This is a genomic window from Methylobacillus methanolivorans, assembly GCF_054588515.1.
This window is the reverse complement of sequence record NZ_BAAILT010000004.1, coordinates 221705-452390: the sequence shown is the minus strand read 5'-3', so window position 1 is coordinate 452390 and position 230686 is coordinate 221705. Positions and strand designations below refer to the sequence as shown.

Below are 230686 nucleotides of genomic sequence, written 5' to 3'. Positions count from 1 at the left end.
CTCGTTTGGCGTACAGGGACCAGGAGAAATCACAATATGCCTGGGGTTAAGTGCAGCCACCTCGGCGAGATCAATTTCATCGTTGCGATACACCTGCACATCTTGGCCAAGCTCACCAAGATATTGCACAAGGTTGTAAGTAAACGAATCATAGTTATCCAGCATTAACAGCATAATCTGCGTCCTTCTTTATTCCGCTTTGGAGCAAGCCCGCTATTTTGGGCGCAATTCATCATAAAAAAAAGTCCTTGTCCTGCAACAGCGCCTCAAAATCCTCTATGCGCAAGGGCTTGGAGAACAAAAAACCCTGGAAATAGCGACAGCCATAGCCTTGCAACAATGCAAACTGGTCTTCCGTCTCCACCCCTTCAGCGACCACGCGCAACCCCAAGGTGCTACTCATTGCCAGGATAGCCTGCACAATCGCCGCATCGCTGGCATCCTCGGTAATGTCATGGACAAATGAGCGATCAATCTTGACCTGCGTCAGGGGCAAGCGCTTGAGATAAGCCAGGGAAGAATATCCGGTACCGAAATCATCCATGGAAAAACGCACGCCCAACTCGCGCAAGGCGTTCATCTTGGCAATCGCATCCGCAATATTGTCCAGCACTACGCTCTCTGTTAGCTCGAGTTTGAGCAAGCTGGGATCTGCGCCGGTAGTTTGCAGTATCTTCCGGACCTCATCGACAAAATCCACATGGCGAAACTGGCGTGCACTTACATTTACCGCCAGTTGCAAGCCATCAAACCCAGGCTTGCCCTCCCAAGCCTTAAGCTGCTGACAGGCGCTATACAGCACCCAATGACCTATCGAGACAATCAGGCCACTATCTTCAGCAATCGCGACAAACTCTTTGGGGGACAGCAAGCCATGATCGGGATGTTGCCAACGTAATAACACCTCAGCACCGAAGACCTTGCGCTCTTCATCCACCTGCACCTGGCAAAATAAGCGCAGCTGCTTTTGCACTATCGCCAGTCGCAGCTGTAACTCCATATCTACTCGCCTCTCCAGCGCAGCCTGCATGGCTGGATCGAAAAAGCGCAGGGTATTTCGCCCGGCAGCTTTAGCTTCATACATGGCAGTGTCCGAACGCTTGAGTAACTCCTCAATACTGACGAAATTACCATTGAACAGAACAATACCGATACTTGATGAATTGTGATGTTCAATATCTCCCAATTGATAAGGATGATTAATTGTTTCCAGAATTTTTTGGGCAATCTGCTTTGTTTGCGCTATCGCCTGCTCAAGCCCCATGCTCAGATCTTCGAGGACAATGACAAACTCATCGCCACCCAAGCGCGCAACGGTATCTTCGTTACGCACGCATTGGCGCAAGCGGCGGGCAACCTCGACCAGCAGCAAATCGCCTACATCGTGCCCACGCGAATCATTCAGCGCCTTGAAGTTATCCAGATCAATGAACAACACCGCCCCATGCTTGCCATGCCTGATACTCGCTGCAATTGCCTGATGCAAACGGTCTAGCAGCAGCCTGCGGTTCGGCAGAGTAGTCAACACATCATAAAAAGCCAGGTTGCGGATTTCCGTTTCGACCTTGCGACGCTCAGTCAGGTCACGGAAAAAACCCGTCAACAGTGGTACGCCTTGCTCTTTGAGGGAGGTGATCGTTAACTCAACTGGAAATTCGGTACCATCAGCGCGCAAAGCGCTCAATTCCAATCTGCGCTCCAACATTGTGCTGACTCCTGAAGCCAGATAGCGCTGATGACCTTGCCTGTGAGCATCACGCATCGCCGGAGGAATCAGGGTATCCACCAGCATCTTCCCTAATACATCTTCACGACGATAGCCAAACATGGCCTCGGCAGCATGGTTAAACTCCACCAGCCTCCCCTGCTCATCAATGCTGACAATGCCATCCTGCGCATTCTCAATCACGGCCCTGAACTTCGTCTCGCTGTTGCGCAATGCCCTCTCCGCCATCTCACGCGAAGATTGCAAGGCAACAATCAGCATCCCAACCATGGATAGCGTACCCATCAAGACCCACAACGCCCAGACTGGCTGAGATATGGACTGTGCCAATTCTGGCAAATCACCCACTCGGGTGGATGCCATCGCAACGATGGACAAAACCAATACCACGATAGATGACCCCGTGATACCGGTACGCATTGAGATGAGAATCACCAGGGGCACAACCAGAAAGGCAAACAACATGTATTGATCAGCATCATCTGGCGCAAACTTGAAGATCGCCCATTCGATAGTCACTAGGGTCACCGCCAATAAGGCAAAGCGGGTGTGCCGCCGCCAGAAACCAAGGAATTCATTCCAGGTGATATTGAGCAGTAATGGCAATAGCAACAATATTCCCAGTACATTGGCAACCCAGCCAAATAACAAGGAAGAAAGCAGCCTGTCGATACTGAGCAATTGCGCTTGGTACAAGATGGCAACTTCCATCACGCTGAGCACCAGCATGCCCACTACCATGCCGAGCATCATGAGAAAAATGTCACGAATCCTGTCCAGCGTGTAGTGAAAGCCGCTGATTCGAAGCATCCAAGCCGTCAAGGTGTAAGCCATGGTATACGCGACAGGAAGAGCACCAATCAACAGCGCATTGGCAAGGTCAAAACCATAGGCATTGAGCACGAGCGCCAGCTGGGCTGCAAAAATAGCAGGCCAGTAGTGCATGCCCCAACGAAGTAAGGCAGCTACAGCCACTCCTGCAGGCAAGCAAACCAGATTGGCCTGAAACACGGAGAATGGCAGCACTTTACCCAGCATGCCCAAGGCAAAATACCCGAATGCCAGAATGATGAGCCGAAACAGAATCCGGCTACTAGCTGCTGCCATGCCTACTCCTTGTTATCTAGCCCTGCCTGTACGATCTCCGCTGCGCGCAATACGGCACGCGCCTTGTTTTGGGTTTCTATCCACTCATTTTCAGGCACTGAGTCTGCCACAATGCCTGCACCAGCCTGTGAATACAACATGCCATCCTTGATCACACCGGTGCGGATGGCAATCGCCAGATCCATATCACCATTGAAGCCAAGATACCCCACTGCACCGCCGTAAATACCGCGTTTACTTGGCTCAAGTTCATCAATGATTTCCATGGCACGCACCTTGGGTGCCCCGCTCAAGGTGCCAGCGGGGAAGGTCGCTTTTAGCACATCAATCGCGTGCAAACCTGTCTTGAGCTTGCCTTCAACATTCGACACGATATGCATCACGTGTGAGTAACGCTCAATCACCATCTTGTCAGTCACTGCCACGCTACCCACTTGCGCCACGCGACCCACGTCATTGCGCCCCAAATCCATCAATTGCACATGCTCTGCAATCTCCTTGGGGTCAGCCAACAACTCTTCTGCCAGAGCAACATCTTCCTCACGCGTCTTGCCACGTGGGCGTGTGCCAGCTATCGGGCGTGAAGTGACCGTATCTTCCTCCAATCGCACGAGGATTTCGGGTGAAGCCCCAACCACATGATGATCTCCCATATGGTAGTAGAACATATAGGGAGAAGGGTTGAGGCTACGCAAGGCGCGATAAAGCGACAAAGGTGGGGCAGTAAAAGGCTTAGCCATACGTTGTGACAACACCACCTGCATGATGTCGCCATCAAAAATATATTGCTTGGATTTAGCAACAGCTTCCTTGAAGCTAGCCTCGCCAAACTCCGAGACGGCATCGGTAGCAGGCATCGCAGGCGCTTGCGGAATCGTCACTGGTTGGCGCAAGCGCTGCACCAAGGCATGCAAGCGTTTAATACCCATTGCATAAGCTTCAGCAACAGCAGGGTCTGCATAAACAATGAAATAGAGCTTGCCAGAAAGATTATCGATCACAGCGATCTCTTCCGAGACCATAAGCAAGATATCAGGCACACCCAGCGCATCCGGCTTGGCAGTGCCAGCCAAACGACGCTCAATGTAGCGGATGGTGTCGTAACCAAAATATCCAGCTAGGCCACCAGTAAAGCGTGGCAAGCCTTCATGCGGCGGGATGCGGAACCTGGCCTGATAAGCCTGGACGAAATCCAGCGGATTAATATCTGACACTTCCTCAACCACCTGATCGTGGTCAAGCACCTTGATCGCTTGCCCTCGCACTTCTATGCGCACATGCGCAGGCAAACCGATGATGGAATAGCGGCCAAAACGCTCACCTCCCTGCACTGACTCAAGCAAGTAGGAGTATGGCTGGTTAGCCAGCTTTAGGTAGAGGGAAAGCGGTGTATCAAGGTCAGCGAAGGTTTCGATGACCAAGGGAATACGGTTATAGCCCTGGCTTGCCAGGGTATTGAATTCCTGTTGACTGATGGTTTGCAGCATAAAAACTCCCGAATCCTGATGTTGTTGTAATTGAGTGGCGCCCATGTATGTTCATGGGTATTGGTAGCGACTGTTCAGCGCCACCATCGCCAGCTATTGCGATCACTCAGGATTCGGGTATTCATCTGCATGTTGCTTATACGTTAGCCAACTCAGCGCGCAACGCGCTGATCACGGTGTTGTAACGGTTAGGGTCGGTATCCTTGCCAGCACCAAACACGGCAGAACCTGCCACGAATGTATCGGCACCCGCACGGGCAATTTCCGCGATGTTGGCAGGGTTCACGCCACCATCAATTTCCAGCCAGATTTCACGGCCAGTTTTCTCAGTGTAGGCATCAATGCGAGCACGCGCTTCACGCAGCTTGTCCAGCGTGCCAGGGATGAACTTCTGACCACCAAAGCCCGGGTTCACGGACATCAACAACACCATATCAACCTTGTCCATGACATAGTCAAGATAGGACAGCGGCGTAGCCGGGTTGAACACCAAGCCGGACTTACAGCCATTATCACGGATCAGGGACAGGCTGCGATCAATATGATCGGAAGCTTCTGGGTGGAAAGTAATGATATTGGCACCAGCCTTGGCAAAATCAGGAATGATGCGGTCAACAGGCTTCACCATCAAGTGCACGTCGATGATGGCATCAGTCACTGGGCGAATTGCCTCACAGACCAAAGGGCCGATCGTCAAATTGGGAACGTAATGGTTATCCATCACGTCGAAGTGAACAATATCAGCGCCGGAAGTGATGACATCGGTGATTTCCTGGCCCAGCTTGGCAAAGTTGGCGGAAAGGATACTAGGAGCAATTCTGAATGGTTTAGCCATGATTTTTAAGGGTGTATAGCGTAAAAATATTTATTTTAACCGAAAATGATGTCAACGCACCCAGCATTAGCAACGCTTATTGCAAAATCCATACTGTGATCAGGCTTATACTAAGCCACATGATGGCTTGAAGCGCTGGCGCGGCAAGTGATTGCTGGCAAAAATTTGCTTGCTAACGAACAGCTTAGTTCAACACTACCAAATGAGAGTATGATAGCGGCCTGCCGCGCACAATCCCTCTTGGCTTAATTGCTTGAAATTGTTGCTTAAGTTGCCGCGATACAGGAAAATTGCAGGATGCATTTATTTACCGTCGGCGTGAACCACACGACCGCACCCGTTTCCATACGTGAGAATGTCGCTTTCCAGAACGAGCATCTCGGCGGTGCGCTGCGCGACTTGAATTCTTACGGCATCCGGGAAGCGGCGATCCTATCGACTTGTAACCGCACCGAACTCTACTGCAACACCGACAACCCGCAAAAAGCCCTGGATTGGCTAGCCAACTACCATCAGCTACAGCCCAACGCGATTGCACCCTATATGTACACCCTGCCGCAGGAAGATGCCGTCAAGCATGCCTTCCGCGTTGCCTCTGGGCTAGACTCCATGGTGTTGGGGGAAGCCCAGATATTAGGACAGATGAAGCAGGCGGTGCGCATTGCCGAAAATGCTGGCACCCTCGGCACATTGCTGCACAAGCTGTTCCAACGCACATTTTCCGTGGCGAAGGAAGTGCGCACCAACACCAATATTGGTGCCAACTCAGTCTCACTGGCAGCGGCCAGCACACGCTTGGCCCAGCGCATTTTCGGCGCACTGAATAACCAGCACGTACTCTTCATCGGTGCGGGTGAAATGATAGAGTTATGTGCCGAGCATTTTGCCGCACATCGCCCGCTATCCATCACCGTGGCCAACCGCACGCTAGAGCGCGGCCAAGAACTGGCGGCCAACATCGGCGGCCAAAGCATGTTATTGGCTGACCTGCCGGATCGCCTGGCTGAATTTGACATTGTCATCACTTCCACTGCCAGCCAGTTACCCATCGTCGGACTGGGCATGGTGGAGCGCGCCATCCGCGCCCGCAAACACAAACCCATGTTCATGGTCGACTTGGCGGTGCCACGCGACATCGAGCCAGAAGCGGGTGAGCTGGATGACGTGTTCCTTTATACAGTGGACGACCTTGCGCAAGTAGTGCAGGAAGGCATGGAAAACCGCCAGGAGGCTGCCGCAGAAGCCGAAGCCATCATCGACATGCGCGTGGATAATTTCATGCAATGGCTCAAAACCCGGAGCGCCGTGCCGACCATACGCGCCCTGCGCGAGCAGGCAGAGCGCCACCGCCTGAGCGAACTGGAAAAAGCCCGTAAATTATTGGCCCGCGGCGATGATCCAGGCCAAGTACTGGATGCATTAAGTAATGCACTCACCAACAAGCTGTTACATGGCCCCAGCCATGCACTCAATAATGTCAGCGGCGAAGACCGTGACCAACTGGAAGCCATGCTGCGTCAGCTTTACCAGATCCACAACTAACCCAACCTGTCGTTCTACACAATTAGCGCAATGAAACCTTCAATGATGAAAAAGCTCGCCACCTTGAGCGAGCGCCTGGATGAACTGAATCGCTTGTTATCCAGCGAGGATGCCACTAACGATATCGACAACTATCGCAAGATCACGCGCGAACACGCCGAGATCACGCCTATCGTCGAACAATTCCGCGCCTATGAACAAGCCGGGAGTGACATCAAGGAAGCACAGGTGATGCTCTCAGACCCGGAAATGAAGGAATTCGCCCAGGAAGAAATCGAGGCCAACAAGCAAAAGCTTGAAGACATTGAGAAAGAGCTGCAGAAGCTGCTGCTGCCCAAGGACCCCAATGACGAACGCAATATCTTCCTGGAAATCCGCGCTGGTACTGGCGGTGATGAATCTGCACTGTTCGCCGGCGACCTGTTCCGCATGTATTCCCGCTATGCTGAACGGCAACGCTGGAAGGTAGAAATCGTCTCCGCCAGCGAATCTGAAGTAGGCGGTTATAAGGAAATCATCGCCAAGATCGAGGGCTTTGGCGCTTACTCCCGACTCAAGTTTGAATCCGGCGGCCACCGTGTGCAACGCGTGCCGGAAACCGAAACCCAGGGCCGTATTCATACTTCTGCTTGTACCGTCGCGGTATTGCCGGAAGTGGACGAAGTCAGCGACATCACAATCAACCCGGCTGATATCCGCATTGATACCTTCCGCGCATCAGGCGCTGGCGGCCAGCACATTAATAAGACCGATTCCGCAGTACGCATCACCCACTTCCCCACTGGGATTGTAGTGGAATGCCAGGATGGTCGCAGCCAGCACTCCAATAAAGCCCAGGCCATGCAAGTGCTTGCCGCACGCATCAAGGCGAAGCAGGTTGATGAACAACAAAGCAAAATCGCCAGCGAGCGTCGCAGCCTGATTGGTTCGGGCGACCGCAGTGAGCGCATACGCACTTATAACTACCCACAAGGCCGCATCACCGATCACCGCATCAACCTGACACTCTACAAGATTGATGCAATCACGGAGGGCGACATGGACGAGCTGATCGGCACCCTGGCAGCAGAACACCAGGCCGACCTGTTAGCAACATTGGGCGAGGATAACTGAGGCCAATGAATGCCAGCCTACGCAGTATTGCCTTACTTGAAGCCAGCAAGGGCGTTTTGGTGCTGGGGGCATCGCTTGCCCTTTTTCGCTATATCAACGCGGATTGGCAAGCCTATGCCGAAACGCTGATTCGCCATCTGCACCTCAACCCTGCGAACGAAACCCCGCGCATTCTGCTGCATTGGGTTGCCAATATCACCGAACCACGACTAATGACACTGGCATTCGGTGCCATGTTCTATGCTGCCATCCGCCTACTGGAAGCTTATGGCTTATGGCTAGGCAGGCACTGGGCCATTATCCTGGGCATCGCAAGTTCAGGCCTCTACCTGCCATTCGAGATACTGGAACTGCTCAAGCACTTCAGCTGGCTTGGGTTCAGCGTCTTTGCCATCAACGTCCTGATCGTGATCGTCCTCTGGCGCCATCATCGCTAGGCACCTCTCATGGCCAAGCTCAAGAATCTGATGTCGTGTGCGGCCAACCGCCTGCATGAAGCAAGCGGGCTTGAGCTTGCAGAAGTACGCATTGAAATCCGCAGCCTGATGCAGCATAGCCTGGGAGGCGTCAATCACGCCTGGCTTATTGCTCATGGTGACGACATGGTAACGGACGAGTTACGCAGCAGCTTTGAAAGCCTGCTAGCTCGCCGCATTCAAGGCGAGCCTGTCGCTCATATTTTGGGGCACCGTGAATTCTACGGCCGGTCATTCATGGTAACGCCTGACACCCTAATACCTCGGCCTGATACCGAGATACTGGTGGAAGCAGCACTGGATCGTATACGGCCAGATCAGCAAGCCTCCGTCCTCGACATGGGTACTGGTACAGGTGCTATCGGCATTACATTGGCACTCGAGCGCCCACTTACTCAGGTGACTATTCTGGATAACTCAGAAGCCGCGCTTGCTGTCGCGAACACCAATACACAACAACTATCTGCACACAATGTCACTGCTTTGCATAGCGACTGGTTTAACGCTGTCGCAAGCCAACGCTTTGACTTGATTGTCAGCAATCCGCCTTATATTGAAGCCGCAGACCGACATCTACAGCAAGGCGATCTGCGCTTTGAACCCTTGACGGCACTGGCATCAGGCGTTGATGGCTTGGATGACATCCGCAAGATCGTGGCGCACGCTCCAGAGCACCTGACCCCCTCAGGCTGGTTAATCATTGAGCATGGCTACGATCAGGGCAGTGCCGTACGCACGCTTTTCAGCAGTCACCTCTTTGCAAGCGTACACAGCATGCTAGACCTGGCAGGACATGAACGGATTACACTCGGCCAGTTATTACCCACTTAAGCAGCGCGCTTGCGCAGGCTGATCATCATCACCCCAACCAACACCAATACCGACCCCATAAACTGGATCAGCGATAACTGCTCTCCAAGAAACACATAGGCTAGGTAAATCGTTGCCACTGGCCCCAACGCGCCTATCATCGAGGTCTGCATCGATCCTATACGCTTCATGGCTGCCGCCAAGGCAAATGCGGGCAACACAGTGGAAAACAATGCCATCCCGATCGTCAACCCATAAACGCGCCCAGATTGCTGCAAGGCACTCAACGGATGAGTAAGCAGGAACTGCGCTATGCAGGCAAGGCAGGCCACTGTCATGGCATAAGCCGTAAAACGCATGGCCCCGATGCGGGCAATCGTGTGCCCTGCCCCCACCAAGTAAACTGCATAGGCAAGCGCACTCGCAAACACCAGGCTGCCACCGAGAAAAAGGCCATCGCCATTCAGGCTAAAATCATGCACGAAGACCAACACGATACCGGCATAGCTCAACAAGAGCGCTACCATCACGGTTTTGCCGATATGCTGACGGAATATAAGCGAGCTGATCAGCACCACCATGGTCGGATACAAGAACAAGATGAGGCGTTCTAGCCCGGCACTGATGTACTGCAAACCAAGAAAATCGAGGAAGCTTGCAAGGTAATAGCCAACAAAACCCAGGAGCAGCACCGCAAACCAGTCGCGGCTTTGCATCACTGCTGCTTTTTCCTGTCCGACAAACATGGCGACGATAAAGAATGGCACAGAGAAAGCCATGCGCAAAGCCAACAAGGTAACAGCATCAATCGGCTCCAGATAAGCAAGCTTGACGAAAATCGCCTTGGCAGAAAAACCGATCGCAGAGACAAGCGCAAACAACACGCCGAAGGCCTGCTGACGCGAGGAAAAGAATGGTGCAAGAAACGGGGGCATTTGTATGAGGAACCTGTATTCAATATGCTCAACAATACAGGCCTTATCACGTGAGGATAGCAAAACAGGACAAGGCCCGCGCTATCTGATGATCAACAACTTACCGCAATGATCCGATACAACGGACAGTAGCTATCAGCCACCACAGTCGCAGAAACAAGATTAGGTTTAAGTTTGTCATCATGAAGAGACTGTAGGCGATGCTGCCGCTATTGTCTAGCGCTGGCTGTCAGCCGCGGCAAGATATTGCTGATTGAGGCGCATGTAGTGTTGAGCGGAATACATGAAATGGGCGATTTCCTTTTCCGTCAGCGCCCTGATTTTCTTTGCAGGACTACCGAGGTAGAGAAAGCCACTTTCCAGCACCTTGCCTTCTGGCACTAAGCTGCCCGCACCAAGCAATACGTGCTTTTGCACCACCACCTTATCCATCACGATGCTACCCATACCAATCAGACATTCGTCTTCAAGCGTGCAACCATGCAGAATCACCTTATGGCCTACCGTCACGTTAGCCCCCACGATCAAGGGGGAGCCCTCAGGCTCCCAGCTCGACTTGTGACTGACATGGAGAATGGAGCCATCCTGGATATTGCTGCCCTGACCGATACGTATATGGTTGACGTCGCCACGAATCACGGTACCAGGCCATACCGAAGCGTGATCACCGAGCACAACATCGCCAATGATCACGGCAGAAGGGTGGATGTAAACTTCCCGCCCAATTTGCGGTGAGATTCCCTGGTAAGCAGCAAGCATAGAACCCGCTTGCGGGGTATGATGGTCTGACATAAGCCATAGTATAATCCCATCCATGCAAGATTCTTTATCCGTCGGCATCGTCGCGCCGCAAACCGCACATTTCCAGCAACCACTTGTCTTGAAAAGTGGCGAAGCGTTGCCCGCTTTCGACATCATCTACGAGACGTATGGCACGCTGAACAGCAGCAAATCCAATGCTGTGCTGATTTGTCACGCACTGTCGGGCAACCATCATGCCGCCGGCAAACACAAAGAAGACGACAAGCACTCTGGCTGGTGGGACAACCTTATCGGCCCAGGCAAGCCGCTGGACACCAACAAGTTCTTCGTCATCGCCCTCAATAACCTGGGCGGCTGCCATGGCAGCACCGGCCCAGCCAGCATCAACCCTGCAACTGGCAAACCGTGGGGCTCGCAGTTCCCCATGCTCACAGTAGAAGACTGGGTGAAATCGCAAACACTATTGGTTGATCATCTTGGCATTAGCCAATTAGCTGCTGTGGTCGGTGGTAGCTTGGGCGGCATGCAGGCGATGCAATGGACACTAGACTTCCCTGATCGCGTGCGCCATGCGCTAGTGATTGCCTCAGCGCCCAATCTCACGGCACAAAACCTGGCGTTCAATGAGGTTGCTCGCCAAGCCATCATGACCGACCCGGAATTCCACAATGGCGATTATTACCAACATGACGTGATTCCCAATCGCGGCCTGCGTATCGCCCGCATGCTGGGCCATATCACGTATTTATCCGATGATGCCATGGGCGCGAAATTTGGCCGAAAATTGCGTGATGGCAGCCTAAAGTACAGCTTCGAGGTGGAGTTCGAAATGGAGTCATACCTGCGCTATCAAGGCGACAAATTCGCTACGGCCTTCGACGCTAATAGCTATTTGCGCATGACCAAGGCTCTGGATTACTTCGACCCGGCGTTTACACATGGCGGCGACCTGAGCGTAGCCCTATCCAAGGCCAAGGCAGACTTTCTCGTCGTCTCATTCACCAGCGATTGGCGCTTCTCTCCCGCACGCTCGCGAGAAATCGTCAAGGCGCTGCTGGATAACGAACTTAGCGTCAGCTACGCAGAAGTCACCGCTGCCCACGGTCACGATGCATTCCTGATGCCAGATCCACATTACCACCAGATACTGCGCGCCTATCTTGCAAAAATTGACACAGGAGCAAGCGCATGAGCACAAAAATTGTAAAGGAAGCAGAAAATCGCCACGATTTTGCGCTCATCGCAAAATGGATACAACCCAAATCCAAGGTACTGGACCTAGGCTGCGGCAATGGTGCCCTGCTCTCATTCCTACACGACAAGCTGGACGTCAAGGGCTATGGCGTGGACAAGGATGACAACAACGTCCTGGAATGTATCAGTCACGGTGTCAATGTCATCCAGATGGATCTGGAGGCCGGACTAGCCGGATTCGATTCGCTTTCGTTTGATTACGTCATCCTGTCGCAAACCCTGCAAGCCATGGTCAATACAGAAGGCGTATTGCGCGAAATGCTGCGCGTGGGTAAGCAGGGTATCATCACCTTCCCAAATTTTGGCTACTGGCGCCATCGCATCCAGCTCATGGCTGGGCATATGCCGGTCTCGGACAACATTCCGCACCAGTGGTACAACACGCCCAACCTGCACCTGTGTACCATTGATGACTTTGAAGCACTATGCGCGAAAATGAATATCCGCATCACTGACCGCATCGTCATCAACGAAGGCGATACGGTCAGCTTCATGCCCAATTTGCTCGGTAGCCTGGCGATTTATCGCTTCGAACAGGCCAGCTGGCCGATCAGTTACTAGACGCTTCTCACTGAGGAACACCAGGCCACCAGTTGCCCTGTTGGGTTTATCCTCCATTTGCCGAAGCCACCAGCGTTACCGGTGCCGTGCTGCGATGATGAATGGGGTCGCGGAAACGCGGCAAAATATGCTCACCAATACGGTAGGCTTCTTCCAAGTGAGGGTATCCCGCCAGGAAAAATAGAGAGATGCCAATCTCGTTATATTCACGAATGCGACCCACCACCGATTCGTAACTACCGACCAGTGCGCAGCCAGGTGGAATACCGATATGGCCTAGACCGCCCCAGACATTCGGATAGATAAAAAAGTCTTCGAAATTCGCTGAAAGTGCCTGCTGTGCAAACTCGTTTTCGTGACTGAGACGACGCGCCGAACGCAAACCGGCATGTGCTGCTACCGCGCGATCAGCCCCGGCTGCAATCCCCTCATCAAAAAATCGCTTGGCTTCCTGAAAGGCCAGCGCCTCGGTCTCCCGCGTGATCACGTCTATCGACAAGCCAAAACGTATCTCCCCAGCACGTCCATAGCGCTCTGCCCGCGCCCTTACATCAGCAATCAGGTTGGCAATTTCGTCCGGGCGCTCAGCGCGCATCAGGTAATAATCGGCATGCTTGGCGCCAAACTCGCGCGCAGCCTCGGATGAACCTGCCGTGCAGATAAGGGGAAGCTCAGCCTTGGCCAGCGGACCACGCAACCCACCGTTTTCACTCCTGTAGTACTTACCCTCGAAGCTAAAAGATTCCGAGTTCCAGTACCCCTTGACCACTTGCAGGAACTCATCAGCACGCTCATAACGCTCATCGTGCGGCACATAATCCCCCACCTGCCGCTGTATCACCTCTGAACCGCCATTGATAATATTCCAGACGAGGCGGTTACCAGTCGCACGCTGGTAGGTTGCCGCCATCTGCACAGCATTCCATGGCGTGAAATGATAGGGCTGGAATGCCGTAATGAACTTCAAAGAACGGGTCTCACGCGCCAGCAACGAAGCTACAGTCCACGGCTCCTCACCACTGGGAGCATTGACCATCAATACGCCACCGAATCCATTGATCTCCGTTGCACGCGCCACCTGAGAAAGATAATCGATATAGTTGAAGGTATCCCCAACACGGAAATTGGACAGTGCGCCTGTACCCTGCCCCTGTGCACGGTTCCAATCTCCCCGGTTACGGTTGTCTCCTGGCAGGTATTGGGTTTCGCCATGCAAAGGCAATCGTGAATAAAATTCTATACTCATGAGGTGTCCTGATATTCAAAATGAAAGATGACAGGAACACGCCGCAATAACCATACCCACCAAAATGATATTGAAAAATGAATTTAACAATATGATTTTAATCAAAAATTAAAATCATCAATCGCACCACACTGTTTATCGTGCAACAACAAGCCACAATCCAACACCTGCCTTGCTGCTATAGAATCACCCCACGGCGCGCCACAATCCTACCAAGCCGAACAAGATCACCAACCCTCCACTCAAGCGCCGTATCCAGACTTGCTGCAACCACGCCTTCAGCCGCACCGCCGCCATACCCATGGCGAGCAAAGTTGGCAGTGTGCCCAGGCCAAACGCCAACATCAGCAAACCACCTTGCACAGGATTGCCTGTTGCCAGCGCGGCTATCAGCACGCTATATACCAGCCCACATGGCAACCAGCCCCATATCGCGCCCAAGATGCCTGCCTGGGCCACTGTGCGCACTGGCAGCCAACGCTTGCTGAACGGCTGTAGCCACCGCCACAACACCACCCCGACACGCTCCAAGGCGATCACGCCATGCCAGAAATTAGCAAGATAAAGCCCGAGCAGAATCAACATGATATTCGCTAGCACATATAACACTTTCCCAATAGGCAGGAGATGCTGAAGGAAGAAGCTGCTTGCACCAACAGCGCCAGCAATCACGCCAGCCAGGCTATAGCTAGCAATACGCCCCAAGTTATAGGCTAGCAGTAAACGCCACTGCGGGCGGCTACCGGGCATGCTCATACTCACAGCCCCAACGATACCGCCACACATGCCTACACAATGCCCGCCACCCAGCAGACCTACCAACAAGGCCGCGAACAGGCTAAGCTCAGGCATGAGGTGCCCAGTGCCTAAAGCGACGAATCATCAACAGGCCCGGAATAGCCAGCACAGTGCACAACAGGAAGAACATGGTCCAGCCCATTTCACCCGCCATCCACCCAGTCGGCGTGGAAAGAATAACGCGTGGCACGCCCATCAGACTGGATAACAACGCATACTGGGTTGCGGTAAATCGCCTATCCGTCATCGCCCCCATAAAGCCAACGAAAGCCGCAGTACCTAGCCCTCCGGTGAAGTTCTCGACAGCAATCACGCCAGTGAGCATGGGGATGTTATGACCGACTTGTGCCAACAGGACAAAACCGAAGGTAGATGCCATTTGCAAGAAGCCAAACAGCCATAATGAACGGTACAAGCCGATGCGCAATATCCAGATACCGCCGAGCGTACCGCCGATCAAGGTCGCCCAGAAGCCAAACAGCTTGGCAATCGCGCCAATCTCACTCTTGCTGAAACCCAGGTCGAGATAGAACGGCACATTAATCGCGGAGGCCAAGGTATCACCAAGCTTGTAGAGCAGGATGAAGGCCAAGACAGTGATGGCCTCAGGGCGCTTGAAAAATTCCAGGAACGGCTCTATCACTGCCTCCCGCAAGGTGCGCGGGCTGCCTGCAGCCTCATGCGGCTCGGGTGAGAACAACGTCACAAGGATACACACACCCATGAACAAGGCCATCAACTGATACATCTTGGGGAAGGTCAGCAGATCAGCCAGGATCAGGCCTCCACCACCAGCAAGCAACATCCCGACACGGTAGCCATTCACAAACATCGCGGAGCCGAATCCAAGCTCTTGATCAGATAAACTTTCGCGGCGATAGGCATCAATGACGATATCCTGGGATGCGGAGAAGAAAGTCACCAACAAAGCGGCAAATGCCACGCCCCACAAGCTACTAGCAGGATTACTGACACTCAAGCCCAATAGCGCGAACACCAGTGCCAGCTGACTCAAGGCCAGCCAGCCACGACGACGGCCCAGCAACGGCAAGGTATAGCGATCAAAGATTGGCGCCCAGAGAAACTTCAAGGTATAGGGCAAACCTATCATCGCTGCCGCGCCTATCATAGCGAGATCCACCCCGGATTCCTTGAGCCAGGCCTGCATGGTCGAGCCGGTGAGAAGCAGGGGCAGACCCGAGGCAAAACCCATCATCAGCGCCACTAGCATGCGCCCGCTCATCACAGCCTTGAGGGTCGCCCCCCAGCCTGGTTTTATCATTGCGTATCCTGACTTTTCAACATAAGGGCGGCATCATGCCTGGTAATCAACAGTGAGCGGTGCATGGTCGCTGAATCTTGCATCCTTGTAGACACTGGAACTGACAGCCTTGGCCGCCAGAGCTGGTGTTGCAATCTGGTAATCAATGCGCCAACCCACGTTCTTGGCCCAAGCCTGACCACGATTACTCCACCAGGTATAGCATTCATCCGTCGTTTCTGGATGCAGTTTTCGATATACATCGACCCAACCGACACGGCCAAACAGGTCAGTGAGCCAGGCCCGCTCTTCCGGCAGGAAGCCAGAATTCTTGCGGTTGCCGCGCCAGTTCTTGAGATCAGCCTCCTGATGCGCAATATTCCAGTCGCCGCAAATCACCACATCCCGCCCATCGCGGATCAACGATTCGAGATGCGGCAAAAAACGCGCCATCACACTGAACTTGAATGCCTGACGTTCCTCACCACTGGATCCAGAGGGCAGGTAAAGCGATACCACACTGAGATTGCCATAACGTGCTTCAAGATAGCGGCCTTCACTATCGATATCCGCAATGCCAAGCCCCACGATGACGGCATCAGCCTTGGCCCGCGAGTAGATACCCACACCGCTGTAACCTTTTTTGTCAGCATAATGAAAATAGCCGTAATAGCCTTCGGGCTGTAGCATTTCCGCCGTCATATCGGCCTCCTGCGCCTTCAGCTCCTGCAAGCAGACAATATCCGCCTGCTGCGCCTGCATCCAAGGATACAAGCCTTTGCTGGCCGCAGAACGGATGCCATTGAGATTCAGGGATATAATACGCAACACTACAACCTTTCTTCATTCGCCATGTCAGATTCAACCCACGATTTTATCCAATTCGCCATCCAAAAGCAGGTTTTACGTTTCGGCGAGTTCACCACCAAGGCTGGCCGCCTCAGCCCTTACTTCTTCAACGCCGGCTTATTTAACGATGGTGAAAGCCTGATGCGCCTGGGCGAATTTTACGCTGCTGCCATCGTACGCTCCGGCGTACAGTTCGATATGCTGTTCGGCCCAGCTTATAAAGGTATCACTCTGGCTGCCAGCATCGTCATTGCACTGGCACGGCAAGGTCGCAACGTGCCTTATGCCTTCAACCGCAAGGAAGCCAAGGATCACGGCGAGGGAGGCACCATCGTCGGCGCACCTTTGCAGGGCCGGGTCTTGATCGTAGACGACGTCATTTCCGCTGGCACTTCGGTGCGTGAGTCCGTCAATATCATCTCCGCCAGCGGTGCCACCCCGTGTGGCGTCGCTATCGCACTTGACCGACAGGAGCGTGGCCTGGGCGCACTTTCTGCTGTGCAGGAGGTCGAGCAGCAGCACAACCTGCCCGTCATCAGCATCGCCAATCTGCAAGCGCTGATCAAGTACCTCGATGAAAACAGCGAATTGGCTACCTTCCGTCCCGCTATTGCCGCTTATCGCAACACCTACGGCGTCGAATAAAGCAGCCAACAGACCACCTGCTCATGCTGGTACATAGCTTCCCCCCGGCCATTACCACTCATTGCCGGGTCTTGATATTGGGTTCTATGCCAGGACGGCGTTCGCTGGATATGCAGCAATATTACGCACATCCACAAAACCTGTTCTGGCCTTTCCTTGAAACCTTATTCAACATTCCAGAGACCAGTCCCTATCAAGACAGGCTGGCACTACTGAATCAGCAAGGCGTCGGCCTCTGGGATGTGTTACAAGAATGCTTCCGCAGCGGAAGCCTGGATGGCGACATTAAGGAAACCTCCATCGTCGCCAACGACTTTGCCAGCTTGCTTTCACAAATGCCGCAGCTACAGCACATCTTCTTCAATGGCGCAAAAGCCGCACAGTCATTCCGCCGCCACGTGCTGAAACAACAGGCCTTGCCACCACACTTGCAATACTACAATCTGCCATCCACCAGCCCTGCCAATGCTTCGATCAAGCGAGAGGACAAGCTCGCACAATGGCAACAACTCCGCACCGTGGTGACGTACTGACAATACCCATGCTTTTATAACGGGTATAATCTATTGCAATATCATGCGATAGTTAGCAAAAATCATAAATCCAAGGGAGAGAAGGCATGATCCGCAGATTGCGACTGCCTACCAGTATCATTAGTTGCATGCTATTGGCATTAGCCGCCAGCACATGGGCCGCGGCAGAATCCAAGCCACCGAGCGGCAAAATCATGAAATGGGTAGACGAACAAGGAGTCACCCATTACGGCGATACCTTGCCAACACAATATTCAGGCAAGACAAACAGCCTCAATGTCCACGGATTACCACAAACAGAGATATCCAACCCCAGTCCTGCCAGTGGTGAACAAGCCAAGGAAAGCGAACAAGCTAGGCGTGACCGCACTTTACTCGCAGTCTACAGTTCAGAACAGGAAATCGACCTCGCCCGCGACCGCAACCTGCAAATGGACCAAGTGATGCTGGAAGGCCTGGAACAGCGCAAGCTCACTGCCACGAATCGCGTGCAAGACCTAAAGAAAGAAGAAGCCAGCCACCTCAAGCGCGGTAAAGCTGTACCAGAGGAACTAAGGAAAGACCTCAAGTTTGCCACGCAGGATATCGGCAAGATCGACGAACAAATCAGCGAGCGTAAGCAACATATGGATACCATGCGCTTACGTTTTGAAAACGACAAAAAGCGTTTTATTGAATTGAAAACCAGCGTGCCAGCCAGTGAAAATACCAGCCCGGCACGCTAGCCTTCGTCAGGTTTAGCCAGCCAGCTTACGCTTGAGGATGTCATTCACCTGGGCCGGGTTAGCCTTGCCCTTCGATGCTTTCATGGTTTGTCCCACCAGTGCATTAAAGGCTTTTTCCTTGCCAGCCTTGAACTCCTCTACCATCGCCGGGTTAGCCGCCAGTACTTCATCGACGATCGCCTCAATCGCACCAGTATCGGTGACCTGTTTCAGGCCCTTATTCGCGATAATCTCGTCGGCAGAACCCTCCCCAGCCCACATTGCCTCGAACACTTCCTTGGCGATCTTGCTGGAGATGGTGTTATCCGCAATACGCTTGAGCAAGCCAGACAGCAACTCAGGCGAAACTGGCGATGCTGCAATCGACTGATCAGCTTCATTCAACTTGGCACTGACGCTGCCCATGACCCAGTTTGCCACCAGCTTAGCCTCACCGCCAAAAGCAGCCAGCGTCGCAGTAAAATAATCGGCAACACCACGCGAAGCAGTCAAGGCTGTCGCATCATAAGCCGACAAACCATAATCGCGCTCAAAACGCGCCTTCATGGCCGTGGGCAATTCAGGCAGGGTAACGCGGATAGCGTCGATATCTTCAGTTGAAATCGCCAAAGGCAAGAGATCGGGGTCAGGGAAGTAGCGGTAATCGTTGGCCTCTTCCTTGCTACGCATGGCGCGGGTTTCGCCAGTATCAGGATTGAACAGCACTGTCGCCTGTTCGATCTTGCCACCGTCTTCCAGGGTCTCAATCTGCCAGCGGGTTTCATACTCGATCGCCTGCTGCATAAAGCGGAAGGAATTGAGGTTCTTGATCTCGCGACGGGTGCCCAGCTTTTCATCACCCTTGCGACGCACAGACACGTTAACGTCACAACGGAAGCTGCCTTCCTGCATATTACCGTCGCAGATATTGATCCATTGCACCAGCTCATGCAGCTTACGTGCATAAGCCACCGCTTCAGCAGCCGAACGCATGTCCGGCTCGGTCACGATTTCCAGCAAGGGCGTACCAGCACGGTTAAGGTCGATGCCAGATTGGCCAGGGCTGGCACCATGTACCGACTTGCCTGCGTCCTCTTCTAGGTGGGCACGGGTAATGCGAATGGTTTTTTCCACATCACCAACCTGGATGGTCAGTGACCCCTTGCCCACGACTGGCAACTCATATTGGCTAATCTGGTAGCCCTTGGGCAAATCGGGGTAAAAGTAATTCTTACGGGCAAATACTGAACGTGGCGCAATCTCGGCATCAATCGCCAGGCCAAAGCGTATCGCGCATTGCACGGCTTCCTTGTTCAACACTGGCAACACGCCTGGCAAGGCAATATCCACCACATTGGCTTGGGTATTGGGCTCTGCACCAAACGCAATGCTGCTGCCGGAGAAAATCTTGGACTGAGTGTTGAGCTGGGTATGAGTTTCCAGCCCGATAACGACTTCCCAACTACTCATTATGCAATTCCTTCTGGCATGCGAGTGTGCCAATCTGTGACCTGTTGATAGGCATGCCCAGCGTTGAGCATACGAGCTTCGTCAAAATAATTACCGATGATTTGCAGACCAACGGGTAGCTCCTTACCATCTGCCGCTGAAGCAAAACCGGCTGGAATGCTCATGCCTGGTAAACCAGCTAGATTGACGGCAATGGTATAGATATCCTGCAAATACATGGCAACAGGGTCATCCGCCTTCTCGCCCGACTTGAATGCGGTAGACGGTGCGGTTGGCCCGAGAATGAGGTCACATTGCTCGAATGCCTTGGCAAAATCCTCGGCAATCAGGCGACGGATTTGTTGCGCCTTGAGGTAATAGGCATCGTAATAGCCTGCGCTCAGCACATAAGTACCGATCAGGATACGGCGCTTCACTTCCGCACCAAAGCCTTCAGCACGACTCTTGCAGTACATATCCATCAAATCATCATACTCGGCGGCACGATGACCAAAGCGCACGCCGTCATAACGCGAGAGGTTACTGGAAGCCTCTGCGGGGGCAAGCACGTAGTAAACCGGAATGGACAGCATCGTGTTGGGCAGGCTGATGTCGACGATTTCTGCACCCAGCTTGCGGTACTCATCGATTGCGGCCTCAATGACCTTACCCACACCAGCATCTAGGCCTTCGGCAAAATACTCCTTGGGCAAACCAACCCTGAGACCTGCCAGCGGCTTGCCTAGATCGCGGGTGTAATCTTCCTTCTCGCGCTGCAGGCTAGTGGAATCACGCTCATCAAAGCCGGTCATCACATTCATCATGATGGCCATATCTTCGGCGGAATGTGCCATGGGGCCTGCCTGGTCCAGGCTGGATGCAAAGGCAATCATGCCATAGCGCGACGCAAGGCCATAAGTGGGCTTGAGGCCAGACAATCCACACAACGAGGCTGGCTGGCGAATCGAGCCGCCAGTGTCGGAACCAGTCGCTGCTGCACACAAACGTGCCGCTACCGCTGCCGCACTACCACCCGAGCTACCGCCAGGCACACGGCTACGATCCCAGGGGTTTTGTACCTTCCCGTAATAAGAAGTCTCGTTGGAGGAGCCCATCGCGAACTCATCCATATTGGTCTTGCCGAGGCTCACTGCGCCAGCGGCATTGAAGCGTTCAATGATGCCTGCATCGTAGGGCGCAATGAAATTTTCCAGCATTTTGGAACCGCAAGTCGTTCTCCAGCCCTGAGCACAGAAAATGTCTTTTTGTGCGATTGGAATACCAGTTAATGCACTGATATCGCCTTGGGCAATACGCTGGTCAGCCGCTCTGGCTTGAGCCAGGGTCAACTCTGGATTAACTGTGATATAGGCATTGATCTCTGGGTTCAGTCGGGCAATGCGATTGAGGTATTCCTGCGTCAGCTCGACACTGGAAATCTCCTTACTGGCTAGCTTTCCAGCCAGGTGCTTCAAACTTTGATTGATCATGGCAAGGCTTATTCGATGACTTTAGGAACGAGGTAGAGACCATTCTCGACGGCAGGAGCGATAGATTGCAGCAGGTCGCGCTGGTTGCTTTCAGTAACAACATCCGCACGCAGGCGCTGGGTCACATCCTGGGAATGGGACATCGGCGCAATGCCGCTCGTGTCTACAGCCTGCATTTCCTCGATCAGGCCCAGAATCCCGGAAAGCTTGACCAGTGTCGCCTCGGCCTCTTCCTCGCTAACGGCAATTCGCGCCAAGTGCGCAATCCGTTTGACGTCTTGTGTGTTGAGTGACATTTATCCAATCCAAATCTTAAATTTCTAGGAGATATCAGGTATTATACCTTGATTTTACGCACATCTTCAGCCGCAACATAAGGCCTGCACGGCCTGCGGCAGCTCGTCAGGATACAAATAATGTTCGGTCTTTTAAACAGTTACTTTTCTAACGATCTCGCCATTGACCTTGGCACCGCAAACACCCTGATTTACGTCCGTGGCAAGGGTATCGTCCTCGACGAGCCATCCGTGGTGGCCATCCGCCAGGAAGGCGGCCCAACAGGCAAGAAAACCCTGCTGGCAGTTGGCCTGGAAGCCAAGCGCATGCTGGGCCGCGCGCCTGCCAACATTACGGCGATTCGCCCGATGAAGGATGGCGTGATTGCCGACTTCACCATCACCGAGCAAATGCTCAAGTACTTCATCCGCAAGATTCACGAATCCCGCCTGTTCAGCCCCAACCCTCGCATTATTATCTGTGTTCCCGTAGGCTCCACCCAAGTGGAACGCCGCGCGATTAAGGAGTCTGCCGAGATGGCCGGTGCACGTCAGGTATATCTCATTGAAGAGCCAATGGCAGCGGCAATTGGTGCCAACATGCCCGTTGCAGAAGCAACCGGCTCCATGGTGGTTGATATCGGCGGCGGCACAACAGAAGTGGGCGTGATCTCGCTGGGCGGCATTGTGTACGCCAAGTCCGAGCGCGTTGGCGGCGACAAATTCGACCAGGCTATTATCGACTACATCCGCCGCAATTACGGCATGCAGATTTCCGAACCTACTGCGGAATTGATCAAGAAGCAGATAGGCTCTGCCTTCCCTGGCTCCGAAGTATTGGAACTTGAAGTGACTGGCCGCAACTTGGCTGAAGGCCTGCCACGCAAGTTCACTATCTCCAGTAACGAAATCCTGGAAGCACTAACCGAGCCACTCAATGCCATTGTAGGTGCTGTGAAATCGGCTCTGGAACAAACTCCGCCAGAGCTAGGTGCTGACATCGCTGAAAAAGGCATGGTACTGACTGGCGGCGGCGCATTGTTGCGCGACCTTGACCGCTTGCTGCTGGAGGAAACCGGCCTGCCCGTGATCGTTGCCGAAGACCCATTGAGCTGTGTCGCCCGCGGCTGTGGTCGTGCGCTAGAAGAAATGGACAAGCTGGGCAATGTGTTTGCCTACGAGTAAATTACGTTATCATGATCAAACTCAGGCCATGTAACGATGGCCTGTTTTTTATCATCCGGAGTCATGCTGACTCCAGAGTACCCTTAGCTCAATAGACGATAACCACCTACAATCTCTCATGTCACGCGCCTTAGAACACCAACACCACACTGGCTTCTTTGTTCGCGGCCCCAGCCCTACAGCACGTTTGTTCTTTTTCTCCGTGCTTTCTCTGGTATTGATCGCCACAGATGCCAGACTGAATTACCTGGTAGAAGTACGCCAAGGCTTCATCGCCCTGTTGCACCCACTGCAGATTATCGCCAATGCCCCGCTCAATCTCACCCGAGATATTGGGGAATACCTGCACAAGCAAACCACACTGACTGAAGAAAATCATGCGCTGCGCCAGCAAGCACTAGAGCACGCGGCAGAGCTACAGCGTTTCAAGGCACTATCCACGGAAAACGAGCGCCTGCGCAGCCTACTGGGCGCTGCCCAGCTTTCGAGCCAGCCAGCACGCTTAGTCGAGATATTGCACATGGGTCGTGACCCGTTCAGCCACAAGATTATTGTCAACCTTGGCTCACGCCAAAACATCACGCCCGGCCAGGCAGCCATTGATGAGAACGGAGTAGTAGGGCAAGTGACGCGTGTCTACCCGTTCAGCAGCGAAGTCACACTGATCACCGATAAAGAGCTTTCCATCCCGGTACAAGTGGAGCGCAACGGCCTGCGTGCCATTGCTTTTGGACAGGGGCGTAGCACCACGGTTGAGTTACCTTCCCTACCCGCGAATGTCGACATTCGCGTCGGCGACAAACTCGTCACCTCTGGGATTGACGGCATTTATCCACATGGCCTAGCTGTTGCAGAGGTTATTCAGGTGGATACCGATGCCGACTCGCCATTTGCCCATATCATCGGCAAACCAATCGCGGGAATCGAACATCACAGGCAACTCCTGCTCGTCAGCATCCCACAAGTTGACCGACCTGCCGATAGTAATACGGTCAAAGCCACCCGCACCCCCAAGAAAACAATACCAGCACAACGCCATGACAACCACTAGCTTCAAACCTGTATATCTGTCGTTGCTGCTGGCATTGATACTGCAAATCCTGCCTTGGTCGGGTGATGCGCTCACGGTACGTCCCGAGTTTCTATTGGTGATCGTGCTGTATTGGACACTAAGAGCGCCACACCTGTGCAATATCGGTACGGCCTGGTTCGCAGGCTTGCTAATGGACCTGATTTCTGGCGGGTTGTTTGGGCAATTCGCCCTTGCTTACGCCATTACGTCCTATTTCGCAGTGACATATCAACGCCGCTTGGCATTGTTCAACATCTGGCAACAGGCAGGGTATGTATTTTTGCTGCTGCTATTCACTCAGCTCACCACCTTGGTATTGAAGCTATTCGCGGGTGGTGAATTACCAGGCTGGCAATACTTCCTGCCCAGCATTAGCGGTATCCTGCTCTGGCAATTCGTCATTTTCTCGCGCCTGCGTATTGATAGCCGCTCCAACCAGGCCTGATCCTGCCAATGAGATCCCGTCGTTCCGAACTCAAGAATTACCAAAAAGAACAGCACGATTTCCGCGCTAGGCTGGCCGCAGGCGCCTTGCTGGTCCTCACCTGCTTCGGCATCTTGATCAGTCGCTTCGTCTACTTGCAATATGCCAAGTACGATCATTACCAGACCATGGCAGAAAACAACCGTATCTCGCTGGTGCCGATTGTCCCTAACCGCGGCCTGATCCTGGATCGGAATGGCGTCGTCCTGGCGCAGAATTCCTTTGTCTACACATTGGAAATCACGCCTGCGAAAGTCGCCAATAATGTCGAGGACACCATAGACGACCTTGCCAAGTTAATTGAAGTCAGCGCCAATGACCGCAAGCGCTTCAAGAAACTTCGTGCCCAGACACATAGCTTTGAAAGTGTGCCCATCCGCACCCACCTTAACGAAGATGAGGCTGCCAAAATCGCGGTCAACCGCTTCCGCTTGCCTGGGGTGGAGATTCGTTCGCGCCTGTTCCGCCAATACCCACAAGAAAAATCCGGCTCCCATATCATCGGCTACATAGGCCGCATCAATGATCGCGACCTGGAAAACCTCAAGGAATCAGGCGATCTCTCGAACTACAAAGGTTCTGACCATATTGGCAAAAGCGGCCTGGAACAATTTTACGAATCACAACTGCATGGCATCACGGGCTTTCAGCAGGTGGAAATCGACGCTGGCGGTCATGCGGTACGTGTGCTATCTAGCACACCGCCAATTCCGGGTAACAACCTTATCTTATCAATCGACAGTAAACTGCAACGTATTGCAGAAGAAGCTTTTGGCGATTACCGCGGCGCACTGGTCGCCATCCAGCCGAACACGGGCGAAGTGCTTGCTTATGTGAGCCAGCCCGGCTACGACCCCAACCTATTTGTTGACGGTATCGACAGTGAAAGCTGGAAAGAGCTCAATGAATCACTGGATAAGCCGCTGATCAACCGTCCATTGCGCGGGGTTTACCCTCCTGGCTCGACCTTCAAACCTTTTGTTGCCATGGCGGGGCTGGAAAACGGTAAACGCACACCTCCTTTCAGCATCAGCGATCCCGGGTTTTTCATGCTGCCCGGCAATACGCACCGTTATCGTGACTGGAAACCCAGTGGCCACGGCACAGTGGATATGCGCAAGGCGATTGCTGTTTCCTGCGATACCTTCTTCTACGGCTTGGCCATGGAGCTAGGCATAGAGAGACTTACATCCTTCGTCAGCCACTTTGGCTTCGGTAAGCCATCTGGCATTGACATCAAGGGGGAGATGGGCGGCCTGCTACCAACACCAGAATGGAAAGCCCGCCGCTTCAAGCAGAAGTGGTTTCCGGGTGAAACCGTCATTGTAGGGATTGGCCAAGGCTATACCTTGGTCACCCCGATGCAGCTGGCGCAAGCGACGGCTATCCTCGCTAACAACGGCAAGGCAATGAAGCCACACCTGGTGTCCGCCATTCAGGAAAGCAAGGGCGGACACGTCCACTCCATTGCGTCCGAGGTGGTAGATCAGGTCAACCTGAACCCAAGAAATATCGAGATCGTCAAGCTAGGCATGATGGACGTGACATTGCCAGGAGGTACGGCCGCTCGGCTAGGTGCGGACAGCCCATACCTCATGGCATCCAAGACCGGGACCGCCCAGGTCGTCGGCATCAAGCAAAACGAGAAATACAATGAAAGCAAGATGGCAGAACGCCATCTTGACCATGCCTTGTTTATCACCTATGCGCCAGCGGAAGACCCCAAAATCGCCATTGCCGTCATCGTGGAAAATGGCCGCCATGGCGGCTCCACAGCGGGCCCGATAGCCCGGCGCGTGATGGATTACTACTTGCTGGGCAAGGAACCGCCATCAGCAAAACCAGCCGTAGAAGATGCCAGTGTGGGCGCACCTGTCACGCCAGAGGGTCACAGCCATGATGAATAAACTACTCAAACGCCTGGTGAAACATATCGATGGCTTTCTCATGAGTTGCCTGATTATCACGATCGTAGTGGCGTTGTGCGTACTTTACAGCGCATCCGGCCAAAGTATGGGCAAAATCAGTAACCAGCTGATCAATATTACGGTCGCCCTCAGCCTGATGTGGATTGCAGCAAACATACCACCGCAAATCCTGGAACGCATTGCGCTCCCAGCCTATGCGCTAGGGGTATTGCTCTTGATCAGCGTGGCGCTGTTTGGTGAAATCAGCCATGGTGCCCGGCGCTGGCTACATATCGGCGTCGCCAAGATCCAGCCTTCGGAGCTCATGAAAATTGCCGTACCCCTGTTATTGGCCTGGTATTTTGCCCGGCGGGAATCTGCAGCAACGTTCAAGGATCATGCCATCGGTGCCGTACTCCTTGCCATCCCAGTTGGCCTGATCATGAAGCAACCTGACCTAGGCACCTCGCTGATGATCGCCGCCTCGGGCTTTTATGTGCTGTTTCTCGCTGGCCTGAGCTGGCGTCTGTTGATAGGCGCTGCTGCCAGCGTAGCCATCATGGCCCCCATCCTCTGGACCATGCTGCACGATTACCAGCGACGGCGCATCGAAATCCTGTTTGACCCTTACCAAGACCCGCTAGGCGCTGGTTATCACACCATACAGGCCAGTATTGCGCTAGGCTCTGGTGGACTTGCTGGCAAAGGCTGGCTCAATGGCACGCAGTCACAGCTGGATTTCCTACCAGAGCGCACCACAGACTTTATTTTTGCCGTGTTTGGCGAGGAATTCGGCCTACTAGGCAATGTGCTGCTGATTTTGCTATTCACCATCATCATCGGGCGTGGCCTCGTGATCGCTGCGCAAGCGCAAGGCACTTTCAGCCGCCTGCTGGCTGGCAGCATCACGCTGACCTTCTTCACCTATGTATTTGTTAACATTGGCATGGTCAGCGGTATATTGCCCGTGGTTGGTGTACCCTTACCACTCATCAGTTATGGCGGCACCTCGCTGGTCACCCTGTTGGTCGGCTTCGGCATACTCATGAGCATCCATACGCACAAAAAGCTTGTTACCTCGTAGTCAAGAAAGGAGCGAAGCAGGCAGTTCTCAGGCCTGTATGACCCAATGAAGCTGATACGCAACCTGATTCCTGGCATGATTGCCCTCACCCTGGTGGCCTGTGGTGGCGGTACCAGTGTCAAACCAGACGCAGGCAAACCTGCAACCACGACGCAAAAACCCACCCAAAAAAAAGGCGGCTACTATCTGGATGATGGCCCTGGCGACAATCCACCAGCCAATATCGACAGCATCCCCGATGCTGTACCACGTGCAGAAACGCCCTTGCCACGTGCCAATCGCCCCTACAGCGCACTAGGACGTCGCTATACCCCACTGACTGACCATACGCCTTACAAGCAGCGTGGTGTTGCCTCATGGTACGGCAAACGTTATCACGGACAGAAAACCTCCAGTGGCGAAGTGTATGACATGTATGCCATGACCGGCGCACATACCATCCTGCCATTGCCCAGCTACGTACGCGTCACTAACCCGGAAAATGGCCGCTCTGTGATCGTGCGCATTAATGATCGAGGTCCTTTCCATGATGACAGGTTGATTGACCTTTCCTATGCTGCTGCCTATAAGCTACGCCTGATTGAAAAAGGCAGTGGCATCGTCGATGTAGAAGCACTGGATGAACGCGGCAGGCCAATTGCTGGCGTGGTCAATAGCAATATTGCACAACAGCCAATAGCCCCAGCAGAGGCAAACAGCAATGGCAACCTGACCAATGCAATGAACGAAACCGTCACCAACCAGGCAATTACGGGTGCCTATGTGCAAGTGGGCGCCTTCTCCGTCAAGGCGAATGGTGATCGGCTAGTCGAGTCATTGCAGCAAAACAAGCTTGCAGAGAATGTCCAGGTAGAGAATTGGTATAATGCTGGAACTTATCGCGTGCGTCTTGGGCCATATAGCAGCCGCCAGCAGGCCGAAGCCGCTGCGGCAAAAATCAAGCAAACGCTTAATACCAACGCTATTGTGGTATATCAATGAGTTGCGCTACCCCCCGACTTGAACCCTAGATAATGAGTTAAAGAGATTCTATGTCCTATTTTTCCCTACACAAGCCAGCGATCATGATCGCGGCAGTGACAGCTTTCATGAGCCAGGCCTTTTTGGCACAAGCGGCAGATATTCCCCAACCTCCAGCGCTGGCCGTCAAATCCTATCAGCTCTATGACTTCAACAGCGAGCGTGTGATTGCACAGCAGGATGGCGCCTCGCGCGTCGAACCAGCATCACTCACCAAGATCATGACCGCCTACCTGGCATTCAAGGCATTGAAGAACGGCCACCTGACCCTGACCCAAACCTTGCCGGTGAGCGTCAAGGCATGGAAGATCGAAGGCTCCAAGATGTTCATTGAGCCCAACAAACCAGTGACTGTAGATGAGTTGCTGCACGGCATGATCATCCAGTCTGGCAACGATGCATCCATCACGCTGGCAGAAGGAATTGCTGGCTCCGAGGAGGGCTTTGCCGAACTCATGAACAAGGAAGCCGCCCGCCTAGGCATGCGCGACAGCCATTACATGAACGCCACTGGCCTGCCCGACCCACAACATTACACAACAGCGCACGATCTCGCTTTGCTGGCAGCAGCACTGATCCGTGATTTCCCTGACCAGTACCAGCGTCTCTATTCGGTCAAGGAATACACCTACAACAAGATCAGCCAGCCCAACCGCAACCGCCTGCTGTGGCTAGACCCTTATGTGGATGGCATGAAGACTGGCCATACCAAGAGTGCGGGCTACTGCCTCGTCACCTCGGCCAAGCGTGGTGATACCCGCATGATCTCAGTTGTGCTCGGCGCTCCCTCTGACTCCGCACGTGCTACCGAAAGCCAGAAGCTGCTTAACTACGGCTTCCAGTTCTACGAATCCAAGCTTGTGTACAAGCGTGGCGCTGAAGTCAGCACACTTAAAGTATGGAAGGGCGCTGAAAACAATCTGGTCGCCACCGTTGCCAAGAATGTTTCCATCACTCTGCCCAAGGGGGAGTATGCCCGCGTCAAGGCCAAGGTCGTCAGCCAGCAACCCCTGGTGGCACCTGTTAGCGCAGGCCAGCAAGTTGGCACCATCCAGTTCATCCTTGATGACAAGGTGATTGCCGAGCACAAGCTGGTAGCTGCCAAGAACGTAGAAGTCGCTGGTATCTTTGGCCGCCTGTTGGATACGATCAAGCTCTGGTTTGAATAATCACCACACGCATGAGTGACACCGTCTATTTAAACGGCTCATTCCTGCCACTGGAACAAGCCACGATCCCGGTACTGGATCGTGGCTTTATCTTTGGCGACGGGGTGTATGAAGTGATCCCGGTGTACTCGGCACAGCCGTTTCGTCTGGATGAACACCTTGGCAGGCTGGCACTTAGCCTGGAGGCCATTCGCATCCGCAACCCGCTGGATATAGCAGCTTGGCGTAATGTCGTCGTCGATCTGATTAACGCCAATCGTCATTTGGATGACCAATCACTTTATATTCAAGTCACGCGTGGCGTAGCACCACGCGACCAGGCATTTCCAAAGCCAGAAGTCGCACCCACTGTTTTGCTCATGAGCATGCCATTGGCAACACCATCACCGGCACTCATCGAATCTGGTGTTAGCGCCATCACAGCCCTTGATATTCGCTGGCAGCGCTGCAATATAAAAGCCATATCCCTGCTGGCCAACGTATTGTTGCGGCAGGAAGCCGTAGATCACGATGTCGCAGAAACCCTGATGCTGCGCGATGGCTATCTCACCGAAGGCAGCAGCAGCAATATCTTTGTCGTCAAAGATGGCGTATTGCTGGCTCCACCCAAGAACCAGCATATGCTCCCGGGTATCACCTATGACGTCGTACTGGAGTTGGCACAAGCGCACGGCCTACCATTCAGGGTAGGCCCGGTCAGCGAGGCGCAATTACGCACGGCAGACGAAATCTGGCTCACCTCCTCCACGAAAGAGGTGCTCGCCGTGATCATGCTGGATGGCGTAGCAGTGAGTGATGGCAAGCCTGGCCCGATATTCAAGCGCATGTATGCGCTATATCAGGCTTTCAAGAACCAAGTAATGAGGCCCACGAGGTAAACAATATGGCAAACGAGCCACATGATGATGTACCCAGCGATCAGGAAACCCTGATCGAATTCCCCTGCGACTTTCCTATCAAGGTGATGGGTGAGGCTCATGAGGAATTCGCCAATCTGATCCTGAATGTCATCCAGCAGCACCTGCCCGAGTTTGATGCGACTCGCATCGAAATGCGTGCCAGCACTGGCGGCAAATATGTCAGCCTGACTTGTACCGTACTCGTGCAATCCAAGCCCCAGCTAGATGACATTTATCGCTCCCTTACCTCGCACCCCAAGGTCAAATACGTTCTGTGATCGCTTTTGTGATCCCCAGCACAACGCCATCCTGACTTGCCGTTTGACCACATGAATCAGCCACTGATCATCCGAACTTTGGGACGAACCGACTATCTAGCGACATGGCAAGCCATGCAGGCCTATACCCTGTCACGCACCCTGGATAGCGCGGATGAACTCTGGCTCACCGAGCATGCCCCGGTGTATACGCTGGGGCTGAATCGCAAGGCGGTGCGCCCACCTAGCCGGAACGACATCCCCTTGATTGAAGTGGATAGGGGCGGCAAGATCACCTATCACGGGCCTGGCCAAGTCGTCCTCTACCTCTTGATCGACCTTAAGCGCCGCGCCATCAGTGTGCGTTCACTGGTCAGCGCGATGGAAAATGCCATCATCGACCTGCTGGCCGAATATCAAATCCAGGCCGAAGCTCAAGCAGATGCACCCGGGGTCTATGTGCAAGGTGCCAAGATTGCCTCTCTCGGCCTGCGCCTGAAGAACCAGCGCAGCTATCATGGCCTGGCGCTCAATATCGACATGGACCTGGCACCCTTTCTCGCGATTGACCCTTGTGGCTATCAAGGCCTGCAAGTCACCCAGGCAAAAGACTTGGGGCTAACCCTTAGCCCAAACATTGCGGCACAAAAGCTGCTTGAGAATTTGACACGGCAGTTAGGCTATACTGACTGCTTGCACGAGACGACTTTATGACAGAAACCACGGAACGCATCGCCCCGCCCCGCAAGGTGGCAGGCACCAAGGAAACCAGCGCCGAGAAGATGGCGCGCATCCCGATCAAGATCATTCCCATGCCTGCCATGCGCAAGCCGGAATGGATACGCATGAAAGTGCCGGATAGTGCACGCTTCCGCGAAATCAAGCAGGTACTGCGCGACAACAACCTGCACACGGTCTGTGAAGAGGCTTCCTGCCCCAACATTGGTGAATGCTTCAGTGGCGGCACCGCCACCTTCATGATCCTTGGCGACATTTGCACGCGCCGTTGCCCATTCTGCGATGTCTCACACGGCAAACCGCTGCCGCCAGATATCAATGAACCAGAGAATCTGGGGCGTACCATCGCCCAGATGCGCCTCAAGTATGTGGTTATCACCAGCGTGGATCGCGACGACCTGCGTGACGGTGGTGCCCAGCATTTTGTCGATTGCATTGCCTCAGTGCGTACCCACTCACCTGAGATCAAGGTAGAAATCCTGGTACCTGATTTCCGTGGTCGCCTGGATCGTGCCATCAATATCCTCAAGGCAGCGCCGCCTGACGTGATGAACCACAACCTGGAAACCGTGCCACGCCTGTACAAGGAAGCACGCCCCGGCTCCGATTACCAGAACTCACTCGATTTGCTCAAAGAGTTCGGCGAGCTGCATCCAGATGTGCCAACCAAATCCGGCCTGATGCTAGGCCTGGGTGAAACGGATGAGGAAATCCTCGAAGTGATGCGCGACTTGCGTGCGCACAACGTCACCATGTTGACCCTGGGCCAGTATCTACAGCCTAGTGCCCATCACTTACCCGTGAAACGCTTCGTCACCCCACAACGCTTTGCCGAGTTCGAGCAGCAAGCGCTTGCCATGGGATTCACCCATGCCGCTTGCGGCCCCATGGTGCGCTCCTCCTATCACGCCGACAACCAGGCACAACAAGCAGGAGTCAGTTTTTAAACTTCCACCATCATGGAAAGCAACTTATTACTCATCCTGCTCGCCTTCTTCCTGGTGCTGCTCAACGGCTTCTTCGTCGCAGCCGAGTTCGGCCTGGTCAAACTCAGGCAAACCCGCGTCAAGGCGATTGCCAAAACCCACGGCTGGCGTGGTCGCATCCTCGCCAAAGTGCATAGCCAGCTAGATGCTTACCTCTCTGCCTGCCAGCTGGGCATCACACTCGCCTCTCTAGGCCTGGGTTGGGTAGGTGAGCCAGCATTCGCCCAATTGCTGGAGCCATTCCTGTTAAGTGTTGGCGTCACCGCACCAGAGCTCGTGCATGGCATCTCCTTCGTGGTCGCATTTTTCACCATCTCTTACCTGCATATCGTACTGGGCGAGCTTGCCCCCAAGTCCATGGCCATCCGCCAGTCGGAAGTGGTCGGCCTATGGACCGCGGCACCTTTGTACGCGTTTTACTGGCTCATGTACCCCGCCATCTGGCTTCTAAATGCCAGTTCGAACTGGATACTACGCAAGTTCGGCCTCAGCACCGGCCATGCCAGCGATGCGCATTATTCGGCAGATGAACTGAAGCTGATCCTGCGCAGTAGCCGCGCCTCGGAAGAGCTGACCAAGGACGAATGGAACATCCTCGCCCACACCCTGGATTTCAGCGACCTGGAAGTCGCCGATCTCATGCGCCCATTCAACGAAGCCATTTCCCTTTTCGCCAAGAACAGCTTCGAGGAAAACCTGGAAATCATCTCGCAGCACCGCTACAGCCGCTATCCCTTTGTGGAGCTGGATGGCAAGGTCAAGGGTGTCATCCACCTCAAGAGTCTGTTCCTCGCCAAGTTCGAGGCGGATGAACTGCAAGACCTGAGCAGCTTTGTGCACCCGGCCCCATTTGTCGCCCCGGACTTACCCGCGATTGAGTTGTTCCGCCGCTTCCGTGAAGGCAAAGCCAGCCACTTCGCCATTGTTGGCCGCAAAGGGCAGGAGCCACAAGGCTTCATTACCCTCGACAACATGCTGGGCGCATTGGTCGGCGAGATTCGCGATGAATTCCGCCAGAGCCAGAACGACTGGACAAAACTCGATGACGGCACCCTGATCGGCAAAGGTAGCCTGCCTATCTTCACGCTGGAGCGGGCGCTGGGTATCGAGATTGATAATAATGACGAAGTGGATTCCGTCGGCGGACTGATACTCGCCAAACTCGGCTATATCCCCAAGGAAGGCGAAAGTATCACCTTTGAGCAATTCGACATTGTGGTCAAGAAAATGAACGGGCCACGCATCATCTTGGTACGCATACACCCCAAGCAAAAGCATGATGACTGAGACTACTGCGGTTGACCTGTTTATTGTTGGTGGCGGCATGGTCGGCAGCGCCCTGGCTGCCAGGCTTGCACCAAGCGGCATGCGTATCGCCGTGCTGGAAAACTATGCCCCCGCGCCCTTTGATGCCGCAAGCGCCCCCGATTTACGCGTTTCAGCCCTGAGCCCGGCTTCCATCACCTTTCTTGAGCAAGCTGGGGCCTGGTCGAACATAGCAGCCATGCGTACAGCACCTTTCCAGCGCATGCAGGTATGGGAAAAACGCCAGGATCAAGGCACTTTATTCGCTGCAGCAGAAGTCGATGCACCGTATCTGGGCCATATTGTCGAAAACAGGCTGGTACAGCTTGCCTGCCTGGAGACTTTATCGCGACACGACAACATCTCGCTGCTATGCCCGGATGAAATCAGCCAGATTCATTACCAGCCTACAGGTAGCCGTATTCACCTGAAAAGTGGCCAGGTGTTCCAAGCCACACTATTGATTGGTGCAGATGGTGCCAATTCAGTCGTCCGCAAGGCTGCCGGTATCGCACTGGATAGCCAGCAATACCCCATGCATGCCCTGGTTGCCACCGTCAGCATTCAGGGTGGAGAGCGCGACATTACCTGGCAGCGTTTTACGCCTGATGGTCCTCAATCGTTACTCCCCCTGCCCGGCGACTATGCTTCACTGGTCTGGTATCACCGCCCGAGTGAAGTACGACGCCTGCTGGCACTGCAAGACGAGGCATTACTTGATGCGTTCCGTCAGCAGTTTCCTGCGGCATTGCCAGAGATTACGGGATTGATACACCGTGGCAGCTTTGCCCTCACGCGCAGCCATGCGCAGCAATACGCACGTGAGGGCGTGGTGCTGATCGGCGATGCAGCCCACACCATTCATCCGCTGGCAGGGCAAGGCGTGAACCTTGGGTTCCAGGATGCTGCCGTGCTCAGCGAGATTCTGCTGCAAGCGTGGCAACAAGGCAGCAACCTTGCCTCATTGCGCCACCTGCAACACTATGAGCAGCAGCGTAAGCTGGCCAATCACATCATGCAACGTGCAATGGACGCTTTCAGCTACGGCTTCAACAATGAGATTGCACCTTTGCGCCTGCTACGCAATCTCGGCCTCAGGCTTGCCAATCATCCTGGCCTCGTCAAACGGGAAGTCATCCGCTATGCCTTGGGCCTGACTCCATCCAGCCCTCTCAAGCACCTCGTCCAGCGATCCTGATCCATCCGGGGTATTGCTCGTACACCCGTGATCATCCTGTGTTGACGCAGGCCTCAATTTATCTCTACCATGCAACTATACAGATCTGTAAACAATCCGCATGGAGAAGATAAATGAGTGAAATCTACGGAGAACAGCATAGGCAATGGCAGGAACATTTCGATGGTGTTGCCATGGCAGACCGGGTACGCGACCTCATCGTGCTACCGACCATTCCACCAGAGCATGCTGGTTTCATTAGCAGTCGTGATTTTTTCTTTCTTTCCACCGTTGATCACCGTGGTTTCCCGACTTGCTCTTACAAAGGCGGGCAGACTGGGTTTGTGAAGATCGTCGATGACACAACCTTGGCCTTTCCTAGCTTGGATGGCAATAGCATGTATCTTTCCATGGGTAACCTCTCGCTCAACCCAAAGATAGGTATGCTCTTCATTGATTTCGAGACCCCGCATCGAGTGCGTGTGCATGGCACCGCCAGCATAGACCCTGCCGATCCCTTGCTTGCTGAGTTTCAGGAGGCAGAACTAGTTGTCCGGGTAAAAATTGAGGAAATCTTCATCAATTGCCCGCGCTATATCCACAAACACCAACGTATCGCCGCATCGCCTTATGTGCCGCAGGCCAACTGTGAAACGCCAATGCCACAATGGAAGCGCTTAGACATTGTGCAAGACGTGCTGCCAACACCAGATTACAACAAGGTAGCAGCCATGGGAGGCACCATCACCATGGATGAATATGGGGAACTCGTGATGAAAGGCAATGCCTGAGAAAGATCACTTAACAAGGAGATTGGTATGGCAAAGTTACTAGGGATTTCCGGCAGCCTGCGTCAACACTCACTCAATACGGCACTGCTAAAAGCAGGGCAAGCATTGCTACCGGATAGTGTCACGCTGGAGGTCGCCACACTGCATGGCATACCACTCTACGATGGTGACCTGGAGGAAAAATCAGGCGTACCCGAAGCCGTCACGACATTGAAGCAAAAGATCCTGGCAAGTGATGGCATTATCCTGGCTTCGCCCGAATACAATGCTGGCATTCCTGGCGTTTTCAAGAATGCAATAGACTGGGTTTCACGCCCTCCAGCAGAAAGCGCTGCCATTTTCCAGCGCCCTTTTGCCGTTATCGGTGCATCACCATCCGGGTTTGGCACGATATTAGGGCAACATGCCTGGCTAGGCGTATTACGACAGCTTGGCGCTGACTACTGGTCCGGCGGCAGATTGCTGATCTCGCGTGCCCACGAATCATTCAACGACCAAGGTCAGCTCATTAATCAACGTAATCAAGAAGAACTCGCCAAATTCCTGCAAGGCTTTGCAAAGTTCGCCTCCCGTCCAAAATCCTAAATGTGTTTGCCCGGGCCCGGCTTGAAGACATAAAACAGGTTGGGCTCGCTAATGACATAAATTCGCTTATCCGGCCCAATCGCCAGACCTTCTGCTTGTGGCACGCTACGGTGCAAACCTTGGAACCCACGCCAGAGCGCCAGTGTATCCAGCAACCTGCCCTCGGCATCATATTCAGCCACCATGCGCGAATCATCACTGAGCAACAATACATGCCCACTATTGGGCTCATACGTCACGGCAGATAAATCCCGCAAGCCACACGAAGCCGTTTCACTCAGTTTCTCGATATGAATCGCAACGGGCTGGCCCGGCACTGCATCAACAAACCCCTGTATAGCAATCACGCGCTTGGGAGAACGCTCTTTTGCCACCAGCAAGCGCTGGCGCTGCTGATCCCAGGCGATGCCTTCAAAACCCTTATTGTCATTGGCATACATGGCTAGCGTCAGTGAAGGGGCATGGCTGACATCCACTTCATGCACATCATCTTCAATCTCCGCCAGCACTACGCTATGCTTGGCCTCGTTGAGCAAGGCAAAGCGATGACCGCTGATATGGGCAATCCCTTCCATATCATCAATCCCTGTCACCTTGATTGTGCGCAAAACCTCGCCTGTCAGTGACAACTCAACGATCAGGGGCTTTTGGTTGGAAACAGTAAAGAGGGTATGGGTTTCATGGTTATAGCTCAGGTCTGATAGGTCAGAACCCACCCCGGGGATTTTCACCGCTTCATGCTCCACAACATAATGCTTGAGGTGCAAAGCATGATGTGGCTTGGTTTTCTGTGCATGCCAAATATGCCATGCAATCGCCTCCAACCTAAAGGCATAAGCGAGCGCCAGCAATGCTGCCATGATACATATCAACAGCAAGCCTAAACGCTTGCTCGGGAGAAATCGGGCCATCCTGCTTTATAATCCTTGAAAATCCTTACAGCAAACACGCTGCAAGCTAAAGAAATCGAATCCTGCAAGACTTTGTGCCGCAGCACAAAGTTCCGCAACGTATGGATGACGATCAGTAAGCATTTAATCAATCTGCCATTCCATTAGGCTAACACGCATCATGACCAGAACCTTGTCGTTCCATAAACACTGCGAACTATGTACCACTGCCGGAGGCATCATCCTCTGGCAAGATGCGCTTTGCAGAGTCGTACAGATTGATGATCACGACTATCCTGGCTTTTGCCGCATCATCCTCAACCGCCACGTCAAGGAGGTCACTGACCTCAAGCGTACTGACCGCGAGCACCTCATGCTGGTGGTGTTTGCAGTGGAAGAGGCCGTGCGTGAAGTGATGCACCCAGATAAGATCAACCTCGCCAGCCTCGGCAACATGACGCCGCATGTGCATTGGCATGTGATTCCCCGCTTCAAGCGTGATCGCCACTTCCCCAACCCCATCTGGGGAGAAAGCAAGCGCGAAAGCCTGCCCCAGGCACTAGACGCCAGTAGTACAGAAGCCCTGAAAAAAGCGATTGCAGCCAGGCTTGATCAAGGCGAACGGGTATTCATGGGTATCTAGCCACGTATAACAAACTCTCGGCTACCACACTGTTACTGCGTCGCTAGGCTGTCTTCCTTGGTAAAGGTCCAGGTACGGGTAATGCCGATGATGTCGTATTCCTTGCGAATATCTTCCGGAAACGCGGCATAAGGAGCAGCCAACTCCACAATACGCTTGGCGGCATCGTCCAGCACTTTGTGGCCTGAGCTACGCATGACCTGGATTTTCTCAATTGAGCCATCGGCACGTATATCCACTGATAGCGTTAACTGACCATATAGCTTATTTTCCTTAGCAGCCTCTGGGTAATTCAAGTTGCCAATTTTCTCCACCTTTTGCCGCCAGGCTTCGACATAAGTCGCAAACCGATATTCCTGGGTACGCCCCCCCAGTTCCTTACGTTTTGGGCGCTTTTGATATTCGTCCTGCTGCTTGGCTATCTGGGCTTCCAACCGGGCAATATCCATACTGCTTGCCACCAAGTCACGCGCATTGAAATTTTTAGGGGCATCCTGTTGTCGACCCTGATCGGGCGTAGCAGTCGCCGCACTCTGTGCAGGTGCTGATTCCAGCTTTTTCTGCTGGTTGATCTGGCTCATCAATTCCTGTGCCTGGCGCTCCAGCTCCGCCACTTTGTCCTGCTGCGTCTGTTGTTGCTTTTCTTGCCCTGGGCGCGCAGCCGAAGCAGCTTCCACAGCCTCGGCAGGAGCGAGTTCAGTCTTCTTTTTCTTCGGTGGCGGCAAGGCAGTTTTCATCTGCCGGTCAAGATCAGTATTGCCGCCCCTATCCAGATTGGCTTGCGCCAGGGCATCTGCCTTCTTTGGCTTGGATTCCGTCTTGGCATTCACCAACACGACTTCCAGCGGTGGAATCTTGTCCTTGAAGAACTTGAGGTCAGGTGCCTCAAAATTGACTGAAAGAATGACAATGATGTGGACAACGGCTGAGAGCAGCAGTGCCCAGCCAAGGATTCCCAACTCTTTCAAGCCATGCAAGTGCACTAGGCCAGCCTCTCCAGTAGGCGCTGGTGAATGCCACCAAAGCCGCCGTTGCTCATCACCAGGATATGGTCACCTGGCTGCGCCTCGGCAGCAATCGCCTCAATCAGCACCGCCATGCTGTCAAATGCTGCAGCCTTATGCTGGATGGGCTGTAAGGCAGCTGCTGCATCCCAACCCAAATGCTCGCCGTAGCAAAACACCAGGTCTGCATCAACCAGGCTAGCTGGCAATGCATCCTTCATTACACCCAGCTTCATGGTGTTGGAGCGAGGCTCCAGCACAGCAAGAATACGGGCCTTGCCCACCTTGTCGCGCAAGCCTGACACCGTGGTCGCAATCGCCGTAGGGTGATGGGCAAAATCATCATAGACGGTCATGCCATTGACCACGCCACGCACTTCCATACGGCGCTTGACGTTCTTGAACTCAGTCAGCGCAGCTATACCTGTTTCAATGGCAACGCCAGCATGACGTGCCGCTGCCAGAGCAGCCAGAGCGTTCATGCGATTGTGCTCGCCTAGCAACTGCCACTCGACACGTCCCCTGGCCTTGCCATGGAAGCGCACCGTAAAGCCACCCTCGGTATCGACCTCCTGCGCCTGCCAATCGGTACCGAAATACTCCACTGGCGTCCAGCAACCGCGCTTAATCACGCGCTTAAGACTATCTTCCTTGCCATTCGCCACGACCAGCCCACTGCTGGGCACGGTACGCACCAAATGGTGAAATTGTGTCTCGATGGCATACAGATCAGCAAAGATATCTGCATGATCAAATTCCAGGTTATTGAGGATAGCCGTACGTGGACGGTAATGCACAAACTTGGAGCGCTTATCGAAAAAGGCAGTGTCGTACTCATCGGCCTCAATCACGAAAAACGGCGAGATACTCTTCTCATCCTGTCGTGGCACGCCGGGAAGCCGCGCAGATACGCCGAAATTCTCCGGCACACCACCAATCAGGAAGCCCGGGGCCAAGCCCGCATATTCCAATATCCACGCCAGCATGGAGGTCGTTGTGGTTTTGCCATGCGTACCTGCCACAGCGAGCACCCACTTAGCTTGATCACCTTGCTGAGCGTAGAGGATATTCTCTGCCAGCCACTGCGGACCAGAAATATAAGGCAAGCCACGGTTGAGGATTTCCTCCATCAAGGGATTACCACGTGCAACCACATTACCAACGACATAGATATCGGGATTGAGCGACACCTGCTCGGGGCCGAAGCCCTCGATCAGCTCTATGCCCTGCGCCTCAAGCTGCGTGCTCATAGGAGGATAGACATTAGCATCGCAGCCGGTGACGCGATGTCCGGCGGCCTTGGCCAGCACGGCAATACCGCCCATGAAGGTGCCACAAATACCGAGAATATGGATATGCATAACGCTCAATAAACTTTCAAATCAGGGTTGATTGTAGCAAAGCCGCTGCTTCAGGTGCTCAGGACAGGTTCGGTGCCAGCCAACGCTCCAGGTATTCCTTTGGTAAACCGCGACGATTCGCCATATCCAGCAGTTGGTCTTCACCTATCTTGTCCACGCTGAAATACTTGGATTCAGGGTGCGCAAAATAAAAGCCCGACACCGCCGCTCCAGGCATCATGGCAAACGAATCCGTCAGTTGAATACTTACCTCTTCACATTGCATGACGTTGAACATATCCGGTTTGACGGTATGGTCAGGGCAGGCCGGATAACCAGGCGCAGGGCGAATGCCACGGTATTGCTCCTTGATCAGGGCCTCGTTGCTCAACGCCTCATCCGGCACATAGCCCCACAAATCCTTACGCACACGTTCATGCAAATACTCAGCAAAAGCCTCTGCCAAGCGGTCTGCCAGCGATTTCAACATAATGCTGCTGTAGTCATCGTGGGCCGCCTCAAAACGCTGTTCGTATTTCTCGATGCCTAATCCACCCGTGACGGCAAACATGCCAATGTAATCGGCAATACCACTATCTTTGGGCGCAATGAAATCAGCCAGGCATTGATTGGGGCGTTGCTCACCATTCACCACTGGCTTCTGCGTCTGTTGCCGCATGCCGTAGTAAGTGAACGCTACCTGGCTACGGCTATCATCAGTGTAAATCTCGATATCGTCGTCATTAACAGTATTCGCTGGCAACAAGGCCACCACCCCGCTGGCAGTGAGCCAGCGCCCATCAATGATCTTCTTCAGCATGGCTTGCCCTTCGGCAAAAAGCTTGCTCGCAGCCTCGCCAACCACCTCGTCCTTGAGGATAGCGGGATATGGCCCTGCCAGGTCCCAGGTCTGGAAGAAAGGTCCCCAATCGATATATTGCGCAATCGTCGCCAGATCAATGTTCTTGAACACGCGACGGCCAATAAACTTGGGCTTGATCGGAGTATTCGCACCATCAAAGCTGAGCTTGGCCTTGTTGGCCCGCGCATCGGCAATCGTCAGCAAAGGTGTGCCTTTTTTGTTGGCATGCTGGATACGCACCCGCTCGTAATCCTGCTCCAGATCGGCGATATAAGTGTCGCGTTGTTCTGGCGTAAGCAGGGATTGCATCACCGAGACCGAGCGTGAAGCATCCGGCACATAAATCACCGGGCCATCATAGTGCGGTGCGATCTTGACTGCGGTATGCGCCCGCGATGTGGTCGCACCACCGATCAGCAAGGGCATCTTGAGCCCGTGGAAATACGGGTCGCGCTGCATCTCGCGCGCCACGTGCGCCATTTCTTCCAGCGAAGGCGTGATCAGGCCAGACAGGCCGATGATATCTGCCCCGGTGGCCTTGGCCTGCTCCAAGATTTCCGAGCACGGCACCATCACGCCCATATTCACCACTTCGAAGTTATTGCATTGCAACACCACCGAGACAATGTTCTTGCCGATGTCGTGCACATCGCCCTTGACCGTGGCAATCACCATCTTGCCCTTAGGCTTGGCCACAATGCCGGTACGCTCTTCTTCCGCGCGCTTTTCTTCCTCAATGAAGGGCACCAGATGTGCCACGGCCTGCTTCATGACACGCGCCGATTTCACCACCTGCGGCAGGAACATCTTGCCCTGACCAAACAGGTCGCCGACCACATTCATGCCATCCATCAGCGGGCCTTCAATCACGTGGATCGGGCGGCCACCGTTATTCATGACTTTTTGCCGGGCTTCTTCTGTATCGGCAACAATGAATTCGGTCAGGCCATGCACCATGGCATATTCCAGGCGCTTTTCCACAGTGACCGGATTTTCCGGCGTGCCGCGCCAATCCAGCGTGGCTTCCTGTTTCTTACCGCCTGCCGCCAACGTGGCGGCAAACTCGATCATGCGTTCGGTAGCATCTTCACGGCGATTGAGCACCACATCCTCGACGCGCTCACGCAGCTCGGGGTTGAGATCGTCATAAACGCCTATCATGCCGGCATTGACGATACCCATGGTCATGCCAGCTTTGATGGCGTGATAGAGGAAAACGGTGTGGATAGCCTCCCGCGCTGCCTCGTTGCCACGGAAGCTGAAGCTCACATTGGACACACCACCGGAAATCCGCGCGTAGGGCAGGTTTTCCTTGATCCAGCGTGTGGCATTGATAAAGTCCACGGCGTAGTTATTGTGCTCTTCGATACCCGTCGCCACGGCAAAAATATTCGGGTCGAAGATGATGTCTTCCGGCGGAAAATCCAGCTTCTCCACCAGCAAGTCATAGGCGCGCTTGCAAATTTCGATCTTGCGTTCAAAGGTATCGGCCTGCCCGACTTCGTCAAACGCCATGACAATCACCGCGGCACCATAGCGGCGGCATAATTTGGCCTGGCGCAGGAACTCCTCCTCGCCCTCCTTCATGGAAATCGAGTTGACGATGGATTTACCCTGCACGCACTTGAGACCTGCCTCGATCACTGCCCACTTGGACGAGTCGATCATGATAGGCACACGTGCAATATCCGGCTCGGAAGCCACCAGATTGAGGAAATGCGTCATGGCATGCAGGGCATCCAGCATGCCTTCATCCATGTTAATGTCGATCACCTGCGCGCCGTTCTCGACCTGCTGACGTGCCACCACCAACGCCTCTTCGTATTGCTCGTTGAGGATCATACGTGCAAAGGCCTTGGAGCCTGTGACATTGGTACGCTCACCCACGTTCACATACAGGGAGTCTTCATCAATCGTGAATGGCTCCAACCCGGCCAGCCGGGTCGCCACAGGAATCTCTGGAATACGACGCGGTGCAATCGTCTTGACCGTCTCGGCAATCGCCGCAATATGCGGCGGCGTGGTGCCACAACAGCCGCCAGCGATATTTACAAAGCCGCTCTCGGCAAACTCCTTGAGCAGGGCCGATGTATCGGCTGGCTTTTCATCAAAGCCAGTATCCGACATGGGATTTGGTAAACCAGCATTAGGGTAAATACACACAAAAGTCTCGGCGATCTTGCTGAGCTCTTCCGCATACGGCCGCATCAGCGCGGCACCCAGGGCACAGTTCAGTCCTATGGTCAGTGGGCGCGCATGGCGCACCGAGTTCCAGAATGCAGGCACGGTCTGGCCTGACAAGATACGTCCCGATGCATCCGTCACCGTGCCAGAAATCATGATAGGCAGGCGCTTACCGGTTTCCTCAAAATACTGGTCGATTGCAAATAACGCCGCCTTGCAGTTGAGCGTATCAAAAATAGTCTCGACCATGAGGATATCCGCACCGCCATCAACCAGGCCGCGGGTCTGTTCATGATAAGCCGCCACCAACTGGTCAAAGGTGACGTTGCGCGCGGCTGGGTCGTTCACGTCCGGGGAAATGGATGCCGTCTTTGGCGTCGGGCCCAGCGCGCCTGCCACGAAACGTGGTTTGTCAGGCGTGGAATAATTATCGCAAGCTGCACGTGCCAGCTTGGCGGCCTCGACGTTCATTTCATAAGCCAAATGGGCCATGAAATAGTCTTCCTGCGCCACGCTAGTCGCACCGAAGGTATTGGTCTCAATAATGTCTGCACCAGCTGCTAGGTATTGCTCGTGGATTTCTTGGATGATGCGCGGCTGGGTAAAGGTCAACAGTTCGTTATTGCCTTTGACGAACAGCTCCCGCTCGCCCGCTGGTGCGGCAAAGTCGGCAAAGCGACCACTAGGCCCGCCGCGATAATCCTCTTCCGTCAGCTTGTATTGCTGGATCATGGTCCCCATCGCACCATCCAGAATCATGATGCGCTTGGCGAGGATTTCCCTGAGCAAGACCTCTGTGGGGGACATTTCGTAATGTTTCATGCAAAACCTTAAATGCTGGCGGACTGACACCTGCCAGGTGATTGAATATTCAGCGCGTGATTATAAAACAGCTGGGGCATCCCGCATAACACAGCGATGATTTCAATGCAGATTCCTGGCCCTAGTTGGTAGGCTAGGCAAGCAAGCCAGTACCCAACAGGCTGCCTATCCAATAGGTCAACCCACCAGCAGCAGCCCCAATCAGCAACATACGTGCACCACCATAGAGCATATTGCGCCCACTGAACAAGGCAAGCGTGGCACCCACAATAAACAACGCCGCTCCCGTCAGGCCCAACGCCAGCTCCAGCGTATGCGTGGAGAGATGCAGCAACCATGGCAGCAAGGGAATCGTACCGCCGACCAGAAACGATACAAACGACGAGATCGCTGCCGCCCATGGCGACCCGAGTTCATCAGGGTTCAAGCCCAGCTCTTCGCGCGTCAGGACATCCAAGCCCAACTCTGGATCAGCCACCAAGCGATTGGCCAACTGCTGTGCTTCCGTCCGCTCCAGGCCTCGTGCCTGGTAAATCAGGGCCAGTTCGGCGGCTTCTTGCGCTGGGTACAACGCCAGCTCCTCACGTTCCAGGGCAATTTGATGCTCAAACAGTTCGCGCTGCGAACGCATGGACACATACTCGCCCGCCGCCATGGAAAACGCACCAGCCAATAGCCCTGCAACCCCGGATAGCAAGATTACCGAAGCGCTACTTGATGCACCTGCCACCCCTAATACAAGACAGGCGATGGACACCAACCCATCATTCACCCCGAATACGGCAGCGCGCAAACCGCCATTGTTACCCGCCAGCTTGTGTCGCCCGCCCACTTCATTCACCTGGGTCGGCATGGCATGACTCACCAGATCCATGCGTTTTGCACCATAAGCCGACAAACCACGTACCTTGCTGGCGGCCAATACCGGGCGAATCCGCCTAGGCCCGAGACCATGTGCCAACCAAACGATCATCCGGGTATGCATATCGGGCCGATAAGCAGCAATTGCATGCCCAGCCTCTGCCAGCTTCGCCTCCCACACTTGTGCTTGTTGCATGGCAGCGGCTTCCAGCCCCTCAAACATCTGCGCTAATGCTGGATCAGGCTCACACTTTGACAAGGCGCTGTATAAATAAGCCGAGCGCTGTTCTTCGCGCCAACCTTGCAAAAAATCTGTCATCTCTATAATCCCAGCCTGCGATATTGCACCGCTTCGGCAATATGCGCACTTTGTATGCCATCGCTCGCCGCGAGGTCAGCAATGGTACGCGCTACCTTGAGAATACGATGATACGCACGTGCAGAGAGGTCAAGCCTTGCCATCGCCTGCTTCAGCAGTGCGCTCCCAGCGGTGTCCGGCTGACAATACTCATCCACCTGAAGACTGGTCAACAAGTAGTTGCTCACCCCTTGCCTATCCAGTTGCCGCTGTCTTGCCACTTCTACACGCGCTTTGATTATGGCGCTCGCTTCCCCTGGTGCTGCATGCAGCAGTTCGTCCTCACTCAAGGCGGGCACCTGGATATGGAGATCAATACGATCAAGCAATGGTCCGGATAGGCGCTGGCGATAGCGGGTGATCTGATCCGGCGTGCATCGGCATTTACCGTTAGGGTGCCCGCAATAACCGCATGGGCAAGGATTCATTGCGGCAATCAACTGGAAACGTGCCGGAAACTCTGCTTGCCGCGCCGCACGCGAAACCGTGATATGCCCGGACTCCAGCGGCTCACGCAAGACTTCAAGCACCTTGCGATCAAACTCCGCCAACTCATCCAGGAACAATACCCCATGATGGGCCAGCGAAATCTCGCCTGGCTTGGGAATGGCCCCGCCCCCGACCAAGGCGACGCCTGACGCAGTATGGTGCGGGGCACGATAAGGCCGCTTGCCCCAGTCCCTGGCATGAAAGCCCTTGCTCAACGACTGGATGGCAGCAGACTCCAAGGCCTCAGCCTCCGTCATCGCAGGCAGAATGCTAGAGAAACGTGAAGCCAGCATGGATTTCCCGGTACCGGGAGGGCCAGACATCAGCACACTATGTCCGCCGGCGGCAGCAATTTCCAGCGCACGCTTGGCCTGAAGCTGACCTTTCACCTCGGCAAAATCTGCAGCAGCCAATACAGCTGGCTCAATATTAACGGGCTGTGGCAGCAATGACTCTCGCCCTGCCAGGTGCGCACATACTTGCAGCAAGCTGCTGGCAGGCAAAACGGTGGCGCCCTGCACCAGCGCTGCTTCCATAGCACTCTCTTGAGGCAGGATAAATGTGCGGCCACTCTCCTTCGCTTTATACGCCATGGCCAATGCACCACGGATATTGCGTAACTCACCTGTCAACGCCAGCTCACCAGCAACTTCATACTGATCCAGCCCTTGCGCAGGAATTTGGCCAGATGCGGCGAGAATGCCTAATGCAATAGGCAAATCATAACGTCCGCTTTCCTTGGGAAGGTCGGCAGGTGCCAAGTTGACAGTGATACGACGTGCGGGAAATTCAAACTGAGCGGTTTGCAAAGCAGCACGCACCCTGTCTTTGCTTTCCTTCACTTCTGCTTCGGGTAAACCAACAATGGTAAAGCTCGGCAAGCCATTGGCGAGATGCACTTCTACCGCAACCTCTGGTGCCTCCATGCCAGCTAAGGCACGGCTATATAACACCGCGAGTGCCATGATCAGGAAGGCTGTCCTAGCTTGACCTCAATATCAGCCAATTGCTTTTCCAAATCAGCAAGTTGAGCGCGTGTCTTACGGAGTATCTCTGCCTGGATATCAAACTCTTCCCGCGTCACAAGCTCCAGTTTAGTGAATGCGCCCTGTAATAGTGCATGCACATTGTGCTCAACACCTTCAGCGGGCAAGGATGAGTATATTTCCTTGATTTTATTTGATAATTCTTCGAAAAACTGAGCATTCATCACTTATAAATCTCCCAAAACATCCGCAGTTTAGCAGCTTTTACTTCCCAAAAATCCAGATTAAACATAACAAACTCAATCACTTACCGATAAAAATCAAGCTTCGCACCATTCCAGATCGTTAAAAATCCCAAAAAATATCACATAACCCATTGTTTTATATAAATGTTGTTTTTATGGCACAGGTGTTGCTTATTACCCAACGCAGAGTTTTCGTTGTTGTTTTATTTTTCAAACCTTGAAAGGGTACATTATGCGTAATTCGCTTCTACTTGCCGCCATCGTTGGCACATTTGCAGCACCTGCCGCCGTTATGGCCGAAGAAGCTGCTGAGGCAACCTCCCCTCACACCATTACATACAACGTTGGCCTCACAAGCAACTATATCTTCCGTGGTACCAGCCAATCTGGTGACCGCCCAGCCATTCAAGGTGGTATGGATTACTCCCACTCCAGTGGCTTCTACCTCGGCACTTGGGCCTCCAGCATTAGCTGGCTGGCTGATACTGGCGCCGATGGTGCAGGTGGTGACCGCGCTTACAACAGCTCCAGCATGGAATGGGATCTGTATGGTGGTTACACTGCTGAAATCGGCGAAACCGGCATCACTTATGACGTAGGTGTATTGCAATACATCTACCCAGGTCGTCGTAATTCTGTGAGCGGCAGCTACAATGCCGATACCACTGAAATCTACGGTGGCCTGTCCTACAAGTGGGTTTCCGCGAAGTACTCCTGGTCACCAAGCAAGTCAGCCTTTGGTTTCGAAGGCCGTGGTGCTAGCTATATCGACCTGACCCTGGAAGTACCATTTGGCGAATCTGGCTATAGCGCGATTGCCCACGTGGGTCGTCAAGAGTTCGGCAATGGCCCTAACGAATACGACTACACTGACTGGAAACTGGGCTTGAGCAAGGCTTGGGATAACGGTATCGTAGTTGGTGGTTACTATACTGACACCGATGCTGACCGTCAGGCTTTCACTTATGGCCCTGTGTTCTCCGGTAAGGAAAACTGGACTTTGTTCGTACAAAAGACTTTCTAAGCAGACAGTCATGTGAGAAGGCAAGGCAGTTTGCCTTGCCTTTCTGCTTTTTATAAGACGAGGAGATAACCATGAAATTTGTATCCGCCATCATCAAGCCGTTCAAGCTTGACGAAGTGCGTGAAGCCCTTTCCTCCATTGGAGTACAAGGCATCACCGTCACTGAAGTCAAAGGCTTTGGTCGCCAAAAAGGCCACACTGAGCTTTACCGTGGTGCAGAATACGTTGTCGACTTTTTGCCCAAGGTAAAACTGGAGGTGGCCATTGCCGATGAATTACTTGACCAGGTAGTCGAAGTAATCGAGAAATCTGCCACCACTGGCAAAATCGGCGATGGCAAGATCTTTGTCTTCAACCTGGAACAGGTCTATCGTATCCGCACTGGTGAAACCGGCGCTGATGCGCTTTAAGGGGTCCAAAATGAAAAAAATTCTTTCCATGATTGCACTGGTTAGCGCGCTAGGATTCTCTGGCTTTGCGCTAGCTGAAGAGGCAGCTGTCGTCGTTGACGAGGCCGTTACCACCGAAGTCGCTCCTGCCGCCGCTGCTGTCGTCGAAACCGTCACTGAGGCCGTGCCAACTCTCAGCGCTGGCGATACCGCCTGGACTATCGTTGCCACCGTATTGGTGTTGGCGATGATCATTCCGGGTGTTGCTCTATTCTACGGTGGCTTGGTGCGCACCAAGAATATGGTTTCTGTCCTGACACAGGTATTTGTCACCACTGCACTCATGTCCGTGATTTGGGTCGTATATGGCTACAGCCTGGCCTTCACTGACGGTGGCAGCTTGAACGCCTATATCGGCGGCTTCAGCAAAACCCTGCTCGCGGGCATTACGCCAGACACCCTACTGGATGGCGGCACTATCCCTGAATATGTCTTCGTGACCTTCCAATTAACCTTTGCCGCGATTACCCCTGCACTGATTGTCGGTGGTTTTGCAGAGCGCATGAAATTCTCTGCAGTACTCGCCTTCCTCGCGTTGTGGGTCACATTCGTCTACATCCCGATTGCCCACATGGTATGGGGCGGCGGCTTCCTCGGCGAACTAGGCGCAGCTGACTTTGCTGGTGGCACAGTGGTGCACATGAATGCTGGTATTGCCGCACTGGTCGGTGCGATTGTAGTCGGCAAGCGCCTGGGCTATGGCAAGGAAGCGATGCCTCCGCACAGCATCACATTGACCATGATTGGTGCTTCCATGCTGTGGGTAGGCTGGTTCGGCTTCAACGTAGGTAGTGAACTGGCTGCCGATGGCACTGCTGGCCTCGCACTCATCAACACTCAAGCCGCCACTGGTGCTGCTGTACTAGGCTGGTTGTTTGCTGAATGGTTGTTCAAGGGCAAACCATCCTTGCTAGGAGCCGTTTCTGGTGCAGTAGCAGGCTTGGTCGCCATCACCCCTGCTTGCGGCTTCCTTGGCCCTGTTGGCTCCATCATCCTTGGCTTTATCGCCAGCGTGATCGCCTTCTGGGCAGTCACCAGCCTCAAGGTTAAACTGGGCTACGATGATTCCTTGGATGTATTTGGCATCCACGGTGTCGCTGGCTTGATCGGCGCGATCGGCACTGGCATCCTCATGAGCACTGATTTCGGTGGCGTAGGCTACGAAGAAGGCGTGACCATGGGCAGCCAGCTCTACGCACAAACAGTTGCGATTGGCGTGACGATTGTATGGGGCGGCCTCGGTAGCTACATCTTGTTCAAGATCGTTGACCTCTTCATCGGCCTGCGTGCCACTGAAGAAGCTGAACGAGAAGGCCTGGATACTGCTGAGCACGGTGAACGTGCCTATCACTACTAAATCCTAATCGTGGGATAAACAAACGGGCGCTTTTAGCGCCCGTTTTTCTTTGATACGAGTGGTTCAACCATTACGCCTCAAACTGCTCAACACCTTCATGCACCCAATCGGGGCAATCCTGCACCACTTGATCACAGCATTCATTGACATCCTTGCAAAACCAGCCTGATTTGGCCCTAAAAAACTGGCACAGCACTTGCTTATGTATTAGCAAGCGTAATGTGATCTTTACGTCGCAAGACCTGGAACATTTTACTGCCTAGTTTTATGCATTATCTCCTCCTCCTCAGGGCGCTTATAGCGCCCTTTTTTTTCGCCTCTGCACAGCTTTAGGCTAAAATCTCCGCCTATTCTCTTGGCTTATCAGGTGCCCCTTACCATGATGGTTCCACACCTTACAACGGCCCTTACCGGCCCCTTACTTGAACTGGAAAAACGGCTGCTCGACAACATGCCGCGCATTGAGCACTGGTTCCGCAGCCAATGGCAAGAACATGGCGCACCGTTCTATGCTTCAGTAGATTTACGTAACGCAGGCTTCAAACTCGCGCCAGTGGATACCAATTTGTTTCCAGGAGGCTTCAACAACCTCAACCCAGACTTCTTGCCGCTCGGGATTCAAGCGGCAATGGTGGCTGTAGAAAAAATCTGCCCTGATGCTCGCCGACTACTAGTGATTCCAGAGAATCACACGCGCAACACCTTTTACCTGCGTAATGTATATGCCCTTACCCACATCCTGCGCCAGGCAGGGCTGGAAGTGCGCATAGGCAGCATTTCACCCGAGATTACAGAACCGACATTTCTGGAAACGCATGATGGCCACAGCATCCTGCTAGAGCCAGTGCAACGCAAGGGCAATCGCCTGGTACTGGATAACTTCGATAGTTGCGCCATCCTGCTCAACAATGACCTGTCAGGTGGTATCCCTGAAATACTGCAAGGGCTGGAGCAATCGTTAATCCCGCCATTGCACGCAGGATGGGCCACGCGCCGTAAATCGCATCATTTCACTGCCTATAACCACATCGTGGAAGAATTTGCTTCCCTGATCGAGATAGACCCCTGGCTACTCAACCCTTATTTTGACACCTGTGACGGCCTGGATTTTCATGCACGTGTTGGCGAAGATCGACTAGCAGACAAAGTTGAGGCCCTGCTGGCGAAAATCCGTGAAAAATATGCAGAATATGGCGTCAAGCAGGAACCCTTTGTCATCGTCAAGGCCGATGCTGGCACCTATGGCATGGGCATCATGACCGTCAAGAGCCCTGACGATGTGCGTGACCTCAATCGCAAACAACGCAACAAAATGTCCGTGGTGAAGGAAGGGCTCAAGGTTAGCGAAGTCATCCTGCAAGAAGGCGTCTATACCTTCGAGCACCTCAACGAGGCCGTTGCCGAACCTGTGATCTACATGATGGATCACTTCGTGGTAGGTGGTTTCTACCGTGTGCATACTTCACGTGGCGCTGACGAAAACCTCAATGCCCCAGGCATGCACTTTGAGCCCCTCGCCTTTGCAACACCCTGCTCCACACCAGATTGTGCAGGCGCACCAGACGCTCCGCCCAACCGCTTTTATGCCTACGGCGTGGTCGCAAGGCTGGCACTACTTGCAGCCTCCATCGAACTGGAAGAAACCGACCCGGACAACCTAGACTAGAGCTATTAACACTTCAATGATGCGCATCGCCTTTATTCTCGACCCATTGGACAGCCTTAAGCCCTACAAGGACACTAGCCTGGCTATCATGCGCGAAGCCGCAGCACGCGGGCACTCGCTACATGTCGCCATGCAACACGATCTCCTGCTGCGTCACGACAAAGCCCACCTGAGGTGTCGCCCTTTCAAGTTTGCAGATGATGCGACATGGTATTCACTGGGAAACATTGCAGAAGAGGCACCACAAGCCTTTGATGCCATCCTCATGCGCAAGGATCCGCCGTTCGACAATGAATACCTCTACAGCACTTACTTGCTGGAGCAGGCGGCAAAACAAGGTGCTCGCATCTATAACAACCCAGCTGCCATTCGCGATTGGAACGAAAAGCTCGCAGTACTCAACTTCCCGCAGTTTGCGCCTACTTTCCTTGTCAGCAGCGAACAAGCATTGATTCGAGAATTTCTTGCTGAGCATGAAGATATCGTCGTCAAGCCACTGGATGGCATGGGTGGCAGCGGTGTCTTCCGCCTCAAGCAGGGCGACCCCAATCTCGGCGTCATCCTTGAAACCATTACGCAACATGGCAAGCAGACCATCATGGCGCAACGCTACCTGCCTGCGATCACGCAGGGTGATAAACGCATTATCGTCATTGATGGCGAGCCACTGCCTTACGCGTTGGCCCGCATCCCGCAAAATGGCGAAACACGTGGCAACCTTGCCGCTGGCGGGAGGGGAGTTGCCCAAGCACTGACCGATCGTGACTACGAGATCGCCAATACCGTCGGCAAGGTGCTGAAGGAAAAAGGCTTGTTCCTGGTCGGCCTGGACGTGATCGGTGAACATCTCACCGAAATCAACGTCACCAGCCCTACAGGCATGGTCGAGATTGCTGCACAGACGGATTGCAATCCAGCCACCATCCTACTCGACAAGCTGGAAACCACAGCACAATAAAAAAGCCAGGGCGCACACCCTGGCTTTGCTAAAACATTTCCCCTGGGGAAACCTACTTAGTCAGTTCACGCCAGCCAGTGCGCCGGGAAACACTATCAGAAGCAGCAGTATCAATGCCTATCGTGGTCTTGCGGCCTTGTGCATCAGTAATAATGGCTTTCAACTGCCCATTGGGCAGGCGCACAATCACCATCCCCACCGTCAACCCTGTGGCAAGTTTCTGGCCAAAATGCGTTGCGCCTGGCACCATCAGTCCCGTACGGTAATCAAACTGGTAAACCCGCGTCGTGCCACCTAGCGAGCAACCATCCGAATTGACGTTATCAATCTGCGGTGTGTTGCTGTTGATCGTCAATGTGCCCAGTGCCAATTGAGGGTCAAGATTAACGCGCTCGCGCGTCTCAGGCAGGTCAACATACCAGCCACCACCTGCCCAATCCAGCGCACTGCCATCAATTGAGGAAGTCGTATCGCCATGCGTGATGACTCGGGCTGTCAGCGCACGTCCGGTGTAACTCACGCCATTATCGCGGATGGCATATACCGACTGTACCTGGCTGTTGGTCACATCGCTTAGCCCCAAGTAACGACCAGTTGCCACGAAAATGACTGGTTCTGTCACCTTGGGCACCTTGCCGATCTCAGGTTTTGTGGTAATCGGCTGGCCGAGACCTGCCGGATCAGTCAGCCTAGCCATGAGACTAATCGTAGGTATTGATGCTTCCAGATTAACTTTCCACAAGTTGCCTTGGAGATCACCACCGTACAATGCCACCGAAGCAGCATTGATATCGGCATTGCCGTTAATCCCAGAACTACTAGCCAGCTTTGCAAAACCGCTCGGCGTCTCAGCTGTACCTTCGCCTGTGCCTAATTTATGAATCAATGCACCAGTAATCGCATCCACCACGAACAGGTACCCTTGGCCATTACCGGGTGAGACATTGTTATAACCCGAAGTAAACATCACCACCCAGCGGCCTGCATTGGCGCTACCTTCCGGTAGCTTGGTAATGATAGGGTTACCGTAAGTAAACCCCAGGTCTGCATCCGCATGGCTGCAATAAGCTTCACTATGGCAGAACTCCCACAATGCCTTGGGATTATCCTCGCTAGTTACATCCAATGCGTAATATCCACGCCCGCCCGCATTCAAGCCTCCGACCAGAATGGTGCGCCAAGCAGATGTCGAAGCATCATACACATCCATCACCTGCGGCGAACCATCCACGAGGAACTGGTGATTCGCACCGTAGTTCTTGTCCGCCAGTTTATACATATTAGGCATGACAGAGTGCGGCACATAGGCCCAGCTTTCTGCTCCATTGGTCGTGTTGAATGCGTGCAACATGCCATCGTTACCGCCGACATACAGCATGCCATGCCGATCCGCCTGGGCAGTCTTGAACGCTTGGTAATTAGGGGTGACGCTATCAATAAAGTTGAATCGCGGTTGCTTCACGTAGGCAGGCGCAGAGTTGACGATATCGCCAAGCAAATGTGTACGCAGGCGGTAGGCCTTTTCGGTTTGGGCAAGCTCACCGCTATTGATGGATTGACCACGCAGATAATTCAGCAGGTTCTCGCCCGAATTGGCGATTGCCTTGGTATCGGCATTGAACCCATTGCACTGCGACAGCAACTCACACTTGTTATTGAAGTAAGCCTTTTCCTCAGCACTCAAGTTATCCCAGGCAAATGGCTCTATCATCTGCGAGCTGGGATCAATCTTGAAAATACTGCGACCACTACCATTCAATTGCGCCTGCGCACTCCACACATGCGCTTCGCTCACCGTGCCATCGGTAGGGTTGATGGTCTGCGCCTGCACGTCGCCATCCCAATGCACACTGCGATAAGTCGAGCTGAAAATATAGTTATCGGTTTGTGTGATATTCGGGCTGCTGGTCGCCGAGGCCGCAGCAGCACCTGTTCTATCTGATACACCAGCTAGGGCACTCCGCAAACCCGATACCAGCTCTTTAGGTTGTTTGGCACTGAAATACAAGCCACGACCATTGACTGCGGCATGCCAGAGGTCATCTAAAGCACTGGGGGAATCAGCAGCAGGAATTGGCCAATTACATGTTTCACCTGGAGCCCAATGGCAATCCACAGCTCCTTGCTTGATCATTGCAAAATCACCATCATTGGCAATTTCATAATCAGAGCGGTAATTCATCTCCCCATCAAGCCCCAACCCCAGCGTAAACGTGTTCATATGCTGTGCCGGGTTTCTGTCTTTGCTTGTGGTAGGAACCTTGTCTTCCATGTCAGGTCGCAAGTCCGTTTTGTAATAATACATAGCCACATCTGCTAGTGTTTCCGCAGCTAATGGCACTGTTTCATTATTCACAACCTTTGTTGGATTACCGTCATATGCTCCATCAGCACGCCTAGAATATTTTTCATCTTTACTATCCTGAGTGCCAATTTCACCACCGTCCCTGGTCATTCCTTTATTGCCATTCCAATATCCATCGGTCGTCAAGATAGTGAAATTTTGTTGGCATGCAAATTGAACTGGGTCATCCGCCATCCCAGCATTTATTCCACTAGTTACTCCAGAAAAATGCCTGCCTACCCTCGATAACGCCTCCCTTAAAGGAGTACCACCTGAAGCACTGGAAGAATAGAATTTTTTATACCAGTTAGTCTTGTGAGCAGGATTAAATGTATCAACCTTGAGGTATTTATTCGCGCTTACTGGTGAACCAGTGTTGATAGTGATAAATCCTACTCGGTAATTATTATCAATTGTTGCAAAGGCATGCCCTGCCGCACTTTTCATGGCAAAAGAGCGAGTACGATAATAGGCATACCAATTAGCAAAATTGGTCATTTCTTCCGCGTAACTGCACGAAGCCCCAGCACAATCTACGCGATCGGGATATTTTGTGAAGGTTTTGCCAGATGTAATATCCACTCGCACAAAATCGCCATATCGCGCATTACGATGATCTCCATCATGTTTTGCTTGGCAACGTGCATCTGATCCACTTACTACAGATGCACTACCAGCATCTGCCGCAGTTTTGCAATACCTCACGTAAGCAGGTCGTGTATGAGTAACAGATAGCGTCGACTGGCAAATAGTGAGGTTAATATCCTGACAATACTCTTTAGGCGTGATTAAGAAATAATGTGGGTTACTATCTCTATTCCTTGCAGTAGAGTAACTCCCATCATCAGCGGGCCAGTCATAACCCTTTGTAGAACTACCATTTTTATCAACTCCATTCCGTTTGCACTCCCATTGCCAACTTGAATTTCTTTGGCAATATTCTCGCTCAGGATATTGCGTAATAATATTTGCAACCCCAGAACTCTGGGCACAATCGTCATCAAGTTGGTGCCCAATTAGTCTCACTGCTTGCCATCCATTGGTATTAGTTCCATTCATGGTTGGTAAAGTTTGTGATGCATCACAAGGGCTAATTGGCGGCGTATAACTAATCGCAGGATTATAGTAAACCCCATTAACCAGAGGACTGTAAATCGGAGGATCTCCTCCATTAGTTGGTTTATTTTGCCCAGTTTGCGAAGTGCCTCCACATGTCGCAGTCATAGCGCCATTGCTCGCACGACACTTCCCCGCAGTTTGGGTATACCCTAGGAAGTCCGGCATAAAATTAAAATTCATGCTGCCCGAATCATCCAGCACGAACATCACATTAGGCCGCACCACAGTGCCTGACGCAGTGGAAAGCGGATTGCTGGAAATATCGGTCACTGCAGCTTGCGCACTCAGTAGATACCCAACCAACGAGCTGATCAGCAGCAGGTTTTTCCACCAGAATCTTGTGTGATGTTGTTGCATGATTGTTCTCCCTGTAAGACTGGGGGTGTTTATACCGGCACCATGACTGTGGCCTGAACGATGCTGACGGTGTTGCGAGGGCCGAGCACGCGGGCGGTGATGCGGTAGTAGATGGATGGATTGGATTGATAGACAGCCGCCCCGATTTGCAAGCTGCTGCCCAATGTAGCGTTAGTCACCGGGGCTTTGGATAAAGAGGTAGAACAAGAGTTGGCCTGACCTGTGCCGTCTTCACCGTTATAGGCCCCTGTGGTCCGGCACAGCCTGTGAATGAGGTACTGCACCCGATTACCGGCAGCATCAGCACCTAAATCCACTGCATTACTCCAAATGCTGTTGCCATACCAGTCAGGCTCGGTACTCAAGGTATTGGCGATATAGCCATGAGATGGATTGCTGTCGGCCAACGCATTGCGATTGTTATCCAGCCATACCAGGGCAGCCTGCAAACCACGGTCTGCGGACATGGTGGCGGATTGCTTGAAGGCAAGGTTACCGGCGATGACGTTGCCGGAATCGACGGCACGCCATAACGCCAGGCCAGCCAATGTCATGGCGATTAGCACGATCAGCGCCACCATGAGTACCACGCCATGTTGGCGTGATGCCGGTGCAATAGCAGGCATCATCAGCTTTTGCTTCATGTTGGAGGCTTCCACAAGATATTACGAATGACCACGGTCGTCTCGAACACACGGTAACGGTATTGTTGCCAGTTTTCCTGCGTAGAAACATTGCCGAAGGTGCCGCCCACCCAGCGAGGCAAGTCAGTGGTGACATTGCTTGACTCACGCTTGCTGCTGCGGCTCACTAACCCAACCCGTATGGCAATCACTTTTTCCCATTCATCCCAGCTAACCACGCCATTGCCATCTAGGTCAGGGGATGTGCGATATTCATCCACGGTATTTTCGGTATCACCATCGAGATTCAGGCCGTAATCTGCTTGTAGATCAATCACGCCATCAGCGATCAACTCAGCCTCCCCACTCAGTGCCGAGAGTACCTGCAAGCCACCATCGACAATGGAATAGCGATTGCTCACGGGACTCCTGCCCATGTTGTACAGTTGGGCACCACTATTGAATATCTGATTGCCCTGATAGCGTCCTGAGGCGGCATGAGTAATATTGTTTTGATAAGGATTGCCAGGGGTTGCGGTAATCTGCACCAAGTCGCAATCCTGCCCAGGAGCGGCCACTACCAGCACATCGTTGACATTGAAGCCAAAACGGTTAGAGACCACGTAATCGGCAGTTGCCGCAGCCATCGTCTGCATCAATGCAGTAGGGCTGGTGACCATGCTGGCATTGCTATAGGTAAGCTGGATCGCATCAGGCGCAGTATCTAGGCCCTGAGTAATCACCGCAGGCGTCAACAGGAAATCAATGGCATATCCCGTGCTGCCATCCGTACCCAGAACACGGCACCCCAGGTTTTGCGATACGTTCATGCCGTAGCCCGATTGACGGATATCGCGCTCAATCGCCAGTAATGCCAGTGCGCCATTCTGCTGCGCAGTACCGCCACTGTTAGTGGTGCGGTTGTTATCCTGTGAAACGGATAACACCTGGGCAATCACCAGCATGCCGATCAGGCCGATAGTCATGCCAACCATGACCTCCACCAAGCTAAACCCGGCATGTGGTTTCAATAAGGCGTTCATCTTCATGGCGTTTGATTCGTATTGATATAAGCCACAGTAGTGTGGCTATGCGGCTCGGTTTCGGCAGGTGGTTGCCAGAAGACGGTTACCGTAGCGGTGAAACCGGCAGTCGCATCGCCTGCAATCACCACGGTAGGTGCCTTGTTTTCAGCCCCGGGCAAACGGTTTTTTACATCCGCGAGCCAGTCTGCCAACTCAGGCGAGCTGCCGCCGGGCAAGCCATAAGTCGAGATTTTTGTTGGCCCTGCCGTCCAGATACTCGCCACCAGGCGGTTGGCCAGATAACTCGCTTCCAGCCGATATTGCGCATCAGAGACGGTTTTCATGGATGCAGCCTGCAAGCCGATGATCGCCAATATGCCCATGGAGAAAATCAGGATGGCGATCAGGCCCTCCAGCAGGATGGCTCCCTCCTGACTAGCGCGTCGTGGCTGGTTAAGATGGCTTAAGCGCATACGCGTGGATCTCCCACTGTTGATATATTGGGGTCACAAAAGTGCACACTCCCTCCCCTGATCAATATCCTCAACCCGTTGGCATTGCCTTCAGTGGCCGCAATGTCGATCTGGCGCATGACATTACTGCCATCATTGTTGAAGGTGACACGGCCCAGCCCATTGAATGTGACAGTAGTTGCGCCTGCGGGCACAACATCCACCGCCACACTGACAGCGCCCTCGGTAGCAGCCTTGCTCTGGATCACTTCTGGGCAATCATCTACGCCATCACTGTCAGCATCGGCAACCACGACCTGGCAACCGATGCTCCAAGTGGCATTGCCGCTCAAGGTAAAAACAACATTGGCATTGCGTCGAATAGCCTCGGCACGCGCCAGCTGCAAGCCAGTATTCAAGCCTTCTGCTGCTGCACGTACCTGAAAATTAAGCAGCATCTCGCGGAAACTTGGCACGGCAACAGCCAGCAAGATTGCCAGCACAGACAACGTCACCACCAATTCCACCAGCGTGAAGCCTTGCTGCCTGTTCACTTAACAACCCCCTCCGTGTTTGGTGACCCAGCAATTCGCAGGCACGCTGGTATCAGGGAAAGCCGTAGTGCGGCGGGCATTGTCCTGATTAACCGTAAACTCATAACCGCTCATTCCTTGCCCGGCAACGCCCGTCGCGGTAATGAGAAAGGTTTGGTCGCCATTAGGCGTGCTGCACGCATAAGTGAAATACTGCACCGCAGGGCTGCTTGGCATAACGACTTCCTCACAACTATAGCGGCGCTTGTCCTGATAATTACGCTCCATGCGATTGCGGATATCAGACAGTTGTGAAATAGCCTCCGCCACCTTGGCGCGCGCAACATATCGTGAATAAGCTGGCACTGCGATAGATGCCAGAATAGCGATGATCGCGACAACGATCATCAGCTCAATTAACGTAAATCCTTGTTGCCCAGATTTCATCGGACTTCCCCTTTTCCCAGAATGCATCATGCCGTGCCCAATTGGTATATCGCCAATTCTTCCGACGAACGGAAGTGGTGCACCGATAAGCGGTATAACGATCAAAGTGCGAGTGAAATTTAGCGGCTATATCAATTCACGGCAAATACTGCCGAAGTTTGCCCCACTCTTGCCGCTTGGGTAAAATACAGCGTTTCGTTTATTTACCTCTTCCCTTAAGGATATCCAGATGTCAAAAATCGTGTTCAAGGCTGGTGAAGCCACTATTTTCAGCGAAGGCAAAGACGTTACCGCCGCGATGCCAGAAATCCTCATCGGTGCCGTTGACGGCCCGGTTGGCCAGGCTTTTGCCAACATGATGGCGCAAAGCAAGGGTCACTCCGCCATGTTCGCCGTGCGCGACATCAACCAACTGGTACGTCCTGCGACCATGATGGTCCCTAAGGTTACCCTGAAGGATTCCATCAACATCGAACTGTTCGGTGGTGTGGTGCAAGCAGCGACTGCTGACGCGATTCTGGACTGTGTCATTGAAGGCATCATCCCAAAGGATCAAGTCAACGATCTGTGCATCGTCAGCTTGGTATGGATTGATCCAGGCTGTGGCCCACTGGCCAAGGAAGGCAAACTGGACAAGGCCGACATGTACAAGAACAACTACGAAGCGACCAAGCTGGCGATCAAGCGCGCACTGAACGATGAGCCAAGCATTGATGAGCTCATCGCCAACCGCCACAAGATCAAGCACTGCATGTGGGAAGAAAGCTGGGGCGAAATCTAAGCTTCATTGCTGTCATCCAAAGCCCGCCTTGGCGGGCTTTTTTATTGCAATGTTGCGCTATATCAACCTAGACAAGACACCACCACTCATCATTAACTGGTCGCAAGCTCAAGCCAAATCTTGACTGACGACCTATCTGGTATTGATCACCGCATCAACTGATAACCAGTATTGTTTTATAATAAAAATCATTATTTATTATAGATCGCCATGGCACCCGCCATCATTTCATCCAATGCGTAAATATCTTGTTACCCTGCATCGCTGGTTTGGCTTGACCATGGCCGTGTTTCTTTTCATTTCCGGGCTGACTGGTGCAGTGATCTCCTGGGATCACGAGCTGGATGAATGGCTCAATCCGGCCTTGTTCCATGCGCTTAACAAAGGAGTCGTGCAAGCACCGCTCACACTTGCCAATAAGCTGGAACAAGATCAACCAGGCTGGATGGTGAATTATGTACCGCTCACCATAGAACCTGGCCACACGCTAGGCATGAGCGTAAGTGCCAGGCCGGACCCTGCCACTGGGAAAGCCAGCAAGCTTGATTTCAACCAGATAGCCCTCAATCCTGTCACAGGGGAAATTCAAGGGCAGCGCGAATGGGGCGCAGTATCTCTATCGCGCGAGAACCTGTTGCCCTTCCTCTACAAGCTGCATTACAGCATGCATATCCCAGACGCATGGGGATTGGAACTAGGCATACTGTTCATGGGGATCATCGCTATCATCTGGGTGCTCGACAACTTCATCGCACTGTGGATTTCCTTCCCTAATTACAAGTCCTGGCGCAAATCATTTGCCTTCCGCTGGCAACAGGGCGGTCACAAGTTAAATTTCGACCTACATCGCTCGAGTGGTGTCTGGGTCTGGCTATTGCTGCTTATGTTGGCAATCACATCGGTCTCCATGAACCTTAACTTCCAGGTCATGCGGCCTATCGTGGAAATTTTTTCTACGCTCAGTCCCAGTCCGTTTGCATCACGTGCACCACGCCCCGAGGATGAACCCCTGGTCCCCAGCATCTCACGCGAGAACATCCTCGACATTGCTCGAGCAGAAGCCAAACAGAGAGGCTGGAGCGCCCCGGCAGGTGCCGTATTCTACTCCCCTGCATTCGGGCTTTATGGCGTTGGCTTTTTCGAGGCTGGCAACGATCATGGAGATGGCGGCCTGGGCAACCCCTGGCTATATTTCGATGGCAAGGATGGTAGCCCCGCCGGAGAGAATATTCCCGGCACTGGCAGTGCAGGCGATATTTTCATGCAGGCGCAGTTCCCGCTACATTCGGGACGCATCCTCGGCTTGCCGGGGCGCATCCTGGTGTCGCTGATGGGCGCCGTAGTTGCGATACTGAGCATCACCGGCATTGTGATCTGGCTACGCAAACGCCAATCGCGTCGCGTGGATCAAAAGGTTAGGAATAGCACCAGGGCCAATCCGCTTCAAACCAGTGCGAGTTGATGCTGAGCGGTAGCCAGAGCACCCTCCTGACGCTCGGCCAAGGTTTGCAATATCTTGCGCACAGGGACGGGTAGCCCGGTATTGATGGCGTCGTTGAGCAGCATCCACTGCCACCCTGGCTCCTGCGCTTGCAACGGCAATGCTGGCACCTCCATCGTTCTGGCAAGGATATGCAACTTGAAGTGGGTAAAGACATGGGTTAGCTGGGTCAGCGCTTTGGGTGCACTCCCCTGAAAGCCCAGCGCTTTCAAGCCCCAGGCTTGAGCATCCTCAGCTACATCCAGCTCGGGCAGGCTCCATAAGCCGCCCCAGATGCCGCTATCAGGGCGCTTTTGCAGCAAGACGCGGTGATTATGCACCATCACCAACATCTGTACGGATTTCTCCGGAATGGCTTTTTTCGGCTTGGAAGCAGGCAATTCATTGACACGATCAGCCAACAAGGCAGCACAATCTTCCTGCAATGGGCAAGTGGCACAGCGTGGGCGGCTACGCACGCAGACCGTAGCACCAAGATCCATCAAGGCTTGAGCATAAGTACCCATTTCCGCCTGAGGCTGCATGGTTTCAGCAATCTGCCATAGCTGCTTTTCCACCTTGGGCAAGCCAGGCCAGCCCTCAATCAGGAAATAACGCGCAAACACGCGTTTGACGTTGCCATCCATGATGGGCTGTGGCAAACCAAAAGCAAACGAGGAAATCGCAGCCGCCGTGGAACGGCCTATGCCCGGCAATGCCTGGATCGCCTCGAAATCACGCGGGAATTCACCTGCATGCAAGCTCATCACTTGCTGTGCCGCCTTGTGTAAATTGCGTGCGCGTGAGTAGTAACCCAGGCCGCTCCAGTATTGCATCACATCATCCTGGCTTGCAGCAGCCAAGCTGGCAATGCTAGGAAAACGCTGCATGAATTTCTGGTAATAGCCGATCACGGCTGCCACCTGCGTCTGTTGCAACATGATCTCGGAAACCCAGATGGCATATGGATCGTGGGTATTCTGCCACGGCAGGTCATGGCGCCCATGCTGCTTCTGCCAGGCAATCAGCCTGTCAGCAATGGGAAAGTATTGCGACAGGGTCATTTCAGCGGCCAAACAGGTTTTGCAGTTTCTGCTTCACCTTGTCTTCGGGTTTGGATGTGGGTGTTTCGCTGTTGGCAGCATCATCCTTACTCTTGTCACTTTGCTTGTTCAGCAATGACTTCACCGCGTCTTCCCGATTACCATCCAGCAAGTTCTTGACCGCCTCGCCCTTGGCACCACCCGCTCCTTCCAGCAGCTTGTTCTTGGCAATCGCTGTCGCCAACCCGGCGAAATCGATGGCATAAGCAGGCTTGTTGAACGTGCCTGTGAGCTTGATTGGCACAGTAAGACCATTAAGCTGCTGCAAATCCGCCCCACCTTGCCCCTTGAGCGAAGCCACCACAGTAGGCTTGGCAAGGTAATCCAGTGTTTCATTGGCAATATCGACACTGCCATTGCCTGCAATGCGGAATAACGGTGCCTTCATGTCCAGGTCGTCGTTATGCGCAACACCGTTCTTGATATTAAAACTGGCAGACATTTCGCTGAAATCGGTCTGCTTACTCTTATCTCCAGCCACACTGGTCGTGCCTTTCAGTGCATTGAGTTTATCCTTTGCACCACGCAGCGTCCCGGCAATATCAATCCCCTTGACCGCGCCATCCTTGAGATTGAGTGCAGCCTTGCCGTTCAGGCCTTTCTTGAGCGCATTGACAGTGTCGCCACTGGTCGTGAGATCGAGGTTCAGGTTGCCCTTGCCATGCAGCATGTCATTGTTGATGGCATCGGTCAGCAAAGGGCCTATCGCGATGTTTTTCATCTCCTGCTTGATGGCGATATTCGGCGTGCTACGGGCGTCCACCGTCAGGGCGCCATTCATGGAGCCCTCGTAGAGACTAGCGGAAAAAGGGGCGAGTTCGGCCACCCCCGAGTCCGCCTTTAGCTTGATGCGCACATTCGTGCTTTTAACATTCGCCACCTTGAGCGCGCCGATACGCAACTCGCCATCCGCATTCAATTGCCGCAATGCACTGAGGTCTATCGTGGCATCTTCCTGCGGCTTACTGGCTGGAGCAGGTTTCGTAGGCTTAGCTTCGGAATCCGTGATATAGCGATCCGCATCCAGTTTGTCGATATCAACATCGAAATGGTAGATTGGCCGCTCGAAGCGACTAATACCAAACTTGCCATTGATCGTGGTTTCGTCGAGCTTCACGTTGAACGGACTGACAGTGAGCGCCTTGCCGTCGGCCTTGATCCCAAGCTTGAGACCAGCCAAGTGGAATTTCTCATACACAATGCTGCCGATATTCACATTGCCTTGCAGCAGCAAATCCTTCAATGCAGAAAGATCAGGTGCCGCTTCATTCGCTTGGGGCTTACTGGCGGTTTTCTGCGCTGGTTTGGCAGAGCCATTGCCCAGCAGCTTGTTCAAGTCCAGCTTGTCACCGCTGAGGTTGAAGCGGACATCGGGCTTGGCAAAGCCAGCCACAGCCACATCGCCCTTGAGTTTGGTATCCTCGACATTCAGGCTGAAATCGCTATCGACCTTTTCCTGCTTGATGTCAGCCAGCAGCTTGAAGGCAAACTCGCCCTGAGCAGCACCTTTCGGCAAAGCCTTATCCTTGATGTCTATCTTGCCTGCCAGCTTGGGCAGCTCGAATACAAGGTCTTGCAGGTTGCCCTTGAAGGGCGATGAAAACTTGCTTTCCACGCTGCGGTCGGTTTGCTTGAGGCTGAATTCGCCATTGATGCCGCTGCTTTGCAGCTCTCTTGGCGAACCCTTGATATCTGCCAATACCAATTGGGCCTTGATGCTGTCGCCTGTCTTCTCCTGGCTGAAGGCCAGTTCGGCCTTGTCGCCGGATACCTCATCCTGCCGCACCACCAGCTTGGGCGCAGCGAAATCCGCCACCAGCTTGGCATCGGCAAGCTGGCCGGAAAACGCGAGCTTGAGACCGTTGACGAGGAACTCCATGTTTTCAGGGCGCGCATCCACGTCGCCTGTCAGCCGGATATCGGCATCCTGCACATCCGCGATATTGCCCTTGACCACGGCATCCAGCTTTTGCGCGGCGAAATGCTTGTTCTCGACATCGGCCATGAAGTTGCCTTGCAGCTTGACCTTGGCGTCCACCTTTGGCGCGCTGGCGCTCACTTCAAAATCGCTGGCAAGGTCGAATGGCGTAGCCAGCGCCACGCGCCCGGTCTTGAGGTTGAACTGCTTGACCGCATAGCTGCTACCCGCGGCTTCGTCATGAAAACTCACGGCAGAATTGCTGACGTTGATACTGGAAATATCAAAATTGATTTCCTGCGATGGCTCGTCCTTGTCCTCACTCAGCAGGTCGTCAAAATTGGTGCTGCCATCTTGGTAACGCACAATATTGGCTCGCGCACCATCCACGTAGACAGCATCTACCACAAGCTCCTTCTTCAACAAGGGAATCAAGGCCACAGACACCTTGAGGCCATCTACAGCGGCAAATTCCTTGTCACTGTTATGCTCGGAAAGGGAAATCTTGCCTAGGTCAGCTCCCAGCTTGGGCCAGAAAGCAAGCTTGATGTCACCTTCGATATTCAGCGTGCGCTGTTTCTTGTCCTTGACCAGTTGCACGATCATGGGTTTGTAGTCGTTCGGGTTAAAGGTGGCAGCAAAAATCGCCACGATGATGACCAACACCAGAACGATTCCGCCGAGGCCAAACAAGGAATACTTAAGGATTTTATTCATTAACCTATCCTGTTTTGATTGAGCGAGAAGAAAACGAGTGTATCACTGCCAGTGCCAGACCGGCAGTGATACACGATGCGAGTGATTACCAGTAGTAAGCCAGTACGATGATGCCAAGAATAATACGATAGTAGGCAAAGCCCTTGAAATCGTGGTTAGCGACGTAACGGATCAAGGTCTTGATCGCCACCAGTGCAGCCAGGAATGCAGTGATAAAGCCAACGGCAAACATCGCCAGGTCCTCAACCACAAACAGGCTGAAGTTCTTGTACACATCGTAAAAAGTTGCCGCCAGCATCACCGGGATAGCAAGGAAAAACGAAAACTCGGTTGCCGTCTTGCGGTTGAGGCCAAAGATCATGCCCCCCAGGATAGTAGCGCCAGAGCGAGATACACCGGGCATGATCGCCAGTGATTGCGCACACCCCACTTTTAGCGCCTGCCAAGCGGTAATCTCGTTGAGATTTGATGCCTTGGCGGCAGGCGCCTTGTCATGCGCATAGAGATTCTCTACCAGCAGGATGACGAAACCTCCCACGATCAATGCGCATGCCACGGTAATCGAGGAGAACAAGTGCTCCTTGATGAAGCCGTGCAGCAACAAGCCGAGAATAGCTGCAGGCAAGAATGCAACAAATAGGTTCAGGATAAAACGCTGCGAAGTATTGGTATGCAAGGTAGTGGCCACCGAGGTCAAGCGGCTGCGATACTCCCAACACACGGCCATAATCGCACCCAACTGGATCACGATCTCGAACACCTTGCCCTTGTCGTCGTTGAAATCGAGCAAGTCACCAATAATGATCAAGTGGCCAGTGCTGCTAATGGGGAGGAATTCGGTGGCACCTTCCACGATGCCGAGGATAAACGCCTTGAGTAATAGTATTAAATCCATGTCATGCCATCTTTATTGTTGATATGAGCGGCATCATGCAGCATGCCTGTGAACCTGCGATGAACCGCCCCCCGACGATTCAGCAGGAATGATCCATGTTACTTAATCAAGGAGAATGCCCGCGCCATTAATTCAGCCTGGCTACCTGGCAACTTGCCATCAGGGCTTAATTTATCAATCGCCTGCGGCAGATACTCCGCCAGCTTGCGACCAAAATCATCGGTAGGCAGGGAAAGCTGTGCCGCCATCGACTTGATCAACTCCGCTCCAAACACCTGCACTACCTGTTGCAAGCTTAACGGCAAGTTGCTTCCAGAACCCAGCCACGACTCGACCTCGGCACCCAGCCCATTGGCACGCAACTTATCGAGCACGCCCTGCGGCCCACCCGATTTATTCATCAGCTCAAGTCCGGCTTGTATCATCGGGTTGCCACTGTTGCCAGCTACCTTGTTCATCACCGATCCGGCAATACTGTCAAATAATCCCATTCACACTTCCTTCAATCATGATAGCTAGCTAGAAGCGCTCGCCGGGGCGCAAATAACGCCAGGTTCCTACAGGCAATTTACCAAGCACGACACTGCCAATACGCACACGCTTGAGTCCGACCACGGTGAGACCCACCAGTTCACACATCCGGCGAATCTGGCGCTTGCGCCCTTCGCGCAGGACAAAACGTAACTGGTCCTCATTTTGCCAAGACACCTTGGCAGGCTTGAGCTTGACACCATCAAGGCTAAGGCCGAAATTAAGTTTTTTCAGCCCATCTTCACTGAGTGTACCCGTCACACGCACCAAGTATTCCTTCTCAGTTGTCGAATCTTCTCCGATCAATTGGCGTGCCACGCGGCCATCCTGGGTCAGCACTAACAAACCAGTCGAATCAATATCCAGACGGCCTGCCGGAGCCAAGCCGCGCAAGTGTCCGCGTTTGAATACAATCTGGGTCGGGTCTTCATCCCAATGGTTATCAGGGCTTACCAGCACAACCGCTGGTTCATATCCATCTTCCGCCTGACCGGAAACATAGCCCACTGGCTTGTGCAGCAAGATAGTAACAATCTCGGACTGGTGTTTCTGCGCCTCTTTGCTGACCTTGATCTCGGCATCGGGTGATACGCGTGTACCCAACACATCGACCACTTCACCATTGACCGTCACCCAGCCATTGGCGATGAAGTCATCCGCCTCGCGACGTGAGCACAGACCAAGCTCAGCCATGCGCTTGGAAAGCCTGGGCAACTCTGGTTGGCTAGCAACAGGCTTGGGAGAAAACTTGGGATTGGTATTTCTATCCTGATTGAATGTTCCTTGCTCAAAACCATCCCTGGCCTTGCCACCACGACGCGGCGTATCACGGTCAGCAAATTGGCGCACCTGCCCCTCTCGTGCGATAGACCTGGGCTTATTGGCATGAGGAGGTTTGTTAGCTGCGGGTTTTCTACCCGCACCATCACCAGGTGCTCTTTCCGCAGTACGCCTAGCAGCCTCTGGCCTGCCCGACCGCTCTCGCTCAGGCTTATTAGCCCTCGCTGGTTTTGCTGCAGCGGTATCCGCTACCGAGTTTTCAGGAGGCCTCACTCTAGGCGCTGGAGCAGTCGTCCGAGAACGCTTGGCTGGATCTGGGCGGCGCACTGGAGGCTTACTGGCATCTTTGCTGGAGATAGAGCCGGGTTTCAATTTAAGCGTGGTCATGGCGGGATTTTAACATAGCAGGCTTAGCCGGTCTGGACAGCTTCAACATGTCACTTGATACCAGCAAGAGCCACCTTATAATGGCTTTCCCTTAATCGTTTAGTCGGCCAGCATCCATGTTCAAAATCATCGAACATTGTCTTGAATTCACCATCTTCCGCAGTCGCTGGCTACTAGCTCCGATGTATCTGGGCTTGGTGGGTGGCCTGGTCATCCTGCTGGTCAAATTCGCCCAGGAGTTCATGCATATCGCCAGCCATGTATTGGAAGCACAAGAGCAGGAAGTCGTGCTTTCATTACTTGCCTTGGTCGACATTACCCTGGTGGCCAACCTGCTCATCATGGTGATTTTTAGCGGCTATGAAAATTTTGTTTCCAAGATTGATGTCGCAGAGAACGAAGACCGACCAGAATGGATGGGGAAAGTTGACTACTCGGGACTCAAGCTCAAGCTGATTGGCTCCATCGTGGCAATCTCTGCCATAGACCTGCTCAAAGCCTTTGTGCATCAAAGCAGCAGTAGTTCAGAACATCTTAGTAATACGCAAATGGCCTGGATGGTAGGCATTCACGTCACCTTCATTGTGACCGGGCTACTCTTCGCGATCATGGATCACATTGCGGAAAAGGATAAACATCACCAATAAAAAACGGCCAGCAAGCACTGGCCATTTTTTAACGCTTTGCTAGCAATTCAGCATCACACTTTTTGATAGACCTCTGCCCCTTTTTTCACGAACTCAATCGCCTTTTCCTGCATGCCTTTGCTTAACGCAGCCTGTTCATCCACGCCCAGCTTATCAGCGTAATCGCGCACATCCTGCGTGATCTTCATGGAGCAGAAGTGCGGGCCGCACATGGAACAGAAGTGCGCCTGCTTGGCACCTTCCTGCGGCAGGGTTTCATCGTGGAATTCCTTGGCTTTTTCCGGATCAAGCCCAAGGTTGAACTGATCATCCCAACGGAACTCGAAACGTGCTTTGGACAAGGCATTGTCGCGAATCTGCGCGCCGGGGTGGCCCTTGGCCAGGTCGGCGGCATGCGCAGCAATCTTGTAGGTAATGATGCCAACGCGCACGTCCTCCTTATCCGGCAGGCCTAGATGTTCCTTGGGTGTCACATAACAGAGCATGGCACAGCCGTACCAGCCTATCATGGCAGCGCCGATGCCAGAAGTGATGTGGTCATAACCTGGGGCAATATCGGTGGTCAATGGGCCCAGTGTGTAGAACGGCGCTTCGCCGCAGTGTTCCAGTTGCAGGTCCATGTTTTCCTTGATGAGGTGCATGGGCACGTGGCCTGGGCCTTCAATCATGCACTGTACATCGTGTTTCCAGGCAATCTGGGTCAGCTCTCCCAAGGTCTTCAGTTCAGCAAACTGAGCTTCATCGTTGGCATCATAGATAGAGCCTGGGCGCAGGCCGTCACCTAGGCTAAACGACACATCATATTGCTTCATGATCTGGCAGATGTCCTCAAAATGCTCATAGAGGAAGCTTTCCTTGTGGTGAGCCCAACACCACTTGGCCATGATAGAACCACCACGCGACACGATGCCCGTCATGCGCTTCGCTGTCATCGGTATATAGGCGAGACGTACCCCCGCGTGGATGGTGAAATAGTCCACGCCCTGCTCTGCCTGCTCAATCAGGGTGTCACGAAAGATTTCCCAGGTCAGGTCTTCGGCCTTGCCGTTGACCTTTTCCAGGGCCTGGTAAATTGGCACGGTACCAATCGGCACTGGGCTGTTACGGATGATCCACTCGCGGGTCTCGTGGATGTTTTTACCGGTGGAAAGATCCATCACGGTGTCACCACCCCAACGCGTACCCCAGACCATTTTTTCCACTTCTTCCGAGATGGAAGAGCCAAGCGCAGAATTACCGATGTTGGCGTTGATTTTCACCAGGAAATTGCGGCCGATGATCATGGGCTCGATTTCAGGGTGGTTGATGTTAGCCGGGATAATCGCGCGACCACGGGCCACTTCGTCGCGCACGAATTCTGGCGTAATCACCTTGGGAATGCTGGCACCGAAATGCTGACCTGCGTGCTGGGTTTGCAGTAGTTCGCTCATGTTTTCGCGGCGCTGGTTTTCGCGGATGGCAATAAACTCCATCTCGGGAGTAATCATGCCCTGCCGCGCATAGTGCATCTGGCTTACATTTTTGCCAGGTTTGGCACGTAATGGCTTGCGCGTCAGGTTAAAACGCATCTCAGCTAGCTTGGGGTCTTGCTTGCGCAGCTTGCCAAAGTCTGACGTTGGGCCATCCAGCTGCTCGGTGTCATTACGCTCGGCAATCCAGCCAGCCCGTAGTGCCGGCAAGCCATTACGGATGTCGATGTTAACAGCAGGATCTGTATAGGGGCCGGAAGTATCGTAGACAACAACCGGCGGATTCTTTTCTGCACCAAAAGCAGACGGAGTATCAGAAAGCGAGATTTCACGGAAAGGCACGCGAATATCCGGGCGCGAGCCTTCAACATAGATTTTGCGGGAGTTGGCAAAGGATTGTTTGGTGCCTGCATCAATCTCCGCAGTTTCATTAAGAAACTTGGCATGCAGGTCTTTGTCGGTGGCATTCATCATTGGCTCCAAAAATAGCGGGAAGCGTTTTTGGAATACCAATAGGGAAAAGAATAGAGCTTGCCCCATCAAACCAAACTGCGCTTCCCTACGGTGGGATTATCCACGTCAGGTTCAAAGGGTAATTCTCACTGCCATCGTATTCATACAAATACAAAAGCAGACCCCTAGCGATTGGCGCAATGTACGTTAAAACCCTGATTTGATCAAGACGATGATGAGCAACTCAATACGGGAGGAAGATGGCTCAAGCTGCCATCAGGCAACAACCAGGCCACAGGCTTGATACGGTTATCCACCCTGCATGCGTCAATATAGCCTATTGAGCCTGGTGTTTCTGCGACGTAACGCAGCATAGCCTCCTGTGTGCGTACGACATGTGGAGGCGAGGTACCGTGAAAATACAGCGCGTTCCAGTACTCCACCTGATCTTCCGGAACACTATCGAGAATGAGCTGCGAGAAGCGCTGGCGCAAGGCGCTTTCCGGACCCAGGTTAACAGGCTCTATGCGCTTGCCATTGCCCCAATAGAGCTTCTTTCGCCAGAACACCAGCGCCAGCTCTGCCTTGCTGAAGGCATGCAGATTCTGCTCCTTGGGCACGATCACGGCAATCGTTGCCACTTCTGCCGCCATTGCAACAGGCAACAACAAGTGCAAACCCAGGCAAAGAAATAGCCAGCGCATCAGAACAGGATCGCAAACGAAGCCATGAAACCCTTGGGAGATTCAAGACGCTCTTGATCCCCCCCGACATATTCAAGCTTGAGTATTCTTGATGGCAAAGGCCGCCAGGCAGCCCCCACGACCCAGCGCTCGCTAGAGCCCTCCGCGGGCCGATTGAAATTTTCGACACGGCCAATCGCAAACCAGTGCTTCTGCAACGGAGCAACCACTTGCAGATAGGCACCACTGCCGCCTTCGTGCCCATTGGTATAGAACCGTTGCAGCGTTTCTCCACTGAATTCCCAGCCCTTGTGCTGCACCATGAAATCCAGCCCCACCATGCGATACCGCGTGGCACTGTAACGCAGGTCCTCCGCCGTCTCCAGTAATGACAAACCCCAATTGAATTTGCCCGTGATCTCGAAACGCATGCCCTTGCTATCCTTGTAGGGAATGCTGTCATCACGGTCACGATGCCTTTCCTGCACAGCTTCCATGAAGAATTTGTATTCAAAAGCCTTATCAGAAAAAGGCGCAGCGCCATACACCATGAAACCATTGACCGCTTCAGGAAACAAGCGACTGGTCACCAACGGGCGTGATGATGTCCAGACCAACGGTGCTGCATGCACCACGTTCCAGCGCCCGGTCGGCGTCAGGAAACGGCCACTACGTAAATTGAGCTTTTCAGAGAGGTTGTAATCGAGATAAAAACGCTCGACATCAAAATAGGAATCTCGCCCGGTCGTGCCTTCGCCGCTATACCAAGTCAGTGGTTTTTCCACCTCAAGTTCGGAGAAAAAGCGCAGGCGACCACCATTATCCCAGGTGACAAACAAACTCACTTCATTCAAGCGGGCATCGGCCTTGCCACCAGGATGTAGATTGATACCGGCACTGGAATAGCCGCCCAGTTTGAATCCATCGAGAAATCCAGGCTGGGTATCGGCCTCATCTGCCGCAGCTGCAATCTTGCAGATACTCAGGCTCAAGGCTACACTGGCTACAAGAAGCAAGTGCATAATGCGCATGTTTTTCTCCGGACAAACCACCTGTGATTCCAATCAGGCCTACACCCTTAACAGATCGCCAGAGCATGAGCTTCTGGATTTCCCCCAATAGCGCGCATTCTCGCACTGAATGATATGTGGCGAAAAGCGCTATCTATCCGGCATTTATTGCTATTCGCCTTCCTGTTGGCGGTGCTGCTACCTGCCATATTGATCACCGGCCTGGCGTTCTACGAAGCCAGGAGCGCGCTCAAGAGCGCCATTCAGAACGGCATGCAGACGCAGACCACCGCAACGGCCCTGGAAATCGACCGCATGATGTTCGAGCGCTTGCAAAACGTCAGCTCCTGGAGCGAGCTCGATGTCATGCAGGATGCGCGTATCGGCGATATCGACAAACGCCTGTCGTCCTTCCTGACCGAGCTCAAGGATAGCTACTCGGATATTTACACCGAGCTTTACGTGGTGAATCGTCAAGACATGGTCATTGCGGCCAGCAACCCGGCGCGCCTGGGGACATTTGCGCCCAGGCTCAAGCCTTGGTTGCACACTCTCATCCAGCACAAGATCATCAAGCTCGGCCAGCTTGAAGGCCACCGTTTACCTATCTATACCGACATTAACGACGACTTCAATGATGACAAACTCTTAGGCACCATCGTTGTAGTATTCAACTGGCAGCAAATTGAACAAATCCTGCAAAGCGGCATTTCAGGCCGTAGCGCGGCAGCCTTATTTGCACAGGACAAGCTGATTGCAGCGACAGATCGCTGGGCTAAAACGCAGAACAACAGGCGCTTGATCGCAAATGCCACCGCTAGTGGCTACGAAGGTTATCGTGGTTTTAACTGGCAGGTCAGCATTGCACAGAACCGTTCACAAGCGCTTACTCCAGTGCGCCAGATGGCTTATATCTTTGCTGGCCTGCTGCTTGTCACAGTGCTATTGGCCACTGTGATTGCCATACCGGTAGCACGTGCCATTACCCGTCCTGTCACACGCCTGACCGAGTTTGCCACCCGTTTTCTGCGCAATCCCGATGCCTCACTGCCTCCCGCAGGCGGCCCGGAGGAAATTGCCGAGATGTCTCGTGCCTTTGCCAAAATGATGGAGGATCTTGACCACTCCAAGCAAAGCCTGACCAGGGCAGCAAAACTTGCAGTTGCCGGAGAAATGGCAGCAGCCATGAGCCATGAGGTGCGCACACCGCTAGGCATATTGCGCTCATCCGCCCAGCTATTACAGCGCGATACCAGCCTTGCCCCTGAAAGCCAGGAAATTTGTGGTTTTATCATCAAGGAAACCGAGCGGCTCAATAAATTAGTCAACACCTTGGTCGACTCCGCCAAGCCGCGCCACCCTGAGCTGGTACCATCGAACATCACTGAACTGGTGACAATGTGCGCTGGAATGATGCGTAGCCAGGCTGCAAAGAAAAATATTGAAATTGTCCTGCAGACCAGTACGAGCATTATCTGTGAGTGCGATGACGAGCAAATGACCCAAGTCATGCTCAACCTGCTGCTCAACGCCATACAAATCCTGCCCCCAAACGGCAAGATCACGATTCATCTTGAGGAATCGCAAACACAGGTTGTCATTGCAGTCTCTGATAATGGCCCTGGCGTCACAGCTGAACACCGGGAACAGATTTTCGATCCCTTCTTCTCGCAACGAAATGGCGGCATCGGCCTGGGGCTGGCGATTGTGCGCCAAATCATCCTGGCCCATCATGGCAGCATTCATGTTGAACCCAATGATCATCAAGGCGCGACTTTCGTTATCCAGCTTCCGCGCAATGGAGTGTAAACCCGCATGAGCAAACTCAAGAACATCCTCGCACTGGACGATGAACCCAGTATGCGCCGCCTGCTGGAAATCAGCCTCAAACAAGCAGGCTATCAGCCGGTGCTGGCAGAAAATGGGCGCGAAGCGCTTGATATCTTGCGTCAAGGCGGCATAGATTTAGTGATCAGCGACCTGCACATGCCTGTGATGGACGGCCTGAAACTACTAGCCACCATGCAACAGGAAGGCATTGATGTCCCCTCCATTATCGTCACCGCACAAGGGGAAATTTCTACCGCAGTAGAAGCCATGAAACTAGGCGCATCTGATTACATCCTGCGCCCTTTCGACCTCAGCACGCTGGAAATCGCCATTGAGCGCGCGCTCTCATTGAGCCGACTAAAACTGGAAAATCGTTATTTGCGGGCTGAAGCCAGCCAAGATACCCAACTGATCGGTCAAAGCCCGGCGATGCAGAAGCTACAGCAGTCCATCAGGCAAGTCGCACCAGAAAAAGCCACCACGCTGATCGCAGGCGAGACCGGCACAGGCAAGGAGCTAGTCGCTCAAGCGATCCACCAGCTTTCACCACGCAAGGATGCCCTGTTTGTTGCCGTCAACTGTGCGGCCATTCCCGGTGATATGTTGGAATCTGAGCTATTTGGCCACGAACGCGGCGCTTTTACCGGCGCAGTGAAAAACCGTATCGGCAAATTCGAGATGGCTGATGGCGGCACATTATTCCTTGATGAAGTCACGGAAATGCCTATCGGGCTACAAGCCAAGCTACTGCGCGCCTTACAGCAAGGGGTAATTGAGCGCCTGGGCAGCAATCGCAGCATCCCGGTGGATATGCGCGTGGTAGCTGCAACCAACCGCGATCCATTGCAGGCCATTGCCGATGGAAAATTGCGCGAAGACCTGTATTACCGCCTCAATGTATTCCGCCTTGACTTGCCGCCATTGCGCGAACGCAAGAGCGACATCCCCGCACTGGCCACCCATTTTCTCAAGCCTCGTGGACTCAGCCTGGATGACTCGGCAGCACAAACACTGCAAACCTATACATGGCCAGGAAATATCCGTGAACTACAGAATATCCTGGAGCGGGCCGCTATCATCTGCGGCGGAAATACCATCAGCATTGAGCACCTGCCCACAGACATCACACAACACACCACGCTAGCGACCACTACCACCGTTGTTCCAGAGACAATGACATTAGCCACTAAAGCGAATATGTCATTACCTATTGCCACGGAAACCTTGGAAAAAGATATGATCCGCGTCGCCCTGCAACAAACTAAGGGTAACAAAAGCAAGGCAGCACGACTACTTGATATTAGCGAACGCTCACTATGGTATAAGCTCAGCCGCTACAAGCTAGAAGACAACACCGACCAAGAAGGCCCGCTGCCAGACTAAGCGGCAAACTCCCTAGAACTTGAAACTCTGCCGTGGCAGGCTATAATCGGCAGACTGATAGCCACGCGATGGATAATGTGATGCACCATGATGTAGAACAAGCACGCTTCAACATGATAGAGCAGCAAATCCGCCCCTGGGAGGTACTGGATGGCACAGTACTTGACCTATTGGGCCGAGTACCTCGCGAGGCCTTCGTGCCTGCCCAATATCGCGGGCTTGCATTTGCCGATATCGAAATTCCCCTGGGTTTTGACCAGACCATGCTCTCACCCAAGCTTGAGGGCCGTATTCTACAAGCCTTGGAAATTCAGCCAGGTGACAAGGTATTGGAAATCGGCACGGGCAGCGGCTATTTCACCGCCTTGCTTGCTTCGCTGGCAGGCGAAGTACACAGCGTGGAAATCAACGCAGAACTTAGCCATCAAGCCCAAGCACGACTGACAGAACAAAATATCCACAATGTCACTTTGCATGTTGGCGATGGTGCACAAGGCTGGCCTGCACAAGGCCCATATGATGTGATTGTGTTTACCGGCTCGCTCGCACTACCGCCACAAGTAACAGAACAACTCAATATTGGTGGGCGGTTATTTGCCGTCGTAGGTGAAGCTCCCGTGATGGAAGCGATTATTTCGCGCCGCATCAGCGCTGATAGCCTACGTCAGGATGTGATTTTCGAGACTTCGCTCGCACAACTGGAAAACGCCCCTCAGCCTGAGAAGTTCAGCTTCTAAATACCACTATTCCTGCCTTAAGGGCAGGCAAACGTATTCACGATCAAACGGGAGCCATCACTCCCGTTTTCTTGAGATTCATCCTGCTTCCCCCACAAGGCTATCGTTAGCATGATCAGGTCTGACGTAATCACTTTGCGTTAACGCTTCTATTCAAATCTCAAAGATTGACACCGTTAAGTTAACAGTGTTTAATCATTCCCCATTGATTACTTCTGCTGTGAGCACATGCCCCCAAGAGTCAAGACCCCGCAAGAACGCGACCAGCTCAAGAAGCTGATCCTTGATGCTGCGCGTCAATTATTCGTGGAACGGGGCATCGAAGCCGTATCGATGCGCGAGATTGCCAAGCGGGTGAACTATTCCCCCACGACCATCTACCTCCACTTTGTCGACAAAAACGACTTGCTGCAAACCTTGTGCGACCACGACTCCTTGGTATTGGCCCATGACTTGCACCTCATCACGACCAATCCCAACCCAGATGGTATCCAGCAATTGCGGACGCTATGTCTGGCGTATTCACGCTATGCACTGACCTACCCCAACCATTACCGCTTCATGTTCATGATGCCCAAGCCCCATCAAACCAAGGAAAACTCCAGGCTACATCACGGCAATATTGAGCAGGATGCATATGCACTGCTACGCTCTACAGTCCAACAAGCCTTTGAACAAGCGGCATTCCGCCCGGAACTCGATAATATTGATCTGATCGCCCAGACTCTCTGGGCTGGGATTCATGGCGTATGCGCACTGGAAATCACCATGGCATGTGACGAATGGATAGCATGGCAACCAATAGAACACCGCATTGCACTGATGCAAGACAACATGATCAGGGGCCTGATCAAATCTCAACCTACGTAATAGATAAACCTATGTTGCCAAGACCCTCTTACAGACCTTGCAGCCCCTGGCTCGTTACCCTGGCATTGCTTGCCCTGACAGCCTGCCAGAAACCCGCGCCTGAGACACCACCTCCGCGCCCAGCGCTAGTCATGCAGCTTGGCAATGCGCATGGCATAGACGATGGGCAATGGCTGACAGGCGAAATACGTCCGCGCTACGAATCAGCACAAGGCTTCCGTATTGCAGGGAAGATCATCCAGCGCCATGCGGAAGTCGGAGACCATGTCCGCAAAGGCCAGCTACTGGCCCGGCTGGATCCCGAAGACAACCAGCTTTCACTCGCCTCGGCACAAGCAGCCCTGCGTGCAGCAGAAGCACAACTCGCACTGGCACAGGCGGATAGCAAACGTCAGCGCCAGCTGTTCGAGCAGCGCTTTATCTCGGCCGCCGCCCTGGATTCGGTGGAGACTCGCCTGCAATCCACAAGCGCCCAGGTGCAGCAGGCGCAAGCCCAGGTCAAGGTTGCCAGCAATCAGGCGCAATACACATCCTTGCTCGCAGAACGTAATGGCGTTGTCACCATGATTGACGCGGAGCCAGGCCAGGTGGTCAATGCAGGGCAAGTTATCGCCAGGGTCGCGGTACCAGGGGATTTGGAGGTACAAATCCCTATTCCAGAATCGCGCATGCATAGCCTACATACCGGCGACCCTGCCAGCATCCGCCTTTGGGCAAACCGCGATCAGTCCTATCAGGGACGCATCAGGGAAATTGCCCCGGCAGCAGACCCTGCCACCCGCACCTTCCGCACCCAGGTCACCCTGCTGCAACCCGATGACAAAGTGCAGATCGGCATGACAGCTGGCGTGAGGCTGGATGATCAGCAGCCAGGATTCATGGTGCCCAGCACAGCGGTTTCACAGCAACATGCCCAGCCGCAAGTCTGGATCGTGGATGCCAACCATCAAGTCCACCCTGCTCCAGTCAGCATAGGCAGCTATAGCGAGCAGGGCGTCAGCATCACCTCTGGGCTCAAGGGTGATGAAACCATCGTGGTCACGGGTGTACATACTTTGACCAAAGGGCAAGTCGTCACTCCGGTCAATACCGAGGTGAATCAATGAGCGAACAGCGCCAGCGATTCAACCTCTCCAACTGGGCGCTGCACCACCGCAGCCTGGTGCTCTACTTCATGCTGGTACTCACCATCGCTGGCATGTTGTCCTACACCAAGCTTGGGCAATCTGAGGACCCGCCTTTTACCTTCAAGGTGATGGTCATACACACCATCTGGCCAGGTGCCAGTGCCCATGAAGTGGAGCTACAGGTTACCGACAAGCTGGAAAAGAAACTACAGGAACTCCCTTACCTTGATATCCTGCGTAGCTACTCCCGCCCAGGCGAATCGCTGATTTTCATCCATGCTGAAGACTCGACGCCACCAGCCAGCGTACCTGACCTTTGGTACCAGGCACGCAAGAAAGTCAGTGACATTCGCCATACGCTGCCTGAAGGCATCCAGGACCCTACCTTCAATGACGAATTTGGCGATGTGTATGGCAACTTGTATGCCTTGCACGGCGATGGTTATGACTATGCTGAACTGAAAAAGCAAGCAGAGGCAATCCGTGCCGAACTGCTCAAGATCAAGGATGTTGCCAAGGTTGAGTTTTTTGGCGAACAATCACAACGTATCTATATTGAACTCTCCAACGCCAAGCTGGCGACACTGGGCATCAGCCCTAGCACCCTGCTGGAAACACTACAACAGCAGAACCAGGTGAATAGTGCCGGTGCCTACGACAGCGGACCGGAACATATTCGCTTTGCAGTAAGCGGTCGCTTTGACCGCCTCGACAATCTGCGTACCCTGAAACTACGCGCCAATGGTAACGAATTCCACCTGGGGGATATCGCCAAGATCTATCGCGGATTCGAGGACCCACCGTCTTCACGCATCCGCTATATGGGTAAGGAAACCTTGCTGATCGGCGTTGCCATGCGCCATGGCGGCGACATCATTCAACTGGGAAGGTCGCTGGACGACACTACTGGCCTGATTCGTAGCCAACTACCGGTTGGGCTCAGCCTTGATACTGTTTCCTCACAGCCTAGGGCAGTCATCCACTCGGTGAATGATTTTGTACACTCGCTCGCCGAGGCACTCATCATCGTGCTGGGTGTCAGCCTGTTGTCTCTTGGGCTACGCACCGGTATCGTCGTCACCATCGTGATTCCGGTCGTGCTCGCCGTCACTTTCCTGTTCATGGAGATATTTGGCGTCGGCCTACACAAGATTTCGCTCGGCGCATTGATCCTTGCGCTGGGACTACTGGTCGACGATGCCATTATTGCCGTGGAAATGATGGCATCCAAAATGGAACAAGGCTGGGAACGCATGAAAGCAGCCTCATTTGCCTTCACTTCAACCGCCATTCCCATGCTATCGGGCACGTTGGTCACCGTTGCAGGCTTCTTGCCAATCGCCACCGCAGCTTCCGCCACTGGCGAGTACACCCGTTCCATCTTCCAGGTATCGGCCATTGCATTGCTCGCCTCCTGGGTGGCCGCCGTGATCTTTGTACCCTATCTGGGCTACTACCTGTTGCCTGACTACCGACAACAAGCGAATCAGCCGCCATCCCGCCTTGCACGCTGGCTGCAACGTGTTGCGCCCAAGTTAAGCCAGCGCATGCAAGCACGCAGGGCACAACACTTACAGCATATGGCTGCTGGTGAACATGCCAACATTTATGATTCCCGCTTTTACCAGCGCTTGCGTACACTTATCACCCAATGCGTACGCCACCGATGGATCGTCATTGCAATTACCGCTACGTTATTCATTGCCTCACTGATTGGCTTTGGCTCGGTACAGCAACAATTCTTCCCGGATTCCACTCGCCCAGAACTCATTGTCGACCTGCGCCTTGCCGAAGGCTCCTCCTATATCGCCACGGATGGCGAAGTAAAGAAACTGGAGCAATGGCTACAACAACAATCCGGCATTGAGAATTATGTCGCCTACATCGGCAACGGCAGCCCACGCTTTTACCTGCCACTGGATCAACAACTAGCGCAACGCAGCTTTGCCCAATTCGTTATCCTGACCGAAGGCAATGGCGCACGCGATGCCCTGCGCAACAAACTCACCCACCTGTTCGAGACCGATTTCCCTGCGCTCAGAGCCTCGGTACTGCGCCTGGAGAACGGGCCCCCGGTTGGCTTCCCTGTGCAGTTCCGCGTCTCAGGCCCCGATATAGACAACATTCGCGATATCAGCCATCAAGTGGCCGACATCATGCGCCGCAACGCTTATCTCACCAATGTGCAGCTGGATTGGGAGGAGCCGGGCAAAGTCATGAAGATTGAAGTAGATCAATCCAAGGCCAGGTTGCTCGGCGTAAGCTCGGCCGATATTGCCAACGTGGTCAATGCCGCGATGCGCGGGCTCTATGTCACCGAGTTCCGTGATGGCATAGAGCGTATTGACCTCGTATTGCGTGGCGACAGCATGGAACGCACACATCTATCGCACTTGCCAGAACTCATGGTGCCCACCTCCAGTGGTAGCAGCGTACCGCTCTCGCAATTGGCCAGCATCACCCCCGGATTTGAAGATGCGGTCATCTGGCGCCGCAACCGCACGCCGACCATCACTGTACGCGCCAACCTGATTGGTGACTTGCAGGCTCCCGTGGTATCAGCGCAGGTTGAAAAACAGCTCACTACCATCCGGCAGCACCTTCCATTGGGTTATCACCTGGAAACCGGTGGTGCCGTGGAAGAATCTGCCAAAGGTGGGCAATCCGTTGCTGCCGGCCTACCGCTGTTCATTTTTGCCGTGCTGACCATCCTCATGCTGCAATTGCAAAGTTTCTCACGCACCTTGCTCGTCGTCCTCACTGCCCCGCTAGGCCTGATCGGCGTCACGATTGCCTTGTTGCTGTTCAACAAGCCTTTCGGCTTTGTCGCCATGTTGGGCACCATTGCCCTCTCGGGCATGATCATGCGTAACTCGGTGATCCTGGTCGACCAGATCGAGCAGGACAAGCGTGACGGCAAGCCGGAATGGGAAGCGATCGTCGAATCGGCAGTACGCCGTTTCCGCCCCATCATGTTGACTGCAGCAGCAGCCATCCTGGCCATGATACCGCTCACCCGCAATACCTTCTTTGGCCCCATGGCAGTCGCGATCATGGGTGGATTGGCCGTGGCAACGGTGCTGACGATATTGTCACTGCCCGCACTATATGCCGCCTGGTATCGGGTTAGAATGCCGGACAATCACCCCAGGGCCGGGCTTTAACAGAATTTCCAGAGATGACCACCATGAGAGTTGCGCACATTCATTTCATCATCGTTACACTGATCGGCTTGATGTCATATCAAGCACAGGCTGCCGATGGGCAAAATCTGCTTGATATCTATAACATTGCCTTGACCAATGACCCAACACTGGCTGCGGCCCGTAGCGGCAATCTGGCAATGCAGGAGAAAATCGAGCAAGGCAAGGCGCTCTATCGACCCAGTGTCAACTTCACGACCGATGCCAGCCGCTCTGAAACCGACATTCGCTATCTCGGCAACAACGCTATTTTCCGCAATGCTGGGCGAGAGTCTTTTGACACGTTTGGCATGGGTGTCAATTTCACGCAGCCTATCCTGCGCAAAGAAAACTGGGTACAGATGAAACAGGCTGAAACCCAGGTTTCCCAAGCAGACAAGCAGTTAATGCAATCACAACAAGACTTGATGCTGCGGAGTGCGCAGGCTTATTTCGATGTCTTGCTTGCCCAAGACCAGATCGACCTGATCAATAGCCAGAAGGCGGCAATTTCCAAGCAGCTTGAGCAGGCCAAAGCCAATTTCGAGGTGGGTACAGCGACCATTACCGATGTCAATGAAGCCCAGGCCAGGTTTGACTTGCTCAGGGCGCAGGAGATCACGGTGCTGAATGATTACGAAGTCCGCAAACGTGCCGTACAGGCGATCATTGGCCGCCTGCCTGCGCGGTTTGCCACTGTGCGCCAGGACTTGCAAACACGGCCTCCAGCGCCACTGGAGATGGAGCAATGGGTGGGCCTGGCCAAGGAAAACAACCTGGCGATTAGTATTCAGCAGGAAGCGCTCCGCCTTGCCACACAAGAGGTCGAGCGCATGAGTGCCGGGCATTGGCCTACGCTTGATATGGTCGGTAGCTACACCGACACCCGCGCCAGCGGCAGCCCCAATGGCTTCGGTAGCGATTTGCAAAACGCAACCATCGGCCTCAGGTTGAATATCCCACTTTATCAGGGTGGCGCCATCAGCTCACGCGTGCGCGAAGCGATTGCCAATCAGCAAAAAGCGCAAGACGAAGTAGAAGCCGCACGCAGGAAATCAGAACTGGATACGCGCCAGGCCTACCTCAACCTCACGGGCAGCGTGGCCCAGGTGCATGCTTACGAGCAAGCGCTCAACTCCAGCCAGAGCCAGCTTGATTCTACCAACCTCGGCTATGAAGTCGGGGTGCGCAATAGCGTCGATGTATTGAATGCCCAGCAGCAATTATTCAGCGCCAAACGCGACTTGCTACAATCGCGCTATAACTACCTCATGAATGTGTTGAGACTCAGGTATGCGGTGGGCTTGCTAAACGAAGCCGACCTCTCTGAAGTCAATGAGCGTCTGGTGTTGACCAGCCAAAGTACGCACTAAAGGTGCCATCATGCCAGCCACTGATTTAGCCAGCCGCCCCTTGAGCCAGCTTGTCATGATTGATGTGCAGGAGAAACTTGCCGCCGCCATGGCTGAGGATCAACTGGCGACATTGGTACGCAATAGCGACATTCTGCTGCAAGCAGCGCAATTGCTCGATGTACCGGTGATTTACACCGAACAATATCCCAAGGGCCTGGGCCATACATTGACGGGTTTGCGTGAGAAGCTATCCAGGGCGACTCGCGTCGAGAAAACAGCTTTTTCCTGCTTTACCGTGCCTGAGTTTCGAGCAACATTGAAGACTGACAAACCACAGATGGTATTGCTTGGCATGGAAGCCCATATCTGTGTATTACAAACCGCCTTACACCTACAACAAGCGGGTTATCAGGTGATGATTGCAGAGGATGCTGTGTTGTCCCGCAACCCTGCCAATAAGGCCAATGCACTGGCAAGGCTGCGTCACGCCGGAGTCATCATCAGCAATACGGAATCAATTGTATTTGAATGGGTAGGCATTGCCGAGGGTGAAGCATTCAAGACGATCTCACGCCTGGTGCGGTAGGTAACGGGCCACCATATCAGCAATCCGCTGTGTCGCACCGCCAGCGCTGGCGCTGAATTCCAGCGCCTTCCAGCTCATGGCCTGCCTCAACTCCGGGTCACCGAACAAGCGTTGTAAAGCCCTGGCAAGATCTGCCACATCCTGCACGCGCCACGCCGCCTTGGCTGAAATTGCCATCTCGGTGGCTACAGCAAAATTAAAGGTATGCGGGCCGATCAACACCGGCTTGCTCATCGCCGCCGCTTCAATCAGGTTCTGCCCGCCCAAAGGCTGCAAGCTACCGCCGATAAATGCCACATCACACGCCGCATAATAGGCAAACATCTCCCCCATGCTATCTCCCAGCACGACCTGCACATTGGCTGCGACAGGCTCGGAGAGCCCCGAACGTCGGACAAAGTGGATGCCTCGACGCGTGAGCAAATTGGCGACCTCATCAAAGCGTTGCGGATGACGTGGCACAATCACCGTCAGCAATTGTGGCAGTTGCCCAGTAGTGATCGCATCCAGGATCATGGCCTCCTCGCCATCACGCGTACTAGCCGCCAGAAACACTGGACGGTTACGACCGAAATGTCCGCGCAACACCGCCCCCTGCTCCACCGCCGCCACTGGTGGCGTCACGTCAAACTTGAGATTACCCATCACCTCTACCGGCAACTCAACGCCATCAGGCTGCACTAGGGATTGCAAGCGCACTGCATCCTGGCTGGTTTGCGCGGCAATCGCGGTCAATTGCTGCACGCCATGGCGCACCACGCTACCAAGACGGAGATAACCCTGGGCGGACTTGGCAGAAAGTCGCGCATTCACTAATAAAATCGGAATGCCACGCACCTTGCAGCCAGCAATCAGGTTGAACCACAGCTCGGTCTCCATCAGCATGCCCAATTGCGGCTGAAAATGGTTGAGAAAGCGTGCCACCGCCCCCGGTGTATCATATGGTAAATAGCAGCGTAATACGCTATCGCCAAACAATTGCTCCCCAGCCTCTCGCCCGGTTGGCGTCGCATGAGTGATGAGTATCTGGTATTGCGGATAACGTTGCTGTAAAAGCTTGATCAATGGTGCCGCACCACGGGTTTCTCCCACGGAAACGCAATGCATCCAGATAATTGGCTTCGTGACTGGAAGACTGAAAAACCCAAAACGCTCCGCCCAGTGCTGCCGATACTCCGGCTGGCGTATGCCGCGCCATAGCAACTTGAACGGTACGAAGAGGATCAGGAGGTAAATCAGCAGGGTATAAATTAAGCGCGACATTAGGCGATTTTCGCATGAATACAGGGCATAATCACGCATCCTTGTGTCTGTAGTTGCTGAATTCGTGATTTCAAGAATTTTTGTCCTGTTGCTATGCTGGGCCTGCCTGGGCAATGCGTATGCCACGGACTTGATCATCAAGCGCGAGATATTCAGCGATGAGCAAGGGCAACTGGATATCAACACAGTCCAACACCAGCACTTCCAACCCATCGATAACTTGCTGATCGCCGGTTACACCCCAGCAACGCAATGGATGCGGATTACTATCCGCCCAACATCTACGGCCCATATCGAGCTGAGAATACGCCCCACCTATCTTGATGAAATCACGCTTTACTCCCCAGACCCTCAGCAACCGGGCAAGTGGCTAAAAAAGGTCACGGGAGATCGACATGCCTACCAAAAACGGGACCGTCATAATGCGATTACCCATGGCTTCGTGATTGATGGTCACAAAGTACCAACGGTGTATTACCTGAAACTGCATACTACAAGCACCTCTTTGATGCATGTAGAAGCGCTGCCAGACGATGAAGCCAGCCTCAAGGAAATGCGTCAGCATATTCTTGTCGTTATTTATTTAGCCATCATGCTATGGCTGGGATTCTGGTCCGCCAATGATTTCATCAGCAAGCCGCAGCTACTGACCGGCCTATTCACTTTTTATCAGTTAGCCCACATTTTCTATGCACTGGCGATTCTAGGTTACTTGGCTCCCTGGACCCCTACAGATCAACCGGCGCTCAACGACACCCTGACCAGCATTGCCATTCTCACGATTGTATTCATCAGCATTCTGTTTCATTACGTACTGCTTTCACAATACAAACCCAATCGATGGGGAATGAGGATACTGCTATGCTTAGCAGCCCTTTTTCCCGTGTTGTTATCCGGCTTAGTGATTGGTTTTACTCAGGAGGCACTGAAATACAATGCCTATATCGTCATCCTCTCCACGGCACTCTTATTCCCCCTGGCACTCAGCGCTAGCGCTGAAGAAAAAGATATCGCTCCAAGCCGGAGAACATTGCGTATCATTTATGGACTGCATACTCTATCCCTGATCGTTTCCATCCTTCCCGTAATGGGCTGGTCGCCTGCGGCAGAATGGAACTTGAATGCCATCCTGGGGCACAGTGTCATTTCCGCCTTCCTGATGTACATCATCCTCCAGCAACGCTCCTCAGCAAGCTTGCGGGAAAGCAATAATGCCAAGCTTTCCTTACGGCTGGCTAATCAGCAATTGGCACTAGAACGCCAGAAACGCGATGAAATGGGCTATTTCATGGCCATGATCACGCATGAACTGAAAACACCACTTTCCGTCATCAGGCTCTCTCTGGACGCCCTCTCCATTACAGGGCAACCCAAACGGCATATCGAACAGAGCATTCACGATATCAGCAGCATGATTGACCGCTGTGCTCAAATCAGCAAAATCGAAGAAAAAAACATCGAGATCAAGTACGAAGCCTGCGAACCAGCTGAAATCCTGCAATCCCTGCTTTCCGAATATGCCTGCCTTGAGCGCATCGAACTCTCAACCCATATTGCCACACCCCTGTGCTGCGATTCCCTGATGCTCAGGCTCATCTTGCGTAATCTGCTTGAGAATGCCCTAAAATACTCACCAGCCAACAGTGTCATCTCGATCCGCATCAATGCCCAGACAGAAAATGATGGCAGGAGCGGCATTGCTATTTCATTTGAAAACAGCGTGGATCAACCTCCTGACCTTATCCGCATTTTTGATAAATACTATCGTGAGGCCCACTCCAGCAAACACACCGGCTTCGGCCTTGGCCTTTATCTCTCCCGGGCCGTCGCGCTATCATTAAACGGTTCGCTCAACGCCAGCCTATACCACCACCGCATCAGATTCACTTTATGGCTACCCAATTGAATATCGTCGTCGTGGAAGATCACGACGCCTTGAGAGAAGTTACTGTCGCAGCCCTTGCCAGCAAAGGGCACCATGTTACCGGGCTAGAATCAGCAGAGGCGCTCTACGAGCAGCCGGATATTTCATGCATAGACCTGATGATCATTGATATCAATTTGCCTGGCGAAAATGGATTAGCGCTCACCCAGCGCATCAGGCAGGTTCACTCCAATGTCGGTATCATTATTGTCAGCGCCAACAACCTTGCTGAGCACAAAATGCAGGGATATGACCAAGGTGCCGACATCTACCTGACCAAACCAGCTGCACTGGAAGAACTCAATAGTGCCATCAATGCGCTGTCCAGAAGAATCAAGCCGCGACAAGCGCAAAGCCTCTCATGCCTGACGTTACATCCCAGGACACGACAGCTTGTCCTGCACCAAACCAGCATCTCGCTCACCCCACAAGAAGCCGCTGTGGTACTAGCGCTGCTACGTGCACCTGGCCAGCGTCTGGAAACCTGGCAACTGCTGGAAATCGCCGGTCGCGAACATCCAGATTACAGTAAAGCATCCCTCGAAGTCCTCATTGTGCGACTCAGAAAAAAGCTCATGCAAGTAAGCATGCAAGCCGACCTGAACCCCATCCAGGCCATCCGCAACTATGGCTATCAACTCTGCACCAACATCACCATCGCCGATTAACCCTACAAGCTGTAGGTTTCAGTAGGTTTTCTCTCCCTCCCCTCTGCTAGCATGCCTCTCCAGTGCACTCATGCACACCATGAATGCCTTGCACAGACTGTTATTCCAAGGGGGAGCTTATGAAACAAATACATCAGACAATCACACAAAATTCCCAGCACACCGATCACCTGATGGTGAAGCCTTCACGCGGCACATTACTTGTTGCCTCGGCGCTTGCTACCATGACGATGATGGCAAGCAGTACTAGCTGGGCTGCTGGTATTTGCGGCAGCGGGAGCACTTCCACCATCAATAGCGCAGAGACAAGCCAATGCTTCCCGGGCAACAATGAAACAGTGACTGTCACCGATACCGGCAGCATCACAGTAAGCAGCGGAGCTGCAATTGATGCAACTGGCATTACAGGCATCACCATCAACAATAGCGGCCTGATTGACGGCAGCGTCATCCTAGACAGCGCGATTCTTAACCTTGAAGGAGCCAGCGGCCGGATTACCGGTGCGATCACAGGTACGTCAGGGTCTGCCATCAATATTAATGGTAGCTTCGTACAAGAAAGCTCTATCAGCGTCGACAGCATTACCATTGCAAATACCGGCACATTTACTCCTGGTAACTATAATAATAGCCAAGGGATTACTGGCAACGTTGAGAATAACGGCAGAGTGATTCTCACTGCCGACAATCCACATGCTCACATCGATGGCGACTACTATCAAACTGCTAATGCCATCCTGGAAATTGGTGCAAGTGGCGCATCGTCTGGTGAATATGGCCGACTCCATGTGATTGGCACCGCCACCTTCGAAGCAGGCACCGGGATTTATGTAAATGTCTCCCAGGTCAATACCCTGGCAAATAACAACGTGTTGTCCAGGGTTGTTTACACTAGCGGATTGACTGCCAGCACTTTTACCGTCACCGACAATAGCCAGCTATTCAATTTTGAAGCTATCGTGAATGGCAACAACATCGACCTGAAAACCATTGCATCCAGTGCAGGCGTTCTCAGCAGTGTCAATCATGTAGGGTTCGGTCAGGGTGTAGGTGCAGCGCGTACCTTAGATACTATTATTGCGGGCAGTATTTCTGGAGACATGAGCACCGTGGTAGATGCTTTCGGCAGGCTCGGCTCCGAGCGTGAAGTCTCCAACGCCGTTGCGCAAACGCTACCCCTGATGAGCGCAAATCTGGACCAAGTCGCCACCAACAGCATGCGTGGCACCAACCGCGTGATCCAGGCTCGCCAGGAAGGCAATGTAGGCCGTTCCTCTGGGGAAGGCTTCCTCGGTGACAAGCATTTCTGGTTCAAACCTATTGCCGCCAAGGCCAACCAAGATAACCGTAATGGTGTCGCGGGTTATAACGCTGACACCTACGGCTTCCTGATTGGTGCTGATGCTGAGGTTAACGAAGCCAGCCGCGTGGGTGTCGCGTTCTCTTATATGAATAGCAATGTCGATGGTAAATCCACCGCTCGCTACAACCGTGCTGATATTGATGCCTACCAGATCATTGGTTATGGCAGCCATAACCTGGCGTCCGATCCAGATGTCGAGATCAGCTGGCAAGCAGACTTCGGTATCAACAAGAACGATGGTCGCCGTACCATCAATTTTGGTGGCTTGAACCGTGTAGCGAAATCTGATTTTGACAGCACCACTGCTCACGTGGGCGCAGGCATCAGCCGTAGTATCAAACTCAACGAAAGAACCAGCTTTATTCCATCGGTACGTGCAGACTACTTCTGGATTCGCAACGAGTCTTACACTGAAAAGGGTGCTGATGCACTTAACCTGAAAGTAGGTAGTGCTACCAGTGAACAACTGATCGCCATGGTTGAAGGCCGCGTGCAACACAAGCTGACTGACCGCGCAGCGCTGACAGCCAATGTTGGCGTAGGTTACGACTTGTTTGACGAGCAAAACAGCATCACCGCCAGCTATGTTGGTGGTGGCGCATCATTCCGCACTCAAGGCCTGGAGCTCAGCCCATGGATTGGTCGTGCTGGACTGGGCCTGACTGTGAATGCCACAGAGCGGACTGAAATCACTGCACGCTATGATGCAGAAGGCCGCAGTGATTTTGTCGGTCAAACTGCTTCATTAAAGGTACGTTGGGCCTTCTAAACACATCGCAACATGTAAGAGCACACTGGCTCTTGTAAAACCACAAAGGCCCGCACTGCGGGCCTTTGTTTTGATAGCATCATCAGGACATCATGCAGCATCATTACCCTATGCCATCATTTCTCATCATGCTCATCACAAGCCTGTTCATCACCGCTTGTGCCAGCACCGCCATCGAACAACGGCATATCACTTCGCAGAAAATCGCAATTGATGCAGGCTGGCAGCGCTTTGAACTGGATGTCGGGCAATTTGTGCTGGTGGCATTTGTCCCATCCACGCAACAGGCAGATGATCAGGGCAAGCTAACCATTTATATCGAAGGCGATGGCCTTGCCTGGGTCGACTCACGTACGCCCTCCTTCGACCCCACGCCCACCAAGCCTTTAGCGCTGCAGTTAGCAATCAGGGATCAAGCGCACGCTGTAGCATATCTTGGCAGGGCATGCCAATACGTCACGGGAGACAAGCGCCGCAATTGCAGCACTCGTTATTGGACTAACGCACGCTTTGCGCCAGAAGTCATCAAGGCAGCCAACCAGGCTATTGACCAGTTAAAACAGCACTACCATGCGCAGCACATCACATTAATCGGCTATTCCGGTGGCGGTGCTATTGCCACCTTAAGTGCAGCCAGTCGAAACGATGTCAGCCAACTCATTACCATTGCTGGTAATCTGGATACTGCCACTTGGACCACACAGCAACATCTCTCTCCTCTCACTGGTTCACTCAACCCCGCCGATGCATGGAAAACACTGCTGACCATCCCACAACGCCATTATGTAGGCATGCAAGATAAAACCGTGCCGCCACTGGTTGCCACCGCTTATCGTGATCGCTTCCCACTGCATCACCAGCCAGAAATTATCAGTATTCCTGGGTTTGATCACCACTGCTGCTGGGTTGAAGCATGGCCAAATTTGCTAAGGCAAGCCCCCATTACGTCTACCGACTAAAGACAATTCATACTGAAAACATGGTTGCGCATCTGTGATGATGATTTTCATTTTAATCACAGAATAAACTTATCCGCCTCAAGCCAACAGTAGCAAGGGCATGCACTTTTTCATACATGACCACCTCTCAAATGCACCAAAAAATGGCCTTGACCATCACTATAAAATGGAATAATTTTTCATTTCATCACTAGATATTGTGGTTTAAAACAAAACAGCAACATCAAGCCTGCGTATTCGGAAATGGCGTCCAGCCACTAATAACAGAGAGGAAAACCCATGCTCAAGGCCGTGAAATCTGCCCAACCTGTGGTTCAGGAATCCGATGTTCCCGTTGTGCCCATACAATCTGTATCGTTAGATATCTGGGACAAAAAATATCGCCTGAAAACCAAGCAAGGCAGCTTCATCGACCAGGACATGGACGACACTTATCAGCGCGTGGCACGCGCATTGGCTGATGTGGAAGAGACTGAAGAAAAACGCGGTCTGTGGTTCGAGAAATTCCTCTGGGCCTTGCGCCGCGGCGCGATTCCTGCCGGTCGCATCACCTCCAACGCAGGAGCACAGGAGCACAAGCCCGCCACCAGCACCATCAACTGCACCGTCTCCGGCATCGTCGAGGACAGCATGGACGGCATTCTGGAGAAAGTGCACGAAGCCGGCCTAACCTTGAAGGCAGGTTGCGGCATCGGCTATGAATTCTCCACCCTGCGCCCCAAGGGTGCGTTCGTCGCGGGCGCTGGCGCTTACACCAGCGGCCCGCTCTCGTTTATGGATATCTACGACAAGATGTGTTTCACCGTCTCGTCCGCAGGCGGCCGACGCGGCGCGCAGATGGCAACCTTCGACATCTCGCACCCCGACGTGACCGATTTCATCAAGGCCAAGCGTGAGGCAGGACGCCTGCGACAGTTCAACCTTTCCACCTTGATCACCAAGGAATTCATGGAAGCGGTAAAGGCAGATGCAGAATGGAAGCTCGCCTTCCCGGTCACCGAGAAAGAAGCAATCGCCGATGATCTGGATATTGCAGATGCCGAACAGGTCGTCTGGCGTGAATGGCCCGTCAAGGGCAAATATCTCACCCGCGAATCTGATGGCAAGGTCGCCTGCCGCATTTACAAAACCATCAAGGCACAGCGTTTGTGGGACGTGATCATGTCATCCACCTATGATTTTGCCGAGCCGGGTTTTATCCTCATCGACCGCGTCAACGAGATGAACAACAACTGGTTCTGCGAGAACATCCGTGCCACTAACCCTTGTGGCGAGCAGCCGCTACCACCTTATGGTGCCTGCCTGCTAGGCTCGATCAACCTCACCAAGTTCGTACGCGATCCCTTCACCGAGCACACCCATTTTGATTGGGATGAATATCGTGAAGTAGTCGCCATTTTTACCCGCATGCTGGACAACGTCGTCGAGATCAACGGCCTGCCATTGCAGCAGCAACGTGATGAAATTGTGCGCAAGCGCCGTCATGGCATGGGCTACCTAGGGTTGGGCTCCACGCTTACCATGCTCAGGATGAAATATGGCGAGGCCGATTCGCTGCAGTTCACCGAGGAAGTCACCAAGGTCATGGCCGAGGTCGGCTGGGAAGTCGGCGTGGAACTCGCCGAGGAAAAAGGCGCCGCGCCGATCATGGAGGAAGAATTCGAGATCACCGCCGACCTGTTGTCCAAGCGCCCGGAAATGGCGAAAGACGGCATCAATCTCGGTGACAAGGTCAAAGGTAAGGTGCTCATGGGCCTTTACAGTCGCTACATGCAGCAATTCCCGGAAAAGCTGCGCCAGCAGATCGCCACGACCGGCTCACGCTTCAGCCATCACAGCTCGATTGCGCCGACTGGCACCATCTCGCTCAGCCTGGCCAACAACGCCAGCAACGGCATTGAACCATCGTTCGCACACCACTACAGCCGCAACGTCATCCGAGAAGGCAAGAAATCCAAGGAAAAGGTCGACGTGTTCTCCTACGAACTGCTCGCCTACCGCGAACTGGTCAACCCGGACGCGATGCCTTTCTCCGACAAGGCGGAAGAGCAATTGCCAGCATACTTCCTCGATTCCTCCACCATCGTAGCGAAGGCCCATGTGGATATCCAGGCCGCCGCGCAGAAATGGATAGACAGCTCCATTTCCAAGACCATCAACGTGCCAACCGATTACGATTTCGGCGATTTCAAGGATATCTACCTCTACGCTTACGAAAAAGGCCTCAAGGGCTGCACCACTTTCCGCTTCAACCCCGAAGCCTTCCAGGGCGTACTGGTGACAGAGAAAGACCTTGAAAACACCACCTACAAGTTCACGCTGGACGACGGCAGCGTGATCGAGGCCAAGGGCAACGAGGAAATCGAGTACGACGGCGAAATCCACACTGCCGCCAACCTCTACGACGCCCTCAAGGAAGGCTATTACGGCAAGTTCTAAAACCCATTGCCGGGCAACGGATTAGCTCCTTTGCCCGGCCCCAGTGACGCACGCGCACAGGAGACGAACATGGCAATCAAGATCGACAAGAAAATCACCGGTTACAACGTCATTACCGAAGAAGACAAACTCAAGGCAGAGCAAGCTGCCGCCGAGCAAAAAGCGCACGAACAGAAACTCGCCGAAATCGTCCAACTGGGCGAGCCATTGAGCCGCCCAGACATGCTGGTCGGCAACACCTACAAAATCAAGACCCCCGTGACCGAACATGCACTCTACATCACCATCAACGATGTGATCATGAACGAAGGCACGCCCCAGGAGCACCGCCGCCCGTTCGAGATATTTATCAACTCCAAGAACATGGAGCACTTCCAGTGGATTGTCGCGCTCACGCGCGTCATGTCAGCCACCTTCCGCAAGGGTGGCGACATCACTTTCCTGGTGGAAGAGCTCAAAAGTGTATTCGAGCCCAGCGGCGGCTACTTCAAGAAAGGCGGCAAATATATCCCTAGCCTGGTCGCCGAGATTGGTGAGGTGCTGGAACAACATCTCTACCAAATCGGCATGCTGAAGAAATCTGGCCCCGACGAACACCAGCAGAAACTCATCAACGAAAAGCGCGCCGAATACATGGAAAAACACGCAAAACCAGGCGCTGAAACCAATGCCGAAGGCTTCCCACCCGGCGCGCAACTTTGCAACAAATGCCAAACCAAGGCTGCCATCATCATGGATGGATGCCTCACGTGCTTGAATTGTGGCGAGAGCAAATGTGGGTAAATTATCAATAACTTAGCCCATAAACCTAAAAGAGATAAAAATGACTACCACAACATTACGTGACTTAGTCGGGTTAGGCCAAGCACCAGGAAAACTGGCAGATGCAGCCTTGATCCTGATTGATTGCCAAAATACCTACCGTGAAGGCATCATGGCACTAGAGGGAGTTGAACCGGCATTGCAACAGGCGAAGCTGCTGCTTGAGAAAGCGCGCACGCTCAAGGTACCGGTGATCCATATCCAGCATGATTCCGGGGAAGGTACGCCTTATGACATTCGCTCCTATATCGGGCAGATTGCCGATGTGGTAGCGCCAATCGCTGGCGAAGACGTGATTACCAAGCATTACCCTAATTCATTTGTTGGAACAAACCTGGATGATGTCTTAAAAGCTCACGGCATCAAGAATATTGTCCTGGCAGGGTTCATGACGCATATGTGCGTGAACTCCACTGCGCATGGCGGATTCAACCTGGGATATGCACCTACGGTAGTGGCCAGTGCGACTGCAACCCGTGCATTGCCCGGTGCTGATGGCAAGATTATTCCTGCTTCACAGGTACATGCAGCGGCGCTAGCTGCCACTCGTGATCTTTATGCGGCTATCGCCAACACTATCGATGAAGTCTGATATTCGTATGTGACCTTGATCACTCCCAGACAGCATGCTCAATGCCATCCCGGGAGATTTCTGCTATCTAATTTAGACTGCTGCTTCAAGCTGCTTTTCTATGTTAGTCGTAGTTCGGCCAATCAATTGACTCAGTTGATGACTGTCGTCAAACAAGCCGCCCTTGGCAGCGCCTGTATCAGATTCAGCGAGCAATGTTGCCAAGCCTTCAGGCAAGCCTGCATCCACCAATACTTGGCGATATTCAGATTCTGGCAAATTTTGATAACTCACACTCTTGCCGGACACTCTGGCAATGGCCGCCGCCAACTCGGCTAACGAGTATGCGGTGTCGCCAGCCAGCTCATAGAGCTTGCTTGCCTGGTTTTCCAGGATCAGTACAGCCGCAGCGGCTTCGGCATAATCTGCTCTTGCAGCCGATGCAATACGTCCATCACCGGCACTCCCAAGCAGCACGCCGTATTGCAGAGCAGTAGGCACACTCGCCAGATAATTCTCCGAATACCAGCCGTTACGCAACAGCACAGCAGGAATACCTGACTCGGCAATCAATTGTTCGGTTTCCAAATGCTCTTTTGCTAACGGCAATGGCGAGCGATCTGCATGCAGCAAGCTGGTGTAGGCTAGCAAACCAACGCCAACAGCCTTTGCAGCTTCAATCACGGCACGATGCTGAGGTAAGCGCCGCCCCACTTCACTGGCCGAAATGAGCAATAATTTATCGGCACCGGCAAATGCTTTCAGCAGTGTTTCTGGCTGATCATAATCTGCATGACGTACCTGAATACCTTGTGCTGCCAGGCTTGCTGCTTTCGCAGGGTTCCTGACCGCAGCCACAATCTCCCTTGCAGGTGAGGTTTTCAGTAATTGTTGAATCACCAGCTGGCCCAATTGGCCTGTTGCACCTGTCACGACGATCATCTCTAAGCTCCAGAAGTTTATTTACGAAGCAACAGAATAAAACTTATACTAACTAAATGTAAGTACGCACTAAAAGGTAAGTGTAAAAATGAAAACCAATAACCCGGCTATTCAAGCTTCTGGCGGAGACACGCTCGGTCAGCATTTCTGGGGCAATGTATTTTCTGATAAGTGCCCTTCTCGCGACATTCTCAACCATGTAACCAGCCGCTGGGGCACCCTGTTATTGGTTGCACTGCTTGATGGCACTTTCCGGTTTAGCGAATTAAGGCGCAAAATCAATGGTGTTAGCGAGAAGATGCTCGCCCAGACATTGCAAGTCCTTGAGCAGGATGGTTTCGTTGAGCGTATTGACTACCAGCGTGTGCCACCGCATGTTGAATATCGTCTCACCCCACTGGGGCAAATCGTGGGTCAACAAATTGCATCACTGGTGCAGTGGATTGAACAGAACATGCCTGCAATTCAAAGCGCAAAGTCCAAAACCAGTACTTCAGAGGCCATCGGTAACAAGCAAAAATAGCCTATAGATGAGTAGCCCAGCTGAATCTGATCTGCAATTCAGCCAGCATTCTGCAACTGTGATTGCCTGATCATTTACTGGATAATACTGATCACGACTCAAGTGCAATGAAAGAATACGCCATGCCCATCCTGAATATCCGCGCCGTCAACAAACGTGACCAGCTCATCACGCTGGATAGCGGGAATGTCGTGAGCATGACGGTTGAGCAGATATTCCGGGTGAATTTCTATATGGATGAGCAGATTGTCGGCTACCTGTATTTTGAATCACTCTCGTCACTGAACAACCTCGAAATCAGCCCGATCTACAAGGTACGTGAAGAATCATTTGCGCACCCGGCACTCACTGCCGATGCTGGCGAATTACGTGAAGCGGGTCTTGCACTTTACCAGTCATACACCAATGGCAAGATCCTGATGAACAAAACCAGCCAAGTCGCTCATTAAATCTACCTCCCGCTTATTCAATACCTGAGTAAGCGTAGGCCATTGGCCACCACCAGCAGGCTGGCACCTACATCAGCCAGCACAGCCATCCACATTGAGCCATACCCCAGGATGGTCAATCCCAGGAATAAGGCCTTGATGCCCAGCGCCAGCGAGATGTTTTGTACCAGCAGCTTGTGTGTCGCACGTGACAATCCAATAAACAAAGGGATCTTGCGCAGGTCATCGTCCATGAGGGCGACATCGGCAGTCTCAATGGCCGTGTCAGTCCCCATTGCCCCCATCGCAAACCCAATATCCGCCCTCGCCAATGCAGGTGCATCATTGATGCCATCACCAACCATGCCAACCTTGCCTTGCTGGGCGTAGTGCTCAATGGCACGGAGCTTGTCCTCCGGTAATTGGTTGCCACGCGCTTCATTAATGTTGACCTGTGTCGCAATCGCATCTGCAGTGTGTGTGTTATCACCCGTCAGCATCACGGTCTTCACCTTCAATTGATGCAAAGCCTCAATCGCCGCACGGCTGCTATCTTTCACGGTGTCAGCCACCGCATAAAGCATCAGCACCTGAGCAGCATTAGTCAGCATGATCACGGTTTTACCTTGCTTTTCGAGTGCATTGATCTGCGCCTCCAGGTCTGGAGAACATACGCCGCTCTCATGCATCAATCTATGGTTACCCAACTGATAAGTGACCCCATTGACTGTACCACTCACTCCTCGTCCCAGAATCGCAGCAAACTCGTCAACGGGGAGATTACTGGTCGCCGTACGGGCGATAGCCTGGGAAACTGGATGATCTGATCTGGCAGCCAAACTAACGGCAATCAGGTTGGCATCTATTCCATCCAAAGCAAGCAACGAGACGCTATCAGTCAAGGCTGGCTTGCCATGAGTAATGGTACCGGTCTTGTCCAAAGCCAGCCAGCTAAGCTTGTGACCCTCTTCCAGATAGACGCCACCCTTGATCAAGATGCCGTGCCGGGCAGCTGCAGTCAGGCCACTGACAATGGTGACAGGCGTCGAAATCACCAAGGCACAAGGACAAGCAATCACCAACAATACCAAGGCACGGTATACCCACTCATACCAGCCACCCCCCAACAGCAGTGGCGGAATCACTGCCACAGCGATGGAAAGCATCAATACAGCCGGGGTGTATATCTTGGCAAAACGATCTACAAAACGCTGGGTTGGTGAGCGTGCACCCTGCGCATTTTCTACTACACTAATGATACGAGCCAATGTGGATTGAGCCGCTGCTGCACTCACCTTGAACTCGAATGATCCAGATTGATTGATCGTGCCCGCATACACCTGATCACCGACTGACTTATCCACGGGGAGACTTTCTCCGGTAATAGGCCCCTGGTCGACTGTGGATTGCCCTGCCACAACCTCGCCATCCAGCGCGATACGCTCGCCTGGCTTAACCCGCACCACTTGGCCTATCTGCACCTGCCTGGCCGGGATTTCCAGCCAAAGACCATCTTGCTGCCTGACTGTTGCCAGCTCAGGCACCAGTTGTACCAGGCTACGAATAGCATTACGTGCGCGATCCAGTGATTTTGCTTCCAGCCATTCTGCCAGTGTGAACAACACCATGACCATGGCAGCTTCCGGCCATTGCCTTAATATCAATGCGCCAGTGACTGCAATACTCATCAGTGCGTTGATATTGAGGCTTCCTTGGCGCACTGCGATCCAGCCTTTGCGATAGGTACCCAAGCCACAAATCATCACTGCCAGTAAGGCCAGCCCTGCAGCGATGTATTCCGGGCCACTCATCCATTCCGCAATCTCGGCTCCAATGGCAGCAATCCCCGCCAGCACCAGCAAGCGTAATGACTTCTGCGGTGCAGCCACCTGTGAGGTTGGCGGTTCCGCTTGATCCACCAATAGCTGCGCTTTCATCCCCAGCTCCTCAATGATCTGTATGATCAATGGCAAGGATTCGGCCTCATGTGCCACGGTGAGGATGCGTTGAATCAAGTTGAAATCCAGCGCAGAAACCTCACTCTTGCTAGCGAATGCCTTGCGGATTAACCCTTCCTCAGTCGGGCAATCCATCTGCTCAATATAGAACTTGCTAGTGATATGCCCAGGAGACAGCAATAGGGATTTGCCGCTAGCTTCCTGCCCCTGCCCACATGTTTTGTCTTGATCATGCCCGCAAGCGCATCCAGGCTCGGCTGCATTATTTTTCATGAATACTCCTGGCTGGTTCTTCAATCATGTTTTTGCTCCACGCATGTGGCTTCTGCGATATGCCCACTGGTAAAACATTGGCAACACCAGCAAAGTGAGGGCCGTTGAGGACAGGATGCCCCCAATCACCACCGTCGCCAGTGGTCGCTGTACCTCGGCCCCTGTTCCAGTCGCAATTGCCATGGGGATAAACCCGAGCGAAGCCACCAGCGCAGTCATCAGCACGGGGCGCAAGCGAGTCAATGCGCCCTCCTGCACGGCATCAGCCAAAGGTATGCCTTGCTCACGCAATTGACGGATGAACGAGATCATCACCAGGCCATTGAGCACCGCCACGCCCGAAAGCGCAATAAAACCCACCCCTGCAGAGATCGATAAGGGAATATCCCTCAACCATAGTGCCACGATGCCGCCGGTGAGAGCGAATGGAATACCAGTGAACACCAGTAAGCCATCCTTGAGATTGTTGAACATCATAAACAACAGGGTGAGCACCAGAAACAACGCCAGCGGCACAACGACTTGTAAACGCTTGCGCGCAGATTGCAAGTTCTCGAACTGGCCACCCCATGTTGTCCAATACCCGCTCGGCACCTTGATCTGGCGATTAATGGCTTCTTCAGCAGCATCAATAAATGAACCAAGGTCGCGCCCTCGCACATTGGCGCTCACGACCACACGGCGCTTGCCATTTTCGCGACTGATCTGATTAGGCCCTTGCACGAGCTCCACCGTGGCCACTTCGCCCAGCGGAATATAACTGGCTTGCACCTGCCCAACACTTTTAGGCAGGGGGATAGGCAATTGCCTCAATACGGCAAGATCGCTGCGCACGCTCTCTGCAAGGCGCACGACGATGTCAAAACGCCTGTCGCCCTGAAACAAAATGCCTGCATTGCGCCCGCCTATCGCTACGCCCACGGCATCTTGCACATCAGCCACATTGAGGCCATAGCGCGCTGTCTTGTCGCGATTGATATTGACGTTGAGGATAGGCAAACCAGTCGTCTGCTCAACCTTAACCTCAGCAGCGCCCGGGATAGATTGCAGAACGGCAGCAATCTGGTTGCCAGTGGCGTTCAACACCTCCATGTCGTCACCAAAGACCTTGACCGCCACATCACTGCGCACCCCGGAAATCAATTCATTGAAGCGTAACTGGATAGGCTGCGAGAACTCATAGTTATTGCCTGCAAGCTTTGCTGTTGCATCTTGGATGTCAGCAAGCAACTGCTCACGGCTCTTTCGCGGCATGGGCCATTGCGCAGTGGGCTTGAGCATGATGTAGCCATCAGAGATATTAGGTGGCATGGGATCAGAGGCGATCTCTGCCGTGCCAGTGCGCGCGAATATGCGTTCGATCTCGGGGAATTGGGCTTTGAGCGTACGCTCGATTTCCTGCTGCATGGCAACCGACTGGCTCAAGCTGGTGCTGGGGATGCGCAAGGCCTGGATCGCAACATCACCCTCATTCAGGCTGGGGACGAATTCGCTTCCCATGCGGCTTGCCATCAACATGGTCAGCGATAATATGGCAAGGATGAAGGTCATCACCACCGCCTGGTTGCCCATGACCCAGTGTAGTAATCCGGCGTAGTGCCGCTTGGCGGATGCCATCAGCGCATTCTCCTTTTCAGCCACGCGACCGCTAACAAACATAGCCACCGCAGCCGGGACAAAGGTCAGCGAAAGTATCATTGCCCCAATGAGCGCCATCACCACGGTGTAGGCCATGGGGTGGAACATCTTGCCCTCCACGCCAGTGAGTGCAAAGATCGGCAGGTACACCATCATGATGATGAGCTGGCCGAAAATCAGTGGTCGCCGCGCTTCCTGCGCTGCCGCAAACACCTCGGCAAAGCGCTCTTCACGACTGAGCAAGCGGCCTTTCTGCTGCTGGGCATGCGCCAGGCGGCGGATGCAGTTCTCCACGATCACCACCGCACCGTCGATGATGATGCCGAAATCCAGCGCACCCAGGCTCATGAGGTTGGCGCTCACTTTGTTGCTGACCATGCCAGTGAAAGTAAACAACATCGCCAGAGGTATAACCATGGCTGTGATGAGGGCCGCCCGAATATTGCCAAGGAAGAGGAAAAGCACCGCAATCACCAGCGCAGCCCCCTCCATCAGGTTGTTCTTGACGGTATGAATGGCCTTGTCCACCAGCACGGTACGGTCATACACCGGGATTGCCACCACACCCTGCGGCAAGGTCTTGTTGATTGCTTCCAGGCGTTTGGCTACTGCCTGCGCCACAGCACGGCTGTTCTCGCCAATCAGCATGAATACCGTGCCCAGCACCACTTCCCGGCCATTCTCGGTAGCAGCACCAGTACGCAACTCACGGCCTATGCCCACCTCGCCAATATCACGGATGCGGATTGGCACCCCGCCAACATTGCTGACGATCATGTTCTTGATTTCGGCAATTGATCCCACCTGTCCCGGTGCACGTACCAGGTACTGCTCGCCGTTCTTCTCGATATAGCCGGCGCCGATATTCTGGTTATTGCGCTCCAGCGCAACGATCACGTCTTGCAGGCTCAAACCATAGGCCGACAGCCGCGCAGGCACCGGCGCGATCTGGTATTCCTTGGCAAAACCACCGATAGAGTTGATTTCTGTCACGCCTGGCACAGTACGCAGTTGCGGCTTGATGATCCAATCCTGGATTTCCCGCAGGTCAGTCGGCGTATAGGGCTGGCCGTCAGGCTTGATGGCACCTTCCTCTGCCTCGACCGTCCACAGATAGATCTCGCCCAAGCCAGTGGAAATCGGCCCCAGCTCAGGCTTCACGCCTGAAGGCAAGATATCCTTGGCTTGTTGCAACCGCTCATTGACCAACTGCCGGGCAAAATAGATATCGGTGCCATCTTCAAAAATAACGGTGACCTGCGACAAACCATAACGGGATAGCGAACGTACCTGCTTGAGCCTGGGCAAACCTGCCATGGATGTCTCAATGGGATAAGTCGCGCGTTGCTCGGTTTCCAGCGGTGAATATCCCGGGGCACTGGTATTGATCTGCACCTGGACATTGGTAATATCCGGCACCGCATCAATTGGCAACTTCTGGTAGTTGTAGACACCCAATAGTGCCATTGCCAACACGCCAACCAGTATCAGCCAGCGCTGGGAGATAACAGTGCGTAATATGCGTTCAAACATGCTGTTTCTCCTGCTCAATGCGTATGCTCAGCGGCAGATTTCCCCAGCTCGGATTTGAGCGTGAAGCTGCCTTTGGTCACATAAGTAACGCCGGCCTGCAAGCCCTCGACGATCTCGACCATCTTGCCATTACTACGCCCGGTTTTCACCGGCATGGCCCTGAACCCTTCCGCGGTCTGTACAAAGACCACTGCACGATCTTCCACGCTCTGCAACGCTTCGGTGGTGACCGCCATCGGCACATTCGCCTCGCCCGCCACGATCTCGACATTAACGAACAAGCCGGGACGCCAAGCCAGGTCGGGATTAGGCAGAGTGACGCGCGCAGTTGCGGTGCGTGTCTGTTCGCCAAGCAGTGAGCCGACATAAGACACCACCCCGCTGGATTGCGACTCGAATGAGCTTGCCTTCACGGTCACGGATGTACCCACCCTCACCGTGCTCAAATCCTTGGCTGATACCACGATCTCGGCCCATACCGAGGAAAGATCAGCCAGCGTCATCACATTGGCATTCGCCTGCACAGACTCTCCCAGCGAGAGGTGACGCTCGACGATCATGCCATCGAATGGGGCGCGCAACTCATAGCGGCTCAGGCCGCCCTTGGCCGATGTGCCTGCACCCAGGGCATGCAGCTTTTGCGTCGTGTTCTGCGCGGCAATCTCGGCCTCCTGCAAATCCTGCTGTGCTTGCAAGTAATCCTGCTCGGCAGATATCTTGTCCTCCCACAGTTCCTTTTCCCTGGCATAAATCGTCTTCGCCATGCCCAGGCGCTTCTGGGCTGCAAGCGCATCGCTACGTAATTCAGAAACCCCGGTGCTGGCAAGTACTGCCAATACCTGGCCTTTCTTCACCTGCTGGCCCAGATCGACCGTCACGGATTCCACAATGCCATCCACGCGGGGGACAATGTGAGCGGTTCTATCCTGGTTGAAGCGAATTTCACCCGGCAAGGTCAACATGGTGAAAATATGGGCAGGCTTGACCGTATCGAGCACAATCCCGGCAGAAGCCACCTGCGCATCGCTCAAGGTCACAACCTCGTCGTCATGCGTATCGCCTGCCTGAGTGTGGTCATGGGCATGTTCTGACGACGCTTCATGAGGCGTTTTGGTGGCAACGGTATCACCCGACTGCACAGGCTTGAGTACTACCCAAGCCAGCAGGGCGGTGAGGGCGACAATACTGATAATGATGATTTTTTGCTGCTTGTTCATGATGTGTTCCCTAATGCTGTCCGTGCATGGATGCAAATAATGCAGCGCCCTGAGGCCCAAGGATGGCCTCGACATCGGCCACTGATCGCTGTACCTCACCCAGTGCGCGGATATATTGGCCACGTGCCGTAAATAAGGTGCGCTGCGCATCCAGCACATCGAGGAAATTGAATTTACCCAGCTCGAACCCTCTGGTAGTCGCATCCAACGCACTTTGTGCGCCCGGCAGGATGTCATCGCGAATAGAAGATACTTCTTGCAAAGAAGCAGCCAGGCGTTGATGCGCCAGTGATAGCTCATTACGCAGGCGCACATTGAGTGCAAATCGCTCATCGCGCGCTTTATCCACACGCACCCTAGCCTCTTGAATATTGCCCTGGTTGCGGTCAAACAACGGGATGGCAAGAGCCACACCAAGTACGCCCACGGTATCAGCCGCGGACTCATTGCGCTGTACGCCACCACGCAAGATCAGGTCTGGATAACGCTTGCTTTCCTGCACCTTGAGCATGGCATCGCGGTGCCGGATTTCCTCCTCCGCACGCAATGCCAGGGGAGCCTGGTCGAGTATTTCATCCAAGCTGGATAGGGACGGCAGCTCAGGCAGCAGATCCAGCTCGCCGAGCGCCTCGGTAAATCGCGGCACGGCATTGCCCCATAAGGCGACCAGGCGCCGCCTGGCGTTGACCAGCTCGGCATTAGCCTGTGTCAGCTCAATGCGCGTGCCAGAAGCCGCCACACGTGCCCGTGTTTCCTCCACCGGCGATACCTTGCCTGCGGTGACACGGCGCGCAGCAACATCCAACCCGCGATTGGCCAGCTCCATGGAGCTTTGCGCCAGGCGATACCGTTCCTGCGCAGCAAGCACTTCATAAAACCGCTGCACCACGTCAGCATGCATAGCGGCCAGGCGCACATGCAAATCAGCACTGGCGACATCACGAGCCCGCTCTGCAGTCTCGATACGGGCACCACGCTTGCCCCCAAGCTCGAAAGGTTGCCCCAACCAATAGGTCGTCTGGCGCGAAGATGGCCGGACATCCTCCATCTCGACCGACAATTCAGGGTTACGAAATAGTGCAGCCTGTATGCGACTCGCGGTCACGGCATCAACTTCGCGCTTTGCAATCGCAAGCTCGGGGTTAGCCTGCAACGCCAGCTGCAAGGCTTGCGCCAATGTCAGGCTGGTATCAGACTCAGGCGTTGCAAGCGTTGTGTCATGTAATGGCGCAGGGCCCCAGTTATCAGCCTTGGCGATCAGGCTGGTGAGCATGGCTGCCAAGTAAAGCAACCAGGTCAGGTATTTCATCGCAACTCTCCAATCGTTGATCACGGATTGGGCGAGCGACGTCTTGCCAGTGAAAAATCAGGTAAGCATGTGCACTCGCCGCGTTAGGCGGCGAGCAACCATTTGGGCCGTTCAGGCCTTTCCAGAATGGATTGGGCATGCCATGTCACAGGAAGTAACGATAAATCCTGGGCAGTGACAAATACGGCAGGTGTTTGGTGCATGCTGGGCAGCCACTGGGAGGTGGCCTGGTGGTGGTAACCACAATCGCGGTCAACTTGGGTACCAGCCTGGTCAGTCTGACTATCTGCGGTGAGGCCATGATGCTCGTGCTCATGATGACCAAAATGCTGCGCCGCACTTCCTTGCTCATGGCCGCAATAAACACCAGCCACCGCCCAAGACATCTGGAGCGGCAAGACCAGCAGCAGGCACAAGAAAATGATGCGTCGTATCATGTGGCGATTATAAGCCTAGCCCGAGCAAGGTGCCAAATCACGTGCTGGAGGAACCTGGCAAGCTTGCAGGTTCCTCCATGCTTCAGAAGTTAGCATCCACTATTGCAGGCGACGGCTAAAACTCACGCTATAAGCTGCAGGTCGTGCCAGCAGAATGGGGTCATTGCTGGCCTCAATGCCCTCCACCAGGTTGAGCGGGCTGAACATCACGGTTTTCTCGAATGCTGCACCGTCGGTACGGAACTTGTCTATGGTCAAGGTCCCCAACTCGACAACCCGGCGATTTTCCGGCCAGATCACGGTTGCGTTGTTTACTTCATCGCCAGCCTCGGCCAATTGCACGGAAATACGGTAACGATAAGCCCCTTGTTGCAGGCGCTGTGGCAACTCATGCATGAGGTAATCGCCATCTACGGCCTTGGCCGCATCTGCACTCACGAATTTTGCCCCATTTACCGGTTCAATCCGGTAGCGTCCATAACGCGATTGACCCTGCGCATTGGTGAACTTGAAGGCATTCACCCCAAAAAAGGGCTGCGTGGCAAAGCTTTCTGGCAATAATTTTGGCGTATTCACGAAACTCAATGCCGCAGGATGCTGAGCAAGGAATGTTTCAACAGGCTTGGGCTGTGCCTGGCTATCTTTTGAAGCGGCTACTGCTTGCAATAACCCCAGGAACTCCTCTGGCGTAGCTGCCGGGAATGCATTGACTGAGATGGTGACAAGATCGGCACTGGCATCTTCTGGCAATTGAAAGCGGATCGCCATGCCTTTGGGAAAAGCATTTCCATCATTATCCGCAATATTAGGTACACCAGTCGCATTGGAGTAGCGCACTACCACCGGGTGTGGCTGGGTGAATATCTCGGCTTTGGTAATCTCAGCAGCACTGGCTGCCGGAGTGAAATATCCCTCAACGACAATACCCTTGGCATGATTGGAACGAAAACCAGGATGTGGCCCACCTGAAAGCTGGGTCAGGGTATCCACCAATTGTTCTGTCACTGGTTTGGTGGTGCCCTCAGCCCACGCTGAAGATATGCACAATGTGGAAAACAGCAGTGCCATGACAGGCACGGGGCGAACATGATGTTGCATGATAAAGCTCCTTAATTTTAAAAAGGGCCAGACTGCACGCAGCATCAGTGTAAATCAGCCCAGAATGAATTCAATCCTTTTTGTACTACCATCAGTATTGCCGCTCACTACAGTTTTCCATCAGCGCTTCTGAACTTGCGGCAAACGCAGGCCATGATCACTGTGGCTATGGCTTTTGATCATGGTCTGCCTCTGCTTATTTTGCTGTCAGCGTGTCATAGGCTGTCATGAGGTTGCGGTAATCGGGGATGTGGTTGGAGAACAAGCTACCCAAGCCTTCAATATCACGGCGCCAATCGCGATGCAGCTCGCAAGCCGCGCCAAACCAGGTCATCATCTGAGCCCCTGCGGCTGTCATTCGCTCCCAGGCAGCATCGCGTGTCATGGCATTGAAAGTACCTGAAGCATCAGTAATCACAAAGACTTCATACCCTTCCTCAATGGCAGACAGTGCCGGGAAAGCAACGCATACCTCGGTCACCACGCCAGCGATAATGAGCTGTTTCTTACCCGTGGCCTTGATAGCCTTGACGAAGTCTTCGTTATCCCAGGCATTGATCTGGCCTGGACGAGCAATATAAGGGGCATCCGGAAATAGCGCTTTCAATTCCGGCACCAGCGGACCATTGGGGCCGGTCTCGAAACTGGTCGTCAAGATGGTCGGCAGATTGAAGTACTTGGCCGCATCTGCCAATGCCAGCACATTGTTCTTGAACTTGTCTGGCTCAATATCACGCACCAGGGATAACAATCCCGCCTGGTGGTCTACCAGCAATACAGCAGCATTGTCGCGATCAAGACGTAGATATGGCTTACTCATGGGTTTCTCCTTTCAATTGACGATTGGTCATTAAACTTCTGTAGTAACAAAACGGCCATTGTTGTAGTCACTGATCGCTTGGTCGATTTCCTCCCAGCTATTCATGACAAAAGGGCCATGGCCTACCACCGGCTCATTCAGTGGTGCCCCATTCAGCAGCAAGAGGGTGCTGTCTTGCCTTGCTTCCAATACCAGCTCATTTCCCTCGCGCTGCAGGACCGCAAGCTCTGCCGGGCGTATGGTGTGTACATCACTCACGCCTACGGCACCATGCAGCACAAAAATGGCAGTCGTATGACCTTCAGGCAATGTAAAGCGAGCCGTGCTACCAGCATTGAGACGCACATCCCACACATTCATGGGACTGAAGGTATGGGATGGCCCACGATTGCCCTGGTAATCCCCGGCGATCACCCGCACTTTGCCTGCGTTATCCGGCAACACCACTTCAGGAATCTCACCGCTGGTAATGCCTTGATAACCTGGCTTGGTCATTTTGTCCTTCGCTGGCAAGTTGACCCAGAGCTGGATCATCTCGAAAGCACCGCCAGTCTTGGCATAGTCATCGCCATGGTATTCCTCGTGCACGATGCCCGCTCCCGCCGTCATCCATTGCACATCCCCTGGGCCTATGGTGCCACCGGCGTTGGTGGAATCATGATGTGACACCTGACCGTCATAAACGATGGTCACGGTCTCGAAACCACGGTGTGGGTGCTGACCAACGCCACGACGCTTTTCAGTCGGCTCGAATTCTGCGGGGCCTGCATAATCCATCAGCAGGAAGGGGGACATTTCCTCGTGAATATCGCGATAGGAAAAGATATTCTGCACGGGAAAACCATCACCTACCCAATGACGACCATTGCTGCGCTTGATGAATGCCAGTTTTTTCATGATGCTGACTCCTGTCTTGAATGTTGATGGTTCCCACTATAAGGACAAGACTTTTACCTCACTAGATGATTAAATATGAAATCACTTTTCAATTAATGGAACAATCATGGATTTCAACGAAGCTGCCGTCTTCGTTAAAGTCGTCCAGGCAGGTAGCTTCAGTGCTGCGGCCAGGCAATTACAGTTACCCACGTCCACTGTCAGCACCCGTGTTGCCAGGCTGGAGCAGCGCCTGGGCATCACCCTGCTGCAACGCACAACCCGGCGCTTGAACCTCACCGAAGCAGGACAGGCGTATTTCGAGCATGCGTCGCTGGGGTTGGGGTATATGTTGGAAGCTGAAGCCGCCATTGATGCCGCACGACAAGCGCCGCAAGGCAAGCTCAGGGTGTCTGCGCCCGCCGATCTCGGCGATAGCCTACTAGCCGGACTGGTTCATCAAGTGCAATTACAATACCCGGCGCTCGCGTTGGAACTACTACTGACCGAGCGCTATGTTGACTTGGTCGCCGAAGGCATAGATGCCGCCATTCGCACAGGTGAACTGGGTGACTCCAGCCTGATTGCCAAACCGCTGGGCAATGCATGCTGGGCCACCTTTGCCAGCCAGGAATATCTTGAGCAAGCGCCACCATTACGGAATCCGCAAGACCTTAATCAACACCATTGCCTACAATTCAGCCCGATGGGACGCGACGCATGGACATTGCGGCGTGGCAACGACAGCATCACTATCCCGTTATCGGGTCACACCATTGCCAATAGTATCGGCATCGTGCGGCATATGGCGCTGAATGGCCAAGGCGTCGCCCTGCTTCCCACCTACATCTGCAAGCCTGGCATGCTGATTGGTGAGCTGCAGCGTGTACTTCCCGCATGGCAGGCTCGGCATGACCCGGTGCATTTGGTCTATCCACGCCAACGCTTTATGCCACCGAAACTGCGCGCATTCCTTGATGTCGCCCAAGCTGTGATGCAGCCATGGTTTAATGATGCCCCCAGCAGTACCTGACTTACCAGGGAAAAATTGATATCCATGTCTACCCCAACGCCTGGCAATCGCCCTCTTTCACCTATCCTGCTCATGCTAGTACTGGTGTTACCGCCGCTGTTCTGGGCAGGTAACTTTGTCGTGGGCCGTGCAGTGCATGCGAACATCCCGCCACTAACCTTGTCTCTAGGACGTTGGGTAATCGCCTTTGTTTGCATATTGCCATTCGCCCTCCCTGCCATGCGGCGTGATTGGCGGCTTTACTGGCAATATCGCTGGCGCCTGCTGGCAGTATCCACAGTGGGCGTTGCAGCATTCAACACCTTGGTTTACAGCGGCTTGCATGACACCACCGCCACTAATGGCATCCTGCTCAACTCCTGCATTCCTATCCTGATCCTGCTGTTTGGTGCCTTGTTTTACCGCCTGCCGTTGCACCTGCTGCAATTACTTGGGTTAGCTTTGTCATTGGCTGGTGTCCTCACCATCATCCTGCACGGAGAATGGTCTAGTCTGGCTACCCTGGATTTTTCTGGTGGCGACCTGGTGATCTTTACCGCGATGATCTGCTGGGCGCTCTATACCCTGTGGTTACGCGAGTTGCCCGCCACTATCAACCGCATTGGCTTGATGTGCATACAAATCTTCATTGCCATTATTCTGCTGCTACCACTCTATGCCTGGGAAACGCACACTGGGCAAGCACCCCAATGGAACCATGACACCTGGCTGGCACTCGCCTATGTTGGCATTTTCCCTTCAGTCATTGCCTATACGCTGTATACCATTGGGGTAGCGCGCGCAGGAGCAGCACGTGCCGGCTTGTTTATCCACCTAATGCCGGTTTTCGGCAGCATGCTTTCCGTGCTGTTTCTGGGAGAAAACCTGCACGTATTCCACGCGCTAGGTATCGCTGCCATTCTAGGGGGTCTAGTTTTGTCTTCAAAGAATTCCGTGCCTGCTCGCTGACAAATTCTCAACACCTTCGTCAGCTTTTCTTGCTGAAAGTCTCATTTAACCCACTAATTTTTATCATTTTTATCAAAAATTCCCTGTGCAAACATGGCATGTAATTCGCTTATCCATGAATATCAATCGCCATATGCCAGCCATTATTGATTCAAGACCAAGCCATCATGAGTACAGAACAGACCACTAACCACGATGTTTATAAAACCCTGCTGGAGTCCACCAAGGCCATCCCCTGGAAAATCGATTGGCAGACCATGACCTTTGCCTATATAGGCCCCCAAATCGAGACCTTATTAGGCTGGAGTCAGGATAGCTGGGTAAGCGCACAGGATTGGGCCAGCCGCATGCACCCTGAAGACCAGGCCTGGGTAGTGGATTTCTGTGTATCACAATCCCGCTCGGGGGCTGATCATGAGGCAGACTACCGCGCCTTGACCAAGGATGGACGCTATGTCTGGATACGGGATGTGGTGCATGTCATCCGTAATGCAGCAGGAGAAGTCGAGTCACTGGTCGGCTTCATGTTTGATATCAGCGAGCGCAAGAAAACCGAAGAACAACTTCTCAAGCTGCAAAAGGAACTGGAAGAACTTTCCTTTAAAGATGGCCTCACTGGTGTTGCCAATCGCCGTATGTTCGACTCGGTACTGGAGATAGAGTGGACGACGGCCCGGCGCCATGGCAGCCCGCTTTCCCTCATCATGTTCGACATTGATTACTTCAAGCAGTACAACGATCATTATGGGCATTTGCAGGGCGATGAATGCCTGAAACAAGTAGCCACATTGCTTGCCAGTAGCGCTGTGCGTGCCAGGGATTTCTTTGCTCGGTTTGGCGGGGAGGAGTTTGTGCTGATCCTGCCAGATACAGATGTCGCTTCAGCGCAACTGGTCGCTCATCGCTGTCGCAACCTGTTGTTCAAGGCGCAAATACCACATGCGAATTCGCCAAGTGGGCAAATACTCAGCCTCAGCATGGGAGCCGGCACCATGATCCCCACCCACCAGGAGCAGGCACTCAGTTTTGTCGAGCAGGTCGACCAGCGGCTTTATCAAGCCAAACAGCGTGGCCGTAACTGCCTAGTCAATGCATAGCATCTGCGTTCAGTGAGTATTTCCTAACCCAGCACATCGTGCCAGATATTCACGGCCCATGACCGTGCCTCCTGCACTTCACTGGCAGACCTCGCCTGCGAGACACCTCCACCCGGCGCAGGCTTCATTTCTCGACTGGCAGCATCAAAGCGGTAAACATTGGCGACATGCATCGCCTCTTCTGCACTGACATAGCTATAACAAGTATTGGCAAACACGGGAGCCGGATCAGGTGCCTCGCCAGCGAGTAAGGCAATAATCGCACTGGCACACACCTTGGCTTCCGAGGTAGCAATATGGGCAGATTTCGGCAAGCCGGAATCGAGCGCGTCGCCCAAGATGTGTACATGCCGCGCCTGGCGAGATTCGTAAGTCACGTAATCAACATCGCACCAGCGTCCACCTGCATTACCCAAGCCATTATCCAAGGCCAACCTGCTCGCTGTTTGCGGAGGAATCAGGTTGAGTACATCAAACTTGACGCGTTCAAACGTGGTGTTAAGCGTCTGCCGATCTGGATCAATCGCATTCAGGTCACTGGAAGCATGATATTCAACCATGCCAGGATAAAGTTCAGCCCATGCCCTCTCAAACAAGGCACGCTTGGAGGTAATCGCCGGATTGGCATCCAGCACCAATACCTTGGACCGCGGTTTATGCCGCTTGAGGTAATACGCCACCTGGCATGCCCGCTCATATGGCCCTGGCGGGCATCGATAGGGCAAGGCAGGGATGGTAATGGCAAATACGCCTCCATCACGCATTGCCTGCAATTGCTGCTGTAATGCCAACGTCTGAACACCAGCCTTCCAGGCATGGAGGAACCGTTCTTGCAACAGCACCCCTGTCATGGCATTCAAGCGACTGTAATCAAAGCTGATACCGGGTGCCAGCACCAATTTGTCATAGCGCAGCGTGGCCCCATCATCAAGGCGGAGCCGGCGTTGTGCCGCATCAATCGCGCTGACGCTGGCCTGTAACAGCTGGATACCGTAACGCTTGATCAACTCATCATAGGAGTGCGTAATATCCTGCATTTGCCGGCTGCCCCCCAGTACCAGATTGCTCACCGGGCAGGAGACAAAAGCCCGCCCGGGCTCGACCAGGATGACTTCAATACTGTTGTGGCTCCATACCCGTAAATACTTGGCCACCGTGGCACCAGCAAACCCAGCGCCAATCACCACCACCCGGGGTGCACTGGCAGCCCGCGCAATACTGCGCCAGGCACCGGGCAAGATCAGGCTAGCCAACGCTAATTGATTAAAATGGCGACGCTTCATGGATTCGAAGCTTTGGGATTGTCTGTAGGGTCATCGACATGACCCAAGCCAGAAAAATAATGGGCAAGCCCCTCAATCTCTCCCCAGGTCAGGCCCTTAGCATGCTGGTTCATGACGCTACCGTCATCAGGCATATCCCGGTAATGCTGCATGCTGGCAAGAAATTGATCCTGCGATAGCCCTGCCAGGCTCGGGATTGCTCCCAGGCTTTTGCCTTCATAGCCGTGACATGCGGCACAAGAGGCTGCCAGGGTGCGGGTGTGGCTATCTACTCCGGCAGGCCAAGCCACCAATGGCACGAGGCACAAGCCCAGTACCGCCAGAAGCCCTCCGCCCAGCACCATTGAATGTTTATGTTTATAGTTTAACGGCAAAACTATGGTGAAATTCGTTATCTTCGTTGTCGTGTATGGTCACCGTCAACGCACCATCGCCTTTGGCAATGAAGGGAAAGCGGATATTCGGATCCTCGCTGATACCGATATAGGTATCGGCCTGAAAGACTGTAACGCCGTTGTATTGCACCTCTATCTTGTCGATATAATAAGCGGGGCGGAAGCCTTGGGAAACGAGATCACGTTGCAGGCCCGTGAACATCGGGTGCTTGATCTGTAACCTGGCATAGTGCAATGCGCCCTCTGTTGCTTCACTATCCAAGGCTAGACGCATCTTGCCCGCACTTTGGCGCGCTGCCGACTCATCACCATCTATTGTGCCACCACAGCCCCCACTAGCCCTCACAGGGGCGGCATTCACATACCACTTGCCATCACTGGTTTCGGCAACCACATGTACTAGTGAGTCTGTTTCGAGACGAATACGGGTCGCCACTTCGGCCTTGCCACTCTGGGGATTGAAATGAAACACAGCGGCGAGCGGTACCGGGTTCGCATCGACAATCACGGAAACCGCTTTCACGTATTGCCCTTCTGCTACAGGATAATCCACGGAAAAAGCAAACGGCACCTGGGCACCACTTTCCGCACGTTTGGGTGCGGTGATCTTGATGAAATCCGCTTGTTGCAAGGTTTTACCCGGGAACAGATCACGATGCATGGCCTGCCATTTTTGATCTGTGACCTCTGCATTGGCAACCAAAGGCATCCAGCCTGAGAACACCACCCCAAGCACCAGCAATACTCGTGACATCGAACGCATCATCATTGCTTTATCCATTTCATTGTATAGAATACCAACCAGTTGGTATGTTATGCCGGTATACAGATTTGTCAATAGCAGTAAGCAGCTCAATTCATTGCCATACAAAAGGAAGATGACGGAATCTCTTTATGTCCAGCCAGCCGATTGCATCCACCCGCGAGCGCATCTTGCAAATCGCCAGAGATTTAATTCTCTCACGCGGCTTCAACGCCATGTCGATTGACATGGTATGCCGTCAGGCCAATATCACCAAGGGCGGTTTCTTCCATCATTTCAGCAACAAGGAAACCCTGGGTGAAGCGGTACTAGAACAGTTCTGGCAGGATGCGTTGGAGCGCCAGCAACACTTGTTTGACCCGACTCACCATCAAAGCCAGCTTGAGCTGCTTACTGCTTATATTGATCATGGCATTGCAAGCTACCAAGACCCGCAGCTCAGCCAGGGTTGCATGCTGGCCATTTTCACCATGGGCCTGGCTGACACCCACCCTAGCCTGTTTGAGGTGTCACGCAACTATTTCCAGGCCTGGCGCAAGGAATTGATCGACATGCTCCAGCGGCTACAGCAAGAGCAAGGCAGCCCCCACTTCGACACCATCGCCTGGGCCGAGCTATACATCACCACGCTCGAAGGCGCGTTGTTACTGGCAAAATCCATGGATGACACCCAAGTGATTGCGCGCACACTATCCCTCTACAAGCAGCAATTGGTAAACGCTGCCAACATGGCGCATCCTCGCTAATCCACAAAAACCTTAATTATTTTACGGGAATATCCATTCAGACTATTGACTTACATTACGGTCCCTAACTATCATAGTTCGTATTATGCTACTGATTAAAGAATTGCCGACTTCCGAGTCGCTGAAAAAATTCGCTGGCTATTACCCCGACGCCGATATTGTCGCGATCTGGGAGTTCGTCAATATCTTGCGCGCTGCCTCCGATCTCTCGGACGCATTGGATAAAATGCTGGCACAGCACGGCTTGCTGCAAGGGCGCTGGTGGGTACTTGTTTTGCTGCTACGCGAGGATAACCTCAGCTCGTCCCCTTCTGAACTTGCCGAAAAAGCGGGCGTCACCAAGGCCACCATGACCGGCTTTATTGATGGCCTTGAAAACGAAGGCCTAGTCAGCCGCCTGACTGACCGCAAGGATAGACGCAAGCTCAAGATCAAGCTCACCACAGCCGGGCGCAAGAAGCTAGATGAAGTTATGCCGGTGTACTACACCAATGTCGCAGCCCTGATGGCGACCTTGTCACTACAGCATCGCCAGGATGTGGTACGCCATATGCAAACCTTGGGTGCCAACGCCGACATCATCAAGTAAGACCAGAAGCAAACATCTCTTCACATTTGTTATACCGGGCGGGAGTCCACCATGCATCGCAACATCCTCAAGGCTTTCAGCACTGCTGTCATCGCGGTGTTGCCTGGATGCATGAGCATGTCCGGTATTTCTACCACAGCCCAACCTCGTCATGCCAACCAGCTTGACCAGGGTCCCGCCATCACCCAGGTCAAGCATGACCTGCCCTGGCCGCAAGAAGCATGGTGGCAAGTGTTTCAAGACCCGCAGCTAGATGCCCTGATACGCCACAGCCTGCAACAACACCCCGACCTGCGCGCGGCACATAGCCGCGTTGCCATGGCCGAAGCGCAAGCCCAAGCAACTGGCGCATTGCGCGCACCACAAGCGAGCGTTAACAGTACCCTGGTGCGTGAGCGCTTCACCAACCTGCAATTCATTCCCCCACCCTGGGGTGGTCATACAGAATGGAATAATAAAGCCACGCTGAATCTCGGCTACGACCTCGACCTATGGGGACAACGCGAGGCGCAATGGAACAGTACACTGAGCCGCATGCAGGCAACCGCAGCCGAGGCACAACAGGTCAAGCTCAGCCTGACTACCGCCCTGGTCATGCAATACATTGCTTGGTCGCAGGCACACGCCCAGCACGACATCGTCAAGGCGAGGCTGGAAATTGCCGAACAACAGTTAAGCATCCGGCAACGCGCCCTGGTTGCAGGGCTAGGTACAGACATCGAAGTCAGCGAAGCAGAAACCCTGATTCCCGGCCTGCATGCGCAATTAGAAATCAGTGATGAACGTATCACCCTACTGCAACAACAACTGGCAGCGCTGGCAGGAGAAGGGCCTGGATTTACTGAACATCTCCATGCTCCATTACTGGCACTCAATGCCGACATCGGCCTGCCTGCATCACTGCCCGCCGACCTGATAGGCAGGCGGCCCGACATTGTGGCGGCCAAATGGCGTATTGAGGCTGCCAACCACAACATCGCCAGCGCCAAGGCGGCGTTTTACCCCAACATCAACTTGTTGAGCTTTGTAGGCTTACAAGCCATGGGCTTCAGCAAGATACTCACGGAAAGCGGCCTGATTGCAGGTGTCGGACCCGCTATTTCCCTGCCATTATTTGATGGCGGGCTACGCCGCGGGAACCTCGCCGCAGAAACTGCTGCCTACGACATTGCTGTGGAGCAATACAACAGTACCGTACTGCAATCATTACAGGAAATCAGCGGCCAGTTGGTCATGCTGCACTCGAATGCAATCCAACATACTGAATTACTGGATGCGCTGCATTTAGCGGAAAAAACCAAGAAGCTAGCGACAACCCGTCACCATGCCGGTTTAGCAAATTACCTCAAGGTTTTGGATACAGAGAATCAGGTATTGAGCCAGCGAGCCGCCCTCATTGATCTGGAGGCCAGCAGGCTCAATGCCTATGCCGGGCTCATGAAAGCCTTGGGCGGTGGAACGCTACCATCAACTAGTGAGTTGCATTGATGCGTAGCACCCACACAGTCTTGAGCTTCTGGCGGCGTGCACGCTGGCGCTATGTATTACTGGGCGTCTTGCGCGATTGGGGCCGCGAAGATGCACAAACCCTGATCTATATTGGCAAAGTGTTGCTGGCCTGCATGCTTGCGATGTGGGTGTCGCTCAAGTTCGAGCTGGAGCAACCTCGCACTGCCTTGCTCACGGTTGCCATCGTCATGCAGACGCGCACCAGCATGGTATTGGCCAAGAGCTTTTATCGCCTGATCGGTACGCTGGTCGGGATTGCCACTTCGGTACTGTTGGTGGCGCTATTCGCACAGGAACGAGTACCTTTCCTCATCTACCTGGCATTGTGGATCAGCTTCTGTACCGCAGGCTCCATCGTTTTTCGTCACCACCAATCCTATGCCTTTGTGCTGGCAGGCTACACCATCTGTATTGTCGGCCTGCCCGCCACCCTTAACCCCGGGCAAACCTTTGATATTGCCATGACACGGCTTTCCGAGATCATGGTTGGCTTGGCTTGCGCCAGCCTGGTCAGCGCCCTGGTTTTCCCGCAAGGCATCAGCGAATTGCTACGCAATGCGGTACGCAAGCGCTTTCGTGATTTCTCACAGCTGCTGATCAACCTGAAACAGAACAAACTTTCAGCCCCCAACACACAGGCAGATACCCTGCGCATGGTCGGCGATGTGTTTGAGCTGGAGATATTCCACGCTTCATCCTCCATGGAGAGCAATCACTCACGCGCCTACCGGCAACGCCTCAACCTGCTCAACTCGGAATTCATGGCCGTTACCACCAGCTTCCACTCACTGGAACAACTGTTACGGCGACTGCAAGCCAGTGGGCACCCGCAAGTAGTGACAAGCCTGTTGGCACTATTTGCACCTATCCAGGCTGCCGTCATGACGCACCAGCATGAAGCACGCAATGAGGACGAAGCCAGACAGGTAGCACTCACTATCAATGCCTTACGCCAACGCTGGCCCATGCATTTGCACGAGATACAGGCCAGCCTGCCTATCACTCTCAGCGAGACTGAAACCCTGGATTTTGCCACCGGGGCAGAGCTAAGCCTGCGCGTGCTGGACGAATTGCATGCTTACACCAACACCTATGCCAGCCTCAGTCATCCCATGCCCGCTAGCACCTTGAAAAACCGCCAATCGCCAAGCCTGGGCATGCATTTTGACCCGCTCGCGGCCATCCTGGCAGGGCTGCGCGGCGGCTTGGTATTTGCGCTAATGTCATTTCTCTGGATAGTCTGCGACCTACGCTCCGGCATTGAAGCCATTACCCTGGCCACGATTGCCAGCACCTTGTTTGCATCTGCCCCTTCACCCAGCAAGACCGTGCGCCAGTTCATCATCGGGGCCTTGATCGGCACCGCATTATTGTATTGGTGCAACTTCCAGCTACTGACGCAAGCACAAGGCTTTACCATGCTGGCATTGGCCTTGTCGCCAGCAATTGTCATCGCCGCCTGGCTTACCACCAAGCCATCGGTAGCCGCTATCGGCTCGGGCATCTTCATCGTGTTTTTCTTACACATTGGCTTCAACAATGTTTTTGCTGCCAACCCGGTCAATTTCATCAATGAAGCGATTGCCGACCTGCTCGCCGTCATGCTGGCAGGCGTGTTCTATAGTTTGATTGACCTCACCAATGGCCTGTGGTCACGCACTCGCGTGGCATTGGCATTGCGCACATTGATCCAGGAAGCTTGTGTACAAACTCCGCCGCCAGAACGCAGCTCGCTGGAAACCCATGCGCGCGAACTACTGCTGCGCATGGGATCGTCCCGCCATGTCGCCAATACCCAGGACAAGGAAGTTGTCGACTGGCTACTTTCTACGCTGGAAATTGGCCAGGCCGTGATTAACTTGCGCCAGGAGTTGCAACAAGTCAGCGATCCAGCCATCCGTGGCACGATAGACCATAGCCTGCTCCAATTATCACGACTGTTCGCCCAGCCCAGCACGATATTACGTCAGCGTGCGATTGTCGCCATCACCAGCAGTATCGCACGCTTGCAAACCAGCGCACCTCTCACCATAGCCAACAGCCAGCAATTGCTCACCATGCTGCACTTCATCCGCGGCGCCTTGCTGGACAAGCACTCGGTACTCACGCCACTCGCGCCGTTAGATGAAGTCACCAAACCAGGAGAGTTACGCCATGCCTAGGGAAATCGCTTTTCTCGATGCCCTCATGCCGACCTTGGTGCTTGCCTTCGTGGCAGCACTCATCTTGTATTGGCTCCTAGACAAGACGCTGGGATGGCTGGGAGCCTATCAATATATCTGGTACCGCGCCCTGTTTCGCCTGGGCTTATTCACCTGCCTGTTTTGCACGCTGGGGCTACTGATTTACTGACAAGGAAACGCATATGAAAGACCTCTACAAGCAAATCCTGCGTATCGCACTGACGATGATCATTGTCGTGGTGGCAGTCATGCTAGGCCACATGCTCTGGGTGCGCTATATGGATTCGCCATGGACGCGTGATGGCCGGGTACGCGCAGATGTAGTGAATATTGCCAGCGATGTTTCCGGGTTGGTTACCGAGGTCGTGGTGCGCGACAATCAATTTGTGAAAAAAGGCGATCTGCTGTTCCGGATTGACGCCGAGCGCTACCACCATGCAGTAGAGGAAGCAGAAGCCAAGCTAGAGCAGCGCAAGATCACCCTCGCCCTCAAGCGTGGGCAATCCACTCGCCGCTCCATGCTGGACGACCAGGTCATCTCACGCGAGGACCGGGAAGATTCCGACCTCATTTCCCTGGCGGCTAAAGCTGATCTCGACCAGGCCCATGCCGAATTGGGCCATGCCAGGCTTAACCTCAAGCGCACGGAAGTACGTGCCCCGGTAGATGGCTGGGTATCTAATTTATTAGTAAGGCCTGGTGACTATGCACAAGCCGGGCAGCCAAAGCTTGCCCTCATCGACCAGAAATCCTATTGGGTCTATGGCTACTTCGAGGAACACAAACTGCCGCTCATCCATGTCAATGACCCGGCAGAAATCCGCATGCTAGGCACCGATGTTGTATTGCGTGGCCATGTCGAGAGCATGGCGCGCGGCATCACTGACCGCGACAACCCGACGGATGTCAGGCTCTTGGCCAACGTCAACCCCAGCTTCAATTGGGTGCGCCTGGCGCAACGTGTCCCGGTGCGTATCCATATCGACGAGATTCCTGATGGGGTTGTCCTAGTCGCGGGCATGACTTGCTCCGTGATTATCCACCCGGCGACACCCAAAACTGCTAACACTTCACCTCCAGCCTGATTTATCCGACATCAACATCAGGTAATCACTAGCAAACAAGCGTGTAACACTCGTCACCACCAAACACCAGGGCCAACCTGACAAAGTCGATGACCCTGCCGCACATTAAATATCATGTGACAGCCCTACTTCGACCTTTGTAGGCATACATTACCGCCACTGTCAGACAATTCCTACAATCTCTGGAATTACGGTATTTTCTATGCATTTTTACCGCACTTTGTCGCGATATTCGGCATTGTTAACAATTGCAACCCCGATAGTTGCGCTACACTAACGCATCTTGAAATCTGCAGAATTCCATTCCATCATGCCCGGGCAAGCCAATATTGATCAAGTCAGTTTTAAGCGCATTCTGCGCCGTAATATCATGCTACCGCTCGGAGTCGGTATTGCCAGCGCGGCCCTGTTTATCATCCTGGTTCTCAACCTGCTCAGTTCAATGAACTGGGTAGAACACACCGAACGCGTCATTGGTAAGGCACAGGAAATCTCCAAGCTCGCAGTCGACATGGAAAGCGGGATGCGTGGCTACTTACTCAGCAAGGACGATAACTTTCTCGCCCCCTATCTTTTGAGCAAACCCAAGATACAGGCTGAGATATCGGCCTTGACCCTTTTGGTGAAAGACAACCCCTCCCAGATTGACCGCCTCAAGCGTACTCAAGCGTATATCGACCAATGGGATGCCTACGCCAGCCTAATGATCGATAAACGTCGGTCAAACGAAGATTTTTTATCCACCTTGCGGCTGGGCCATGGAAAACTACAGTTCGATGAAATCCGCAACGAGCTGACGGGCTTTGTGCTCGAAGAACAACGCATGCTGAAGGACAGGAATGATGACGCGCGCAAAACCATTACTTTCTCACTGGCTGCTTATCTCATCTTTGTGCTTGGCCTGACCGGGTTCCTGGGATATTTTGGTCGTCGCGAACTGCTGAGCTTATCAAACAACTACGAATCCATCCTGCAACATCAACAGGAATATGCAGATGCGCAACAGCAACAAGCGTGGATGCGCACCGGCCAGACATCGCTAGCGGAGCTAGGTATTGGCCAAATGACATTACCGCAAGTAGGGCGTACCTCACTGGACTTCCTCGCACACTATATAGGTGTGCAAGTAGGGGCAGTGTATGTGCGTGATGACGATGGCACCCTGCAACGCTTTGCCGCCTATGGCTTCAGCCCTGAATACGAACAACGCCATATTACCGTGCGTGAACACCAGGGCCTGTTGGGCCAAGCCGTTGCTGAAAAGCGCGTGATCGCCCTGGATAACCTGCCCAGCGACTACATCAAAGTGAACTCAACGCTGGGCGATGCTACGCCACGTCACCTGGTGATTGTGCCGATTACCAATGAGGGGCATATCAATGGGGTCACAGAATTAGGCTTCCTGCACAAACCAGAGCCACTGGCACTTGAGTTTCTGTCCCTCATCGCGGGTAGCCTGGGGGTCGCTATTGAAGCGGCATTATCGCGCCAACGTCTGCAAGATGCCCTGGCTGAAACCCAGCAGCTCAATGAGGAGCTGCAAGTGCAACAGGAAGAACTACGCACCAGCAATGAAGAGCTGGAAGAACAATCTCGCGTACTGGAAGAGTCGCAAGCTACACTGGAAAACCAGAAAGCCGAACTGGAACAAACCAACGACAGGCTGGCAGAGCAGGCTGTCGCGCTGGATCAGAAAAACACGGCCTTGGTGGAAGCACAAGAGCAACTAGAGGCACGCGCCCAAGACCTGGAGCGCGCCAGCCAATATAAATCTGAATTCCTCGCCAACATGTCGCACGAATTGCGCACCCCGCTTAATAGCTCGCTGATCCTAGCGAAGCTGCTGGCGGACAATCGTGATGGCAACTTGAACGAGGAGCAGGTGAAATTTGCCAACACGATCTACTCTGCGGGCAACGACCTGCTCAATCTCATCAATGATATCCTGGACATTTCAAAGGTTGAGGCTGGCAAGCTGGACCTCAACCCTCAGCAGATCTCCATCAGCGCCCTTGCCGATAGCATGCAATCCATTTTCACGCCCCTGGCCACACAGAAAAAACTGGATTTCAAGGTGGAGATTGCCCCAGGTACCTCGAGCAATGTGCATAGCGACCGGCAGCGCCTGGAGCAGATCATCAAAAACCTCTTGTCCAACGCCATCAAATTTACCGACAAGGGTAGCGTATCACTCATGATAGCCACCGATGATAACGATCAAATCAGTTTCGTCGTACAAGACACTGGCATTGGTATAGACAAGCACTTTCATGACACTATTTTCGCCCCATTCCGCCAGGTAGATGGCACGTCAAGCCGTAAATATGGCGGCACTGGATTAGGCCTCTCCATTTCGCGCAACCTGGCCAACCTACTGGGTGGCGATATATCCCTGACGAGCGCAAGCGGCGAGGGTAGCCGCTTTACGCTGACACTCCCCCTGCAATGGCAAGCCGAGCGCATTATCCCGCTTGCAACAGCTATTGCCCCAGCCTCAAGCACAACCCAAGCCGATCAAGCATCTCCTGCCCCAGCGATCACCAAGCCCAAGGCTCCCAGGCTGGAAGGACCGGCCTTCCCCGATGACAGGGGCCATACCAGCGATACCAAGCGGCTCGTGTTAGTGGTGGAAGACGAGGCCACCTTTGCCAAGATACTCTACGACCTCGCGCAGGAAATGAATTACCACTGCATCGTCGCCCATGGCGCAGAAGAAGGCTTGCAACTGGCAACGCAATACCAGCCGCAGGCTATCCTGCTGGATATTCGCCTGCCCGACCAATCGGGCTTGAGCGTATTGCACGAGCTCAAGGAAAATCCACTAACGCGCCATATCCCGGTGCATGTCATTTCAGGGTCTGACCATGCGGAAGCTGCGCTGCACCTAGGCGCGATTGGCTATGCGCTCAAGCCAGCCTCACTGGAGGAGCTCAAGCAAGTCTTCACCCGGCTGGAAGAAAAGCTGACGCAGAAAATCAAGCGTGTGCTGTTGGTTGAAGATGACGACCGTCAACGCGAGAGTGTGCATCAACTTATTGCAGACGACGATGTCGAGATCGTCTCGGTAGCCTTTGGTAACGAGGCATTGGAGTTGCTGCGCAAGCAGGTCTTCGACTGCATGATCATTGATCTCAAGCTGCCCGACATGCAGGGCAGCGAATTGCTGCAACGCATGTCGCATGAGGATATCCGCGCATTTCCACCAGTGATTGTCTACACAGGCCGCAACCTGAGCCGCGAGGAAGAAGCCGAGCTGCTCAAGTACTCACGCTCGATCATCATCAAGGGTGCCCGCTCACCGGAGCGCCTGCTGGACGAAGTCACCCTATTCCTGCACAAGGTGGAATCCGAACTTTCCAGCGAGCGCCAGCGCATGCTGCAAACGCTACGCAGCCGTGAACGTATTTTCGATGGTCGGCGCATTTTGCTGGTCGATGACGATGTACGCAATGTTTTCGCACTCACCAGTGCCCTGGAACAAAAAGGCATGTCGGTCGAAGTTGCACGCAATGGTATCGAGGCTATCGAGAAGCTTGACCAGGTGACCAATATCGACCTGGTGCTGATGGATGTGATGATGCCAGAGATGGATGGCCTGGAGGCCACACGCCGCATCCGCGCCGATGGCCGCTTCGAGCGCCTGCCCATCATCGCCATCACGGCCAAGGCCATGAAGGACGACCAGGAGCAATGCATCAAGGCCGGTATGAATGACTACCTTGCCAAGCCAATAGATTTATCGCGCCTGCATTCACTGCTACGCGTCTGGTTACCTGCGGGCATCCACTCGGCCCAGTGATCATGAGCAAGACACCGATCACCACCAAGGCAGACACTGAGCATCACCAACTCAGCACGCTTGATATTGAGCTGCGCCTGCTGCTGGAAGCCATCTACCTGCGATACAGCTATGATTTCCGTGATTATGCCGGCGCATCGCAAAAGCGCCGCGTGGTACAGGCCATACGCGCTTTCGATTGCCACTCGGTATCGGAATTGCAATCTCGCGTATTACATGAACCCGCCATGTTCATGCAATTGCTGCAATACCTCACCATCCCGGTGAGCGAAATGTTCCGTGACCCGGCTTACTTCGCCAAGCTGCGTACAGAAGTCCTACCTGTGCTCAGCACCTATCCCTCGCTCAAAATCTGGGTGGCAGGTTGCAGCACCGGGGAAGAAGTCTACTCGCTGGCCATCATGTTGAAAGAAGAGGGACTCCTCGACCGTTCGATCATCTACGCGACAGACATCAACCCGCAGTCTCTGGACAAGGCGAGGAAAGGCGTATTTCCGCTAGACCGCATGCAACTCTACACACGTAATTACCAGCAGGCAGGCGGGAAACGTGCATTTTCCGACTATTACACGGCGGCCTACCATGCCGCCCTGTTTGATCGCAGCCTCTGTGACAACGTGACCTTTGCCGATCATAGCCTGGCCACCGATAGCGTCTTCTCCGAAACCCACTTGATCTCCTGCCGCAATGTGTTGATTTACTTCAATCGCGGCTTACAGAACCGCGCCCTGGGCTTGTTCCACGACTCGCTATGCCATCGCGGCTTTCTCGGGCTGGGCAGCAAGGAGAGCATGGAGTTTTCCGATTACGGCCAACAGTTCGAGGCCATAGACAAGCGCGAACGGATATTCCGCAAACGATGAGCCAACATCCTCTTGATCATGCAGCACTGCGTGCTAGACCTCCGATTGACGCCATCATCGTCGGCGCATCAGCAGGTGGTGTAGAAGCCATGCTGTCCTTGTTCCGCCATTTGCCACCGCATTATCGCCTGCCCATCATTGCGGCACTGCATATGCAGGAAATGCGCGACAGCTTACTGGCTGACCTGTTCCAGCATTACGTTGCCTTCGAGGTAAAGGAAGCACAGGACAAGGAAACCATCCAGGGCAGCACTCTTTACTTTGCCTGCCCGGGCTATCATCTTTCGATTGAGCAATCGAGGCAGTTTTCACTGAGCTGCGAACCGCCACTACATTTCTCACGCCCCGCGATTGATTACCTGATGGAGTCGGCTGCCGATGCTTATGGCGAACACCTGGCCGGCATATTGCTCACAGGCGCCAACGAAGATGGTGCGGCAGGGCTACAGAAAATCCGGCAGGCAGGCGGCCTGACGATTGTGCAAGACCCTGCCGAGGCCGTGGCAGATACCATGCCCTTGTCTGCCATTAAGCTAGATCCGGGTCACTTGGTACTTGAGCTAGGAAAAATACAACAACTATTAATCGCCTTGGGAGAACAGCATGTCCACTGAGATTGAACATCTGCCCAGCAAACTGCTGATCGTTGATGACCTCGCAGAAAACCTGCAGGCACTAGAAGCGATTATTCGTGGGGAAAACCGCCTCATTTATCAGGCATCCTCTGGCGAAGCAGCCTTGTCCTTGATGCTGGAGCACGAGTTTGCCCTGGCAATTTTGGATGTACAAATGCCTGGGATGGATGGCTTCGAGCTGGCAGAACTCATGCGCGGAACCGCCAAGACGCGCCACATTCCGATTGTCTTCGTCACGGCAGCAGCCAGCGAGCTCAACTTTGCTTTCCGCGGTTATGAAACCGGGGCGGTAGATTTCCTCTATAAACCGCTGGAAGTCAACGCGGTGAAAAGCAAGGTCAATGTATTTGTCGACCTGCACCAGCAAAGGTTGGAAACACAACGCCAAGTCGCAGCCCTGGAATACAGCCGAAAACAGCAAGAAGCCCTGTTAAAGCAACTGCAAGTGACACAAGACGAGCTACAGCAATCCATCGCCATGCGTGACAGTTTCATGTCCATGGTAGCCCACGAGTTGCGTACCCCGCTCAATACCTTGTTTCTTGATGTGCAACTACGTACCCTGCAACTGGAACGTGGCAACCTGGCTGCTTTTGGCCAGCAAGAGCTAGTTCGCATGGTGGAACGGGACCGCAGGCAGATGAAAAGCATGATTCGCCTGATCGACGACATGCTCGATCTCACGCGTATCAACAGTGGCAAGCTATCCATTCGCCCTGTGCAACTAAATCTTGCAGAGCTGCTGGAGCGACTGGTCTCTGATTTAATGCCGCAGGCACAAGCGGCGGGGTACATCATGAACCTATCTATCCAAGACCGAGTAGCTGGGGAGTGGGACGCTTTTCGCCTGGAACAAATCATCGTCAACCTGCTAACCAACGCCATGCGCTACGGCAACAGCCAGCCCATTGATATCACCCTGCATCAAGACCATGACCATGCCATCATCGCCGTGCGCGACCGAGGTGTGGGCATTTCGGAACTAGACCAACAGCGCATCTTCTTAGCGTTCGAGCGCTGTGAAGGCAACCAGGTCAGCTCAGGCCTGGGGTTAGGCCTGTATATTGCCGGGCAATTGGCCGAAGCCCATCAGGGCAGGATTAGCGTCGACAGTGCACCAGGCGAAGGCTCCACGTTCACGTTGACACTGCCATTACGGATAACAGCGTAACAGGAGCAAAACAACAATAAAAAAAGAGCAGCGATCGCTGCTCTTTTTCCCATCACCTGGCCAAGAAGCCTAGTGCATAGATCAATGCTTGTCGAAGCGATCCAGCTCCATCACCTTGCTCCAGGCACTGACAAAGTCGTGGACGAATTTCTCCTTGGCATCGTCAAACGCATAGACTTCCGCCACTGCACGCAACTCCGAATTAGAACCGAACACCAGGTCTACCGGGGTTGCCGTCCACTTGAGCTTATCCGTGATGCGATCCCGCCCTTCATAAATTCCCTGGCCAGCAACGCCCTTGGACCACTTGGTCGACATGCTGAGCAAATTAACGAAGAAATCGTTGGTCAATGTACCGGGGTGCTCAGTAAATACGCCATTTTTCGAGCCTCCAGCATTGGCATCCAGCGCACGTAAACCACCTACCAGTACTGTCATTTCCGGCACGGTCAAAGTCAACAAATTGGCGCGGTCTATCAATGCCTCGGCAGGAGAGCGACGGTTATCCTTGCCATAGTAATTGCGGAACCCATCGGCCTTGGGCTCCAGTGCTGCGAATGACTTCACGTCAGTCTGCTCTTGTGCAGCATCCGTGCGACCAGGGGTGAAAGGCACATTGACACTATAGCCAGCATCTTTCGCTGCCTTTTCCACCGCCGCGGCACCACCCAGCACGATCAGGTCTGCCAGTGATACCTGCTTGCCACCGCTCTGGGCGTTGTTGAAATCCTTCTGGATAGTTTCCAGGCGTTTCAACACCTTGCCAACCTCGGTAGGATTATTCACCGCCCAATCCTTCTGCGGTGCCAGGCGCAAACGTCCGCCATTGGCACCACCACGCATATCAGTACCACGGAATGTCGCCGATGCAGCCCAGGCAGTCCTCACCAGCTCGGGCACAGTCAGGCCGGAAGCCAGTATCTTACCTTTCAGGCCAGCAATGTCGTTGCTATCAATGAGGGCATAATCCGCAGCGGGTACCGGGTCTTGCCATAACAGCACCTCAGACGGCACTTCACTACCGATATAGCGAGCACGTGGCCCTAGATCACGGTGCGTCAGCTTGAACCAGGCCTTGGCAAACGCCAGCTCGAACTCCTTGGGATTATCCAGAAAACGCTTGGAAATCTTGTGGTACTCCGGGTCGAGCTTCAATGCCAAATCGGTGGTAAACATGATGGGGGCATGGCGCTTGTCAGGCAGATGCGCATCAGGCACCAAGGTAGCGCCTTGTCCACCTTTTGGCACCCACTGAATTGCACCGGCTGGACTCTTGGTCTTTTCCCACTCGAAGGTATAAAGCCAGGTCAAATACTCATGTGTCCAGCGAGTAGGATTGGTAGACCAGGCACCTTCAAGGCCGCTAGTAATCGTGTCTTCCGCATTGCCCTTGCCACACTTGTTTTTCCAGCCAAAACCCTGCTCTTCAATGCCAGCAGCAGCGGGCTCAGCACCCACACACTTATGAGGATCAGCCGCACCATGCGCCTTGCCGAAGGTATGTCCACCAGCAATCAATGCCACGGTTTCCTCGTCATTCATCGCCATACGGCCAAAGGTCTCACGAATGTCCTTGGCAGCTGCCAACGGATCAGGGTTGCCATTCGGGCCTTCTGGGTTCACATAAATGAGGCCCATCTGTACTGCGGCCAGCGGATTTTCCAGCTTGCGCTGGCCGGTATAACGCTTATCACCCAGCCATTCCTTTTCTGGCCCCCAATAGATCATATCCGGCTCCCAGTCATCGGCGCGACCACCCGCGTAGCCAAAGGTCTTGAAACCCATCGATTCCAGGGCCACATTCCCTGCCAACACCATGAGATCGCCCCAGGAAATCTTGTTGCCGTATTTTTGCTTGACTGGCCAAAGCAAGCGTCTTGCCTTATCCAGGCTGACATTATCGGGCCAGCTATTGAGTGGCTCAAAACGCTGCTGGCCGCCACCTGCACCACCGCGACCATCGCCGACGCGATAAGTACCTGCACTATGCCAGGCCATGCGAATAAAAAACGGGCCATAGTGCCCGTAGTCAGCTGGCCACCATGGCTGTGATGTCTTCATTACCTGCTCGATATCCTGCTTCACCGCTTTGATATCAAGCGTCTTGAATTGCTCGGCATAATTGAATGCCTTGTCCATGGGGCTGGATTCTGCCGCATGCTGGCGCAAAGGCAGCAGGTCTAATTGCTCCGGCCACCAGAACTTGGGGGACTGTAATGCAGCTTCACCCGACACGGTTTGATACTGCTTGCCTGACTTATCTTCAGCCGCCTGAGCCTGGCTCGCCAACGTCGCAGCAGCCAATGCCAAGACCACTACCTTGGTATAGAAAATCGCACTCTCTTTCATTTCACCTTCTCCTCTGATTTTTTGTGGGTACTGGCTCCAGCCTATTCCCGCACTGGAGCCAGGAAATTCATGCATTAGTGCAGGATGCTCGATGCGAACAGGGCTAGGGACTTATCAACGTCCGGCTTGTCATTGCTGACAGCACTCGTCTGGCGCTCGCTCTTGCCCAGCAGGCTGTTGGCAAACTGTTGCAGGGATTGGTCGACATCGGGGCGCTGGTTGCTCACCGCCTCTGGCAGTGGTTTCCAGGTGCCAAGCAGGCTATTGGCGAAAGGGCGGATGGAATCAGCATGGGCGCTGGACATCGCGGAAGCCATCAAAATCATGGCGGCAAGTTGCGTAGTCTTTTTCATGATTATCTCCTTTAACAAATTCATGATTTAAGCGAAGCATTGAAACCCGGCAGTCCCTAGAATGGGCACTACCGCGTTTGTCAGCATTGAATGCTTTCACCGGAGATAACTGAAATTCATTTGCTCAATGACGCCATGGGCAATATCAATAAGGTAAAGAGGGGCTTCATGGTTACAATGCGCGAGAAACAACATGCAGCACGAACCAATGGCTTGGGGCAGGGAAACACCCAAGAGGTAAAGACATGAATTTGAGAGACTTGAACTACCTAATTGCAGTCGCCGACTGCAAAAACTTCAGCCAGGCGGCAAGCCAATGTGCTATCGGCCAACCTACATTGAGCGTGCAGATCAAGAAGCTTGAGGACTATCTTGATGTGCCCTTGTTCGTGCGCAACAAAAACCAAGTCGATATCACGGAGATTGGCGAACAAGTGGTTCAGGTTGCCCGCCGCATCGTCGCCGATGCAGAGCAAATCCGCATGATTGCGGCACAGGCACAGCTACCAACCTGCGGCAAGCTCTCACTTGGCGCATTTCCCTCCGTGGCCAGCTATGTGTTGCCGGAATATGTATTCCGCATCAAGCAACACTTTCCGGCGATGAAAATGCTGGTGATCGAGGAGAAAACCAATGCATTGATAGAGCTGTTGCTAAGCATGAAGCTGGATGCCGCCTTGCTGGCACTGCCGGTAAAACCGCAAGAGCTGGAAGCCAGCCCCTTGTTCGAGGACCCTTTTACCTTGGCGGTTGCCAGCGATCACGCCCTTGCCGATCACGACGAGGTTGATCTCAATGCGATCGATCAGGAAAACCTGCTTTTACTGGATGAAGGGCACTGTCTGCGCGACCAGGCACTGCAGATTTGCAATCCATCCCGATTCATCGAGGATGATTTTCGCGCCTCCAGCCTGGAAACCCTGCGCTTCATGGTCAAGAATGGCGTCGGGGTGACATTGATGCCGTCTGTGGCCATTCAGCCCGACGAAAGCGATATACGCTACATCAACATCCGCCAGAAACCCAGCCGTACCATTGCCCTGGTCTGGCATTGCCACCATCCCCGCCGCCGACTTTTGCAAGAGCTTGCCAGCCTCCTGGCCTACAAGCCAATTGCATAGGTACGCCATGCATAAGTAAGGCCACCTTATGCAACAAGTTCATCTCAACTTAACTCACCATGCTGCACACTTAAGACAACATCAAACCCTAGTCACAGGCCCTGTTTTAGCTCCCTCCCGCCCTGCCTAATCACGGTTCATCAAGCCTTGAACTTTCTGCTTGCCAGCACCTCTAAAAATAACACTATGGTAAGCAACCTAACAATTCTAATTCGTTAAATATTATGAGTTTTATTATCATTAACTGAATAATCGAGGGTAATCATATGCAACTTTTTAGAAAGCTTATCATTGCAGGAAGTCTAGGTGCTTTGCTGTCCACTGGCTTGGTGTTAACTACTGCCTATGCCGACCTGGATTTCCGCGGCACAATCTCGGGTGATCCGCTTGATTTCACGGGCGAAACGGAAACACCACAATTCAAGGAGTTCAAGAATACTGGCGTCAACCCGTACAACGGCGACCAGGAAGCCATGAATAAAGGCTATGTGATTTTTGCCACCGCCTGCTCAGGCTGTCATGGCCACCTTGCAGAAGGTAAGCTAGGCCCTGCACTCAGTGATGACTACTGGACCTATCCTGGCAACCGACAGGACAAAGGATTGTTTGAGACTATCTATGGTGGTGCCGATGGCCAGATGGGACCACAACAGGGCCTGCTTGAACCTGATGAAATACTGCATGTCATGAGTTGGGTGCGCGGCTGGCAAACCGAACCAGCAAAAACCAAGAAAGCCGTCGAGGCTTATGAAAAACGTAATAGTTAATCAAGCAACGTAAACACGCCACCGGCACACAACTAAGAATGCCGGTGGCATATGAGTTATAGAAACATCCCGCCTGAAGCCTCGATGCGTTGACCTGTGACCCAACCACTATCTTCCGACAATAGCAGAGCAACCAATGCACCAATATCATCTGGGAGCCCCACTCGCCCTAGAGCCGTCTGGTCAGCAACAAAGCGATTAATATCTGCATTGTCACGCACGGCACCTCCACCAAAATCTGTCTCGATTGCACCTGGAGCCAGCACATTGACACGGATTCCACGCGGACCAAGCTCCTTGGCGAGATAACGACTCAATGTTTCAATACCACCCTTCATTGCGGCATAAGCAGCATAGCCTGGCATGGTGAAGCGGGTAAGACCACTGGAGATATTCAGGATATGCCCTCCATCACACATCAAGGGTAACAACTTCTGCGTCAGGAAAAATACCCCCTTGAAATGTATATTCATCAAGCTATCAAACTGATGCTCGGTCGTCTCGGTAATCAGTTGATGTGTGCCGATACCAGCATTATTCACAAGAAAATCGAAATCCTGACGCTCCCATTGCTGCAAGGCCTGCTGCACACCACTGACAAACCCTGCAAAGCTGCTGCTATCACCCACATCAAGCTGCAACGCTACGGCTTTCGCTCCAAGCTGGCTGATTTCAGCCACGACCGCCTGGGCTTGTTCGATGCCACTGCGATAAGTAATGATGCTGTCCACGCCTTTGCGCGCAAGGTGCAAAGCCATGCTGCGGCCCAGACCACGATTTCCTCCAGTAATAATGGCAATCTTGCTCATGATGCATTCTCCTTAGGTCAATGTTGAATCAATCTGTGGCCAGTCTATTACTTGGATAAAAAATGATAAATCATCCAAAAATGATTAGACTGTTCATATAAATTGAACAAAATATATCCAAGCTACAGGAGCGTCAGGATTGGATAAATTGCATGCCATGACCGTTTTCACCCGAGTCGCCGAGTTATCCAGCTTTACCCAGGCGGCCAATAGCCTAGGTCTGCCCAAAGGCAGCATTTCGATGGCAGTACAAAACCTGGAAGCCCACCTGGGTACCCGGCTACTGCAACGCACAACGCGCAAAGTAGTGCTGACTCATGATGGACAAGTGTTTTACCAACGATGCAAAGATCTGCTGACAGACATGGATGAGCTGGAATCCATGTTCCAGCTTGATGAGAAAGGTATTCAGGGGCGCATCCGTATTGACGTTCCCCTGGCTGTTGCCCGCGAAGTGGTCATGCCTCACTTGCCTGACTTCCTGGCTCAACACCCAGGCATCAAGATAGAACTTAGCAGCACTGATCGACGGGTAGACGTGGTGGCAGAAGGTTTTGACTGCGTATTGCGCGTTGGCAATCTGGGCGACTCAGGCCTGGTAGCACGCTCAATGGGCGTACACAACACCATCAATTGTGCCAGTCCTATCTATGTGGAGAAATATGGCGCTCCCAGCACGCTGGATGATCTTAAACACCATTTCATGGTGCACTACGCACAGGTATTAGGGTCGGAGGATGCCTATTGGGAATACAGGCTAGGCGTCGAGATCAAGCGCATCAAGATGCCATCCATCATTACCGTCAACAATAGCGATGCGTATACCCAAGCGTGCCTGGCCGGGCTTGGCATTATTCAGGTACCACAAGCGGCGGCCAAGAAGCATCTTTCGCAAGGTAAGCTGGTGGAGTTACTTCCCGAATATCAAGCCGCTCCCATGCCTATCTCAATGCTGTATCCCAACCGTCAACACCAGCCACGCCGGGTTAAAGTGTTCATGGATTGGTTGGCCGAACGCCTACAAGACTACCTGGCTTGAATCAATTGCTGGCAAGACAGGAAGCCAGGTAGTTACGCCGAGTTTCTCCGTCCAGGTTCATTGCAGTAGCGCTAATTTGGCACTGCTTGCGTGCCTGGATGGCAGACGTATTGGTATAGGCCTGCGACACCACGCAATTGTTCAAATAGTGTTCGCGTACGTTGCCGTCCAGGTTCATGGCTGTGGCATTCACATGGCAAGCCTTCATGATCTGGAACTCGTCTTCTGCCACTGGCCTTGCCAAGGCAGGTAATGCAACAAACAGGGAAAGGAATAGGATAGACAAGGTTTTCATCGCGCTTTCTCCATCGTGTTGAACTCATATCACCAGCAAGTCTTGCGCTTGCCTCAACGGCATCTACTCTTGAGGAAGAGCGATACCTTGGAACGATATTACGCCATTTATGCTTGCCCGGCATCCTTGAATTTAGTACCGTAGGCCGCTCCTTTCAGCTTGAATTGAGATTGCATCATGCATGTTGTGCCCGATCCCATCACCCATCCTCACCCAGAATCGCTGCCTGCGGCATGGGCCGCTGTCATTCCTGAATTACAGCCGCTGTACAACAGCATTAGCGCGAACCTGGAAATGGAGGCAGATATACGCCCTAAACGTGGCCTGTGGTTCGAGGCCTTGCGGCAAGTTTCTCCATCCACGGCACGGGTAGTCTTGCTGGGGCAGGATCCATACCATGGCGAAGATCACGGCATACAGCAAGCCCATGGTTTGTCATTCTCGGTGCCAGACGGTGTGCGGCCACCACCATCATTGCGCAATATGCTGAAGGAGATGCAGTCAGACCTTGGACAAACCTTGGAAAGTGGCAACCTGATGCCGTGGGCAGAGCAAGGCATTTTATTGCTCAATGCCTCATTGACCACACGGGGTGGTGAGGCGGGCGCACACAGCAAGTTATGGCAGGCATTCACTCACGCATTGATCACCTACCTGGGCCAACGCGACACGCCGTTGGTATTCATTCTCTGGGGTAGCCACGCACAACAGTTCCGTGCATTGATCGCACCGCATCACCCCGTGATCAGTTCGGTACATCCTTCTCCGCTATCCGCCCATCGCGGCTTTTTCGGTAGCCAGCCATATTCAAAAGTGAACGCTGCCCTGCGTACATTGGGGCGAGCAGAGATTCACTGGGGCAAGTAAGCGGGCTGGATTTGCTGCGGCTCAGGGATGTTCGCGCGGACGCTCCAGCTGGGGTACGCGCCTAAGCTTGCTCATGTCATAACCATAGCTCTCGACCAAGCCACGTAGTTGTTGGTAATCCTGCTCACTGATGCTGGGAGTACGCGCCATGATCCAGACATAATCAAGTTTATCGCGCGTCACGATGGTGTTTGAATAATCATCGGCCACATGGCTGATCTTGTATTGCGCCTTGATCGGCCAGACAAACTGCATGCCCCATAAGGCATTGCCGCTACCTTCAATCACAAAGCCAGTCGGGTGGTATACCTTCATCGGGCCATGGATACCACCTTCATTGAAGGTAAATGTCGTGGCAATCGACCCATCAGGCTTGAGCGCATACGACTCAACGGCGTTATAGGATTGTTTCTCTATCCAGGTTGGGATATGGGCAATCACGTACCAACGTCCCATGAAACGCTCGATATCTACATGTGGAGCCAAAGGCAATGGCGTCTGTGTTGCACAGGCAGATAGCCCAAACATACTCATTAAGGCAGCCAACCAATGTTTACATGACATGATGAACTCCTTATTCGGCAATGAATGAACGCATCATCACCTCGCCTTGGGGGGCCAGGGGATGAAAGCACTAGTGCGGGAGATGTAATCGCGGTATTGCGGCCTGCGCTCATGAATGGTCTGCTCCAGCAATTTAACGCCGCTGACCCTGAGCAAGAGAAAAGTCATCATGAGCGGGCTGAATAGCGTCCACCATCCACCGGCCGCACAAGCCACCAAGTAGAATCCCCACCAAGTGATGGCCTCGCCAAAATAATTAGGGTGCCTAGACCAAGCCCATAAGCCACGATCAAGCACCTTGCCGCGATTAAGCGGGTCGCTCTTGAAACGATACAACTGCCAATCGGCAACCCCCTCATAAACGATCCCGATGACGCTTAACAGCAAGCCAGTAATATCCAGCCAATGCAGAGGTGCATCGCTTTGCACAGCAGCCACCAAAGGTACGGCAATCATCCAGGCTAGCAGCAGTTGCAGGCCAAACACGATATAGAGGCTTTTCAGCCAGAAATGGGGCGAGTTATTGGCGCGGATCTGTTGATAGCGATAATCCTCGGGTTTGCCCCAATTCCGAATGGTCAGGTAAGCCGCCAGCCTAGCCGCCCATAACACCACCACGATTAGCAACAGCACACTACGCTCGCTCAACACCTGGCCTTGTGCCACCCAGAATGCCGTGATGAGGAAGTAGATACTCCACATGCTATCGATGATATGCACATTGCGTTGGTAGAGGCTATACACCCAGCCGAGCAGACCAAAGATGGCAAGTGGCCATAGCGCCTGCCACCATAGCTGCCAGAATAAGGGATCAAGCGGCACGCGCCATCTCCTTGTCATGGAAACCATCATATCGACGGGCAAGATACACTGCGGCAGGCATGGCAAGGCTCCAGTTAATCGCAATCCCGATCAGACTCCAATCCTGGTGTAAATGGATAGCCCCCAGTTTTTCACCGGCCTGATAGGCCAGCACTGAACCCAACGCACCCAAGATTACCGAGAGCCAGTAGTGCGATTTGAGCCAGCGCAAGCTGACATTCAATGTTGTCGTGAACAATACCCACAGGCACCACATCCACGGTGGCAACCACTGGGCAGGCCAGGCGCTAGCGGGGAAAGAGAGCAAATGCAGGGACAGCAGCAATTGATCAAGCAATATGCCTAACAGGGGAAGCAGAATGAGCAATTTCAATTCCTGCCGCCAAGCAAACGCCTGGTAAAGATGCCAAGCTACTACAGGCACAGTGACTAGCAGGCCAAGCCATGGCATGTGATTCGCCGCACCATAGACACAAGCCAGCCACCCTAGCTGGAAAAACACGAAATTCAGGATAAGTGGGCGAGGTGCCATCTCAATCCTGGCGCTCGAACAGGTAATGGCTGACCCACCATTCCTGCCCATCGTTGTAGCCAAACAACTCTGCGCACGACATGTAGAAAATCCGCCAGCGGTTGAACCAGCGCTGTGCATCTGCGCCATAAGTATCGCGGAACACTTGCATGATAGGCGCGCTATTGGCATCCATCTTCTCCAGCCATGCATTCGCCGTCTTCTCGTAATGATCGCCACTCCAGCGCCATTGGCGCAATAGCCTGAGGTGCTGCTGAAAGTGCAATGGCAGGGCATCGCTAGGCATCATGCCTCCGGAGAAAAACAGCTCGCTCATCCAGTCGTCATTGCCCTGCGCCACGAAAGCATACGGCGTGAGACGGTGCACGAAGATGTGCATAAAGAAACGCCCCTGCGGCTTGAGCCAACCAGCGAGGCGTTCGAACAGCACCTGGTAGTTGCGCATATGCTCGAACATCTCCACGGAAACAATACGGTCATACTGCTGTTCTGCCATGAAAGCATTCATGTCGGCAGTGATGACAGTGACATTGTTCAAGCCACGCTGCCGCGCCGTGCTCTGGATGAAATTACGTTGGGAATGGGAGTTAGATACTGCAGTGATACGACTGCCTGGATAACGGTGAGCCATATAGAGCGTCAGTGAACCCCAGCCACACCCCAACTCAAGAATATCCTGCCCATCGGCAATCCCGGCATGGGCAACAGTAGCAGACAACGCCGCCTCCTCAGCACCATTCAAGCTATCCATACCTTCTGGCCAATAGCAGCAACTGTATTTCAGTTGCTGTCCCAGGCTCATGCGGAAGAAATCACTAGGAAGCTCATAGTGTTGTTCGTTGGCAAGCTCAGGCACCAGAGCCACCGGTGATTGACGCATCTGCTGCAAGAAGTCATCTTGCAGCTCGGCACTCGTAGCGACATCGTGCGAACTGACTTCCTGCAACCTGGCCTTGAGTAAATGCCGGATGCCAGCCCGGATAAGGCTGTCCGGCATATGGCCCTGCTCAGAAAGCCCAATGGCGTACTTGATTAACTGCATGATGTTGCTCCTCCATGAAAGGATACAAGCCAGCTAAGCGCGTGGCTGCAATCCCCCAAAACAAGTCGTCACGATGGCCTCCACGATCTCATCGTCCGTGAAAGCGCCACCCATCTTGAGAAAATCGATCACAGGGTCACAAGGCCGCGCATAAATGGTGTACAACACCACCTCTCCCGGCAACGATGGATTGATCTGGCCCAGTGCCTGGGCCGCGATAATCCAGCCACCCAGTATCTCGGTCAGCGCTTCCAGCTTACGCACGTATGGATCATGGCGTGTCATGAACTCATGAATGCTGGAACGCGTTGAAGGCAGGGTGGGCATACGGCCAGCCAAATGCTCCCGCACGCTCCACGCCACCAGCGCTTGCAAGTTATCAAGCGGCTTGTCCTCTTGAGCTTGCTGCTCTATCACCTGCAAGGTGCGCTCAACCAAGCGCGTCATAGTGGCAGCGGCCAACAACTCCTTGGAATCGAAATGCTTGTAAAGGCTGGCTTTGGATATACCTACCTCCTGCGCAATCTCGTCCATCGTCATCAAATCAAATCCCTTGCGCGCAAGGAAGCTATCCACTGCATCCAGGATAGCGCTCTCTCGCAAGGCAAACTGCCGCTCTTTCAAACTTGGTTTCACACTTTGGCTCATACTGGGTTCCTGCTATTTTTACCCATTATAAACCAACAAGTCACTTTGTAAACTGATTAGTTTCTATTTTAAACTTTTGTGTTATATTTACTACCAATTGGTATATCAGGGCTACGCATGCAAGCAATCAAGGACTTCCTCACCAGCCAGATGGGCAATGACAGCCCCGATTGGCAGCAGCAAGGATCCGGCCTCCTGACTTGGAGTGTATTCTCTATTTACCGTGCCACCCTGTGGACGGCAGGTACTTTAGAACTACATGAAAATCAGCCTGGCAATACTGCCTTTGCCCTGCAATTCGAGTATCTGCGCAATGTAAGTGCTGACTACATCATTGACGCCAGCCAAAGAGAGATGTTGCGCATTGCTTCAGCCGCTGACACAGCCATTGCGCAATGGACAGATCAATTACGTACCATCATCCCAGATGCAGGACGCGGCGACCTGCTGTGGATATTGTTTCTGCCAGAACAGCAGGAAGTACGCTTTTATAATGACGAACAACTGCTAGGCAGCATGGTCAGCAGCGGATTTCCACGAGCTTTTGCAGATATCTGGTTCCACCAGCAATGCCACAGCCCACGATTGCGCAATCAATTATTGGGAGAGGCGTAATGACACCAAGGCATCGCATTGCCGTTGTCGGCTCAGGTATTTCTGGGCTGGCTGCCGCCTGGCTACTGGCAAAAAAGCACGATGTCACTTTATTTGAAGCCAATCACTACTTTGGCGGCCATAGCAATACGGTAGATGTCAGGCTGGATGGCATCACCGCGCCAGTGGATACCGGATTCCTCGTGCACAATGACCTGACTTATCCCAACTTGGTCGCCCTGTTCCAGCACCTAGGCGTGCGCACCCATGAAAGTCAGATGACGTTCTCTGTTGCAGTTGAGGCTGCAGGGTTGGAATGGGCAGGCACCAATCTGGATAGCGTATTCTGCCAACGCCGCAACCTACTGCGACCACAATTCTGGTGGATGCTCATGGATATCCTGCGCTTCAACCGCCAAGCGCAGCATTATCTCAACACCATCCCTGATGAGCATTACACGCTGGGCAATCTGCTTGATCAACATGGATATGGCAACACCATGCGCGAGTGGTATCTTCTACCCATGGCAGCGGCGATCTGGTCATGCTCCACCGCATCAATGCTGGAGTTTCCCGCAGCAACCTTTTTGCGCTTCTGCCTCAACCATCGCTTGTTGCAAATCAATGAACGCCCTGCCTGGAAAACCGTCATGCATGGCTCACGGGAATATGTAAACAAGATGCTCAGCAGCATTCCGGATGCCCGGCTTAACTGCCCGATCACTGCTATCCAGCGTAGTACAGATCATGTCGCCATCCATAGTAAGCACGGGGTAGAGTACTTTGACCATGTCATCCTGGCATGCCATGCCCCCACCAGCTTGAGCCTACTGGATTGTGACGCAGAGGAGCGCCGAGTATTGAGCGCATTCCATACCCAACCCAACCTGGCGGTATTACATACGGATGCAGCATTGCTTCCCACCAATCAAAAAGCATGGGCCGCCTGGAACTACAACATGCCCATCCATAGCAGGCCGCAATACCCTGTCACTGTGAGCTACCTACTGAATCATTTACAGCCATTGCCCTGGCACCAGCCCGTGATTGTCACGCTGAATCCGCATACCGATATACGCCACGACAAAGTACTGGCGCAATTTGAATATGCGCATCCGCTGATGGATGCCACGGCCATCGCCGCCCAGAAAAATCTGCCAGATATACAGGGCCGCAACCGCGCCTGGTTCTGTGGTGCCTGGAGTGGTTATGGTTTTCATGAGGATGGCCTGAAATCAGCACTGCGAGTAGCACAGGCACTGGGTGTAGAAGCACCATGGAAAGCGGTTTATGACTGAGATAACCAACATGGAGCTGGGATTAGGCAAGGTGATACACACACGCACCCGTCCCTTGCCCCACCATTTTGTTTATCCGGTGTTCTGCTTACGCATTCCATTGCGTCAACTGGCCAATTTGCGCGCACGACAAAGCGGGGTATTTGCCGTCAATCGCTGGCGCCTGTTAAGTTTCCACGAGCGTGACCATGGTGACCGCCAAGGCGATTTGATAGGCTGGCTTGAGTGTCAGCTTACAAGTGCAGGAATGGCAATGCCTACTGGCGAAATCTGGTTACAAGCCATGCCTAGGGTACTGGGTTACGTCTTCAATCCAGTGAGTTTCTGGTATCTGCATGATGAAGACGGTACCCTGCGTGCCATCCTGGCAGAAGTCAATAACACATTTGGTGAGCACCATCAGTACTTACTTGTCGCGGAAGATAACAGTCCAATTGTGGCTGATACTGTGCTCGAATGCCGCAAGGCCTTTCATGTCTCGCCATTCTGCAATGTAAGCGGACACTATCAATTCAAGTATTCCGTATCAGGCCACCGCCACCACATGGCAATCAATTACTTTGATCATGACTCCACGCACACCCCGTTAATTGCCACCTCGATTAATTGCCATGTTGGCCCGGCCACCACACGCGCAATGTTCTCGGCTTTTTGCCAGATGCCACTCATGACGCTGGGTGTGGTATTCCGCATTCATTGGCAAGCATTACGCCTGTGGCTGAAGAAAACACCCTTCCACTCCAAACCAACAGTGCCTGAACAATCACTGACCTATAACCAAAGGAAACATGGCAATGAAAAGCAAGTCTAATCGCGCCCTGTCCCTACAACCTGTCACCAAACTTCCACTGCCAGGGCAGATGTTTTTCAGCATGCTGGATAAGCTGAAACAGGGCATGCTGAATGTCACCACACCGGATGGCTTGGTCCGCAGCTTTGGTCAAACATCCAGTGACGTCAATGCGCAACTACATATCCATGATTGGCAGGCAACCCACCTGATTCTGGTGCAGGGCGATATTGGCTTTGCCGAAAGCGTGCGCCGAGGCTGGGTAAGCAGCCCGGATCTACTGGCATTGTTCCGCCTGGCTATCCACAACCAGCAAGTGCTGGAACAAGCCATTCATGGCAAATGGTGGGCCTTGCTGGTGCGTCGGTTGTCACATCTCTGGCTGCACGCCAACAGTCGCTCTGGAAGTAAACGTAATATCCATGCGCATTACGACCTGGGTAATGATTTTTACCAGCAGTGGCTGGATCCCAGCATGACTTATTCCGCAGCATGGTTTGGCAAGCAACGGGAACAATCCCTGGAACAAGCACAGCATGCCAAATACCAGCGTATTCTGGATGAACTGGATGCGCAGCCAGGCCAGCATATCCTTGAAATTGGCTGTGGTTGGGGCGGCTTCGCAGAATATGCAGCTCAGCGTGGTTTCAAGGTGGATGGGATTACCCTCTCGCCTGCACAACTGGCATTTGCAGAACAACGCATACACAAACAAGGGCTGGATGCCCTGGTCACCCTCTGCTTGCAGGATTACCGTGATCTTGACGGGCAATATGACCATATTGTTTCGATTGAAATGCTGGAAGCCGTAGGTGAGACTCACTGGCAGACGTATTTTTCCATCCTGCAACAGTGCCTAAAGCCAGGTGGCAAAGTCGTAATTCAGTGTATTGATATTGCAGATCGCTATTTTCCGCACTATCGCAGCAGCACTGACTTCATCCAGCAATTTATTTTCCCGGGCGGCATGCTGCCCTGCCCCTCCAGCCTGTATACCCATGCCCAAAGAGCTGGGCTCAAGGTCAAGAGACTACAGTCCTTCGGCCAGGATTATGCCCACACCCTGCATCTGTGGCACCAGCGCTTCATGTCACAACTGAGTGCCATCCGCGCGCAAGGTTTTGACGATGCCTTCATTCGTCTATGGGAAATGTACCTCAAGTATTGCGAGGCTGGCTTCATTGAACAACGTACCGACGTCAAACTCTGGACATTGCATCGGTACTGATAAAGGAGGCTCACATGCGCATTTTGATCATCGGCTGGTTGCTGCTCGCCAGCATAGCCTGGGCAAAGGATACAGCGCCCACCTATCTTGAGCCAGATTTGCCGCAAGTAGCATTAGTGGGCAAGGGCGTATTGCGTTGGTTCGGCATCAAAGTTTATGAAGCTAGATTATGGGCAGAGCGTGGTCAATATACAGCAGACAAACCATATGCCCTGGAGCTGATCTACGGTCACACCTTTACTGCCGAGGAGCTGGCCAAGGAAGGTGCCAAGCAAATGCGCAAACAAGGGGTAGAGGAAGACAAGATTGCTCGCTGGACGCCGGTCATGCAGAGCGCTTTCACCGACGTCAAAGCAGGTGACAGCCTAACTGCCTTGTTACTACCGGATCAAAGCCTGCGTTTCTTCAGCAATGGCGAAGTGACCTCCACGATTAATGATGCCGAGTTCAGCCGCCGCTTTCTGGATATCTGGCTAGGGACCAGGACCACTGAACCTAAGCTACGGCTGAAACTCATCGGCCAACCCTGAGTTATCTCCTGGACAACAAATCTATCGCTGTCAGGATGACATAAGTCGTGGGATCGTACACGACGTTATAACCTTGATAGTAGCCAATCACATACCCCGGTGGAGGAGGTGGCAAGGTGCGTAACACATGCACGGGCACAGGCGTGATATAAGGCCGGTAAGCTGGCATGACGACATAGCCGGGCCTGAAGTCTGGCCTGCGACCCCAGTGCGCATTGCGGAAGCTGCGTTGGTACTGGTTATACAACCTCATCCTATCCTGGTCACGAAACTGGTAATACACATTTTGCTGGACCATGACTGGATGTCCGCCGCGATCCCAGCCCTTACCGCCACGCGGGCCACGTTCAGCATGGCCTCGCTCCTGGCCCTTATCCCAGCGATGTTCATGACGTGGGCCCCGATCAGGCCTATCGTCGGGGTGCGCATATGCCACGCCTTGGGCAAGAGCGGTCGACAACATAACCACAGCCAGCGCTGACCATACCTTGTTCTTGTTTGAATCCTTCATGATGTCCTCCTGATACCGCAGTATCGCAATGCTATTAATCCCCGATACCTGCAAACTACTTGATTCACGATGATTGTTATTGTTGGTAATAATCTGGCGGCACGCCAGCGGATAGCGGCTCACCACGATATCCAGGAGGCGGTGGTGGAGGCGGCACACTACGACGTACTGGCTCTGTTTGCTGGCGCATCTGCGCAAGGTTACCCGACACTGCCACCTTGTGCCCCTTGGCATACATACATTGCGTATAAGCATTGTCATAACGCTGTTGCGCAGTATCGTAAGAATCAGCCGCCATGCCGGCTCCTGCCATGGTGCCAAACAACAGGCCAGAGCCAGCACCCACAGCGGCACCTTCATGCCCACCTACTGCAGCGCCAAGCAAGCCTCCGACCACAGTACCCACAGCAGCACTGGTCACAGCGCTATCCTTCGCCGCGGCTTTTGCCGAGCCGCTCTGCTCCAACCCAAACTGCCGGCATACACTATCGTCATAACGAAACTGGTCAAAACTCTTGGTACTGCCCGGCAACGCCATGCGACTTGGGCCATCCGGCGGTACACTGGCGCAGGCACTCAATAGCAGTACTGGGAGCCATACAGCAAGGCGTTTCATGATCATTCCTTCCATTACCGTGCAGGTTGCGGAGCAACCTTCTGCCAGCCAGCAGGGCACTCTTTCACATAAGGGTAATATCCCTCAGGCTGCTTGCAGTAATACCAATACCCATTATCAGCCACCTCTGGCACTGCGCTTGGCTGCGGCGTCTGCTCAACATACACAGGCGGTGCAACAGGTGCAGGCGTCACCACCACGGGTGGATAATAGGGATAGATTGGCGGCGGGACGACATAGTACGGACGGGGATAATATGGCCCCCAGCCTGGGCCATAAAAGCCAGGACTGAAATAGAAACCAACATTGGGACCTCCATGGCGGTGGCCTCCATGCCAAGGATCAGCCTGAACACCTGCACTCAGCAGCAAGCTACCAGCCAGCGTTAAAAGCGTCATCAACCGTTTTGACATTACCACCATACACCTCAATTCATCCCTTACCTGGAAAGTAACGGTAAGACTGGCAAGGATGAGCCTAAGTTTGTAGGATTAATGTAAAGTTTGGTAATTCCGGGTAAACGCGCGGCACAAGCTATCCAGGTTCTATAGATGATCGAAACGGCCACTCATCTCCTTTGAACTCGCAAGCATTCCAACTGCACGCTATGCTGAATCCAAGTCCCTTGTCACAGACCTGCAACAAAGTTGCTTTTTTAATCCTCATTACGCTAGAATCATCCTGTCATACCAATCTGCAACTGTGATGCACATCATCCGTTTCTCCATCCTAAAACTCGTCAACTGGGACAAATTCGGCAACTTTGTCTCCATGCTGTGCCTGATTCACTGTACCGTGCTGCCGTTGCTGGCCATGGTATTGCCGCTTTCCGTGTTTCTGGATGAGAGCGTGCATGTATGGCTGTTCATCGCCTTACTACCTGCTGCTATTTTTGGTGCATGGTCAGGTTGGCGTCATCATGGTGATGGCAAGCCCAGCCTATTGCTCGCCGCAGGCCTTGCCCTGGTGGGTAGCGCAGCCTTTCTGCCAATGAGCACGACAGCCGAAATTGCCGTGACGATACCGGGCAGTCTGCTATTGATTGCCGGCCACACTCTCAATCGCCGCCTTAACCTCATCTCCCATATTGCTGGCACCAGCCCAGCCAATCCATAACAGCCTTAATAAATTCCATATTTCCCGGAACTTTGGCTTTGTAGGTTCCTCCATAAAGGTCTATAGTCTTGGCTGGGAGCTGTTTTACCGAGCTGTATAGGCTCGTGCGCTGTTGTAGCTCTCGTTTCTATCCACCCTACTTAACAAGAAGCAATCATTATGAGTACAAATACTGCAGATATTGGCCTCATTGGTTTAGCAGTCATGGGGCAGAACCTAGCACTTAACATCGCAGATCACGGCTATACGATCTCCGTCTACAACCGCGACCCGGAAAAAACGCGCAAATTCACCGCACATTGCAAGGAAAACGAGCCCTCCGCCGCCAAGCTGAAAGGCTTTGAAGACCTCGCCACCTTTGTATTGAGCATCAAACGCCCACGCAAAATCGTGCTGTTGGTCAAGGCAGGCAGCGCCACCGATGTCACCATCAACGCTCTCATTCCTTTCCTGGAAGAGGGCGACATCATCATCGATGGTGGCAATGCGCTCTGGACTGACACCATTCGCCGCGAGAAGGAACTCAAGGCGAAAGGCCTGGAATTCATTGGTTCAGGCGTATCAGGTGGTGAAACAGGTGCACGCTTTGGCCCATCCCTCATGCCCAGCGGTACACGCAAGGCATGGTCATCGCTCGAACCGATTTGGCGCGACATTGCTGCCAAGGTAGATCCACGCACCGGCAAGCCAATTGAAGGCGCTGAGCCCGGCAAGCCCGTGCAAGGCGGCTTCTCCTGTGCCGAATATATCGGCCCTGATGGCGCTGGGCACTATGTCAAGATGGTGCACAACGGCATCGAATATATCGACATGCAGTTGATCTGCGAAGCCTACTGGCTGATGAAGAACCTGCTTGGCATGCGTGCAGACGAGATCGGCAAGGTATTCGAGGAATGGAACAAGGGCGAACTGTCGAGCTTCCTGATCGAAATCACCGGCGACATCCTGCAACAAAAAGACCCCTCTGGTGACGGCTTCCTCGTAGACAAGATCATGGATGCCGCAGGCCAAAAAGGTACAGGTCAATGGACTGCCGCCAACGCACTGGAACTGGGCTCACCGGCCAACGCAATCGCCGCCGCCGTGTTTGCGCGTGCCCTTTCTACCGTCAAGGATGAACGTGTGGAAGCCAGCACCATCCTCAAGGGCCCCACCATCAAACTGGAAGCCGACCGCGAAAAGCTGATCGAGGCGATCCGCAATGCGTTGTATTGCTCCAAGATCTGCGCTTACGCTCAAGGTTTCCAGCTCATGGACAAAGCTCAGGTTGCTTACAACTGGAAGCTCAACTTCGGTGAGATCGCACAAATCTGGCGTGGCGGTTGCATCATCCGCGCCCGCTTCCTGCAAAAAATCACCGATGCTTATGCGCTTGATTCACGCCTCAAGAACCTGATGCTAGACCCTTACTTCACCGAAGCACTGGATGAAGGCCAGGAAAGCTGGCGCGAAGTGGTTTCACTGGCGGTGCGTAACGGCATCCCGGCGCAGGCATTCTGCGCAGCGTTGTCCTACTATGACGGCTACCGTAGCGCAACACTGCCTGCCAACCTGTTGCAGGCACAACGCGATTACTTTGGTGCCCACACCTACGAACGCACAGACCAGCCACGCGGCCAGTTCTTCCATACCGACTGGCCGGAACCGGATCGTCCGCAGCTCAAGGTATAAGCACGTAGATAAGCGAGGGAGTCTTTACTCCCCGCCTTGCAAGGTTGCGGCAATCGCTCGCAGCTCCGCCTTTGGGTCGGCATACTCCTCATACTCATGCGGGGTACGTCGATACCAATAGCGGCTATTCCACTCATCTCCCTCGATTTTGTGCAGCACAGCGTGTATCCAGTGTGCCATCACCTCATCCGATGCTTGCGCAATCTCATGCGCCCCATTCCAATCGTCATGCAATGCAAGCTCAACGGCCTGCTGCAATGATCGCGGCATCACATTACCTCCTGGTTTTTACATCCGTTAATTCATGTAAATTTTGCAGACTGGTATTTAGCACCCTGCAAAATTTACATGAATTAACATTGTCAAACACATCAATAGAATATAACCCACTGATTTACATAGTCACAAAACTGCACAAAAGATCACATACATCTTGGCATTAGAATTGCGACAGATACATGACTTTCATGACGTCATGTATCCGATGCGCAGCCTAAATACTTCCACCCGCTTGATTTACTTCTATCTGCTTAGCTATTTTCCCGTCGCATGGCTTGCCTCAGATAGCATTCAGTTACAAGAAGCATGGCAAGCAGGCCTCACCAGCTTTGCCCTTGTTGCGGCAAGCTGGCTCTCGTATAGCGCTTATTATCTACTTCCCTCCGCGCTGTTAACCTGGCTTGTCTATCGGTTATTACGCAAGCATACCTGGCCTGCCTACGTCACGGGCGTGCTCACCACCAGCGTCACCACCTTGCTACTGTATGCCAATGCCAAGCTCTATACGCTGTATGGCACCTTCATCAATGGCTTCATTATCAACCTGGTGACAACGCCAGGCGGTATCGATTCGCTGGGCGGCAGTGCAGAATCCAGCCTGGGTTTCGGGTTGATTGCTGCCGGATTCGTTATCCTGCAACTCGCCTTGTTGTTTCTGGCTCATCTTCTAGGCAAGCAACGCCGGACAACCAAGGCCCCTTCCCTGAAATGGGCCATCACACTCTTGCTGTTGGCAACTGTAGGCGTCCACCTAGGGTATGCAGCACAAGATGCCATGGGCAAGACCGCCACGACAGAGCTGGCCGAGCAAGTGCCTTTCTTCCAGACTGTCACCGCCAAGGGCCTGTTCAAGCACCTGGGGATGAATATTGCTGAACGGCCTAAACTGCGCATTGATGGTCGACTGAATTACCCTTTAAATCCCTTGTCCATCAAGGCTCCCGCCAAGCCGTACAACATCCTCTGGCTCACGGCAGAATCCTGGCGCGCGGACATGCTTAACCCCGAAGTCATGCCGCGTACCTGGGAATTCGCACAGCGAGCACAACGCTACACTCACAACTACAGCGGCGGCAACGGCACGCGCATGGGCGTGTTCAGCATGTTCACCGGGCTACCGGGTAATTATTGGTTCCCCTTCCTGCGCGATCAGCGCGGCGCCGCCATCATTGATGTATTGCAGCAACAAGGCTATGACATGAGCCTCTATACCAGCGCCATGTTCAGCTACCCGGAGTTTGATCGCACTATCTTCAGCCATGTGCCCGTTGAACATATGCAAGCCCTACAAAAAAACGGCAAGCCAGGCTGGATGAACGACAGGCAGAACGTCAACGACCTGCTGCACTTCATCGGCAGTCATGACCAATCCAAGCCGTTTTTTAGTTTCATGTTTTTCGAGTCACCGCATGCCCGCTATTACTTTCCTGAAGAAAGCGTCATTCGTCGCCCATACAAGGATGACATCAACTATGCCACGCTGAGCCGGGAAGCACTGATGCATGACATCGAGCCGATCAAGAACCGCTACATCAACGCCGTGCATCATCTCGACAGCCAGTTTGGCCGCATTTTTGATTACCTAGAACAGCACCAGTTGCTTGATCACACCATTGTCATACTGGTCGGGGATCATGGCGAGGAGTTCATGGAGCGCGGCTATTGGGGCCACAATTCCACCTTCGTCAACGAGCAAGTGCGCACCCCGTTGGTGCTTTGGCTACCCGATGTGCCAGCAGGTGTTCACGACAAGCTTACGAGCCATATGGACATCGTGCCCACCCTGATGCCTTATCTTGGCGTGGAAAACCCGGTGGCTGACTATGCACTGGGTCACGATCTCTTGCACGGTCCAGAACGGCAGTACGCGTATATTTCCGACTGGAGCCGGATCGCTTATGTCGACAAGGCCATCAAGCTCTCCATGAATGTCAGTGGGTATGCCAGGAGCAAGATCAGCAGTGCCAACGACGAGGCACTCAATCCTGCCGGTAACGCGGAGGCGCAAAAACAACAGGTCAACATCATGCTGCAAATCATGCATGACCTGACGCGCTTCCTGGATAAAACATCATGAAGTCAGGAGCATCACCATGCAGTTTTTCAGTCAATCTCTGCTACGCATCGCCAACGCGCTGGCACTAGGCGTCATCTATATTCAGCATATGATCATGGATATCGCGGAAAAGCTTTTTTAGTCAACAATTGTCATCGCTACTTTTCCGCTCACTACACAAGCCGAAATTCGCAGTAAGATAAGCAGGTAATCCCCAACGCCAGCCTTTGGCGCAATCACCCCCACGAGGAGAATCTTGCAATGAAACTGCTAATGAGCACCCTGTTGTTATCTATTCTCTGTATCAGCACTGCCCAGGCCAACCCACAGCAGGAGAAGATGAAATCCTGCAATACCGAGGCAGCCTCCAAAAACCTGAGCGGTGATGCGCGCAAGGACTTCATGAAATCATGCTTATCCGCCACTGCCGATACCCCCGCCAATAGCCAGCAGGAACGCATGAAATCATGCAACGCCTCAGCAGGCGAAAAAAGCCTCAAGGGCGACGAGCGCAAGGCATTCATGAAGAACTGCCTTTCCGGCGCACCTGAAGCCGCAGGCAATACCCAGCAACAAAAAATGAAAAGCTGTAATGCCGAAGCAGGCAAAAAGAGCCTGACAGGTGATGCCCGCAAAACCTTCATGAAAAGTTGCCTCTCCGCCAACTAAGCCCTCCTGAAGCCAGCCCACTGCCCACTTGCGGGGCTGGCTTGCCAACACTTCACCCACACATCTGCTGCATAGCCCTGCCGGAATCGCCTCCGGCGCGATAGAATATAGGCAGTTCATTGATAATTATTTTTGTGGGAGGAGCCACGCAATGCTGATTCAAAGCCATATCGTCGACCTAGAAACCCCAACCGGCACCATGCGCACCTATGTGCACCGCCCTGCCGGCGAAGGCCGTTTCCCTGTGATCCTGTTCTATTCAGAGATTTTCCAGCAAACCGGCCCTATCGAACGTGCTGCCAAGATCATCGCTGGCCACGGCTATGCCGTGCTGGTACCCGAAGTGTTCCACGAACTCAACCCGATTGGCACCGTGCTTGCCTATGACGACGCCGGCCGCGACAAGGGCAATGCCGACAAATCTGCCAAGGATGTGCAAGGCTACGACAGCGACAACCGCGCTATGATCGAATGGGTACAAACCCAGCCATGGTTCAACGGCAACATCGGTGCCGCAGGTTTCTGTATTGGTGGCCATCTTGCATTCCGTGCCGCCCTGCAACCAGAAGTAAAGGCCACCGCCTGCTTCTACGCTACCGACCTTCATACCCAAGTTATCCCCAACAAGCCCGGCCAGCACAGCATGGAACGCCTGGCCGACATCAAGGGCGAACTGCTCATGATCTGGGGCAAGCAGGACAACCATATCCCGACAGCAGGCCGCGTGCAGGTTTACCAACAATTGACGGACGCAGGCCTCAGCTTCACCTGGCACGAGTTCAATGGCCAGCACGCCTTCATGCGCGACGAAGGCGAGCGCTATGATCCACAGCTCGCCGCCACAGGCTACCAGCTAGCCTTGCAGCTGTTCAGCAATACGCTGTAAGCACTTCAAAAAACCACAGGCAACTGTGGTTTTTTTATTTCCAGCATCATCCAAGCTTATAACCACTATCTCGCAGCAAAAGGAAAAGTATTGATTAACTAACTGACACAAGGGGAGCAACCATGAAAAGAATCGCGATTTTCGCCGATGGCACCTGGAATTCGCCCGAGCAATCCCAGCCCACCAATGTGCTGCACATGGCGCAAGCCGTCAGACCGAATACGGGAGGGATTGAGCAGGTAGCGTTTTACGACTGGGGCATAGGCTCGGATGGGAACAAGATCACCGCGGGCATCACCGGCGCTGGTATCGACAAGAACATCACGGATTGCTACCGCTTCCTCGTGCACAACTACGATCCCGGTGATCAGTTGTATTTCTTCGGCTTCAGCCGCGGTGCTTACACCGTGCGCTCGCTAGCAGGCTTTATCCGCAACAGCGGCTTGCTGAAGCGGGAACATGCAGGCCGTATCAGCGAGGCCTATAAGCTCTATCGCAAACGCTCCCGCAGCAGTGGCCCCAATGCCCCCGAAGCTACGGCATTCCGCCAGGCCTATGCTGTCGCTGATATTACCTACATTGAGTTTGTTGGCGCCTGGGATACGGTAGGGGCGCTTGGCATCCCCATCCCCTTCTGGGGCACATTGGGCGAACGTGAATTCCTGTTCCATGATACCGAGCCCAGCAAGATCATCCTGCATGCGCGTCATGCCGTATCGATTGATGAAAATCGCCAGGATTTCGAGCCTACCTTGTGGAGCGAAAAACCTGGGCTGGACTTAAAGCAAGTGTGGTTTGCCGGGGTACATTCCGATATTGGCGGCGGCTACCCCCAGCCCGGTTTAAGCTACTGTGCGGCACAGTGGATGATAGGCGAAGCAGAACAAACCGGCTTAATTTTTGAACCTCATCTCAAGAATGCCATCCAACCTGATGCACATGACCAGCAACACAATGAGCGCAAAGGCATTTACCTGGCCCGTGAAGAGCATGTCCGTACCATCTCTGGGCCAATACACAAGTCGGTCAAGCAACGCTGGGAAGCCAACACAGACAACTACCGTAGCAAGAGCAAGGCGCTTGCTCGACTGCTCAATGAAGTTGGTAACGACTGGAGCACGCTCATCGTCGTCTGATAGCCCGCCTGCCGCTTGTCATCCCGCCTTGCGCTCCCTGAGAGCGGCTTACAAAACCCAACCTGGTCATCCAGGTGCTTTAGCCTTGCAAAGGTAAAGCATCTAACAGATGGGTTTTGTCAGCTGCTGTACATAATAAATAAAGGAGCAACAGTGGCACTACCTCAACGTGACTTCAAGCAACACAACGGCCATGCGGTTGCCATTTTCGGCGAAGTGCTTGCCGATGTTTTTCCCGATGGCAGCGTGCTTGGCGGCGCACCTTTCAATGTTGCGCGCCACCTGCAAGCCTTTGGCCTGCACCCGGTCATGATTACCCGTATCGGCCAGGACGAGCTGGGCCGCGAACTACTGGATGAAATGCAGCACCTGGATATGGATATCAGCGGTGTGCAAATCGACCCGGTCAACCCGACAGGGCAAGTCAAGGTAAACATCACCGAAACCGGGCACGAATTCGACATCTTGCCAGCCCAGGCTTATGACTACATCCATGCTGGTGTCACCCATATGGTGACCATGGCCACCAAGCCGGACTTGGTGTATTTCGGCACATTGGCGCAACGCAATATGGAATCACGCCTGGCCGTGGATAACTTCCTCAACTACGGCACCAGCCCACGTTTTCTCGATATCAACCTGCGCAATCCCTGGTACGACAAGCACACCGTACGCCGCTCCCTGCTACGCGCCGATATCGTCAAATTGAACAATGAAGAACTGGCGACCTTGGTCAATATGCTACGACTGCCCGGGCGCACCGCGCAGGAACACGCCGCCGCATTGATCAAGCGCTTTAACCTCGATTTATTGCTGGTGACAGAGGGCGAGGAAGGCGGATGGTTGATGGATAATGCAGGCGACATCAGCACGGTCAATGGCGCAGAGCCGCCTAAAATCTTTGCCGACACCGTGGGCGCAGGCGATGCATTCGCCTCGGCTTTTATCCTCGGCATATTAAAGGGCTGGCCTGCCGATATCACGCTAGAACGCGCCAATCAATTTGCCGCCGCACTCTGCGGCGTGCGTGGTGCAGCGCCTGCCTCCGCAGATTTTTATGCGCCATACAAAAAGGCATGGCAGCTATGAGTGCCCCCGGTGAGCGCCCAATCTATATCCTCATGATCAGCATGCACGGCCTGATCCGTTCCGAAAACCTCGAACTGGGCCGTGATGCCGATACTGGTGGGCAAATCACCTATGTGGTCGAATTGGCCCGCGCCTTGGGCAAGCATCCTCTCGTAGAAAAAATCGATCTACTCACGCGACGCATCGACGATGACAGCCTGCCGCTGGATTACAGCATCCCTGAGGAGCAGTTGGAACACAATGCGCGCATCATCCGCCTACCCTGCGGCCCCAAGCGCTACCTGCGCAAGGAATCGCTCTGGCCACATCTTGACCAGATGGTAGACCAATGCCTGCATTTCCTGCGTAACCAAGGCGGAAGACTACCCGACCTGCTGCATACCCACTATGCCGATGCAGGCTATGTTGGGCAGCAGTTATCGTTGCTGCTCGGCATCCCTCAGGTGCATACCGGGCACTCGCTCGGGCACCCCAAGCGTGAGCGCCTGCTTGCTTCGGGCCGCAAGGCTGCCACGATAGAACGGCAATTCAATTTCGAGCGCCGGATTGCCGCTGAAGAGTCTGTGTTGGAGCATGCCTCCATGATCATCACCAGCACACAACAGGAGATTGATGAGCAATACAGCCTCTACCGGCACTTCGACCACCAGCGCTTTCGTGTCATCCCACCCGGTACCAATACCACGCGTTTTTCGCCTCCTGGCCGCCGGAAAATTTCCGAGGAACTACAAGCAAGCACAAACCGCTTTTTTTCTGCGCCAGACAAACCACTCATCCTCACCATATGCCGCCCGGAAGTACGCAAAAACCTCAAGGGCTTGATCGCGGCCTTTGGCGAGAGTGAAGAACTACAAGCACAGGCTAACCTGCTGATCATCGCTGGCACCCGCGACGACATTCGCGACCTGGAAGAGTCCCAGCAACAAGTTATGCAGGAATTACTGCTGGATATTGATCGCTACGATCTCTGGGGCAAGGTCGCCATCCCCAAGCATGTCTCGCAGGAGGATATCCCAGAGCTCTACCGCCTGGCAGCACGCCGTCGCGGGGTGTTCGTCAATGCAGCCCTCACCGAACCATTCGGCCTGACCCTGATCGAAGCCGCGGCCAGCGGCCTGCCATTTGTCGCGCCAGACGATGGCGGCCCGCGCGACATTGTGCACAATTGCCGTAGTGGCCTGCTCGCCAATACGCTGGACAGCAGCGCTATTGCAGCTGCCTTGAAAGAGGTGTTGGCTGACAAGAAACGCTGGCGCACCTGGGCCAAGAATGGCCTCGCAGGCATCAAGCGCCACTACAACTGGCCTGCTCATGTGAATACCTACATGAAGCAGGTACGCCACGTGCTGCGGCGTGACCGCAAACGCTGGCGCCGCCAGCTCGTCATCACGCTGGACTCTGGAAAATCCTATATGCCACTGGTCAATTCCGCCTTGATCAGCGACATTGACAATACCTTGCTAGGCGATAAGCGTTCACTGCGCCAATTGGTCAACTGGCTCAAGGAACACAAGGGAAAATTTGCCTTTGGCATTGCCACTGGTCGCCCGATAGACAGCGCAGTCGCCATTCTCAAGCAATGGCAGGTTCCCATCCCTGAAGTGCTCATTAGCTCTGTCGGTAGTGAAATCCACTATGGTGCACGCCTGATCCCCGATACCGGCTGGGCCAACCATATCCGCCATAAATGGCGCCGTGAAGCACTGCAAGAAGCCATGAAAGATTTCCCGGGCCTCACCTTGCAAGCGGCGGAAAACCAGCGCGAATTCAAGCTCAGCTATATCGTCGACCCAGGCAAGATGCTGCCCATCGAAGAGATGAACCGTCGCCTGCGCGACCAACAACTATTCGCGCAACTCATTTACTCGCACAACGAATTCCTCGACCTCTTGCCCATCCGCGCCTCCAAGGGCCATGCCATTCGCTACCTGGCATATAAATGGGGAGTCCCTGTGCGGCATTTCCTGGTGGCTGGCGACTCGGGCAATGACCACGAGATGCTGGTTGGCGACACGCTGGGCGTTGTGGTGGGCAATCATAGCGAGGAGCTGGAAAAGCTGCGTGGCATGGAGCAAGTCTACTTTGCCCAGGGGCAATATGCCGCTGGCATTCTTGAGGGCATTGCACATTACCATTTTGATGAGATCAAACCCATTCCTGTTGGTGAGCGCTAGCCTCACCCGTCATCACAAGAAAGTATCACGGTATGTATGAACAAGTTTCGCATTCACTACTGAACGATATCCTGATTGGCCTGGACCCCAAGGTAGGCTGTGAAGACCTCAAGCACTTCTATATCCGCCTGGGTGCCAATTTCTACACCATCCATTCACTGTTTCACCAACTCTACGGCGACAGGCGAGATTTCCGCGTGCAACTGCACAAGTTGGTAGACGTGATGGCCAAGCAATACGTCAGCCGCCCGCCAGAATTCCGCCAGCGTGACCTGGCACGGGAAAAGGATCATGACTGGTTTTTGAGCCAGAAGCTGGTCGGCTATGCCCTCTATTGCCAGGAGTATGCGCAGAGCCTGAATGGTATGCATGACAAGCTGGATTACCTACAGGAGCTGGGCATCAACCTCGTACATATCATGCCCATCCTTGATGGCCCGAAAGGCCGCAATGACGGCGGCTATGCAGTACGCGACTTCCGCAAGATAGACGACAAATACGGCACCCTGGCCGACCTTGATGCACTCAGTGCAGACATGCGTAGCCGCGACATGCTGCTGGTGCTCGACGTGGTGGTCAACCACACATCGGATGAACATGAGTGGGCCATCAAAGCCCAAAAAGGCAACAAGAAATACCAGGATTATTACTACACCTACAGCGACCGCAAAATCCCCGACCTGTTTGAAGAAACCATGCCCGAGGTGTTCCCCGAGACAGCCCCCGGCAACTTCACCTGGAATGAGGACATGCAGCGCTGGGTGATGACCGTGTTCAATAATTTCCAGTGGGACCTTAATTACAAGAACCCGGCCGTCTTCATCGAGATGCTCGATATCATCCTGTTCTGGGCCAACCACGGCGCAGATGTCGTGCGCCTGGATGCTGTCGCCTTCCTCTGGAAAAAAATCGGCTCTGCCAGCCAAAATGAGCGAGAAGCCCACCTGATCCTGCAACTGATGAAAGACTGTTGCCAAGTCACCGCCCCTGGCACTTTGTTCATTGCCGAAGCCATCGTCGCACCGCTGGAGATCATCAAGTATTTTGGCGAGGATGCCGTCAATGCCAAGGAATGCGAAATCGCCTACAACGCCACTTACATGGCACTGTTGTGGGAAGCGGTTGCCACCAAGAAAACCCTGCTGCTCAACCGCGGCCTGCGTAACCTGCCTACCAAGCTGGATCGCGCCACCTGGCTCAACTATGTGCGATGCCATGACGACATCGGCCTGGGGTTTGACGACAACGACATCCGTGCCTCGGGTTACGACCCGCAAGCGCACCGCCGCTTTATGGTTGATTACTATACCGGTGCCTATCCCGGCTCCACAGCCACCGGCGTTGCTTTTGGGGTCAACCCCAAAACTGGCGACGCCCGCATCTCAGGCTCGCTAGCCTCGCTCGCAGGCCTGGAAACCGCACTACTGCAAAACGATGAGCATGCCATCGATACCAGCATCCGCACCATCATTCTTTTGCACAGCATGATTGCCTCGTTTGGCGGTATTCCCTTGCTTTACTACGGCGATGCCATCGGCACGCTCAACGATAACACCTATCTGGATGACGAGAACAAGCACCACGACAGCCGCTGGGTACACCGCCCCACACTGGACTGGAACAAGGCCGCCCGCCGCCATGAACCAGGCACGGTGGAAAACCGCATCTTTACCGCCATCCAGAAAATGCTGGCAGTGCGCAAGCAGATTCCCGCGTTTGCCGACCTCAATAACCGCGAGATTTTCGAGACTAACAACCCGCACTTGTTCACCTTCCTGCGCTTTACCTCACGTGGCATCCACTCCCGCGTGCTGGTCATTGCCAATTTTGATCTCTTGCCGCAACACCTGAACCTCAAGGAGCTTGAAGCAGTCAACCTGTTTGAACACCGTGAAACCAAGGACCTGTATAGCGGCAATACCCTGTCGACCAAGAGCGACACGCTGGAAATCCCGCCGCTGGGCTTTTATTGGCTAGCACTTTAACCTTATTCATCACAAAGGAGACTTATGCAATCCTTCCTCGCCTCCCTCGGCACACCCGACAACATCATTCCGCTCATCGTGTCAGCGCTGCGCATATTGTTCATCATTGCGGCAGCCATCATCCTTATGCGCCTGTGCAACAAGGGAATCAAGCTACTCAAGGGCAGGCTGCGCCTGCATGCACAACAAAACCTGGAAGAACTGAAGCGTATTGAGACCCTGGGCCGCGTGATCAGTTACATTGCCACTATCGTCATCGGCAGTATTGCCTTTATTGAAGTCCTGCATGAGTTCGGCATTTCACTCGCTCCCGTGCTGGCAGCAGCCGGGATTGTCGGCGTAGCGGTCGGCTTTGGCTCGCAAAGCCTGGTCAAGGATTACTTCAATGGCCTGGTCATGTTGCTGGAAAACCAGATACGCCAAGGTGACTCCATCGAGGCCGCAGGCAAGAAAGGCACTGTGGAAGAAGTCACCTTGCGCCATATCCGCCTGCGCGATTATGAAGGTACAGTGCACTTCATCCCCAACAGCGTCATCACTACCGTGAGCAACATGAGCCGTGGTTTTGCCTATGCCGTCATCGACATCAAGGTGCCAATTGCCAGCGATTTCAGCCACATCCTGCACACCATGCGCGAAATCGGCACCCAGCTACGCCAGGATGATGCGTACAAGGCCAAGCTAGATGGCGATCTCGAAGTCGCCGGAGTAGAGCAAATGGACCACGAAACTGCCGTGCTACGCGCCCGCTTTCAAGTCAACCCTGCAGACAAGAGCAGCGTACGCAGGGAATTTATCTACCGATTGAAGCAGGCATTGGATACGCCAGTGCAAGAAGCCGCTTGATGAGTTTTAGCGAGCGGAAAAGCTGCCAGTTTTGCCAGCGCTCGGCGCCAGAGAGCAAGATTGTAGGGCAAGGAGATGTAATAACCTTCTGGCTAGCTGGCTTTCAGTAGTAGAATCGCGTTTTTTCTTTACAAAACACCGCTATGGGCTTTGAACAACTCGCAGAACTAAAAAAACAACTGGCAGCCAAGGCCAAGGCAGAACGCCCCGCCAAGCCTCAAGCCAAACCCAAGGCCGCCTCAGCACGCAAACCACAAGAAAATCCTGTGGACCCGGTGGTGCTAACGATAGGCAGACTGCAAAAAAACTTCCCCAAGGCATTCCCCAAGAATCCAGCCCCCAAGCTGCCACTCAAGATAGGCATCCATCAGGAGTTGTTGGCCAAAGCCCAGGAATTAGGCCTGGAAGAAGCGGCTATCACGGATGCCGTGAAGACTTGGTGCCGTGGTACACGCTATTGGGCCAGTATTGTTGAGGGAGCACCGCGCGTTGATCTGGAAGGCAACCCTGCTGGCGAGGTAACCGCCCGTGATGCTGGCCAGGCACGCTCACTGGAAGCTCGCCGCAAACAGCCGCGCAAACCTAAAGTGGAATCAGCCCCTGCCTCGACTGCAACCCAGCCGGCAGAAACACCAGCAGAGCCAAGCGCCTGATGTCGTAAGTGGCTACCAGCATCCATGAGCTCACGCTGATGTCCCACCCGGTGCCTGCCGTCATTGCTGTTGTCGTCCATGAGGAGCAGGTATTGCTGGTCAGGCGCGCTAATCCGCCCGATGCAGGTTACTGGGGCTTTCCCGGCGGGAAAATCAATGTTGGCGAAACGCTGGAACAAGCTGCCATTCGCGAACTACTCGAAGAAACCGGCATTCATGGCGCAGCCTTGCAAGTACTCACCGCAGTGGATGCATTTGCTCATTCTGCACAGCAACAGCTAGAACAGCACTTTGTATTGATCGCCATGCTATGCCAATGGGTTTCAGGCATACCTATTGCCGCTGATGATGCATTGGAAACCAGATGGTTTTCACTCGCAGAACTTGATGACCCTCAGTGGCTTTTGAGCAAAGATGTCGCCAAGGTCGCACACATGGGAGTGTCGTGTCGCCTTCCTATCGACCACCAGCCATGACATGAAGATCGTCGGCATCCTGCTTGCAGCTGGGCACTCCCGCCGCTTTCTCCATGGCAACAAACTGCTGCACCCCTTGCCCTCTGGGCCATCAATCGCACAACTTGCTGCGCAAAACCTCCTGGCAGCATTACCGCAAAGCCTTGCCGTCGTGCGCCCAGAAACCCCAAAGCTGCAGGCGCTATTGCGCGAAACTGGGCTGGATATTCTTATCTGCGAGCCAGATCAACAGGAAATGGCTGATAGCTTGGCGGCAGCGGTGAGGCAAGTGATGTTCCGCTCAACGCCGCCCGATGCCATCGTGATTGCATTGGCAGACATGCCATTTATCCGCCCAGACACTATGACCACCCTCGCCCAACACCTGGCATCAGGCGTGCCTATCGTGGCACCAACATACCAGGGCCTGCGCGGCCACCCAGTAGGCTTTAGCAAGCGTTTTTATGCCGAGTTGGCTACCCTGCAAGGTGATGAGGGCGCACGTTCGGTGTTGCGCCAGCATGTGGAGGCTATCAAGCTGGTGGAATGTGATGATCCAGGCATCCTGCAAGACCTGGATACCTGGGAAGACCTGCAAAGATTATAGACGTAACGTAGATACCTACTACTCAACTCGCACAAGCATGAGTGTTGTTGGATAAGGCATGGGCAAGAGATTGGCTGGTCAACGCCGCGGCACGTTGTTGCGAACGGATCTGGATGATTTCGGCAAGGATAGCCACAGCAATTTCAGCCGGAGTGCGGCTACCAATCGGCAAGCCTACCGGGCCGTGCAATCGTCCAATTTCCTCGTCATTGAGGTCAAACATGCGCATACGTTCACGACGCTTCTCCTGGTTGAGCCTGGAACCCAGAGCACCGATATAAAAAGCCTCCGAGCGCAAAGCTTCCAGCAAGGCCATGTCATCCAGCTTGGGATCGTGGGTGACAGCAACAATCGCTGTATAAGCATCCGGCGTAATCTCCAGCACCACGTCATCCGGCATTCCCTCGCACCATTGCACGCCAGTCACCTGCCACTGTGCACGGATTTCCTCGCGCGGATCACACAGTAATACATTGAACTCCAAGGCTTGTGCCATGCTGGCGAGCATGGCGCCAAGCTGGTTGGCGCCGATGATAAGCAAACGCCACTGCGGGCCGAAATAATGGTGAAACCAGTCATCTTCCAGGCAAGCCACTGCGCCTGGCATGGCTTCGCCAAACACCACTTCGTTAGTACCCAGGCGCACAGAACGGCGGATCAGCCTGCGTTGTTGCAGGCTTTCGAGCATAGGCAATACCTGCTCAGCCTCTTGTAACTGCTCGACAAAAATCTGCAGGCGGCCTCCACACGGGATGCCATACCGCTGCGCCTCATCACGACTTACGCCGTATTCAAGCAAGCCATTCACTGCAGGCAGGCTGCCTTGGCGTGCACGATCAATCAATTCATCCTCGATACAACCGCCAGAGACCGACCCCAATAACTGCCCATCATCACGTAAGGCGAGCATGGCACCGGGCAAACGTGGTGATGAGCCCCAAGTGCGCACCACGGTACATAAATGCACACGATGCCCAGCCCGTAACCAGGCTAGGGCATGCTCCAGGACTTCCTGCTCGGGTGCGTGCATGATTTAGGCCTTCAACTGATCGCGGATTGGCAAGGTGCGGATACGCTTGCCTGTTGCAGCAAAAATAGCGTTGCAGATGGCGGGGGCCATGGTCGGCGTCACAGGCTCGCCAATCCCGCCCAGTGGCACATCCAGCTTATGCTCAACCAGGTGCACATGAATCTCACGCGGCGCTTCGTCTATCCGCATGACCTGATACTCGTGGAAATTGCCCTGTTGTGCAGCACCGTTCTTGAAGCTGATCTCGCCGGTCAGCGTCAGGCTGGCACCCATAATGCACGCGCCCTCGGCTTGCGAACGGATACGGTCAGGGTTGACCTGGGGACCGCAATCCACGGCGATGTCTACACGCGGGATGCTGATCTCGCCGTTATCGCCCACCACGACCTCAACCACGGCCGCGACATAAGTAACGAAGCTATAGCAAAATGCCAGACCCAAACCATGCCCCTTGGGCAGCTTGCGTCCCCAGCCAGCTTTCTGCGTCGCCAGCTCGACAACGTGGCGCATGCGTCCAATATCCAGCGGGTAACGTTCTGGTGATTCGCCATAGTTCCAGCTATCGGAAATACTGTCTGGATTCACCTTGCGCGCAGGGCCGAGTAAATCCAGCAGGTAGTCGCGATGATCGCGCTTGGCCTTGTGTGCCAATTCCGCGATAAATGATTCGGTCGCAAAAGCGTGCGGGATGTTGGATACCGAACGGAACCAGCCAATACGCGTATGCGCGGGCACTTCCGGGCTTTCAACCCGCATATTGGGGATATTGAATGGCAGGTTCACGGCACCCATGCCCAACTCGAACGGTGCACCTCCCTTGGCATTTTCGGCAAAAGTGGAGGCAATGGTAGGCGCGGTAGTGCGATGCAGCCATGCGGTCGGCATGCCCTTGGCATCCAGCGCGCTCTCAATGCGTTCGAGTGACACGGTATGGAAATAATCGTGATGCAGGTCATCCTCGCGCGTCCAGGTGACCTTGACCGGCTTGCCATCCATGGCCTGCGACAGTAATGCAGCCTCGACGACGAAATCCGGCTTGGATTTGCGGCCAAAACCGCCACCGAGCAGGGTGACATTGACGCGGACATTCTCAGGCTTGAAGCCGAGATGCCCTGCCACGGCATTCACCGTCGCCTGCGGGTCCTGCACACAGGCCCAGGCCTCGCACTTGCCATTGGTGATGCGAACCGTCGCGGCTGGCGGCTCCATAGTGCTGTGGGCAATATGCGGTTGGTAATACTCCGCTGCAAATGTCTGCTTGGCCTTGGCCAGCACACCCACGGCATCGCCGTTGTTACGCACAGCTTTGGCAGGCTTGCGCGCAGCTTCTTCCAGCGTCTTGCGGAAAGCCACTGAGTCATAGCTGGCATTTGCACCGTGATCCCATTCTATCTTCAGTGCTTCGCGTCCCTTGATGGCTGCCCAGGTATTGCTCGCTAACACGGCAACACCACCCAACGGATGAAACAGTGGCGGCAAATTGCTGCTTTGCAGCTCGACAACCTTGACCACGCCCGGTACCTTGAGCGCAGCACTGGCATCAAACGCCTTAACCTTGCCACCAAAGACAGGTGGCCTGGCCACCACGGCATACAGCATGCCATCCAGGCGGGTATCGATACCGTAATGCGTAGCACCCGTCACGATCTTCTGGCCATCAATATTGCGGGTGTTCTGCTTGCCGATATAACGGAATTCCGACGCAGGCTTGAGCTTGAGTTGCTCCTTGGGAGGCACAGGTATCTTGGATGCTGCCGTTGCCAGCTCGCCATAACCCAGCGTCTTGCCGCTAGGCTTGTGGATGACTTGATGTTGCTTGGCCTGCACTTCGCTCACCGGTACACCCCAGGTAGCCGCAGCAGCAGCTTCCAGCATCATGCGTGCCGTCGCACCGATGCGACGCATAGGCTCGAAATGGTGGCGCATGCTACGCGAACCATCGGTGTTCTGGTTGCCGTAGCGCGCCTCGTTACCCTCGGCCTGCACTACGTTAACCCGCGCCCAATCCGCTTCCATTTCGTCAGCAACCACTAATGGCAAGCTGGTACGCACACCCTGGCCCATTTCTGAACGATGCGCCACAATGTTGACGATGCCATCGGTGCCGATGGAGACAAATACCAGCACATCTTCTTTCAGCCCCCCTGGCATGGCGTCGCCACCGTATTTCTTAGGCTCCTCCACCGCCGCTCGCACCAGGCCATTGACGCCTATCGTCAACGCCAACCCGCCGATAATCCCCATGCCTTTCAATAGGCGTCGGCGGCCAAGATCGGGCAAATCCACAATCAATGTCTCGCTCATTTTGCACCCTCCTTGGCTGCGTGCTTGATCGCGGCACGAATGCGCGGATAAGTACCGCAACGGCAGATATTACCGCTCATGGCTTCATCAATTTCGTCATCAGTGGGGTTGGGTGTACTACGCAACAGTGCTGTGGCAGACATGATCTGGCCAGCCTGGCAATAACCACACTGCGCGACACCTAGCTCCAGCCAGGCAGCCTGTACCGCCTTGCCTACCTTATCTTCGTTCACGGCTTCCACGGTGGTGATGCTCTTGCCCGCCGCTGCCGATACCGGCGTGACACAGGCGCGCACCGGCTCATTGTCCAAATGCACGGTACATGCACCACATAGCGCCATGCCACAGCCAAACTTAGTCCCGGTCAATTGCGCCACATCGCGTATAGCCCACAACAAGGGCATGTCATCTGGCACATCGAGTTGCTGACGTTTGCCATTAATATCCAGCGTTACCATGAGATTTCCTTTCTTATTTTCTGAAGCTGGCAAACGCTATATATAAATAAATATATCGTTTACTATCAATAGGATGCGTCGAGTATGCTGAAATTCCCCTGTTCTATAAATGGAAATATATTTATTTTAGAATTCCACTTTATGGAATAATTAATTTTCAACACTCACCGGAAATTGTTATGCTCAATCGGCTGGAAATGATGCGCATCTTTTGCATGACGGCAGAAGCCTCCAGTTTCAAGGAGGCAGCAGCCCGGCTAGGCATCTCGCCGCAAGCCGTCACAAGAGCGATCAAGGAACTGGAATCCCTGCTTGGTGAACCATTGTTCTACCGCAACACGCGGCAAATCCGCATTACCGAGTTTGGCGAGCAATTGGCCTTGCGCGGACGCGATGCCATCAGCAGCGTGGATGATTTATTCATCACCAGCGGCAAACGGCAGGAGCAAGCACTTGGTGGCGTTGTGCGCATCACCGCCCCCGTGGTGATAGGCAAGCATTTCCTGCAGCCGCTCCTCAGCAAGATTGCAAAAGAGCATCCCCACATCACCATCGACCTGCGCCTCTCGGACATGCACAGCGACGTGGTAGAACAGCAGATTGATATTGGAGTGCGGGTTGGCTTCCTGCGCGACAGCAGCTTCGTGGCACGCGTGCTGGCCAAGGTATCGTTCCTCATCGTTGCCACGCCAGAGTTAGTGGCAAAAGTCGGCAAACCCAAAACATTGGAGGACCTACACCAATTACCCACCATTGCCCTTGTCGACAAAAGTAGTGGCAAGCATTGGCCCTGGTTCTTTACCGACGGCCAGCAGATCAACCCACAGCGCACCAGCTTCATTATTGATGATTCCGATAGCGAGGTTTCACTGGTGCTGAATGGTGTAGGTTTTGCCCAGATTGGTGCACCACTGGTAATGCCGCAACTGAGATCAGGCGAGCTAGTCAGCGTGCTGGATGAATTTGCTGCCCCGGGCTGGGACTTGAATATCTACCGCCCACGTCGTGGCCCAGTACCAGAACGTATACGCCTGGTTTACGATGCACTGGTGCAGGCACTCAGCGACCCGGCTTATTTCCCCACGTTGCGCTAACACGCTAATAGGCGTTTGTGATGCCCTCAATGCAGATCGCGCATATTGAGGCGGCTTAACCTGGGGGCAAAACGCGCCACTATACCCACTACCGCCATCGTCATGGCACCGCCAAAGATCACCGATGGCACCAGGCCCATCAGCCTAGCGGCGATGCCTGACTCGAATGCCCCCAGCTCATTGGAAGAACCAATAAAGATGCCATTGATCGCGGACACGCGCCCACGCATGTCATCCGGCGTCACCAATTGCATGATGGTAGTACGCACAACCACCGACACGCCATCGCAAATCCCCGACAACAACAACAGGAAAGCGGCGAGCCAGAAACTCCCACTCAAGGCAAAGGCAATGATGCTCAGCCCAAACCCGGCCACTGCTATCAGCAATATTCTGCCAGCGCGGCGATTGATGGGGTGATGCGTAAGCCAGATACCAGTAGCAATGCCCCCAATGGCAGGCGCAGCACGCAATATCCCCAACCCTTCCGGCCCATGCTGAAATACATCGTGAATAAACATCGGCAACATGGCCACCGCACCACCGAACAACACCGCGAACATATCCAACGCTTGCGCCCCCAGCATCACCTGATTGCTGAAGACAAAACGCAAGCCCTGGGCAATGCTGGCAAATACCGGTGCACTGTGTTCAACCACTGGCTCCTTGACTTTCAAGCTCAGCATGGCACACACGGCAACTCCAGCAAAAACTGCGGAACAGGCATATGCCGCACTGATACCAGCCAGCGCAATCATGCCACCACCGATAGCAGGGCCGAGTACCAGCCCAGTTTGCAATACGGAACTACCTATGCTCGCTGCTCGTGCAAATTGCTGGCGCTGCAATACTAAGGCAAACAAAGCACTATAAGACGGGCCGATAAATGCGCGTGCAAAGCCAACGCAGGCGATCGAAAAATAGATGAACAGTGATGACTCACCCGGATGCAGCCACCATCCTGCCGCAATAGCAGCCAGCACCAAGGCATTGACCACCAACACCACACTTGCCATGACGCCAAACATACGACGTGAATAATGATCAACCGCATATCCAGCAAACAGTGCAGTGCAAAAATAAGGAATCACCTCGGCCAACCCGATCAGACCGAGCGACAAAGGATCACGCGTCATCTGGTAAATGTGCCAGCCGACTACCACGGCCATGATCTGGTAAGAAAACGTGATGCTGACGCGAAAAGCCAGTAGTTTGAGGAACGCAATATTGCGTAACGGGAAAGAGGCAGCAGAAGACATGCTGCTATTGTAAAGAATGCGCCGGATTCATGACATCACGGCAATCCATTTTCGCTGCAACAGCGCTCAGGAATATCGACTCAACCAGCGCCTTAACAAGACAATAACCGGCAACGCAGCCAGCCCACCCAAGGCATCAGCAACCAAATCATCCAGGCCGGCTTGCCTCCCTTCGATAAAGAGCTGATGCAATTCATCTGCGGCACCCAATGCCACCACAATGATCCATACCGCTAACAAAGGCAACCGGACAAAAGCCAGCCCCGTAAGCACCCCGATAGTGCCAAAAGCGAAGAAATGCACCACTTTATCCCAAGGTGGAGGGAATAGAGACCCGGCCCCAGGTGCTTCACCGCCAATAAAAATGCCAGCAACCAAAAGGATCAGCATGCCCAGTGCAAGGTACTTCAGGCGTTTAAGTGTAATCAATAGCGTATTTCAGGTTATTAACAAATGAAGGCATCACGATGATTGGCCATGGAGAAGTCCCATGATGCTAGCATAGCCATGGACCAGCGACCATGCGTGATGCATGCAGAGTCTATGCCAGCAGTGTCATAGCAAAGTCACGATGATCATGCCCAATGTACATCACGAAGCAATATCCGCTGCGCCAATGACCAGGTTACGGCCCGCTTGCTTGGCGTGATATAGCGCCCGATCCGCCCGGGGCAATAACGCCTCGGCAAGCTCATCTTGCTCACGCTCTGCCACACCAGCACTGAAGGTGATGAGCACGCGCTCATTATTGAGCATGAAGAAATTACGTGTGAGGTCACGCTGGGCGCGCTTCATGATCTCGACCGCTTCTGCCTCCCCGGTGCCTGGCAGGATAATGATGAACTCTTCGCCACCATAGCGAGCCAGCACATCGGTGCTGCGCAATGACTCCTTGATCACCTTGGATAAATGTACCAGTGCCTTGTCGCCCGTGGCATGTCCAAGCTGATCATTCAAGTGCTTGAAATGGTCAATATCCATCATCGCCAGGCTCAAACGCGTGGCATGACGGTTGGCACGATCAAACTCGCGCTCAAGTGCCTGCTCCATACCTCGCCGGTTCAGGGTGCCGGTAAGGAAATCCTCGTGGGCAACTTCATTCACATGCTCCAGCTTGGCGGTCAGTTCCTGCACTAGGCGCTCAGACTCAATCACTCGCTGCTGGGTTTCCGTGAGTATCTCGCGCGACTGACGAATATTGAAGCTGATACTACGAGTATCTTCCAGCATGCGGTCAATCAAGGCATTCAACTCGACAATATCCTCTGCCGCTGTGATCTTCTGCTTGTAATGGTCGATTTTCTCCTGGTACTCATTGGTGCTGTCTACCAAGTCCGCCAAACGCCCAACAAATACTTCAGCCATCTTCTTCATCGAATCCCGTGCGTCCAGCAAGCGTGGCTTGAGTTGCCCTTGTTTGAAGATCAGCTCTTTCAGGCTACTTTCAGCGTCATAAAGCATATCCAGCGACAACGGCCTTTGCAGCAGCTCTTGCACGATCATGGTCTGTCCATGCAGCCATTGATCCTCCATCACTAGCTCGTTCATGCTAGTCGTCAGCAAACGTAGCAATTGCAACAAACCTTCATGAGTGCGCTGCTGGGTATCACCGTGCATTTCCAGCGTGAATAGCACTGACTTCAGTGTTTCTGCTTGTTTCAATACATCGTTTTCCGCATAGGCAATACGAATATCCTCCAGCAAGGCCTCGGCTTTTTGTGCCATTTCTGGCCATGCCGCAAGCTGGGGAATCACGATGAGCTTGATGGTACGCATCAGCATATTGCGCCAATGGTCTGCGATGCGGGCATAGTAGACACGTGCTGGCTCACGTTCGCTTTCCGTTGGAGCAGAAAATGCAGGCAGGCCTGTGGGATCCAATTGTGGTGCATCCTCCACCAGGTCCTCACTCATGCCTGCACCCCAAGAGCTTGCCAGGGCATGAACCTTCTGCGGCAATGCTGGGTCCTGCTCAAAATTGGTCAACAGGCGCTGCAAACCCTCGCGTTTGCGGCTAAGGGTCACGCCCTTGTGGCTGGCTTCCAGTTGCTTAAGCAAATGCCGCAATGCCGTGGGCCAAGTCACCTCCTCTTTCGCACCAGCCTGCGGCAACAAGTTACCTAGCTGTTCCTTGAAGCGGGCCCAATTGCCAGCATCCACAGACTGTTTGATCGCCTGTGCTGCCGCCAAGTATTTAGGACTTTGTACTCCAGCCACCAGCAATACTTCATTCAAGGCGTTGGCTAACTCATTGGCCTGATCAATGGATTTCACGCCAGCAATTTCGTCGTAAACGATACGGAAGTTATCTGGCGTGGGAGGTATTTTGCGCGAGGAAAGTTGTATCAGGGTCTGGCGCGCAATCTCAATGGCGGAGGCAGGTGCTTGCATGATCGCTCAATCTTCAAACAAATGGTGAAGCTGGCCATCATGGCCAAGAGACTGCCCCATGCAGTCATGGCGACTAGCATATCCCTAATCAGGGCAATGCAATATATGGATCAAACAGATTTTCACCCCGGAAATTCGCGAATTCGGGATAAAAGGGTCGCTAGAATAGCTGGCAGGCTTGACAACTCATGAGGGATAAACAGCCATCAGGCGCGCAACACAGCGCCAAGGTATAAACGCTAGGTGCCCGCTTGATGACTGGTGACTCACACAATGTTGTGAGGCAATAGTGTGCTACTTGGCACACTTTTCCTTTTTCTTGGTTTCGATTTCTTCCACCAAGCCGTCTTCAATTTCAACCTCGACACACGCACCAACAACCAGCGGGCCATGCTTTTCTTCAAGTTCGGTCTTTTTGGTCACATCCAGCTTACGCCCCGACACCACCCAAGTACCGATAGCAGTTTGTGGACGGCTTTCAATCACACCGTAAAACTCTTCTTCTGCAGCCTGGGTACTGAACGCCATCCCAGCGAGCAAGGCAGTAGCGAGACTTAAACATAGAGTTCTTTTCATGGCACATCTCCTCATGTAGATACAAAAAATATGTGAAAAAATGCACATATCCAGAGGAATAGTTCCCAAAAAATCCACTATTGTCAATTTTTGGCTAGACCGAACTCCTGTTCCAGTTGCTCAACCGGCTGCGGTTTGCCAAACAAGTATCCTTGATATTCCCGGCATCCATGTTGCTCTAGGAATAATTGCTGCTCGCGACTCTCCACCCCCTCCGCCACGACTTCAATATCCAGCCCGCGACCCAGAGCAATAATAGTTTGTACAATAGAAGCATCGTTGCTATCAATAAGCACATCGCGCACAAAAGAACGGTCAATCTTGAGTTGCGACAACGGCAATCGCTTCAAATAGGTCAGTGAAGAATAACCAGTACCAAAATCATCCATGGAGAAACTCACCCCCATGGCCTTTAGGGTATTCATCTTGATGATCATTTCCTCCACATTCTCCACCAGGGTGCTTTCCGTAAGCTCAAGCTTGAGATATTGCGGATTAGCCCCAGTTTCCTTGAGGATGGCAAACACGCGGTCAATGAAATCATGCTGATGAAGTTGGCGCGCACTCACATTGACAGAAAGGCACAAGCTGGCTGTTTCTTGCCTCCCAGCCCAAGCTACCAACTGCAGGCATGCGGTCTTGAGCACCCACTCCCCAATCGGAAGAATCAAGCCTGTTTCCTCAGCAAGCTCAATAAACGACACCGGCGCCAGCAAGCCTTGCTGCGGATGCTCCCAGCGTATCAATGCCTCTGCTCCAAGCAACTTTCCGTAGTGATCTACCTGGGGCTGGTAATACAAGCGCATCTCATCACGCCGCAAGGCCTGGCGTAAGTCCTCTTCCATCGCCGCCCGCTGGGTGATCAAGGCCTGCATGGCCGGGTCAAAGAAACGGAAGGTATTACGCCCAGCAGCCTTGGCCTCATACATCGCCACGTCCGCACGCTTCAGCAATTCCTCCACGGTCACTTGCTGATCATTGCAAAACATCGCCACGCCAATGCTGCAAGAGGAGTAATGTTCGTAGCCAGACAATTTAAATGGCTGACTTAAGGCTAATAAAATCTTGTCTGCCACAAGGCTGGCTTCCTGGGCTGCCTCGTTCACCTGCTCACTCAGGTTTTCCACGACGACGACAAACTCATCCCCTCCGAGACGAGCCACAGTATCTGTGATACGAACACTGCCAAGCAGGCGTTGCGCGACCTGCTCCAGCAGCATGTCACCAAAGTCATGGCCATGGGTGTCATTCAGTGTCTTGAAGTTGTCCAAATCAAGAAACAGCAAGGCGCCTGAACGACTCAGCCGCAATCCATTCAGCAATGCCTGCTCCAACCTGTCCAACAACAATAATCGATTGGGTAGGTTGGTTAGCATATCGTAGAAGGCCAGATGCTGGATTCTCCTCTCTGCGGCCTTACGCTCGGTAATATCACGCTCCACAGCCACCCAGTGGGTAAATACACCTGCGTTGTTCGCGATCGGCAGAATATCCATTTCCAGCCAGATTTCTTCGCCGTTTTTCTTGTAATTGATCAGCTCTGTACGAACAGACTCGCCCTGTTTGAGCAATGCCTTGACGCGCCGTAATTCTTCTATCTGCGTATTCGGCCCATTCAGCAATCCAGGATCGTGGCCTATCACCTCTGAAGCAGCATACCCCGTCAAACGCTCAAATGCCTTATTGGCAAAAATGATATGCGGGCTCTTGATGCCCTCCGGGTCTGCCTCGGCAATCAGCACAATATCATTTAGCCTGGCAATACTGGTCTCCAGTAGCTTGAGCTGCTCTTCAGCTTGATGCCGCTCGATCGCAATCCCGGCAATATGTGAACATGCACTCACCAAATCCATTTCACGCTGCTCAGGCACACGCACCTCACGAGCATAGACGGCAAATGTACCAAGCACTTGCTGGCTACGCGACAAGATAGGCATAGACCAACATGCACGCAAACCAAAACGCTTGGCCAGATCCCGGTAATCCTTCCACAAGGTATCCTGCTGGATATCGGAGACCACTACAGTTCGGCGCTCATAGGCAGCTGTACCGCAGGACCCTACTGTCGGCCCAATCTGCATGCCTTTGAGCTTATCCAAATAACGGCCAGGTAAATGAGGGGCAATGGCCCTACCCAGGACATTTGGCTGGTCAAGCAACATGATGGAACACAGCACGCCTGGATATTGTTTTTCTATCAGCCCTACCGTTGCCAGCAACACATCGTCTAGCTCTGCACCAGCGGCAATACGCTCCAATAAATATTGTTGTTCAACTTGCAGGTTTTCTTGACGCTTCTGCTGCGCAATATTTTCCACAACCTTGATTAGATTACGTGGACTTCCATCTGCGTTCTTGAGCAAGGTCGCGCTAATCCGCACCCAGATATGATGACCAGATTTAGTCCTGTAGCGCTTCTCAGCCACAGAGGAATCAATCTCGCCAGTCAACAACCGCTGTCGGTTATTTCGCGCGACTACCTTATCCCGCTCATCATCGAGATCGTGGCAATACAATTGCTTTAACTCATCTTCGGAATAACCCACCATCGCACAAAATGCCGGGTTCACTAGCAGAAAACGTCCGTCAATCCCCACCATGGCAATACCCGCAAGGGCACTATGAAAAGTCAGCCGCACCTGCTCCTGGCTAACCTTAAGCTCTTGCTCAACCAACTGCCGTTGGTGGATTTCAGCATGCAGGGCCTCGGTGCGCTCACGTACTTTTCGACGCATCTGCAAGTTCCACAGCAATACAAGGCCCGCGATCAATCCTACCAACCCCGCACCACCGGCAAACCACTTCATCAGGTACGAATTGTCTTTTTCTTCCTGCCAAATAAAGCCATCCAGGGAATAACCCGGCTCAATCAGGCCCAAGTCAGCAAAAATACGGGCGATGAACTCCCAGCGAGCACGTGACATACGGCCTAACTCAACCACATTCGGCAAGGTGAAGTGCTCCATCTCCTGAGCTTCATACAATAACTGCTTGAGGGTGGGGGTAGGTTTTCTGGCAGAGGGCATGCGCAAAATCAATTGCGCAATCTCGTGTGGGTTAGCAAGAGCATATTTCCAGCCCTTCAGACTAGCACGCACAAATGCGTCTACCCGTTGTGGATGCTGTTTTAACTCGGCCTCACTGGTAAACAGGGTGTCACCATAGAAATCAATACCAAAATCCATCGCCATCATCATGGAGGACTCAACACCAAGCTCGGTCATCCGCAAAGGCTCAACGGTGGCATAAGCAGAAATGGCATCTACTTTGTCCTCGAGCAGGTCTTCCAGTCTGCCACTCTGCGGCAGAATCGTTAATTCCTGCGGATCAATACCATGCTTGAGCAACAGTGCACGATGCTGTGCATCATGCCATGCGGTATTGGCAAGCATGACTCGCTTACCAACCAAATCGGCTGGACTGCGAATATGACTGGATTTCTTGCTGAGTAATACATGAGGAGGATGTTGGAAAATAGCAGCCAGGGCAACAATCGGCTGCCCTTGAATACGAGCGACCACAATCTCGGCATCTCCTACTCCATACTGGGCAACTCCTGATACCACCCTATCGACCGAGGAATGCTGCATATCAGCCTCAACGATCTCGACGTCAAGGCCTTCATCCCGATAATATCCCTGCGCCTGCGCAGCATAGTAGCCAGCGAACTGGAATTGGTGATACCACTTGAGTTGTAATCTGACTTTCTCCAGCGGCTCGGCAAACACCTGTCCGCTCACCAGTAGCAAAGACAGCAACATGACACGCATCACGACATGATGTATTGAATAGTCCATATTCCTTCTTCCCCACAGCAATCACGTCAACACGTCAGCTTATGGAAAATTTCCATGACAAAATCTTAATTCCAAGAGGAACACGAACCCATTTCTGCTCAGGATTTATCCGTAAACGTCACAACCAGCACATCCCGGTATGCTGGACTATTGGCATCAATCTGCTCAACTGGCGTCACGCCATGCATACACCGCTTGTCATCTACCAACGCCCAGTCCAAAGGATTGGTCAATGTAAAACTATCCAGCACACGCTTATCCAGGCTATGCAACGTGGTAGTGCCACTGGAAATATTGACGCGCTTGATCATCATCACCAAGACATAATCAACGCCATCGCGATGCACACCTTCTGGTGCAGGCTGACCGTGCTCTTTCTGGTTAGCCTCAATGCGGAACTGATGTGCCTCAATATGCCAACTCGCCTGTGGACGCAAGCGGCTAAATAAATCGCGGCTGAGCTGCAACACACCCTGCATGGTGTGCCCATGAATCAAATCCACAGGAATAGGCTCATAGATACGCGCAACACCGCCATTCAAAGAATTATATTCACGACTCTGGTAATGCGGCTGGTGCGGCTCCAGCACGATAGGGCCATTAGCATTTGCACTCAACGTCGCAAAACGACGGCGACGATAACGCCCGCCATCTGCCATATATTCATCCAGCGGCATCCCCTCCCAGCTGGCATCAAATGTCTGCCAATCCAGCAAGGCATCGGCGCTGGAAGCCAACAGCCATTGCTTTATTTGCTCTCCAGGCACAAAGCTGAATCCATCCATTGCGATCTTGTCGCAAAGGCCTAACGTATCATTTACCTGCATCAAAAGCTTTTCACTCATTCAAACTGCCGGGCGTTGGTTCTTCACATTGACAGGCATCCCAACATATCCTGCGATCTATCTAGCATATTAGCGAATCACGGCCATTCTTTGAAAAAAACTTATTGACAAACATCACTATATAACTAATTATTTAGTTATGAAAACTTCCGTTGATATTCCAGCCGAATGGCAAAACATTTCCAATCTCTTCGTTGCATTAGGCGATGCCCATCGTCAACGCATCCTGCTGTCGTTTGAACCGGGTGAGCGCCTGAGCATCGGCCAGATCGCAGCAGCTTCAACCCTGAGCCGCACCGCCATCACCCATCACCTCAAGGTGCTGGAGCAAGGTGGTGCATTACGCAGTGAAAAGGTAGGCAAAGAGGTCCTGTTTTCCATAGACAAAGACTGCATGCAAACCGCGCTGCAAAACGTACTCAACTATATCCAACAAGACATCTAACCCGGAGCACGCCATGTTATTGTCGTTCACCAGAGCTATTACGCGCCTGCTGTTTCGCATTGAGGTCTCAGGCCAGCAGCACATTCCTGCTGCCGAGAAGCTACTTATCATCAGCAATCATGAATCTTTTCTTGATGGCTTCCTGCTGGGATTATTCTTGCCGATTCACACCACGTTTGTTGTGCATACCACGGTACTCGACAACTGGTTCTTCCGTTGGGTATTGAGTTACGTTCCACATCTTGCGGTTGATACCAATAGCCCACTTGCAATGAAGAAAGTCATCCGCCTGCTCGAAGCCGGTGAGTCCGTCATGATTTTCCCGGAGGGACGCATTACACTGACCGGCAGCCTCATGAAAGTCTATGACGGCCCGGCCTTTGTCGCGGCCAAGACCGGGGCGACTATCCTGCCTGTACGCATTCGTGGGGCAGCTAAAAGTTGGTTCAGCCGTCTGGAGCGTGACTTCCCACGCCAGTTGTTCCCAAAAATCTCCCTGCACATCCTGCCAGCTACTTCCATCCCAATGCCAGAAGCCCCCAGTGCCAAGCAAAGGCGACGCTTGGCGGGTGAAAAGATGCAAGGCATCATGCAGCACATGATGTTTGCCTCCGAGCCAAGCAACACCTTGTATGGCTCCCTGCTTGATGCAATGAATACTTATGGCCGCAAACGCAAGTTGGTGGAGGATATGCAGCAGGTGGAAGAGGACTACGGCACCATCCTCAAGAAAAGTCTGGCGCTGGGGCGCATTGCCAGCAAGGTCAGTGAACAAGGTGAAATCATAGGCGTGCTGATGCCTAACGTCACCAATACGGTATGCCTCATTTTCGGCATGAGCGCATTAGGCCGCATCCCTGCCATGCTCAACTACACCGCTGGCACCAGCGGTATGCAGAACGCCTGCATCGCCGCCAATATCACCACCGTCATCACCTCGCGCAAGTTCCTGGAGACTGCAAAGCTGGTTGATACCGTCGAAAAACTGCACAACCTCAAGCTGGTTTACCTTGAGGATATGCGCAGCACATTCAGCCTCACGGATAAACTCTGGCTGATGCTCTATGCGCTGCGTTTTCCAAGACGCATTGCCCTGGCCCACAATCCCGATGCACCAGCGGTGGTGCTCTTTACCTCCGGCTCCGAGGGCAAGCCTAAGGGCGTAGTACACAGCCACCGCAGTATTCTTGCCAACATCGCACAGATCCGCGCCGTGATTGATTTCTCGCATCGAGACAAATTCATGATGGCATTGCCGCTGTTTCATGCCTTTGGCTTCACTTGTGGCGGCATCATGCCCTTGGTCTCTGGCAGCAAGGTATTCATCTACCCTTCACCGCTGCACTACCGCGTTATTCCCGAAGTGATTTACGACCGTGGATGCACGGCGCTGTTTGGCACCAGCACTTTCCTCGGCAACTACGCAAAATTTGCCCATCCTTATGACTTCTACAAGATGCGCTATGTCGTCGCCGGTGCGGAAAAACTTAGCAATGAAGTGCGCAAGACCTGGATGGACAAATTTGGCATTCGCATCCTCGAAGGTTATGGCGCAACCGAATGTGCCCCAGTGCTAGCCGTCAATACACCCATGGCCCAGCAGGCAGGCAGTGTCGGCATGTTATTGCCAGGGCTGGAACATCAACTGGACACAGTGCCCGGCATCGATAACGGCGGCCTACTCAAGGTCAAAGGGCCTAATGTCATGTTGGGGTATTACTTCTATGACAAACCAGGCCAATTGGTAACACCGCAAGATGGCTGGTACGACACTGGTGACATTGTCAGCGTTGATACCCGTGGTTTCGTCACCATCCAGGGGCGTGTGAAGCGCTTTGCCAAGGTCGCAGGCGAGATGGTGTCACTAGAAACAGTGGAAATGCTTGCCCAACACGCCTCTCCCGATCATCAACATGCGGCAACCACACAAACTGACACACAACGCGGCGAGAATATCGTGCTGTATACCACCGATGCCGCACTCGCCCGCGATGCGCTGGCCCATGCTGCTCGCCATTCTGGCAGCAGCGAGCTGGCGATTGCGCGTAAGATCATCGTGATCAAGGCCTTGCCACTACTAGGCACTGGCAAGATTGATTACGTCACTCTCAAGCAAATGGCAGAAAACGAAAGATAACCATGACCGCCCATGCCTCCTTGAACACGCAAACTTCACTGCTCAGCCGCGGCATGCTGGCGGTGATGACTGCCCAATTTCTCTCCGCACTTGCAGACAACGCCTTGCTGTTTGCCGCCATCGCCTTGCTCAAGGCGGGTAGCGCACCGGCATGGCAAGTGCCGCTGTTGCAAGAATTCTTTGTGATTGCCTACATCATCCTCGCACCATTTGCCGGGCCTTTCGCCGATACCTTGCCCAAGGGACGCGTGATGCTGATCGCCAACGGCATGAAGTTCCTTGGTGCCGCCGCCATGCTGACCGGCCTCAATCCCCTCTTGGCCTATGGCATGGTCGGCCTGGGTGCAGCAGCTTATTCCCCCGCCAAGTACGGCATTCTCAGCGAGCTGGTCGCAGTGGATAAACTGGTCAAGGCCAACAGCTTGATGGAAGGCTCAACCATTGTTGCCATTCTGCTCGGTGCGGTGCTGGGTGGCTGGCTCGCGGATTACTGGCTAGCCGGGGCACTTTACGCTGTTGCGGCCAGCTACCTGCTTGCGGCAACAATCAACCTCTTGATTCCAAGACTACCGCCATCGCATCCGCTCAGCACCTTTGCACCACTTGCGATGTGCCGCGATTTTATTCAAGCGACGCGCAAACTCATGCAGGATACAGATGCCAGGTTTTCCATTATCGGCACCAGCATTTTCTGGGGAGCAGGCAGCACCTTGCGCTTCCTGTTGGTGGCCTGGGTACCAGTCGCCCTGAATATTCAAGACCTCAGCACAGCCGCCAACCTTAGCGGCGCCGTCGCCATCGGCATCGCCCTTGGGGCGGTGGCTGCCGCACGTTGGGTCAGCTTGCGCAGCGTCAACCGCGCCTTACCGGCCGGTGTGTTGATCGGCTTGGTGATCGTGGCATTTGCCTATAGCAGCAATCTTTACATCGCGATTGCCTGGTTACTGCTGATCGGCTTTCTCGGTGGCTTTTATGCCGTCCCGCTCAATGCATTGCTACAAGAAAGAGGCCATGCTTCGGTTGGTGCCGGCCATGCTATCGCCATCCAGAACCTGTTCGAGAACATCAGCATGCTGTTAATGATGGGACTCTACATCCTACTGAGCAAACAACAATTCCCGGTCATCCCGATTACCGTGACCATAGGTAGCTTGGTATTTGTGGCGATTGGTACGCTGGCTTGGTTGCGTATCAGGCAAACAGGCAAGTAGGCCCCCTCCTACATATCATTCAGCCGATGGCTGAATCTGCTGCTGAGCTAAAGCGACTATATTGCCAACACCTCATTACTTGACCAAGGAGAGCACCATGAAAAAATTCACTGCGTTCCTGATGTTGTGCGGACTCATCGCATTGACTGGCTGTAACACCATGAAGGGCGCTGGGCAGGATATCCAGCGTGGTGGAGAAAAGCTGGAAAACGCCGCTGATCGCAATAAATAAGCGTTATTTCGTTCACGCTCATGATTTTCATGAGCTGGTTTTAATGACTGGCACGCATGTCAAGCTTACCGGGCAAGCGTAGAGTTTGGTTCACGTTCTGCAGTTTGCAAAACGGTTACAACCCCGAACCATAGAACTACTTAAAGGAGCTTTATCATGTGGACCAAGCCAGAAGTGACCGAAATGCGTTTCGGCTTTGAAGTAACTATGTACGTTTGCAATCGCTAAGATTGTTGCAGTACATGAACTGAATGGGAGCTTAATGCTCCCATTTGCTTTTATAGCTTCTGCTACGTCTTAAACCATTCCTGCAAAAAATCTGCAAAGCTCCGCACCATCAGGGAAGCCTGCCTATGCTGCGGATATAGCGCATACACAGCACCAATATCAGCAGTGTACTCGCGCAGGATTGGCAACAACTCCCCCCGCTCTAGCGCTTTTTTCACGTAAAACTCCGGCAAGCCTACAATGCCTAACCCAGCTACTGCCGCCTCACACATGACCTCGCCATGGTTGGAGCGCAATACCGGATGCACTTGCAGCTTGATTTGCTCACCTGCATCCATGAACACCCATTCCCCCGCACGTGCCGTGATACAGCGGTGTTGTCCTAGCTGGGTGGGGGATTGTGGTGCGCCATATTGAGCTAGGTAAGCTGGGCTACAGCAATAAATCAGTGCTGACCCCATCAACTTGCGCGCTACCAATCCGTCATCCGGCTGCTTGGTAATGCGGATCACCATGTCATATCCCTCGCCTATGACATCCACCATGCGGTTATCCACGTCCAGCACCACTTCCAGCTTGGGATGTAGCTGCATGAAGTGATTCAAGGCAGGCGACAGCACCATACTGGCGAATGACACCGGGGCAGAGATACGCAACAAGCCACGTAGCTTCCCGGTACTATTCGAGATGGCCTGTTCTGCTTCATCAATCTCCTGCAAGATAGCGAGACAACGCGTAAAGAACTCACGACCCAGCTCGGTCAGTGATAGCTTGCGCGTGGTGCGATGCAACAAACGCGCACCTAGTCTTTCCTCAAGCTCCATCACCCGGCGGCTAACCAGTTGCTTACTGATTCCCAAGCGGGTGGCTGCGATGGTGAAATTACCGCCTTTCACCACTTCAACATAAATACGCATTTGTTCAAGCTGATTCATATTGTCAACTTATAATGGACAGTTTTACCAATAAAAACCGGATTATCAATTTATCATCCACAAAATACAATGTTTCCATCTTCTCAACAACATCCAAGGAAACATCATGACCACGACAAACTTCACCACGCTCATTGGCCGTGCACTACTGGCAGCAATCTTCATCATCAGCGGTTTCGGCAAGCTGGCAGACCCTACTGGCACTATCGCCTTCATCAGCAGCACGGGTGCCCCATTGCCCGAACTGGGTTATGCCATTGCCCTGCTGGTAGAGCTGGGCCTGGCCACCGCATTATTGATTGGCTATCGTGCACGCCTGGTGGCACTACTGATCGCCCTATTTACATTGGCCACTGCTTTCATGTTCCATTTCGACTTGAATAACCAAATGCAGACCATCATGTTCCTCAAGAACCTGGCGATCACTGGTGGCCTATTGCAAATCGCAGCACACGGTGCAGGCGGGTTGAGCGTAGATGCCTATCGCCGCTAGCAGCAGTACCCTCGCCACCGGGCCTCTGGCACGGTGGATCAACCCTGTTCATACTCGTGGCATGTAATACATATCAGCCAGAGCCAACTAAGGTAAACCGAGGAAGGAACAACGCCTCAAGATAGGAGTAATTGCATGAGCACTTTATTCATTTCGCACGGCGCACCCTCCCTGGTACTTGAGCCAGGGAAAACAGGTGACTTGCTCGCAGCGCTGGGGCAATCCTTGCCGCGTCCAGAAGCTATCCTGGCCGTCTCCGCACATTGGGATACCCAGCAACCGCGCATTAGTACTGCACCGCATCCAGAAACCATCCATGATTTCGGTGGTTTCCCGCCTGCCATGTACGAGATGCAATACCCCGCTCAGGGTGCACCTGAACTGGCCCAGGGTGTTGCAGAAAAACTCGCGCTACATAACATCCCGGTCAATATAGACCCCATTCGGGGTTTGGATCATGGGGCATGGGTGCCCTTGATGTTGATGTATCCCGATGCCGACATCCCTGTTACCCAGCTTTCCATACAAAGCCATGCCGGGCCACGGGCACACTATGCGCTTGGCCAGGTATTGGCCAGCCTACAGTCGCAGAAATTGATGCTCATGTGCTCAGGTGCCATCACGCATAACCTGCATGATTTCTTCACCGCAGACCGTCATGCAGAGGCACTGCATTATGTTCAGGCGTTCAGTGATTGGATGGCGGAGAAAATAGCCGAGAATGACATTGAATCCCTGCTGAATTACCGCAAGCTAGCACCCGGTGGCATACGGGCACACCCGCATGAAGATCATCTCATGCCACTGTTTGTTGCTTTGGGTGCCGCCGCAGGCAAACACAGCACGCGCCACCAGCCTGAAACAACCTACGGCTTCTTGGCCATGGATGCTTATCTATGGCCATGATGTGCCGACAAGGCTTGTATTGGCATAATGGAGTCATTACGATACGCGTTTACAATTAGTCCTTTTTCACAGTCAGCATGCGCATACTTGTCGTTGAGGATCATCCAGACATCCTGGCCAATATCATGGATTATCTGGCCTTGCACGGGCATCAGGTAGATTGCGCACAGGATGGTGTCACGGGCCTGCATCTAGCAGTTACGCAGACTTTCGATATCATCGTGCTGGATGTCATGCTGCCAGGGATGGATGGATACCAATTCTGCAAGCGCTTGCGTGATGATGCTCGCATGGATACACCCATCATCATGCTTACAGCGCGCGATGCCTTGCCAGACCGACTGCAGGGCTTACGCGCAGGAGCCGATGATTACCTGCTTAAACCATTTGCCCTGGCCGAATTGGCTGCGCGTATAGAAACCATCGTGCGACGGAGCCAGCGCCGAAGCCATACATTATTAAGTGTTGCTGACCTGGAATACGATCTTGATACCCTGCATGTCAGCCGTGCTGGTGTTGCATTGCGCCTCAACCCGATCTGCCTGAAGCTATTGCAGGTGTTGATGCAGCGTAGCCCGGCCATCGTGCGGCGCCAGGCCCTGGAGGAGCTGGTTTGGGGAGATCACGTACCAGAAAGCGACAGCCTGCGTACGCACATGCACCAGCTGCGCACCATTGTCGACAAACCATTCGATACACCGCTGATCCACACCCTGCGCGGTATCGGCTACCAGCTTTCCGAACACCATGTTTAAGCATTGGTCGCTGCGGGCGCACATCATGCTCGCCTTCCTGTTACTCACGTTGACAGTCAGTGGGTTATTTTCGCTCTCCATGGTGCAGATGTTTTTCTTCCTGGAAGAAAAACTGGTTACGCAAGACCTAGCCCATATGCTGCCGCTGTATCAAAAAAATCAGGCTCATTGGCAGAACGACCCAGCCTTGCAGTTTTTCGCCTCCAACGACATTCACCACCCGATTCCCGCCAAATTTAGTCACCTGAAAGATGGCTACAACGAGATCGTCGATGAGCGAGGTATTTTCTATGCTTACAAAGCAACTCAGCAAGGTGAGGAATATATCGTTGTACAAGAACAACAGGATTTTGAGGAGCTGGAAGAACATATCTTCAATGGCATAGCAGCAGGCTTTGTTTTCAGCCTGCTGCCCGCAGCTTGGTTGGGCTGGTTCCTGGCGCGACGTATCACGACGCCTATCCGTCGACTGGCCAGAGATGTAGGTAAGGATCCGTTACATCCCACGGCTACACATGAAAACTATGGCAACAATGAAGTCGGGCAATTAGCCACAGTACTCAATGACACGCTGGAAAAACTCAGGCAATCGCTACGCCGCGAACGCTTGTTCACCAGTGACGTCAGCCATGAGCTACGCACCTCATTGATGGTGATCAGCACCTCATGCGAAGTCATGTTGGCCAACCCGGCCTTGCAGGAAGCGCAGCGGGGACAATGGTCGCGCATTCACGGTGCGTGCCTAGACATGATCAGCCTGGTAGAAACCTTTCTCGCCCTGGCTCGCGAGGAACACCAGGAAACTGCCACCCGCGCCATCACCACTGCCGAATGCGCCCAGGTGCAATACGAGAAATGGCTACCGGAATTCAACAAGAAAGGCCTGCGACTTGAATTCGTAGCGCATGTACATTCAAACACCCGCTACAACCAAGTGTTCCTGGAAACCGTCATGTCTAACCTTTTGCGCAATGCTCTGCATTACACCGAGCAAGGCCACGCCCGCCTCATCGTGGATGCACATGGCTTTACGATTGAGGATAGCGGTGTCGGCATTGCAGCAGAACACCAAGCCCTCATCCTCAGCCCATTCACGCGGGGACCAACTGCCCGCGGCAATGGCCTTGGTCTTGGCTTATCGCTGGTAGAGCGCATCTGCCAGCGGCAACAATGGACACTACACATCACATCGCGCCCGCAAGAAGGCAGTATTTTCCAGATACGGCTTGCGCCTTAACATAAATTTAACATTGTTATGACCATCACTTAACGCCACCTCATTCACTATTGCATCTGATAACAATTATCAAATTCATCTCGATTTAGTTGCTACATATTAAGCAGCAGATCGACTTCGATATTTCAATTGGGAGTTTTCAGATGCAACACCGTCCTTGCTCATTCCGGGTCAAACCCGCTGTCGCGTGTATCGCGATGGCTTTTAGCTGCATGTCTGCACACGCCGCCGATGACAGCGCCACCACGTTGCCGGAAGTGCAAGTGGTCGAAAAAGCCGAACACGCGATCACCCAAGGCTACGTTATCAAGCGCAGCCGCACTGCCACACGTACCGACACCGAGCTGCGTGACATTCCGCAATCGCTCACCGTTGCTACACCTGAACTGATGCGCGACCAGGCCGTGCAAAATCTTGCTGATGTTGTACGTTATGTCCCAGGCGTAGGCGCAGCCCAGGGTGAAGGCAACCGCGAGACTTTCATCTTCCGCGGCATGACCACCACTGGCGATTTCTTCATTGATGGCGTGCGTGATGATGTGCAATATTATCGCGACCTCTACAACATCGAACGCGTTGAGGTGCTGAAAGGGCCAAACGGCATGACCTTTGGTCGCGGCGGTGCTGGCGGTCTGATCAACCGGGTAAGCAAGGAAGCTGGCTGGACTGATATCCGCCAAGTCTCCCTGCAATACGGCATGTTCGACCAGGCGCGCGGTACAGTGGATTACAACCAAGCGATCAATGACGCCGCCGCCATACGTATCAACGCCATGTATGAAGATGGCAACAGTTACCGTGATGGCGTATCACTTGAACGCAAAGCCATCAACCCAACCATCACCCTGAAACCTAGCGACAAAACCAAAATCGTTTTAGGGGTGGAATACTTCAAGGATGAACGCACTGCTGACCGCGGCATTCCTTCTTTCAACGGCCGCCCGGTCGACACCAAGGATTCCACCTTCTTCGGCAATGCCCGCAAGAGCCCAACCCACACCGAAGTCAGCGCTTTCAATGCTTTGCTTGAACATGCGTTCGACAATGGCATCATTCTGCGCAACCGCACGCGTTATGCGGATTACAACAAGTTTTACCAGAATGTGTTTGCTGGTAGCGCCGTCAGTAATAGTGGCACATTGAGTCTATCCGCCTACAACAATGCCACCGAGCGCGATAGCTTGTTCAACCAGACTGACTTCATCTACAAGGCCACCACTGGCAGCGTAGAACATGAGCTGATGTCTGGTGTGGAACTGAGCCGCCAGGTGACAACCAACTTCCGCGAGACGGGCTATTTTAATAATAGTGCCACCAGCACTACCGTCTCGCTCGCTAACCCTACCACCAATCTGCCAGTGACTTTCCGCCAAAGCACGACCGATGCTGACAACCACACCGTCACCACAACCCAGGCCGTGTATTTCCAGGACCAGATCAAGTTCAATGAGCAATTCCAAGCCATTGTTGGCCTGCGTTATGACGATTTCGACACGGATTACCGCAACGACAGGTTGGCCTCCGGGGCTGCCAACCACAAGATCAAGACCAGTGATGACCTGTGGGCACCACGCGCTGCCGTGATCTATAAACCATTGGCAGCACTGTCGCTGTACACAAGCTACAGCGAAGCCTATGTACCACAAGGTGGTGACCAGCTTTCCGGCCTGACTGCTGATAACAAGAGCTTCGATCCCGAGAAATTCAAGAACTACGAAATCGGTGCCAAGTGGGATATCACCCCTGAGCTAGCGTTCACCGCCGCCGTGTACAAACTGGAGCGCCTCAATCAGGTCACCAATGATCCTGTCGTCACGGGCCAATTCATCAAGATTGATGGGCAGGAAAGCAAAGGCATTGAGCTGGGTTTGAATGGCAAGCTCACCTCCGCCTGGAGCGTGGCTGGTGGCTATGCTTACCAGGATGCGGAAATTTCCAGCCAGGTGGGTGCCAACAGCAGCAGCTCTCGCATTCTGACCGGTACCGATGTTGGCCTGGTGCCACGTCACTCCTTCTCGCTATGGAACCGTTACGACATCAACGAGACATGGGGCGTTGGCCTGGGCATCATTAGCCGCAGCGAAATGTATGCCGCTACACCCACAGCCACCACTTCGGTGACACTGCCTGGCTACACCCGCCTTGATGGCGCGGTGTTCGCCCAGCTAGACAAAAATCTGCGCCTGCAAATCAACGTGGAAAACCTGCTTAATAAGGACTACTACTTGTATGCGCATAATGCCAACAACATCACTCCAGGCGCACCTACCCTGGCCAGAGCGACCTTGATCTATAACTTCTGATCGACACAGATCTGTATTGTAAAGTAGTTGGTTAAGACGGGCCGGCATCTGATGATGTCGGCCTTTTTTATGGATGCCTGATCAGTGACTGGAATAGCATTCAGCACAGACAGCCACCAGCGTCACCATGTGAGTTAGCAACGCTCACGAATTCACAGAGACTACGATGCAACGTGGTAGCAATAAACAGCGACATTGCCGCGTAATAGTTTGCCTTACAGGCATCTTGAGAAAGTAAGATAGGCAGGCCCAATCCCACCAGCATATCTGCCCTATTTTTTATTGGCAGCTTCTGGCAACACAAAGCCCTTGGGCAACAAGACCCACATGCGTCCTTCCTGCTTCATGGCTCCTGCCTGCTGACCTGCAGCATCGCCCGCTCCCCAGAAGAAGTCGGCACGCACGCCACCTTTGATCGCACCACCGGTATCCTGTGCCAACACCAGGCGATTAAGAGGAGTACTGCTATTCGGATAGGTGGTCGCGAGGAATACCGGCGCACCTAGCGGAATAAACTTGGGATCAACCGCAATGACACGTTCTGCCAAGATAGGTACGCCCAATGCGCCCAGGGGGCCAGGCAGGTTAGGCGGCAATTCACGGAAGAAGACATAGCTGGGGTTGGTATTAAGCAATTCCTGCAACTTAGCAGGGTTTTGTCGCCCCCATTGCTTGATGCCTTGCATGGAAGCCTTATCCAGCGTGAGCTCGCCACGCTCGACCAAAGTACGGCCTATGGATTGATAGCTCATGCCATTCTGGTCAGCATAGCCAACATGAACGGCCTCGCCATTATCCAGCTGTACCAAGCCGGAACCCTGCACTTGCAGGAAGAATAATTCCACTGGGTCATTAACCCACAGCAGCTCACGGCCTGCCACTGGCGCCATGCCATTTTCTATCTCTGCGCGCGTGTAATAGGGCACCAACTTGTTGCCGACAACACGACCACGCACGCGCTTATTGGCGAGCTCTGGAAACAGACCGGCCAATTCCACAGTGATCAGATCATCCGGGCGGGCATAGAGTGGATAGCGATATTGTGCCGTCTTGACGCGGCTCCCCTTGAGTAGGGGTTCGTAATAGCCTGTGACTAAACCAGCGTCACGCCCTTCCTGGGTCGTTGCCTGGTAGACATTGAAATATTGCTGGAAATAAGCCTGCACCTGCGACTCGGCAGGGCGCTGCGGCAAGCGCGTAGCCGCCTCACACGCCGCCTGCCATGGTTGGCGGTTTTTCAAGGTATTACACCCTAGCAACCAGGCTGGCCAGGCGGCACTGAGCTGTGCCTGTTCGAATCCAGCCAGGTCTTGCCAATGCGCAGGCTTAAGCAAGCCATAATCAGGAATCTTGCTGGTAGGCACTTGTGTAGCCGGTGGTTGCTTGGGCTGCTCAGGAACAGGCGAGGAGGGCGCTGGCAATTCCAGACACTGGCAGGGTTGCTCCACCTTGACGTGCTGATGCCCGCCGCAGGCGGTTAACAAGAATGCCAATAGCCATGCTTGCTTACGCAAGCCATAAAAAAAGATGTTCATGAATCAGTGCAATACGCGCGGCATATTGAGTGTAAAAGGCGCGATCTCGCTATCGAACTGCGTGCCATCTTCCGCCGTGATGTGATAGAAACCGCGCATCTCACCCACTGGCGTACTCAGCATGGTACCGCTGGTATATTGAAAATGTTCGCCAGGCTGAAGCAATGGCTGCTGACCAATGACACCCAGGCCACGTACTTCCTGTGTTTTGCCCTCTGCATCGGTGATGATCCAGTGACGACTGATCAATTGCGCCGCCACATTACCGATATTCTCGATCCGCACGGTATAGGTGAACACATAGCGGTTTTGCTCTACATCGGATTGATCAGGCACAAACGCTGTCTCCACCTTCACAGAAAATGCATAGCGCTTGTCCTTGGTCATTTGTTTTCCTTATCCTAGGCTTATCCAATCAAGCCGCTGGTAGGCGAGCTAGGCGAAGCGGAGTAGAGCTTGCGTGGCATACGTCCAGCCAAGAAGGCTTCGCGGCCAGCTTCTACGGCTTTCTTCATGGCACCTGCCATTAGCACCGGGTCTTTTGCTGCGGCAATCGCAGTGTTCATGAGCACGCCCTGACAGCCTAACTCCATGGCAATCGCGGCATCTGAGGCCGTACCCACTCCGGCATCGACCAACACAGGAATCTTGGCATTCTCGATAATGATCTGCAAATTCCACGGATTGAGAATACCCATGCCAGAACCAATCAGCGATGCCAGCGGCATCACCGCGGCACAGCCCATCTCTTCAAGCTGCTTGGCAATGATAGGGTCGTCAGAACAATAGACCATGACATCGAAACCATCCTTGATCAGCGTTTCCGCCGCCTTGATGGTTTCCAGCATATTAGGGTAGAGCGTGTTGGGATCGCCCAGCACCTCAAGCTTAACCAGTTTGTGGCCATCCAACAATTCGCGAGCTAGGCGCAGGGTACGCACGGCATCGTCTGCGCTGTAACAGCCTGCCGTATTCGGCAGGTAAGTAAATTCTTCCGGCGGCAGGTAATCAAGCAAGGAGGGCTCGCCTGCATTCTGGCCAATATTGGTACGGCGGATTGCCACCGTGATAATCTCGGCACCGCTGGCATCAATCGCCGCGCGCGTCTGCTCAAAATCCTTGTATTTACCAGTACCCACCAGCAAGCGAGAGTTGTAACTCTTGCCCGCAATATTCAATGTATCCATTTAACCGCCTCCTACTGCGCCCACGATTTCAAGTTTGTCATCATTACTCAGCACCGCTTCGGCAAAACTGCCGCGCGGCACGATCTCACCGTTGCGCTCAATCGCAAGACGCTTGCCGGTCAGCCCCAGCTTTTCTACCAGGTCGCCCACCGTGAGCCGTTCAACATCGAACTGCCGTGGATTTCCATTGATGGTCAGATGAATCAATTGATACTACCTTAAAGAAGTTACCTTCACTGCTCAAAGCGGCTAAGTGCTTAAGTGAAATGAACGATATAGAGATGAGCAGCTCCGCTGCCAACAGAGCGATATTTTACGTAGGTTAATGGGTAATTAGCAAACCAGAAGCATAATCAGCAGGCTGAAATGCTTGAATAAGCAGCTATTTCCACAGCTTCTCTCAACATTGCCTAGGCAACGCCGATACTAAGATAAGAACATGGGCCTCATGCCCTCCACCGTCCTGCTTGACGCGATATTCGGCGCCATATAGGCTTCGGCAGGTTATACAGGGCGAAAACCACGAGAAAATAAGACAAGGCAAAGAAATTGTCAGATCAGCCATCCGCACATTCACAGGCGTTGTTCAAAGCCGGCCTCGCTGCCGAGGCAAAGCACAACTACCTGGAAGCCTTGTCAAATTACACCGCATCACTAGAAGCTGGCGCTAGCCAACTGCAGACTTGGCTCAAAATCGGCCACCTGTTCCTGCGCACCATGAAATACCAGCAGGCAGCCGAAACCATGGAGTTCGTGCTGGGCATGGACCCGTCAAGCATTGAAGCCATTTACGGCCTAGCCATTGCCTATTTCTACCTGGGTCGCCATGAAGAAGCCTGTGCCTTCATCGACCATGCAGCGGAAATGCAACCGGATAACGCCACTTACGCACTGGATCGCGCCAACATTCACTCCATCGCCAAGCCAGATCCGGCCAGCAAGCGCCAGCTTTATGCAGAATGGGGGCAGCGCTTTGCCGATTCGCTAGGCAAGCTGGCCCAGCCATTCGACTATGACCGCGCCCCTGATCGCACATTGCGTATCGGCTATGTCTCTGGTGATATGCGTGACCACGCCGTGGCGTATTTCATGGAACCAGTGCTGGCTCACCACGACGCGGCGCAGGTCGATGTTTTCGTCTACTCCACCAGCCCACACCAGGATGCCGTCACTGACAAACTAAAAAAACTGGTGCCACATTGGCATGATGTCTCAAAGCTTAGTGACCAGGCACTGCATACCCTGATTCGCCAACATAAAATCGACATTCTGGTAGACCTTTCCGGCCATACCCAGGGCCACCGCCTGTTTACCTTTGCACGCCGCGCTGCGCCAGTGCAAGTGACCTGGCTGGGCTATGTCGGTGGTACGCTAGGCATGCAGGAAATGGATTATCGCCTGACCGACTGGAGCATGGACCCAGCGGGTAGTGAGCAATTTTATGTTGAAAAACTATTCCGCCTAAACTGCATGGCCAGCTATATCCCGCCTGCCAACGCACCACTTGAACCCTTGCCCCCCATGCTGCAAGGCAACCCGCCCACGCTGGCTTCGCTCAACAGCTCGCGCAAACTCACCGATGAAGCCCTGCTGGTATGGAAGCGCATCCTCGAAGCACGTCCAGAGGTGCAGTTGCTCATTCATGTACAAGAGCAATCCGCTGAAGATGCCGTAAACACCATAGAACCGCGCTTGGTCAGGCTGGAGATGCCATTGGACCGCATCATCATCTCGCCCATGGTGCCCATGGATGAATTCATGACGCGCGGGCAGATCGTCGATATTGCCCTCGACAGCTTCCCGGTATCCGGCGGCACCACGACCTTGCATAGCCTATGGATGGGGCTGCCGGTGATTGCGATGGATGCCACCGACGCCGTGGCTGCATCAAGCGCCGCTATACTCAAGGGCCTGGGTTTGCAGGAGTGGGTGGCAAGCAGCGAAGATGACTATGTCTCCAAGGTACTAAACCTGCTTGACGCCCCAGAACAGCTCACTGCGTACCGCGCACGCGCACGCCAACTGATGCAGCACTCCACGCTCATGGATTATGCGGGTCGCTGCCATGACCTGGAAACCGCTTACCGACAGCTCTGGCTTAATTACCTGCTGGGCAAACCCAAATTTCTCGGCGTTCATACTCCCTATACGGAAGACCTTCAACAACTGCGCAGTGCCTACGAAGAAAGACAAGGGCAAACGATATGAACAAGCATGCTGCCATCCCGTTATTGACACCATTGTTGCCTGACCGGCAAGCGCTTGCTCCATATCTGGCGCAACTGGACCACAACCGCCATTACTCCAACTTTGGCCCGCTCAATAACGCCCTGGAATCACGGATCGCAGACATATTTGCAGAGCATGGCGCTTATCCGCTACACGTCACGACCACCAGCAGCGCAACGCTGGGGCTGGAACTGGTGCTCAGTAGCCTGGATTTACCGCCCGGCAGCAAGGTGATCGTGCCCGCCCTGACTTTTGTTGCCTCACTGACGGCCATCATCCGCGCTGGCTACACACCGGTCATTGCCGATATTGACCCCGACAGCTGGTTGCTCACCCCTGAAATCGCCACCGAGGCTGCGGTACAAACCGGCGCCAGGGCAGTCTTGGCTGTCGCTGCATTTGGGCAACCACAGGATACCAAGCGCTGGAGCCATTTCCAGCAACAGTCTGGCATCAGGGTGCTGATTGATGCCGCAGGTGCATTTGGTAGCCAGTGGGTAGAAGCGCCTGATATCCCGGTGGTTTACAGCATGCATGCCACCAAATCTCTGGCAGCAGGCGAGGGCGGGCTGGTCGTCAGCGGCGACAATGTCATCAATGCCAATGTCCGCCAGCTCAGTAACTTCGGCATTAACCTGGATTCCAATGCTGGCTTCCCAGTCGGACACCTGTCATTTGTCGGTAGCAATGCCAAGCTCTCGGAATACCATGCCGCCGTAGCGCATGCCAGCCTGGACCAATGGGATGCCCAAGCGCAATTGAGGCAAAACATTTACCGCGATTACCGTCAGGCACTCGCAGATGCCTGCGGTGACCAACTACAATGGCAAGCAGGCATTACGCTGGCCGCGCCGACGATTTTCTGCCTGCGCATGGCTGCCGATGCACGTGACCGCCTGGAAGCGATATGCAAGCAACGCCACATCGCTACCCGACGCTGGTATCAACCCTTGCTGCACCAGCATGCAGCCAAGGTGGCACCCATCATCAAGCAACCTACACCCGTGGCAGAAGCCGTGGCCTCTGGCCTGATCGGCTTGCCGTTTTCACCGTTCCTGAGCCGTGAAGATATCACTCGTGTTGTCGAAGCCACTTGCCTGGCGACGGCAAACTTAACTTTAGCGCATCAATCCCAGTGAGAATAACCATGGACAACATCGAAACCTTTATTGAGAAATTCATTACCGCTGTCGACTTTCAGGAAGCCGTCGAGATTGAACCCGACACCAAGCTGACAGACTTGCCAGAGTGGGACTCCCTGGCAGCACTTGGCGTGATCGTCATGTTTGACATGGAATATGGCAAAACCATCACCGGCGAGCACCTGAAACAAGCGAGCACCGTGCAAGACCTTTACCAACTGCTAGCCTAGGATTCCGCCATGGCCACCTCTACACTCAAGAACGTACGCTTTGCCGGCATGGCGACCTGCGTGCCCAAGCAGGTCGTGCATAACGTCAATGATGTGCCGCCCCACCTGCGCTCAGAGCGCGAGAGGCTGGTACGCAACATCGGTATCGAAACGCGTCGTGTCTGCCCGGAGTGGCAATGTTTTTCCGACTTGGCCTACGATGCCGCCGACAAGCTGCTCAATGAACTGCAATGGTCACGCGACGAGATCGGTGCCTTGATCGTGGTGACGCAATCGCCAGATTACTTGGTACCGGCCACCGCCATTATCCTGCAAGATCGGCTAGGCCTGGCGCATTCCACGATTGCCTTTGACGTTAATCTTGGCTGTTCTGCTTACCCGTTTGCACTACAGCTTCTGGGCAGCATGATTGCCTCAGGCGCGATCAAGAAAGGTTTGATCCTGCTCGGTGATCGCTCGAGCTACAAGCATAAAGACCCGCTGAAAGATCCGTTGTTTTCCGATGCTGGCACTGCCACAGCACTGGAATATCAGGAAGGCGCGGCACCCATGTACTTCGACCTCAACAGTGACGGCAGCGGCTACAAGGCCATCATCGTGCCTGTCGGTGGGCACCGCAACCCGTTCCAGCTTGAGCACGGCATTGCACGCAAGGGAGATGACGGTTTCTGGCGTTCAGACTTGGACCTGCTGCTTGACGGCCCTGCGGTGATCAGTTTCTCTACACAGCGCGTGCCCCCGATGGTGGAGAACCTGCTGGGTTATTCCAGTATTGCCAAGGATGACATCGACTATTTCATCTTCCACCAGGCCAACCGCATGATCAATGAAACCATCCGCAAAAAACTGGGCCTGCCAGAAGAAAAGGTGCCGTCGACCTTGCGTGAATTCGGCAATACCAGCGGTGCCTCATTGCCAGTCACAACCACGGTACGCCTACGTGATGCGCTAGCGAAGAGCAAAAATCGCCTGCTGTTCTGTGGCTTTGGTGTCGGCCTTTCCTGGGGAGGAGCGATTGTAGAGGTGGAAGATGCCATCTTCCCTGAATTGATTATTTCATGAGCCACATGCAAGATCCTTTTTCACTGACCGGCAAACGCGTGCTAGTCACCGGCGCATCGTCTGGAATAGGCAAGCAAATTGCCATTACCTGCTCGCAAATGGGCGCAGAGCTGGTCATTACCGGGCGCAATCAAGATCGTCTGCAGGCAACTGCTGCCTCGTTGCACGGAGAAGGGCATACTGTGCTGCCAGCAGATTTATCACAACAAGAGGATATCGACATGCTGGCACAACAAGCTGGCGTGTTGAACGGGCTGGTGCATGCCGCTGGCATGTCGCGACTGGTCCCTTTTCGCCTGATGAACAAAGCCCATCTGGGCGAGATTTTCGACAGCAACACGTTTGCCCCTTTGCTATTGACGAAGGCCTTGCTCGCAAAAAAACGGATTGCGGCCAATGGGTCCATATTGTTTATCGCCGCATTGTCATCTCATAGCGGCGCCTTGGCGACCTCCGCCTATGCTGCCAGTAAATCGGCCCTGCTAGGTGCCATGCGCTCACTCGCACTGGAAGTCGCGAAGCAAGGCACTCGCGCCAACTGCCTCTCACCCGGTTATGTACGCACCCCTATGCTGGAAGGCCTGGGGCAAGGCGGAGGCAATATGGATGCGCTTTTCGATCTCACACCACTGGGCATGGGCGAACCTGAAGACGTGGCCTACGCATCCGTGTTTTATCTGTCGGATGCAAGCCGCTGGATTACGCGTAATTACTTCATCCTGGATGGCGGTCTGAGTACCCCCATGGATATTTACGCATGAGTGTTGCTGTGATCAATCCCTTTTCCCTAGAAGGAAAAACCATTCTGGTCACCGGCGCATCGTCAGGCCTGGGCCAGCATATTGCCGTTCGCTGCGCCGCACGTGGTGCACGCATGATCATTACTGGGCGCAACCAGGAGCGGTTGCAGGCCAGTTATGACCAGCTGCAGGGGGAGGGCCATATACAAGTGCTGGCAGACCTGACCAGCGAAGAAGACAGGCATAGGCTGGTCAGCGTAATACCCACATTGAATGGACTCATGCACTGTGCCGGCATGCAAAAGCATTGCCCAGTGCGACAACTGTCCGAACAGCTGATGACAGACATGTATCGCATCAACTTTCTCGCACCCGTGATGCTGACGCAACGCCTGCTACAGGCAAACGCCATCGCACCACAAGGCTCCATCCTGTTCATGCTATCCACCGCGGCACATAGTGGCACCCGCGGCCTGGCACCTTATTCGGCCATGAAATCCGGACTGATCGGCATGATCAAATGCCTCGCACTGGAACAGGCCAAACGTAAAATTCGCGTCAATGGCATTTCACCTTCTGCGATTGCCACCCCGATGTGGGATGCACACCAAGCACAGCTGGAAGAGCAAAAGGCCAGGCATCCGCTAGGACTAGGCACTCCCGACGATGTAGCCAATGGCGTGATTTACATGCTGTCGGACGCCAGCCGGTGGGTCACAGGCACCAGCCTGGTCATGGACGGTGGGGCAGTAATTTGATGAAGAAGGCCTATATCATCGGCGCTGGTGGCTGGGGTCGTGAAGTGCTGGTGCAAATGCGCGATGACCCGGATTGCGGCAAGACATGGGAGATTGCCGGATTTCTGGATACACGCCCACACATGCTGGATGGCATAGACTGCGGCGCACATATCGTGGGAAATCCCCTGACACATATGCCACAAGATGATGAAGTGTTTGTTTGTGCCATCGGGTTGCCTCGCGGACGCGAACAATATGCACGCCCCCTGCTCGACAAGGGCGCACAATTCATCCACATCCGCACCCCCTACAACACCGACGGTTACATCAGCGTACGCGTCCATCTTGGAACAGGGTGCTTCTGGGCCGCTCGCGTACAAATCAGCCCGGATGTGCACATCGGGGATTTCGCCAACATCCATAGCGCCACCATCCTTAGCCACGATGTACGCATCGGCAATTACGCACAAATCGGTGCCATGGTCTTCATCGGTGGTGGCGCACAGATTGGCGCGCATGCCATTGTCTACCCGCATGCCACGATTACCCCTGGCATCAAGGTAGGCGAGGGCGCCACCGTAGGTGCCGGAGCCGTCGTCATCAAAGATGTGCCGCCCGGTGCTACCGTCTTCGGCAACCCGGCCAAAGTCATTTTCTAATCGCGCAAATCTTCTAGGAAGCTACTGATGCAATCGCGCATGCACCCCAAATACTATCTCTCGCAGGAAATCTTCGAGCGTGAGCAGACCAAGATTTTCCGCAAGGTGTGGTTGTTTGCCGGATTGAAAACACTGTTGCCTCAGCATAATTCATTCATCACCCGCAAGGTGGCAGGCACTCCTGTCGTGATCCAGAACGCCCATGGCAAGCTGCATGCGTTCGAAAATATCTGCCTGCACAGAAGCGCACCGCTGCAAACGGAGCCCGTTGGATCCCGGCCGCTCGTTTGCCCTTATCATGCATGGAAGTACGATGCGACGGGACATGTTAGCAACATCCCGCATTGCGATGCCATCTACCTGTTTGACGAGGCGGAAAAACAATCACTGAAACTACGTGAGTTTGCACTCCGTACCGTAGGCAACCTGCTGTTCATCAACCTTGATCCCCAGCCGCTTCCATTGGAGGAACAATTCTCGCCGCAATTTCTCGCATCCCTGGAAAGCAGTTCTCTCGCTTATGACACGGAAGTCATGGTGACAACCTGGCACTGCAAGTTCAACTGGAAGCTGGTTTACGAAAACTTGCGCGACTTCAACCATGTGCGTTTTCTCCATCCCAAAAGCTTTGGAAACTATGTCGACTTTGTTTCCACCATTGACCAGAGTCAATGCTCAGAATCGCAATTACCCCTGACGGACAACACCCCAGAGGGCTTACGCAAGGAAATGCGCCGCTTCAGTTATGGAGGAAGGGATGCCATGATCCCCGACATGCGTCGCGCTCCATGGCACTCCAGCGTCGAGCGCTGGGGCGATCAGGATGCCTACTACAATTGGCTTAGCATCCCCAACCTGCACATTGCCAGCGGCAATGGCGGTCACTCGTTCACAATCGAGCACCATATTCCTATCGCTCCGGATAAAACAGACCTGGAACTGTACTGGATAACCGCACGCAAGAAACAACCCATCGCCTCATCCCACCAAGTGCTGCTTGCTAACATGCATGGCAGCAAGCAAATCGTTGGGGAGGATGTAGATATGCTGGAAAAAATACAAACTGGATTGCATCTTAATGCTCCCATCCCCAATCAAGGCGCTTACGAATCCACCAATAGACTGATCGAACGCTGGTATACCACCTTGATGGAGACTGAACATGAACTTTAGATGGATAATAGGTAGCGGTGACTATCTGGATCAAGTTTGGCATTCTTGGGAACAAACACACCCCAACGCAAATATTGAAAAACTGGAAGTGATACAAGACAGCGACTATGCATTCGATTTGTCGATTTTTGACGAATTAAATCCAAAGACTGGTGACGTATTCATCGCCTTTGACGAGCGCTTCGGCAATTTCAAGCGTATGGAACTGTTTCAAGCAGCTTTGGAGCGCGGTTTTTCCCTTCAACCGTTGGTCAGTGCAAACGCCAATGTCGCATCAGATGTCATTATTGGGAAAAACGTATTTATCGGGCCACAAGCAGTGGTCGGCCATGGTTGCAGAATTGATTACAACAGCGTTATTCATGCAAACAGTCACTTGGGAAGCAATTGCCGCATCCATGCATCAGTGTGGGTGGAAGCAGGAACTCAAATCGGGTCACACGTCCAAGTAGGCACACATGCCATTCTACGTACCGGTTCTATCCTGCGCTCAGGAATTAACATTGGCAAAGGTGCTGAACTGGGTTGGCCACAAGTCTACAATGCCGACATTGCGGATAAGACCATATATGACATTCGTTATGATGAGCCGATATACGTTTATGGCAACTGACCAATTGCCCATAAGAAATATTCATACTTAATTACCATTGCAATCGAATTATCCTCTGCTCTGTCATGAGTGCATATGAATCTCAAAAGTTATTATTTTTATTGGAAAGCTAAGAAAATCATCGCAAAAAATGGCGATGCCACCAAAGTGGTCATTCTTGGTTCTCATGCAGGCGAAGGCATACTAGGTCTGCCTGAGGCTAATCGCCACTGCGAAATCATTGCCATTGTGGATGACTTCCGCATTAAAGAAGCAGAAACCTATTTCAATATCCCCTTGATCACGTCTACCATGTTTACAACATTGGCGGCGCAACACGATGATCTGATTGCAATCAATACTTGTGAAAATAAAAAGCCCAAAGAATATTTCAACCGATTGTGCTGGAAAAACAATGTCGCCTGCATGAATAATTGGCAAGCCACTGCTGTTTTCAGGCTATATGAACATGTAGATCCCGATGAACGCCACGCCCATGTATGGGGTGGCTGGCGATATAAAGTACGCAGCGCAGGCGATTGGTTGATTGCGAACACATGCCTCTGGCAACGCAGGAGCAATGATATTGCCTTGATTAGGATGGATGGCGCGGGTGATTTCTTTATTTGGCTGAATTCGGCCAAACATATCCGCGAACATTATGCCGATAAGAAAATTACCCTATTCTGCAATTCAGCTTGGGCGGAGTATGCAAAAACACTCCCTTACTGGGATATAGTAGTTCCAATTGAATATAAGAAATTTCTCAGGCAACTCATATATCGCTGGAAAATAATGCTGAAGCTACGCTTTGGACATTATGCAACCATCATCCAGCCTACCTATTTCCGCTACCTGATTCGTGATGACGTGCTCATCCGCTCAAGCGGGTCGCCCGAACGCATTGGTTGGCATGGTGGCAGCATCAGCCACTTGCGCGTCACGGGCATACCATCCGCGCAATTTGAACGTTCCAATCCATGGTATACACAGCTACTACAATCTAGCATTCCTATCCGCCCAGAGATCGAGAGAGATGCCGAATTTGTTTCCATATTGACAGGAAAGCACCTTGCCCCGGCAATCGCATCGCTGCCGTTAAAAGCAGAAAAAGTGCCACCGATTGATGGTCCATACTGCATTTTGTTTCCGGGAGCATCCTGGCACGGTCGACGCTGGCCGACACATAAATTTGCTATGCTCGCAAACAAACTCGCTGAACAATTCAATTGGCATATCGTATTGAGTGGTTCAAAAAGCGAGAAATTCTTGTGCGACGAAATTGAAGCAGCGCTTTCTGGCAAAGTGATCAATCTTGCTGGAAAAACGAACTGGGTGGAGCTAGTTGAACTGATTCGTGGCGCAAAGATTTTAATCAGCAATGAAACCTCCGCCGTTCATATCGCACCAGCAGTCGACACCACCTCAATCTGCATCTTGGGAGGAGGGCACTATGGCATGTTTGTGCCCTACCCGTCGGAGCTGGCAGGCAAAAAACCTATTCCCGCGATCAAGGAAATGAGTTGTTACGGCTGCGGATGGTCCTGCACCCTGCCACGAGAAGCGCGAGGACCTGTTCCATGCATTCGGGATATTGCGGTAGAAGATGTGCTTGATCTTGTCCACAAAGCATTGGATGACAGTTCAGATAGTCCGGCACATCCGCCTGCAAATGTCGCCGATGTGTTCGGCATACCGATGTGATCAACATCTTCCTGCCTCTTAAATTTTTTGGAGAAAACTTGATGACGCCACCTGCCAAACCGATTGCCTTTGTTTTGGGTTCTACCCACCATGGAACAATGATCCTGAACCGTAACGACTACAACCAGACTCCCGACGGCAGCCAATATGGCGTTGGATGGCAGTTATTGAATAACTCATCATTCGATCAATGGGAAGTATCACTGGTTCTGGATCTCTTGCAATCTCGGCGGACCCATTTCGGTGACGGCGTCGTCGCATTGGATTGTGGAGCCAATATTGGCGTTCACGCCATTGAATGGGCACGGCAAATGCATGAGTGGGGATCAGTGACCGCTTTTGAAGCGCAGGAGCGGATTTTTTATGCATTAGCCGGCAATCTCGCCATCAATAATTGCCTCAATGCGCGAGCTGTATGGAGCGCGATTGGAGAGAGCGAAGGGACCATCGGCGTCCCGCAACCAGACTACAACCACCCCGCAAGCTACGGCAGCCTTGAGATACGGCATCATCTCGGCACCGAGTTCATCGGGCAGGCTATTCAATATAATGAAACGGCTCTCACGCCCACTAAGATGGTTTCCATAGACTGCCTCAACCTCACCCGTCTTGATTTCATGAAGATTGATATTGAGGGAATGGAAATAGAAGCCTTGCGCGGTGGTAGGAAAACGCTCGAAACCTGCAAACCCATCATTCTCGTTGAGTGGATTAAAAGTGACCTCGCCGAGCTTTCCCGCTTATTGGAAAACATGCAATACCGGCTTTTCAAGGCCCATCACAACTTATTGGCCATTCACGAAACAGATCCTACATATCAATCATCCACAACATTTAGCAGCCCGCATGGACAACAAATCAAACCATTCCGCAATCCAACCCAAAGGCCTGTTTTCCTCATGGCCCCTCTCTCTCGTATAGGGCTTGCAGTTGGCGCAGGCATAGCACAAAACTGCGCCAACCTCATTGCGGCTATTGATGACACGCCATCCATTCTTTCAATTCACGGAGCGCCGCGTTGGTCCAGCGTCCAATTCCTAGAACAGGCAAAACAATATCCTGATGCCATTGCGATTGACTTCTCTGCCAGTCTGCAAGGTAGCGCCTGGGTTGCCCGGTTGTGCGAAGAAACCGGCACAGAACGCTGTGACTGGACTGTCCACTCGCAAGTGAGTGATATAGGTTAAATCATTGCATTACAGAATATCCAACAGCCTAACTAACTCCGGGACTGCATAAAAATGAAAAACCGCTTTGTATTCTTAATGGCTCCCATGTCTCGTATTGGTTCCGCATTTGGGGATAAGGTGGCACAGGCTTGCAACCATCCCATTGCGGCAGTGGATGATGAAAGATCATCCAATACTATTCACGGCATCACCCGCTGGACGAGCACCCAATTTCTGGAACAGGCGAAACAGTACCCTGATGCCATCGCGATTGACTTCTCTGCCAGCCCGCAAGGCCGTGATTGGGTGGAAAAATTATGTAAAGAAGCTGGAATTAGCCATTTGAATTTTCTAGATGCGCAGGCAGAATTAGGCCTATCCATTGATACTGCGCAATATGATATTTTCTTGGAAGACAACCCGCTCTCAATTTACAAGCACACGGTGTCCGCAATCAACACGAAAACACATGAAATCCTTCGACTCCTAAGGTATACAGGCCAAGAGGCCCTGAGGAAACACCCCAACCCGTTAAGTCGGCATGCTGCAAAAGTGTACTCACAGAATGAAGAGGATGGCATTACATTTGAGATATTGAGGCGTTTGGAATTACAAGAGGGTGTATTTGCAGAATATGGCGTTGGAGACGGCACTGAGAACAATACTCTGTCATTACTTGCCTCCAATTGGAGAGGGTTCTGGATTGGAAATCAGGACTTGGCATTTCCCGTCACACGAGAACCAGAAACTGGATTTTATTATTCTAAAGAATGGGTAACTAGAGACAACATCACTGAACTTTACAGTGCTGGATTAAAAGCGATTGGTGAATATGCATGCAATCTTGTTTCCATGGATCTTGATGGCAATGATTGGCACTTCGTAAAAGCCTTACTCGATTCAGGTATACAGCCTCATGTGTTTATCACTGAATATAATGCCAAATTCATTCCCCCCATCAAGTTTGTCATTCCCTACAATGACCACCATGAATGGCTTGGTGATGACTACTTTGGCGCAAGCTTTGTCTCTTTTGTCGACTTATTTTCTGAATATGGATACTTTCCTGTTTGTTGCAACATCACGGGGAGCAATGCATTCTTTGTGCATAAAAAATACAAACATCTCTTTCAAGACATACCCGAAAAAATAGAAGAAATTTTTGTCGCACCCCAATACTTCTTGAGTGGACTGGATTACTCAGGGCACCCTATCTCATTAAAAACTATTTCTAGCATTGTAAACGGCCATTAAAATTGGCCAGCCTCTCTCATCAGCTCGCCCTATCTATTTAACAAGGTTCCAAATGGTAAGTGCACTCCCGCTGGTCAGCATCGTCATGCCAGCCTACAAGCTCCAGTACCTCGAGCAAGCCCTGGATAGTGCACTGGCGCAGACCTATCCAGCGCTGGAGCTGGTTATTTGCGATGACAACCCTGGGCGGGATATCGAAGCGCTTGTCCAGCAAAAGCAGGCGTCTTCACCTTTCCCGATTCACTACTCTAGAAATGCTGTCCCGGATGGCGAGCTCCCCAGCACGGTGAACGGCATCAAGCTTGCTCAAGGCAAATACATCAAGTTCCTACACGATGACGACGTACTTGAGCCAGACTGTATTGCCTCACTGGTTGCCGTCATGGAAAACGAGGCAGGAATTGTGTTGGCATCTTCACGCCGGCAACGCATTGATGAAGATGGCGAACCCTTGCCAGATATCATGGCGACCTGCTTCCCGTTTTCTGGTGATGTCATTATCAATGGCAAGGAGCTGGTGTCTTTTCTGGGTGACCATACGATCAACTTCATTGGAGAGCCAAGCTGCATCATGGTGCGACGCAATGATGTGCTGGAGATGGCCGAGACGCTGATGTCACTCAATGGCAAGATCATCGACTGGGTGGGAGACCTGGCCTTGTGCGTCAAGCTGTTGCAGCGGGGCAACTTTGCTTTCCTCGCCAAGCCATTGACCAACTTCCGCGTTTCCCGCGCCCAATTCAGCCAGATAGGCCGCGATCAGGCTGGCATCGGCAATCAGGGTCATGCCGATTTTCGCAAGGCCATTCGCGACCTAGGCTGGTACCGCACATCAGGGAACAACCGCTTGGTGAATGTTGCTCCCATCACGCCGCTGAAAGCACGCATATTCAAGCCTGTCGATCTGCTAGCCGCATTGCAGCGTGCAGCAGGCCTGGGCAGTGTCTCGCTCGCAAGCTGGCTGGGCATTCGTCGCCCAACGGAGGCACAGCGCTCACTGATCGACCAACATCTTGCCTCACAACAGGGTGGCCCACGTATTGCCATCATGCTGATTGACCTCGAGGGAACGAAGGAAGCCATTGAGCACACACTTGGCAAACTGCGTGAAGCCAACACCTATCACAACATTGAAATCTGGGTATTCTCACCCTTAGCATCACTTGCGCTGCCAGATGACGCCAAACTAGTCACAGTACCATCCGCCGATGGTACTACCGCGGCCATCAACGCTGCCCTGACCGAAACACAAGCCGAGTGGATACTGCTGGCCGAGACAGGTAGTGAATTCATGCCCAGCGGCCTGTTGATCAGTGCGCTGGACTTGCCGACCTTGCCCGCCTCCTGTCATGCCGCCTATGCTGATGACATCCTGCGCTTGGAGGACAACGAGCTTGGCCTCAATTTGCGCCCCGACCTCAACCTGGATCTATTGCTCAGTTTCCCGGCCAGCATGTCACCCCACTGGTTTTTCCGCAGAGCAAGCCTCGTTGAACTAGGCGGATTCTCGACGACAACAGGCCGGGCTTTTGAGCTGGAGTATCAGTTACGCCTGATAGAACAATTAGGTCTGGGCAGCATCGCCCATATCAGCGAGCCCGTCATGATCGGCAACAAGCTGGAGATGGCAGACTGCGCAGAGGAAGAGGCAGTGATAGGACAACACCTGCGCAATCGCGGTTATGAACAAGCGCTTGTGCGCAGCCATATGCCCAGGTGTTATGCCATTGATTATGGCCATGCACTACAGCCCGGCGTCAGCATCGTCATTGTCGTCAAGGATAGACTCTCGCAAATCCAGCGCTGCCTGGAAACCCTGCTGGAGAACACCAGCTACGCCAACTACGAGGTGTTACTGCTGGACCATGGCAATCAGGCCGCCGACATTTGCACCTGGCTCGCTGGTATTGAATCGATGGCGCTACCGCAATTGCGCGTGCTGCGCTTTGATGCAGGCCTATCTCATGAAACGATCTGCAATCAGGCTGCTCAACAAGCACATGGTGAATTCCTGCTCTGGCTGGGCGATGGTGCTGGCATCCTCAGCCCGGACTGGCTCCAGCAACTGCTTAATCATGGCCAGCGCCCAGAAGTAGGTGCCGTCAGCGGCAAGCTGGTTTCTGCCGATGGAAAGATCCGCCATGCGGGCTTGCTGCTCGGGCTACACGGCCCGGCAGGGCAGGCCTTTGAAGGCTTATCGCATGATGACAGCGGCTATATGCAACGCTTGCAGCTTGACCAGCAATACACTGCATTGAGCCGCGAGTGCTTGTTGTTGCGCCGTGAGCTATTTCTGCAAGCTGGCGGTTTTGATGAAGAACCTTTGCTTTCACGGTGGGCCGATGTCGATTTATGCCTGAAATTGCATCAGGCTGGCTTCCTGAATGTGTGGACGCCACGCGTCACACTGCTTATGGATATGCCGCTGGGTAGTACCGCCAGCATCAGCGAGGAGGATGCAATGTATGCGCGCTGGTTGCCAACGCTAGCACGCGATCCTGCCTATAACCCGGGCTTCTCCCTACAGGCAGAACCAGGCTTCAAGCTTGCCGAGCCAACACTCTCCTGGCGTCCACTACAAGCCTGGAAGCCAGTGCCTACTATCCTGGCGCATCACGCCGACCCTTATGGCTGCGGACACTATCGCGTCATCCAACCCTTGATGGCCATGCGCGATGCAACCCTCATCGATGGCACGATTTCCGGCAACCTGCTCTCCCCAGTTGAGCTGGAGCGCTACGCACCTGACGCCATCATCCTGCAACGTCAAACCACGGAAGAGCGTGTTGAGGTGATCCGCAGGATGAAAGCTTTTTCGCAGGCTTTCAAGGTATATGAGCTGGATGACTACCTGCCCAACCTGCCCATGAAAAACATGCACCGCAAGCTGATCACCAAGGATGCCGTCAAGGCTTTGCGGCAGGGCCTGGGCTTTGTTGACCGTTTTGTCGTCTCTACCCCGGCACTGGCAGAAGCTTTTGCTGATCTGCATGCTGACATTCGCGTCGTTAAGAATCGCCTGCCTGTCAGTTGGTGGCAAGGCCTGCAAAGCCAGCGCCGCATCTCGGCCAAACCTCGTGTAGGTTGGGCAGGTGGCAATAGCCATACTGGCGATCTTGAGCTGATTACCGATGTGGTAAAAGAGCTCGCAGATGAAGTCGAGTGGGTTTTCTTTGGCATGTGCCCAGAAGCGTTGCGCCCTTATGTACACGAATTTCATGGTGGAGTACCCATCGACCAATATCCACAAGCGCTTGCCAACCTCAACCTGGATCTTGCCTTGGCGCCTGTTGAGCAAAACCTGTTCAACGAGTGCAAGAGCAACCTGCGCCTACTGGAGTATGGTGCATGTGGCTTCCCGGTCATTTGCAGCGATATCCGCTGCTACCAGGAGGATAACTTGCCTGTCACGCGTGTGAAGAACCGCTTCCGCGATTGGGTCGATGCAATCCGTATGCACACTGCCGACCTGGATGCGGCAGCAAAGGCAGGCGATGCCTTGCGTCAAGAGGTGCTAGCACACTGGATGCTGGAAGGGGCGCACCTGCACGAGTGGCGCCGCGCCTGGCTACCAGATAGTGACTAACCTTGTGCCCTCATTGCCTGTCAGCATACACTGACAGGCAATTCATCCTTCCCCCTACTGCCTATCCCCTGGTCATTGCCTATGATGGCTACCAGACGAATCGCATTGCGATTTTCTACCTGAATAACTTATCTAAGGAGCAGACCATGAACTGGGATCAAGTAGAAGGTAACTGGAAACAACTCAAGGGCAAGGTACGCCAGCAATGGGGCAAGCTGACCGACGATCAATTCGAGCAAATCAAGGGCAACCGTGAAATGTTGTCCGGCAAGTTGCAGGAACTCTATGGCATCTCTAAGGAAGAGGCCGAGAAGCAGATTGAGTCCTTCAACAAGACCTGTACCAAACACTAGTCAAATAGTGTGATTTGATTCTCCTCTAGTAATACTCCCTTATCACCGGCCTGATGGCCGGTGTTTTCTATTGATGGTCTAGGTCTTGCTTGAGTATCATCACTAGCATTTACCGAGCCTCCCCCATGGCCTTGCCCAGTTTCAGCTATCTACAATGTAGTTTTGCCGGGATAGATTTCATCCTGCGCATCGAATCCAGCCTGCTTTCCCCGGCAGTCCTCTCTGGCAATCGTATTGTCAAGACCATGCCTGCACCTGCATTCTGCCAAGGCATACCAGCCGAGTATTTCGAGGCGATCGAAGGCAACAAGCTCTATAAATTGGCCTACTTCCTGGAAAACCTTTCATCACTTCCAGCACCCAAGCGCATCTGGAGTTATGGCTCTGCCCAATCCAACGCCATGCTGGCCTTGAGTGCACTTGCACAACTCATGGGCACGGAGCTCCATTATGTATTGCCCTACTTGGCAGATGAGCTCAAGGCACAGCCCAAGGGCAATCTTGCCTTGGCATTGCATCGCGGCATGCACATGCATATCGACAGCAAGCTTTATCGCCGCATGACACAACAGGCTTTTGTGCCGGATGAAAATGAATGGATGCTGGGTGAGGGGGCCCATCATGCACATGTCGCTCATGGCTTTGCAGCGCTAGGCCAGGAGATCATGGAAACTGGCAGCACACTGGGCTTTCATCAGGTATTCCTGCCATCCGGCACCGGAGTCAGCGCCTATCATCTTGCCGCCGCCATGCCAGGAACCAAGGTGATCACTACCCCGGTGTATGGAGATGCGCTCTACCTGCAACAGGCGTTCTCGCAGATGGGAATTTCAGCAGGTATGCCTGACATTCTTGCGCATGCACCGCATTATCGCTTTGGCTCGCTCTACCGCGAATTGTGGGAGTTGCAAGCCGAGTTGACTGCAGAAACCGGCATCAGCTTTGATCTGCTATATGACTTGCCCGCCTGGGCCTGCATCCTGCAACATCGTGAGCGCTTTACGCAGCCCTGGCTTTACATACACCAGGGCGGCATGCAGGGTAGCGCCACCATGCGCGAACGCTACGTCAGGATGTTTGGGGCTGAGCGTCCGGCCCACGCAGCTGACTAATCAGAAATCCAGCGTCAGGCCAACATTGACCGAACGGCCCATGCCAGCCACCTGCCCCATCTGCCCCACAGAACCCTCAGCTCTCCAGTTTGCATAATTCAAGCCACCGGTAGGCAATGCGTAGTAGCGGTCAAACAAGTTGGTGACGGTAAAATCCAGGCGCGCCTTCTGCCATTGATAACTGCTGCGCAGGTCTACCAGGGTGTATCCACCTGTTTCACGCTCAAAACGTGCATCATCTACACGCGTTTTGCTGTCAACAAACTGCACATCCATGCCATTAGACCACGCACCCTTTTTCTGTTCCAGGCTAATCCGGGCATTCAACGGCATGATCTGGTAGAGCGAATCACCGTTGGTGCGCTCGCCACGTGTCCATGCAAAGCTAGCGCGTACGCGGCCCTCTCCCCATGCCGTATCGTGCCAAAGCTGCTTGGCGGCATCGGCAGTGATACCGTAGAACTGAGCATCCTGGTTATCAAAGCGCAGATAAGCACGCGTGCCTGAGGAAAATGTACCGATTCGCTCAACACCAATATAATCCTGTACATAGGTGTAGTAAGGCGTCACCCTGAGCTGCCAGGATTTCTTATCAACATCATGCCAGTCCACGGTTCCACTGATGGTATTGGCCTTCTCGGGCTTGAGGTCAGGGTTGCCAACATAGCCATTCAGGTCACCGAACCAGCCTATCATCATCCGCGCCATCTGGCCCGCTCCCCAAGAATAGCGTTCGTACAGGTTAGGGGATCGTGTCTTGCGTGCATAGCCGAACTCCACGCTGGTCGTCTCGGAAAACTCATATTTACCTGTTGCAGTCAGGTCAAGGTGATTATCACTGGCAGAGCGGCTACCTGCGTTAAATGCACTCGCAGCCGCAATATCCGCCATGCCCATCATGCCGCCATAAGCCTGCACTTCGCCAGTACTAGTACGCACATGGTCAACCCGCGCCCCGAACAAGGAACTCCAGCGACTATTCCACTTAGACTCCATTTCAGCAAACACGCCCAAGCGAGTACGGCGACCATCATTGATATTCACATAGGTATTCGGGCCCATCATCATGGTGTCACCCGGTACAGCAGGCCAAAAATCATCCAGTCGATTGCGATGCAGGTCATTACCGATACGCAAGGTATGTGCATCACTTAACGGAATGGTCGCCTTTACGCTGTACCCCATGTCCTTACCATGCGTTTTCATGGGCATGCTGCCGGTTTTTTCGGAGGAGAAAAAACCCATCTCATGGCTCACTTCCTGCCAGTAAATGCGCGTATCGAGATCACCCCAGGCGAAACGGCGGTTATAGCTCGCATTAATCGAATCTGCCTTGTTACCGACCAGATCCATATACTGGTTTGGGAAACCCTGATGCGGCACTTCCTGGTGACTCAACCGCAGCACAAAATCCTCATTCTCACCCTTGGCGCCAATAGTCAGGGTCTGGATATGGCGCTCAAACTGCGTCGCACGCACCTTGTCACCATTGCCATCACGATAGCTCTGGCCTCTATCCATGGTACTGGTGAAATTCAGGCTCAAGTTGTCACTGGCGGCCGTGGCACTCAGCGCAGTGCTCAAGCCATTGCTGTTGCTACGGTATACCGTGGAGAAACTGCCTTGGTATAACCAAGCATCCGCATTATCCGCATAAACAGGCTGGGCGGAATCCACAGCAATAGTGCCAGCAATACTGTCACCCCCCATGCTCACTGGCGTAATCCCTGCCAGCACGCTGATATTGGCAACCGCGGCAGGGGAAATATACGTCAGCGGTGCATTCATGTTATTGGCACAGGCCGCTGTCAACTCTGCGCCATCGACCAGGATACGTATGCGGTTGTCATTCATGCCACGGATATTTGGCAAGGCCGAGATACCGCCTGCCTGATAGGAATATAGCCCAGTGTAGTCCTGCAACAAGCTCGTACTATCCGCACTATTAACCATACGTTTGTGCAAATCACTGTCGCTATCATGGGCGTGGGCTGTGACCTCGACTTCAGGCAAGTGCTGTGCATGATCATGCTCCGGCTCTGCCTGAGCCACATTACCAAACAGGGGAGCCAACACCACTACCGCCCATTTGAATGGTATCGCTTGCCTTGTTCCTGCCTGTACACTTATTTTCATCCCCATTCCCTTACTCCTGCACCAAGTACACCGCTATAAGCGGCAAAGCGAAGGATTGTAGTGGGAATGGAGAGGCTTAAGAATGCGACATAATGCCGCATTCAAAGCATGTTCGAGATGATAGAAACGGGTATAATCGCGCCCTGTGCGGGCGTAGTTCAATGGTAGAACGCCAGCTTCCCAAGCTTGATACGCGGGTTCGATTCCCGTCGCCCGCTCCACTGCATCGTTCCAGGGAATTCTGAGGAAGTCCAAGAGGCATCGTAAGTCGTTGATTCTGGTTGAGTTTTCGACACCTCGATGTTCCAGTGGGCTCCACGGAAATCCACCTGAAGCCACGACGTTTATGTCCATTTTTGTGTCCATTTTTGCGGGCACGACGGCTTCCGGATTGTTGCTAGGGCGCTGAGGTCGATGGGTTAAGCATCTGGTTCCTGACTCATGTTCAGGAGCTAGAGCATGGCACTCTCAGACTTGGTGGTCCGCCAAGCCAAAGCCACCGGCAAGGCCTACACACTTCCAGACATCGATGGTCTCTCCCTGGCCGTGACGGCCACGGGCAGCAAGAGCTGGCACTTCCGTTACTACTGGATGAAGGAGCCCAAGCGCATGTCGCTGGGCACCTATCCCGAGGTGTCCCTTCGTGAGGCACGCGCCCTGCGTGACGAGGCGCGCGCCTTGGTGGCCAAGGACATCAACCCGCGCCTTCACCGCAAGCAAAAGCGCGCCGCGGTCAAACTCGCCGGTGAAAACACCTTCGAGGCGATCTACAAGAAGTGGCTTGCCCACCGCGAACGCGGCCTCAAGAAGGGCCGGCAGACCACCCTCTCGATCCTCCCTCGCGTCTTCGCCAAGGATGTGCTGCCCTTGCTGGGCAAGCGCTCGATCTACGACATCAAACGCCCTGACCTGCTGGAAGTGATCGCCAGGATCGAGCGGCGCAAGGCGCTCTCCGTCGCCGAGAAAGTCAGGACGTGGTTCAACCAGATGTTCCGCTACGCGCTGGTGGTCGTGCCGGGCCTGGAGCAGAACCCGGCTTCCGACCTCGACGTGGTGGCGCTGCCGCTGCCCCCGGTGAACCACAACCCGTTCCTGCGCATGGCCGAGTTGCCGAAGCTGTTGCAGCGCCTGCGCAAGTATCGTGGCCGGCTGCAGACCCAGCTCGGTCTGCGGCTGCTGCTATTCACCGGCGTGCGCACGGGCGAGCTGCGCCTGGCGACGCCGGATCAGTTCGACCTCGATCGGGGCCTCTGGATCATCCCGCCCGAGGTCGTGAAGCAGCTCCAGGTGGACATGCGCAGGAAGCGCCAGTTGCCCAAGGACATTCCACCCTACATCGTGCCGCTGTCGGTGCAGGCCATCGAGATCGTCCGGCACCTGCTCGAACAGCTCAAACCGGCCCAGCACTATCTGTTCCGCCACGACAGCGAGTTGAAGAAGCGCATGAGCGAGAACACGCTCAACGGCGCGCTCAAGCGCATGGGCTATCGCGACCTGCTGACCGGGCACGGCATCCGGGGCACGATGTCCACCGCGCTCAACGAGATCGGCTACCCGAAGGTGTGGGTGGACGCGCAACTCTCGCACGTCGATCCCAACAAGGTCAGTGCCACCTACAACCACGCCGAGTACGTCGAGCAGCGGCGGCGGATGATGCAGGATTGGGCCGACCGGCTCGATCTCTTCGAGCAGAACATGGTCGAGGCAGCGAGCATGCCGCTCACCATTCATTTGGAGGGCGTGCCCGTCCTCTCGGATGAGGAAGCCGCGAGTGCGCCACCCAAACCAGCGGCCGCGTCGGCGCCGCTCCTGATCGTGACCAGGCCGGGAGACGCGATGCCACTGGTGTCAGCCGAGACGCATCGGCTGCCCGCAGTGCCGTTGCCGCGTTCCGTCATGGAGGAACCGCTGTCCGACATACAGCGCCAGCGGATGGAACTGGTCGATGTCTTCGAGGCACCACACAACCTGCCAGTCGCCGAGTACGCGAAGATGGCGGGCAAGTCCCGCCGGTGGATCAGCTACGAGATCAAGGCCGGCAACCTGCTGGCGCTGAACCTGGGCAACCGTGGTCAGCGCGTGCCGGATTGGCATCTCGATCCGGTCAAGCACGCGCTGATCCAGGCGGTCCTCAAGCTGACCAGGGGCGCCGACCCTTGGCAGATCTACAACGCGCTCCTGCAGCCGCGCGCGAAGCTGCGCGGCGGCTCGGCTCTGGAAAGCGTCAGTGCCACAAATCTCGACAAGATCATCATGGCGGTGAGCACGACGGTGAAGGAAAGCGAGTGGTCCCCGCAGCAGGTGGCGTTTGCGTAGCGCGCCAGCGCCCAGCAGTGCGCGCCCCTGTCTCAGGACACGGAGCGCGCGCGGCGGGCGAATCTTTCCTGGGGCTCGGTCAAGGACGAGGACGGGCGAAGCAGGTAGGCCATCACGATGATGGGTGCGCCAGCCAATGGCCGCGCGGCGATGCCGCGACGCAGGTAGCAGGTCAGTCTCGCGGCGGGTGCGACGGCAATGCCGTAGCCCGCGGAGACGAGCGTCATCGCCATGTCGAAGGTGCTGACGGTCTGCTCATGGCCCTGCGGTGCATCCTCGACCAGGCCATGCGCCACCGCGCGCCACGGCTCGTCGGCCGTTGACTGCGCGCAGATCAACGGCTGCTTGAGCAGCTCTTGGCGAGGCACTTCACGGTAGGACAGCAGGTGCGAGCGCTTGGCGACGGCGACTGCCAGCGTGTCATGCCACAACGGCTCGCACACCCAGCCTGGCCACTCCCAGGCGGCTGTGGACAGGGCCAAGTCAAAGTTATCGTGCGGCAGTTCCTGCGCCTGCGCTGTGGAACTGCATCCGATCAAGGCGGTGGCGGTCTCTGGCTCTTCGGCGCGCTGCAACGCCAGCAAGTCGGCAAGCGGTGAAGGCACCCACTCGCCGAGCACAGCCACCCGGATTTCAGTGGAGGCATCGCTCGATTTCACGTCCAGTTCCTCCAGGCAGTGAACTCGCGGCGACCGATAAAGTCGCTTCTATTGAGTTAAGTTTAACGTGGTTTATATCGTGTCAATCCTCGACGCTTTTGGCAATGCAAAAGCGTTCGATTCAAAGAGGCCGGCCCACCGGGACAACAACCTACGAAGCGGAACCAGCCATCGCGTTTGGGGCCTCCGTGCGTGAAGAAAGAACCAGTCAAGGCATCGCCCAGGAAACGCTGGCTCATCTGTCAGGAATCGAGCGTTCGCACATGGGAAAGATCGAGCGTGGCGAGCATGTCCCCACGCTCCCCCTCATTCTCAAAATCGCCCGTGCGCTGAAATGCAGTTCTGCCCACTTGATGGCGCTGACTGAAGCCAAGCTGGCAGAGACGGCTCCGCCTAAATCAGCGGACTGAAGCCGGCCCGCGCCGTGGCTCCTTGTCTACCCCTGTTCGTTGTCGTTCTTATTACCGGCGGCTGAATTTTCGCGCTTTACGGCCTCGGTGAGGAGGCGCAGGTATGGATTGTCCGGAGGCATTTCCTGGAACAGCGCTTCGGGAGCGCTCAGCAGGTAGCCGTGCAGTCGCCTGGATTTGCGCGGCCCCGTGACTTCGCAGGTCCAGATATTCAGCCCGCTGGCTTGCTTGCGGTGCAGGCCTAGCTTCTCGAAACGCTTCTGCACCCACTGCCATCCCTCCAGGTTCTCCGGTTTCGCCAGTGCGGCGATTTGCAGATGTTCCTGCGCATAGCGCTGGAAGACGCCGGGGCTCACCAGGTAGGCCGTTCCGGCGACGCTGTGCACCAAGGCTTTGGCGTCGTTGATGATGAGCTTGTGCGTCTGGATGCCCTGACGCAGCCAGGCCATGAAATGCTCGCCGGATGGCTCCGGCCGATCCTGAAATGGCGCGAGGCTTATCTGCGGCAGCACCGTAGGCGCCGGTGGCGAGGCAGGCTCGGGTTCGCTCGGGGCCTCCGGCGCTACGGGTGGGGCCGTGTCACTCAGCAGATCGAGCAGCGCAGCCACGCCGTTGTCGGTGGGCATAGGGACGGTCGGCGCGATGCTTGGTGGCGCCGTATCGGCGCTTTCCAAGCCTGGCGCTTCGGATGCCGGTGCCTGCGGTGTCGGCGCCCCTTGTTCCTCGTCGGCCTGCACGCGACCCGCGAACGGCGCCGGCCGGTCGGCCGCATCCCAGACCATGGCCGGAGACAGTTTCAGGAAGGTGAAGCTGTGCGACCAGCCGGCATCGCTGGTGACGGTGGCCTTCCAGATCGCCTTGCCGTCCGGTGTGGCCAAGGCGATGCCGTGATCCTGCAGCACGTTGAACACCGCCGTGTTGCTGGCCGGGATGCCGTCGATGCCCTGCGACAGCAGATGCGCGCGCAGCTTGTCCGAGACGGTCTTGCTCACCAGCCAGAGCGCGTCCTGGGTCAGCCAGCCATCCGAGGCCTGGGGCTGGTTCAGCTTGAATTCTTCCTTCAGGAGGTAGCGCAGGCCATCGAGCAGCTTGCGCTGCAGTGCGTGCCGGGGCGCTGCCAGGGCCTTGCTCGGATCGCCGCCGAGTTCCTGGGCGACGGATGCCTGGTCCGCCTGCACGACCAGTTCGCCGAGCATGCCGGCGTGCTCGTACTGGCCGGCCAGGACGTACAGCAGCGCGGCCCACAGGTCGGGGTAGTCGGCGAGCCAGTCGAAGATGCCCGGATCGAGCAGCCGGGCGTAGAGCAGCCCGGTGGCGGCGCTGTGCAGCCGGTATTCGCGCTCCCTGCGGTAGCGGAAGCGGTACGGCCGCCGCAGCGGGCCGTGCCAGGGATGCCAGACCGTGCCGTCCGCGTACTCGACGTGCAGGTCGACCGCGATCTTGCCGATGTCGTGCAGCAGCGCAGCATAGGCGGTGCCTGCGGTCCAGGCCTCGGCCTGGGCGGCTTGCGCCTCCGGCGTGGCGCCGGCGGGCAGCAGATGCGACTGCCGCAGCTTGAGCGCGTAGGCGACGATCTCCAGGCCGTGGTCCAGCATGCCGCCCGGATAGGCGTGGTGATGGGCCTCCGACGCGGGGAATTGCTGGACCAGCTCGGCGTAGCGTTCCAGCGGGGCGAGGTACAGCGTGGCGAACTGCCGGCGCGACAGCGAGGTGCGCTGCCAGATGTGTTCCAGCAGCTTCTGCCGGCGCGGCGTCGCCAGCAGCGATGCGGCCGGCTCCGGCCGCATCAGCCCTTTGCCGGGCTCGGCGGGAGGTTTGGGCGGTGGCGCACTGGCGGCAGGTGGCACCCGTTTGCGTTGGAACAGCGAGAGCATGGCGAACCCCAGACGGCGGGCCGGTCGGGAGAGCCTTTTGGCCTTTTCGGGTAGGGCCTTTCCCCTTGGCCCCATTCCCTTGCCCCTTCCCCAGCCCTTTGGCCTTTACGGAAACCTTTGGATATAGGGCAACGACGCCTGCCGAACCACAACCAATGCGGGTTTGGCCCAAGTCGGATTGATGCGGGAAGGCTGGCTGTGCCGCCCCTACGATGGAGCCGTTTCATCGACCGGACGGAGCACCATGCACACCCAGATTGACAAGGTAAGGAAATTTCCTTACCATCCAGGCATTGCCATCAGGAGTGCCGCCATGCCCGAAATCCACGAAGTCGCGACGCTGACCTCCAAGGGTCAGATCACGCTGCCCAAGTCCATCCGGCAAGCGCTGGGCGTGGACACCGGCGGCAAGGTGGCGTTCGACCTGCGCGGCGGCGAAGTCGTCGTGACCCGCGCCGACGCCGACCATGAAGACCCGGCCATCGGCGCCTTCCTGGGGCTGCTGGAAGCGGACATCCGGGCCGGGCGGCACGTCCAGTCCCTGCCGGACGATCTGGCGCGGGCCATGCTGGCCAACGCGCACCACGCGGTGAACCTCGATGAAGACATCGAAGGCGAAGTGGCGCTCTGATGCAGCGGCACGGTTGGACGCTCCTGTTCCACGAGGGCGTGATCGAGCAGTTGCGCAAGCTGCACGCGGCCGCGGAACGGGCCGAACAGAACGACCCGCAGGGGTTCGAGAGCAACGCCAACGTCAAGCTGTTCCGGGCGTTGAGCCAGTTGATCATGGATGTCGTGCCGAGCGATCCTGCGCGCGACGAATTCCGCCAGGGCAACACCTTGGGGCCGGCCTACCGGCACTGGCGGCGCGCAAAGATCGGGAGGCGGTTCCGGCTGTTCTTCCGCTTCGACTCCAAGGCCAAGGCGATCGTGTTCGCCTGGGTCAACGACGAGCAGACCTTGCGGTCGTCGGGCAGCAAGTCCGACCCCTATGCGGTGTTCGAGAAGATGTTGGGACGCGGCAACCCGCCGGACGATTGGGCGGCGCTGGTGGCCGCAAGCCAGGCCGACTGGCGCGCAGCAGACAAGGACTAGACCGCGGTTGAAGAACAGCACAGGTTTCAATCGCGACACGGACAGGGATCACAGCCACACGACAGGATGAACATGAGGTAGCCACCATGAAGACCGCCGCACAGACCACCTTCGCAGAACGCCTCGGCCGGACACTGGGCCGGGCGTGGAGAGGCTGCGCGCGTCTGGATCGGCGGGCGCAGGGCTGGCTGCTCGCGCAGGGATGGGCGCCTGGCATTGCCAAGGCCGCGCTGCTGGCCGTCAAGCTCGCTGCGATCGGTGTCCTGCTCTACACCGCGTTCTGGCTGGCACTGCTGCTTGCGTTCGCGCTGGTCGGCGCCTGGGTAGTCCGCAACGACGATGGGAGCTACGACGAGGAACACAAGCCGGAATGGCGATACGGCCCTGCCGGGTACGGCCTCTACACCCATGACGATTACCGGATCGACCCCCACGATCCAGAAGACGAGCAAGCCTAGAGGCGTTACTTCGCTGCTTTCATAGCGACACCCGCACCCCTGCCGCCAGCAGCTTGGGCATCCCTGGTTCCTGCCGCCAGCCCTTGAATTGCCGTTCCCGCGCGCACGCCTACCCAGCCCAGCGCAGCCACCCAGAAGGTAGGCAGCACGATGAACATCGTCGCCATGACGAAGTTCAGCAGCATGTCGCCGAAGGCGTTGTTCAGGCCGATCAGCGGATCGAAGTTGCTGTGCGGCCGGTTCGCGCCGAACCCCCAGCCGTAGAGCGCGTCGAGGATCGTGCTGTCCAGCCAGCGCGCGAGCTGGAACCAGAAGTCCACGAAGAACAGCGCGAACTGCACGCAGCTCACCGCGACCAGCGCCTTCAGCTCGTAGGTGCCGAAGACCAGCACCAGCGGGATGCAGATCACCAGCGCCATCTTGAGCAGCGACAGCACCATCGGCAGCGCCTGGCGTACCACGTCCATCGCCGGAAAGAAGCCCAGCGAGCCCATGGTCAGCCCCAGGTCGCCGGCGCCGCGCGTCACGACGTTGGGCAGCGTCTTCTCGATCTGGCCGCCGTAGTCGGTGTAGACCGAGCCCTGGTTCATCTTCTGCTGCCGCGGCGAGACCACGGCGCGGATCACCGAGTCGTTCACCTCGCTCTGCGACAGGAAGCCCGCCCAGCGGCCGATGCGCGTCAGCAGGTCGGGATCGACCTGGGCCAGCAGGCGCGCGCGCAGGCCGCTGCCGCCGTCCGACCACCACTGCCGGCACGTGGGGTAGCCCCCGCCGCTATCCACCTGGGCCAGCCCCGCATCGCGCGTCGCGTCGTAGGGCCAGGCCGTGCGTGGCGTGTTCGAGTGGTAGGTGTCGTAGAAGCCCGCGTTGTTCAGGAAGTAGCTCGAACCGATCCAGGTCACGTCATTCATCTGCTCGTCGGAGAGCGTGGGCCGAGACATGAACAGCTTGGCGCGCGAGGGGCCGTAGCAGTCATGCACGAAGTCGCCGACCTCCTGGGCCAGCACCGGGTCATCGATGCGCGTGGCATCCACGTCCATGCGCATCTGACGCAGATCCGTTCCGCAGGGGATGGCCGCCACCGCGCCGCCCGTCACCGCCTTCGAGATGGCGTGCATGAAGAACCACCACACCGGCACCAGCGCGCTCTGGTTGTTGAGCGTGGTGTAGGCGTTCGACCAGCCCGTGTCGGTGGGCTGCGGGACGCTGACCTGGCATTGCGCGGAGCGCGTCGTGTCGAACTTGATGGTGCTGAGGTCGACCGGAATGAAGGGGATGCCGGCGAACAGGATGACGACGATCGCCACCCACACGCGGTTCTCGATGCGCATCGATGACAGCACCCCCTTGTTGCCCTCGTCCGCACCCTCGGCCCGCGCGCGCAGCCATTCCTGCACCACCATGACCACGAAGGGCAGCGCGAATACGCCGCTGGCCACGAGGATGTTCCAGATGCCGTTGCTGACGATCCACCCGACCAGGGTCAGGTAATACTCCAGGTAGTCCGTTGTGTTGAGCGTCATGGCGTTCTCCAGGGCTCAGCCATTGCGCAGTAGCTGGCTGCCTTCGAGCAGCACGAGGGTGGCGACGGCCGCGATCTCGGCGCGCAGCAGGCGCTGATGGGTCTCGGCCAATGGCTCGCGTTCGCGCAGGCGCCGACGCATCCACCACCAGCCGTAGGCCGTCGCCGCGTAGAGCAGCAGCCGCCAGACGAGGAAGTGGCCCGAGTGCTCGCGCAGCCACTGCTCCCAGCCGTCGATGCTGCCGACGATGTGGAGGCCGACGACGTTCACGCCGACCGCGATGCCCGCCACCAGCAGCACCCACAGCAGCACGATGCCGACGCGGCGGCCGAGCAGCCGTGCCGGCCGCAGCCAGGCCCGGCTGGTCATGGCCCGCTCCGCGGCTTCTGCACTTCCTTGAGCCGGTCGCGCGTCGTGTCGCCCTCGAAGATGCCGCGCGAGCCCGCGGCGCGGGTGCCGTGGCGCTGCACGATCGCCATCGCCGAATTGCCGGCCAGCGTGCGCCGCAGCTCCAGCTCGGTCTTGAGGTTGTTGATCTCCTGCTCCAGCGCGTTGTTCTCCTGATCGACCGCCTTCACGGCCAGCTCGTTGGCGGCGACGTTCGGCTCCTTCTTGCCGGTCAGCAGCGTGCGCTGCAACAGCAGGGCCTTCTCCAGCACGCTCGACAGCGCGGCTTCGGACGCCAGGCGCTTGCCGAGCAGGTCTTGATCGGGCTCGTCGCGCAGCGCCTCGATCACGCCGCGCGTGATCGGCAGCGAGTTGCTGCCGGCGGCTTCGAGGTTTGCCACCGTCATCGGCGTCGAGCCCGTCACGAGGCCCTGCAGTGCCTGCAGCTTGGTCTCGTACTCTTCCTGGATCACCGGCGTCAGGCCGACGCCAGGCGTGGTCTGCGTCTTGGTGCAGGTCTCGCAGGTGCGTTGCTCGCGCTCGCCGAGCACGCGGGTTGCGAAGTCCGCTGCGGCCTGCGGCGAGGACCAAGTTTGGCAGGTCAGCCGGTTGCCGCAGGACGCGCGCGGGATGGATGAGGTGTCGCTGACGCCGCGGCTGTTGAGCAGGTTGTAGCCGGCACGGGTCACGTCGCCGACCACCTTGATGGAACCCTGGCCCGAGCCGCCCGCGTTGCCGCCGCCCACCCAGGGCACGCCGTTGTTGCCCTTGTTCGATTCGGCCTGCTCGACGGCGGACACCGCATCGGTGCTGCTCACCGCATCGCGCAGCGCGAAACCTTCGGCGAGCTGATCCCACCCGGCCTGGCCGCCGGCCATGTCCGCCATCCGGTTGGCCATCGCCTTGCACGTCAACTTGCTGCGGTCGAAATCGAGCCGAGCCTGCAGCACGCCGTTGGTCAGCAGGTTGTAGAGGCCCGGATCGGCGCGCTGGATGATCAGGGCCGGCAGCGACGCCACGGCGCTGGTGGCGCTCTGGATCACCGAGGACATGATCTGCTGAAAGCCATTGGTGAGGCCGTTCAACTGGTTCTGCAGCGTCGTCGTGATGCTCATGTTTCCGCAGATCAGGTTGCTGTTCCAGCCGATGCCCACGCCGATGCTCTGCATGTTCCCGGCGCCGCCCATGGACACGGCCCGGCCGCCGCCGATGCTGTAGAGCACGTCGTCGCCGATGACGCTGCCGCTCACGCCGACGCCGGTGGGGCTGATGCGGGTCTGCGCCCACGCGACGCCGGCTGCGGCCGTGACGGCGCAGGCGAGCGCGATGCTGAGCGCGTAGGGCCTGGCGCGCTGTGCGAAACGGGAGAGAGACGCTTTCATCGGAATACCTCAGAGGAAATCGACGCTGCCGAGGAAGACCTGCCCGCGGCGCTGGCAGCAGGCATAGGGCCGCCACAGCGCCCAGGCGTAGTCGCCTTGCTGGGCCTGCACGCGCGTGTTGGAGTGGGGGAACACGGCGCAGGAGTTGGAGAGGGTCGGCGTCAGCTCCTGCCACTTGCCGGTGGAGGCATCGCTCTCCACCAGGGCGCCGGCCGGCCAATAGCCGTCGCTCGAACTCGCGAGCAGCGGCTGGTAGACGTGCGGCTGCATGCGCCGCGTGACGACATCGCCCGCGCGCTGCGCGACGACGGCGCCGCTCTTGTAGTCGTCGGTCTGATGCAGGAAGCCGCCGCGCGGATAGACGTTGCCCCACAGGTTGAGCGTCGTGCGGCCGCCGATCTCGCGCATGCCGGGGATCACCGCCTCGGGGTACACCATCTCCGGGACGTTGTAGCGCCAGGCCAGCGTGTCGAGGGTGCTCAGCAGGTACGGCATGAAGGCCGTGCCTGCGCCCTGGCAGGCGTAGCCGGACGCGCTGGCGAACTGGCTGAACACCGAACCGCCGGGATGCCCGATCACGTCGGCGTTCTTGAACTTCGCCAGGTTGTTCTCGTTGTCGTGGTTCGTCGTCCCGTCGCCGCCGGCCTGCGCCGTGGGATTGGGCATGCTCATGGCGCGCACCTCGATCCACGGGTTCTCGCCGGTGTTGCTGTAGCTCGACACCACCGCGTCGGGAATGTAGTGGCGCACCTTCACCGAGGTGCGCACCGTGCAGCCCGTCCAGGTGCAGAACAGCCAGTAGCAGATGCCGACGACGCGATATTCCAGGCAGTCGGGCGACAGGGCCGAGGACACGATGGTAGCCGTGTTCAGCGCGAAGCTCGAAGCGGCGCCGCCGAGCAGCACCGAAGCGATGGCAAGGCGGGCCCGGCGCGACGACGCCGACAGCAGGCGGTTCATGGCTGTGCCCTCCGATGTGATTCGATGCGTGCCACGGCGCGCGCGACATCGGGCTCGCCGTAGACCACGTAGCGGCGATCGACCACCACGGCAGGCACCTTGGCCAGCCCCAAGCCCCAGGCATCGGCGACGCCCTGGTAGGCGCTGCCGATGCGGCGCTGTAGTGCCTGGCTGCCATCGCGCAGGCGTTGCTGCACGAGCGCGGCCGCGCGGCCCGGATCGGCAGGCAGGCCCGCGGCCAGTTCGGCCTCGATGCGCTCGGGCAGATCCAGCTCGATCACGCGCGCGCCGGATGCGGACTGCACGGGATGGCGGCTGTCGGTCACGACCAGCACGTCGGCTGCGGATGCGTCCTGGCCGAGCAGGCACAGCAGCAGCCCTCCCGCGCAGGCGATGCGCGTACACCGCAGCCGCGGGATGGGTTTCAAGAAGGGAGCCGTCATGGCGGGCGTCCTGGGAATGAGAGCAAGGCTCTAGTCGAACGCCGAAGGCAGTCCAACCGCGACAAGGAATGCGCACCGCGCGCGCTCCGCTTTGGGCAGACAGGCGAAAGAAAAGCGGCAGCCGAGGCTCCCGCGGGGACCAGGCGGTCAGCGGCGCTACAGCAGGCCGGATTCGGCGAAGGAGTACGGCGTGCCCTTGCCGACGATGAAGTAATCCACCACCCGGACATCGACTATCGCCAGGGCGGCTTTGAGCCGGTCGGTCAGCGCCTGATCGGCGGCCGAAGGCACGGTCATGCCAGATGGATGCTGGTGGGCCAGGATGACCGCCGAGGCGTTGAGGGCCAGGGCGCGCTGCACCAGCACCCGCGGGTACACCGAGGTTTGATCGACCGTGCCCTTGAACATCGGCTCGTAGGCGAGGACTTGGTGCTGAGAGTTGAGGAACACGACGGCGAAGACCTCGTTGGGCTCCGCGACCAGCTTCAGATGCAGGTAGTCGCGCACGGCGGCGGGACTGTTCAGCATCGGGCCGGCCTTGAAGATGCGTTGTTCCAGCAAGGCGATGGCCTGGCGGATGATCCAGTCTTCGTGCTGGGCGGCGATCAGGCTGAGCGACTCGGGACGCGAGTCGGCGACGACATAGGACATGGCGAACCTCCACGGGATGAAGTCGGAGGACGCCTGTCCCGGGAGGGACAAACCCTCCGGGGACGATGAAGAACAAGCGGCAGAAGAGCGGGCATCCGCCACCGCATGCACAGTGGCTGTTCGCGTCCAGGGATGCGCAGCGAACGGGGTCGATCAGCACGGCCAAGCCGCGTCGTAGCCTTGAAGATCGTGGCTACCTGGGCATGTCTCCGAGAGACTCGGCAGGCATTTCCTTCGATGCGGGCTCGGCCGCTGCACTGGCCGCCAGCAGGTCGATCGCGGACAGCAAGGCATCTCCTTCGACCGGGCCGTGCAGCAGCAGCGTCTTGCCGGACTGGCGATCCTGCAGGCGCAGCGTGGGCGTGACCTTGATGCCCTCCTGCGCCGCGCTCGCCGACTGTGCGCGGATCAGCGCATCGGGGCGGTCGCTGTCGAGGCACTGCTGCGCGGCCGGCGTGAGGTCGGGATAGCGCAGGCCCTCGGGCAGGCCCTGACCGTCGCCGCGGGTGTGCGTGTAGACCCACTCGGCGGCCTGCCAGAACGCGGCCTGGCCGCCGGCCTCGCCGACGCACTCCACCAGGCGCGCACCGGCAGACGCGGCCGGCTCGTGCAACGGCAACGGCAGGTGATGCCATTGCCAGCTCACGTCCGGGTGCGCGTCGATCCAGCGCTTGAGCACTGCGAAGTAGGCGCGGCAGAACGGGCATTCGAGGTCGGCGTACTCGACCACCGTGAAGCGCGCATCGGCGCGGCCATAGCGCCAGGGCGGGCCGGCTGGTGCCGTTGCCGGCGCAGGCGTTGCTTCTGCCGAAGGAAAATCGGGTTCGGCGGGCGGCGACTGCGGCCGCAGGCCGAGCCATGCGGCCGTTGTCAGGGCCGCGGCCATCAGCAGCGCGACGACAAGGACGGTGCGGGACGGCGCGAAGCGAGGGATGCGCATCGTGGACTCCCCGTCACGCCAGCGCATCGAGCACCAGCGGCTCGATGCTGCGGGCGCGGTCGATCTTCTCGGCGATCTTGAAAGCGGCGTCCAGTTCGCCGATGCCGTACTGCTGCATCAACTGGAAACGCTCGGCCTTCTCTTCCGGCTCGGTCTGAGCCAGCGCCAGGTACAGGCTGGGCGGCACCGCGCGGAATAGCACTTCCATGCTCTTGGAAAGGATCACGCCCTCGCTGAACTTGCCGGCCTCCTTGCGGGCCGACAGCATCAGCGCCTTCTGCGCCGCGTTCAGCTCGCGAAAGCGCGCGATCTTCTCCACCTCGTCGGGCGGCATCGAGAGGCAGATCCACCACTCGATCATGTTGAGCATGGGCTCGGCGGCCTTGGGCAGGTCGTCGATGTTCTGCGTCGCCAGCCAGTACCAGGCGCCGAGCTTGCGCCACATCTTCGTGATCTTGACGACGTAGGGCGCAAGCAGCGGGTTCTTGGTGATGATGTGCCCCTCGTCCGTCACGTTGATGATCGGCCGGCCGAGGAACTGGTCGCGCTCGGCGATGTTGTTGACCGTGTTGATAAGGCTGATGTAGGCGATGGAAAGCTGCGCGTTGTAGCCCTCGCGTGCGAAGGTCGCCAGATCGACGATGGTGATGTCGGCCTCGGGCCAGGGCGTGCCGGGCCGGTCGAACATCTCGCCGTCCACGCCCTGGCAGAACATATCCATCGCGTCGGCCATTTCCAGCAGCCGCGCGCGCCGCACCTCGGGTAGTGCCGTATCGCGGGCGCGCTCGCGCAGCGCATCGCGCACGTCGCGCGTCAGGACGGTGCGCTGGTTGGCCACGCAACGCTGGGCCGCATCGAGGATGCACTGGCGGATCAGGCTGCGGTCGGCGCGCGTCATGCGCGCCTCTTCCTTGTCCTCGCCGCCGGTGATCATCAGCCGCGCGGTGATTTCCAGTTCCCCCAGCACGTCACGCTGCTCGTCGGCATCCGCTGCCTGTGCCGCTTCGTCGCGGTCCTCGTCCAGGGCGTCGGCATCCAGCGTCTGCACCTGGCTGGGCGTTTCCACCAGCCGGTGGGCGTCGGCGAACGGCGCGAGGCTCACCCCGGCACCGGGGGCCAGCTTAACGCGATGCACCTTCATGCCTAGCCGCGCCGCGAAGTCGCCGAACAGGCCGAAGCTGTTGCCCGCCTCGACGATGAACAGCCGCGGCCGGTAGATCGCCGTCACCTGGTTCAGGATGTTGTTGAGCGTGGCGCTTTTGCCCGAGCCGGTGGGACCGAACAGGAACAGGTGAGCGTTCATCTGCCGGTCGAGCCGGTTCAGCGGGTCGAAGGTGATCGGCCCGCCGCCGCGGTTGAAGAACGTGATGCCCGGATTGCCGGTGCCCTGGCTGCGGCCCCACACCGGCGCGAGGTTCGCCGCGTGCTGCGCGAACATCAGTTGCGTGTACCACTGGCGCTTGTCGGTGGCCGGATCGAACACGCACGGGAGCCAGCGCAGGTAGCTGTTGAGCGGCGCCACCTCGTCTTCCTCGCGCACCGGCTGCAGGCCGGCGTTGAGCATGACGTTGACCAGTTGCAGGCCGCGGGCGTCGAGCTGCGCGAGGTCGCGTCCGCGCAGATAGAAGGCAAGCGCACCGCGGTAGAGCTTGTGCGCGCTGCCGATCAGCCCGCGCGCTTCCTGCACGTCGCGGCGCGTCTGCTCCGAAGCCAGCGTCTCGCCGACCGACTTCTTGCTCAGGTGGTTCAGGTGCTCTTCGAGCACGTCCTGCGGCGTCGCGACGACGGTCAGGCACATCACCGTGTCCTCGGGCATCTGGTCGAACAGCGCGTTGACGGCATCGCCGCCCTTGCGCGTTTCGCCGGTGACGTGGCCGGTCGCAGGCGGCATGCGCAACCGGTCCATCACGATGATCCGGTGCGGCATGCCGTCGAGCAGCCACGTGCCGTTCGCCACGTCCGAGCGCGGCTGGCCGAAGAACAGGCGCTGCGCGAAGTCTCCGCTGGCCAGCTCGATCTCGCCGTCTTCGACTGCCTCGGGGTAGCGCGTGAGCGCATAGAAGCGCTCGCGGTCGTCGGCGCTGGGGCCGAGCAGCGTCGGGTGCGGGTTGAACCAGCGCAGCAGCCAGTCGTGGATGTCGGCCGCCTCCATGCGGCGGGATTTCACGCCCGCGTTGGCGAGGCCGCCCACGAGCCGGTCGCAGATCGTCGTCAACGCCTGCTCGGGGGACTGGCCGCGCCGCGATGCGGTCGTAGCGTTCGCGCGCCGGTAGACCACCATTCGCACGCGCCGGACCTGGCCGCGCCACGGCAGCCGCGTCACCGTGGTGTCCTCGAACAGCCCGCCGGGCTTGGCAATGGCGCGCAGGTGGTGCCCAAAGAAACGCAGGTAGAAGTCCGTGAAGGCGCTGCCCTGGGCGCGCGGCCGCACATAGTCGGCCAGCCCGCGCAGGTAGGTGTCCCAGGTCGATTCGTCCTGGGCGTAGAGCTGCACGACCCACGGGTTCTCGTCGAGTTCGTCGAACGAGTCCTGCAGCGCGTTCTCCAGTGCATCGCGTGCCTGCCACAGCCAGGCCATCTCACGGCCTTCGGTGCCGACCGGGGCCAGTTCGAAGAAGCCCGCAACCGACTGGCCGTCTTCCAGCAACATGCTCTTGGAGCCGGGCAGGTACTCCATCCACGGCAACAGGTCGGCGAAGGACGGTGCCACGCCGTAGAGCGCCTGCAGGTCCGCTTCGGTGGTCGGCGGGCGCGGCTGGCTGCCCATCGCGCTGCCGGGCTCGGGAATGCCGTGCGCGGCCAGCGTCGAGACATGCTGCGACCAGGCGTCATCGGCATCCAGGTCGGGGCCGGCGGGCGTGACGGCCTTGCGTGCCCAGGGCAACGACCAAGCCATCAGTAGTCCTCCAGGCGCTCGCCAGGCATCGCGTACTGCACGCGCTGGTAGAGCGGGAACACGGTGGTGTAGCCGGGCACGGGCACCGGGTCGGTGCCGGCCAGGTGCGGGAACACGTACATCACTAGGTCCGGGTTCGGCAGGCGTCGGAACTGGCGGTAAATCTCGTTGGCCGCGGTGCGCGTGTAGGCGGCAGCGGCGGCGGGCACCGCCTGCACGTCGGCCTCGGTCAGCGGCCGGCGCAAGTCCTGGCGTGCATCGAGCAGTTGCCGCGCTGCCTGCCCACCACCGGCGCTGCCGCCCGTCTCCTGATTCCACACGTCGAGCATGGTGTGATCGCCGTGCGGCAGCAACTTGTCCTTGCTGGTGGCGCAGCCGCCCAGCACCAGGACCGCGCACAGGATCGCGGCCGATTCAATCCAAATCCGACGCATGCTTGCCTCCGATGCGTTGATTGACCCGGCGCCCCTTGGCGTCGTAGTCGATGTTGAGCGGCTGCTCCAGATGCACCGCGACCTTGGCGCCGGGCCGCACGTAGACGGCGGCGAAGGCTTGGCCGTAAAGCTTGTTGACCCAATCGGCCATGTCGCGGACGCCCCCGGCCAGGATGCGGCCCATCGCCTCGTTGCCGCTGATGCCTACCGTGCCAAGCGAGCCGTTGCTGTTAGCGACCACGGCCACGCTGCCGTTGTCCGACTTGATCAGTGAAGCGGCGCCGGCGCCGGCCGCGGTGATGAGGGCTTGCGAACCCAGGTACTGCTGCGCGTTGCTGCGCCGTTCGCCGCTGACGCAGGGGATGCCGTAGGGATCGCTGATCCAGCCCAGGCCGCCTTGCGTCGTGCTGTTTGCACCATTGCCCTGGCCGCCGCCGCTCTGGTTGCGGTTGCCGTCCTCCGGCATCGTGCGCACCGTGCCGTCGTTGAAGACGAACGTCACCGAGCGAATCTGGCCGCGCACGCAGGAAAGCGTCCAGTCGCCCGAGGCCGTGCCGCTGACCACCGCGCCCGCCACGTCGGGAATGTCGATGCCGTTGGCGGTGAGGTTGTCCGGGCCGATCAGCACCTTGAAGGGGTACGGGTCGTTGACCGTGCCGTCGATCGGCACGCGGCCGATCAGCGCGGTCATCGCGATGGAGCCCATCAGCGTCGAGTTCGACGGCACCGTGTAGACCGGCTTGGACGACGTGCCCACGGCGCGGCTGCCTGCATCCGCGACGGTGCTGGCCACGTTGTCGGCCGTGTCGGAAAGCGTCTTCTGCGCCGGCCCGAAGCTGGTCGGAAAGTTCAGGCCGCCGCTGCTGCCGTTCTTCGCCGAAGGCTTCGCATCGTCCGGTTCCACCCAGCGCGTGCCGCTGGTGCTGCGCGCGGCGCCGCCCTGGCTGCCGCTGAAGCCCTTGCCGTCGCCGTCCTCCAGGCCGAGCCCGACCGGCAGATCGGCCTGGCCGCCCTTGCCGGAAAGCCCATCCAGGCGCCGCTGCAGGTCTTGCAGCAGGCCCTGGGTCTGCTGGCGGTCGCCGGCCAACTGCTCGCGGTCCTGCTGCAGGCGGCCGCGTTCACCATCCAGCGCGGACTGGATGCGCTGGTCGATCGCGCTTTCCCGCGCGCGCATACGCTCGTTCTCGCTCTTCTGGTTCTTGTTGTCGTTGAGCGCCGTCTGCAGCTCGTTGCGCAACTGCTTGACCTGGGCCACCAGTGTGGCAACGGTATCGCGCGGCGTGTCGCCCTCGATGCCCAGCGCCTTCATCTCTTCGGGCGTGAGCGAGTTGGCGCTGCCGGCCGGAACGGGCTTGGCGCCGCGATCCCCGGAGAACATCTTGATGCCGACGAACAGCAGCACCAGCGCCATCGGGATCAGCAGCCACTTCAGGAGGGGGTTACTTTTCATGGCGGGCACCTCCTTCGGCCTGGCCGGCCGCCGCGGCCGGCGGCAGGTTCACCGTCGCGTCGATCGGTGAGAGCTTGGGCAGCAGCGACTCGGCCAGGCCGTGGCCACGGGTCACGAGGTAGACCACCGTGGTGTCGGCGGCGCGGCCGGCCGGCGCCAGATTCGGGTGCTGGAAGGTCGCGGCGAGAAAGTCGCCCTGCAGCGCGCGGGGATCGAGGTCGAGCCAGCGCCCGGAGGCGTTGGTGAGCTTCACCGCCGTCACCCACTGGTCTTCGAGCCGCCAAGCGGCCAGCGCCTGCGCACGCACCGGCAGTGTGGGCAGCAAGGTGGAAAGCTCCAGCCCACGGCGCAGATTGACGCGGCCGAGGCCGGGAACGGGCTCCACGGTGCGCAGCGGCGCGTAGAGGTTCTGCGCCGCATAGCGCGTGAGCACAACCGCCACCGGCGTGGCGCGCTTCGCTGCGGGTACGGTGCGCTCCGCATCGTCGTCCGCCGGCTTGGCCGGCTCGCCGTAGCGCGTCGCCGGCACGTCGCCTTCGACGATGCGCACGGGTTCGAGTGCAGGCTGGCCCGCCTTCGCCGGCTCGGCCGCGATGTCCAGCAGGATCAGCGCGCCCGACTCCACGTCCTGCAGTTGCAGCCGTGTGGGCGGGATCGGCGCGCTCGCGCGCAGGTAGATCGCGCCACCAGCGCTCTGCACGCGCAACTGCTCGCCAACCGTGGGCGGCACACCGATGCGCACGTTGCGCTCGATGAACACCACGCGCTCCTGGCCGACCACCAGCGGCACCGCCAGCGGCAGGCGCTCCCAGCGCAGGATTTCGACGGCATGGGCCGCAGGCACGAAGGCCAGGCACAGCAGCAGGCCAGCCAGGGCCGCCGCAGATGAACGCTTCACGAGGGACTTCATGGGGTGTCTCCCTGCAAGTTGGAGCCGGCGCTTGCGGCCCGGCCGGGCGGCGCCGCAGGCGGCGGGGTCTCGATGCGCTCCGGCGCGCGTGCATGGCAGTCCAGCGCCAGGCCGAAGGGGTTGCGCTCGGGGTCCACGTCCATGCGCACAACCTTGAGTGCATAGCGCACGAGCGCGCGCTTGACCTGCTCGGCGCCCAGGTACTCGTCGGCGCTCACGTCCAGCGTGACGATCCAGTTGTTGGCCGACACGGTGCGCACGCGCATGGCCGGCTCGTCGCCGTAGCCGCGGCCGGGAATCTCGTAGATGCCGCGCACGCGCTGGCGTAGCTCGCCGTTGCTGCGCCGGAATTCGTAGTCCTGCTGCAGGAAGGCACGGCAGCTCGGCGTGAAGTACGCAGACAGTGCATGCAGGTTGCGCGGGTAGTCCTGCTCGCCATTGGTCGGCCAGCGCTGGGCCTGCTGCCAAATGTAGAAGGTGAAGGCGTAGACGCTCTCCGGCGGCACGTCCCACCACTTGCGCGTGCTGCCCGAGCGCAGGTCGGGTGGCACGTGGATGGTCAGGCTCTTGGGTGCGCTCCACCAGCCGAAGCCGAGCAGCAGCGCCACGACGAACAGTGCGGCGCCAGCCAGGCGCAAGGTCTTCACATGCGCCTGCAGGTGCGCGACCTCGTTCTTGAATCGGCTCATGGTCTACCTCGACGCAGGGACGGATCGGGCCGCAGGCGCCGCGTGGACCACCAGCCCGACCGGGTGATGAGCTGGCCCCCGCCCGCATGCGCAGCCAGCGCGGGGTAGCGCAGCGCGAGGCGCCACTGGAGCTGGCGGTACAGCCAGGTGTCGGGCCGGCCGCGCTTCCACCGCCGCAGCAGGCCGCCGCCCACGAAGACACCGACACCGATGCCGGCGACGATCAGCGTGGGCACCATCGCGATGCTGTGCGTCAGCCAGGCCAGCGGTACGCCGGCCACGAGACCGGCCGCGCCGGACAGCCCGGCGCAGACCCACAGCTCGTCGGCCGTGAGCCCGCGCACGACCACCGGGTGGCGGTTGAGGCGGTGCGGCAGGAAGGTCACGAGCCCGTCGCGCGACGGACTCTCCAGGGCGCCGGCCATCGTTGCCGGGCCTTACAGGACGCCGGTAGCCTTGGTCAGCAGCCAGATGCCGACGACCAGCAGGATCGCGCCCACCGCGACGGTCAACCCGAACTGCCCCCACGTTGCGCGGCCGGTGTGGATCTCGGCGTAGCGCGTGTAGGCGTGGTAGCAGACGCCGACGAACATCGAGGCGACGACGAGCAGCGCGATCAGCAGCACGATGTCGTAGCCGTAGTTTTGCAGCGTCTGCATGATGCCGCTGCCGGTGCCGCGCGACGGGTCTTCCAGCGTGGGAAGGTCGGCGAACGACGGCAGCGGCGTGGCGGCGATGCCCAGCGGGATCAGCAGCGCGGCGATGCGCGCGGCGGGCCGCGACGTGGGACGGCGAGAAGTAGCGGGAGCGTTCATGGCGAAGTACCTTTCATGGGGTCAGGACAGGAGGAAAAAGCCCAGCACCAGGTACATCGCGACGAAGCGCACGATGACGCCGAGGAACTGGCGTTGGGTCAGGTGGTGCTCGGCCCAGCCGACATAGGCAGTGCGCATCGCCCACACGCCCCACAGCAGCAGGATGGCGAAGACGAAGCCGAGCACGACGGTGGAGACGGCCCCGGGCGCGAAGCCGCCGTTGGCCGTGAAGGCGGCGACCTGATCGGCGGAAGGCGTCATGACGACGGCGCCTCCTTGGGCGACGTCGCAGGCGCCGCGTTACTGCGCGTGTAGTCACCGGCCAGCGGCACGGGATCACGCGGCTGGGCGCGTTGCGGAACGAGGTAGTCGCGCACGCCGGTGCGCACGCGCTCCAGGTCGGCGCGCAGCCGCGCGTAGTCGAAGTGGTAGCGGGCGCGCTCCTGCGGCGCGGTGGTGGCGGCGTGCTCGGCGAGGCGGTCCAGCAGTTCGAGCTGGCGCGTTACCGCGGCGAGCATCTCGCGCTCCGCAGCGTTGTCGGAGGCGTCAGCGGCGATGGCGGGCTGCAATCCGGCAGCGGCAAGCAGCAGCGCGGCAACACGCACGGCCCAGGGTGCCTCGACGGCGAAGCGCCGAACCTGCGCGGGATTGCGAGTGGTTTCCATCGAGCCGTTCTCCGAGGGATGCGGATGGCTCGATGCTCAAACGGCCGGTCTTCCGGCGCCGCAATCAATCGGAACCGGCCAGCCACCGCTTTCCGCGGCAAACTCCGCTGCAGAGGAAGGAATTTCCCCGATGACGTCGTCTTTAATGCACTACCGTCTGAGTGGAGGTGCAAGTCAAGACGATGATGGTTGTTGCGCTAGTGCTCTACTCCACGGGGAAGAATATCGACCCTTCGCCTGATCTCGGCACCAACTCTGCATACAGAGATCTACGCCCGATGATGACAGCGAGCACTGGCCGCTTGTCCCGACGCTGCGCTGCCAACAAAGTCCATTCAGATCTGTCAAGGCTAGAAGGCTGGGGATGGTCTTCCGGGTGGGTATGCCATTCGCCTAAATAGCGGACAGTTCCCTGACTCGCCGTCCATCGCGACAACGCAATAGCCTCATGACCAAACGGCATCCGCTCGAACAGATAGCGAAACCGCTTGTCCCACGCGGTAGGAACCGTCGCCTGCTCAATGAGCAAATGGGCTCCATGTACAGAACCAAGCAAGAGTCCGCCCGCTTCGCAGTCGGCATCACTAGCCTGGATATGCTGACTGAATGTCTCCAGCGTCTGGGTCGAAAAATGCAGCAACCTGCTCTTGTCGCCAGTTGCCCAGGACCCTAGGAATTGCATAGAGGGCAATCATGATCTCGCAGAGGATCGCAGTCAGGCGTGGCCAGATGATGGGTCTGGTCGATCAGCCGGGTCCGCAATGCAGGAGAGTGGACGCCCTTGACCCAATCAAGGGCCATCTCAGCACCCAAGCTGGCTGCCTGCACCGACACCGAAGCCGGAAATGGCACATACAAGCCCTCGCACCCGTGGCCTGCCAAGATGTTAGGCAGAGCATCAATGGTCGAGCGAAGTTCGCCTCTTCTGTGGCTCTGCCATAGGCATCGGTAGCACGCACCCGATGCGTTCGTTCTCAGGAGCGCACGCACAGCCGTTCCCGGCCCTTCGATCCAAACAGAAAGCATGGGCGTGGGAGCCCTGTAGCGGCCGCACAGCCAATGCCCGAGGGATTCTTCGCCGGTGGCATCGATGAGTAGGTCCAGCTTTCCCAGTTGGGCCTGTCTCACGTCCACGGGGAGCGCATGAACCTCGACGCCTGGCGACAAGCGCTTGAGTTCCTTCGCCATCGCCTCAGCCTTGTTCGACAACAGGTCCGGGAAGCCGAGCCGATGCCGTCCGATGTTCTGTGGAAGGAGGCCATCAAAATCCACCAGCGTGAGTTTCCCTCCGCATGATCCTGCCCCGGCCTTGACCAGCATGTCCGAGAGGTATCCGCCGATCGTGCCGCAACCCACAAGTGCGATTCGTTTCCCCGCCAACGTTTTCGACTTGGGGATGTTGCGCTGGGCCAGATACCGGTCATCGATCCTGATCACTGAGACGGGCATTACCTTCAGCCCAAAACTCGAATCCCTGCGATCAGCAAGCTTGGTCTTTTGACTCACTTGGTGGTCAAAGAGCACGGCAAAGCCGTAGGTCATCAGTGGCGATTCGATGATGATCAGGACACCATTTGCTTTTTTGCTTTGCCCTTCCTTGATTCGTTCGTGAATCTTGCGCCGACACCGTGGGTCCAGGGTGCTTTGCCAAGCCAAGACGTCCCCCACCGTTTCGGGGGGCCAGTGGCTGGTTAGTGGGCGGGGTTGCGCGGTGGTCTTGACCCGGTATGTCAGCACCGTTTTATCAGTGACCTGGTAGCCGAGTGAATGCAACTTTCTTGTTGTTCGATCTTCGTTGTCGGTGATGAACCAGAGTGGATTCCCATTGGCTTGCGCAACGATACAGTTTTGTCGCCCCAGATCTTCGCCTTGCATGTCCACAAAACAAAGCCAGCCGTTCCAGTAGGCAAAGAACTCTTCGGCGAGATCTTCGATCATCTCGCCCTTCAAGATCTGCCCGAGCACCGCTGCCGCCCGTTGCAGGCACGCCAAGGACTGCCCTACAGGATCGTAGATGTCCAGCACGACAGTTCCCTTGGCCAGATAGCAAAGGCCGCCCTCCGCGCCAAGATGAGGAACTGCATTGGGCAGTTCAGGCGGAATTTCGAGCAGCCGAATGCGAGGCAGGTCGAAGAAGGTAGGGTCGAGCTGAACCTCACATGGAATGCCATCGTCCGCGCCGCACGGGATCAACGGCCCCCTCAGCTTGAACCAGCCGTCGTCCGTCTTGCCGACAAACTCGAAGCCTTGCAGCCTGAAGGCTTCGACCACATCGGAGACCACGGCGACGCTGCTCATCCGGCCTTCGTGCGCCCGACCAATTCGCTCGGACCAGCCGTAGCCGGCGCTGCGGCAATGGTGGCGACAACGGATACCACCTTGACCCGGTCCGGCTCGTTCGGAAAACGCGGACCGAATTCGCCTTGCATCCAGACGCAGGCCTGTGAAGGGCTGCCGGCGTTGGTGGCTCCGCGCAGCACTTTTTCGAATGCTTCGAACGCTTTCGCAGCCTCTTCGACGCCCTCTTTACCAAGGCGTGCAGTAAGCGACTCCGACTCATCAACGGGGTTGTTCACCCCCGCGCGCAGCCGGGCCGGCAATGCCGCGACGACATCCAGCAACGCCAGGTCGTCGCGCCGATCTCGCTTCTCGAATAGCGGAGCCGCAGCGGCCATCAACAGAATCGAAGCCGGTCCACCGCTCGACCACCGCCAATCGCGAAACGCCTTCAAGTAGCGAATCACGCGGCGGAACTGATCGCCCTTGGCCTCCACCTCGCCCAAAAACCATTCCTTCACAGGCCTGGGGTCGGAGGGCATCCAGTTGCACTCGCGGTGAGCCAGGAGCACTTTATCAGCGGGCAATGCCGTCCAGGCATCCCGCTCTGCCATGTTCACCGCCTCCGTCAGCGAGTCATAGCCGTATCGCTCCATCGAGGCTTTCGCGAGCGTGACGAATTCTTCGTCGGGGATGGCGTACAACGGAATGTCGATGTGGGCATAGGCCGCAATGACAATCCGGATGCATGTCGGCTTGTCGGTGACAAGCTTCCAGTGCTTCTCCTCGACCAACAGCCTCAAGGCTTCTTCAGCAGCTGCAAAGAACACCGTTGTGGCCCTGCTGGGACGCTTCGTCTGCGAGACAAAACTCAACGGCAGATAGCAACCATCATCGACATCCGCCTGCTGGGGCCGTTGTGCCGGGCCGTTCAAGGTCTTGTACGCCCACGATCCTTGCGTGAAGAAGCGTGGCTGCGGCACGTCGTCCGTGTACCCGCGTTCGCGCAGCACGCGCGGAATTCCGGTGCGAAGGCAGTTCCTGACATCATTTCGGGCGCTGGCGATCCAGGCTCGTTGCTCGGGCGACAGATCCAGCTCGTCATGCATGCAGGATTCGTCATCGACGGTGGTAAAGAAAAGCGGGCTCAGGTTCAGCATTCGGCCTCCGGCACATTCTTGTTGGGGCCGTGATAGAAGGTGGGTGCGCCGGCCTGGTGCGCTCGAAACGGTTGGAAAAGAGGGTCGCCAAGCGCGCGCTGCGCTGCATGATTGCCGCGGTCCTTCAGCGTATTCGTGGCGCCGATGGAAACCCGGTCCAGCGCCTTTACGTCCTTGCTTTGATCGGGCGTGGCCTTGTCGTCGATCTGGAAGTAGTTGCTACCCAACGACTGGCGCAGCATGTAGTCCACCGACGACTCCTGGGCAGAGATCACCAGATCGAACAGCCCTCCGCGCCACTTGCCGAATCCGCGGTCGAGGCTGGCGCCGCCACGGACGGTTGCACCGATCGTCATCGTGCCGATGGACAGCACCCGGACCAGTGCATTCTGTTTCGGCGCGAGGAACGTATTGACTTCGTGCAGCCCGAACAGTCCTGGCGCATTGCCGACCAGTCCTCCATCCGCAAAGACGCCACGATCGTTGCGCGCTAGCGGAAAGTAAACGGGCGCAGCGGCGGTCGCCAACGCCACATCCACGATCCTCATGCGGTGGTCCATCTCAAATGAGGGATGGTGAGGCGTTTTGAAGAACTGGCCGCGCCCCGTCGAGTAGTTGACGGCTGGCACGAGAACGCGGTGCTTCAAGTTGCCGATCGTGGCGTCTTGAAAGCGCTCGGTCAGCACGCCCCGCAACCCTGCGGAGTCGTGCTTGGCGGTCAACCAGAAGCCCAGAAGGCGCCGAGCGAGACTTCGGCAACCAAAGATGCGGGAGCCCTGTCGTTCGAACAAGGCTTTGAGTTCAATGGCGGGGATTTCCGCGGCCAGCCCCAAGGCCAGCATCCCGCCTGCAGAGGTGCCGCAGATCAGGTCGAAGTGCGAAGCGATGGGGCGGCCTAGCACGGCTTCAAGCTCGGCAAGAACCGTCGCTGTGTACAAGCCGCGATAGCCGCCCCCAGACAGGGCGAGCACATGGTAGGTGGGCACGCCCATCATGGCACTCAGCCCTTCGGCGGGAAGGAGTCGTTACCGTGGCTGTCCTTGTCACGGATGCGACCGTCCGGACGGTGGATGACCAGTTCGGACTGCTGGTTGCGTGCGATGTCCCGCGCCGCGTCAATGGCCTGCTGCTGCGTATCGTGCACGGAGGTTGCCCGTTGATTGCCGGCACCCTTGACGGCCCAACCGTCCTGGTGAGGAACTACATGCTGATTTTTGCCTGTCATGGCGAATTTCCTAAAGTTGAACC

The 230686-nt window shown here is 54.8% G+C and carries 215 protein-coding genes, 1 tRNA gene and 1 riboswitch (1 of these 217 only partly in view); of the genes, 117 read left to right on the top strand and 99 right to left on the bottom strand.

Annotation, left to right across the window (positions count from 1 at the left end; translation table 11 throughout):
* The 4 genes from LG202_RS12055 to rpe form a co-directional block, all read right to left on the bottom strand.
* Positions 1-174 carry the 5' end (the start) of an anthranilate synthase component II gene (locus LG202_RS12055; protein WP_230348615.1) on the bottom strand. 393 nt of this gene lie to the left of the window's left edge, so the window shows 174 of its 567 coding nt (coding positions 1-174); it begins with the start codon at positions 172-174; its stop codon lies off the left edge, out of view.
* Between the two features lie 58 nt (positions 175-232).
* Positions 233-2833, bottom strand: coding sequence for a bifunctional diguanylate cyclase/phosphodiesterase (locus LG202_RS12050; RefSeq protein ID WP_230348614.1), 2601 nt, complete (start codon positions 2831-2833; stop codon positions 233-235).
* A gap of 2 nt (positions 2834-2835) precedes the next feature.
* Positions 2836-4320: an anthranilate synthase component I gene (gene trpE / locus LG202_RS12045; RefSeq protein WP_230348613.1), complete on the bottom strand. Its 1485-nt coding sequence runs from the start codon at positions 4318-4320 to the stop codon at positions 2836-2838.
* Between the two features lie 136 nt (positions 4321-4456).
* Positions 4457-5155 carry a ribulose-phosphate 3-epimerase gene (rpe, locus tag LG202_RS12040; protein WP_230348612.1) on the bottom strand — a complete coding sequence of 233 codons (699 nt, stop codon included), beginning with the start codon at positions 5153-5155 and terminating at the stop codon, positions 4457-4459.
* A 297-nt stretch (positions 5156-5452) separates the two neighbouring features.
* Here rpe and hemA point away from each other — a divergent pair, with 297 nt between their 5' ends.
* From hemA to prmC, 4 genes are read left to right on the top strand one after another with little or no spacing between them, the layout of a single operon-like run.
* Positions 5453-6697, top strand: a complete 1245-nt coding sequence (gene hemA, locus LG202_RS12035) for a glutamyl-tRNA reductase (RefSeq protein ID WP_230348611.1) — start codon at positions 5453-5455, stop codon at positions 6695-6697.
* 30 nt (positions 6698-6727) lie between these two features.
* Complete coding sequence (gene prfA / locus LG202_RS12030; protein WP_230348610.1) at positions 6728-7810, top strand: peptide chain release factor 1; 1083 nt, start codon at positions 6728-6730, stop codon at positions 7808-7810.
* A gap of 5 nt (positions 7811-7815) precedes the next feature.
* Complete coding sequence (locus tag LG202_RS12025) at positions 7816-8247, top strand: DUF2127 domain-containing protein (RefSeq protein ID WP_230348609.1); 432 nt, start codon at positions 7816-7818, stop codon at positions 8245-8247.
* 9 nt (positions 8248-8256) lie between these two features.
* Positions 8257-9117 carry a peptide chain release factor N(5)-glutamine methyltransferase gene (gene prmC, locus LG202_RS12020; protein WP_230348608.1) on the top strand — a complete coding sequence of 287 codons (861 nt, stop codon included), beginning with the start codon at positions 8257-8259 and terminating at the stop codon, positions 9115-9117.
* Here prmC and LG202_RS12015 read toward each other — a convergent pair.
* Positions 9114-10031 carry a DMT family transporter gene (locus tag LG202_RS12015; protein WP_230348607.1) on the bottom strand — a complete coding sequence of 306 codons (918 nt, stop codon included), beginning with the start codon at positions 10029-10031 and terminating at the stop codon, positions 9114-9116. The genes prmC and LG202_RS12015 overlap by 4 nt on opposite strands.
* A 216-nt stretch (positions 10032-10247) precedes the next feature.
* Positions 10248-10790, bottom strand: a complete 543-nt coding sequence (locus LG202_RS12010; protein WP_230348775.1) for a gamma carbonic anhydrase family protein — start codon at positions 10788-10790, stop codon at positions 10248-10250.
* Positions 10791-10845: 55 nt separating this feature from the next.
* On the opposite strand from LG202_RS12010, the gene metX reads away from it, so the two are divergent.
* Entirely contained in the window at positions 10846-11985 is a 1140-nt protein-coding gene (gene metX, locus LG202_RS12005) for a homoserine O-succinyltransferase MetX (protein ID WP_230348606.1), read from the top strand.
* Positions 11982-12608, top strand: coding sequence for a methionine biosynthesis protein MetW (gene metW / locus LG202_RS12000; RefSeq protein WP_230348605.1), 627 nt, complete (start codon positions 11982-11984; stop codon positions 12606-12608). Before metX ends, metW begins: the two co-directional genes overlap by 4 nt.
* Before the next feature lie 46 nt (positions 12609-12654).
* Here metW and LG202_RS11995 read toward each other — a convergent pair whose 3' ends face one another.
* From LG202_RS11995 to LG202_RS11980, 4 genes are all read right to left on the bottom strand, one after another.
* Positions 12655-13854: an LLM class flavin-dependent oxidoreductase gene (locus tag LG202_RS11995; RefSeq protein WP_230348604.1), complete on the bottom strand. Its 1200-nt coding sequence runs from the start codon at positions 13852-13854 to the stop codon at positions 12655-12657.
* Between the two features lie 186 nt (positions 13855-14040).
* Positions 14041-14706: a sulfite exporter TauE/SafE family protein gene (locus LG202_RS11990; protein WP_230348603.1), complete on the bottom strand. Its 666-nt coding sequence runs from the start codon at positions 14704-14706 to the stop codon at positions 14041-14043.
* Positions 14699-15934 (bottom strand): AmpG family muropeptide MFS transporter, encoded by a 1236-nt coding sequence (locus LG202_RS11985; protein WP_230348602.1) that lies wholly within the window; start codon positions 15932-15934, stop codon positions 14699-14701. Before LG202_RS11985 ends, LG202_RS11990 begins: the two co-directional genes overlap by 8 nt.
* 33 nt (positions 15935-15967) lie before the next feature.
* Entirely contained in the window at positions 15968-16741 is a 774-nt protein-coding gene (locus LG202_RS11980; protein ID WP_230348774.1) for an exodeoxyribonuclease III, read from the bottom strand.
* 24 nt (positions 16742-16765) lie between these two features.
* Here LG202_RS11980 and pyrE point away from each other — a divergent pair, with 24 nt between their 5' ends.
* The 3 genes from pyrE to LG202_RS11965 all read left to right on the top strand — a co-directional run bounded on the left by pyrE (position 16766) and on the right by LG202_RS11965 (position 18665).
* Entirely contained in the window at positions 16766-17407 is a 642-nt protein-coding gene (pyrE, locus tag LG202_RS11975) for an orotate phosphoribosyltransferase (RefSeq protein WP_230348601.1), read from the top strand.
* A gap of 23 nt (positions 17408-17430) precedes the next feature.
* Positions 17431-17940 (top strand): DNA-deoxyinosine glycosylase, encoded by a 510-nt coding sequence (locus LG202_RS11970; protein WP_230348600.1) that lies wholly within the window; start codon positions 17431-17433, stop codon positions 17938-17940.
* A gap of 86 nt (positions 17941-18026) precedes the next feature.
* Positions 18027-18665, top strand: coding sequence for a DUF4124 domain-containing protein (locus tag LG202_RS11965; RefSeq protein ID WP_230348599.1), 639 nt, complete (start codon positions 18027-18029; stop codon positions 18663-18665).
* A gap of 12 nt (positions 18666-18677) precedes the next feature.
* On the opposite strand, the gene gatB is transcribed toward LG202_RS11965, so the two are convergent.
* Genes gatB through gatC form a run of 3 tightly spaced genes read right to left on the bottom strand, consistent with a single transcriptional unit; the run spans position 18678 to position 21879 of the window.
* Entirely contained in the window at positions 18678-20114 is a 1437-nt protein-coding gene (gene gatB / locus LG202_RS11960; protein WP_230348598.1) for an Asp-tRNA(Asn)/Glu-tRNA(Gln) amidotransferase subunit GatB, read from the bottom strand.
* Positions 20114-21583: an Asp-tRNA(Asn)/Glu-tRNA(Gln) amidotransferase subunit GatA gene (gene gatA, locus LG202_RS11955; RefSeq protein WP_230348597.1), complete on the bottom strand. Its 1470-nt coding sequence runs from the start codon at positions 21581-21583 to the stop codon at positions 20114-20116. Before gatA ends, gatB begins: the two co-directional genes overlap by 1 nt.
* Before the next feature lie 8 nt (positions 21584-21591).
* Positions 21592-21879, bottom strand: coding sequence for an Asp-tRNA(Asn)/Glu-tRNA(Gln) amidotransferase subunit GatC (gene gatC, locus LG202_RS11950; protein WP_230348596.1), 288 nt, complete (start codon positions 21877-21879; stop codon positions 21592-21594).
* 120 nt (positions 21880-21999) lie between these two features.
* On the opposite strand from gatC, the gene LG202_RS11945 reads away from it, so the two are divergent.
* The 15 genes from LG202_RS11945 (at position 22000) to LG202_RS11875 (ending at position 36517) form a co-directional block, all read left to right on the top strand.
* The gene (locus LG202_RS11945; protein ID WP_230342680.1) at positions 22000-23043 is read left to right on the top strand and encodes a rod shape-determining protein; all 1044 of its coding nucleotides are present in this window, start codon (positions 22000-22002) and stop codon (positions 23041-23043) included.
* Positions 23044-23161: 118 nt separating this feature from the next.
* The gene (gene mreC, locus LG202_RS11940; protein WP_230348595.1) at positions 23162-24094 is read left to right on the top strand and encodes a rod shape-determining protein MreC; all 933 of its coding nucleotides are present in this window, start codon (positions 23162-23164) and stop codon (positions 24092-24094) included.
* Positions 24081-24560, top strand: a complete 480-nt coding sequence (gene mreD, locus LG202_RS11935) for a rod shape-determining protein MreD (protein WP_230348594.1) — start codon at positions 24081-24083, stop codon at positions 24558-24560. Before mreC ends, mreD begins: the two co-directional genes overlap by 14 nt.
* 8 nt (positions 24561-24568) lie before the next feature.
* Entirely contained in the window at positions 24569-26506 is a 1938-nt protein-coding gene (gene mrdA / locus LG202_RS11930; protein WP_230348593.1) for a penicillin-binding protein 2, read from the top strand.
* Positions 26496-27590 (top strand): rod shape-determining protein RodA, encoded by a 1095-nt coding sequence (rodA, locus tag LG202_RS11925; RefSeq protein ID WP_230348592.1) that lies wholly within the window; start codon positions 26496-26498, stop codon positions 27588-27590. The genes mrdA and rodA overlap by 11 nt, the downstream gene beginning before the upstream one ends.
* A 45-nt stretch (positions 27591-27635) precedes the next feature.
* A complete protein-coding gene (locus LG202_RS11920; protein ID WP_230348591.1) occupies positions 27636-28571 on the top strand; it encodes a septal ring lytic transglycosylase RlpA family protein in 936 nt (311 codons plus the stop codon).
* Positions 28572-28621: 50 nt separating this feature from the next.
* Complete coding sequence (locus LG202_RS11915) at positions 28622-29779, top strand: D-alanyl-D-alanine carboxypeptidase family protein (RefSeq protein ID WP_230348590.1); 1158 nt, start codon at positions 28622-28624, stop codon at positions 29777-29779.
* 11 nt (positions 29780-29790) lie between these two features.
* On the top strand, positions 29791-30657 hold the full coding sequence (locus tag LG202_RS11910) for a D-amino acid aminotransferase (protein WP_230348589.1): 867 nt from the start codon (positions 29791-29793) through the stop codon (positions 30655-30657).
* A 5-nt stretch (positions 30658-30662) separates the two neighbouring features.
* Positions 30663-30956: an HP0495 family protein gene (locus tag LG202_RS11905; protein ID WP_230348588.1), complete on the top strand. Its 294-nt coding sequence runs from the start codon at positions 30663-30665 to the stop codon at positions 30954-30956.
* 51 nt (positions 30957-31007) lie between these two features.
* Positions 31008-31649, top strand: a complete 642-nt coding sequence (lipB, locus tag LG202_RS11900) for a lipoyl(octanoyl) transferase LipB (RefSeq protein ID WP_230348587.1) — start codon at positions 31008-31010, stop codon at positions 31647-31649.
* On the top strand, positions 31646-32620 hold the full coding sequence (gene lipA, locus LG202_RS11895; protein WP_230348586.1) for a lipoyl synthase: 975 nt from the start codon (positions 31646-31648) through the stop codon (positions 32618-32620). Before lipB ends, lipA begins: the two co-directional genes overlap by 4 nt.
* 12 nt (positions 32621-32632) lie before the next feature.
* Positions 32633-33946 carry a hemolysin family protein gene (locus LG202_RS11890; RefSeq protein WP_230348585.1) on the top strand — a complete coding sequence of 438 codons (1314 nt, stop codon included), beginning with the start codon at positions 32633-32635 and terminating at the stop codon, positions 33944-33946.
* Positions 33936-35162: a UbiH/UbiF/VisC/COQ6 family ubiquinone biosynthesis hydroxylase gene (locus LG202_RS11885; protein WP_230348584.1), complete on the top strand. Its 1227-nt coding sequence runs from the start codon at positions 33936-33938 to the stop codon at positions 35160-35162. Before LG202_RS11890 ends, LG202_RS11885 begins: the two co-directional genes overlap by 11 nt.
* Positions 35163-35275: 113 nt before the next feature.
* Positions 35276-35932 carry a pyridoxamine 5'-phosphate oxidase family protein gene (locus LG202_RS11880; protein WP_230348583.1) on the top strand — a complete coding sequence of 219 codons (657 nt, stop codon included), beginning with the start codon at positions 35276-35278 and terminating at the stop codon, positions 35930-35932.
* 27 nt (positions 35933-35959) lie between these two features.
* Positions 35960-36517: an NADPH-dependent FMN reductase gene (locus tag LG202_RS11875; RefSeq protein WP_230348582.1), complete on the top strand. Its 558-nt coding sequence runs from the start codon at positions 35960-35962 to the stop codon at positions 36515-36517.
* On the opposite strand, the gene LG202_RS11870 is transcribed toward LG202_RS11875, so the two are convergent.
* Complete coding sequence (locus LG202_RS11870; protein ID WP_230348581.1) at positions 36514-37377, bottom strand: SdiA-regulated domain-containing protein; 864 nt, start codon at positions 37375-37377, stop codon at positions 36514-36516. The two genes, LG202_RS11875 and LG202_RS11870, sit on opposite strands and share 4 nt — an antisense overlap.
* Positions 37378-37588: 211 nt before the next feature.
* On the opposite strand from LG202_RS11870, the gene LG202_RS11865 reads away from it, so the two are divergent.
* A complete protein-coding gene (locus LG202_RS11865; protein WP_230348580.1) occupies positions 37589-38050 on the top strand; it encodes an HIT family protein in 462 nt (153 codons plus the stop codon).
* A 32-nt stretch (positions 38051-38082) separates the two neighbouring features.
* Here the strand turns inward: LG202_RS11865 and LG202_RS11860 are convergent, their stop codons facing one another.
* The 6 genes from LG202_RS11860 to LG202_RS11835 form a co-directional block, all read right to left on the bottom strand.
* Complete coding sequence (locus tag LG202_RS11860; RefSeq protein ID WP_230348579.1) at positions 38083-39033, bottom strand: energy transducer TonB; 951 nt, start codon at positions 39031-39033, stop codon at positions 38083-38085.
* Entirely contained in the window at positions 39033-40415 is a 1383-nt protein-coding gene (gene mpl / locus LG202_RS11855; protein WP_230348773.1) for a UDP-N-acetylmuramate:L-alanyl-gamma-D-glutamyl-meso-diaminopimelate ligase, read from the bottom strand. Before mpl ends, LG202_RS11860 begins: the two co-directional genes overlap by 1 nt.
* Positions 40416-40473: 58 nt before the next feature.
* A complete protein-coding gene (gene metH / locus LG202_RS11850; RefSeq protein WP_230348578.1) occupies positions 40474-44262 on the bottom strand; it encodes a methionine synthase in 3789 nt (1262 codons plus the stop codon).
* Positions 44263-44395: 133 nt separating this feature from the next.
* Positions 44396-45442, bottom strand: a complete 1047-nt coding sequence (locus LG202_RS11845; protein WP_230348577.1) for a VIT1/CCC1 transporter family protein — start codon at positions 45440-45442, stop codon at positions 44396-44398.
* Positions 45443-45444: 2 nt separating this feature from the next.
* Positions 45445-46935, bottom strand: a complete 1491-nt coding sequence (locus LG202_RS11840) for a YifB family Mg chelatase-like AAA ATPase (protein ID WP_230348576.1) — start codon at positions 46933-46935, stop codon at positions 45445-45447.
* Between the two features lie 2 nt (positions 46936-46937).
* Positions 46938-47180 carry an accessory factor UbiK family protein gene (locus LG202_RS11835; RefSeq protein WP_230348575.1) on the bottom strand — a complete coding sequence of 81 codons (243 nt, stop codon included), beginning with the start codon at positions 47178-47180 and terminating at the stop codon, positions 46938-46940.
* A 253-nt stretch (positions 47181-47433) separates the two neighbouring features.
* Between LG202_RS11835 and LG202_RS11830 the strand changes: the two genes are divergently transcribed.
* The 5 genes from LG202_RS11830 to gshB all read left to right on the top strand — a co-directional run bounded on the left by LG202_RS11830 (position 47434) and on the right by gshB (position 52655).
* On the top strand, positions 47434-48225 hold the full coding sequence (locus LG202_RS11830; protein ID WP_230348574.1) for a TorF family putative porin: 792 nt from the start codon (positions 47434-47436) through the stop codon (positions 48223-48225).
* A 71-nt stretch (positions 48226-48296) separates the two neighbouring features.
* Positions 48297-48635, top strand: coding sequence for a P-II family nitrogen regulator (gene glnK / locus LG202_RS11825; protein WP_230348573.1), 339 nt, complete (start codon positions 48297-48299; stop codon positions 48633-48635).
* 10 nt (positions 48636-48645) lie between these two features.
* A complete protein-coding gene (locus LG202_RS11820; protein ID WP_230348572.1) occupies positions 48646-50031 on the top strand; it encodes an ammonium transporter in 1386 nt (461 codons plus the stop codon).
* A gap of 382 nt (positions 50032-50413) precedes the next feature.
* The gene (gshA, locus tag LG202_RS11815; protein WP_230348772.1) at positions 50414-51697 is read left to right on the top strand and encodes a glutamate--cysteine ligase; all 1284 of its coding nucleotides are present in this window, start codon (positions 50414-50416) and stop codon (positions 51695-51697) included.
* A gap of 19 nt (positions 51698-51716) precedes the next feature.
* Positions 51717-52655 (top strand): glutathione synthase, encoded by a 939-nt coding sequence (gene gshB / locus LG202_RS11810; protein ID WP_230348771.1) that lies wholly within the window; start codon positions 51717-51719, stop codon positions 52653-52655.
* Positions 52656-52707: 52 nt separating this feature from the next.
* Here gshB and LG202_RS11805 read toward each other — a convergent pair whose 3' ends face one another.
* From LG202_RS11805 to LG202_RS11775, 7 genes are all read right to left on the bottom strand, one after another.
* Positions 52708-55011 carry a PilC/PilY family type IV pilus protein gene (locus LG202_RS11805; protein ID WP_230348571.1) on the bottom strand — a complete coding sequence of 768 codons (2304 nt, stop codon included), beginning with the start codon at positions 55009-55011 and terminating at the stop codon, positions 52708-52710.
* A 776-nt stretch (positions 55012-55787) separates the two neighbouring features.
* The gene (locus tag LG202_RS11800; RefSeq protein ID WP_459724889.1) at positions 55788-56015 is read right to left on the bottom strand and encodes a hypothetical protein; all 228 of its coding nucleotides are present in this window, start codon (positions 56013-56015) and stop codon (positions 55788-55790) included.
* Positions 56016-56504: 489 nt separating this feature from the next.
* Entirely contained in the window at positions 56505-57119 is a 615-nt protein-coding gene (locus LG202_RS11795; protein WP_230348569.1) for a pilus assembly PilX family protein, read from the bottom strand.
* Positions 57116-58147, bottom strand: coding sequence for a PilW family protein (locus LG202_RS11790; protein ID WP_230348568.1), 1032 nt, complete (start codon positions 58145-58147; stop codon positions 57116-57118). The genes LG202_RS11795 and LG202_RS11790 overlap by 4 nt, the downstream gene beginning before the upstream one ends.
* On the bottom strand, positions 58144-58596 hold the full coding sequence (locus LG202_RS11785) for a type IV pilus modification PilV family protein (protein WP_230348567.1): 453 nt from the start codon (positions 58594-58596) through the stop codon (positions 58144-58146). The genes LG202_RS11790 and LG202_RS11785 overlap by 4 nt, the downstream gene beginning before the upstream one ends.
* Positions 58587-59129 (bottom strand): GspH/FimT family pseudopilin, encoded by a 543-nt coding sequence (locus LG202_RS11780; protein WP_230348566.1) that lies wholly within the window; start codon positions 59127-59129, stop codon positions 58587-58589. The genes LG202_RS11785 and LG202_RS11780 overlap by 10 nt, the downstream gene beginning before the upstream one ends.
* On the bottom strand, positions 59130-59555 hold the full coding sequence (locus LG202_RS11775) for a type IV pilin protein (RefSeq protein WP_230348565.1): 426 nt from the start codon (positions 59553-59555) through the stop codon (positions 59130-59132).
* Between the two features lie 229 nt (positions 59556-59784).
* On the opposite strand from LG202_RS11775, the gene fae reads away from it, so the two are divergent.
* Positions 59785-60336: a formaldehyde-activating enzyme gene (gene fae / locus LG202_RS11770; protein WP_230348564.1), complete on the top strand. Its 552-nt coding sequence runs from the start codon at positions 59785-59787 to the stop codon at positions 60334-60336.
* A gap of 235 nt (positions 60337-60571) precedes the next feature.
* Positions 60572-61798 (top strand): PepSY-associated TM helix domain-containing protein, encoded by a 1227-nt coding sequence (locus LG202_RS11765; protein WP_230348563.1) that lies wholly within the window; start codon positions 60572-60574, stop codon positions 61796-61798.
* Here LG202_RS11765 and mutY read toward each other — a convergent pair.
* The 5 genes from mutY to LG202_RS11740 all read right to left on the bottom strand — a co-directional run bounded on the left by mutY (position 61780) and on the right by LG202_RS11740 (position 68147).
* Entirely contained in the window at positions 61780-62880 is a 1101-nt protein-coding gene (mutY, locus tag LG202_RS11760; protein ID WP_230348770.1) for an A/G-specific adenine glycosylase, read from the bottom strand. The genes LG202_RS11765 and mutY overlap by 19 nt on opposite strands.
* A 1-nt stretch (position 62881) precedes the next feature.
* On the bottom strand, positions 62882-65554 hold the full coding sequence (locus LG202_RS11755) for an AsmA family protein (RefSeq protein ID WP_230348562.1): 2673 nt from the start codon (positions 65552-65554) through the stop codon (positions 62882-62884).
* A gap of 85 nt (positions 65555-65639) precedes the next feature.
* On the bottom strand, positions 65640-66449 hold the full coding sequence (locus tag LG202_RS11750; RefSeq protein ID WP_230348561.1) for an undecaprenyl-diphosphate phosphatase: 810 nt from the start codon (positions 66447-66449) through the stop codon (positions 65640-65642).
* Positions 66450-66547: 98 nt separating this feature from the next.
* Positions 66548-66940 carry a YidB family protein gene (locus LG202_RS11745; protein ID WP_230348560.1) on the bottom strand — a complete coding sequence of 131 codons (393 nt, stop codon included), beginning with the start codon at positions 66938-66940 and terminating at the stop codon, positions 66548-66550.
* A gap of 28 nt (positions 66941-66968) precedes the next feature.
* Positions 66969-68147, bottom strand: coding sequence for a pseudouridine synthase (locus tag LG202_RS11740; RefSeq protein ID WP_230348559.1), 1179 nt, complete (start codon positions 68145-68147; stop codon positions 66969-66971).
* 116 nt (positions 68148-68263) lie between these two features.
* Here LG202_RS11740 and LG202_RS11735 point away from each other — a divergent pair, with 116 nt between their 5' ends.
* Complete coding sequence (locus LG202_RS11735; protein ID WP_230348558.1) at positions 68264-68794, top strand: TIGR00645 family protein; 531 nt, start codon at positions 68264-68266, stop codon at positions 68792-68794.
* 53 nt (positions 68795-68847) lie between these two features.
* On the opposite strand, the gene thiC is transcribed toward LG202_RS11735, so the two are convergent.
* From thiC to LG202_RS11720, 3 genes are all read right to left on the bottom strand, one after another.
* Positions 68848-70734, bottom strand: a complete 1887-nt coding sequence (thiC, locus tag LG202_RS11730; protein ID WP_230348769.1) for a phosphomethylpyrimidine synthase ThiC — start codon at positions 70732-70734, stop codon at positions 68848-68850.
* 68 nt (positions 70735-70802) lie between these two features.
* Positions 70803-70913, bottom strand: a riboswitch (TPP riboswitch).
* Positions 70914-70940: 27 nt separating this feature from the next.
* Positions 70941-71420 carry a substrate-binding domain-containing protein gene (locus tag LG202_RS11725; RefSeq protein ID WP_230348557.1) on the bottom strand — a complete coding sequence of 160 codons (480 nt, stop codon included), beginning with the start codon at positions 71418-71420 and terminating at the stop codon, positions 70941-70943.
* Positions 71420-72430: a hypothetical protein gene (locus tag LG202_RS11720; protein WP_230348556.1), complete on the bottom strand. Its 1011-nt coding sequence runs from the start codon at positions 72428-72430 to the stop codon at positions 71420-71422. The genes LG202_RS11725 and LG202_RS11720 overlap by 1 nt, the downstream gene beginning before the upstream one ends.
* Positions 72431-72544: 114 nt before the next feature.
* Between LG202_RS11720 and LG202_RS11715 the strand changes: the two genes are divergently transcribed.
* The 8 genes from LG202_RS11715 to LG202_RS11680 all read left to right on the top strand — a co-directional run bounded on the left by LG202_RS11715 (position 72545) and on the right by LG202_RS11680 (position 83479).
* On the top strand, positions 72545-74218 hold the full coding sequence (locus LG202_RS11715) for a sensor histidine kinase (protein WP_230348555.1): 1674 nt from the start codon (positions 72545-72547) through the stop codon (positions 74216-74218).
* A gap of 6 nt (positions 74219-74224) precedes the next feature.
* Positions 74225-75622, top strand: coding sequence for a sigma-54-dependent transcriptional regulator (locus LG202_RS11710; RefSeq protein ID WP_230348554.1), 1398 nt, complete (start codon positions 74225-74227; stop codon positions 75620-75622).
* A gap of 80 nt (positions 75623-75702) precedes the next feature.
* Entirely contained in the window at positions 75703-76359 is a 657-nt protein-coding gene (locus tag LG202_RS11705; protein WP_230348768.1) for a protein-L-isoaspartate O-methyltransferase family protein, read from the top strand.
* Between the two features lie 228 nt (positions 76360-76587).
* Positions 76588-77229: a TetR/AcrR family transcriptional regulator gene (locus tag LG202_RS11700; RefSeq protein WP_230348553.1), complete on the top strand. Its 642-nt coding sequence runs from the start codon at positions 76588-76590 to the stop codon at positions 77227-77229.
* An 11-nt stretch (positions 77230-77240) separates the two neighbouring features.
* Positions 77241-78335, top strand: a complete 1095-nt coding sequence (locus LG202_RS11695; RefSeq protein WP_230348552.1) for an efflux RND transporter periplasmic adaptor subunit — start codon at positions 77241-77243, stop codon at positions 78333-78335.
* Positions 78332-81520, top strand: coding sequence for an efflux RND transporter permease subunit (locus LG202_RS11690; RefSeq protein ID WP_230348551.1), 3189 nt, complete (start codon positions 78332-78334; stop codon positions 81518-81520). The genes LG202_RS11695 and LG202_RS11690 overlap by 4 nt, the downstream gene beginning before the upstream one ends.
* Before the next feature lie 14 nt (positions 81521-81534).
* Entirely contained in the window at positions 81535-82911 is a 1377-nt protein-coding gene (locus LG202_RS11685; protein ID WP_230348550.1) for a TolC family outer membrane protein, read from the top strand.
* A 10-nt stretch (positions 82912-82921) separates the two neighbouring features.
* Positions 82922-83479, top strand: coding sequence for an isochorismatase family protein (locus tag LG202_RS11680; protein ID WP_230348549.1), 558 nt, complete (start codon positions 82922-82924; stop codon positions 83477-83479).
* On the opposite strand, the gene waaA is transcribed toward LG202_RS11680, so the two are convergent.
* Entirely contained in the window at positions 83462-84742 is a 1281-nt protein-coding gene (gene waaA / locus LG202_RS11675) for a lipid IV(A) 3-deoxy-D-manno-octulosonic acid transferase (protein WP_230348548.1), read from the bottom strand. The genes LG202_RS11680 and waaA overlap by 18 nt on opposite strands.
* 64 nt (positions 84743-84806) lie before the next feature.
* Here waaA and LG202_RS11670 point away from each other — a divergent pair, with 64 nt between their 5' ends.
* The 7 genes from LG202_RS11670 (at position 84807) to LG202_RS11640 (ending at position 94278) form a co-directional block, all read left to right on the top strand.
* Positions 84807-86648, top strand: coding sequence for a sensor histidine kinase (locus LG202_RS11670; protein ID WP_230348547.1), 1842 nt, complete (start codon positions 84807-84809; stop codon positions 86646-86648).
* Positions 86633-87334: a response regulator transcription factor gene (locus LG202_RS11665; protein WP_230348546.1), complete on the top strand. Its 702-nt coding sequence runs from the start codon at positions 86633-86635 to the stop codon at positions 87332-87334. The genes LG202_RS11670 and LG202_RS11665 overlap by 16 nt, the downstream gene beginning before the upstream one ends.
* A 119-nt stretch (positions 87335-87453) precedes the next feature.
* Entirely contained in the window at positions 87454-89466 is a 2013-nt protein-coding gene (locus tag LG202_RS11660) for an autotransporter outer membrane beta-barrel domain-containing protein (RefSeq protein ID WP_230348545.1), read from the top strand.
* Between the two features lie 92 nt (positions 89467-89558).
* Positions 89559-90425, top strand: a complete 867-nt coding sequence (locus LG202_RS11655; protein WP_230348544.1) for an alpha/beta hydrolase family protein — start codon at positions 89559-89561, stop codon at positions 90423-90425.
* Positions 90426-90704: 279 nt separating this feature from the next.
* The gene (locus LG202_RS11650) at positions 90705-92864 is read left to right on the top strand and encodes an adenosylcobalamin-dependent ribonucleoside-diphosphate reductase (RefSeq protein ID WP_230348543.1); all 2160 of its coding nucleotides are present in this window, start codon (positions 90705-90707) and stop codon (positions 92862-92864) included.
* A 69-nt stretch (positions 92865-92933) separates the two neighbouring features.
* Positions 92934-93647, top strand: a complete 714-nt coding sequence (locus LG202_RS11645) for a TSCPD domain-containing protein (RefSeq protein WP_230348542.1) — start codon at positions 92934-92936, stop codon at positions 93645-93647.
* A 40-nt stretch (positions 93648-93687) separates the two neighbouring features.
* Positions 93688-94278 carry a cysteine hydrolase family protein gene (locus LG202_RS11640; RefSeq protein WP_230348541.1) on the top strand — a complete coding sequence of 197 codons (591 nt, stop codon included), beginning with the start codon at positions 93688-93690 and terminating at the stop codon, positions 94276-94278.
* 72 nt (positions 94279-94350) lie between these two features.
* Here the strand turns inward: LG202_RS11640 and LG202_RS11635 are convergent, their stop codons facing one another.
* Positions 94351-95199 carry an SDR family oxidoreductase gene (locus LG202_RS11635; protein ID WP_230348540.1) on the bottom strand — a complete coding sequence of 283 codons (849 nt, stop codon included), beginning with the start codon at positions 95197-95199 and terminating at the stop codon, positions 94351-94353.
* Between the two features lie 88 nt (positions 95200-95287).
* Between LG202_RS11635 and LG202_RS11630 the strand changes: the two genes are divergently transcribed.
* Together LG202_RS11630 and LG202_RS11625 are read left to right on the top strand one after the other, a co-directional pair.
* Positions 95288-95722, top strand: coding sequence for a winged helix-turn-helix transcriptional regulator (locus LG202_RS11630; RefSeq protein WP_230348539.1), 435 nt, complete (start codon positions 95288-95290; stop codon positions 95720-95722).
* Between the two features lie 62 nt (positions 95723-95784).
* A complete protein-coding gene (locus LG202_RS11625) occupies positions 95785-96171 on the top strand; it encodes a hypothetical protein (protein ID WP_230348538.1) in 387 nt (128 codons plus the stop codon).
* A gap of 17 nt (positions 96172-96188) precedes the next feature.
* On the opposite strand, the gene LG202_RS11620 is transcribed toward LG202_RS11625, so the two are convergent.
* From LG202_RS11620 to LG202_RS11585, 8 genes are all read right to left on the bottom strand, one after another.
* Positions 96189-98381 carry a heavy metal translocating P-type ATPase gene (locus tag LG202_RS11620; RefSeq protein ID WP_268867649.1) on the bottom strand — a complete coding sequence of 731 codons (2193 nt, stop codon included), beginning with the start codon at positions 98379-98381 and terminating at the stop codon, positions 96189-96191.
* A 24-nt stretch (positions 98382-98405) separates the two neighbouring features.
* Complete coding sequence (locus LG202_RS11615) at positions 98406-101552, bottom strand: CusA/CzcA family heavy metal efflux RND transporter (RefSeq protein ID WP_230348537.1); 3147 nt, start codon at positions 101550-101552, stop codon at positions 98406-98408.
* Between the two features lie 14 nt (positions 101553-101566).
* Entirely contained in the window at positions 101567-102769 is a 1203-nt protein-coding gene (locus tag LG202_RS11610; RefSeq protein WP_459724874.1) for an efflux RND transporter periplasmic adaptor subunit, read from the bottom strand.
* Positions 102770-102779: 10 nt separating this feature from the next.
* Positions 102780-104078 (bottom strand): TolC family protein, encoded by a 1299-nt coding sequence (locus LG202_RS11605; protein ID WP_230348536.1) that lies wholly within the window; start codon positions 104076-104078, stop codon positions 102780-102782.
* An 83-nt stretch (positions 104079-104161) separates the two neighbouring features.
* A complete protein-coding gene (locus tag LG202_RS11600) occupies positions 104162-104515 on the bottom strand; it encodes a hypothetical protein (protein WP_230348535.1) in 354 nt (117 codons plus the stop codon).
* 99 nt (positions 104516-104614) lie between these two features.
* Positions 104615-105613: a catalase family peroxidase gene (locus LG202_RS11595; RefSeq protein ID WP_230348534.1), complete on the bottom strand. Its 999-nt coding sequence runs from the start codon at positions 105611-105613 to the stop codon at positions 104615-104617.
* A 196-nt stretch (positions 105614-105809) separates the two neighbouring features.
* Positions 105810-106433 (bottom strand): isochorismate family cysteine hydrolase YcaC, encoded by a 624-nt coding sequence (ycaC, locus tag LG202_RS11590; RefSeq protein WP_230348533.1) that lies wholly within the window; start codon positions 106431-106433, stop codon positions 105810-105812.
* 30 nt (positions 106434-106463) lie between these two features.
* The gene (locus LG202_RS11585; protein ID WP_230348532.1) at positions 106464-107330 is read right to left on the bottom strand and encodes a pirin family protein; all 867 of its coding nucleotides are present in this window, start codon (positions 107328-107330) and stop codon (positions 106464-106466) included.
* A gap of 106 nt (positions 107331-107436) precedes the next feature.
* Between LG202_RS11585 and LG202_RS11580 the strand changes: the two genes are divergently transcribed.
* The 3 genes from LG202_RS11580 (at position 107437) to LG202_RS11570 (ending at position 110387) form a co-directional block, all read left to right on the top strand.
* The gene (locus LG202_RS11580) at positions 107437-108342 is read left to right on the top strand and encodes a LysR family transcriptional regulator (protein WP_230348531.1); all 906 of its coding nucleotides are present in this window, start codon (positions 107437-107439) and stop codon (positions 108340-108342) included.
* Positions 108343-108366: 24 nt separating this feature from the next.
* Complete coding sequence (locus tag LG202_RS11575; RefSeq protein ID WP_230348530.1) at positions 108367-109290, top strand: DMT family transporter; 924 nt, start codon at positions 108367-108369, stop codon at positions 109288-109290.
* A 167-nt stretch (positions 109291-109457) separates the two neighbouring features.
* Positions 109458-110387, top strand: coding sequence for a diguanylate cyclase domain-containing protein (locus LG202_RS11570; RefSeq protein ID WP_230348529.1), 930 nt, complete (start codon positions 109458-109460; stop codon positions 110385-110387).
* Between the two features lie 23 nt (positions 110388-110410).
* On the opposite strand, the gene LG202_RS11565 is transcribed toward LG202_RS11570, so the two are convergent.
* Genes LG202_RS11565 through LG202_RS11555 form a run of 3 tightly spaced genes read right to left on the bottom strand, consistent with a single transcriptional unit; the run spans position 110411 to position 112834 of the window.
* On the bottom strand, positions 110411-111670 hold the full coding sequence (locus LG202_RS11565) for an FCSD flavin-binding domain-containing protein (RefSeq protein ID WP_230348528.1): 1260 nt from the start codon (positions 111668-111670) through the stop codon (positions 110411-110413).
* Positions 111667-112014, bottom strand: coding sequence for a c-type cytochrome (locus LG202_RS11560; protein ID WP_230348527.1), 348 nt, complete (start codon positions 112012-112014; stop codon positions 111667-111669). Before LG202_RS11560 ends, LG202_RS11565 begins: the two co-directional genes overlap by 4 nt.
* Before the next feature lie 13 nt (positions 112015-112027).
* Complete coding sequence (locus tag LG202_RS11555; RefSeq protein WP_230348526.1) at positions 112028-112834, bottom strand: quinoprotein dehydrogenase-associated SoxYZ-like carrier; 807 nt, start codon at positions 112832-112834, stop codon at positions 112028-112030.
* Positions 112835-112959: 125 nt separating this feature from the next.
* Between LG202_RS11555 and LG202_RS11550 the strand changes: the two genes are divergently transcribed.
* The 10 genes from LG202_RS11550 (at position 112960) to LG202_RS11505 (ending at position 125408) form a co-directional block, all read left to right on the top strand.
* Entirely contained in the window at positions 112960-113574 is a 615-nt protein-coding gene (locus LG202_RS11550; RefSeq protein ID WP_230348525.1) for a TetR/AcrR family transcriptional regulator, read from the top strand.
* Between the two features lie 85 nt (positions 113575-113659).
* On the top strand, positions 113660-114163 hold the full coding sequence (locus tag LG202_RS11545; protein WP_230348524.1) for a MarR family winged helix-turn-helix transcriptional regulator: 504 nt from the start codon (positions 113660-113662) through the stop codon (positions 114161-114163).
* 51 nt (positions 114164-114214) lie between these two features.
* On the top strand, positions 114215-115651 hold the full coding sequence (locus LG202_RS11540) for an efflux transporter outer membrane subunit (protein WP_230348523.1): 1437 nt from the start codon (positions 114215-114217) through the stop codon (positions 115649-115651).
* Positions 115651-117834: an FUSC family protein gene (locus LG202_RS11535; protein WP_230348522.1), complete on the top strand. Its 2184-nt coding sequence runs from the start codon at positions 115651-115653 to the stop codon at positions 117832-117834. Before LG202_RS11540 ends, LG202_RS11535 begins: the two co-directional genes overlap by 1 nt.
* On the top strand, positions 117827-118024 hold the full coding sequence (locus LG202_RS11530) for a DUF1656 domain-containing protein (RefSeq protein WP_230348521.1): 198 nt from the start codon (positions 117827-117829) through the stop codon (positions 118022-118024). Before LG202_RS11535 ends, LG202_RS11530 begins: the two co-directional genes overlap by 8 nt.
* A 13-nt stretch (positions 118025-118037) precedes the next feature.
* A complete protein-coding gene (locus LG202_RS11525; RefSeq protein WP_230348520.1) occupies positions 118038-118940 on the top strand; it encodes an efflux RND transporter periplasmic adaptor subunit in 903 nt (300 codons plus the stop codon).
* Positions 118941-119223: 283 nt separating this feature from the next.
* Complete coding sequence (locus tag LG202_RS11520; protein WP_230348519.1) at positions 119224-122739, top strand: response regulator; 3516 nt, start codon at positions 119224-119226, stop codon at positions 122737-122739.
* Between the two features lie 2 nt (positions 122740-122741).
* Complete coding sequence (locus LG202_RS11515) at positions 122742-123602, top strand: CheR family methyltransferase (protein ID WP_230348518.1); 861 nt, start codon at positions 122742-122744, stop codon at positions 123600-123602.
* Positions 123599-124216, top strand: a complete 618-nt coding sequence (locus LG202_RS11510) for a chemotaxis protein CheB (RefSeq protein ID WP_230348517.1) — start codon at positions 123599-123601, stop codon at positions 124214-124216. The genes LG202_RS11515 and LG202_RS11510 overlap by 4 nt, the downstream gene beginning before the upstream one ends.
* Entirely contained in the window at positions 124206-125408 is a 1203-nt protein-coding gene (locus LG202_RS11505) for a hybrid sensor histidine kinase/response regulator (protein ID WP_230348516.1), read from the top strand. The genes LG202_RS11510 and LG202_RS11505 overlap by 11 nt, the downstream gene beginning before the upstream one ends.
* Positions 125409-125489: 81 nt before the next feature.
* On the opposite strand, the gene katG is transcribed toward LG202_RS11505, so the two are convergent.
* Together katG and LG202_RS11495 are read right to left on the bottom strand one after the other, a co-directional pair.
* Complete coding sequence (gene katG, locus LG202_RS11500) at positions 125490-127757, bottom strand: catalase/peroxidase HPI (RefSeq protein ID WP_230348515.1); 2268 nt, start codon at positions 127755-127757, stop codon at positions 125490-125492.
* A 74-nt stretch (positions 127758-127831) separates the two neighbouring features.
* Positions 127832-128110, bottom strand: a complete 279-nt coding sequence (locus LG202_RS11495) for a hypothetical protein (protein WP_230348514.1) — start codon at positions 128108-128110, stop codon at positions 127832-127834.
* A gap of 245 nt (positions 128111-128355) precedes the next feature.
* Between LG202_RS11495 and LG202_RS11490 the strand changes: the two genes are divergently transcribed.
* Together LG202_RS11490 and moxG are read left to right on the top strand one after the other, a co-directional pair.
* Entirely contained in the window at positions 128356-129231 is an 876-nt protein-coding gene (locus LG202_RS11490) for a LysR substrate-binding domain-containing protein (RefSeq protein ID WP_230348513.1), read from the top strand.
* A gap of 266 nt (positions 129232-129497) precedes the next feature.
* A complete protein-coding gene (gene moxG, locus LG202_RS11485; protein ID WP_230348512.1) occupies positions 129498-129998 on the top strand; it encodes a cytochrome c(L), periplasmic in 501 nt (166 codons plus the stop codon).
* Positions 129999-130054: 56 nt separating this feature from the next.
* Here moxG and LG202_RS11480 read toward each other — a convergent pair whose 3' ends face one another.
* Entirely contained in the window at positions 130055-130807 is a 753-nt protein-coding gene (locus tag LG202_RS11480) for an SDR family NAD(P)-dependent oxidoreductase (RefSeq protein WP_230348511.1), read from the bottom strand.
* Between the two features lie 139 nt (positions 130808-130946).
* On the opposite strand from LG202_RS11480, the gene LG202_RS11475 reads away from it, so the two are divergent.
* Complete coding sequence (locus LG202_RS11475) at positions 130947-131846, top strand: LysR family transcriptional regulator (RefSeq protein WP_230348510.1); 900 nt, start codon at positions 130947-130949, stop codon at positions 131844-131846.
* A gap of 1 nt (position 131847) precedes the next feature.
* On the opposite strand, the gene LG202_RS11470 is transcribed toward LG202_RS11475, so the two are convergent.
* Positions 131848-132141: a hypothetical protein gene (locus LG202_RS11470; RefSeq protein ID WP_230348509.1), complete on the bottom strand. Its 294-nt coding sequence runs from the start codon at positions 132139-132141 to the stop codon at positions 131848-131850.
* Between the two features lie 177 nt (positions 132142-132318).
* Here LG202_RS11470 and LG202_RS11465 point away from each other — a divergent pair, with 177 nt between their 5' ends.
* Positions 132319-133008 (top strand): uracil-DNA glycosylase, encoded by a 690-nt coding sequence (locus tag LG202_RS11465; protein WP_230348508.1) that lies wholly within the window; start codon positions 132319-132321, stop codon positions 133006-133008.
* 21 nt (positions 133009-133029) lie between these two features.
* Here the strand turns inward: LG202_RS11465 and LG202_RS11460 are convergent, their stop codons facing one another.
* From LG202_RS11460 to LG202_RS11440, 5 genes are read right to left on the bottom strand one after another with little or no spacing between them, the layout of a single operon-like run.
* The gene (locus tag LG202_RS11460) at positions 133030-133572 is read right to left on the bottom strand and encodes a lipocalin family protein (protein ID WP_230348507.1); all 543 of its coding nucleotides are present in this window, start codon (positions 133570-133572) and stop codon (positions 133030-133032) included.
* 36 nt (positions 133573-133608) lie between these two features.
* On the bottom strand, positions 133609-134412 hold the full coding sequence (locus tag LG202_RS11455) for a DUF1295 domain-containing protein (protein WP_230348506.1): 804 nt from the start codon (positions 134410-134412) through the stop codon (positions 133609-133611).
* Positions 134384-134926, bottom strand: a complete 543-nt coding sequence (locus LG202_RS11450; RefSeq protein ID WP_230348505.1) for a DUF2878 domain-containing protein — start codon at positions 134924-134926, stop codon at positions 134384-134386. Before LG202_RS11450 ends, LG202_RS11455 begins: the two co-directional genes overlap by 29 nt.
* 1 nt (position 134927) lies before the next feature.
* A complete protein-coding gene (locus tag LG202_RS11445) occupies positions 134928-135968 on the bottom strand; it encodes an SAM-dependent methyltransferase (protein WP_230348504.1) in 1041 nt (346 codons plus the stop codon).
* A gap of 33 nt (positions 135969-136001) precedes the next feature.
* Complete coding sequence (locus tag LG202_RS11440; RefSeq protein ID WP_230348503.1) at positions 136002-136616, bottom strand: TetR/AcrR family transcriptional regulator; 615 nt, start codon at positions 136614-136616, stop codon at positions 136002-136004.
* Positions 136617-136733: 117 nt separating this feature from the next.
* Between LG202_RS11440 and LG202_RS11435 the strand changes: the two genes are divergently transcribed.
* From LG202_RS11435 to LG202_RS11415, 5 genes are read left to right on the top strand one after another with little or no spacing between them, the layout of a single operon-like run.
* The gene (locus LG202_RS11435; protein WP_230348502.1) at positions 136734-137231 is read left to right on the top strand and encodes a chalcone isomerase family protein; all 498 of its coding nucleotides are present in this window, start codon (positions 136734-136736) and stop codon (positions 137229-137231) included.
* Positions 137231-138508, top strand: coding sequence for an NAD(P)/FAD-dependent oxidoreductase (locus LG202_RS11430; RefSeq protein ID WP_230348501.1), 1278 nt, complete (start codon positions 137231-137233; stop codon positions 138506-138508). The genes LG202_RS11435 and LG202_RS11430 overlap by 1 nt, the downstream gene beginning before the upstream one ends.
* On the top strand, positions 138501-139319 hold the full coding sequence (locus LG202_RS11425) for a DUF1365 domain-containing protein (RefSeq protein WP_230348500.1): 819 nt from the start codon (positions 138501-138503) through the stop codon (positions 139317-139319). Before LG202_RS11430 ends, LG202_RS11425 begins: the two co-directional genes overlap by 8 nt.
* Complete coding sequence (locus LG202_RS11420) at positions 139303-140526, top strand: class I SAM-dependent methyltransferase (RefSeq protein ID WP_230348499.1); 1224 nt, start codon at positions 139303-139305, stop codon at positions 140524-140526. The genes LG202_RS11425 and LG202_RS11420 overlap by 17 nt, the downstream gene beginning before the upstream one ends.
* Before the next feature lie 14 nt (positions 140527-140540).
* Positions 140541-141056, top strand: coding sequence for a chalcone isomerase family protein (locus tag LG202_RS11415; protein ID WP_230348498.1), 516 nt, complete (start codon positions 140541-140543; stop codon positions 141054-141056).
* Between the two features lies 1 nt (position 141057).
* Here the strand turns inward: LG202_RS11415 and LG202_RS11410 are convergent, their stop codons facing one another.
* The 3 genes from LG202_RS11410 to LG202_RS11400 form a co-directional block, all read right to left on the bottom strand.
* Positions 141058-141567 carry a hypothetical protein gene (locus LG202_RS11410; protein ID WP_230348497.1) on the bottom strand — a complete coding sequence of 170 codons (510 nt, stop codon included), beginning with the start codon at positions 141565-141567 and terminating at the stop codon, positions 141058-141060.
* Positions 141568-141643: 76 nt separating this feature from the next.
* On the bottom strand, positions 141644-142183 hold the full coding sequence (locus LG202_RS11405) for a YMGG-like glycine zipper-containing protein (RefSeq protein WP_230348496.1): 540 nt from the start codon (positions 142181-142183) through the stop codon (positions 141644-141646).
* Between the two features lie 14 nt (positions 142184-142197).
* Positions 142198-142596: a hypothetical protein gene (locus tag LG202_RS11400; RefSeq protein WP_230348495.1), complete on the bottom strand. Its 399-nt coding sequence runs from the start codon at positions 142594-142596 to the stop codon at positions 142198-142200.
* A 292-nt stretch (positions 142597-142888) separates the two neighbouring features.
* On the opposite strand from LG202_RS11400, the gene LG202_RS11395 reads away from it, so the two are divergent.
* Both LG202_RS11395 and gndA read left to right on the top strand, forming a co-directional pair.
* Positions 142889-143299, top strand: a complete 411-nt coding sequence (locus LG202_RS11395; protein WP_230348494.1) for a MerC domain-containing protein — start codon at positions 142889-142891, stop codon at positions 143297-143299.
* A 159-nt stretch (positions 143300-143458) separates the two neighbouring features.
* Positions 143459-144970, top strand: coding sequence for an NADP-dependent phosphogluconate dehydrogenase (gene gndA, locus LG202_RS11390; RefSeq protein WP_230348493.1), 1512 nt, complete (start codon positions 143459-143461; stop codon positions 144968-144970).
* Between the two features lie 24 nt (positions 144971-144994).
* Here the strand turns inward: gndA and LG202_RS11385 are convergent, their stop codons facing one another.
* A complete protein-coding gene (locus LG202_RS11385) occupies positions 144995-145240 on the bottom strand; it encodes a hypothetical protein (protein ID WP_230348492.1) in 246 nt (81 codons plus the stop codon).
* A 163-nt stretch (positions 145241-145403) separates the two neighbouring features.
* Between LG202_RS11385 and LG202_RS11380 the strand changes: the two genes are divergently transcribed.
* The 11 genes from LG202_RS11380 (at position 145404) to LG202_RS11330 (ending at position 157805) form a co-directional block, all read left to right on the top strand.
* On the top strand, positions 145404-147326 hold the full coding sequence (locus LG202_RS11380; protein ID WP_230348491.1) for a sulfatase-like hydrolase/transferase: 1923 nt from the start codon (positions 145404-145406) through the stop codon (positions 147324-147326).
* Positions 147327-147566: 240 nt separating this feature from the next.
* Positions 147567-147974, top strand: a complete 408-nt coding sequence (locus tag LG202_RS11375; protein ID WP_230348490.1) for a PsiF family protein — start codon at positions 147567-147569, stop codon at positions 147972-147974.
* 151 nt (positions 147975-148125) lie between these two features.
* Complete coding sequence (locus LG202_RS11370; protein ID WP_230348489.1) at positions 148126-148860, top strand: dienelactone hydrolase family protein; 735 nt, start codon at positions 148126-148128, stop codon at positions 148858-148860.
* 122 nt (positions 148861-148982) lie between these two features.
* Positions 148983-149996, top strand: coding sequence for a DUF2235 domain-containing protein (locus LG202_RS11365; protein WP_230348488.1), 1014 nt, complete (start codon positions 148983-148985; stop codon positions 149994-149996).
* Positions 149997-150149: 153 nt separating this feature from the next.
* Positions 150150-151085 (top strand): carbohydrate kinase family protein, encoded by a 936-nt coding sequence (locus LG202_RS11360; RefSeq protein ID WP_230348487.1) that lies wholly within the window; start codon positions 150150-150152, stop codon positions 151083-151085.
* A complete protein-coding gene (locus tag LG202_RS11355) occupies positions 151082-153259 on the top strand; it encodes an HAD-IIB family hydrolase (RefSeq protein ID WP_230348486.1) in 2178 nt (725 codons plus the stop codon). Before LG202_RS11360 ends, LG202_RS11355 begins: the two co-directional genes overlap by 4 nt.
* A gap of 32 nt (positions 153260-153291) precedes the next feature.
* Positions 153292-155244, top strand: a complete 1953-nt coding sequence (locus tag LG202_RS11350) for an amylosucrase (protein ID WP_230348485.1) — start codon at positions 153292-153294, stop codon at positions 155242-155244.
* A gap of 24 nt (positions 155245-155268) precedes the next feature.
* Positions 155269-156090, top strand: coding sequence for a mechanosensitive ion channel family protein (locus LG202_RS11345; protein ID WP_230348484.1), 822 nt, complete (start codon positions 155269-155271; stop codon positions 156088-156090).
* Positions 156091-156233: 143 nt separating this feature from the next.
* Positions 156234-156743, top strand: coding sequence for a ProQ/FinO family protein (locus LG202_RS11340; RefSeq protein ID WP_230348483.1), 510 nt, complete (start codon positions 156234-156236; stop codon positions 156741-156743).
* 8 nt (positions 156744-156751) lie between these two features.
* Positions 156752-157219 (top strand): NUDIX hydrolase, encoded by a 468-nt coding sequence (locus tag LG202_RS11335; protein WP_230348482.1) that lies wholly within the window; start codon positions 156752-156754, stop codon positions 157217-157219.
* A gap of 1 nt (position 157220) precedes the next feature.
* A complete protein-coding gene (locus tag LG202_RS11330; protein ID WP_459724856.1) occupies positions 157221-157805 on the top strand; it encodes a nucleotidyltransferase family protein in 585 nt (194 codons plus the stop codon).
* Positions 157806-157827: 22 nt separating this feature from the next.
* Here LG202_RS11330 and LG202_RS11325 read toward each other — a convergent pair whose 3' ends face one another.
* Genes LG202_RS11325 through LG202_RS11315 form a run of 3 tightly spaced genes read right to left on the bottom strand, consistent with a single transcriptional unit; the run spans position 157828 to position 161597 of the window.
* Positions 157828-158835 carry an XdhC family protein gene (locus LG202_RS11325; protein WP_230348480.1) on the bottom strand — a complete coding sequence of 336 codons (1008 nt, stop codon included), beginning with the start codon at positions 158833-158835 and terminating at the stop codon, positions 157828-157830.
* A 3-nt stretch (positions 158836-158838) separates the two neighbouring features.
* Complete coding sequence (locus tag LG202_RS11320; protein ID WP_230348479.1) at positions 158839-161139, bottom strand: xanthine dehydrogenase family protein molybdopterin-binding subunit; 2301 nt, start codon at positions 161137-161139, stop codon at positions 158839-158841.
* Entirely contained in the window at positions 161136-161597 is a 462-nt protein-coding gene (locus LG202_RS11315) for a (2Fe-2S)-binding protein (RefSeq protein WP_230348478.1), read from the bottom strand. Before LG202_RS11315 ends, LG202_RS11320 begins: the two co-directional genes overlap by 4 nt.
* Positions 161598-161776: 179 nt before the next feature.
* Between LG202_RS11315 and LG202_RS11310 the strand changes: the two genes are divergently transcribed.
* Positions 161777-162691, top strand: a complete 915-nt coding sequence (locus LG202_RS11310) for a LysR family transcriptional regulator (RefSeq protein WP_230348477.1) — start codon at positions 161777-161779, stop codon at positions 162689-162691.
* A gap of 26 nt (positions 162692-162717) precedes the next feature.
* On the opposite strand, the gene LG202_RS11305 is transcribed toward LG202_RS11310, so the two are convergent.
* The 6 genes from LG202_RS11305 to LG202_RS11280 form a co-directional block, all read right to left on the bottom strand.
* On the bottom strand, positions 162718-163950 hold the full coding sequence (locus LG202_RS11305) for an MFS transporter (RefSeq protein ID WP_230348476.1): 1233 nt from the start codon (positions 163948-163950) through the stop codon (positions 162718-162720).
* Positions 163951-164016: 66 nt separating this feature from the next.
* Complete coding sequence (locus tag LG202_RS11300) at positions 164017-164379, bottom strand: VanZ family protein (RefSeq protein ID WP_230348475.1); 363 nt, start codon at positions 164377-164379, stop codon at positions 164017-164019.
* A gap of 162 nt (positions 164380-164541) precedes the next feature.
* Positions 164542-166341 carry a GGDEF domain-containing protein gene (locus LG202_RS11295; RefSeq protein WP_230348474.1) on the bottom strand — a complete coding sequence of 600 codons (1800 nt, stop codon included), beginning with the start codon at positions 166339-166341 and terminating at the stop codon, positions 164542-164544.
* Positions 166342-166635: 294 nt separating this feature from the next.
* The gene (locus LG202_RS11290; RefSeq protein WP_230348473.1) at positions 166636-166917 is read right to left on the bottom strand and encodes a DUF5666 domain-containing protein; all 282 of its coding nucleotides are present in this window, start codon (positions 166915-166917) and stop codon (positions 166636-166638) included.
* Positions 166918-167000: 83 nt separating this feature from the next.
* A complete protein-coding gene (locus tag LG202_RS11285) occupies positions 167001-170714 on the bottom strand; it encodes an EAL domain-containing protein (RefSeq protein ID WP_230348472.1) in 3714 nt (1237 codons plus the stop codon).
* A 98-nt stretch (positions 170715-170812) separates the two neighbouring features.
* Positions 170813-171559, bottom strand: coding sequence for a 2OG-Fe dioxygenase family protein (locus LG202_RS11280; protein WP_230348471.1), 747 nt, complete (start codon positions 171557-171559; stop codon positions 170813-170815).
* A gap of 139 nt (positions 171560-171698) precedes the next feature.
* Between LG202_RS11280 and LG202_RS11275 the strand changes: the two genes are divergently transcribed.
* The 5 genes from LG202_RS11275 (at position 171699) to pqqA (ending at position 175812) form a co-directional block, all read left to right on the top strand.
* A complete protein-coding gene (locus LG202_RS11275; RefSeq protein ID WP_230348470.1) occupies positions 171699-172004 on the top strand; it encodes an ArsR/SmtB family transcription factor in 306 nt (101 codons plus the stop codon).
* A gap of 13 nt (positions 172005-172017) precedes the next feature.
* Complete coding sequence (gene aas, locus LG202_RS11270) at positions 172018-174141, top strand: bifunctional acyl-ACP--phospholipid O-acyltransferase/long-chain-fatty-acid--ACP ligase (protein WP_230348469.1); 2124 nt, start codon at positions 172018-172020, stop codon at positions 174139-174141.
* Between the two features lie 2 nt (positions 174142-174143).
* Positions 174144-175352, top strand: coding sequence for a lysophospholipid transporter LplT (lplT, locus tag LG202_RS11265; protein ID WP_230348468.1), 1209 nt, complete (start codon positions 174144-174146; stop codon positions 175350-175352).
* A gap of 97 nt (positions 175353-175449) precedes the next feature.
* Positions 175450-175584 (top strand): entericidin A/B family lipoprotein, encoded by a 135-nt coding sequence (locus LG202_RS11260; RefSeq protein ID WP_230348467.1) that lies wholly within the window; start codon positions 175450-175452, stop codon positions 175582-175584.
* A gap of 156 nt (positions 175585-175740) precedes the next feature.
* Complete coding sequence (gene pqqA / locus LG202_RS11255; RefSeq protein ID WP_081774944.1) at positions 175741-175812, top strand: pyrroloquinoline quinone precursor peptide PqqA; 72 nt, start codon at positions 175741-175743, stop codon at positions 175810-175812.
* A gap of 62 nt (positions 175813-175874) precedes the next feature.
* On the opposite strand, the gene LG202_RS11250 is transcribed toward pqqA, so the two are convergent.
* Entirely contained in the window at positions 175875-176747 is an 873-nt protein-coding gene (locus LG202_RS11250; protein ID WP_230348466.1) for a LysR family transcriptional regulator, read from the bottom strand.
* A 106-nt stretch (positions 176748-176853) separates the two neighbouring features.
* Between LG202_RS11250 and LG202_RS11245 the strand changes: the two genes are divergently transcribed.
* The 5 genes from LG202_RS11245 (at position 176854) to LG202_RS11225 (ending at position 182441) form a co-directional block, all read left to right on the top strand.
* Positions 176854-177240 (top strand): DoxX family protein, encoded by a 387-nt coding sequence (locus LG202_RS11245; protein WP_230348465.1) that lies wholly within the window; start codon positions 176854-176856, stop codon positions 177238-177240.
* Positions 177241-177375: 135 nt separating this feature from the next.
* Positions 177376-178146 (top strand): DODA-type extradiol aromatic ring-opening family dioxygenase, encoded by a 771-nt coding sequence (locus tag LG202_RS11240; protein ID WP_230348464.1) that lies wholly within the window; start codon positions 177376-177378, stop codon positions 178144-178146.
* Between the two features lie 77 nt (positions 178147-178223).
* A complete protein-coding gene (locus tag LG202_RS11235) occupies positions 178224-178901 on the top strand; it encodes a response regulator transcription factor (protein WP_230348463.1) in 678 nt (225 codons plus the stop codon).
* On the top strand, positions 178894-180138 hold the full coding sequence (locus LG202_RS11230) for a sensor histidine kinase (protein WP_230348462.1): 1245 nt from the start codon (positions 178894-178896) through the stop codon (positions 180136-180138). Before LG202_RS11235 ends, LG202_RS11230 begins: the two co-directional genes overlap by 8 nt.
* Positions 180139-180350: 212 nt before the next feature.
* Positions 180351-182441 (top strand): TonB-dependent receptor, encoded by a 2091-nt coding sequence (locus LG202_RS11225; RefSeq protein ID WP_230348461.1) that lies wholly within the window; start codon positions 180351-180353, stop codon positions 182439-182441.
* Positions 182442-182713: 272 nt separating this feature from the next.
* On the opposite strand, the gene mltA is transcribed toward LG202_RS11225, so the two are convergent.
* Genes mltA through thiS form a run of 4 tightly spaced genes read right to left on the bottom strand, consistent with a single transcriptional unit; the run spans position 182714 to position 185370 of the window.
* Positions 182714-183976 carry a murein transglycosylase A gene (gene mltA / locus LG202_RS11220; protein WP_230348460.1) on the bottom strand — a complete coding sequence of 421 codons (1263 nt, stop codon included), beginning with the start codon at positions 183974-183976 and terminating at the stop codon, positions 182714-182716.
* 3 nt (positions 183977-183979) lie between these two features.
* Positions 183980-184363, bottom strand: a complete 384-nt coding sequence (gene apaG / locus LG202_RS11215) for a Co2+/Mg2+ efflux protein ApaG (RefSeq protein ID WP_230348459.1) — start codon at positions 184361-184363, stop codon at positions 183980-183982.
* Positions 184364-184383: 20 nt separating this feature from the next.
* Entirely contained in the window at positions 184384-185163 is a 780-nt protein-coding gene (locus tag LG202_RS11210; RefSeq protein WP_230348458.1) for a thiazole synthase, read from the bottom strand.
* Positions 185164-185370: a sulfur carrier protein ThiS gene (gene thiS, locus LG202_RS11205; protein WP_230348457.1), complete on the bottom strand. Its 207-nt coding sequence runs from the start codon at positions 185368-185370 to the stop codon at positions 185164-185166.
* 342 nt (positions 185371-185712) lie between these two features.
* On the opposite strand from thiS, the gene LG202_RS11200 reads away from it, so the two are divergent.
* The 15 genes from LG202_RS11200 to LG202_RS11130 all read left to right on the top strand — a co-directional run bounded on the left by LG202_RS11200 (position 185713) and on the right by LG202_RS11130 (position 202908).
* Positions 185713-187371, top strand: coding sequence for an O-linked N-acetylglucosamine transferase, SPINDLY family protein (locus tag LG202_RS11200; RefSeq protein ID WP_230348456.1), 1659 nt, complete (start codon positions 185713-185715; stop codon positions 187369-187371).
* Positions 187368-188531 (top strand): DegT/DnrJ/EryC1/StrS family aminotransferase, encoded by a 1164-nt coding sequence (locus LG202_RS11195; protein WP_230348455.1) that lies wholly within the window; start codon positions 187368-187370, stop codon positions 188529-188531. Before LG202_RS11200 ends, LG202_RS11195 begins: the two co-directional genes overlap by 4 nt.
* A gap of 8 nt (positions 188532-188539) precedes the next feature.
* A complete protein-coding gene (locus tag LG202_RS11190; protein WP_230348454.1) occupies positions 188540-188764 on the top strand; it encodes an acyl carrier protein in 225 nt (74 codons plus the stop codon).
* Positions 188765-188773: 9 nt separating this feature from the next.
* Positions 188774-189826 (top strand): ketoacyl-ACP synthase III, encoded by a 1053-nt coding sequence (locus LG202_RS11185; protein ID WP_230348453.1) that lies wholly within the window; start codon positions 188774-188776, stop codon positions 189824-189826.
* Positions 189827-189831: 5 nt separating this feature from the next.
* A complete protein-coding gene (locus LG202_RS11180; RefSeq protein ID WP_230348452.1) occupies positions 189832-190587 on the top strand; it encodes an SDR family oxidoreductase in 756 nt (251 codons plus the stop codon).
* Positions 190584-191324 (top strand): SDR family NAD(P)-dependent oxidoreductase, encoded by a 741-nt coding sequence (locus tag LG202_RS11175; RefSeq protein ID WP_230348451.1) that lies wholly within the window; start codon positions 190584-190586, stop codon positions 191322-191324. The genes LG202_RS11180 and LG202_RS11175 overlap by 4 nt, the downstream gene beginning before the upstream one ends.
* Positions 191324-191965 (top strand): NeuD/PglB/VioB family sugar acetyltransferase, encoded by a 642-nt coding sequence (locus tag LG202_RS11170; protein WP_230348450.1) that lies wholly within the window; start codon positions 191324-191326, stop codon positions 191963-191965. The genes LG202_RS11175 and LG202_RS11170 overlap by 1 nt, the downstream gene beginning before the upstream one ends.
* Before the next feature lie 27 nt (positions 191966-191992).
* Positions 191993-193138 (top strand): aromatic ring-hydroxylating oxygenase subunit alpha, encoded by a 1146-nt coding sequence (locus LG202_RS11165; RefSeq protein WP_230348449.1) that lies wholly within the window; start codon positions 191993-191995, stop codon positions 193136-193138.
* Positions 193128-193751: an LbetaH domain-containing protein gene (locus tag LG202_RS11160; RefSeq protein ID WP_230348448.1), complete on the top strand. Its 624-nt coding sequence runs from the start codon at positions 193128-193130 to the stop codon at positions 193749-193751. The genes LG202_RS11165 and LG202_RS11160 overlap by 11 nt, the downstream gene beginning before the upstream one ends.
* A gap of 75 nt (positions 193752-193826) precedes the next feature.
* The gene (locus tag LG202_RS11155) at positions 193827-195434 is read left to right on the top strand and encodes a glycosyltransferase family 9 protein (RefSeq protein ID WP_230348447.1); all 1608 of its coding nucleotides are present in this window, start codon (positions 193827-193829) and stop codon (positions 195432-195434) included.
* Positions 195431-196621: an FkbM family methyltransferase gene (locus tag LG202_RS11150; protein WP_230348446.1), complete on the top strand. Its 1191-nt coding sequence runs from the start codon at positions 195431-195433 to the stop codon at positions 196619-196621. Before LG202_RS11155 ends, LG202_RS11150 begins: the two co-directional genes overlap by 4 nt.
* A 54-nt stretch (positions 196622-196675) precedes the next feature.
* A complete protein-coding gene (locus LG202_RS11145) occupies positions 196676-197857 on the top strand; it encodes a hypothetical protein (protein ID WP_230348445.1) in 1182 nt (393 codons plus the stop codon).
* Positions 197858-197909: 52 nt separating this feature from the next.
* Entirely contained in the window at positions 197910-201443 is a 3534-nt protein-coding gene (locus LG202_RS11140; RefSeq protein ID WP_230348444.1) for a glycosyltransferase, read from the top strand.
* A gap of 146 nt (positions 201444-201589) precedes the next feature.
* Complete coding sequence (locus LG202_RS11135; RefSeq protein ID WP_230348443.1) at positions 201590-201796, top strand: CsbD family protein; 207 nt, start codon at positions 201590-201592, stop codon at positions 201794-201796.
* A gap of 89 nt (positions 201797-201885) precedes the next feature.
* Entirely contained in the window at positions 201886-202908 is a 1023-nt protein-coding gene (locus tag LG202_RS11130) for a hypothetical protein (RefSeq protein WP_230348442.1), read from the top strand.
* On the opposite strand, the gene LG202_RS11125 is transcribed toward LG202_RS11130, so the two are convergent.
* Positions 202909-205044 (bottom strand): TonB-dependent receptor domain-containing protein, encoded by a 2136-nt coding sequence (locus tag LG202_RS11125; RefSeq protein ID WP_230348441.1) that lies wholly within the window; start codon positions 205042-205044, stop codon positions 202909-202911.
* Between the two features lie 147 nt (positions 205045-205191).
* On the opposite strand from LG202_RS11125, the gene LG202_RS11120 reads away from it, so the two are divergent.
* A tRNA-Gly gene (locus LG202_RS11120) sits at positions 205192-205265 on the top strand.
* A 238-nt stretch (positions 205266-205503) separates the two neighbouring features.
* Positions 205504-207360 carry a tyrosine-type recombinase/integrase gene (locus LG202_RS11115; RefSeq protein WP_004265627.1) on the top strand — a complete coding sequence of 619 codons (1857 nt, stop codon included), beginning with the start codon at positions 205504-205506 and terminating at the stop codon, positions 207358-207360.
* A 32-nt stretch (positions 207361-207392) separates the two neighbouring features.
* Here LG202_RS11115 and LG202_RS11110 read toward each other — a convergent pair whose 3' ends face one another.
* Complete coding sequence (locus LG202_RS11110) at positions 207393-208019, bottom strand: LysR substrate-binding domain-containing protein (RefSeq protein ID WP_003454711.1); 627 nt, start codon at positions 208017-208019, stop codon at positions 207393-207395.
* A gap of 104 nt (positions 208020-208123) precedes the next feature.
* On the opposite strand from LG202_RS11110, the gene LG202_RS11105 reads away from it, so the two are divergent.
* The gene (locus tag LG202_RS11105; protein ID WP_003454714.1) at positions 208124-208429 is read left to right on the top strand and encodes a helix-turn-helix domain-containing protein; all 306 of its coding nucleotides are present in this window, start codon (positions 208124-208126) and stop codon (positions 208427-208429) included.
* A 26-nt stretch (positions 208430-208455) separates the two neighbouring features.
* On the opposite strand, the gene mobH is transcribed toward LG202_RS11105, so the two are convergent.
* Positions 208456-210303, bottom strand: a complete 1848-nt coding sequence (mobH, locus tag LG202_RS11100; RefSeq protein ID WP_031329115.1) for a MobH family relaxase — start codon at positions 210301-210303, stop codon at positions 208456-208458.
* A 313-nt stretch (positions 210304-210616) separates the two neighbouring features.
* On the opposite strand from mobH, the gene LG202_RS11095 reads away from it, so the two are divergent.
* The 3 genes from LG202_RS11095 (at position 210617) to LG202_RS11085 (ending at position 211856) form a co-directional block, all read left to right on the top strand.
* A complete protein-coding gene (locus tag LG202_RS11095) occupies positions 210617-210934 on the top strand; it encodes a type II toxin-antitoxin system PrlF family antitoxin (protein ID WP_003454724.1) in 318 nt (105 codons plus the stop codon).
* Complete coding sequence (locus LG202_RS11090; RefSeq protein ID WP_003454727.1) at positions 210934-211398, top strand: type II toxin-antitoxin system YhaV family toxin; 465 nt, start codon at positions 210934-210936, stop codon at positions 211396-211398. The genes LG202_RS11095 and LG202_RS11090 overlap by 1 nt, the downstream gene beginning before the upstream one ends.
* An 86-nt stretch (positions 211399-211484) precedes the next feature.
* Positions 211485-211856, top strand: coding sequence for a DUF3742 family protein (locus LG202_RS11085; protein WP_003454730.1), 372 nt, complete (start codon positions 211485-211487; stop codon positions 211854-211856).
* A 5-nt stretch (positions 211857-211861) separates the two neighbouring features.
* Here the strand turns inward: LG202_RS11085 and LG202_RS11080 are convergent, their stop codons facing one another.
* The 21 genes from LG202_RS11080 to LG202_RS10980 form a co-directional block, all read right to left on the bottom strand.
* Positions 211862-213379 (bottom strand): conjugal transfer protein TraG N-terminal domain-containing protein, encoded by a 1518-nt coding sequence (locus LG202_RS11080; protein ID WP_003454733.1) that lies wholly within the window; start codon positions 213377-213379, stop codon positions 211862-211864.
* A gap of 15 nt (positions 213380-213394) precedes the next feature.
* Complete coding sequence (locus tag LG202_RS11075) at positions 213395-213748, bottom strand: hypothetical protein (RefSeq protein ID WP_004265620.1); 354 nt, start codon at positions 213746-213748, stop codon at positions 213395-213397.
* Complete coding sequence (locus tag LG202_RS11070) at positions 213745-215148, bottom strand: integrating conjugative element protein (RefSeq protein ID WP_003454739.1); 1404 nt, start codon at positions 215146-215148, stop codon at positions 213745-213747. The genes LG202_RS11075 and LG202_RS11070 overlap by 4 nt, the downstream gene beginning before the upstream one ends.
* A 9-nt stretch (positions 215149-215157) precedes the next feature.
* Positions 215158-216108, bottom strand: coding sequence for a TIGR03756 family integrating conjugative element protein (locus tag LG202_RS11065; protein ID WP_003454742.1), 951 nt, complete (start codon positions 216106-216108; stop codon positions 215158-215160).
* Entirely contained in the window at positions 216105-216551 is a 447-nt protein-coding gene (locus LG202_RS11060) for a TIGR03757 family integrating conjugative element protein (protein ID WP_003454745.1), read from the bottom strand. The genes LG202_RS11065 and LG202_RS11060 overlap by 4 nt, the downstream gene beginning before the upstream one ends.
* Positions 216552-216707: 156 nt before the next feature.
* On the bottom strand, positions 216708-217202 hold the full coding sequence (locus LG202_RS11055) for a JAB domain-containing protein (protein WP_004265610.1): 495 nt from the start codon (positions 217200-217202) through the stop codon (positions 216708-216710).
* A gap of 193 nt (positions 217203-217395) precedes the next feature.
* Positions 217396-218142, bottom strand: a complete 747-nt coding sequence (locus LG202_RS11050; protein WP_003454752.1) for a DsbA family protein — start codon at positions 218140-218142, stop codon at positions 217396-217398.
* Between the two features lie 13 nt (positions 218143-218155).
* On the bottom strand, positions 218156-221038 hold the full coding sequence (locus tag LG202_RS11045) for a conjugative transfer ATPase (RefSeq protein ID WP_021194024.1): 2883 nt from the start codon (positions 221036-221038) through the stop codon (positions 218156-218158).
* Positions 221038-221472 (bottom strand): TIGR03751 family conjugal transfer lipoprotein, encoded by a 435-nt coding sequence (locus tag LG202_RS11040; RefSeq protein WP_004265606.1) that lies wholly within the window; start codon positions 221470-221472, stop codon positions 221038-221040. The genes LG202_RS11045 and LG202_RS11040 overlap by 1 nt, the downstream gene beginning before the upstream one ends.
* The gene (locus tag LG202_RS11035; protein ID WP_031329113.1) at positions 221453-222922 is read right to left on the bottom strand and encodes a TIGR03752 family integrating conjugative element protein; all 1470 of its coding nucleotides are present in this window, start codon (positions 222920-222922) and stop codon (positions 221453-221455) included. The genes LG202_RS11040 and LG202_RS11035 overlap by 20 nt, the downstream gene beginning before the upstream one ends.
* A complete protein-coding gene (locus LG202_RS11030; RefSeq protein ID WP_003454777.1) occupies positions 222912-223832 on the bottom strand; it encodes a TIGR03749 family integrating conjugative element protein in 921 nt (306 codons plus the stop codon). Before LG202_RS11030 ends, LG202_RS11035 begins: the two co-directional genes overlap by 11 nt.
* Entirely contained in the window at positions 223829-224521 is a 693-nt protein-coding gene (locus tag LG202_RS11025) for a PFL_4703 family integrating conjugative element protein (RefSeq protein ID WP_003454780.1), read from the bottom strand. The genes LG202_RS11030 and LG202_RS11025 overlap by 4 nt, the downstream gene beginning before the upstream one ends.
* Complete coding sequence (locus tag LG202_RS11020; RefSeq protein WP_003454784.1) at positions 224518-224946, bottom strand: TIGR03750 family conjugal transfer protein; 429 nt, start codon at positions 224944-224946, stop codon at positions 224518-224520. The genes LG202_RS11025 and LG202_RS11020 overlap by 4 nt, the downstream gene beginning before the upstream one ends.
* A gap of 12 nt (positions 224947-224958) precedes the next feature.
* Positions 224959-225336 carry a TIGR03745 family integrating conjugative element membrane protein gene (locus LG202_RS11015; protein ID WP_003454787.1) on the bottom strand — a complete coding sequence of 126 codons (378 nt, stop codon included), beginning with the start codon at positions 225334-225336 and terminating at the stop codon, positions 224959-224961.
* 21 nt (positions 225337-225357) lie between these two features.
* On the bottom strand, positions 225358-225597 hold the full coding sequence (locus LG202_RS11010; protein ID WP_003454790.1) for a TIGR03758 family integrating conjugative element protein: 240 nt from the start codon (positions 225595-225597) through the stop codon (positions 225358-225360).
* On the bottom strand, positions 225594-226001 hold the full coding sequence (locus LG202_RS11005) for an integrative conjugative element protein, RAQPRD family (RefSeq protein ID WP_004265602.1): 408 nt from the start codon (positions 225999-226001) through the stop codon (positions 225594-225596). Before LG202_RS11005 ends, LG202_RS11010 begins: the two co-directional genes overlap by 4 nt.
* Before the next feature lie 205 nt (positions 226002-226206).
* Positions 226207-226683 (bottom strand): Mov34/MPN/PAD-1 family protein, encoded by a 477-nt coding sequence (locus LG202_RS11000; RefSeq protein ID WP_003454794.1) that lies wholly within the window; start codon positions 226681-226683, stop codon positions 226207-226209.
* Positions 226671-228299: a ThiF family adenylyltransferase gene (locus LG202_RS10995; protein WP_003454796.1), complete on the bottom strand. Its 1629-nt coding sequence runs from the start codon at positions 228297-228299 to the stop codon at positions 226671-226673. The genes LG202_RS11000 and LG202_RS10995 overlap by 13 nt, the downstream gene beginning before the upstream one ends.
* The gene (locus LG202_RS10990; RefSeq protein ID WP_169340759.1) at positions 228296-229438 is read right to left on the bottom strand and encodes a CBASS cGAMP synthase; all 1143 of its coding nucleotides are present in this window, start codon (positions 229436-229438) and stop codon (positions 228296-228298) included. Before LG202_RS10990 ends, LG202_RS10995 begins: the two co-directional genes overlap by 4 nt.
* Positions 229432-230433, bottom strand: a complete 1002-nt coding sequence (locus tag LG202_RS10985; RefSeq protein WP_003454800.1) for a CBASS cGAMP-activated phospholipase — start codon at positions 230431-230433, stop codon at positions 229432-229434. Before LG202_RS10985 ends, LG202_RS10990 begins: the two co-directional genes overlap by 7 nt.
* 5 nt (positions 230434-230438) lie before the next feature.
* Positions 230439-230663: a DUF2188 domain-containing protein gene (locus tag LG202_RS10980; protein ID WP_003454802.1), complete on the bottom strand. Its 225-nt coding sequence runs from the start codon at positions 230661-230663 to the stop codon at positions 230439-230441.
* Between the last annotated feature and the right edge of the window lie 23 nt (positions 230664-230686).

What these genes read in the sequence shown, in the direction of transcription:
- LG202_RS11585 (WP_230348532.1), bottom strand. Translation starts at nt 107,330, where the DNA reads ATGAAAAAACTGGCATTCATCAAGCGCAGCAATGGTCGTCATTGGGTA.
- LG202_RS11105 (WP_003454714.1), top strand. Translation starts at nt 208,124, where the DNA reads ATGCAAAAGCGTTCGATTCAAAGAGGCCGGCCCACCGGGACAACAACC.
- LG202_RS11525 (WP_230348520.1), top strand. Translation starts at nt 118,038, where the DNA reads ATGAAAGACCTCTACAAGCAAATCCTGCGTATCGCACTGACGATGATC.
- LG202_RS11020 (WP_003454784.1), bottom strand. Translation starts at nt 224,946, where the DNA reads ATGGCCGGCGCCCTGGAGAGTCCGTCGCGCGACGGGCTCGTGACCTTC.
- LG202_RS11540 (WP_230348523.1), top strand. Translation starts at nt 114,215, where the DNA reads ATGCATCGCAACATCCTCAAGGCTTTCAGCACTGCTGTCATCGCGGTG.
- LG202_RS11180 (WP_230348452.1), top strand. Translation starts at nt 189,832, where the DNA reads ATGCAAGATCCTTTTTCACTGACCGGCAAACGCGTGCTAGTCACCGGC.
- gshA (WP_230348772.1), top strand. Translation starts at nt 50,414, where the DNA reads ATGGTTCCACACCTTACAACGGCCCTTACCGGCCCCTTACTTGAACTG.
- LG202_RS11945 (WP_230342680.1), top strand. Translation starts at nt 22,000, where the DNA reads ATGTTCGGTCTTTTAAACAGTTACTTTTCTAACGATCTCGCCATTGAC.
- LG202_RS11210 (WP_230348458.1), bottom strand. Translation starts at nt 185,163, where the DNA reads ATGGATACATTGAATATTGCGGGCAAGAGTTACAACTCTCGCTTGCTG.
- LG202_RS11165 (WP_230348449.1), top strand. Translation starts at nt 191,993, where the DNA reads ATGCAATCGCGCATGCACCCCAAATACTATCTCTCGCAGGAAATCTTC.
- gndA (WP_230348493.1), top strand. Translation starts at nt 143,459, where the DNA reads ATGAGTACAAATACTGCAGATATTGGCCTCATTGGTTTAGCAGTCATG.
- LG202_RS11450 (WP_230348505.1), bottom strand. Translation starts at nt 134,926, where the DNA reads ATGGCACCTCGCCCACTTATCCTGAATTTCGTGTTTTTCCAGCTAGGG.
- LG202_RS11045 (WP_021194024.1), bottom strand. Translation starts at nt 221,038, where the DNA reads ATGGCTTGGTCGTTGCCCTGGGCACGCAAGGCCGTCACGCCCGCCGGC.
- rpe (WP_230348612.1), bottom strand. Translation starts at nt 5,155, where the DNA reads ATGGCTAAACCATTCAGAATTGCTCCTAGTATCCTTTCCGCCAACTTT.
- LG202_RS11060 (WP_003454745.1), bottom strand. Translation starts at nt 216,551, where the DNA reads ATGACGGCTCCCTTCTTGAAACCCATCCCGCGGCTGCGGTGTACGCGC.
- LG202_RS11145 (WP_230348445.1), top strand. Translation starts at nt 196,676, where the DNA reads ATGAAAAACCGCTTTGTATTCTTAATGGCTCCCATGTCTCGTATTGGT.
- LG202_RS11685 (WP_230348550.1), top strand. Translation starts at nt 81,535, where the DNA reads ATGACCACCATGAGAGTTGCGCACATTCATTTCATCATCGTTACACTG.
- LG202_RS11440 (WP_230348503.1), bottom strand. Translation starts at nt 136,616, where the DNA reads ATGAGCCAAAGTGTGAAACCAAGTTTGAAAGAGCGGCAGTTTGCCTTG.
- trpE (WP_230348613.1), bottom strand. Translation starts at nt 4,320, where the DNA reads ATGCTGCAAACCATCAGTCAACAGGAATTCAATACCCTGGCAAGCCAG.
- LG202_RS12015 (WP_230348607.1), bottom strand. Translation starts at nt 10,031, where the DNA reads ATGCCCCCGTTTCTTGCACCATTCTTTTCCTCGCGTCAGCAGGCCTTC.
- LG202_RS12025 (WP_230348609.1), top strand. Translation starts at nt 7,816, where the DNA reads ATGAATGCCAGCCTACGCAGTATTGCCTTACTTGAAGCCAGCAAGGGC.
- LG202_RS11460 (WP_230348507.1), bottom strand. Translation starts at nt 133,572, where the DNA reads ATGTCATGTAAACATTGGTTGGCTGCCTTAATGAGTATGTTTGGGCTA.
- LG202_RS11910 (WP_230348589.1), top strand. Translation starts at nt 29,791, where the DNA reads ATGAGTGACACCGTCTATTTAAACGGCTCATTCCTGCCACTGGAACAA.
- katG (WP_230348515.1), bottom strand. Translation starts at nt 127,757, where the DNA reads ATGAAAGAGAGTGCGATTTTCTATACCAAGGTAGTGGTCTTGGCATTG.
- LG202_RS11550 (WP_230348525.1), top strand. Translation starts at nt 112,960, where the DNA reads ATGTCCAGCCAGCCGATTGCATCCACCCGCGAGCGCATCTTGCAAATC.
- LG202_RS11640 (WP_230348541.1), top strand. Translation starts at nt 93,688, where the DNA reads ATGACTACCACAACATTACGTGACTTAGTCGGGTTAGGCCAAGCACCA.
- LG202_RS11545 (WP_230348524.1), top strand. Translation starts at nt 113,660, where the DNA reads ATGCTACTGATTAAAGAATTGCCGACTTCCGAGTCGCTGAAAAAATTC.
- LG202_RS11695 (WP_230348552.1), top strand. Translation starts at nt 77,241, where the DNA reads ATGTTGCCAAGACCCTCTTACAGACCTTGCAGCCCCTGGCTCGTTACC.
- LG202_RS11965 (WP_230348599.1), top strand. Translation starts at nt 18,027, where the DNA reads ATGATCCGCAGATTGCGACTGCCTACCAGTATCATTAGTTGCATGCTA.
- apaG (WP_230348459.1), bottom strand. Translation starts at nt 184,363, where the DNA reads ATGACCAAGGACAAGCGCTATGCATTTTCTGTGAAGGTGGAGACAGCG.
- prfA (WP_230348610.1), top strand. Translation starts at nt 6,728, where the DNA reads ATGAAACCTTCAATGATGAAAAAGCTCGCCACCTTGAGCGAGCGCCTG.
- LG202_RS11775 (WP_230348565.1), bottom strand. Translation starts at nt 59,555, where the DNA reads ATGAAATCTGGGCAACAAGGATTTACGTTAATTGAGCTGATGATCGTT.
- LG202_RS11240 (WP_230348464.1), top strand. Translation starts at nt 177,376, where the DNA reads ATGAGCACTTTATTCATTTCGCACGGCGCACCCTCCCTGGTACTTGAG.
- LG202_RS11185 (WP_230348453.1), top strand. Translation starts at nt 188,774, where the DNA reads ATGGCCACCTCTACACTCAAGAACGTACGCTTTGCCGGCATGGCGACC.
- LG202_RS11715 (WP_230348555.1), top strand. Translation starts at nt 72,545, where the DNA reads ATGTGGCGAAAAGCGCTATCTATCCGGCATTTATTGCTATTCGCCTTC.
- LG202_RS11705 (WP_230348768.1), top strand. Translation starts at nt 75,703, where the DNA reads ATGCACCATGATGTAGAACAAGCACGCTTCAACATGATAGAGCAGCAA.
- LG202_RS11425 (WP_230348500.1), top strand. Translation starts at nt 138,501, where the DNA reads ATGACTGAGATAACCAACATGGAGCTGGGATTAGGCAAGGTGATACAC.
- aas (WP_230348469.1), top strand. Translation starts at nt 172,018, where the DNA reads ATGTTATTGTCGTTCACCAGAGCTATTACGCGCCTGCTGTTTCGCATT.
- LG202_RS11710 (WP_230348554.1), top strand. Translation starts at nt 74,225, where the DNA reads ATGAGCAAACTCAAGAACATCCTCGCACTGGACGATGAACCCAGTATG.
- LG202_RS11030 (WP_003454777.1), bottom strand. Translation starts at nt 223,832, where the DNA reads ATGAAGTCCCTCGTGAAGCGTTCATCTGCGGCGGCCCTGGCTGGCCTG.
- LG202_RS11370 (WP_230348489.1), top strand. Translation starts at nt 148,126, where the DNA reads ATGCTGATTCAAAGCCATATCGTCGACCTAGAAACCCCAACCGGCACC.
- LG202_RS11000 (WP_003454794.1), bottom strand. Translation starts at nt 226,683, where the DNA reads ATGCAATTCCTAGGGTCCTGGGCAACTGGCGACAAGAGCAGGTTGCTG.
- LG202_RS11565 (WP_230348528.1), bottom strand. Translation starts at nt 111,670, where the DNA reads ATGAAGCGTCGCCATTTTAATCAATTAGCGTTGGCTAGCCTGATCTTG.
- LG202_RS11765 (WP_230348563.1), top strand. Translation starts at nt 60,572, where the DNA reads ATGCGTAAATATCTTGTTACCCTGCATCGCTGGTTTGGCTTGACCATG.
- metW (WP_230348605.1), top strand. Translation starts at nt 11,982, where the DNA reads ATGAGCACAAAAATTGTAAAGGAAGCAGAAAATCGCCACGATTTTGCG.
- LG202_RS11700 (WP_230348553.1), top strand. Translation starts at nt 76,588, where the DNA reads ATGCCCCCAAGAGTCAAGACCCCGCAAGAACGCGACCAGCTCAAGAAG.
- LG202_RS11415 (WP_230348498.1), top strand. Translation starts at nt 140,541, where the DNA reads ATGCGCATTTTGATCATCGGCTGGTTGCTGCTCGCCAGCATAGCCTGG.
- LG202_RS11610 (WP_459724874.1), bottom strand. Translation starts at nt 102,769, where the DNA reads ATGAACAAGCAGCAAAAAATCATCATTATCAGTATTGTCGCCCTCACC.
- LG202_RS11690 (WP_230348551.1), top strand. Translation starts at nt 78,332, where the DNA reads ATGAGCGAACAGCGCCAGCGATTCAACCTCTCCAACTGGGCGCTGCAC.
- LG202_RS11735 (WP_230348558.1), top strand. Translation starts at nt 68,264, where the DNA reads ATGTTCAAAATCATCGAACATTGTCTTGAATTCACCATCTTCCGCAGT.
- LG202_RS11285 (WP_230348472.1), bottom strand. Translation starts at nt 170,714, where the DNA reads ATGGACTATTCAATACATCATGTCGTGATGCGTGTCATGTTGCTGTCT.
- LG202_RS11985 (WP_230348602.1), bottom strand. Translation starts at nt 15,934, where the DNA reads ATGATAAAACCAGGCTGGGGGGCGACCCTCAAGGCTGTGATGAGCGGG.
- LG202_RS11890 (WP_230348585.1), top strand. Translation starts at nt 32,633, where the DNA reads ATGGAAAGCAACTTATTACTCATCCTGCTCGCCTTCTTCCTGGTGCTG.
- mobH (WP_031329115.1), bottom strand. Translation starts at nt 210,303, where the DNA reads ATGCTCTCGCTGTTCCAACGCAAACGGGTGCCACCTGCCGCCAGTGCG.
- LG202_RS11350 (WP_230348485.1), top strand. Translation starts at nt 153,292, where the DNA reads ATGTATGAACAAGTTTCGCATTCACTACTGAACGATATCCTGATTGGC.
- LG202_RS11880 (WP_230348583.1), top strand. Translation starts at nt 35,276, where the DNA reads ATGAGTGAAATCTACGGAGAACAGCATAGGCAATGGCAGGAACATTTC.
- gshB (WP_230348771.1), top strand. Translation starts at nt 51,717, where the DNA reads ATGCGCATCGCCTTTATTCTCGACCCATTGGACAGCCTTAAGCCCTAC.
- LG202_RS11235 (WP_230348463.1), top strand. Translation starts at nt 178,224, where the DNA reads ATGCGCATACTTGTCGTTGAGGATCATCCAGACATCCTGGCCAATATC.
- LG202_RS11650 (WP_230348543.1), top strand. Translation starts at nt 90,705, where the DNA reads ATGCTCAAGGCCGTGAAATCTGCCCAACCTGTGGTTCAGGAATCCGAT.
- LG202_RS11305 (WP_230348476.1), bottom strand. Translation starts at nt 163,950, where the DNA reads ATGTCTTCTGCTGCCTCTTTCCCGTTACGCAATATTGCGTTCCTCAAA.
- LG202_RS11135 (WP_230348443.1), top strand. Translation starts at nt 201,590, where the DNA reads ATGAACTGGGATCAAGTAGAAGGTAACTGGAAACAACTCAAGGGCAAG.
- LG202_RS11445 (WP_230348504.1), bottom strand. Translation starts at nt 135,968, where the DNA reads ATGCAGTTAATCAAGTACGCCATTGGGCTTTCTGAGCAGGGCCATATG.
- LG202_RS11315 (WP_230348478.1), bottom strand. Translation starts at nt 161,597, where the DNA reads ATGGTAACGCTGGATATTAATGGCAAACGTCAGCAACTCGATGTGCCA.
- thiC (WP_230348769.1), bottom strand. Translation starts at nt 70,734, where the DNA reads ATGAATGCCACCGACAAAGACCTGCATGCCAAGTTTCTTAATGAAACT.
- mrdA (WP_230348593.1), top strand. Translation starts at nt 24,569, where the DNA reads ATGAGATCCCGTCGTTCCGAACTCAAGAATTACCAAAAAGAACAGCAC.
- LG202_RS11290 (WP_230348473.1), bottom strand. Translation starts at nt 166,917, where the DNA reads ATGAAAAGAACTCTATGTTTAAGTCTCGCTACTGCCTTGCTCGCTGGG.
- LG202_RS11095 (WP_003454724.1), top strand. Translation starts at nt 210,617, where the DNA reads ATGCCCGAAATCCACGAAGTCGCGACGCTGACCTCCAAGGGTCAGATC.
- LG202_RS11190 (WP_230348454.1), top strand. Translation starts at nt 188,540, where the DNA reads ATGGACAACATCGAAACCTTTATTGAGAAATTCATTACCGCTGTCGAC.
- LG202_RS11435 (WP_230348502.1), top strand. Translation starts at nt 136,734, where the DNA reads ATGCAAGCAATCAAGGACTTCCTCACCAGCCAGATGGGCAATGACAGC.
- LG202_RS12010 (WP_230348775.1), bottom strand. Translation starts at nt 10,790, where the DNA reads ATGCTTGCTGCTTACCAGGGAATCTCACCGCAAATTGGGCGGGAAGTT.
- LG202_RS11725 (WP_230348557.1), bottom strand. Translation starts at nt 71,420, where the DNA reads ATGCGCTGGCTATTTCTTTGCCTGGGTTTGCACTTGTTGTTGCCTGTT.
- LG202_RS10985 (WP_003454800.1), bottom strand. Translation starts at nt 230,433, where the DNA reads ATGATGGGCGTGCCCACCTACCATGTGCTCGCCCTGTCTGGGGGCGGC.
- mltA (WP_230348460.1), bottom strand. Translation starts at nt 183,976, where the DNA reads ATGAACATCTTTTTTTATGGCTTGCGTAAGCAAGCATGGCTATTGGCA.
- LG202_RS11260 (WP_230348467.1), top strand. Translation starts at nt 175,450, where the DNA reads ATGAAAAAATTCACTGCGTTCCTGATGTTGTGCGGACTCATCGCATTG.
- LG202_RS11280 (WP_230348471.1), bottom strand. Translation starts at nt 171,559, where the DNA reads ATGAGTGAAAAGCTTTTGATGCAGGTAAATGATACGTTAGGCCTTTGC.
- LG202_RS11990 (WP_230348603.1), bottom strand. Translation starts at nt 14,706, where the DNA reads ATGCCTGAGCTTAGCCTGTTCGCGGCCTTGTTGGTAGGTCTGCTGGGT.
- metX (WP_230348606.1), top strand. Translation starts at nt 10,846, where the DNA reads ATGCAAGATTCTTTATCCGTCGGCATCGTCGCGCCGCAAACCGCACAT.
- LG202_RS11175 (WP_230348451.1), top strand. Translation starts at nt 190,584, where the DNA reads ATGAGTGTTGCTGTGATCAATCCCTTTTCCCTAGAAGGAAAAACCATT.
- LG202_RS11745 (WP_230348560.1), bottom strand. Translation starts at nt 66,940, where the DNA reads ATGGGATTATTTGACAGTATTGCCGGATCGGTGATGAACAAGGTAGCT.
- LG202_RS11420 (WP_230348499.1), top strand. Translation starts at nt 139,303, where the DNA reads ATGAAAAGCAAGTCTAATCGCGCCCTGTCCCTACAACCTGTCACCAAA.
- LG202_RS11620 (WP_268867649.1), bottom strand. Translation starts at nt 98,381, where the DNA reads ATGAAAAATAATGCAGCCGAGCCTGGATGCGCTTGCGGGCATGATCAA.
- LG202_RS11310 (WP_230348477.1), top strand. Translation starts at nt 161,777, where the DNA reads ATGCTCAATCGGCTGGAAATGATGCGCATCTTTTGCATGACGGCAGAA.
- gatA (WP_230348597.1), bottom strand. Translation starts at nt 21,583, where the DNA reads ATGATCAATCAAAGTTTGAAGCACCTGGCTGGAAAGCTAGCCAGTAAG.
- LG202_RS10990 (WP_169340759.1), bottom strand. Translation starts at nt 229,438, where the DNA reads ATGCTGAACCTGAGCCCGCTTTTCTTTACCACCGTCGATGACGAATCC.
- LG202_RS11375 (WP_230348490.1), top strand. Translation starts at nt 147,567, where the DNA reads ATGAAACTGCTAATGAGCACCCTGTTGTTATCTATTCTCTGTATCAGC.
- mpl (WP_230348773.1), bottom strand. Translation starts at nt 40,415, where the DNA reads ATGCATATCCATATTCTCGGTATTTGTGGCACCTTCATGGGCGGTATT.
- LG202_RS11325 (WP_230348480.1), bottom strand. Translation starts at nt 158,835, where the DNA reads ATGCACGCACCCGAGCAGGAAGTCCTGGAGCATGCCCTAGCCTGGTTA.
- LG202_RS11505 (WP_230348516.1), top strand. Translation starts at nt 124,206, where the DNA reads ATGTCCACTGAGATTGAACATCTGCCCAGCAAACTGCTGATCGTTGAT.
- LG202_RS11070 (WP_003454739.1), bottom strand. Translation starts at nt 215,148, where the DNA reads ATGAAAGCGTCTCTCTCCCGTTTCGCACAGCGCGCCAGGCCCTACGCG.
- LG202_RS11875 (WP_230348582.1), top strand. Translation starts at nt 35,960, where the DNA reads ATGGCAAAGTTACTAGGGATTTCCGGCAGCCTGCGTCAACACTCACTC.
- LG202_RS10995 (WP_003454796.1), bottom strand. Translation starts at nt 228,299, where the DNA reads ATGAGCAGCGTCGCCGTGGTCTCCGATGTGGTCGAAGCCTTCAGGCTG.
- LG202_RS11515 (WP_230348518.1), top strand. Translation starts at nt 122,742, where the DNA reads ATGAGCAAGACACCGATCACCACCAAGGCAGACACTGAGCATCACCAA.
- LG202_RS11245 (WP_230348465.1), top strand. Translation starts at nt 176,854, where the DNA reads ATGACCACGACAAACTTCACCACGCTCATTGGCCGTGCACTACTGGCA.
- mutY (WP_230348770.1), bottom strand. Translation starts at nt 62,880, where the DNA reads ATGACCCTGTCGCAATACTTTCCCATTGCTGACAGGCTGATTGCCTGG.
- LG202_RS11005 (WP_004265602.1), bottom strand. Translation starts at nt 226,001, where the DNA reads ATGGAAACCACTCGCAATCCCGCGCAGGTTCGGCGCTTCGCCGTCGAG.
- LG202_RS11355 (WP_230348486.1), top strand. Translation starts at nt 151,082, where the DNA reads ATGAGTGCCCCCGGTGAGCGCCCAATCTATATCCTCATGATCAGCATG.
- LG202_RS11365 (WP_230348488.1), top strand. Translation starts at nt 148,983, where the DNA reads ATGAAAAGAATCGCGATTTTCGCCGATGGCACCTGGAATTCGCCCGAG.
- mreD (WP_230348594.1), top strand. Translation starts at nt 24,081, where the DNA reads ATGACAACCACTAGCTTCAAACCTGTATATCTGTCGTTGCTGCTGGCA.
- gatB (WP_230348598.1), bottom strand. Translation starts at nt 20,114, where the DNA reads ATGAGTAGTTGGGAAGTCGTTATCGGGCTGGAAACTCATACCCAGCTC.
- LG202_RS11170 (WP_230348450.1), top strand. Translation starts at nt 191,324, where the DNA reads ATGAAGAAGGCCTATATCATCGGCGCTGGTGGCTGGGGTCGTGAAGTG.
- LG202_RS11125 (WP_230348441.1), bottom strand. Translation starts at nt 205,044, where the DNA reads ATGAAAATAAGTGTACAGGCAGGAACAAGGCAAGCGATACCATTCAAA.
- LG202_RS11470 (WP_230348509.1), bottom strand. Translation starts at nt 132,141, where the DNA reads ATGAAAACCTTGTCTATCCTATTCCTTTCCCTGTTTGTTGCATTACCT.
- LG202_RS11820 (WP_230348572.1), top strand. Translation starts at nt 48,646, where the DNA reads ATGAAAAAAATTCTTTCCATGATTGCACTGGTTAGCGCGCTAGGATTC.
- LG202_RS11865 (WP_230348580.1), top strand. Translation starts at nt 37,589, where the DNA reads ATGACCAGAACCTTGTCGTTCCATAAACACTGCGAACTATGTACCACT.
- LG202_RS11140 (WP_230348444.1), top strand. Translation starts at nt 197,910, where the DNA reads ATGGTAAGTGCACTCCCGCTGGTCAGCATCGTCATGCCAGCCTACAAG.
- LG202_RS11560 (WP_230348527.1), bottom strand. Translation starts at nt 112,014, where the DNA reads ATGGTGCTGGGCGGAGGGCTTCTGGCGGTACTGGGCTTGTGCCTCGTG.
- LG202_RS11400 (WP_230348495.1), bottom strand. Translation starts at nt 142,596, where the DNA reads ATGTCAAAACGGTTGATGACGCTTTTAACGCTGGCTGGTAGCTTGCTG.
- LG202_RS11230 (WP_230348462.1), top strand. Translation starts at nt 178,894, where the DNA reads ATGTTTAAGCATTGGTCGCTGCGGGCGCACATCATGCTCGCCTTCCTG.
- LG202_RS11195 (WP_230348455.1), top strand. Translation starts at nt 187,368, where the DNA reads ATGAACAAGCATGCTGCCATCCCGTTATTGACACCATTGTTGCCTGAC.
- fae (WP_230348564.1), top strand. Translation starts at nt 59,785, where the DNA reads ATGTCAAAAATCGTGTTCAAGGCTGGTGAAGCCACTATTTTCAGCGAA.
- LG202_RS11040 (WP_004265606.1), bottom strand. Translation starts at nt 221,472, where the DNA reads ATGCGTCGGATTTGGATTGAATCGGCCGCGATCCTGTGCGCGGTCCTG.
- LG202_RS11845 (WP_230348577.1), bottom strand. Translation starts at nt 45,442, where the DNA reads ATGACAGATTTTTTGCAAGGTTGGCGCGAAGAACAGCGCTCGGCTTAT.
- LG202_RS11660 (WP_230348545.1), top strand. Translation starts at nt 87,454, where the DNA reads ATGAAACAAATACATCAGACAATCACACAAAATTCCCAGCACACCGAT.
- LG202_RS11790 (WP_230348568.1), bottom strand. Translation starts at nt 58,147, where the DNA reads ATGAAGATGAACGCCTTATTGAAACCACATGCCGGGTTTAGCTTGGTG.
- metH (WP_230348578.1), bottom strand. Translation starts at nt 44,262, where the DNA reads ATGAAACATTACGAAATGTCCCCCACAGAGGTCTTGCTCAGGGAAATC.
- LG202_RS11490 (WP_230348513.1), top strand. Translation starts at nt 128,356, where the DNA reads ATGAATTTGAGAGACTTGAACTACCTAATTGCAGTCGCCGACTGCAAA.
- hemA (WP_230348611.1), top strand. Translation starts at nt 5,453, where the DNA reads ATGCATTTATTTACCGTCGGCGTGAACCACACGACCGCACCCGTTTCC.
- LG202_RS11075 (WP_004265620.1), bottom strand. Translation starts at nt 213,748, where the DNA reads ATGACCAGCCGGGCCTGGCTGCGGCCGGCACGGCTGCTCGGCCGCCGC.
- LG202_RS11090 (WP_003454727.1), top strand. Translation starts at nt 210,934, where the DNA reads ATGCAGCGGCACGGTTGGACGCTCCTGTTCCACGAGGGCGTGATCGAG.
- rodA (WP_230348592.1), top strand. Translation starts at nt 26,496, where the DNA reads ATGATGAATAAACTACTCAAACGCCTGGTGAAACATATCGATGGCTTT.
- LG202_RS11510 (WP_230348517.1), top strand. Translation starts at nt 123,599, where the DNA reads ATGAGCCAACATCCTCTTGATCATGCAGCACTGCGTGCTAGACCTCCG.
- LG202_RS11465 (WP_230348508.1), top strand. Translation starts at nt 132,319, where the DNA reads ATGCATGTTGTGCCCGATCCCATCACCCATCCTCACCCAGAATCGCTG.
- pyrE (WP_230348601.1), top strand. Translation starts at nt 16,766, where the DNA reads ATGTCAGATTCAACCCACGATTTTATCCAATTCGCCATCCAAAAGCAG.
- LG202_RS11055 (WP_004265610.1), bottom strand. Translation starts at nt 217,202, where the DNA reads ATGTCCTATGTCGTCGCCGACTCGCGTCCCGAGTCGCTCAGCCTGATC.
- LG202_RS11665 (WP_230348546.1), top strand. Translation starts at nt 86,633, where the DNA reads ATGGCTACCCAATTGAATATCGTCGTCGTGGAAGATCACGACGCCTTG.
- LG202_RS11595 (WP_230348534.1), bottom strand. Translation starts at nt 105,613, where the DNA reads ATGCAACATCATGTTCGCCCCGTGCCTGTCATGGCACTGCTGTTTTCC.
- LG202_RS11405 (WP_230348496.1), bottom strand. Translation starts at nt 142,183, where the DNA reads ATGAAACGCCTTGCTGTATGGCTCCCAGTACTGCTATTGAGTGCCTGC.
- LG202_RS11750 (WP_230348561.1), bottom strand. Translation starts at nt 66,449, where the DNA reads ATGGATTTAATACTATTACTCAAGGCGTTTATCCTCGGCATCGTGGAA.
- LG202_RS11635 (WP_230348540.1), bottom strand. Translation starts at nt 95,199, where the DNA reads ATGATCGTCGTGACAGGTGCAACAGGCCAATTGGGCCAGCTGGTGATT.
- moxG (WP_230348512.1), top strand. Translation starts at nt 129,498, where the DNA reads ATGCAACTTTTTAGAAAGCTTATCATTGCAGGAAGTCTAGGTGCTTTG.
- LG202_RS11630 (WP_230348539.1), top strand. Translation starts at nt 95,288, where the DNA reads ATGAAAACCAATAACCCGGCTATTCAAGCTTCTGGCGGAGACACGCTC.
- LG202_RS11645 (WP_230348542.1), top strand. Translation starts at nt 92,934, where the DNA reads ATGGCAATCAAGATCGACAAGAAAATCACCGGTTACAACGTCATTACC.
- LG202_RS11455 (WP_230348506.1), bottom strand. Translation starts at nt 134,412, where the DNA reads ATGACAAGGAGATGGCGCGTGCCGCTTGATCCCTTATTCTGGCAGCTA.
- LG202_RS11330 (WP_459724856.1), top strand. Translation starts at nt 157,221, where the DNA reads ATGAAGATCGTCGGCATCCTGCTTGCAGCTGGGCACTCCCGCCGCTTT.
- lipA (WP_230348586.1), top strand. Translation starts at nt 31,646, where the DNA reads ATGACAGAAACCACGGAACGCATCGCCCCGCCCCGCAAGGTGGCAGGC.
- LG202_RS11885 (WP_230348584.1), top strand. Translation starts at nt 33,936, where the DNA reads ATGATGACTGAGACTACTGCGGTTGACCTGTTTATTGTTGGTGGCGGC.
- LG202_RS11480 (WP_230348511.1), bottom strand. Translation starts at nt 130,807, where the DNA reads ATGAGCAAGATTGCCATTATTACTGGAGGAAATCGTGGTCTGGGCCGC.
- LG202_RS11050 (WP_003454752.1), bottom strand. Translation starts at nt 218,142, where the DNA reads ATGCGCATCCCTCGCTTCGCGCCGTCCCGCACCGTCCTTGTCGTCGCG.
- LG202_RS11795 (WP_230348569.1), bottom strand. Translation starts at nt 57,119, where the DNA reads ATGAAGCAAAAGCTGATGATGCCTGCTATTGCACCGGCATCACGCCAA.
- gatC (WP_230348596.1), bottom strand. Translation starts at nt 21,879, where the DNA reads ATGTCACTCAACACACAAGACGTCAAACGGATTGCGCACTTGGCGCGA.
- waaA (WP_230348548.1), bottom strand. Translation starts at nt 84,742, where the DNA reads ATGTCGCGCTTAATTTATACCCTGCTGATTTACCTCCTGATCCTCTTC.
- LG202_RS11555 (WP_230348526.1), bottom strand. Translation starts at nt 112,834, where the DNA reads ATGATGATGCGTTCGATGTCACGAGTATTGCTGGTGCTTGGGGTGGTG.
- LG202_RS11395 (WP_230348494.1), top strand. Translation starts at nt 142,889, where the DNA reads ATGCACATCATCCGTTTCTCCATCCTAAAACTCGTCAACTGGGACAAA.
- LG202_RS11840 (WP_230348576.1), bottom strand. Translation starts at nt 46,935, where the DNA reads ATGGCACTCGCGGTGTTATATAGCCGTGCCTTAGCTGGCATGGAGGCA.
- LG202_RS11530 (WP_230348521.1), top strand. Translation starts at nt 117,827, where the DNA reads ATGCCTAGGGAAATCGCTTTTCTCGATGCCCTCATGCCGACCTTGGTG.
- LG202_RS11615 (WP_230348537.1), bottom strand. Translation starts at nt 101,552, where the DNA reads ATGTTTGAACGCATATTACGCACTGTTATCTCCCAGCGCTGGCTGATA.
- mreC (WP_230348595.1), top strand. Translation starts at nt 23,162, where the DNA reads ATGTCACGCGCCTTAGAACACCAACACCACACTGGCTTCTTTGTTCGC.
- LG202_RS11600 (WP_230348535.1), bottom strand. Translation starts at nt 104,515, where the DNA reads ATGATACGACGCATCATTTTCTTGTGCCTGCTGCTGGTCTTGCCGCTC.
- LG202_RS11155 (WP_230348447.1), top strand. Translation starts at nt 193,827, where the DNA reads ATGAATCTCAAAAGTTATTATTTTTATTGGAAAGCTAAGAAAATCATC.
- LG202_RS11320 (WP_230348479.1), bottom strand. Translation starts at nt 161,139, where the DNA reads ATGAGCGAGACATTGATTGTGGATTTGCCCGATCTTGGCCGCCGACGC.
- LG202_RS11785 (WP_230348567.1), bottom strand. Translation starts at nt 58,596, where the DNA reads ATGCGCTTAAGCCATCTTAACCAGCCACGACGCGCTAGTCAGGAGGGA.
- LG202_RS11085 (WP_003454730.1), top strand. Translation starts at nt 211,485, where the DNA reads ATGAAGACCGCCGCACAGACCACCTTCGCAGAACGCCTCGGCCGGACA.
- LG202_RS11830 (WP_230348574.1), top strand. Translation starts at nt 47,434, where the DNA reads ATGCGTAATTCGCTTCTACTTGCCGCCATCGTTGGCACATTTGCAGCA.
- LG202_RS11385 (WP_230348492.1), bottom strand. Translation starts at nt 145,240, where the DNA reads ATGCCGCGATCATTGCAGCAGGCCGTTGAGCTTGCATTGCATGACGAT.
- LG202_RS11680 (WP_230348549.1), top strand. Translation starts at nt 82,922, where the DNA reads ATGCCAGCCACTGATTTAGCCAGCCGCCCCTTGAGCCAGCTTGTCATG.
- lplT (WP_230348468.1), top strand. Translation starts at nt 174,144, where the DNA reads ATGACCGCCCATGCCTCCTTGAACACGCAAACTTCACTGCTCAGCCGC.
- LG202_RS11915 (WP_230348590.1), top strand. Translation starts at nt 28,622, where the DNA reads ATGTCCTATTTTTCCCTACACAAGCCAGCGATCATGATCGCGGCAGTG.
- lipB (WP_230348587.1), top strand. Translation starts at nt 31,008, where the DNA reads ATGAATCAGCCACTGATCATCCGAACTTTGGGACGAACCGACTATCTA.
- LG202_RS11160 (WP_230348448.1), top strand. Translation starts at nt 193,128, where the DNA reads ATGAACTTTAGATGGATAATAGGTAGCGGTGACTATCTGGATCAAGTT.
- LG202_RS11870 (WP_230348581.1), bottom strand. Translation starts at nt 37,377, where the DNA reads ATGGCAGCATTGCTGGCGCTCGCTTATGCCTTTAGGTTGGAGGCGATT.
- LG202_RS11755 (WP_230348562.1), bottom strand. Translation starts at nt 65,554, where the DNA reads ATGAATAAAATCCTTAAGTATTCCTTGTTTGGCCTCGGCGGAATCGTT.
- glnK (WP_230348573.1), top strand. Translation starts at nt 48,297, where the DNA reads ATGAAATTTGTATCCGCCATCATCAAGCCGTTCAAGCTTGACGAAGTG.
- LG202_RS11025 (WP_003454780.1), bottom strand. Translation starts at nt 224,521, where the DNA reads ATGAGCCGATTCAAGAACGAGGTCGCGCACCTGCAGGCGCATGTGAAG.
- LG202_RS11970 (WP_230348600.1), top strand. Translation starts at nt 17,431, where the DNA reads ATGCTGGTACATAGCTTCCCCCCGGCCATTACCACTCATTGCCGGGTC.
- LG202_RS11340 (WP_230348483.1), top strand. Translation starts at nt 156,234, where the DNA reads ATGGGCTTTGAACAACTCGCAGAACTAAAAAAACAACTGGCAGCCAAG.
- LG202_RS11605 (WP_230348536.1), bottom strand. Translation starts at nt 104,078, where the DNA reads ATGAAATACCTGACCTGGTTGCTTTACTTGGCAGCCATGCTCACCAGC.
- LG202_RS11835 (WP_230348575.1), bottom strand. Translation starts at nt 47,180, where the DNA reads ATGAATGCTCAGTTTTTCGAAGAATTATCAAATAAAATCAAGGAAATA.
- prmC (WP_230348608.1), top strand. Translation starts at nt 8,257, where the DNA reads ATGGCCAAGCTCAAGAATCTGATGTCGTGTGCGGCCAACCGCCTGCAT.
- LG202_RS11495 (WP_230348514.1), bottom strand. Translation starts at nt 128,110, where the DNA reads ATGAAAAAGACTACGCAACTTGCCGCCATGATTTTGATGGCTTCCGCG.
- LG202_RS11275 (WP_230348470.1), top strand. Translation starts at nt 171,699, where the DNA reads ATGAAAACTTCCGTTGATATTCCAGCCGAATGGCAAAACATTTCCAAT.
- LG202_RS11905 (WP_230348588.1), top strand. Translation starts at nt 30,663, where the DNA reads ATGGCAAACGAGCCACATGATGATGTACCCAGCGATCAGGAAACCCTG.
- LG202_RS11995 (WP_230348604.1), bottom strand. Translation starts at nt 13,854, where the DNA reads ATGAGTATAGAATTTTATTCACGATTGCCTTTGCATGGCGAAACCCAA.
- LG202_RS11570 (WP_230348529.1), top strand. Translation starts at nt 109,458, where the DNA reads ATGAGTACAGAACAGACCACTAACCACGATGTTTATAAAACCCTGCTG.
- LG202_RS11035 (WP_031329113.1), bottom strand. Translation starts at nt 222,922, where the DNA reads ATGAAAAGTAACCCCCTCCTGAAGTGGCTGCTGATCCCGATGGCGCTG.
- LG202_RS11080 (WP_003454733.1), bottom strand. Translation starts at nt 213,379, where the DNA reads ATGACGCTCAACACAACGGACTACCTGGAGTATTACCTGACCCTGGTC.
- LG202_RS11065 (WP_003454742.1), bottom strand. Translation starts at nt 216,108, where the DNA reads ATGAACCGCCTGCTGTCGGCGTCGTCGCGCCGGGCCCGCCTTGCCATC.
- LG202_RS11345 (WP_230348484.1), top strand. Translation starts at nt 155,269, where the DNA reads ATGCAATCCTTCCTCGCCTCCCTCGGCACACCCGACAACATCATTCCG.
- LG202_RS11225 (WP_230348461.1), top strand. Translation starts at nt 180,351, where the DNA reads ATGTCTGCACACGCCGCCGATGACAGCGCCACCACGTTGCCGGAAGTG.
- LG202_RS11920 (WP_230348591.1), top strand. Translation starts at nt 27,636, where the DNA reads ATGAAGCTGATACGCAACCTGATTCCTGGCATGATTGCCCTCACCCTG.
- LG202_RS11740 (WP_230348559.1), bottom strand. Translation starts at nt 68,147, where the DNA reads ATGACCACGCTTAAATTGAAACCCGGCTCTATCTCCAGCAAAGATGCC.
- LG202_RS11580 (WP_230348531.1), top strand. Translation starts at nt 107,437, where the DNA reads ATGGATTTCAACGAAGCTGCCGTCTTCGTTAAAGTCGTCCAGGCAGGT.
- ycaC (WP_230348533.1), bottom strand. Translation starts at nt 106,433, where the DNA reads ATGAGTAAGCCATATCTACGTCTTGATCGCGACAATGCTGCTGTATTG.
- LG202_RS11010 (WP_003454790.1), bottom strand. Translation starts at nt 225,597, where the DNA reads ATGACGCCTTCCGCCGATCAGGTCGCCGCCTTCACGGCCAACGGCGGC.
- LG202_RS11295 (WP_230348474.1), bottom strand. Translation starts at nt 166,341, where the DNA reads ATGCAAGCACCTGCCTCCGCCATTGAGATTGCGCGCCAGACCCTGATA.
- LG202_RS11410 (WP_230348497.1), bottom strand. Translation starts at nt 141,567, where the DNA reads ATGAAGGATTCAAACAAGAACAAGGTATGGTCAGCGCTGGCTGTGGTT.
- LG202_RS11250 (WP_230348466.1), bottom strand. Translation starts at nt 176,747, where the DNA reads ATGAATCAGCTTGAACAAATGCGTATTTATGTTGAAGTGGTGAAAGGC.
- LG202_RS11655 (WP_230348544.1), top strand. Translation starts at nt 89,559, where the DNA reads ATGCAGCATCATTACCCTATGCCATCATTTCTCATCATGCTCATCACA.
- LG202_RS11430 (WP_230348501.1), top strand. Translation starts at nt 137,231, where the DNA reads ATGACACCAAGGCATCGCATTGCCGTTGTCGGCTCAGGTATTTCTGGG.
- LG202_RS11720 (WP_230348556.1), bottom strand. Translation starts at nt 72,430, where the DNA reads ATGCGCATTATGCACTTGCTTCTTGTAGCCAGTGTAGCCTTGAGCCTG.
- LG202_RS11115 (WP_004265627.1), top strand. Translation starts at nt 205,504, where the DNA reads ATGGCACTCTCAGACTTGGTGGTCCGCCAAGCCAAAGCCACCGGCAAG.
- LG202_RS11015 (WP_003454787.1), bottom strand. Translation starts at nt 225,336, where the DNA reads ATGAACGCTCCCGCTACTTCTCGCCGTCCCACGTCGCGGCCCGCCGCG.
- LG202_RS11575 (WP_230348530.1), top strand. Translation starts at nt 108,367, where the DNA reads ATGTCTACCCCAACGCCTGGCAATCGCCCTCTTTCACCTATCCTGCTC.
- LG202_RS11535 (WP_230348522.1), top strand. Translation starts at nt 115,651, where the DNA reads ATGCGTAGCACCCACACAGTCTTGAGCTTCTGGCGGCGTGCACGCTGG.
- LG202_RS12050 (WP_230348614.1), bottom strand. Translation starts at nt 2,833, where the DNA reads ATGGCAGCAGCTAGTAGCCGGATTCTGTTTCGGCTCATCATTCTGGCA.
- LG202_RS10980 (WP_003454802.1), bottom strand. Translation starts at nt 230,663, where the DNA reads ATGACAGGCAAAAATCAGCATGTAGTTCCTCACCAGGACGGTTGGGCC.